Source organism: Massilia aerilata (genome assembly GCF_042656905.1).
In the GTDB taxonomy this organism is placed as follows: Bacteria; Pseudomonadota; Gammaproteobacteria; order Burkholderiales; family Burkholderiaceae_D; genus Telluria; species Telluria aerilata.
Genome location: NZ_JBHSMZ010000010.1, coordinates 1 through 221,792, shown reverse-complemented (window position 1 = coordinate 221,792; position 221,792 = coordinate 1). Strand labels below are relative to the sequence as shown.

Annotated in this window: 216 protein-coding genes, 2 tRNA genes and 1 pseudogene (1 of these 219 running past the window's edge); 73 read left to right on the top strand and 146 right to left on the bottom strand. The window is 65.8% G+C overall.

Annotated features, from left to right (window positions below):
- Positions 1-190 carry the 5' portion of a hypothetical protein gene (locus ACFPO9_RS15545; protein ID WP_379772024.1) on the bottom strand. It extends 164 nt beyond the left edge of the window, so 190 of the gene's 354 nt are visible here — the first part of the coding sequence; the start codon lies at positions 188-190; the stop codon falls past the left edge of the window.
- Positions 191-418: 228 nt separating this feature from the next.
- Here ACFPO9_RS15545 and ACFPO9_RS15540 point away from each other — a divergent pair, with 228 nt between their 5' ends.
- On the top strand, positions 419-835 hold the full coding sequence (locus ACFPO9_RS15540; RefSeq protein WP_379772023.1) for a PPC domain-containing DNA-binding protein: 417 nt from the start codon (positions 419-421) through the stop codon (positions 833-835).
- On the opposite strand, the gene ACFPO9_RS15535 is transcribed toward ACFPO9_RS15540, so the two are convergent.
- The 3 genes from ACFPO9_RS15535 to ACFPO9_RS15525 form a co-directional block, all read right to left on the bottom strand.
- On the bottom strand, positions 784-1,989 hold the full coding sequence (locus ACFPO9_RS15535) for an EAL domain-containing protein (protein ID WP_379772022.1): 1,206 nt from the start codon (positions 1,987-1,989) through the stop codon (positions 784-786). The two genes, ACFPO9_RS15540 and ACFPO9_RS15535, sit on opposite strands and share 52 nt — an antisense overlap.
- A 54-nt stretch (positions 1,990-2,043) precedes the next feature.
- Complete coding sequence (locus ACFPO9_RS15530; RefSeq protein WP_379772021.1) at positions 2,044-4,011, bottom strand: GAF domain-containing sensor histidine kinase; 1,968 nt, start codon at positions 4,009-4,011, stop codon at positions 2,044-2,046.
- Between the two features lie 91 nt (positions 4,012-4,102).
- Complete coding sequence (locus ACFPO9_RS15525; RefSeq protein ID WP_379772020.1) at positions 4,103-4,597, bottom strand: hypothetical protein; 495 nt, start codon at positions 4,595-4,597, stop codon at positions 4,103-4,105.
- Positions 4,598-5,039: 442 nt separating this feature from the next.
- On the opposite strand from ACFPO9_RS15525, the gene ACFPO9_RS15520 reads away from it, so the two are divergent.
- Complete coding sequence (locus ACFPO9_RS15520) at positions 5,040-5,417, top strand: hypothetical protein (protein ID WP_379772019.1); 378 nt, start codon at positions 5,040-5,042, stop codon at positions 5,415-5,417.
- 106 nt (positions 5,418-5,523) lie between these two features.
- On the top strand, positions 5,524-6,060 hold the full coding sequence (locus tag ACFPO9_RS15515; RefSeq protein WP_379772018.1) for an REP-associated tyrosine transposase: 537 nt from the start codon (positions 5,524-5,526) through the stop codon (positions 6,058-6,060).
- Between the two features lie 103 nt (positions 6,061-6,163).
- Here the strand turns inward: ACFPO9_RS15515 and ACFPO9_RS15510 are convergent, their stop codons facing one another.
- Entirely contained in the window at positions 6,164-6,907 is a 744-nt protein-coding gene (locus ACFPO9_RS15510; protein ID WP_379772017.1) for a metallophosphoesterase family protein, read from the bottom strand.
- 7 nt (positions 6,908-6,914) lie between these two features.
- The gene (gene queC, locus ACFPO9_RS15505; protein ID WP_379772016.1) at positions 6,915-7,625 is read right to left on the bottom strand and encodes a 7-cyano-7-deazaguanine synthase QueC; all 711 of its coding nucleotides are present in this window, start codon (positions 7,623-7,625) and stop codon (positions 6,915-6,917) included.
- Between the two features lie 151 nt (positions 7,626-7,776).
- Here queC and ACFPO9_RS15500 point away from each other — a divergent pair, with 151 nt between their 5' ends.
- Positions 7,777-9,684, top strand: coding sequence for an autotransporter assembly complex protein TamA (locus tag ACFPO9_RS15500; protein WP_379772015.1), 1,908 nt, complete (start codon positions 7,777-7,779; stop codon positions 9,682-9,684).
- Positions 9,684-14,123, top strand: a complete 4,440-nt coding sequence (locus ACFPO9_RS15495; protein ID WP_379772014.1) for a translocation/assembly module TamB domain-containing protein — start codon at positions 9,684-9,686, stop codon at positions 14,121-14,123. Before ACFPO9_RS15500 ends, ACFPO9_RS15495 begins: the two co-directional genes overlap by 1 nt.
- Positions 14,124-14,209: 86 nt before the next feature.
- On the opposite strand, the gene ACFPO9_RS15490 is transcribed toward ACFPO9_RS15495, so the two are convergent.
- Both ACFPO9_RS15490 and ACFPO9_RS15485 read right to left on the bottom strand, forming a co-directional pair.
- On the bottom strand, positions 14,210-15,175 hold the full coding sequence (locus tag ACFPO9_RS15490) for an alpha/beta hydrolase (protein WP_379772013.1): 966 nt from the start codon (positions 15,173-15,175) through the stop codon (positions 14,210-14,212).
- Positions 15,176-15,309: 134 nt separating this feature from the next.
- Complete coding sequence (locus tag ACFPO9_RS15485; RefSeq protein WP_379772012.1) at positions 15,310-15,474, bottom strand: hypothetical protein; 165 nt, start codon at positions 15,472-15,474, stop codon at positions 15,310-15,312.
- A gap of 102 nt (positions 15,475-15,576) precedes the next feature.
- On the opposite strand from ACFPO9_RS15485, the gene ACFPO9_RS15480 reads away from it, so the two are divergent.
- From ACFPO9_RS15480 to ACFPO9_RS15465, 4 genes are all read left to right on the top strand, one after another.
- A complete protein-coding gene (locus ACFPO9_RS15480) occupies positions 15,577-16,101 on the top strand; it encodes a CcdC protein domain-containing protein (RefSeq protein WP_379772011.1) in 525 nt (174 codons plus the stop codon).
- Positions 16,098-16,610, top strand: a complete 513-nt coding sequence (locus ACFPO9_RS15475; RefSeq protein ID WP_379772010.1) for a CcdC protein domain-containing protein — start codon at positions 16,098-16,100, stop codon at positions 16,608-16,610. Before ACFPO9_RS15480 ends, ACFPO9_RS15475 begins: the two co-directional genes overlap by 4 nt.
- Positions 16,611-16,620: 10 nt before the next feature.
- Positions 16,621-17,784 (top strand): threonine aldolase family protein, encoded by a 1,164-nt coding sequence (locus ACFPO9_RS15470; RefSeq protein ID WP_379772009.1) that lies wholly within the window; start codon positions 16,621-16,623, stop codon positions 17,782-17,784.
- Between the two features lie 81 nt (positions 17,785-17,865).
- Complete coding sequence (locus ACFPO9_RS15465) at positions 17,866-18,771, top strand: DUF535 family protein (protein ID WP_379772008.1); 906 nt, start codon at positions 17,866-17,868, stop codon at positions 18,769-18,771.
- Positions 18,772-18,824: 53 nt separating this feature from the next.
- Here the strand turns inward: ACFPO9_RS15465 and ACFPO9_RS15460 are convergent, their stop codons facing one another.
- From ACFPO9_RS15460 to ACFPO9_RS15450, 3 genes are read right to left on the bottom strand one after another with little or no spacing between them, the layout of a single operon-like run.
- Positions 18,825-21,653, bottom strand: a complete 2,829-nt coding sequence (locus ACFPO9_RS15460) for an ATP-binding protein (RefSeq protein ID WP_379772007.1) — start codon at positions 21,651-21,653, stop codon at positions 18,825-18,827.
- 5 nt (positions 21,654-21,658) lie between these two features.
- Entirely contained in the window at positions 21,659-22,363 is a 705-nt protein-coding gene (locus ACFPO9_RS15455) for a hypothetical protein (RefSeq protein ID WP_379772006.1), read from the bottom strand.
- The gene (locus ACFPO9_RS15450; RefSeq protein ID WP_379772005.1) at positions 22,356-23,729 is read right to left on the bottom strand and encodes a hypothetical protein; all 1,374 of its coding nucleotides are present in this window, start codon (positions 23,727-23,729) and stop codon (positions 22,356-22,358) included. Before ACFPO9_RS15450 ends, ACFPO9_RS15455 begins: the two co-directional genes overlap by 8 nt.
- A 272-nt stretch (positions 23,730-24,001) precedes the next feature.
- Between ACFPO9_RS15450 and ACFPO9_RS15445 the strand changes: the two genes are divergently transcribed.
- Positions 24,002-24,433, top strand: coding sequence for a hypothetical protein (locus ACFPO9_RS15445; RefSeq protein WP_379772004.1), 432 nt, complete (start codon positions 24,002-24,004; stop codon positions 24,431-24,433).
- Between the two features lie 11 nt (positions 24,434-24,444).
- On the opposite strand, the gene ACFPO9_RS15440 is transcribed toward ACFPO9_RS15445, so the two are convergent.
- Entirely contained in the window at positions 24,445-25,347 is a 903-nt protein-coding gene (locus tag ACFPO9_RS15440) for a LysR family transcriptional regulator (protein ID WP_379772003.1), read from the bottom strand.
- A gap of 120 nt (positions 25,348-25,467) precedes the next feature.
- On the opposite strand from ACFPO9_RS15440, the gene ACFPO9_RS15435 reads away from it, so the two are divergent.
- The gene (locus ACFPO9_RS15435; RefSeq protein WP_379772002.1) at positions 25,468-26,223 is read left to right on the top strand and encodes an SDR family NAD(P)-dependent oxidoreductase; all 756 of its coding nucleotides are present in this window, start codon (positions 25,468-25,470) and stop codon (positions 26,221-26,223) included.
- 14 nt (positions 26,224-26,237) lie between these two features.
- Here ACFPO9_RS15435 and ACFPO9_RS15430 read toward each other — a convergent pair whose 3' ends face one another.
- Entirely contained in the window at positions 26,238-27,002 is a 765-nt protein-coding gene (locus ACFPO9_RS15430) for a DUF3108 domain-containing protein (protein ID WP_379772001.1), read from the bottom strand.
- 1 nt (position 27,003) lies between these two features.
- Positions 27,004-28,158 carry a DUF3108 domain-containing protein gene (locus tag ACFPO9_RS15425; protein ID WP_379772000.1) on the bottom strand — a complete coding sequence of 385 codons (1,155 nt, stop codon included), beginning with the start codon at positions 28,156-28,158 and terminating at the stop codon, positions 27,004-27,006.
- 73 nt (positions 28,159-28,231) lie between these two features.
- Here ACFPO9_RS15425 and ACFPO9_RS15420 point away from each other — a divergent pair, with 73 nt between their 5' ends.
- Positions 28,232-28,873, top strand: a complete 642-nt coding sequence (locus tag ACFPO9_RS15420; protein WP_379771999.1) for a PhaM family polyhydroxyalkanoate granule multifunctional regulatory protein — start codon at positions 28,232-28,234, stop codon at positions 28,871-28,873.
- Here the strand turns inward: ACFPO9_RS15420 and ACFPO9_RS15415 are convergent, their stop codons facing one another.
- From ACFPO9_RS15415 to ACFPO9_RS15395, 5 genes are all read right to left on the bottom strand, one after another.
- Positions 28,874-30,544, bottom strand: coding sequence for a tetratricopeptide repeat protein (locus ACFPO9_RS15415; RefSeq protein ID WP_379771998.1), 1,671 nt, complete (start codon positions 30,542-30,544; stop codon positions 28,874-28,876).
- On the bottom strand, positions 30,541-31,284 hold the full coding sequence (locus ACFPO9_RS15410) for a sensor histidine kinase (RefSeq protein WP_379771997.1): 744 nt from the start codon (positions 31,282-31,284) through the stop codon (positions 30,541-30,543). The genes ACFPO9_RS15415 and ACFPO9_RS15410 overlap by 4 nt, the downstream gene beginning before the upstream one ends.
- Before the next feature lie 72 nt (positions 31,285-31,356).
- Positions 31,357-33,030 (bottom strand): FAD-dependent 5-carboxymethylaminomethyl-2-thiouridine(34) oxidoreductase MnmC1, encoded by a 1,674-nt coding sequence (gene mnmC1 / locus ACFPO9_RS15405; protein ID WP_379771996.1) that lies wholly within the window; start codon positions 33,028-33,030, stop codon positions 31,357-31,359.
- 3 nt (positions 33,031-33,033) lie between these two features.
- Positions 33,034-33,615, bottom strand: coding sequence for a DNA-3-methyladenine glycosylase I (locus ACFPO9_RS15400; protein ID WP_379771995.1), 582 nt, complete (start codon positions 33,613-33,615; stop codon positions 33,034-33,036).
- 36 nt (positions 33,616-33,651) lie between these two features.
- The gene (locus ACFPO9_RS15395) at positions 33,652-34,860 is read right to left on the bottom strand and encodes an RNA-guided endonuclease InsQ/TnpB family protein (RefSeq protein WP_379771994.1); all 1,209 of its coding nucleotides are present in this window, start codon (positions 34,858-34,860) and stop codon (positions 33,652-33,654) included.
- A 407-nt stretch (positions 34,861-35,267) separates the two neighbouring features.
- On the opposite strand from ACFPO9_RS15395, the gene ACFPO9_RS15390 reads away from it, so the two are divergent.
- Entirely contained in the window at positions 35,268-36,536 is a 1,269-nt protein-coding gene (locus ACFPO9_RS15390) for a hypothetical protein (protein ID WP_379771993.1), read from the top strand.
- 24 nt (positions 36,537-36,560) lie between these two features.
- On the opposite strand, the gene ACFPO9_RS15385 is transcribed toward ACFPO9_RS15390, so the two are convergent.
- The 4 genes from ACFPO9_RS15385 to ACFPO9_RS15370 are packed head-to-tail and all read right to left on the bottom strand — an operon-like array spanning position 36,561 to position 40,649.
- A complete protein-coding gene (locus ACFPO9_RS15385; protein ID WP_379771992.1) occupies positions 36,561-36,902 on the bottom strand; it encodes a hypothetical protein in 342 nt (113 codons plus the stop codon).
- Between the two features lie 2 nt (positions 36,903-36,904).
- Positions 36,905-39,382, bottom strand: a complete 2,478-nt coding sequence (ctaD, locus tag ACFPO9_RS15380) for a cytochrome c oxidase subunit I (protein WP_379771991.1) — start codon at positions 39,380-39,382, stop codon at positions 36,905-36,907.
- Positions 39,379-40,308 carry a cytochrome c oxidase subunit II gene (locus tag ACFPO9_RS15375; protein ID WP_379771990.1) on the bottom strand — a complete coding sequence of 310 codons (930 nt, stop codon included), beginning with the start codon at positions 40,306-40,308 and terminating at the stop codon, positions 39,379-39,381. Before ACFPO9_RS15375 ends, ctaD begins: the two co-directional genes overlap by 4 nt.
- Positions 40,305-40,649: a c-type cytochrome gene (locus ACFPO9_RS15370; RefSeq protein WP_379771989.1), complete on the bottom strand. Its 345-nt coding sequence runs from the start codon at positions 40,647-40,649 to the stop codon at positions 40,305-40,307. Before ACFPO9_RS15370 ends, ACFPO9_RS15375 begins: the two co-directional genes overlap by 4 nt.
- Before the next feature lie 173 nt (positions 40,650-40,822).
- Between ACFPO9_RS15370 and ACFPO9_RS15365 the strand changes: the two genes are divergently transcribed.
- Positions 40,823-41,659 (top strand): c-type cytochrome, encoded by an 837-nt coding sequence (locus tag ACFPO9_RS15365; protein WP_379771988.1) that lies wholly within the window; start codon positions 40,823-40,825, stop codon positions 41,657-41,659.
- Positions 41,660-41,663: 4 nt separating this feature from the next.
- Here the strand turns inward: ACFPO9_RS15365 and pdxR are convergent, their stop codons facing one another.
- A complete protein-coding gene (pdxR, locus tag ACFPO9_RS15360; RefSeq protein WP_379771987.1) occupies positions 41,664-43,148 on the bottom strand; it encodes a MocR-like pyridoxine biosynthesis transcription factor PdxR in 1,485 nt (494 codons plus the stop codon).
- A gap of 83 nt (positions 43,149-43,231) precedes the next feature.
- Here pdxR and ACFPO9_RS15355 point away from each other — a divergent pair, with 83 nt between their 5' ends.
- The 4 genes from ACFPO9_RS15355 to ACFPO9_RS15340 all read left to right on the top strand — a co-directional run bounded on the left by ACFPO9_RS15355 (position 43,232) and on the right by ACFPO9_RS15340 (position 46,788).
- Positions 43,232-43,693 carry an OsmC family protein gene (locus ACFPO9_RS15355; RefSeq protein WP_379771986.1) on the top strand — a complete coding sequence of 154 codons (462 nt, stop codon included), beginning with the start codon at positions 43,232-43,234 and terminating at the stop codon, positions 43,691-43,693.
- Complete coding sequence (locus ACFPO9_RS15350; RefSeq protein WP_379771985.1) at positions 43,693-44,301, top strand: FMN-binding negative transcriptional regulator; 609 nt, start codon at positions 43,693-43,695, stop codon at positions 44,299-44,301. Before ACFPO9_RS15355 ends, ACFPO9_RS15350 begins: the two co-directional genes overlap by 1 nt.
- A gap of 73 nt (positions 44,302-44,374) precedes the next feature.
- A complete protein-coding gene (locus ACFPO9_RS15345) occupies positions 44,375-45,181 on the top strand; it encodes an alpha/beta fold hydrolase (RefSeq protein ID WP_379771984.1) in 807 nt (268 codons plus the stop codon).
- A gap of 5 nt (positions 45,182-45,186) precedes the next feature.
- Positions 45,187-46,788 (top strand): hybrid sensor histidine kinase/response regulator, encoded by a 1,602-nt coding sequence (locus tag ACFPO9_RS15340; RefSeq protein WP_379771983.1) that lies wholly within the window; start codon positions 45,187-45,189, stop codon positions 46,786-46,788.
- A gap of 201 nt (positions 46,789-46,989) precedes the next feature.
- Here the strand turns inward: ACFPO9_RS15340 and ACFPO9_RS15335 are convergent, their stop codons facing one another.
- Both ACFPO9_RS15335 and ACFPO9_RS15330 read right to left on the bottom strand, forming a co-directional pair.
- Entirely contained in the window at positions 46,990-47,853 is an 864-nt protein-coding gene (locus ACFPO9_RS15335) for a DUF4142 domain-containing protein (RefSeq protein ID WP_379771982.1), read from the bottom strand.
- Positions 47,854-48,017: 164 nt separating this feature from the next.
- Positions 48,018-49,691 carry an acid phosphatase gene (locus ACFPO9_RS15330; protein ID WP_379771981.1) on the bottom strand — a complete coding sequence of 558 codons (1,674 nt, stop codon included), beginning with the start codon at positions 49,689-49,691 and terminating at the stop codon, positions 48,018-48,020.
- Between the two features lie 201 nt (positions 49,692-49,892).
- Here ACFPO9_RS15330 and ACFPO9_RS15325 point away from each other — a divergent pair, with 201 nt between their 5' ends.
- Entirely contained in the window at positions 49,893-52,022 is a 2,130-nt protein-coding gene (locus ACFPO9_RS15325; RefSeq protein WP_379771980.1) for a S41 family peptidase, read from the top strand.
- Here the strand turns inward: ACFPO9_RS15325 and ACFPO9_RS15320 are convergent.
- From ACFPO9_RS15320 to modA, 5 genes are read right to left on the bottom strand one after another with little or no spacing between them, the layout of a single operon-like run.
- Positions 52,019-53,539: a CYTH and CHAD domain-containing protein gene (locus ACFPO9_RS15320; RefSeq protein ID WP_379771979.1), complete on the bottom strand. Its 1,521-nt coding sequence runs from the start codon at positions 53,537-53,539 to the stop codon at positions 52,019-52,021. The genes ACFPO9_RS15325 and ACFPO9_RS15320 overlap by 4 nt on opposite strands.
- A gap of 58 nt (positions 53,540-53,597) precedes the next feature.
- A complete protein-coding gene (locus ACFPO9_RS15315; protein WP_379771978.1) occupies positions 53,598-54,410 on the bottom strand; it encodes a TOBE domain-containing protein in 813 nt (270 codons plus the stop codon).
- Positions 54,407-55,147 carry an ABC transporter ATP-binding protein gene (locus tag ACFPO9_RS15310; protein WP_379771977.1) on the bottom strand — a complete coding sequence of 247 codons (741 nt, stop codon included), beginning with the start codon at positions 55,145-55,147 and terminating at the stop codon, positions 54,407-54,409. The genes ACFPO9_RS15315 and ACFPO9_RS15310 overlap by 4 nt, the downstream gene beginning before the upstream one ends.
- 5 nt (positions 55,148-55,152) lie before the next feature.
- Entirely contained in the window at positions 55,153-55,821 is a 669-nt protein-coding gene (modB, locus tag ACFPO9_RS15305; RefSeq protein WP_379771976.1) for a molybdate ABC transporter permease subunit, read from the bottom strand.
- A complete protein-coding gene (gene modA, locus ACFPO9_RS15300; RefSeq protein ID WP_379772145.1) occupies positions 55,818-56,534 on the bottom strand; it encodes a molybdate ABC transporter substrate-binding protein in 717 nt (238 codons plus the stop codon). The genes modB and modA overlap by 4 nt, the downstream gene beginning before the upstream one ends.
- A gap of 180 nt (positions 56,535-56,714) precedes the next feature.
- On the opposite strand from modA, the gene ACFPO9_RS15295 reads away from it, so the two are divergent.
- The 4 genes from ACFPO9_RS15295 to ACFPO9_RS15280 all read left to right on the top strand — a co-directional run bounded on the left by ACFPO9_RS15295 (position 56,715) and on the right by ACFPO9_RS15280 (position 62,126).
- Complete coding sequence (locus tag ACFPO9_RS15295; protein WP_379771975.1) at positions 56,715-57,464, top strand: DUF6345 domain-containing protein; 750 nt, start codon at positions 56,715-56,717, stop codon at positions 57,462-57,464.
- A gap of 2 nt (positions 57,465-57,466) precedes the next feature.
- The gene (locus ACFPO9_RS15290) at positions 57,467-58,396 is read left to right on the top strand and encodes a hypothetical protein (protein WP_379771974.1); all 930 of its coding nucleotides are present in this window, start codon (positions 57,467-57,469) and stop codon (positions 58,394-58,396) included.
- Positions 58,397-58,683: 287 nt separating this feature from the next.
- The gene (locus ACFPO9_RS15285; protein ID WP_379771973.1) at positions 58,684-61,179 is read left to right on the top strand and encodes a TonB-dependent receptor plug domain-containing protein; all 2,496 of its coding nucleotides are present in this window, start codon (positions 58,684-58,686) and stop codon (positions 61,177-61,179) included.
- 179 nt (positions 61,180-61,358) lie between these two features.
- Positions 61,359-62,126 carry a PEP-CTERM sorting domain-containing protein gene (locus tag ACFPO9_RS15280; RefSeq protein ID WP_379771972.1) on the top strand — a complete coding sequence of 256 codons (768 nt, stop codon included), beginning with the start codon at positions 61,359-61,361 and terminating at the stop codon, positions 62,124-62,126.
- Here ACFPO9_RS15280 and ACFPO9_RS15275 read toward each other — a convergent pair.
- The 4 genes from ACFPO9_RS15275 to ACFPO9_RS15260 form a co-directional block, all read right to left on the bottom strand.
- On the bottom strand, positions 62,123-63,058 hold the full coding sequence (locus ACFPO9_RS15275) for a hydroxymethylglutaryl-CoA lyase (protein WP_379771971.1): 936 nt from the start codon (positions 63,056-63,058) through the stop codon (positions 62,123-62,125). The genes ACFPO9_RS15280 and ACFPO9_RS15275 overlap by 4 nt on opposite strands.
- Positions 63,055-64,266, bottom strand: a complete 1,212-nt coding sequence (locus tag ACFPO9_RS15270) for a CaiB/BaiF CoA transferase family protein (protein WP_379771970.1) — start codon at positions 64,264-64,266, stop codon at positions 63,055-63,057. Before ACFPO9_RS15270 ends, ACFPO9_RS15275 begins: the two co-directional genes overlap by 4 nt.
- Before the next feature lie 19 nt (positions 64,267-64,285).
- A complete protein-coding gene (locus ACFPO9_RS15265) occupies positions 64,286-65,611 on the bottom strand; it encodes an MFS transporter (RefSeq protein ID WP_379771969.1) in 1,326 nt (441 codons plus the stop codon).
- A 146-nt stretch (positions 65,612-65,757) separates the two neighbouring features.
- A complete protein-coding gene (locus ACFPO9_RS15260; RefSeq protein WP_379771968.1) occupies positions 65,758-66,660 on the bottom strand; it encodes a LysR family transcriptional regulator in 903 nt (300 codons plus the stop codon).
- Positions 66,661-66,911: 251 nt separating this feature from the next.
- Between ACFPO9_RS15260 and ACFPO9_RS15255 the strand changes: the two genes are divergently transcribed.
- The 3 genes from ACFPO9_RS15255 (at position 66,912) to ACFPO9_RS15245 (ending at position 70,138) form a co-directional block, all read left to right on the top strand.
- The gene (locus tag ACFPO9_RS15255; RefSeq protein ID WP_379771967.1) at positions 66,912-68,084 is read left to right on the top strand and encodes a Fic family protein; all 1,173 of its coding nucleotides are present in this window, start codon (positions 66,912-66,914) and stop codon (positions 68,082-68,084) included.
- A gap of 178 nt (positions 68,085-68,262) precedes the next feature.
- On the top strand, positions 68,263-69,639 hold the full coding sequence (gene cysS, locus ACFPO9_RS15250) for a cysteine--tRNA ligase (RefSeq protein ID WP_379771966.1): 1,377 nt from the start codon (positions 68,263-68,265) through the stop codon (positions 69,637-69,639).
- Between the two features lie 79 nt (positions 69,640-69,718).
- The gene (locus ACFPO9_RS15245) at positions 69,719-70,138 is read left to right on the top strand and encodes a hypothetical protein (RefSeq protein ID WP_379771965.1); all 420 of its coding nucleotides are present in this window, start codon (positions 69,719-69,721) and stop codon (positions 70,136-70,138) included.
- An 18-nt stretch (positions 70,139-70,156) separates the two neighbouring features.
- Here the strand turns inward: ACFPO9_RS15245 and ACFPO9_RS15240 are convergent, their stop codons facing one another.
- The 15 genes and pseudogenes from ACFPO9_RS15240 to ACFPO9_RS15170 all read right to left on the bottom strand — a co-directional run bounded on the left by ACFPO9_RS15240 (position 70,157) and on the right by ACFPO9_RS15170 (position 89,262).
- Positions 70,157-70,930 (bottom strand): enoyl-CoA hydratase, encoded by a 774-nt coding sequence (locus ACFPO9_RS15240; RefSeq protein WP_379771964.1) that lies wholly within the window; start codon positions 70,928-70,930, stop codon positions 70,157-70,159.
- 143 nt (positions 70,931-71,073) lie between these two features.
- Positions 71,074-72,270: an acetyl-CoA C-acyltransferase gene (locus ACFPO9_RS15235; RefSeq protein ID WP_230024528.1), complete on the bottom strand. Its 1,197-nt coding sequence runs from the start codon at positions 72,268-72,270 to the stop codon at positions 71,074-71,076.
- A 25-nt stretch (positions 72,271-72,295) separates the two neighbouring features.
- The gene (locus tag ACFPO9_RS15230) at positions 72,296-74,692 is read right to left on the bottom strand and encodes a 3-hydroxyacyl-CoA dehydrogenase/enoyl-CoA hydratase family protein (RefSeq protein ID WP_379771963.1); all 2,397 of its coding nucleotides are present in this window, start codon (positions 74,690-74,692) and stop codon (positions 72,296-72,298) included.
- Positions 74,693-74,839: 147 nt separating this feature from the next.
- Positions 74,840-76,630, bottom strand: coding sequence for an acyl-CoA dehydrogenase C-terminal domain-containing protein (locus ACFPO9_RS15225; RefSeq protein WP_379771962.1), 1,791 nt, complete (start codon positions 76,628-76,630; stop codon positions 74,840-74,842).
- Positions 76,631-76,662: 32 nt separating this feature from the next.
- The gene (locus ACFPO9_RS15220; RefSeq protein ID WP_379772144.1) at positions 76,663-77,262 is read right to left on the bottom strand and encodes a TetR/AcrR family transcriptional regulator; all 600 of its coding nucleotides are present in this window, start codon (positions 77,260-77,262) and stop codon (positions 76,663-76,665) included.
- Positions 77,263-77,382: 120 nt separating this feature from the next.
- Positions 77,383-77,772, bottom strand: a complete 390-nt coding sequence (locus ACFPO9_RS15215) for an RNA-binding S4 domain-containing protein (RefSeq protein ID WP_379771961.1) — start codon at positions 77,770-77,772, stop codon at positions 77,383-77,385.
- Positions 77,769-78,929, bottom strand: coding sequence for a cardiolipin synthase ClsB (gene clsB, locus ACFPO9_RS15210; RefSeq protein WP_379771960.1), 1,161 nt, complete (start codon positions 78,927-78,929; stop codon positions 77,769-77,771). Before clsB ends, ACFPO9_RS15215 begins: the two co-directional genes overlap by 4 nt.
- Before the next feature lie 6 nt (positions 78,930-78,935).
- Positions 78,936-79,754, bottom strand: a complete 819-nt coding sequence (locus tag ACFPO9_RS15205) for an endonuclease/exonuclease/phosphatase family protein (RefSeq protein WP_379771959.1) — start codon at positions 79,752-79,754, stop codon at positions 78,936-78,938.
- Between the two features lie 61 nt (positions 79,755-79,815).
- Positions 79,816-80,088: pseudogene (locus tag ACFPO9_RS15200) on the bottom strand (ATP-binding cassette domain-containing protein); the annotation flags it as partial.
- Between the two features lie 70 nt (positions 80,089-80,158).
- Positions 80,159-81,850 carry a sensor domain-containing diguanylate cyclase gene (locus tag ACFPO9_RS15195; protein WP_379771958.1) on the bottom strand — a complete coding sequence of 564 codons (1,692 nt, stop codon included), beginning with the start codon at positions 81,848-81,850 and terminating at the stop codon, positions 80,159-80,161.
- Between the two features lie 80 nt (positions 81,851-81,930).
- Positions 81,931-85,671: an ATP-binding protein gene (locus ACFPO9_RS15190; RefSeq protein WP_379771957.1), complete on the bottom strand. Its 3,741-nt coding sequence runs from the start codon at positions 85,669-85,671 to the stop codon at positions 81,931-81,933.
- Between the two features lie 221 nt (positions 85,672-85,892).
- A complete protein-coding gene (nudB, locus tag ACFPO9_RS15185) occupies positions 85,893-86,354 on the bottom strand; it encodes a dihydroneopterin triphosphate diphosphatase (RefSeq protein WP_379771956.1) in 462 nt (153 codons plus the stop codon).
- A 123-nt stretch (positions 86,355-86,477) separates the two neighbouring features.
- Complete coding sequence (gene aspS / locus ACFPO9_RS15180; RefSeq protein ID WP_379771955.1) at positions 86,478-88,283, bottom strand: aspartate--tRNA ligase; 1,806 nt, start codon at positions 88,281-88,283, stop codon at positions 86,478-86,480.
- A 55-nt stretch (positions 88,284-88,338) separates the two neighbouring features.
- Positions 88,339-88,914 (bottom strand): DUF502 domain-containing protein, encoded by a 576-nt coding sequence (locus ACFPO9_RS15175; RefSeq protein WP_379771954.1) that lies wholly within the window; start codon positions 88,912-88,914, stop codon positions 88,339-88,341.
- Positions 88,915-88,932: 18 nt separating this feature from the next.
- On the bottom strand, positions 88,933-89,262 hold the full coding sequence (locus tag ACFPO9_RS15170; RefSeq protein WP_379771953.1) for an FmdB family zinc ribbon protein: 330 nt from the start codon (positions 89,260-89,262) through the stop codon (positions 88,933-88,935).
- A gap of 315 nt (positions 89,263-89,577) precedes the next feature.
- Here ACFPO9_RS15170 and ACFPO9_RS15165 point away from each other — a divergent pair, with 315 nt between their 5' ends.
- Positions 89,578-90,297, top strand: a complete 720-nt coding sequence (locus ACFPO9_RS15165) for a TetR/AcrR family transcriptional regulator (RefSeq protein WP_379771952.1) — start codon at positions 89,578-89,580, stop codon at positions 90,295-90,297.
- On the opposite strand, the gene ACFPO9_RS15160 is transcribed toward ACFPO9_RS15165, so the two are convergent.
- The 5 genes from ACFPO9_RS15160 to ubiE form a co-directional block, all read right to left on the bottom strand.
- Entirely contained in the window at positions 90,233-90,832 is a 600-nt protein-coding gene (locus ACFPO9_RS15160) for a methyltransferase domain-containing protein (protein ID WP_379771951.1), read from the bottom strand. The two genes, ACFPO9_RS15165 and ACFPO9_RS15160, sit on opposite strands and share 65 nt — an antisense overlap.
- A 5-nt stretch (positions 90,833-90,837) precedes the next feature.
- Positions 90,838-92,391, bottom strand: a complete 1,554-nt coding sequence (ubiB, locus tag ACFPO9_RS15155) for a ubiquinone biosynthesis regulatory protein kinase UbiB (protein WP_379771950.1) — start codon at positions 92,389-92,391, stop codon at positions 90,838-90,840.
- The gene (locus ACFPO9_RS15150) at positions 92,391-93,050 is read right to left on the bottom strand and encodes a ubiquinone biosynthesis accessory factor UbiJ (RefSeq protein ID WP_379771949.1); all 660 of its coding nucleotides are present in this window, start codon (positions 93,048-93,050) and stop codon (positions 92,391-92,393) included. Before ACFPO9_RS15150 ends, ubiB begins: the two co-directional genes overlap by 1 nt.
- Before the next feature lie 112 nt (positions 93,051-93,162).
- Positions 93,163-94,128 carry a Tim44 domain-containing protein gene (locus ACFPO9_RS15145; protein WP_379771948.1) on the bottom strand — a complete coding sequence of 322 codons (966 nt, stop codon included), beginning with the start codon at positions 94,126-94,128 and terminating at the stop codon, positions 93,163-93,165.
- 10 nt (positions 94,129-94,138) lie between these two features.
- Positions 94,139-94,873, bottom strand: a complete 735-nt coding sequence (gene ubiE / locus ACFPO9_RS15140; RefSeq protein WP_379771947.1) for a bifunctional demethylmenaquinone methyltransferase/2-methoxy-6-polyprenyl-1,4-benzoquinol methylase UbiE — start codon at positions 94,871-94,873, stop codon at positions 94,139-94,141.
- A gap of 291 nt (positions 94,874-95,164) precedes the next feature.
- Between ubiE and ACFPO9_RS15135 the strand changes: the two genes are divergently transcribed.
- Positions 95,165-95,371, top strand: a complete 207-nt coding sequence (locus ACFPO9_RS15135; protein ID WP_230024400.1) for a cold-shock protein — start codon at positions 95,165-95,167, stop codon at positions 95,369-95,371.
- A gap of 238 nt (positions 95,372-95,609) precedes the next feature.
- Here ACFPO9_RS15135 and ACFPO9_RS15130 read toward each other — a convergent pair whose 3' ends face one another.
- From ACFPO9_RS15130 to ACFPO9_RS15115, 4 genes are all read right to left on the bottom strand, one after another.
- Positions 95,610-96,032 (bottom strand): gamma-butyrobetaine hydroxylase family protein, encoded by a 423-nt coding sequence (locus ACFPO9_RS15130; RefSeq protein WP_379771946.1) that lies wholly within the window; start codon positions 96,030-96,032, stop codon positions 95,610-95,612.
- Positions 96,033-96,099: 67 nt separating this feature from the next.
- Positions 96,100-96,537, bottom strand: a complete 438-nt coding sequence (locus ACFPO9_RS15125) for an HIT family protein (protein WP_379771945.1) — start codon at positions 96,535-96,537, stop codon at positions 96,100-96,102.
- Entirely contained in the window at positions 96,534-100,544 is a 4,011-nt protein-coding gene (locus tag ACFPO9_RS15120; protein ID WP_379771944.1) for a DUF3683 domain-containing protein, read from the bottom strand. The genes ACFPO9_RS15125 and ACFPO9_RS15120 overlap by 4 nt, the downstream gene beginning before the upstream one ends.
- A 197-nt stretch (positions 100,545-100,741) precedes the next feature.
- Entirely contained in the window at positions 100,742-101,980 is a 1,239-nt protein-coding gene (locus tag ACFPO9_RS15115; protein ID WP_379771943.1) for an NADH:flavin oxidoreductase/NADH oxidase family protein, read from the bottom strand.
- Between the two features lie 69 nt (positions 101,981-102,049).
- Between ACFPO9_RS15115 and ACFPO9_RS15110 the strand changes: the two genes are divergently transcribed.
- A complete protein-coding gene (locus tag ACFPO9_RS15110) occupies positions 102,050-102,454 on the top strand; it encodes a MerR family transcriptional regulator (RefSeq protein ID WP_379771942.1) in 405 nt (134 codons plus the stop codon).
- A gap of 156 nt (positions 102,455-102,610) precedes the next feature.
- Here the strand turns inward: ACFPO9_RS15110 and ACFPO9_RS15105 are convergent, their stop codons facing one another.
- Entirely contained in the window at positions 102,611-103,111 is a 501-nt protein-coding gene (locus ACFPO9_RS15105; RefSeq protein ID WP_379771941.1) for a YqaA family protein, read from the bottom strand.
- 98 nt (positions 103,112-103,209) lie between these two features.
- On the opposite strand from ACFPO9_RS15105, the gene ilvA reads away from it, so the two are divergent.
- The 5 genes from ilvA to rapZ all read left to right on the top strand — a co-directional run bounded on the left by ilvA (position 103,210) and on the right by rapZ (position 108,471).
- Positions 103,210-104,814 (top strand): threonine ammonia-lyase, biosynthetic, encoded by a 1,605-nt coding sequence (gene ilvA / locus ACFPO9_RS15100; protein ID WP_379772143.1) that lies wholly within the window; start codon positions 103,210-103,212, stop codon positions 104,812-104,814.
- A 152-nt stretch (positions 104,815-104,966) separates the two neighbouring features.
- Positions 104,967-105,797, top strand: a complete 831-nt coding sequence (gene queF, locus ACFPO9_RS15095) for an NADPH-dependent 7-cyano-7-deazaguanine reductase QueF (protein ID WP_379771940.1) — start codon at positions 104,967-104,969, stop codon at positions 105,795-105,797.
- Between the two features lie 348 nt (positions 105,798-106,145).
- Positions 106,146-106,628 (top strand): PTS sugar transporter subunit IIA, encoded by a 483-nt coding sequence (locus ACFPO9_RS15090; protein WP_379771939.1) that lies wholly within the window; start codon positions 106,146-106,148, stop codon positions 106,626-106,628.
- A 9-nt stretch (positions 106,629-106,637) separates the two neighbouring features.
- Positions 106,638-107,573 (top strand): HPr(Ser) kinase/phosphatase, encoded by a 936-nt coding sequence (gene hprK, locus ACFPO9_RS15085; RefSeq protein ID WP_230024320.1) that lies wholly within the window; start codon positions 106,638-106,640, stop codon positions 107,571-107,573.
- A gap of 34 nt (positions 107,574-107,607) precedes the next feature.
- Complete coding sequence (gene rapZ / locus ACFPO9_RS15080) at positions 107,608-108,471, top strand: RNase adapter RapZ (protein WP_379771938.1); 864 nt, start codon at positions 107,608-107,610, stop codon at positions 108,469-108,471.
- 129 nt (positions 108,472-108,600) lie between these two features.
- Here the strand turns inward: rapZ and ACFPO9_RS15075 are convergent, their stop codons facing one another.
- The 11 genes from ACFPO9_RS15075 to ACFPO9_RS15025 form a co-directional block, all read right to left on the bottom strand.
- Positions 108,601-110,001 (bottom strand): GntP family permease, encoded by a 1,401-nt coding sequence (locus tag ACFPO9_RS15075; protein ID WP_379771937.1) that lies wholly within the window; start codon positions 109,999-110,001, stop codon positions 108,601-108,603.
- A 101-nt stretch (positions 110,002-110,102) separates the two neighbouring features.
- Positions 110,103-110,909: an APH(3') family aminoglycoside O-phosphotransferase gene (locus ACFPO9_RS15070; RefSeq protein ID WP_379771936.1), complete on the bottom strand. Its 807-nt coding sequence runs from the start codon at positions 110,907-110,909 to the stop codon at positions 110,103-110,105.
- Between the two features lie 46 nt (positions 110,910-110,955).
- Positions 110,956-112,041 carry an enoyl-CoA hydratase/isomerase family protein gene (locus ACFPO9_RS15065; protein ID WP_379771935.1) on the bottom strand — a complete coding sequence of 362 codons (1,086 nt, stop codon included), beginning with the start codon at positions 112,039-112,041 and terminating at the stop codon, positions 110,956-110,958.
- A 105-nt stretch (positions 112,042-112,146) separates the two neighbouring features.
- Entirely contained in the window at positions 112,147-112,515 is a 369-nt protein-coding gene (gene hpf, locus ACFPO9_RS15060) for a ribosome hibernation-promoting factor, HPF/YfiA family (protein ID WP_379771934.1), read from the bottom strand.
- Positions 112,516-112,573: 58 nt separating this feature from the next.
- Positions 112,574-114,064 (bottom strand): RNA polymerase factor sigma-54, encoded by a 1,491-nt coding sequence (locus ACFPO9_RS15055; RefSeq protein ID WP_379771933.1) that lies wholly within the window; start codon positions 114,062-114,064, stop codon positions 112,574-112,576.
- 2 nt (positions 114,065-114,066) lie between these two features.
- Positions 114,067-114,849 carry an LPS export ABC transporter ATP-binding protein gene (lptB, locus tag ACFPO9_RS15050; RefSeq protein ID WP_379771932.1) on the bottom strand — a complete coding sequence of 261 codons (783 nt, stop codon included), beginning with the start codon at positions 114,847-114,849 and terminating at the stop codon, positions 114,067-114,069.
- Positions 114,849-115,412, bottom strand: a complete 564-nt coding sequence (gene lptA, locus ACFPO9_RS15045) for a lipopolysaccharide transport periplasmic protein LptA (protein WP_379771931.1) — start codon at positions 115,410-115,412, stop codon at positions 114,849-114,851. The genes lptB and lptA (ACFPO9_RS15045) overlap by 1 nt, the downstream gene beginning before the upstream one ends.
- The gene (gene lptA / locus ACFPO9_RS15040; protein WP_379771930.1) at positions 115,413-115,961 is read right to left on the bottom strand and encodes a lipopolysaccharide transport periplasmic protein LptA; all 549 of its coding nucleotides are present in this window, start codon (positions 115,959-115,961) and stop codon (positions 115,413-115,415) included. It lies immediately after the preceding gene.
- Positions 115,962-115,989: 28 nt separating this feature from the next.
- Complete coding sequence (lptC, locus tag ACFPO9_RS15035; protein WP_379771929.1) at positions 115,990-116,598, bottom strand: LPS export ABC transporter periplasmic protein LptC; 609 nt, start codon at positions 116,596-116,598, stop codon at positions 115,990-115,992.
- A gap of 13 nt (positions 116,599-116,611) precedes the next feature.
- Positions 116,612-117,142 carry a KdsC family phosphatase gene (locus ACFPO9_RS15030; RefSeq protein WP_379771928.1) on the bottom strand — a complete coding sequence of 177 codons (531 nt, stop codon included), beginning with the start codon at positions 117,140-117,142 and terminating at the stop codon, positions 116,612-116,614.
- A 2-nt stretch (positions 117,143-117,144) separates the two neighbouring features.
- On the bottom strand, positions 117,145-118,167 hold the full coding sequence (locus ACFPO9_RS15025) for a KpsF/GutQ family sugar-phosphate isomerase (RefSeq protein WP_379771927.1): 1,023 nt from the start codon (positions 118,165-118,167) through the stop codon (positions 117,145-117,147).
- An 88-nt stretch (positions 118,168-118,255) separates the two neighbouring features.
- On the opposite strand from ACFPO9_RS15025, the gene ACFPO9_RS15020 reads away from it, so the two are divergent.
- Complete coding sequence (locus tag ACFPO9_RS15020) at positions 118,256-120,238, top strand: monovalent cation:proton antiporter family protein (RefSeq protein ID WP_379771926.1); 1,983 nt, start codon at positions 118,256-118,258, stop codon at positions 120,236-120,238.
- A gap of 28 nt (positions 120,239-120,266) precedes the next feature.
- Here ACFPO9_RS15020 and ACFPO9_RS15015 read toward each other — a convergent pair whose 3' ends face one another.
- The 5 genes from ACFPO9_RS15015 to ACFPO9_RS14995 all read right to left on the bottom strand — a co-directional run bounded on the left by ACFPO9_RS15015 (position 120,267) and on the right by ACFPO9_RS14995 (position 126,173).
- Positions 120,267-121,385, bottom strand: a complete 1,119-nt coding sequence (locus ACFPO9_RS15015) for a GGDEF domain-containing protein (protein ID WP_379771925.1) — start codon at positions 121,383-121,385, stop codon at positions 120,267-120,269.
- A 78-nt stretch (positions 121,386-121,463) separates the two neighbouring features.
- Positions 121,464-122,345 (bottom strand): MOSC domain-containing protein, encoded by an 882-nt coding sequence (locus tag ACFPO9_RS15010; RefSeq protein WP_379771924.1) that lies wholly within the window; start codon positions 122,343-122,345, stop codon positions 121,464-121,466.
- 25 nt (positions 122,346-122,370) lie between these two features.
- Positions 122,371-123,207, bottom strand: coding sequence for a DUF6159 family protein (locus tag ACFPO9_RS15005; protein WP_379771923.1), 837 nt, complete (start codon positions 123,205-123,207; stop codon positions 122,371-122,373).
- Between the two features lie 17 nt (positions 123,208-123,224).
- Positions 123,225-124,016: a hypothetical protein gene (locus ACFPO9_RS15000; protein WP_379771922.1), complete on the bottom strand. Its 792-nt coding sequence runs from the start codon at positions 124,014-124,016 to the stop codon at positions 123,225-123,227.
- 165 nt (positions 124,017-124,181) lie between these two features.
- Positions 124,182-126,173, bottom strand: a complete 1,992-nt coding sequence (locus ACFPO9_RS14995; RefSeq protein WP_379771921.1) for a PhoX family protein — start codon at positions 126,171-126,173, stop codon at positions 124,182-124,184.
- Between the two features lie 381 nt (positions 126,174-126,554).
- Here ACFPO9_RS14995 and ACFPO9_RS14990 point away from each other — a divergent pair, with 381 nt between their 5' ends.
- Both ACFPO9_RS14990 and ACFPO9_RS14985 read left to right on the top strand, forming a co-directional pair.
- On the top strand, positions 126,555-127,118 hold the full coding sequence (locus tag ACFPO9_RS14990; protein WP_379771920.1) for a porin family protein: 564 nt from the start codon (positions 126,555-126,557) through the stop codon (positions 127,116-127,118).
- A 2-nt stretch (positions 127,119-127,120) separates the two neighbouring features.
- Entirely contained in the window at positions 127,121-127,714 is a 594-nt protein-coding gene (locus ACFPO9_RS14985) for a porin family protein (RefSeq protein ID WP_379771919.1), read from the top strand.
- Positions 127,715-127,720: 6 nt separating this feature from the next.
- On the opposite strand, the gene ACFPO9_RS14980 is transcribed toward ACFPO9_RS14985, so the two are convergent.
- Complete coding sequence (locus ACFPO9_RS14980) at positions 127,721-128,383, bottom strand: GntR family transcriptional regulator (RefSeq protein ID WP_379771918.1); 663 nt, start codon at positions 128,381-128,383, stop codon at positions 127,721-127,723.
- A 147-nt stretch (positions 128,384-128,530) separates the two neighbouring features.
- On the opposite strand from ACFPO9_RS14980, the gene dctP reads away from it, so the two are divergent.
- The 11 genes from dctP (at position 128,531) to ACFPO9_RS14925 (ending at position 138,358) form a co-directional block, all read left to right on the top strand.
- Complete coding sequence (dctP, locus tag ACFPO9_RS14975) at positions 128,531-129,553, top strand: TRAP transporter substrate-binding protein DctP (protein ID WP_379771917.1); 1,023 nt, start codon at positions 128,531-128,533, stop codon at positions 129,551-129,553.
- Positions 129,553-130,101, top strand: coding sequence for a TRAP transporter small permease (locus ACFPO9_RS14970; protein WP_379771916.1), 549 nt, complete (start codon positions 129,553-129,555; stop codon positions 130,099-130,101). The genes dctP and ACFPO9_RS14970 overlap by 1 nt, the downstream gene beginning before the upstream one ends.
- 3 nt (positions 130,102-130,104) lie before the next feature.
- Entirely contained in the window at positions 130,105-131,454 is a 1,350-nt protein-coding gene (locus ACFPO9_RS14965; protein ID WP_379771915.1) for a TRAP transporter large permease, read from the top strand.
- Complete coding sequence (gene mdcA / locus ACFPO9_RS14960; protein ID WP_379771914.1) at positions 131,455-133,122, top strand: malonate decarboxylase subunit alpha; 1,668 nt, start codon at positions 131,455-131,457, stop codon at positions 133,120-133,122. It abuts the gene before it with no gap.
- Between the two features lie 2 nt (positions 133,123-133,124).
- Entirely contained in the window at positions 133,125-133,448 is a 324-nt protein-coding gene (gene mdcC / locus ACFPO9_RS14955; RefSeq protein WP_379771913.1) for a malonate decarboxylase acyl carrier protein, read from the top strand.
- On the top strand, positions 133,445-134,344 hold the full coding sequence (locus ACFPO9_RS14950; RefSeq protein WP_379771912.1) for a biotin-independent malonate decarboxylase subunit beta: 900 nt from the start codon (positions 133,445-133,447) through the stop codon (positions 134,342-134,344). The genes mdcC and ACFPO9_RS14950 overlap by 4 nt, the downstream gene beginning before the upstream one ends.
- On the top strand, positions 134,341-135,057 hold the full coding sequence (gene mdcE, locus ACFPO9_RS14945) for a biotin-independent malonate decarboxylase subunit gamma (protein ID WP_379771911.1): 717 nt from the start codon (positions 134,341-134,343) through the stop codon (positions 135,055-135,057). Before ACFPO9_RS14950 ends, mdcE begins: the two co-directional genes overlap by 4 nt.
- Positions 135,041-135,724, top strand: a complete 684-nt coding sequence (gene mdcG / locus ACFPO9_RS14940) for a malonate decarboxylase holo-[acyl-carrier-protein] synthase (protein WP_379771910.1) — start codon at positions 135,041-135,043, stop codon at positions 135,722-135,724. Before mdcE ends, mdcG begins: the two co-directional genes overlap by 17 nt.
- Positions 135,717-136,574 (top strand): triphosphoribosyl-dephospho-CoA synthase MdcB, encoded by an 858-nt coding sequence (mdcB, locus tag ACFPO9_RS14935; RefSeq protein WP_379771909.1) that lies wholly within the window; start codon positions 135,717-135,719, stop codon positions 136,572-136,574. The genes mdcG and mdcB overlap by 8 nt, the downstream gene beginning before the upstream one ends.
- Positions 136,571-137,503, top strand: a complete 933-nt coding sequence (locus ACFPO9_RS14930; protein ID WP_379771908.1) for an ACP S-malonyltransferase — start codon at positions 136,571-136,573, stop codon at positions 137,501-137,503. The genes mdcB and ACFPO9_RS14930 overlap by 4 nt, the downstream gene beginning before the upstream one ends.
- A gap of 168 nt (positions 137,504-137,671) precedes the next feature.
- Positions 137,672-138,358 carry a PEP-CTERM sorting domain-containing protein gene (locus ACFPO9_RS14925; RefSeq protein WP_379771907.1) on the top strand — a complete coding sequence of 229 codons (687 nt, stop codon included), beginning with the start codon at positions 137,672-137,674 and terminating at the stop codon, positions 138,356-138,358.
- 82 nt (positions 138,359-138,440) lie between these two features.
- Here ACFPO9_RS14925 and ychF read toward each other — a convergent pair whose 3' ends face one another.
- Positions 138,441-139,532: a redox-regulated ATPase YchF gene (gene ychF / locus ACFPO9_RS14920; RefSeq protein ID WP_230024236.1), complete on the bottom strand. Its 1,092-nt coding sequence runs from the start codon at positions 139,530-139,532 to the stop codon at positions 138,441-138,443.
- 75 nt (positions 139,533-139,607) lie between these two features.
- A complete protein-coding gene (locus ACFPO9_RS14915) occupies positions 139,608-140,705 on the bottom strand; it encodes a patatin-like phospholipase family protein (protein WP_379771906.1) in 1,098 nt (365 codons plus the stop codon).
- A 145-nt stretch (positions 140,706-140,850) separates the two neighbouring features.
- On the opposite strand from ACFPO9_RS14915, the gene ACFPO9_RS14910 reads away from it, so the two are divergent.
- The 5 genes from ACFPO9_RS14910 to ACFPO9_RS14890 all read left to right on the top strand — a co-directional run bounded on the left by ACFPO9_RS14910 (position 140,851) and on the right by ACFPO9_RS14890 (position 146,661).
- Positions 140,851-141,546, top strand: a complete 696-nt coding sequence (locus tag ACFPO9_RS14910) for a YIP1 family protein (RefSeq protein WP_379771905.1) — start codon at positions 140,851-140,853, stop codon at positions 141,544-141,546.
- Between the two features lie 4 nt (positions 141,547-141,550).
- On the top strand, positions 141,551-142,777 hold the full coding sequence (locus ACFPO9_RS14905; RefSeq protein ID WP_379771904.1) for an efflux RND transporter periplasmic adaptor subunit: 1,227 nt from the start codon (positions 141,551-141,553) through the stop codon (positions 142,775-142,777).
- The gene (locus tag ACFPO9_RS14900) at positions 142,774-143,463 is read left to right on the top strand and encodes an ABC transporter ATP-binding protein (protein WP_379771903.1); all 690 of its coding nucleotides are present in this window, start codon (positions 142,774-142,776) and stop codon (positions 143,461-143,463) included. The genes ACFPO9_RS14905 and ACFPO9_RS14900 overlap by 4 nt, the downstream gene beginning before the upstream one ends.
- Positions 143,460-144,680 carry an ABC transporter permease gene (locus ACFPO9_RS14895; RefSeq protein ID WP_379771902.1) on the top strand — a complete coding sequence of 407 codons (1,221 nt, stop codon included), beginning with the start codon at positions 143,460-143,462 and terminating at the stop codon, positions 144,678-144,680. Before ACFPO9_RS14900 ends, ACFPO9_RS14895 begins: the two co-directional genes overlap by 4 nt.
- A gap of 97 nt (positions 144,681-144,777) precedes the next feature.
- Positions 144,778-146,661: a DUF3857 domain-containing transglutaminase family protein gene (locus tag ACFPO9_RS14890; RefSeq protein ID WP_379771901.1), complete on the top strand. Its 1,884-nt coding sequence runs from the start codon at positions 144,778-144,780 to the stop codon at positions 146,659-146,661.
- On the opposite strand, the gene ACFPO9_RS14885 is transcribed toward ACFPO9_RS14890, so the two are convergent.
- Entirely contained in the window at positions 146,658-147,143 is a 486-nt protein-coding gene (locus ACFPO9_RS14885) for a GNAT family N-acetyltransferase (RefSeq protein ID WP_379771900.1), read from the bottom strand. The genes ACFPO9_RS14890 and ACFPO9_RS14885 overlap by 4 nt on opposite strands.
- Before the next feature lie 208 nt (positions 147,144-147,351).
- Here ACFPO9_RS14885 and ACFPO9_RS14880 point away from each other — a divergent pair, with 208 nt between their 5' ends.
- Both ACFPO9_RS14880 and ACFPO9_RS14875 read left to right on the top strand, forming a co-directional pair.
- On the top strand, positions 147,352-147,561 hold the full coding sequence (locus tag ACFPO9_RS14880) for a cold-shock protein (RefSeq protein ID WP_230024178.1): 210 nt from the start codon (positions 147,352-147,354) through the stop codon (positions 147,559-147,561).
- A gap of 121 nt (positions 147,562-147,682) precedes the next feature.
- The gene (locus ACFPO9_RS14875) at positions 147,683-149,125 is read left to right on the top strand and encodes an HD domain-containing phosphohydrolase (RefSeq protein WP_379771899.1); all 1,443 of its coding nucleotides are present in this window, start codon (positions 147,683-147,685) and stop codon (positions 149,123-149,125) included.
- On the opposite strand, the gene pth is transcribed toward ACFPO9_RS14875, so the two are convergent.
- The 7 genes from pth to ACFPO9_RS14840 form a co-directional block, all read right to left on the bottom strand.
- Positions 149,126-149,710 (bottom strand): aminoacyl-tRNA hydrolase, encoded by a 585-nt coding sequence (pth, locus tag ACFPO9_RS14870; RefSeq protein WP_379771898.1) that lies wholly within the window; start codon positions 149,708-149,710, stop codon positions 149,126-149,128. It lies immediately after the preceding gene.
- Positions 149,711-149,849: 139 nt separating this feature from the next.
- The gene (locus ACFPO9_RS14865; protein WP_379771897.1) at positions 149,850-150,437 is read right to left on the bottom strand and encodes a 50S ribosomal protein L25/general stress protein Ctc; all 588 of its coding nucleotides are present in this window, start codon (positions 150,435-150,437) and stop codon (positions 149,850-149,852) included.
- Positions 150,438-150,556: 119 nt separating this feature from the next.
- Positions 150,557-151,507, bottom strand: coding sequence for a ribose-phosphate pyrophosphokinase (locus tag ACFPO9_RS14860; protein ID WP_230024151.1), 951 nt, complete (start codon positions 151,505-151,507; stop codon positions 150,557-150,559).
- A 152-nt stretch (positions 151,508-151,659) separates the two neighbouring features.
- Positions 151,660-151,736 (bottom strand) — tRNA-Gln (locus ACFPO9_RS14855).
- A gap of 66 nt (positions 151,737-151,802) precedes the next feature.
- Positions 151,803-152,702, bottom strand: a complete 900-nt coding sequence (ispE, locus tag ACFPO9_RS14850; RefSeq protein WP_379771896.1) for a 4-(cytidine 5'-diphospho)-2-C-methyl-D-erythritol kinase — start codon at positions 152,700-152,702, stop codon at positions 151,803-151,805.
- A 1-nt stretch (position 152,703) separates the two neighbouring features.
- The gene (locus ACFPO9_RS14845) at positions 152,704-153,309 is read right to left on the bottom strand and encodes an outer membrane lipoprotein LolB (protein WP_379771895.1); all 606 of its coding nucleotides are present in this window, start codon (positions 153,307-153,309) and stop codon (positions 152,704-152,706) included.
- Between the two features lie 109 nt (positions 153,310-153,418).
- Entirely contained in the window at positions 153,419-155,200 is a 1,782-nt protein-coding gene (locus tag ACFPO9_RS14840; RefSeq protein ID WP_379771894.1) for a tetratricopeptide repeat protein, read from the bottom strand.
- Positions 155,201-155,361: 161 nt separating this feature from the next.
- Between ACFPO9_RS14840 and mutM the strand changes: the two genes are divergently transcribed.
- Genes mutM through mutY form a run of 3 tightly spaced genes read left to right on the top strand, consistent with a single transcriptional unit; the run spans position 155,362 to position 159,296 of the window.
- Positions 155,362-156,207 carry a bifunctional DNA-formamidopyrimidine glycosylase/DNA-(apurinic or apyrimidinic site) lyase gene (mutM, locus tag ACFPO9_RS14835; RefSeq protein WP_379771893.1) on the top strand — a complete coding sequence of 282 codons (846 nt, stop codon included), beginning with the start codon at positions 155,362-155,364 and terminating at the stop codon, positions 156,205-156,207.
- 21 nt (positions 156,208-156,228) lie between these two features.
- Entirely contained in the window at positions 156,229-158,181 is a 1,953-nt protein-coding gene (locus ACFPO9_RS14830) for a dynamin family protein (RefSeq protein WP_379771892.1), read from the top strand.
- Entirely contained in the window at positions 158,178-159,296 is a 1,119-nt protein-coding gene (gene mutY, locus ACFPO9_RS14825) for an A/G-specific adenine glycosylase (RefSeq protein ID WP_379771891.1), read from the top strand. Before ACFPO9_RS14830 ends, mutY begins: the two co-directional genes overlap by 4 nt.
- An 84-nt stretch (positions 159,297-159,380) precedes the next feature.
- Here mutY and ACFPO9_RS14820 read toward each other — a convergent pair whose 3' ends face one another.
- The 8 genes from ACFPO9_RS14820 to ACFPO9_RS14785 form a co-directional block, all read right to left on the bottom strand.
- The gene (locus tag ACFPO9_RS14820; RefSeq protein ID WP_379771890.1) at positions 159,381-160,520 is read right to left on the bottom strand and encodes a deoxyguanosinetriphosphate triphosphohydrolase; all 1,140 of its coding nucleotides are present in this window, start codon (positions 160,518-160,520) and stop codon (positions 159,381-159,383) included.
- On the bottom strand, positions 160,517-162,187 hold the full coding sequence (gene aroKB / locus ACFPO9_RS14815; RefSeq protein ID WP_379771889.1) for a bifunctional shikimate kinase/3-dehydroquinate synthase AroKB: 1,671 nt from the start codon (positions 162,185-162,187) through the stop codon (positions 160,517-160,519). The genes ACFPO9_RS14820 and aroKB overlap by 4 nt, the downstream gene beginning before the upstream one ends.
- A gap of 66 nt (positions 162,188-162,253) precedes the next feature.
- Complete coding sequence (locus ACFPO9_RS14810) at positions 162,254-164,212, bottom strand: Ig-like domain-containing protein (RefSeq protein ID WP_379771888.1); 1,959 nt, start codon at positions 164,210-164,212, stop codon at positions 162,254-162,256.
- 34 nt (positions 164,213-164,246) lie between these two features.
- Entirely contained in the window at positions 164,247-166,406 is a 2,160-nt protein-coding gene (pilQ, locus tag ACFPO9_RS14805) for a type IV pilus secretin PilQ (protein ID WP_379771887.1), read from the bottom strand.
- Positions 166,403-166,951: a pilus assembly protein PilP gene (locus ACFPO9_RS14800; RefSeq protein WP_379771886.1), complete on the bottom strand. Its 549-nt coding sequence runs from the start codon at positions 166,949-166,951 to the stop codon at positions 166,403-166,405. The genes pilQ and ACFPO9_RS14800 overlap by 4 nt, the downstream gene beginning before the upstream one ends.
- Entirely contained in the window at positions 166,948-167,610 is a 663-nt protein-coding gene (locus ACFPO9_RS14795; RefSeq protein ID WP_379771885.1) for a type IV pilus inner membrane component PilO, read from the bottom strand. The genes ACFPO9_RS14800 and ACFPO9_RS14795 overlap by 4 nt, the downstream gene beginning before the upstream one ends.
- The gene (locus ACFPO9_RS14790) at positions 167,607-168,203 is read right to left on the bottom strand and encodes a PilN domain-containing protein (RefSeq protein ID WP_379771884.1); all 597 of its coding nucleotides are present in this window, start codon (positions 168,201-168,203) and stop codon (positions 167,607-167,609) included. The genes ACFPO9_RS14795 and ACFPO9_RS14790 overlap by 4 nt, the downstream gene beginning before the upstream one ends.
- Positions 168,203-169,279 (bottom strand): pilus assembly protein PilM, encoded by a 1,077-nt coding sequence (locus tag ACFPO9_RS14785; RefSeq protein ID WP_379771883.1) that lies wholly within the window; start codon positions 169,277-169,279, stop codon positions 168,203-168,205. Before ACFPO9_RS14785 ends, ACFPO9_RS14790 begins: the two co-directional genes overlap by 1 nt.
- Before the next feature lie 349 nt (positions 169,280-169,628).
- Between ACFPO9_RS14785 and ACFPO9_RS14780 the strand changes: the two genes are divergently transcribed.
- From ACFPO9_RS14780 to ACFPO9_RS14770, 3 genes are read left to right on the top strand one after another with little or no spacing between them, the layout of a single operon-like run.
- A complete protein-coding gene (locus tag ACFPO9_RS14780) occupies positions 169,629-171,983 on the top strand; it encodes a penicillin-binding protein 1A (RefSeq protein WP_379771882.1) in 2,355 nt (784 codons plus the stop codon).
- Positions 171,984-172,015: 32 nt separating this feature from the next.
- Entirely contained in the window at positions 172,016-173,506 is a 1,491-nt protein-coding gene (locus ACFPO9_RS14775; protein ID WP_379771881.1) for an ATPase domain-containing protein, read from the top strand.
- Complete coding sequence (locus tag ACFPO9_RS14770; protein ID WP_379771880.1) at positions 173,503-175,017, top strand: hybrid sensor histidine kinase/response regulator; 1,515 nt, start codon at positions 173,503-173,505, stop codon at positions 175,015-175,017. Before ACFPO9_RS14775 ends, ACFPO9_RS14770 begins: the two co-directional genes overlap by 4 nt.
- Positions 175,018-175,045: 28 nt before the next feature.
- Here ACFPO9_RS14770 and cyaY read toward each other — a convergent pair whose 3' ends face one another.
- Positions 175,046-175,375 carry an iron donor protein CyaY gene (cyaY, locus tag ACFPO9_RS14765; protein WP_379771879.1) on the bottom strand — a complete coding sequence of 110 codons (330 nt, stop codon included), beginning with the start codon at positions 175,373-175,375 and terminating at the stop codon, positions 175,046-175,048.
- Between the two features lie 41 nt (positions 175,376-175,416).
- Here cyaY and lptM point away from each other — a divergent pair, with 41 nt between their 5' ends.
- Both lptM and lysA read left to right on the top strand, forming a co-directional pair.
- Complete coding sequence (gene lptM / locus ACFPO9_RS14760; protein WP_379771878.1) at positions 175,417-175,674, top strand: LPS translocon maturation chaperone LptM; 258 nt, start codon at positions 175,417-175,419, stop codon at positions 175,672-175,674.
- Positions 175,675-175,676: 2 nt separating this feature from the next.
- Entirely contained in the window at positions 175,677-176,951 is a 1,275-nt protein-coding gene (gene lysA, locus ACFPO9_RS14755) for a diaminopimelate decarboxylase (protein ID WP_379771877.1), read from the top strand.
- A gap of 155 nt (positions 176,952-177,106) precedes the next feature.
- Here the strand turns inward: lysA and ACFPO9_RS14750 are convergent, their stop codons facing one another.
- Positions 177,107-177,418 (bottom strand): hypothetical protein, encoded by a 312-nt coding sequence (locus ACFPO9_RS14750; protein WP_379771876.1) that lies wholly within the window; start codon positions 177,416-177,418, stop codon positions 177,107-177,109.
- Positions 177,419-177,542: 124 nt separating this feature from the next.
- Between ACFPO9_RS14750 and ACFPO9_RS14745 the strand changes: the two genes are divergently transcribed.
- Positions 177,543-179,411 carry a DUF4153 domain-containing protein gene (locus ACFPO9_RS14745; RefSeq protein WP_379771875.1) on the top strand — a complete coding sequence of 623 codons (1,869 nt, stop codon included), beginning with the start codon at positions 177,543-177,545 and terminating at the stop codon, positions 179,409-179,411.
- A gap of 52 nt (positions 179,412-179,463) precedes the next feature.
- On the opposite strand, the gene ACFPO9_RS14740 is transcribed toward ACFPO9_RS14745, so the two are convergent.
- Positions 179,464-180,420 (bottom strand): helix-turn-helix transcriptional regulator, encoded by a 957-nt coding sequence (locus tag ACFPO9_RS14740; RefSeq protein WP_379771874.1) that lies wholly within the window; start codon positions 180,418-180,420, stop codon positions 179,464-179,466.
- Between the two features lie 57 nt (positions 180,421-180,477).
- Here ACFPO9_RS14740 and ACFPO9_RS14735 point away from each other — a divergent pair, with 57 nt between their 5' ends.
- The 5 genes from ACFPO9_RS14735 (at position 180,478) to ACFPO9_RS14715 (ending at position 182,840) form a co-directional block, all read left to right on the top strand.
- Complete coding sequence (locus ACFPO9_RS14735; RefSeq protein WP_379771873.1) at positions 180,478-181,101, top strand: LysE family translocator; 624 nt, start codon at positions 180,478-180,480, stop codon at positions 181,099-181,101.
- Positions 181,098-181,895: an NIPSNAP family protein gene (locus tag ACFPO9_RS14730; RefSeq protein WP_379771872.1), complete on the top strand. Its 798-nt coding sequence runs from the start codon at positions 181,098-181,100 to the stop codon at positions 181,893-181,895. Before ACFPO9_RS14735 ends, ACFPO9_RS14730 begins: the two co-directional genes overlap by 4 nt.
- 89 nt (positions 181,896-181,984) lie before the next feature.
- Entirely contained in the window at positions 181,985-182,326 is a 342-nt protein-coding gene (locus tag ACFPO9_RS14725; RefSeq protein ID WP_379771871.1) for a BPSL0067 family protein, read from the top strand.
- Complete coding sequence (locus ACFPO9_RS14720; protein WP_379772142.1) at positions 182,287-182,409, top strand: BPSL0067 family protein; 123 nt, start codon at positions 182,287-182,289, stop codon at positions 182,407-182,409. Before ACFPO9_RS14725 ends, ACFPO9_RS14720 begins: the two co-directional genes overlap by 40 nt.
- Entirely contained in the window at positions 182,406-182,840 is a 435-nt protein-coding gene (locus tag ACFPO9_RS14715; RefSeq protein ID WP_379771870.1) for an STY0301 family protein, read from the top strand. Before ACFPO9_RS14720 ends, ACFPO9_RS14715 begins: the two co-directional genes overlap by 4 nt.
- 20 nt (positions 182,841-182,860) lie before the next feature.
- Here the strand turns inward: ACFPO9_RS14715 and ACFPO9_RS14710 are convergent, their stop codons facing one another.
- The 7 genes from ACFPO9_RS14710 to ACFPO9_RS14680 all read right to left on the bottom strand — a co-directional run bounded on the left by ACFPO9_RS14710 (position 182,861) and on the right by ACFPO9_RS14680 (position 190,104).
- Positions 182,861-184,105: a glycoside hydrolase family 1 protein gene (locus ACFPO9_RS14710; protein WP_379771869.1), complete on the bottom strand. Its 1,245-nt coding sequence runs from the start codon at positions 184,103-184,105 to the stop codon at positions 182,861-182,863.
- An 18-nt stretch (positions 184,106-184,123) separates the two neighbouring features.
- Positions 184,124-184,312 (bottom strand): hypothetical protein, encoded by a 189-nt coding sequence (locus tag ACFPO9_RS14705; RefSeq protein WP_230023886.1) that lies wholly within the window; start codon positions 184,310-184,312, stop codon positions 184,124-184,126.
- Between the two features lies 1 nt (position 184,313).
- Positions 184,314-184,970 carry a protein-methionine-sulfoxide reductase heme-binding subunit MsrQ gene (locus tag ACFPO9_RS14700; RefSeq protein ID WP_379771868.1) on the bottom strand — a complete coding sequence of 219 codons (657 nt, stop codon included), beginning with the start codon at positions 184,968-184,970 and terminating at the stop codon, positions 184,314-184,316.
- A 10-nt stretch (positions 184,971-184,980) separates the two neighbouring features.
- On the bottom strand, positions 184,981-185,961 hold the full coding sequence (gene msrP / locus ACFPO9_RS14695; protein ID WP_379771867.1) for a protein-methionine-sulfoxide reductase catalytic subunit MsrP: 981 nt from the start codon (positions 185,959-185,961) through the stop codon (positions 184,981-184,983).
- A 93-nt stretch (positions 185,962-186,054) separates the two neighbouring features.
- Positions 186,055-187,227, bottom strand: a complete 1,173-nt coding sequence (gene ccsB / locus ACFPO9_RS14690) for a c-type cytochrome biogenesis protein CcsB (protein WP_379771866.1) — start codon at positions 187,225-187,227, stop codon at positions 186,055-186,057.
- Positions 187,228-187,248: 21 nt separating this feature from the next.
- Complete coding sequence (locus ACFPO9_RS14685) at positions 187,249-189,381, bottom strand: cytochrome c biogenesis protein ResB (protein WP_379771865.1); 2,133 nt, start codon at positions 189,379-189,381, stop codon at positions 187,249-187,251.
- Positions 189,382-189,420: 39 nt separating this feature from the next.
- Positions 189,421-190,104 carry a c-type cytochrome gene (locus ACFPO9_RS14680; RefSeq protein ID WP_379771864.1) on the bottom strand — a complete coding sequence of 228 codons (684 nt, stop codon included), beginning with the start codon at positions 190,102-190,104 and terminating at the stop codon, positions 189,421-189,423.
- 170 nt (positions 190,105-190,274) lie between these two features.
- Between ACFPO9_RS14680 and yihA the strand changes: the two genes are divergently transcribed.
- Both yihA and hemB read left to right on the top strand, forming a co-directional pair.
- Positions 190,275-190,982, top strand: a complete 708-nt coding sequence (yihA, locus tag ACFPO9_RS14675; RefSeq protein WP_379771863.1) for a ribosome biogenesis GTP-binding protein YihA/YsxC — start codon at positions 190,275-190,277, stop codon at positions 190,980-190,982.
- Between the two features lie 20 nt (positions 190,983-191,002).
- Positions 191,003-192,016 (top strand): porphobilinogen synthase, encoded by a 1,014-nt coding sequence (gene hemB, locus ACFPO9_RS14670; RefSeq protein ID WP_379771862.1) that lies wholly within the window; start codon positions 191,003-191,005, stop codon positions 192,014-192,016.
- 10 nt (positions 192,017-192,026) lie between these two features.
- Here the strand turns inward: hemB and ACFPO9_RS14665 are convergent, their stop codons facing one another.
- The 6 genes from ACFPO9_RS14665 to ACFPO9_RS14640 form a co-directional block, all read right to left on the bottom strand.
- Complete coding sequence (locus ACFPO9_RS14665; protein ID WP_379771861.1) at positions 192,027-192,797, bottom strand: class I SAM-dependent methyltransferase; 771 nt, start codon at positions 192,795-192,797, stop codon at positions 192,027-192,029.
- Positions 192,794-193,612 carry a hypothetical protein gene (locus ACFPO9_RS14660; RefSeq protein ID WP_379771860.1) on the bottom strand — a complete coding sequence of 273 codons (819 nt, stop codon included), beginning with the start codon at positions 193,610-193,612 and terminating at the stop codon, positions 192,794-192,796. The genes ACFPO9_RS14665 and ACFPO9_RS14660 overlap by 4 nt, the downstream gene beginning before the upstream one ends.
- Before the next feature lie 337 nt (positions 193,613-193,949).
- Complete coding sequence (locus tag ACFPO9_RS14655) at positions 193,950-197,081, bottom strand: efflux RND transporter permease subunit (protein WP_379771859.1); 3,132 nt, start codon at positions 197,079-197,081, stop codon at positions 193,950-193,952.
- Complete coding sequence (locus ACFPO9_RS14650; protein ID WP_379771858.1) at positions 197,078-198,232, bottom strand: efflux RND transporter periplasmic adaptor subunit; 1,155 nt, start codon at positions 198,230-198,232, stop codon at positions 197,078-197,080. Before ACFPO9_RS14650 ends, ACFPO9_RS14655 begins: the two co-directional genes overlap by 4 nt.
- Before the next feature lie 106 nt (positions 198,233-198,338).
- The gene (locus ACFPO9_RS14645; protein ID WP_379771857.1) at positions 198,339-199,721 is read right to left on the bottom strand and encodes an ATP-binding protein; all 1,383 of its coding nucleotides are present in this window, start codon (positions 199,719-199,721) and stop codon (positions 198,339-198,341) included.
- Positions 199,718-200,446: a response regulator gene (locus ACFPO9_RS14640; protein WP_379771856.1), complete on the bottom strand. Its 729-nt coding sequence runs from the start codon at positions 200,444-200,446 to the stop codon at positions 199,718-199,720. The genes ACFPO9_RS14645 and ACFPO9_RS14640 overlap by 4 nt, the downstream gene beginning before the upstream one ends.
- 216 nt (positions 200,447-200,662) lie before the next feature.
- On the opposite strand from ACFPO9_RS14640, the gene ACFPO9_RS14635 reads away from it, so the two are divergent.
- Positions 200,663-201,217 (top strand): Spy/CpxP family protein refolding chaperone, encoded by a 555-nt coding sequence (locus tag ACFPO9_RS14635; RefSeq protein ID WP_379771855.1) that lies wholly within the window; start codon positions 200,663-200,665, stop codon positions 201,215-201,217.
- Between the two features lie 102 nt (positions 201,218-201,319).
- Here ACFPO9_RS14635 and dsbD read toward each other — a convergent pair whose 3' ends face one another.
- The 30 genes from dsbD to ACFPO9_RS14485 all read right to left on the bottom strand — a co-directional run bounded on the left by dsbD (position 201,320) and on the right by ACFPO9_RS14485 (position 218,106).
- A complete protein-coding gene (dsbD, locus tag ACFPO9_RS14630) occupies positions 201,320-203,308 on the bottom strand; it encodes a protein-disulfide reductase DsbD (protein ID WP_379771854.1) in 1,989 nt (662 codons plus the stop codon).
- A 111-nt stretch (positions 203,309-203,419) separates the two neighbouring features.
- On the bottom strand, positions 203,420-203,815 hold the full coding sequence (gene rplQ / locus ACFPO9_RS14625; RefSeq protein ID WP_047826107.1) for a 50S ribosomal protein L17: 396 nt from the start codon (positions 203,813-203,815) through the stop codon (positions 203,420-203,422).
- A gap of 278 nt (positions 203,816-204,093) precedes the next feature.
- On the bottom strand, positions 204,094-205,071 hold the full coding sequence (locus tag ACFPO9_RS14620) for a DNA-directed RNA polymerase subunit alpha (RefSeq protein WP_036240374.1): 978 nt from the start codon (positions 205,069-205,071) through the stop codon (positions 204,094-204,096).
- Positions 205,072-205,301: 230 nt separating this feature from the next.
- The gene (rpsD, locus tag ACFPO9_RS14615; protein ID WP_379771853.1) at positions 205,302-205,925 is read right to left on the bottom strand and encodes a 30S ribosomal protein S4; all 624 of its coding nucleotides are present in this window, start codon (positions 205,923-205,925) and stop codon (positions 205,302-205,304) included.
- Between the two features lie 246 nt (positions 205,926-206,171).
- The gene (gene rpsK, locus ACFPO9_RS14610; RefSeq protein ID WP_036172227.1) at positions 206,172-206,576 is read right to left on the bottom strand and encodes a 30S ribosomal protein S11; all 405 of its coding nucleotides are present in this window, start codon (positions 206,574-206,576) and stop codon (positions 206,172-206,174) included.
- 14 nt (positions 206,577-206,590) lie between these two features.
- Complete coding sequence (rpsM, locus tag ACFPO9_RS14605) at positions 206,591-206,956, bottom strand: 30S ribosomal protein S13 (protein WP_047826109.1); 366 nt, start codon at positions 206,954-206,956, stop codon at positions 206,591-206,593.
- Positions 206,957-206,971: 15 nt separating this feature from the next.
- Positions 206,972-207,085, bottom strand: a complete 114-nt coding sequence (gene rpmJ, locus ACFPO9_RS14600) for a 50S ribosomal protein L36 (protein ID WP_005663407.1) — start codon at positions 207,083-207,085, stop codon at positions 206,972-206,974.
- A gap of 35 nt (positions 207,086-207,120) precedes the next feature.
- Positions 207,121-207,339, bottom strand: coding sequence for a translation initiation factor IF-1 (gene infA / locus ACFPO9_RS14595; RefSeq protein WP_005663428.1), 219 nt, complete (start codon positions 207,337-207,339; stop codon positions 207,121-207,123).
- A 32-nt stretch (positions 207,340-207,371) separates the two neighbouring features.
- Complete coding sequence (gene secY / locus ACFPO9_RS14590) at positions 207,372-208,706, bottom strand: preprotein translocase subunit SecY (RefSeq protein ID WP_379771852.1); 1,335 nt, start codon at positions 208,704-208,706, stop codon at positions 207,372-207,374.
- A 29-nt stretch (positions 208,707-208,735) separates the two neighbouring features.
- The gene (rplO, locus tag ACFPO9_RS14585) at positions 208,736-209,167 is read right to left on the bottom strand and encodes a 50S ribosomal protein L15 (protein ID WP_047826111.1); all 432 of its coding nucleotides are present in this window, start codon (positions 209,165-209,167) and stop codon (positions 208,736-208,738) included.
- Positions 209,168-209,193: 26 nt separating this feature from the next.
- Positions 209,194-209,373 carry a 50S ribosomal protein L30 gene (gene rpmD / locus ACFPO9_RS14580; RefSeq protein WP_230023643.1) on the bottom strand — a complete coding sequence of 60 codons (180 nt, stop codon included), beginning with the start codon at positions 209,371-209,373 and terminating at the stop codon, positions 209,194-209,196.
- Positions 209,374-209,384: 11 nt separating this feature from the next.
- The gene (gene rpsE / locus ACFPO9_RS14575; RefSeq protein WP_047826112.1) at positions 209,385-209,903 is read right to left on the bottom strand and encodes a 30S ribosomal protein S5; all 519 of its coding nucleotides are present in this window, start codon (positions 209,901-209,903) and stop codon (positions 209,385-209,387) included.
- 12 nt (positions 209,904-209,915) lie between these two features.
- A complete protein-coding gene (rplR, locus tag ACFPO9_RS14570) occupies positions 209,916-210,278 on the bottom strand; it encodes a 50S ribosomal protein L18 (protein ID WP_230023636.1) in 363 nt (120 codons plus the stop codon).
- Positions 210,279-210,289: 11 nt separating this feature from the next.
- A complete protein-coding gene (rplF, locus tag ACFPO9_RS14565; protein ID WP_379771851.1) occupies positions 210,290-210,823 on the bottom strand; it encodes a 50S ribosomal protein L6 in 534 nt (177 codons plus the stop codon).
- A gap of 10 nt (positions 210,824-210,833) precedes the next feature.
- Complete coding sequence (rpsH, locus tag ACFPO9_RS14560) at positions 210,834-211,229, bottom strand: 30S ribosomal protein S8 (RefSeq protein ID WP_230023611.1); 396 nt, start codon at positions 211,227-211,229, stop codon at positions 210,834-210,836.
- Between the two features lie 14 nt (positions 211,230-211,243).
- Positions 211,244-211,549 carry a 30S ribosomal protein S14 gene (gene rpsN, locus ACFPO9_RS14555; RefSeq protein WP_379771850.1) on the bottom strand — a complete coding sequence of 102 codons (306 nt, stop codon included), beginning with the start codon at positions 211,547-211,549 and terminating at the stop codon, positions 211,244-211,246.
- A 4-nt stretch (positions 211,550-211,553) separates the two neighbouring features.
- A complete protein-coding gene (gene rplE, locus ACFPO9_RS14550; RefSeq protein ID WP_379771849.1) occupies positions 211,554-212,093 on the bottom strand; it encodes a 50S ribosomal protein L5 in 540 nt (179 codons plus the stop codon).
- Positions 212,094-212,099: 6 nt separating this feature from the next.
- Positions 212,100-212,414, bottom strand: a complete 315-nt coding sequence (rplX, locus tag ACFPO9_RS14545) for a 50S ribosomal protein L24 (RefSeq protein WP_047826118.1) — start codon at positions 212,412-212,414, stop codon at positions 212,100-212,102.
- Between the two features lie 10 nt (positions 212,415-212,424).
- Entirely contained in the window at positions 212,425-212,793 is a 369-nt protein-coding gene (rplN, locus tag ACFPO9_RS14540; RefSeq protein ID WP_036172202.1) for a 50S ribosomal protein L14, read from the bottom strand.
- Between the two features lie 231 nt (positions 212,794-213,024).
- Positions 213,025-213,297 (bottom strand): 30S ribosomal protein S17, encoded by a 273-nt coding sequence (gene rpsQ / locus ACFPO9_RS14535; RefSeq protein WP_047826119.1) that lies wholly within the window; start codon positions 213,295-213,297, stop codon positions 213,025-213,027.
- On the bottom strand, positions 213,294-213,485 hold the full coding sequence (rpmC, locus tag ACFPO9_RS14530; protein WP_230023597.1) for a 50S ribosomal protein L29: 192 nt from the start codon (positions 213,483-213,485) through the stop codon (positions 213,294-213,296). The genes rpsQ and rpmC overlap by 4 nt, the downstream gene beginning before the upstream one ends.
- Positions 213,486-213,497: 12 nt before the next feature.
- Positions 213,498-213,917, bottom strand: coding sequence for a 50S ribosomal protein L16 (rplP, locus tag ACFPO9_RS14525; protein WP_005663456.1), 420 nt, complete (start codon positions 213,915-213,917; stop codon positions 213,498-213,500).
- Positions 213,918-213,919: 2 nt separating this feature from the next.
- Positions 213,920-214,714: a 30S ribosomal protein S3 gene (gene rpsC, locus ACFPO9_RS14520; RefSeq protein ID WP_379771848.1), complete on the bottom strand. Its 795-nt coding sequence runs from the start codon at positions 214,712-214,714 to the stop codon at positions 213,920-213,922.
- 11 nt (positions 214,715-214,725) lie between these two features.
- Complete coding sequence (rplV, locus tag ACFPO9_RS14515) at positions 214,726-215,058, bottom strand: 50S ribosomal protein L22 (RefSeq protein ID WP_171085678.1); 333 nt, start codon at positions 215,056-215,058, stop codon at positions 214,726-214,728.
- Positions 215,055-215,330 (bottom strand): 30S ribosomal protein S19, encoded by a 276-nt coding sequence (rpsS, locus tag ACFPO9_RS14510; RefSeq protein WP_078034747.1) that lies wholly within the window; start codon positions 215,328-215,330, stop codon positions 215,055-215,057. The genes rplV and rpsS overlap by 4 nt, the downstream gene beginning before the upstream one ends.
- 9 nt (positions 215,331-215,339) lie before the next feature.
- Positions 215,340-216,170, bottom strand: coding sequence for a 50S ribosomal protein L2 (gene rplB, locus ACFPO9_RS14505; protein WP_379771847.1), 831 nt, complete (start codon positions 216,168-216,170; stop codon positions 215,340-215,342).
- Entirely contained in the window at positions 216,170-216,487 is a 318-nt protein-coding gene (gene rplW, locus ACFPO9_RS14500) for a 50S ribosomal protein L23 (protein WP_230023578.1), read from the bottom strand. The genes rplB and rplW overlap by 1 nt, the downstream gene beginning before the upstream one ends.
- Positions 216,484-217,104: a 50S ribosomal protein L4 gene (gene rplD / locus ACFPO9_RS14495; RefSeq protein ID WP_230023572.1), complete on the bottom strand. Its 621-nt coding sequence runs from the start codon at positions 217,102-217,104 to the stop codon at positions 216,484-216,486. Before rplD ends, rplW begins: the two co-directional genes overlap by 4 nt.
- Before the next feature lie 3 nt (positions 217,105-217,107).
- Positions 217,108-217,764: a 50S ribosomal protein L3 gene (rplC, locus tag ACFPO9_RS14490; RefSeq protein ID WP_379771846.1), complete on the bottom strand. Its 657-nt coding sequence runs from the start codon at positions 217,762-217,764 to the stop codon at positions 217,108-217,110.
- 265 nt (positions 217,765-218,029) lie between these two features.
- Positions 218,030-218,106: transfer RNA gene (locus ACFPO9_RS14485), tRNA-Val, on the bottom strand.
- A 123-nt stretch (positions 218,107-218,229) separates the two neighbouring features.
- Between ACFPO9_RS14485 and ACFPO9_RS14480 the strand changes: the two genes are divergently transcribed.
- Positions 218,230-219,321, top strand: coding sequence for a mechanosensitive ion channel family protein (locus ACFPO9_RS14480; RefSeq protein WP_379771845.1), 1,092 nt, complete (start codon positions 218,230-218,232; stop codon positions 219,319-219,321).
- On the opposite strand, the gene ACFPO9_RS14475 is transcribed toward ACFPO9_RS14480, so the two are convergent.
- From ACFPO9_RS14475 to ACFPO9_RS14455, 5 genes are all read right to left on the bottom strand, one after another.
- A complete protein-coding gene (locus tag ACFPO9_RS14475; protein ID WP_379771844.1) occupies positions 219,322-220,323 on the bottom strand; it encodes a LacI family DNA-binding transcriptional regulator in 1,002 nt (333 codons plus the stop codon).
- 53 nt (positions 220,324-220,376) lie between these two features.
- Positions 220,377-220,745, bottom strand: a complete 369-nt coding sequence (locus ACFPO9_RS14470; RefSeq protein ID WP_379771843.1) for a hypothetical protein — start codon at positions 220,743-220,745, stop codon at positions 220,377-220,379.
- A 14-nt stretch (positions 220,746-220,759) separates the two neighbouring features.
- On the bottom strand, positions 220,760-221,125 hold the full coding sequence (locus ACFPO9_RS14465; protein WP_379771842.1) for a hypothetical protein: 366 nt from the start codon (positions 221,123-221,125) through the stop codon (positions 220,760-220,762).
- A 106-nt stretch (positions 221,126-221,231) separates the two neighbouring features.
- Entirely contained in the window at positions 221,232-221,543 is a 312-nt protein-coding gene (gene rpsJ / locus ACFPO9_RS14460; protein ID WP_047826129.1) for a 30S ribosomal protein S10, read from the bottom strand.
- 181 nt (positions 221,544-221,724) lie between these two features.
- Positions 221,725-221,792 (bottom strand): EF-Tu C-terminal domain-related protein (locus ACFPO9_RS14455; protein WP_199734358.1); only part of this gene is annotated, 68 nt, incomplete at its 5' end.

The window sequence follows — 221,792 nt, the reverse complement described above, 5'->3', positions numbered from 1 at the left end:
TGCCGGCGAATTCGCCATCGCCGCGGATCAGCGAGACTTGCTCGTCGATGATCTGGTTCTCGTTGACGAAGATCTTGACGCTGGTGCTGTCGACCAGCTCGCCCCGGATCCGGAGCTGGCCGTCGGCGCTGACATAGCGACTTTCGGTCGCAGGCGTGAACATGGCGCAGCCCGGCAGGAATACGCTCATGCAGGCGATGATTTCGAATTTAGTTAACATTTTCCGTAGTTGTTAATCGTTTTAATTGGTTTCCTCAGCGGCTGCCGAATACTATACGTAATTACTTTACGGAAAATTATCGCTTTGTCACAACATGTGTTGTTATTTGGTATTGCGAAAAGCTGCTAAGTAACATGAACAGAATTGATGCAAGGCAACTGTTAGTTACTTTTACAATGTTGTTAAATTATGAGCACAATGAGCCCTCTTCCCTTGCGTATTCCTGCCGGCGCCGACCTGCGCGAGACCCTGGCCGCCCTGCCCGCCGAACATGGCGTTGCCGCAGCCTTCGTCCTGCAGGGCATCGGCAGCCTGAGCGTGGCGCGGATCCGCTTTGCCGGTGCGCCCGACTGCACGGACCTGTACGGCGACCTGGAAATCCTGAGCCTGGGCGGCTCCTTGTCGCCGGATGGGCCGCACCTGCACATCGCGGTGTCGGATGCGCAAGGACGGGTGACGGGCGGGCATATGGGGCCGGGCTGCGTGGTGCGCACTACGGCCGAGGTGCTGGTGATGCTGCTGCCGGCGCAGCGCTTCAGCCGCGAGCAGGATCCGGCAACCGGTTACAAGGAATTGTTCGTCACCGGCCCGGCTTCGATCTCGGCTTCCCTGTAGAGTTCCTGCAGGCCGGCGTCCTCCAGGTCCTCGAGCAGGCGGACCAGAGTCGTCGACACCGCCTTCATCGTGCTCAGCAGGCCGGCCAGCTCGGCCAGGGTCGCGCCCTGGCGCACCTGCGCGACGATGGCTTCGCCGATGCGGTGCACTTCGCGGTGCGGCGCGTCGATGGCGTGGTAGATGGGCGTGGCCTCGAGGTGGCGGCCGTCGCCGAAATACCAGCGGCCCAGCGCGCAGAGGGTCACGTTCATCTCGGGATAGCCGTCCGCCTTGCGGGTCGGACAATTGCGCGGCAAGGTGGCGCGCTGGACCGCATAGCTGACGATCTGGCGCCGCCACTGCACATGGTCGAGGATGGCCAGGTGGACCAGCCCGACCGGAAAACTGTGGGCATCGCCGGAGGCGGCGCGGAAGGTCCGGAAGGCTTCCAGCGGCAGCGGCGGACTGACCAGGTAGCCCTGCACCAGCTTGCAGCCGCATTCGATCAGGACGTCGCGCTGGGCCTGGGTTTCGACGCCCTCGGCCACCACCTCCACGCCCATCTCGTGCCCGAGCCGGATCGCCGTGCGCACGATGGCCGCGTCCTTCGCCGAGCCGAGCATGCGCCCGACGATGCCCTGGTCCAGCTTGATGGTGGTGAAGGGCAGCTTGCTCAGGGTGTCGATGCTCGAATAACCGGTCCCGAAGTCGTCCATCGCCAGGCTGATGCCGGCATCGAGCAATCCCTGGATGCGCCCCAGCAGGATGTCGCAGCACTGCAGCGCTTGGGTTTCCGTGACCTCGAGCTCGAGGCTGCTTGCCAGCAGGCGATGGCTGCCGATGGCGTCGAGCAGCATGCCGCTCAAGGCATCGTCCTCGAAGTCGTCGACGCCGACGTTGAAGGACACGCGGATGTCCGCCCCCAGCGCGCCCTCCATGTCGTGCATGAGCCGGGCCAGCAGCTGGCGGGTCAGCTGCCGCAGCAGGCCGGCCTCCTGCATCAGGGGGATGAAGACACCCGGCGCCACCACACCGCCGTCGCGCCTGCGCCAGCGCGCCAGCGCTTCGGCGCCGACGACGCGGTTGGTGATCAGCGAGGCTTTCGGCTGGTAGTAGAGGATGAACTCATGGTCCTGCAAGCCCTGGACCAGCTCGGCCTCGGTGATGGTTGGCATGACAAGGCTCCCATGGTGGCGGATAAGCCTTTATCCGCCTGCCAGTGCACCGCGTCAAGCTGGGAGCGTTGCGGGGTTTTCCGTCTTCCGGGCCTTGCGCGGGAAGCGCACGAAATACTGCAATCCCTTGCCGGGGCTGCTCTCCACGTGCAGCGAACCGCCCAGCGAACCCGTGACCAGGTTGTACAGGATATGGGCGCCGAGACCGCTGCCGCCGCTGCCGCGCTTGGTCGTGAAGAAGGGGTCGAACAGCTTCGACAAGGTGTCCGCATCCATGCCGGCGCCGTCGTCGCCGTATTCGAAGGCGACCGTGTCCTCGTCCTCGAGGCGGGCGCGGATCGTGATGTTGCCGGGCTGGTCGCGCTCGAAGCCGTGCACCAGCGAGTTGACCACCATGTTGGTGAGGATCTGCGACACCGCGCCCGGGAAGCTGTCCACTTCCAGGTCGGCCGGGCAGTCGATCGCCACCTTCACCGGCCTGCCCTTCAGCTTGGGCTGCAGCGACAGCAGGATTTCGCCCACGTACTTGCACAGGTTGAAGTTGCGGATATTGTCCGAGGACTGGTCCACCGCCACCTGCTTGAAACTGCGCACCAGGCTTGCCGCACGCTGGGTGTTGGTGGTCATGATGCGCAGCGACTGGTCGACCACGTCGAAGAAGCCGTTCAGGCTCTCCTCCGTCATCTCGCCGGCGGCCAGCTCTTCCTTGGTCAGCTTGAGTTCCTGCACCAGGTGGCTGGTGGCGGTCACGCAGATGCCCAGCGGGGTGTTGATCTCGTGGGCGACGCCGGCCACCATCTGCCCCAGTGAGGCGAGCTTTTCCTGGCGCACCAGTTCGGTCTGCGCTTCCTGCAGCTGGGTCAGGGCCTGGTTGAGGGCCGCGTTCTGCTTTTCCAGGCTTTCCTTGGTCTTGCGGATCGCGCGGTCGGCCTGCATGCGGGCGATCGCCACCGCCACGTGGCTGGCGATGAAGGCCAGCAAATCGAGCTCGGTCTTGGTGTAGAGGACGGTCGGGTCGTAGCTCTGCACCACCATCACGCCGTAAGCCTTGTCGTGCACCAGCATCGGCGCGCCGATCCAGCTGGCGATCTGGGTATTGCCGAGCGGCTCCCTGACCTTGCCGGTGGCGGCCAGGCGCGCGAAGCTGCCGGCGTCGTGCAGCTGGGCCTGCCTGGTCTTGAGCACCCAGGAGCACATGCCGATCCCGAACGGGAAGCGTTTATGCGGCGCCTCGCGGTCCTTTTCGTCGACGAAATAGGGGATGCTGATTTCGCCGGTGTCCGGGTGGGTCAGCGCGATCAGGAAATTTTTCGCCTCCATCAGCTCGCCGATGATGCGGTGCAGGCTGGCGGCCAGTTCGTCGGTGCCCTGGGCGGAAGCGGAGAGGTCGGCGATCTGGTACAGCGCGTGCTGGACCTGCTCGGCGCGGCGGCGCTCGGCCACCTCGCGCGCCAGCGCGGCAGTACGTTCCTGCACGGCGCGCTCCAGCCGGTCCATGCTCTGCAGGCCCTGCAGGGCGTTCGAGACATGGTTGGCGATCAGGGCGAACAGTGCCTGGTCTTCCTCGCTGTACATGTGTTCCGGGAGATAGCTCTGGATTACGATTGCGCCCAGCACATCGTGTTGCTGGTCGAGCAAGGGAATGCCCATCCAGTGTTCGGCCATGCTGCCGAAGCCCCAGCTGCCGCCGTTTTCGCGCGCCATGAACTCGGCCGTCGTAAGGGTCAGCGGCTGCTTGTTGGCCATCACCCAGGCCGTCGGCGACTCCTCGGGCGAGGCCAGGGTCATCCACTCGTCGGTGGGCGGCGCTTCGTCGACGGTATCGACGAAATAGACGAAGCGGACCGAATTGTTCTCGCGATCCGCCAAGGCGACGTAGAAGTTGTCCGCATACATGATGCGGCCCAGCGCGCGGTGCACGGCGCCAACGAATTCGGTGATGTCGGTGCAGCTGGCAGACAGGTGCCCGATGTCGAGCAGCATGGTCTGCACCGCTTCCAGGCGCGCGAGACGGTTTTCCATCGATCCCCCTAAAACACGAAATAGTGCATTCGGGAAATATTAGCAGTTCGCGCGCCTGCCAGGAGAAAAGTGTGGCTTATTTGCGCCGATTTCAGCGCGGTGCGCGGAAGTCGTTCTCCACCCAGGCCAGCGCCGAGGCCGGCGACAGCTTGAAGTCAGGCCGGACCCGCGCCTGCGCCACCTGCTCGCCCATCTCGTCGGTGGCGGCCAGCATGGCATAGGGATTATCCTCGTCCGGCACGATGTCGAGCGTGACCTTCAGTTCGCCGTCCGGCGTGGATACCACGGTGCTCTTGTGCAGCTTGGCGTGCAATGCCTGCTCGTGGCGGCGCAGCACTTCGTGCGCCGTTTTCACCAGCGTATTGAAGGCATTCACGTCGAGCGGCTTCGGGTTCTTCTTGTCGCGCCCCATGGTCCAGGGACCGACCAGGGCCGGCTCGGCCTCGCCCTCCTTGTACATGGCAACGGCCCAGCCTTCGTCGTCTTCGTTCTTGATCACGCGCGCGGTCCAGCCGTTGTCCTGCCACAGGCGGGCTTCCTGGACTGGCGCGTCCTCGTCGTGGTGTTCTTGTGTTTCGTCGTTCATAGGATCCCATCTGGGGGCGTCTGGCCCAAAGACAAGATCATAAACTACATGCGCCAATCGGGCCGGCGCGGCGGGAGAATGGGCGGCCCGGGCGGATTGGTGGGCGGATCGATCGCCGGATTCGGGATCTGTGTATTGAACGGTGTGATGATGATAGGCGGAATGGCCGGTGGCGCCGATGGCGGATTCTTGTGACCACCCCTGTCGAATCGGGCAAGTTGCATCAGGTCCTCCTGCGACAGAGCAGGCTGTCAGTATAGACCGCATGAGCATCAATGCAAGGCTTGATTCTGGCCAATTGCTTGCACCGTTCGTCGTTCATCCATGCACGCCCGCCCCCCAAAAAATGCAGCCTGTCGCAAGCCGATGGAGCGCCCCAGGCGATACAGATACATTGGAACCATGCCGACACGGACATAACATTCATCCAGAGAGGACCATCATGAAAAAGACCGCCTATTTCGTCATCGCATTCCTGTTCGCCCTGCTGCTGTGGAACGTGTTCGCCTTCGGCGGCGACTCGGTCGTCAGCATCGACGGCGATGAATTCGACGGTCCGCTCGGCGCCCTGATCGCGATGCTGTTCGCGGGCGGCGGCACCCTGATCGCGATGCTGGTCCTGCTGGTGGTGGGCGTGGTGCTGGCGGTGGTGTTCGCGGGCGTCGGCATCATCCTGATCGGTGGCCTGGGCATCGGTGCCGTGGTGCTGGCCCTGGCGATCTCGCCCCTGCTGCTGCCCCTGCTGCTGCCGCTGGCCCTGATCTGGTACATGGTGGGCCGCTCGCGCAAGAACCGGATCATCCGTCAGCAAGCCGTTTGAATCGTAGGGTGGGGCAATTCGGGCCAGTGGCCCGAATTGCGTGCCCACGCACACGTTTGATCCACTTCGACGTCTGATATGTGGACGCCGGTACGATCGCCGGACCATGCCCTACTACCGACGAACCCGCACCGGCAAAACCTTTTTCTTCACACTCGTTTCCTATAACCGGCGCCCTATTCTCTGCACCGATTCCGTGCGCCAATCACTCAGAAACGCCATCGAAAACCTGCGCAAAACGCGGCCATTCTCGATCGATGCCTGGGTCTTGCTACCCGATCATCTGCACTGTATCTGGACCCTGCCTGACGGCGACTGCGATTTCTCGACGCGCTGGTCACAGATCAAGCGCTCGGTATCGCGCTTCTCTTCTGAGGTCGTGCTTGATCCCGCATCCCGTACCGCCTCTTCATGCAAACACCGCGAATCGACGATCTGGCAACGGCGTTTCTGGGAGCACCAGATCCGGGACGAGCTGGATTTCGAGCGCCATGCCGATTACATTCATTTCAATCCGGTAAAGCATGGGCACGTACAGTGTGTGATCGATTGGCCTTATTCGACCTTTCACCGTTATGTACGGGATGGTTTGTATCTCAGGGATTGGGGTGGGGAGAATGTTGTGGATGTGGGGCGGGAATAGCCGCTTTTTTTACTTCGCGGCGTGGGCACGGGGTGCCCACCCTACGAGTCGGTACATGTAGGGTGGGCTCCCAGAGCCCACACAATGACACGCAATGCCGATCTTAGATTCCCTCCACCAATCGCATCGCGAACACGATCGGCAAACCCGCTGCGATCACCTTGCGCGCCGCCGCACCGTGATCGTAGGGGACCCGGAAATAGGTGATGCTTCTATCCTCGTCGTCGAACACCGCATAGCAGGCCGCGTTGTTCTGGTCGCGGGGCTGGCCGACGGCGCCGGGCAGCACGAGGTACTGGTGCTGGGGCTGCAGGGCGATGCGCCGGCCGGCCTGCGGAACATGGGAACCCATGCGCCCATCGTCGGCGCGGCGGTACAAGGCCGGCGCGTGGACGTGGCCGGAAAAGACGATGCGGCTGCGGCTGGCCTTCAGCGAACGCTCGGCCTCCTCGACGCCGGTGACGTACTCCCAGCGGATCGGCTCCCAGGCGCTGGCGTGGACGAAAAAGGCGTTGCCGTGCTTCCGGGTCAGCGGCAGTTCGGCCAGGAAGCCCATCTGATCGGAATCGAGCTGGCTGCGGGTCCACTCGATCACTTCGCGCGCCTCGGCATGCATCTGCGGCCGAACAGGACGGGTCACCGAATAATCGTGGTTGCCCTGCACCGCCACCGCGCCGCGTCCCACGTAATCCATCACGGTCTGCACCACCCAGGCCGGATCGGCGCCGTAGCCGACGAAATCCCCCGTGAAGGCGTACTGGTCGACGCGCTGGCCCTCCGCATGCGCCAGGCAGGCTTCGACGGCTTCGCGGTTCGCGTGCAGGTCGGTCAGCAGCGCGAGGCGCATGACATCGTCAGCCGCGGCGTTCGGCCGCGTACTGCTCGTAGCCGCGGGCGCGCAGCGCGCAGGCCGGGCAGGTGCCGCAGCCGTGGCCCCAGGCGTGCGCGGCGCCGCGTTCGCCCAGGTAGCAGGTATGGGTGTCGAAGCGGATCAGGTCGACCAGGGCCTGGCCGCCGCACTGCTCCGCCAGTTCCCAGGTCTGCTTCTTGTCGATCCACATCAGCGGCGTCTCGACCTTGGTGCGGGTGGCCATGCCCAGGTTGAGGGCGACCTGCAGGGCCTTCATGGTGTCGTCGCGGCAGTCCGGGTAGCCGGAGAAATCGGTCTCGCACATGCCGCCCACCAGCACGGTCAGGCCGCGGCGGTAGGCCACGGTCGCCGCCACCATCATGAACAGCAGGTTGCGGCCGGGCACGAAGGTGTTCGGCAAGCCGTTTTCCTGCATCGCGATCTCGACATTGCTGGTCAGCGCGGTATCCGAGATCTTCGAAATCAAACCCAGGTCGATCATGTGGTCCTCGCCCAGGCGGCGGTCCCATTCCGGCGACAGGGCGCGCATCTTCGACAGCACGGTCGGGCGCACTTCCAGCTCGATCGCGTGACGCTGGCCGTAGTCGAAGCCGATGGTTTCCACGCGTTCATAGCGTTGCAGGGCCCAGGCGAGGCAGGTGGTGGAGTCTTGGCCGCCGCTGAACAGGACGAGCGCGGAATCAGCTTGATGCATGTTGATATTCCTGAATTAAAGCGTCCGCCGCCACTTTTAACATTCCGTTAAGATGTGGCCGGCAGATTGAGAATGGAGAGACATGTTGCCCGCACGACCCGACCACGTAGAGACACAAGCGCCGGCGCGACCACGGATTTTGGCACAAATCGTGTTGGCCGTGAACGCGCTATGCGCTTCCGTGGGCGCCGCGGCCCAATCGCCAGCCCAGCCCCAGGACCAGGCGCCGGCGCCGACCACGAGCAAGGGCCAGACCCAGAAGGAGCTGCAGGAAAAGGAGCACGAGCCCGCTCCGCCGCTGCCGGTCGAGGCGCCCGAGCAGCGCGCGGTCCGCTACGACGTCAAGATCGACGCTCCGCGCAAGCTGCGTGACCTGCTCGAAAGCAACCTCGACCTGATGCGCTGGCGCGGCAACCCGCGGGTCGATCTCGAACAGCTGCAGCGCCTGGTGCGCAACGCCCCCGAGGAGGCGAAGACCCTGGTCGCCACCGAGGGCTATTACACGCCCAGGATCTCGAGCGGACTGGATACGTCCGGCGCCACCCCCGTCGCGCGCGTGATCGTCGATCCGGGCCAGCCGGTGACGGTCGGCGACGTCGACCTCGAATTGCGCGGCTTCGTCCCCTTCAGCAAGGACGAAGCCCCCTTCGACGCCGCCGCCCTGCGCAACCGCTGGACCCTGCCGGTGGGCTCGCAATTCCGTACCGCCGACTGGGAATCGGCCAAGCGCGGCATGGTGCGCCAGATCGCGCAGTCGCGCTTCCCGCGCGCCCAGCTGATCGACTCCAGCGCCACCGTCGATCCGGACGCCCACCGCGCCCTGCTCAAGGTCGTCATCGACAGCGGCCCGGACGTGCACTTCGGCGCGCTGCGCATCGAGGGCCTGCAGCGCTATTCGCCCTCGATCATCCAGAACCTGAACCAGATCCACCCGGGCGACCAGTACAACGAAGCGGCCCTGCAGACCCTGCAAGGCCGCCTGCAGGACACCGGCTATTTCAGCACCGTCGAGGTCAGCCTCGACATGTCCTCGACCCTGCAGGAACAGGTCAGCGAACTGAACCAGGGCGATGGGCCCAGGGCGGAGGCGCCGTCCGGCCCGGTGACGATGCCGATCCTGGTGCGCGTGACCGAGAACAAGCGCAAGAACCTGTCGGTCGGCGTCGGTTTCTCGACCAATACCGGCGCACGCGCCCAGGCCAACTACGACAACCTGAACGTGTTCGGCAAGCGCATGAAGAGCAATGTGCTGTACGAGCAGCTGCACCAGCAGGCGCGCGCCGATTTCTTCTGGCCGACCACCTCGAACGGCTACAGCAACAGCGTCGGCGCCGGTTACGACCGCGAGGACGTGCGCGGTCAGATCACCCGCACCACCAGCATCCACGCCACCCGCGCCTGGGGTTCGCCGACCCTCGAGAAGAGCCTGCGCCTGGAAGCGCTGACCGAGCAGATCACCATCGACGACCAGCCGGCCACCCGCACCAAGGCCCTGCCGCTGACCTTCTCGATCACCAAGCGCAAGCTCGACAGCCTGCTTGTGCCGACCGATGGCTACATCGCCAACCTGCAGCTGGGCGCGGCTCCGCTGCCGATCCTGACCGACGAACCCTTCGTGCGCGCCTACGTGCGCGGCGTCGTGTTCAAGCCGCTCGGACCGTCCGGCACCCTGATCCTGCGCGGCGAATTCGGCGCGGTCGGCTCCAAGGACAAGGACAAGGTGCCTTCGACCTTCCTGTTCCGCGCCGGCGGCGACCAGTCGGTGCGCGGCTACGGCTACCAGCAGCTGGGCATCCCGGTCGGCAGCGCCATCGCGCCCGGCCGCTATCTGCTCACCGCCAGCACCGAATACGACTATTGGTTCAAGCCGCCGTGGGGCGCGGCCGTGTTCGTCGACGCCGGCAATGCCGCCGACAACTTCAAGGACCTCAAGCCCAAGGTCGGCTACGGCGTGGGCGCGCGCTGGCGCAGCCCGGTCGGCCCGATCGCGGTGGACGTCGCTTACGGCAAGGCGGTGCACAAGGTCCGCCTGCACTTCTCTCTGGGATTCACCTTCTGATGAGCGACGAGACTCCGAAAACCGAACAAAAACCGCGCCGCTGGCCGCGCCGGGTCGCGATCGGCGTGGCCGTCACCGCCGCCGTCGTCGGCGGCGCCATCTGGTACGGCGGCCGCGAAACCACGCTGCAGATGATCGCCCAGCGCGTGGCGAATGCCAGCGGCGGCAAGCTGACCATCACCGGCGTCACCGGCTCGCTGTACGGCCACATGCACATCGGCCACCTGGTGTTCCGCACCGAGACGTCGCTGATGACGGCGGACGAGATCGACATCGACTGGAAGCCCTGGCAATACCTGTCGCGCGGCGTCGAGATCGGCAAGCTGTATGCGAAATCGCTGCGCATGGAAACGCTCAAGGAAAGCACCGAGCCGACCACCATGCCGACGCGCCTGGCGCCGCCTTTCAAGATCGCGGTCGACGATGCGCGCCTCGCCAGGGCGGTATTCGTGAACAAGGGCGCGGAAACGCAGATCGACGACATCCGCGCCGGCCTGCACGGCGACAAGCAGCGCTGGAAGCTCGATTACGCCAGGGCGAACACGCCCTGGGGCCGGGTGGCGGCCAGCGGCACCATCGCCAATGCGCTGCCGTATAAACTGAATGCGGATGCGAGCCTGGTTCAGGCCCCCGGTACGGTTGCCCCGCCCCCAGGCGCCGCGCAACTGAAATTGCACGCCGGCGGCGATCTGCAGAAGACGACCATCGACGCCAGCGGCCAGGCGGCGCGCGCCCAGGGCACCGCGAACCTGGTGCTGTCGCCGTTTGCCGAGATCCCGCTGCAGGCATTTACCCTGAACGCGAAGAACATCGATCCGGGCTTCTTCAACCCGACCCTGCCGACCGCCGACCTGAACCTGGCGGTGGCGGCGCGCCTGGACCCGAACCGCAACATCAGCGGCTCCGTGGACCTGACGAACGACGGCCCGCAGGGCACGATCGACCAGCAGCGCCTGCCGCTGCGGGCGATGCGCGGCCAGCTGGGCGGCAACCTCTCGTCCATGAAGATCAGCGACGTGCTGCTCGACCTTGGCGGCGCCGGGCGCTTCACGGGCAGCGGCAGCGTCGAACGCGGCGCGGATGAAAAGGGCATCGGCACCGCGCGCTTCGCGCTGCACACGGACCGCATCGACCTGAAGCAGATCCACGGCAGCATGAAGAAGACGGCGATCGCCGGCGACCTGGCGGTGGCGAACACCCAGGACACGCAGACCCTGAACGTGAACCTGGTCGACGCCGGCATGCGCCTGGTGGCGGAAGCGGCGTTGAAGGACAATGTGCTGAACCTGCGCGAGGCGCGCGTCTCGGCCGGCAAGGGCAGCGTGCGCGTGACCGGCAGCGCCAAGCTGACGGACAAGAAGCCGTTCAAGGCGAATGTGCTCGCTTCGCACCTCGACCCGGCCGCGTTCGGCGACTTCCCGAAGGCCGACATCAATGCCGAGATCAACGCTTCCGGCGCCCTCGCCCCGCAATGGCAGGTGGCGGCCGACTTCGCGCTGCGTCCGAGCCGCCTGTTCGGCCAGCCGCTGTCCGGCAAGGGCAAGCTGGATGCCGACGCCGGCGCGCCCGGCGGCGTGCATGTGCACGATGTGAACGCGAGCCTGGCGCTGGGCCAGAATACGGTGGACCTGCGTGGCGCCTTCGGCAAGCCCGGCGAGAAGATGGCCTGGCGCGTGGACGGGCGCCAGCTCTCGAGCGTGCGCCCCGACCTGTATGGCGCGCTGGTGGCGAACGGCGTCGTCAGCGGCACCATGGAAGCGCCGCGCACCAGCTTCGAGGTCGACGCGCGCAACCTGGGCTGGGTGGCGAATCAACGCAAGAACGACAACGGCAGCCTGCACGCCAGCGGCGAGGCCTGGCTGTCCGGGCCCAAGGACGCCAGAGCGGTCGAGCTGAAAGCCAGCGGCAACATGCAGAAGCTGAACCCGGCCGCCTTCGGTTCGCCCTTCGCCGGCAGCATCAACGGCGCCTTCGACGCCAGCGGCCGCACCGGCGCCAACATGGGCGGCTCGGTGAATCTCACGCTGCAGCAGTCGACCCTGGCGAATTCGCCGCTGTGGGGCGTGGCCAGGCTCACGGCCGACAAGCGCCACGTCTCGAACGCGGACGTCGACCTGCACCTGGGCGCCAACGTGGTGGCGGCGAAGGGCGCCTTCGGCAGCGGGCGCGACACCCTGAACTGGCGCATCGACGCGCCGCAGCTGGCCGCGCTCGGCCCGGACTACAGCGGCGTGCTGCGCGGTTCCGGGACCCTGTCGGGCACCATGGACACGCCTTCGCTGACCGCTTCCCTGGACGGCCAGAATTTGCGCCTGAAGGCCCAGAGCCTGAAGTCGCTGCGCGCCACCGCGAACGTCGGCTCGGGACGCGGCGCCGCCGATCCGCTGGCGCTCGACGTGCAGATCGCCGATTTCGTCAGCGGTGAGACGCGCATCGCCACTGCCCGCCTGCAGTCGACCGGCACCCGCGGCGCGCATGCGATCACGGCGTCGGCGCGCGGCGACGCCTTCGACGCGAATGTCGCGGTCAACGGCGGCTATAACGGCAAGTCCTGGAGCGGCACCCTGAGCGCCTTGCAGAACCGCGGCCGCTACGCCTTCGCGCTGGCGGCGCCGGCCCCCTTGCGCATCGCCGGGGCGCCGGGTTCCGGCGTCGCCGGGCTGGCCAAGCCGGAGAAAATCGACTTCAACAACGCCACCATCCGCCTGCCGGCCGGCTCGATCACGCTGCAGTCGCTGGCCAAGAACGGCGCGCGCTGGACCAGCCGCGGCAGCGCCACCGGGGTGCCGATCACTTATCTGGGCCAGGCCTCCGACGCGATCCGCCAGAACCTGCGCGGCGACATGACCCTCGGCGCCGACTGGGCGCTCGACATGCGCGCCCCCGCCGCCGCCGGCGCCGCACCGGCGCTGGACGGCAGCGTGCATGTGTTCCGCGAGAAGGGCGACCTGATCGCCGGCGACGTCGCCCCGGTGGTGCTGGGCCTGCGCCAGCTCGACCTGCGCGCTGACGTGAATGGCGGCGCCCTGCGCGCCCAGCTGGCGGTCGACGGCAGCCGCATCGGCACGGCCAGGGTCGACGCCACCGCGCAGATGATCCACGGCCGGCTCGACAACGACAGCCCGCTGCGGCTGACGGCGACCGCGAATCTCGGCTCGCTGGCCTGGGTCTCGCCGCTGATCGGCCAGCCGGGCCTGGAAGTGGACGGCGCACTGGCGCTCAACGTCACCGGCGCCGGCACCGTCGGCGCGCCGACCCTGAACGGCACCGTCAACGGCGACCGCATGGCGGTGCGCTGGCCGGACCAGGGCCTGCGCCTGCGCAACGGCCAGCTGCGCGCGGTGCTGGCCGGCGACCAGCTGCAGCTGCAGCGCTTCGCTTTCGAAGGCAACAGCGGCCGCGCCCTCATCGACGGCAATGTGCGCTTTGCCGGCGGCGAGGCCACCATGAACCTGAAGCTGGTGGCCGACAAGCTCGAAGCGCTGTCGCGCCCGGACCGCACCGTGATCCTCAGCGGCCAGGCGACGGTGGTGCGCGACGCCAGCCACTTCGCCGTCGAAGGCAATTTCAAGGCCGACCGCGCGCTGGTGGAATTCGCGCCGCAGGACCGCCCCACCCTGTCCGACGACATCATCGTGCTGGGCCGCGCCAATCCCAAGGAAGCGCCGGCGAAGAAAGGCGCGGCGGCGGCGCCGCTGACCATCGACCTGACCGCCGACCTGGGCGACGATTTCCACCTGCGCGGCATGGGCGCGGACGCCTACCTGGCCGGCAGCGTCCATGTGCGCAAGGTCGGCGACGGCGCGCCGCGCATCAACGGCAGCGTGCGGGTGGTGAGCGGCACTTATGCGGCCTACGGCCAGCGGCTGGCGATCGAACGCGGCGTCGCCACCTTCAGCGGCCCCTACGACAACCCCTCGATCGACGTGCTGGCGGTGCGCAAGCGCCCCGAGGGCGAGCAGCTCAGCGAGACCAATGTCGAAGCCGGCGTGCAGGTGCGCGGCACGGCGCTGTCGCCGACGGCCAAGCTGGTATCGACGCCCAACGTGCCGGACAGCGAAAAACTGTCCTGGCTGGTGCTGGGCCACGGCATGGAGGGAACCACCGGCAACGAGGCCGACGTTCTCAGTGCGGCCGCCGGCGCCCTGCTGGGCGGCAAGGGCGGCACCGGCGGCATCCAGAGCAAGCTGGCGAACGCCCTCGGCGTCGACGAATTCGGCGTGCGCCAGGGCGCGGGCCAGGAGACCGGCCTCGCCAACACGGTGGTCACGGTCGGCAAGCGGATTTCGTCACGCCTCTACCTGAGCTTCGAACAGGGCGCCGCCACCGCCACCAGCGTGGTGCGGCTGCGCTACAAGCTCACGCCGCGCATCACCCTGGCGCTGCAGACCGGCACCAACACCGCGCTCGACGTGCTCTACTCCTGGGCGTTTGACTAACAACAAACCGGGGTCAGACCCTCGATTTTGGCAACTTTCCGCTGACTATTTCCAAAAATCGGGGTCTGACCCCGGTTTGAGTTTTATCAGGGGTGGGCGGCTTTCAGGAAGCCGACGATGACCGGCGCCAGCTGCGGATGCAGCGGCAACGCCGGATCGCCATACGAAGCCACCGGATTCGGCACGTCGGCCGCCACCGCCTTCAGCACATGGTTCATGCCCGGGATGATCGCCAGCTGCGCATCCGGCCTGGCCGCCTTCAGCGCCTGCGCCTGTTCGACCCCGACCTGGATGTCGGTCGTGCCCTGCACGATCAGCACCGGCATGCGCAGCGCGGCGATGCGCGCGGCCGGCACGTACTGCATCCACGAAATCATGTAGGGCTGCACGCTGGGCCGGTAGAAGGCCATCAGCGCGGGCGGCACCTCGGCCACCGGCTTGCCCTGCTCCAGGCTCGCGAGGATGCGTTCGTTGTCGGCCGCCAGCGGCGGCGGCAGCTTGCCGGCCAGCTGCTTGCGCAGCACCGCACCCGGGCTCTCGGCCACGCCGGCCAGCGACACGTAGGCCGCGGCGCCCGCGCGCTCGGCCGCCAGCATGCCGATCAGGGCGCCCTCGCTGTGGCCGATCACCGTCACCGACGTAAAACGCGGGTCGGCCTTCAGCTTCGCGATCCAGGCCGCCGCATCGTCGACATAGGTGTCGAAGCGCAGCTGGACCTCGTCCAGCATGGCGGCCTTGCTGGCGCCGATGCCGCGCTTGTCGTAGCGGAGCGAGGCAAAGCCGGCCTGGGCCAGTGCATCGGCCAGCATCTTGAGGCCGTCGTTGTGGCCGGGGAGCATGGCGTTGTTACCGTCGCGGTCCGTGGGGCCGGAACCGGCGACGATCAGCACCACCGGCGCCTTGCCCTTGCCCGCCGGCAGGCGCAGGCTGCCGTGGACGGCGCCGCTGGCCGTCTCCAGTGTCATCGCCTGTTCGCCGGCCGGTGCGGCCACCGCCTGCGCGGCCGCGGCCGCGGCCAGCACCAACATCGCCCAACATTGCATGAATCGCATCGTCATCTCCTAGTTTGAAAAATATCTAATTAGACATTCATCTAAATACTAGGCCGACAAGTTTCCGCTGTCAATTCAAAAATGTCCTGATGGATTTTTCCAAAACCCGGGGTCTGACCCCGGTTTGGGCTTGATCAATGCCGCGTGATGCTGGGATTCGGGTCGGTCGGCGGCTCGTCGTTCATCGGGGTGCGGATCGGCGGCTGATGGGGGTCGGGCGTATCGAATGGCTCCTTGGGCGGCTCTTCGATGGGCGCCGGATCGGGGGCGCGGTGCGCGTGGATGGTGGCTGCAAACATGGTTGATTTCTCCGGATTTCGAAGCCAAAACATTAGCATGCAGGGCGGTTTGCCGACGCCCGGCTGGATTACAATGGCGGATTCGACATGAAGGAATTCGTCATGCTGCCTACGCCCGTCGTTGCCGCCGTCCTTGCTCCGTTCGTGCTGTGGCGTGTCTACAGCCGCATCAAGCGCCTGACGACGCGCCAGCGCTCCAAGACCTGGCGCCATCGCACCACCCTGGTCTTTTTCCCGCTGCTGCTCCTGCTGCTGGCGGCCGCAAGCCTGAAGGCGCCGATGGCGCTGGCCGGCATGGGCGCCGGGCTGGCGGTCGGCGTCATCCTGGGCCGCATCGGCAGCAAGGGCACCAGATTCGAGCAGCAAGGCGATGAATACTATTTCACACCGCACGCGCCGATCGGCATGCTGGTCGCCCTGCTGTTCCTCGGCCGCATGGGCTACCGCGCCTACCAGGTCCTCGAGGCGAACGGCCAGCTCGCGCACCACGAGTTCGTCAGCAGCCCGCTGACCCTCTGCATCTTCGGCGTCCTCGCCGGTTACTACATCACTTTCGCGGCCGGCCTGCTTGCCTGGCGCAAGCGCACAGCCGCCGCTACTGCCGCCGCCCCCGCCACTGCCCAATGAGCATCACCACTGCCGCCCTCATCCTCCTCGTTCCCGTTCTGGTCTGGCGCATCTACCAGCGCCTCAAGACCCAGATGATGCGCCAGCGTTCGATCATGTCGCGCCACTACACCGGCCTGCTGGTGTTCGGCGCGATGGTGCTGGTGCCGCTCGCCGAACTCGCCGACCGCCCCCTGTCGCTGGCGGCGCTGGCGCTGGGGGCAATCGCCGGCATCGGCCTCGGTACCTACGGCTTGCGCCGCACCCGCTTCGAAGACACCCCGGAAGGCTATTTCTTCACGCCGCCCATGCGCATGGGCATCCTGGTGGCGATGCTGCTGGTGGCGCGCGTGATCTACCTGGGCATCGAGATCTACATGAACCAGGGCAGCAGCCGCCCGAATCCGCGCTTTTCGGACAGTGAGGCGACGATGTTCTGCGTCGGCCTGACGGGCGCCTATTTCTGCACCTTCTCGGCCAGCCTGATGCGCTGGCGCCAGCGCCTGCGCAAGGCGGTCGACAACGCATAAAGGACAGCCCATGACGCTGAACCGCCGCAGTTTCCTTGGAGCCGTACCGATCGCTTCACTGGGCCTGGCAGCGGGCAGCGTCCACGCGCAATACGGCGCCGCCGCAGCGAATGCCACGCCGGCGCCCGCCACGGAGATGGACACCCTGGTCGTGCTGGCCGGCGATGCCCTGCCGCGCAGCCTGGCCGCCGAGCCCGCGCGCCTGCAGGCCCTGCTCGACAAGCATACGAAACCGGGCGACGGCTACCTGGCCGGCGGGGCAGTCGCGGAACTGGAAGCGAAGTTCTCGGCCCTGCTCGGCAAGGAAGACACGGTCTTCATGCCCACTGGGACCCTGGCCAACCACATCGCCCTGCGCCTGCTGTGCGGCGAGAACCGGCACGCGCTGGTACAGCAGGAAAGCCACGTCTACCGCGACGAGTCGAACACCGTGACCACCCTCAGCGGCATCAACCTGGTGCCGCTGGCGCCGGGCAAGGCGGCGCCCACGCTGGAAGAGATCAGGGCGGCGATCGAGCGCGCCGAAGTCGGCCCCTATCCGATTAAGGTCGGCGCGATCGCCCTCGAAAGCCCGGTGCGCCGGGCCCAGGGCGCAAGCTTGACGCCGGCGCTGGTGGCCGAGATCGCGCAGACCGCGCGTGCAAACAAGATTCCCCTGCACCTGGACGGCGCGCGCCTGCTGCTGATGAGCGGCATGGCCGGCTTCCGCGTCAAGGACTATTGCGCGCATGTCGACACGGTCTATGTCTCGCTCTACAAATACCTCGGCGCGCCTTTCGGCGGCGTGCTGTCCGGTTCGAAACCGCTGATGGCCAAGGCGCGCGAGCTGCGCCACCTCTTCGGCGGCGCCATCTACCACGGTTGGCAGGCCGCCCTGCCGGCCCTGGACGCCCTGGACGGCGCCGAGGAACGCTATGCCCGCGTGCGCGCGGCCGGCGAACGCCTGATGGCGGCGCTCGAGCGCACGCCGGGCTTCAAGGTGAAACGCATCGAGAACGGCAGCAACCTGGCCGTGCTGGAAATCTCTCCGGCGCGCCAGGCCGGCCTGGAAGAGCGCCTGCAAAAGGCGAATGTGCGGCTCGGCAAGCTCAACGACGGGAAGGCGCAGCTGGGCTTCAACGAATCCATCCTGCGCCGCGATACGGATTACCTGCTCAAGGCCCTGGCAGGCTAGCAGGATAGCTTGTTCCACTCCAATACCGCGCTACCCGGTCCGGGAGACAATTGCATTATTTGCAATAATACCGGATCCTCGATGGTGTTCACTCTCCTCGCCAGGCACTGGCTGGCGCGTCGCCACTATCCGCTGCCCTCCTGGCTGGCCTGCGTCGCGCGCAGCCTGCGCGTGCTGCTGTTCCAGCGCGCCCACCGCCAGCTGCTGGCGCTCGACATCCACCGCCGCTACGTGGCCCTGGCGCACGACGACGTCTTCCACCACCTGAGCCACCGCCACTATCTGGCCAGGGGCATGTCGCTGCGCCAGCGGGTGCGCTGCGTGCTGGCCCATTACCGCTTCGAGGAAAGCGCCTTCGACGCCGCCTACAAGCATGCGGTGTACCGCAACGGCGGCCTGCTGCTGTGGCGGCACGAAGACCGGGAGGCCGGCTGGTGTTTCACGATCCGGCTCGAGATGGCCTCGCGCCTGTGCGCGGAAGGCGACCTGACGATCGCCATGTGCGCCAACGCCAGCTGCCTGCACCGCCTGTCCTTCAGCTGGGTCGAGGGCGCCTTTGCCGGCCTCGATGCGTCCGTGGTCCCCTTCATTGCGCGCAACCAGGGCCACCGCGCCGACGTCGCCGATGCCTTCAGCGCCTTCGGCCTGGCCTTCCCCCACAACTCGCCCAGCTACTTCTGCTTCGCCGCGCTGCAGGGCATCGCCGAGGCGCTCGGTTTCAGGCAGATCGCCGCCATCAAGGCCGGCTGGCAAAGCGCCTGGACACCCGCCGACGCCAGGCATTTCGCGAATGCCTACGACGGCTTCTGGGAGACCCTGGGCGGCGTGCCGCTGGCGGGCCGCTGCTGGCGCATCGCCCTGCCCCTGCAGCTCAAGCCCCTGGCGGAGATCTCGTCCCGGCACCGCAAGCGGGCGGCGCTGCGGCGCGAGCACTGGCAAACGGTCGGAGAAATGGCGCGCCTGGCCTTGCAGCGGCACACCCAATAAAAACGGCCGGCGTCCACCGGATCGCCGACCGTCTCGGACGCGGCTTGCGCAGCTTACGCCGCCTTCGCCTCGTCCCCCGCCTGGCGGCGCTGCAGCACGAAGATCGGCTGCGCCCACTGCGTGTCCTTCTTCTTCTTGCTGGTGATGAGGGTCAGGTCCGACGGGTCGTAGACGTCCGTGTTGTGGGTCAGCGGCGTCGTCATCAGGTACTGGGCGTCGGTGTTCTTCAGGAACTCGCCGACCAGCTGGATGTTGCGGATGTCCAGGTGGGCGAAGGGTTCGTCGATGAACACGAAGCCGCCGGAACCTTCTTCCGACTTCAGCAAGCCGATCAGCAGCACCAGCGACTTCATGACCTGCTGGCCGCCCGAGGCTTCGCCGTCGTTCATGCCGATCTGGCCCTTGCCGTCGAACTTGAAGCGCACGTGCAGGCCGGCCTGGGCCAGCTGCAGGTCGTCGTTCTCCAGGCGCACCGGATCCACCGTGACTTCGATGTTGGCCAGCTCGCCCAGCTCGCGGATGTTCTTGGTGTAGGTCTTGATCGTGTAGCGCAGGCGCTCGATATAGGCGCCGCGCGCGTTGTCCGTGGCCTCGATCGCGCGGTTGTTCTGGTAACGCCGCTCCTCGGTCTCGTTCTGGCGGTTCGACAGCTGGTCGTTCAGGCGCGCGTACTGGTCGATCACGGTCGGATCGTGTTCCCAGTCGCTGCGCGCCAGCGAGGTCTCGAGCGAACCCACGCGCAGCTTGACCTGGTGCGTGTTCTGGTGCGCGGCCACCAGCGCGGCGCGGCGCTCCGGCTGGCGCCAGGCCTTCGGCACGTGGCGCCAGTTGCGGCGCAGCTCCAGCAGGGCGCGCGCATGCTCGCTGCGCTGGTCGATCTGGCGGCGGTGGTTCAGGCGCATGCCGGCTTCCGCTTCCGACAGGGCCATGCGGGCGTTCTGCCACACGGTGTCGGCGCGGGTGCGGGTGACGGTCGCGTTCTTGGTCAGCACCTGCAGCTCGCCCAGGCGCGCGCCGACTTCCAGGCGCTCGGTCTTGAGCGGCTCGATGGCGCGCAGGGCTTCCTCGAACTCGGCCTGGCGCGCGCTCAGTTCCTTGACGGCGTCGACGCCGGCGATGCGCACGCGCAGCGCCGACACCTCGGTCGCCAGCTTGCTGATTTCCAGCGTCAGCTTGTCTTCCTGGGCTTCCAGGGCGGGCAGCGTTTTCTGGATCGCTTCCAGGCGCTGGGTTTTACCAGCCGCGCCGAAGCGGTAGCGCGAGGGCTCGACGAACAGCGAGCGTCCGCCACGGCGTTCGCGGTGGTAGGCGTCCGGCGTGATCCACTCGTCGGCATCGCTCTTGAAGCCCTGGTCGACCGATTCCACGCGCTCGATGCGCTCGAGCTGGTCGATCAGCCAACCCGGCGCCTTGGAGCTGAAGCGCACCACGGACAGCAGGGTGTCGTCCTTGACCACCGGGGCGCTGACGCAATCCGGCACGATGAAGTGGCGATAGCGTTCTTTTTCCGCCAGCTTGTAGGCGGCCGGCGCGTCCTTCGCGCTTTCCAGCAGCACCACCGAGGCATAGCCGCCCAGCACACCCTCGACCGCGCCCTGCCATTTCGGGTCGGTCACTTCGACGATATCGGACAGCATGGCGTGGCGGATGTTCGCATCGTTCAGCGCGCGGCGCATCAGGCGCTGGGCTTCCGGTTCCGGCATCGAGCTCTTGCCCTGCAGGGCCGAGATGGTCGACATCGCCTCGGCGATCCTTCCGCCCAGGTTCTCGCGCTCGGTCTTCTTCTTCGACAGCTGCGCTTCTTTCGCTTCCAGCTGGCTTGAGACCTCGGCGATGTCGGCGCCGGAGTCGGCGGCCAGCTTCTGCAGGCGTTCCTTCTGCTCGAGCAGGCTTTCCAGCGGCTTGAGCTTGCGGTTGACTTCCGTCAGGCGGCCGGCCAGCGTGTTCGCTTCCTGCTCCAGCTGGACTTCCTGCTGCTGGGCCTCGGTCAGCGCGCGCTGCTGGGCCGCCAGCGCGTGGCGCTTTTCGGCCAGCTGGCTGTCGGCCTGCACCAGCGGCTTCTTCGCTTCGCGCAGGGCGCGGCTGGCCTGGCCCGCCTTTTCACGGGCTTCGTGGTATTCGAGGCTGGGCAGCGCTTCTTCCACCAAGGCCTGGCGTTCCTTGTTCAGGTCTTCCCACTGGTGATAGTTGGCGACGCGCAGGCGCAGGCCTTCGAGGTTGATGCGGGAAGTCTCCAGCTCGGCCTCGAAGCGCTTCAGCTCCGATTCGGTGTCGCGCTGGTGGCGCTTGGCTTCGTCGTAGGCGTCCAGCACTTCCTTGTCGCCGAAGACCTGGAACACCAGGTCCAGCAGCTGGCGCGGCGAGTATTCGCACAGCTTGTCGGTCTCGCCCTGCTCCAGCGCCAGCACTTTCGACATCGCCGGCGACAGGCCCGCCGATGCGAGACGCTTGCGGTAGTTCTCGACGCCCAGCCAGTCGGTGGCCTCGGTCACTTCCTCGATGTCGATATTCCCCGGCCGCATCAGGTACTGGCGCTTCCAGTCGCCGCCGTTCTTCTGCACCTGGCAGAACAGGGTCACTTCGTCGTCGCTGAAAAAGCCGCTGTGGCGGAACGGACGGTTCGACAGCTGGCGGCCGGAGGCCTTGTTGTCGACCACCGCGCGGATCCAGGCGCTCTGCTGGCCCGAGTGGCGCGCATAGTGCTTATAGGTGCGGCCCATCGAGCAATCGAGGCCGAACAGGGTGCGCAGCGCGTCCAGCAGCGTGGTCTTGCCGGAACCGTTCTGGCCGGCGATGGTGATGATCTTGGCGTCGAGCGGGATGTTCTTGATGCGCTGCCAGTAGTCCCAGTGGACCAGCTCGAGAGATTTGATGTGGAACATGCGCTTTACTCCTGGGGTTCTTCGGCGACGACGGGGTCAGCGTCGTTGGCTGCTTCGCTGACGACGCGGCGCGGCACCACGGCGGTCGGGGCGCGCTTGAACACGTCGGCCAGGGCGCCGTTGATGATGCGCTCCTTCAGCAGGTCGGTGTCCATCAGCAGGTCGAGCAGCGGGCCTTCCAGGATCACGTCGCCGCGGCGCTCGATGAAGCCGAGCTTGGACAGCAGGCCGAGGTTCATGTCCATGCGGGTCTTCTTGCCCAGCTTGTCGCCGAAGTCGGCCAGCAGCGCGGTGTAGGAGATGCCGATCGAGGTGTCTTCGGCGCGCGGGATCGGGTTGTCCTTGTCGAACATGTCCGACTGGTCGACGTCGATCGCCTGGTGGGTTTCCTGGCGCTGGCGCTTGGGCAGGATGATCTGCGCCCACAGCACCACCAGCAGGGCCACGCCGTCGCGGGTCAGGCCGAAGTTATTGTTCTGCCAGATGTCCCGGGCGCCGAAGATCTTCGGTTCGACGTTGCGGTGCAGGGCCAGCGTGACGTGGTCGGCATACACGTTGTCGATCAGCTTCAGGCCGGATTCCAGCAGGCGCTTGTCGATCTCGGCGCGGAAGGTATCGTCGGACAGCGCGCGCTTGACCATCTTGTCGTCGCGGCGCAGGGTCTGGTGCGTGAGCAGTCGCGCAATCAGGATTTGTGCGTCGTCATTCATCTTCTTTACTGTCCAGATCTAGATTCAATGAGAGGGTTGCGCGCGACATCGCCATCACGTGCGGGTCGTCCAGCTGCACCATCTCGTCCTCGGACGAGAACAGCACCGGCAGGCGCGCCAGTTCGGCGGTCGGGCCCTGCAGGCTGGCCTCGGCGGGGTCGCCCAGCAGCGGCAGCAGCGAGGCGCGGTAGGACGCAATCGCGAAGCTGGCCGGCAGCAGCGAGTCCTGGATCGCCACGCTGCGCGGCGCACCCTCGGCCATCACCGGGAAGTTATCGAGGTTGGCGAAGTCCGCCAGGCGCTTGATCCAGTCGTCGAGCTCCGCCTGCATCGCCGGGTTGTCGTTGATGGTGGTCGGGGCGTCTTCGCCGCTCGGCAGGCCGCCCGGCGCGACGTTGACGGCGCGTTCCGTCATCAGCTCGGTCTCGGCGACGTCGATCATCTCGGCCGGCGTGACGAACAGCGGCAGCACCGGACGCTCGATCGCGCCCTCGGCCAGGCCGGCCAGGTCTTCGTGCGCCAGCAGCCAGCGCTTGATGTCGGTGGTCGACAGGCCCGACTGGCCCAGGTGCACGCGCTGGCGCTCGATCTGGTTCAGCGCGCGCGAGAACATGCCCTGCATGTTCAGCAGCGAGGACTGGGCGCGGCCGATCGCCTGCGCCGCCTTGTGCGTGGCCGCATCGGCTTGCTCGCTTGAGGTGATCGCGCGCAGGATCGTCGAGCCCTTCTCGACCCAGTCGCAGGCCATGTGCCACTTCGCCTGCGAGGCGCGCAGGCGGAATTCGGAACCCGAGGCGATGGCGTCGCGGAATTCCTCGTGCAGCTCGATCAGGCGGCCCAGCAGGTGCTTGAGCTGCTCGACCGTGACGCCGCCCACGGCCTGGGCGCCGGCCACCTGGGACAGCAGGAAGCCCATCTCGGCCTCGTCTTCTTCCGGTCGGCCCAGCGCCAGCAGGGTGTCGAGCGCGGCGAGCACGTTGCGCGCCAGCGGCGTGATGCGGTACACGGCGGCCGGATTGTCCCAGGCCAGCAGGCCGTGCGAACGCAGGCGGCCCAGCACCGTTTCCAGGCTTTCCGGGATCAGGTAGGCGAACTTGGTGTTGATGTCGGCGCGTGAGAACGCGGATTCGCCGGTTTCGGCGGCGAGCTCGCGCAGCACCAGCAGGCGCACGATCACGCCGTCCTGGCCACCGTGGAACAGGGCGGTGAACGCCTGCAGCATCGGCTGGGCGCGTTTCAGGTGATAGACCTGCTCGATCTCGTCCGGCGCCACTCCCTCCTGGAAGTGGGATTGCAGCGGATCGAGCTCGTCAGGCGCTATGGAATGGAGGTCGGCGGCGGCGGCGCCTGCCAGGTTGTCGATCATCGTAGGGCTTACCAGTTGCCGGTTTTGTAACGCGCGCGGCTGCCGGGGCGGAGTGCGCGGGGGCGTCAGTATAACAGTTAAGACCCGGCAACTAATAAAAGCGGCGCCCACATCTGCCTAATAAGCAACGGCAACAAAACAAGGCTTGACTTGCCAAGCAAGCAAGATTTGTGACGCGCAGTCATAAATGAAATCTCAGCCGCGCGCCCCCTCTTCCGGCACAGAAGGATAATGATGTTGCGATATTTACATCAGAAACTAAGGAGAACGCCATGTACCGAGCACTAGCGAACGCGGCCCTCGTCCTGGCCGTTTGCGCCATGTCACCCGCCATCGCCGCCGCCCAGCCGAAAGAGCAGAACGGCGTCACCTACATCAACGGCGGCGTCGGCACCGACGAGCAGAACGCCATGAAGGCCCTGAAGGCCGACTACAACCTGCGCCTGACCTTCGCCACCAGGCAGACCGGCGCCTACCGCTCCGACGTCCAGCTCGACATCGCCGACGCCAGGGGCGCCAGCGTGCTGAGCGTGGCGAACACGGGGCCGATGTTCTTCGCCAAGCTGCCGCCGGGGACCTACAAGATCAGCGCGGCGGCCGAGGGCAAGACTTTCAAGCGCACGCTGAAAGTGGGGAACGCGCCCAAGGAGATGGTTCTGCACTGGGAAAACGACTCGCCGGATGATCCGGGCATCCAGGATTAAGCCCAGGCAGCTCAGTCGAGTACCGAGCTGCCGTTCAAGCCCGGCGTGGCGGCGAACACCTCGGCCATGTAGTCGATGAAGACGACCGCGCGCTGCGGCAGCAGGCGCTGGGCCGCGTACACGGCGTGTATCGGCGTCGGCCCGGTCGCATGGCCGGCCAGCACCACGCGCAGGCTGCCGTCCCGCACCTGGTCCCAAACCATCCAGCTGGGCAGGTAGCCGATCCCGATGCCGCCGATGACCGCGCGCCGTATGCCTTCGAGGTTATTCACCCGCATGCGGCCGCCGACCTGCACTTCCCCTTCCCTGAACGGCCACCGGTCACCGCGCGCTATGTGGGTGTACAGGATGCATTCGTGCTGCGCGAGCGCGGCCGGCGTGTCCGGCGTGCCGCGGGCGTCGAGATAGGCCGTGCTGGCGACATGCACCCGTTCCGAACTGCCCAGGCGGCGCGCCCGCAGCGCGCTGTCGGCCAGCACGCCACCACGGACCGCCAGGTCCAGGCCTTCGGCAACCAGGTCGGCATACGCATCGCTCAGCAGCAGGTCGAGCTCGAGATCCGGATAGCGCGCCATGAAGCCCGGCATGGCCGCGATGATCTTTTCTGCGCCGAGCGCCTGCGAGCAGGCCATGCGCAGCAGGCCCTGTGGATTCCTTTGCCCCCTGGCGTCCGATTCGGCCTGCCCGATCAGGTCGAGCGCGGCGCGCGCCTGCTCGTAATAACGCTGGCCTTCCGGTGTCACGGCCAGGCTGCGCGTGGAGCGGTGCAGCAGCTGGGTGCCCAGGCTCTGCTCCAGGGCGGCGATGTTGCGGCTGACATTCGGCTGGCCGATGCCCAGCTCGCGCCCCACGGCCGAGAAGCTGCCGGTTTCGACCGCGCGCACGAAGCATTCCATCGCTGTTAATTTATTCATTTTATAGCCACCCGCTCCGGCATTCATGCGTTTTTTGCATGGACATTATGCGCGTTTGGCCTCTTATCGAAAAGCGCCCGGACGCGCACACTGGACCTCGTTCAAACAAAGGAGAACACCATGTCCAGGAAACTCGAAGGGAAAATCGCCGTCGTCACCGGCGGCAGCACCGGTATCGGCCAGGCCGTCGCCAAGCGCTTCGCGGCCGAAGGCGCGACCGTCTACATCACCGGCCGGCGCCAGGCCGAACTGGATGCAGCCGCGCAGGCGATCGGCGCCGGCGCCGTCGCCGTGCAGGTGGATTCATCCCGGCTCGATCAGGTACAAGGGCTGTTCGACCGCATCAAGGCGGAACATGGCAGGCTCGACGTCCTGATGGCGAACGCCGGCGGCGGCTCGATGCTGCCGCTGGGCCAGATTACGGAAGCCCAATTCGACGACACCTTCACGCGCAACGTCAAAGGCACGCTGTTCACCGTGCAGGCGGCCCTGCCCCTGCTTGGCGCCGGCTCCTCCGTCATCCTGACCGGCTCGACGGCGGCCAGCAGCGGCACCGAGGCCTTCAGCGTCTACGCCGCCTCGAAAGCCGCGGTGCGTGCGTTCGCGCGCAACTGGATCCTCGACCTGAAAGGCCGCGGCATACGCGTCAACACCCTCAGTCCGGGACCGATCAAGACCCCAGGCCTGGTGGAACTGGCCGGAACCGACGAAGCCAGCCAACAAGGCTTGCTCGATCACTTCGCGTCGCAGATTCCGATGGGCCGCGTGGGCGACCCCGACGAGATCGCCAAGGCCGCGGTCTTCCTGGCCTCCGACGACGCCAGTTTCATCACCGGCATCGAGCTATTCGTCGACGGCGGCATCGCCCAGATCTGAGCGGGGACGAAGGGCTAGCGCTTCGTGATCTTTTCGAGCGTCTGCTCGACGTAATCCCGCTCGTTGTCGACGAAGCGCAGCTTGACCGGATACCACTCCAGCGACGGCGCCAGCCAGATGTCCAGGGTCTGGTCCTTCGTGCCCGGCGGCGGTTCGCGCAGCACGTGGACGGTGTCGACCGTGCCGATGGCGGCGCCGGCCTGCACCTTTTCGCGGCCGATCACGCGGAAGGTCCAGGGGTCGGCGTCGTGCGGGCCGACCACGAAGAAGTCCCATTCCGAGCCGGTCCTGAACTTGTCCCTGGCCGCGCGCGCGAGGGCGACCAGCTGCCACGAGATCGAGACCCGGTCCTGCTCGCCGCCCTTGATCGGGTAGCTTTTCTTGCCGTCGCTGAAGCTGATGGTTTTGGCCTCGCGGTCGAAGCTGGCCGTGACCGGGTCCTTGCGGAAGCGCTTGTCGTAGTACTCGTTCGGGGCCAGGCCGAAGCTGTCGATCGTACCCTGGCTGCGGTTCTCGGTCAGCTTGCCCAGCAGGGCCACGCGCGAATCGGTGTTGATCGTGTACTTGCCCTCGCCCTGGCGCCAGCTCAGGGTGGCGTCTCCGTTCAGGGTGAAGCCGCGCTGGCGGGCGCTGATCGAGTAGGCCAGGTCGGCCGAGGGCGGCAGGTTGAAGGGGCGCACCTGCGACGGGTGCTCGTCGTCCGCCGCGGGCGCCGCATGCGCGGCCATCGTCGTCGCCAGCAGCAGACTCGCCCCGGCCAGTTTCCACATCTTGTTCATGTCAGCTTCCTGAATTCTTCATCACGATATTGTTCACGGTCTGGGTCGTCACCGCCCCGCTGGCTTCCAGGTTACGGATCTGCACCGGCATCCAGCCGTGATCCGGCGCCAGCCACAGGTCCAGGCGCGAGTTGTACGAGCCGGGCTTGGGCGGCCGCGCCAGGTGCCAGGTGGCGATCCTGCCCATGCGGGTGTCGATCTGTTCCTGGCCGAGCACCACAAAACTGAAAACGCTGGCGTCGCGGTCTTCGCCGACAAGGATGTCTATATTGCCCGACAATTGTTGCGGATCGCCGCGCGCGATCGCCGTCAGCTGCAGTGGTACGCTGGCCTTGTCCTGTGCGCCCCACACCAGCGGATAGTTCGCTTCGGAGGCCGAAAAACTCAGCCGGCCGGTGTTGCGGTTGAAGTGGGTGGCCGTCATCGACTTGCCGCGCCGCTTTTCCGTCATCAGGGCCGGCATGAAGCCCTCATCGCCGACCGTGCCTTCGCTGGTCAGCGTCAGCAGGTTCACGTGCGCGAACACGACCGTGATGCCGGCCTCGACGCGGATCTTGTAGGAGGTCGGCGTGAGCGTCCACGACAGCAGGGCGTCGCCGCTCCAGTTGGTGCCGTTCGCATCCGTGCGGGCGACGTCCATCTGGATATCGGCCGCCGGCGGCAGGTCGACTTTATACTTGCGCGCCTCCGGTGCGGGCTTGGCGGCCGGCTCCGCGGCTGGCTGCGCCGGCGCGCCGGCCTGGGACGATTGTACGTCGGCCACGCCATTCGGGGCGCTCCCCTGCCCCGCGGCCGGCGTCCCAGCCTGGTCGCCGGGCGCGGCGTCGGGAACGGGCGCGCGCGCGCCTTCACCTTCGCCGGCAGCGGCGGGCGCATCGCCGGCCTGCGCCACCTCCACCGGTTCCAGGGGCAGCGGCGGGATCGGCGGCGGCGGTTGCAGGACCGGCTGCGGCGGCTGCACGTCCGGCGCTTGCACCGGCGTGACGGGCGTCTTGAGCAGCCGCGCTTCGGCCGGCGGCGCCTCGCGCTTTGCCGGCTCGCGCGGCTTGCCGAGCTGCCCGCCGAACCAGTCCAGCAGCAGCAGGTGCAGCAGGACCGTGAGCGCGCCGAACACGATTTTCCGGCGGCGGCGGTTCGAGGCGATAGCGAGGCTCATCCGGCTAGTGTAACGTCTATGAGCGCCATTCGTTATCTGCTAGTCTTAAGCGAGACCATAACAGGAGACGATCATGCAGAAACCACCCGCCGCTAACATGCCTGGAATGACGGATACGCTGGACTTCGTCAAGAACCTGTGGGGTTCCATGAACCTCCCGGGCACGAACATGTCGGGCATGGCCGCGCCGCCGATGTCGGTGGAAGACCTCGACAAGCGCATCGCCGACCTGAAGGCCGTCGAATCCTGGCTGAACATGAACGTCACCATGCTGCGCGGGACCATCCAGACCATGGAAGTCCAGCGTTCCACGATGTCCACCCTGAAGGCGATGGGCGCCTCGATGGCCGAGGCCATGCGCCAGTCGGGCGTCAGCGCGGAGAAAATGGCGGGCATGCCTTTCGGCGCCTTGTTCGGCCAGCCGGGTGCGGGCAAGGAGGGCGGCGGCGGCGCGGCCCAGCCCGGCGCGCCGGCCCAGGACCAGCAAGCGGCGCCGGACCCGGCCGCGGCAATGGGCATGCCGGCGGCGTTGGCCTGGTGGAATATGCTTCAGGAACAGTTCACGCAGGCAGTGGCGACGGCGATGACGCCGGCGGATGGGGCGGCGAAGGCGGAGGCGCCGGCGCCGGAAGCGCCGACGGAACCGGCACCGCAGGCAGCGCCGAACGGCAACGGCCGTGCGCGCGGCGGCAAGCCGAAGGCCGACAAGGCGTAATCACGCCACCACGGCAACGCCGGCGCCGTCGGGCGCCGGCTGCAGATCCGCCAACTGCTCCATCAACTGCGCAAAGCGCTGCTGCCCCGGCAGCAGGTGGTCGACGTGGTGCAGCACGTCCTGGGCTTCGGCCCACAAATCCGCATCGTGGCCGTGCTGCTGCATGTGCGAGACCATGATCTGGGCCGCGTTGAACAGGATCCGCTGGTTGTTCGGCACCGCCTTGCGCGCATTGCGCATCCACTCGACGGCCTCGGCCAGCTTGCCGGTCTTCCACAGCAGCACGCCCTGGTTCATCAGGTCCGCCGCTTCCTTCTTCGAGCTGCGGATCAGGGCCAGGCCCTCCTCGCCCATGCGGGCCTTCTCGAAGATCGCCTGCACCTCGTCCAGCAGCAGCGGGTTGTCGTGGTTGTTGCGGATCACGTAGCACAGCAGCTCGACCGGCGCATCCTTCACGCCCACCGCGAACAGCAGGGTCGCCAGCTCCAGGCAGGTGCCGGTGTCGGGGCGTTCCGGGGTCAGCTTGAGCATTTCTTCGAGCTCGTCGCCGGCCTTGCGCGCACGCCGGTAGTCGCCGCTCTCATGGTAGACCAGGCCTTCCGTGATCTTCGCGCGCAGCGGGAGGTCCGGGTGCTCGTGGCCGAACTCGCGCTGGGCCGTCATGAGCAGCTGCAGCGCTTCCTTGGTGTCGTTCTTCTGCCCGCAGACGCGCGCCAGCCCGAGGTAGGCGTCCGGCGTCTTCATGATCGAGTACTCGCCGATCGCGATGCATTTGCGGAAGGCCTTCTCGGCCATCTGCACGTTGCCCAGCTTGAGAGCGATGTTGCCCAGGTTGCGCTGGCGCGTCACCGAATTCGGCGACAGTTTCGCGGCGCGTTCCAGGATCGCCCCGGCTTCTTCCATCTTGCCCATGTTCTGGTAGGCGGCGGCCAGCTGGTCGTAGGCGTCGATGTAATAGCGGTTCTCGGCGATCACGCTCTGGAAGATCTGGCGCGCCTGCTCGAACTCGCCGTTGGCCATGCGGATCTTGGCCAGGCCGGCGCGCGCCCACTGGTACTCGCGCTGTTCCAGCACCTGCTCATAGACTTCGCGCGCCCTGGCCGGCTGGCCGCTCTTTTCCATCAGCCTGGCCTTCATGCGCAGCAGCTCGAGCTGGTGGATCTTGTCGCTGCCGATGCGGGCGTCGCACAGCCTGGCCGCGCGCAGGTAGTCCTTCTCGGCGCAGGCCTGGTCGATGGAGCGGAACACCTGCTTCTTGTGCCACACGCGGTTCAGGCGCGTCAGCAGCACGCCCTCGGTGATCGGCTTGATCAGGTAGGCGTCGGGCTGGTGCTCGGCGGCGCCCATCACCGATTCGACGCTCTTCTCGGCCGACACCATCAGCCACACGGTGCTGGGGTTGACCAGGTTGCGCACGCGCGCTTCTTCCAGCACCTGCTGGCCGTTCTTGCCGTCGCCCAGGTTGTAGTCGCACAGGACCACGTCGTAGCGCACGCGGGACAGCAGGCCCATCGCCTCGCCGCCGCTCGAAGCCTGGTCGATGTTCCTGGCGCCCAGGCTGCGCAGGCTTTCGCGCAGCAGCTGGCGGATGCCGACGAAATCGTCGACCACCAGGTAGTTCTTGCCGGCCCAGTCGATCTCGGCGGCGCCGGCGGCGCTGACGGGGTTCATGGCAGCCTCAGGATGAAACAGCCGCCGCCATATGCCCCTCCATTCTCGAGGCGCAGGCTGCCGGCCTGGCCGCGGTGACGGTGCATCTTCGCGACCTTGCTGGAAAAGTAGAGGCCCAGGCCGGCGCTGTTGGTCAGGAAGTTGACCCCGCCCGCCACCTCGCGCGTGGCGATCGCGCCCGCCTTCAGCAGGGCCGGCGGATAACCGGGGCCGTTGTCCTCGACCCGCAGCTCGAGCCAGCCTTCGCTTTCGCGGATCGCCAGGCGCACGCAGTCGCAGGTGTAGTGGATGGCGTTGTTGATCGCATGCGAGAGCACGCCGACCACCAGGTCTTCGTCCAGGTGCCAGATCAGGCCGGGGTCGTAGTCCAGTTCGAGCCGGATGCCGCGCGACTTCAGCAGCACGCGGCCGATCGCCACCACCTGCTCGACCAGCTGGCCCAGCTCGACCGGCTGCAGGTCGAAGGGATAGTCGGGCTTGCCGACCTGCTTGTACAGGGCCAGCAGCTGCATCAGGTTGTCGTTCAGGCGCTTGGTCTGGTACAGCATGTGCGCCATTTCCGGATAGGCCGAGTCGCCCTTCGGCGAAGAAGGCGAAGGCGGCGCGACCAGCAGGCGCTCCAGCGTGCCGGACAGGACGCTGAGCGAGTTCTTCATGTCGTGCGCGGTCGATGCGAGAAACAGGAACAGGTCGTGGGTATCGGGCGTGTCGGGCGGCGTGTCGGCCAATAGGTCGTCCATTTCAACCTTTCAATGTGTGAAATGTTGCTGGACGTCAATTGTACCTTTTTCGATCGAATTGCTTAAAAGAAATTAAATATCGGTGGCTTGCGGCCCCCGTGACGTGCGGCGTGCACGCAACACGAAGCGGGCCGGGTCGAGGGCGTCGACCAGCGCCGATTCCAGCGGCAGCGGTTCGCCCTCGAGCTGGGCGGCGAGCAGCTCGGCGGCCCAGCCGGCCCAGATCAGTCCGCGCGAGGCATAGCCCAGCAGCGCGTACAGGCCGGGATGGCGCGGCACGTCGCGCAGGCGCTCGGTCGTGCCAAGCGCGCCGAAGTCCGGCAGGCGGCCGACCAGCGGCAGGCGGTCCGGGGCGATGCAGCGGAAACCCACGCGGCCCTGCAGCGGCGCGCCTTGCGCCGCCTGCGGATCGGACAGCAGGCCGCGCAGGCGCTGCAGGTTTTCCTCGTGGCTGGCCGGCGAAAGTTCGGGATCGCCGTCGACGTCGTAGGTGGCGCCGGCGCTGGCCACGCCGTGCGCGGGCGGCGTGAGGTAGGCTTCGCGGCACAGCACCACCGGCAGCGCCGGCACCATCCCGGCCGGCACATGGCTGACCTGGCCGCGCATCGCCGTCAGCGGCAGCGGCGCCGCGTGCGGCACCTGCATGGCGCCGGCGCCGTTGGCCAGGATCAGGGTCGGCGCGCGCGCGACGATGACGCCATGCTGGTCGCTGACTTCCCAATGCCGTTCCACATAAGCGATGGCGACGTTGCCGACGCCGAAGCGCTGCTGCAGGCGCCCGCCGCAAGCCGCCAGCATGGCTTCGCAGACGCTGCCGGGCCGCGCCCAGCCGCCCTGGCGGAACAGCCAGCCGCCATCCGGCGCCGGCAGCCCGAGCAGGCTTTCCGCCTGCGGCTGTTCGAGCCACTCGGCAAACTCGGCGGGCAGCGCGCCGCTGGCGGCGATCGCGCGCTGCACCTCGGCGTGGCCGGGGTCGCGCGCCAGCTGCAGCACGCCGCAGGCCTGGCCTTCGATGGCGCCGCCGATGCCGCCCAGGCGCTCCCAGTGGCGCAGTGCGTACAGGTAGGCGGCGCGGGTCAGGCGGGTCGGGATATTGTCGTCCCTGGAGACCAGGGGCATGAAGATGCCGGCGCGGTTGCCCGAGGCTTCCATGGCCGGGCGCGGATGGCGCTCGACCAGGGTGACGTCCCAGCCGCGCGCGCACAGGCGCTCGCAGGCGGCGGAACCGGCAATGCCGGCGCCCAGCACGATCGCGCGCCGCTCGGGCAGCGGCGGCAGCGGCGGGCGCGGCTTGCGGCTGGCGAAATGGGCCTTCTGTTTATCCGGCTCGGCGCAGGCCTCGAACACGAAGCCCTGCGCTTGCAGCGCCGCCACCTGCGCCGGCGTCAAACCCTGCCCCAGCAGGCGCGCCTGCGGTGCGGCCACCCGCGCCAGCGCGCGCGCGAAGCCGGCGCCGGCCTGCTCCAGGCCATGCAGGCGGAACAGGTCGACGCGCGCGCTCAGCTGGCTCAAGGCGTCGTCGATGGTGGCGCTGAGCAGATCCAGCGTCAGCCCAGGCTCGGCTTGCGGGATGCGGTGGAAGCCCGGAAGCAGCAGGCTGCTCAAGGCGATCACGTGCAGGTGCGGCGAGCGGTGCGGGTCGGTGCGCCAGACATCGGCCAGCACCCTGAAGCCGGCGCCGTCGCCATAGGCGGCGTCGAAGACGGTGCAGCGCGCCTGGCCATGCCATGCGTCCCGGTAGTCCATGATTCAAGCCCTTCGTGCTTCCCGCGGGCGCTGGCGGCAGATGCAGCCGCGGTCGTGGTCGTCCACCATGCCGATCCCCTGCATGTAGGCGTAGATAATGGTCGAGCCGACGAACTTGAAGCCGCGCTTGCCGAGGTCCTTCGAGATGCGGTCCGAGAGTTCGGTGCGCGCCGGCCGGCCGCCGTCCGGCCAGTCGTTGACGATCGGCTGATGATCGACGAAGGACCACAGGTACCGGTCCAGGCTCAGGCCCTCTTCGCGCATGCGTAGATAAGCCCTGGCGTTGTTGATCGCCGCCGCCACCTTCAGGCGGTTGCGCACGATACCGGGGTCGAGCAGCAGCGATGCCACTTTGGCGTCGTCGTAGTTCGCGATCTTTTCCGCATCCCAGCCGTCGAAGGCGACGCGGTAGGTATCGCGCTTGTTCAGGATCGTCTCCCACGACAGCCCGGCCTGCGCGCCTTCGAGATTCAGCATCTCGAACAGCGTCGTCTCGTCATGGCAGGGCACGCCCCACTCATGGTCGTGATAGGCGATGTATTTTGGATTGTCCGTGTTGGCCCAGGTGCAGCGGGTGATATCCATGCCTAAGTATAACCGTCCTTCCAAACTTAAGCATAGCTAGCCATCGTTACTCAAAGCTGCCGTGCTGTTGGATTCCTGCTTCACCGGGGCCGGTTTCGCCTCGCGCTTACGCACCAGGCCAGCGCCCGCCCCTCCACAGGCTGTCGCGGTCGAACTGACCGCCATGTTTTTCAGGTTGACCGCCGCGTTAACGTCGCGGTCGAGGTGTGCGCCGCAGTCCGGGCAGGTCCACCGGCGCTGGTCCAGCGTCAGTGTCTGCAACTGGTGCCCGCAGCAACTGCACGTCTTGCTGCTGGGGTACCAGCGATTTGCCACCACCACTTGGCCGCCGCGCCAGGTCGCCTTGTACGTCAGCTGACGGCGCAGTTCATAAAAACCCATGTCGGCGATCGAACGGGACAGGCGCCGATTGCCCAGCATGCCTTTCACGTTCAGGTCTTCGATGCCAATCGTGTGGAAGCGCCGCGTGATACTGGTAGTAAGCTGGTGCAGGCCTTCGCGGCGCAAATTGCCAATCCGCGCGTGCAGCTTCGCCAGACGTTCCCTAGCCTTGTTCCGGTTGCGTGAGCCCTTAATCTTGCGCGACACCGCGCGTGACAGACGTCGTAGCTGCACCAGCAAGCCGCGCAGCGCCTTCGCTCCCGTGAATACCTCGCCGTTCGACAGGGTCGCCAACGCCGATACCCCGAGGTCGACCCCAACCGCGCCTTGGTTTTCGGCTGGCGGCAGGGTTACATTTGGTGTGTCGACGGTGATGCTAACGTACCAGCGGCCGGCGTGGCGCGAGACCGTCGCTGAAATGACCCGCCCCGTAAAACGCAGCGCCTCGCGCAGGCGCACCCATCCCAGCTTCGGGATATGGATGCGCTTGCCTTCGACGCGGAACTGATCGTTGGTCAAGCTGAACCGGTCGTGCGCCGCCTTCCGCCGGAACCGCGGGTAGTGCGCCCGGCGCGCAAAGAAATTCTCGAACGCCCGGCCCAGCTGGATGATCGCCATTTGCGGCGCGCACTTCGTCACCTCCAGCATCCAGGGGAATTTTTCACGCTTGATCGCGTTCAGCTGGCGCCCTAACGACAGCCGGGATGGCTGAGGAAGGTCCGGGTCGGCCTGGTGCGCGGCGTACTGGCGCTGCCACTCGGCTAATGCCCAGTTGTAAGCGAAGCGGGCGGTGCCGGCGGCGCGCGCGAAGTACGTGGCTTGCACATTGTTCGGGTCGAGCGCGATCTTGTGGGAGGTTAACATTGGACATCCCTCACGACCTGACGCACGCCGTCGATCAGCTTCTGGTTCTTGCGGCTGCGGTCATCTCGCATAGCTACCCCTGACTGGCGCAGTACAGTTCCAGCACCCGTTGCTGGCGCGAGATCGTCCTTTTGCTCGTGGTTAGACACGCGGGCGCAGAAGATTGTCCGGTGCAGAGCCAAGGCGAAGCGCAGAGCGCAACCGCGGTGGATACCGTTGGGGAAGACATTATTCATACTACGTAGGATCGCGCTGGCCTAGCTGAGTTCCGCGAAAAAATGTTCGAACCGGGCCGCCGTTAGTGTATCTAAATGTCTACATTGCAATAAAAATTTCTTAAAGAAATGTAGATTTACCAAGAGCAAAGAGATAGCCTGTAGGACCTCTCCTACTTTCATATTTTGAACATGGACATCCGCCGCGCCTATATTCGCCGAAGCGTCAAGCAAGCACGCCTGCAGAAGCGCATGGCCGTGGCGGCCATGCTCACCGTGTCCTGCTGCGCCGCCTTCCTGCTGCGCCAGGAACCGCAACAGGCAGTCGGGAACAGCTTCACGGCCGCCGCGCCGGAAGCGCAGCTCCGGCTCTCGCCGGAGATCAAGCGCGTCGCCGATGGGTCCACGCCGGCGGCGCCGCGGCGCGTGTATCCGTTTTCGATCGTGCCGGGCGGCGTGACCAGCCGCGCCGAAATCGCCCATGCGGTCCTTGCCGACAAGACCGTGGCCGCGCATTACGCCGGCTTTGCGGTGGACAAGGCCAGCCTGCAGACCGTGCAGAAGGCGCGCGCCGTCTACGTCTCCTACCGCAAAGGCGACCATGTGTACTGGACTTCGCGCCCGGTGACCCTGGCCGAAGGCGAGTCCATCCTGTCCGACGGCCAGAACGACATCCGCGCGCGTTGCGGCAACCGCATTTCCGATACGCCCCGGTTGCCGGTCGAGGCCAAGGGGCCGGGCGAACAGGAACTCGACACGCCGGCCGTGCAGGCCCAGGATGGCGGCGAAAGCGCGCTGCTGCAGACCGCGGCCGCCCTGGAGAAAGAAGCCGGCGCCGGCCAGCAGTTCATCGCGCAGGCCTACCCGAACGGGGCTGGCCTCCTGCCGCCGCCGCAAACCGCGGCCGGCCTGGCGCAGAGCGGTTTCAGCAACGGCAGCATGGGCCTGGGCCTCCCCGGCTTCCCGGTCATCGGCAGCCACCAGACCCTGCTGGCCGGGGTCTCGAGCCCGGCCTCCGGCACGAGCGCGGGCAGCGCGGCCAGCAACGACTCGACGGCGGCGACCGACGGTTCGCTCAGCTATGGCAGCGACAGCGGCGGCAGCGGCAAGGGCGGCGATCCGGCGCTGAGCGGCGCCCTCAACGCTACCGACGGCGGGACCCCGAGCGGCGGCACCTCGGCTGGCGGCACCTCGGCCGGCGGCACCTCGGCCGGCGGCACCGGCGGCACCGGGGGCACGACCGGCACGACTGGCGGGACCACTGGCGGCACCGCCACCAAGCCCGCCGGCACCGACCCGCTCAAACCGCCGGCGCCCACGCTGCAGACCGATCCGACGACCGGCGGCAAGACCCCGGCGAAACCCCACGAACTGCCGGAGCCGGGCAGCCTGTGGCTGACCGGCGTGGCCGCCATCGCCCTGCTGCTGCACCGCCGCCTGCGTCCGCGCAAGCCGCGCTGAGCCTTCGCTTCACTGCGCGGCGGCTCAGGCGCAGCCGTCCACCAGCAGCAAGGGGATGCCCGCCCAGGCGATCGCAATCGCCGCCAGCAGGGCCAGCAGCGCCCCCGCCCGCCGCGCCAGCCCGGCGTGGCGGTCCAGCAGCGCCGCGCGCCGGCGCCAGGCCATCAAGGCGCAGATCGCGAACGCCGCCACCGTCACCCCACCCAGCAGCAGCCGGTCCGGCCCGCCCGCACGCAGGCCGCGCGGCGAGCACTGCGCCGCCGCCAGTCCGTAGCAGAAGACGAAGTGGCCGATCCAGACCAGCAGCGGCAGCGTCACGCCGAGTGTGCGGCGCCAGAAACCTTCCCTGCGTGCGTAGGCAGCCATGTTTACTCCATCAGCAAGGGCATCAGGCGCACCACCGCCACCGCCGCGATGCCCTGCAGCGTCGTGTAGTGCCAGACCAGCGCGATGTTGTCGAGCGTGGCGCGGCTGCGCGGGCCCAGGTGGCCGCGCCAGGCGCGCAGCGCCAGGTAGGGCGCCAGCACCAGCAGCAGGACGATGTGCAGGCCCTGGTAGCTGGCCAGCGCCGCGATCGCCGCGGCCCAGGCGCTGAGGGAGGGATCGAGGCCGCCGCGCCAGCCCTGCAGGTCGAGCACGAAGGCGCCCAGCGCGCAGGCCAGCGCCAGCAGCACCAGCCAGGGCAGGCGCCGCTTGCCGAGACTGCGCCGCGCCAGCCACACCAGCAGGGAGCCCAGCGCCAGCAGGCCGCAGGACCACAGCGCCTGCGCCAGCGGCGGCAGCGCCGCGCCCGGCGGCGGGCACACCTGCAGCCGCATCGACACGTGCACATAGGCGAAGGCGAAGGAAGCGAAGATGCTGGCGTCGACCACCAGCATGATGACGGTGGCCCACCAGGAATGCGATGCCTTGCCGACGGCGCCGACCGGCAGCGGCTCGCCTTCAAGCGCTTCCACCTGCTCGATCGCCGGCGGCGCGCGGTCCGACTCCCACATCCAGCCCAGCACCGAGCCCACCGCCAGCGCGCCGGCAGTCCAGGCCAGGAAGTAGAGCTTCACGGTCAGCAGCAGGAAGAAGGCCGAGGTGCCGAAGGCGCCCAGCAGCGGCAGCCAGCTGTCGCCGGGCAGCACCAGCAGGTAGCGCGGTTCGGCCGCGACCGCGCTGGTGGCGATGGTCTCGCGCAAGCCGGTGGCGGTATGCGGCAGGTAGTGCCCGCCCTCCTCCACTTCGCGCGCCAGTTCCGGTTCGTCCCACAGCGGATCGCTCGAGGTGACGCGCGGGATGCTGCGGTTGCCGTAATCCTCGGAGGGCAGCCACTCCAGCGTCGACGCATTCCACGGGTTGCCGACCTCGCGTTCGGGCCGGCGCAGCGTGCGGAAGGCGTCGGCGGCGAACAGCGCCACGCCAGCCGCGAACAGGAAGGCGCCCGCCGTCGACAGCAGGTTCAGGCCGGTCCAGCCCATCTCCGGCGCATAGGTGTAGACGCGGCGCGGCATGCCCAGCAGGCCGGTGATGTGCATGGGGAAGAAGGCGACGTTGAAGCCGATGAACATCAGCCCGAACACCCAGCGCGCCAGGCGCTCCGACAGGCGGTTGCCGTTCACCAGCGGCAGCCAGTAATACATGGCGGCAAACACCGGGAACACCATCCCGCCGATCAGGACGTAGTGGAAGTGGGCGACGATGAAATAGGTGTCGTGCACCTGCCAGTCGAAGGGGATCACCGCGACCATCACCCCGGTCAGCCCGCCCAGCACGAAGATGAACATGAAGCCGAGCAGGAACAGGGTCGGCGCGTTCCAGGTCACCTTCCCTTTCCACAGCGTGGCGATCCAGGCGAACACCTGGATGGCGGTGGGCACGGCCACCGCCATGCTGGCCGCCGACACGAAGCTCATTTCCAGCACGCCCAGGCCGGCGGTGAACATGTGGTGGGCCCACAGGCCGAAGCTGAACACGCCCACGCCCAGCAGGGCCGCGACGATGGCGTGCCGCGCGACCAGCCTGGCGCCGGCGATGGTCGGGATCATGGTCGAGACCATGCCGGCGGCGGGCAGGAAGATGATGTAGACCTCGGGGTGGCCGAAGAACCAGAACAGGTGCTGCCACAGCAGCGGGTCGCCGCCGCGCTCGGCGATGAAGAAGGGCCAGTCGAAGGCGCGCTCGAGCTCCAGCAAGGCGGTGCCGGCGATCACGGCCGGGAAGGCGAACACGATCATCAGGCCCACCACCAGCATCGCCCAGGCGTAGACCGGCATGCGGCCGAGCGTCATGCCGGGCGCCCGCGTAAACAGGATGCCGACGATCAGTTCGATGGCGCCGGCGATCGCCGAGATCTCGATGAAGCCGATCCCCAGCAGCCAGAAATCGGCGTTCAGCCCGGGCGAGTACTTGGTGCCGGTGAGCGGCGGGTACATGAACCAGCCGCCATCCGGCGCCAGGCCCACGAACAGGGTGCAGAAGAAGGCCAGGCCGCCGAAGGCATAGGCCCAGTAGGCGTAAGCGGACAGGCGCGGGAAGGGCAAGTCGCGCGCGCCCAGCATGTTGGGCAGCAGGTAGACGGCGATCGCCTCGACCACCGGAATCGCGAACAGGAACATCATCACCGTGCCGTGCATGGTGAACACCTGGTTGTAGGCTTCCGCGCCCAGCAGCTTGTTGTCGGGCAGCGCCAGCTGGGTGCGGATCAGCAGCCCGAGCACCCCGGCCAGCACGAAGAACAGCAAGGCGGTGGCTATGTACAGCAGGCCGATGTTCGTGTTGTTCACCGAGGAGAAGAAACGCCAGCCGCTGCGGGTGCGCCAGACTTCCTCGAGCTTTTCCAGTTCGCCGTCCGGACGCGTCATTCCAGCCCCTCGAGATAGGCCGCCAGCGCGCGCAGCGATTCGCCGTCGATGCCGGAGGCGGCCGGCATGAACACGCCGGGTTTCAGGGCTTGCGGGTCGGCGATCCAGCTGGCCAGCGCGCCCCCGTGGTTGCGCAGCAGGCCGGCGCCGATCTGCATGCGGCTGCCGACGTGGGTCAGGTCCGGGCCCAGGTGCGCGCTCTCGGCCACGCCGCGGATCGTGTGGCAGTTCTGGCAGCGCTGTTCGAAGAAGACCGCGCGCCCGCGCAGCGGCAGCCCGGCTTCGGGCGCGCGCGCGGGCCTGGCCTGGTTCGCCAGCCAGCTTTCGTACTCGGCGGGCGCCAGCGCCACCACGTGCAGCGCCATGTGCGCATGCTGGGTGCCGCAGTATTCGGCGCACTGGCCGCGGTAGACGCCCGGCTTGTCGGCGCGCAGGGTCAGGCCGGTCACGCGGCCCGGGATCATGTCGCGCTTGCCCGCCAGCGCCGGCACCCACAGGCTGTGGATCACGTCGGCCGCGTTCAGGCCCAGGTAGACCGTGCGCCCGACCGGGATGCGGATCTCGTTGGCGGTGGCGATCTCGCGCCCCGAGACCGGGTCGCGGTAATGGACGTCCCACCACCACATCTTCGCGGTCACGGAAATCGCCAGCGCCTTGTCGGAGCTTTGCGGCACCAGCCCGGCGCTGCGCCAGGTGCTCCAGCCGAGCAGGATGGTGAGCAGGACCACCGGCAGGACGATGCCGCCGCCGGCGATCCACAGCCCGGAACGCAGGGGCGCCTCATGGCGGCGCAGGCTGAGGCCCAGCAGCGCCAGCACGGCCAGGAAGATGAGCAGGCCGGCGCCGAACAGCACCCAGGCGAATTGCCCGATCAGGTCGGCGTCGGCGCCGGCCGGATGCAGCACCGATTGCAGCGGTTCGCTCATTTGGGCCTGGACCTGAGCGTGTACAGGTAGGCCGCCATGTGGCGCGCCTCCTGTTCGGTCAGGCTCATGGCCGGCATCGCGGTGCCGGGCTTCATGGCCGGCGGGTCGAGCAGCCAGGCCACCAGCCGGTCCGGCTGGTTGGGGATGCCGTTGGCGATATAGCTCAGCTTTCCGAAGCCGTCCAGCTGCGGCCCGGACTTGCCGTCGGCGCCACGCACGTCCGGGATCTTGTGGCAGGCGCCGCACTGGTATTGGGTCACCAGCGCCTTGCCGACCTTGGCGTCGCCGCCGCGCACCTGCTTTTCCCTGGTCTCGCCGCTGCAGGCGGCCAGAGGAAGCACGCACAGGGCAAGGCAGGCAGTTCGGCGGAGATGATGGGACGGCATCGTCATCACTGGTTCGAAGTCACGGTAGGGCCACACGGTTGGATTCGCGGATCGGGCCGCCAAAGCGGATGACTTTTATAATAACGGAAACGATGTATTTTATTTAACACGTTACGCCTAGCGAATCCATGGCCGCCTCCCGCACCCGCCTGATCGTCAAGACCGCTGTAATGACACTGCTCGCCGCGGGAGGCATTGCGGCGGCCGGCGGCTACACGGTCTACCAGGCCGGCTGGTACGACATCGGCGCCTCCACCCAGCACCTGCAGCCCGTGTACAGCCTGCTGGAACAGGCGATGCACAATTCGGTGCGCCACCACGCGAAGAGCATCGTCACGCCCAGCCTGGGCGACCCCGCCCAGCTGCGGCGCGGCGCGGGCCTGTACCGCGAGCACTGCGCGCAATGCCACGGCGGCCCGGCCACGCCGCCGTCGGCGCATGGCCAGAGCATGCAGCCGGTGCCGGGGCCGCTGGTCGACGCCGCCGCGCGCTGGAAGCCGCGCGAGCTGTACTGGATCACCCGCCACGGCATCAAGATGAGCGGCATGCCGGCCTGGGAACTGCGCCTGGGCGAGGCCGACACCTGGGCGCTGGTGGCCTTCCTGAACCGGCTGCCGGACCTCGATGCGGCAGCCTACCGTGCACTGGCGGCAAACGAAGCGACGCCGGCGCCCGACGGTTCGCAGGGCGGCGATCCGCGCCGCGGCAAGAAGATCATCGCCCAGTACGCCTGCCAATCCTGCCACACGATCCCCGGCGTCACCGGCTCCGAGGTCGACGTCGGCCGCCCGCTGGACGGGCTGGCGCGGCGCCCCGTCATCGCCGGCAGGCTGGCGCCCACCCAGGACAACCTGATCGCCTGGATCCGCAACCCGCAAGCCATCGACCCGGGCGCGGCGATGCCGGCCATGGGCGTGACGGAAAGCGATGCGCGCGACATCAGCGCCTATTTGCTCAGTAAATGAGTGCTCAGCAAATAGCCTTTTCCAGCTGCTGGATGCCGGCGCGGATCTGCGCCGGCGTGAACGCCGAAAAACCCAGCAGCAGGCCGGGCGGCACGGCGCAATCGGGGCCGGCCGACGGGTTCGTGTAATAGGACAGCGGCCGCACGTCGACGCCCTCCTCCTCCGCGCGCGCCGCCGCTTCGGCCTCGCGCAAGCCATTTGTGACGCCCACGCACAAATCCAGGCCGGCATCTGAGGGGCCGCAGGCCAGCGCGCCCTGCATCCGCGCCTGGATCGCCTCCAGCATGGCGATCCGCCGTTCGCCATAGGCGTCGCGGGTGCGACGGATATGGCGCGCGAAGTGGCCTTCCTGGATGAAGTCCGCCAGCACCGCCTGCGGCACGATGGGGCTGTGGCGGTCGACCACGGCCTTGGCGCGCGCCAGCGGTTCGGCCAGCGCGGGCGGCGCCACGATGTAGCCCAGGCGCAGTCCCGGAAACAGCACCTTCGACAGGGTGCCGACGTAGATCACGCAGCCGCTGCGGTCCAGGCTTTGCAGCGAGGCCAGCGGCGGGCCGGTGTAGCGGTACTCGCTGTCGTAGTCGTCCTCGACGATCCAGGCGCGTCTGGCCTGGGCCCAGCGCAGCAGCTCCAGGCGCCGTGCGAGGCTCATGGTCACGCCCAGCGGCAGCTGGTGGGAGGGCGTGGCGAAGGCCAGGCGCGCATCCGGATAGTGTTTGGCCGCATAGGCCACGTTCATGCCCTCGGCGTCGACCGGCACCGGGCAGATGCGCGCGCCGGCCACCGCGAACGGCGCCAGCGCGCCCTGGTAGCCGGGCGACTCCAGCCACACGCCCTCGCCTGGCGCCAGCAGCAGCTGGGCCAGCAGGTATAAAGCCTGCTGCGAACCGGTGGTGATGACGATCTGCCCGGGCACGCAATGCACCCCGCGCGACGCCTTCAGGTAGGCGCACAGCAGTTCGCGCAGCGGCGCATGGCCGGCCGGGCCGCCATAGCCCAGCGGGACCTGGCGGCGGCGCCAGTGGCGCGCCTCGAGCTTGCGCCAGACCTCGAAGGGAAACAGGTCCAGGCCCGGCATACTGATGCGGAAGGTCCGCAGCGGACCGTCGTGGTGGCGCACGCGCGCCATCGCCGCCGCCATCGCTTCGCCGCGCGTGGACAGCGGACGCACCAGCGGCGGCGCGGTTTCATCCGTGGACGCCTTGCCCCTGGCCGCGGCCGCGGCTGGCAATGAGGCGCTGACGAAGGTCCCCTTCCCGACCGCGCCTTCCAGGTAGCCCTCGGCCATCAGCTGCTCGTAGGCGGCCAGCACGGTCTGGCGCGAGACGCCGAGCAGGCGGCCCAGCTCGCGCGTGGCCGGCAGGCGCGCCGAGGGCGCGATGCCGCCGGCCAGGATCGCTTCCTTCAGCTGCAGGTAGAGCTGGCGGAACAGCGGCGTGGCGGAGGCGCGCGCTAGCGGGATGGCGGCGAGGATGTCGTGGACGTGCATGAAGGCAGGGCGCAAATTGGTATGCCCATCTTCGCCCTTATTGGCTATTCCGGCAAGCCACTGCCCGGCCTATGATGGATCCCATGAAAACATTCGACGCCAGCCTTGCCTGGGAACGCGGCGCCCAGGCCTTTACCGATCAGCGCTACAGCCGCGCGCACAGCTGGCAGTTCGATGGCGGCCTGTCGGTGCCGGCGTCGTCCTCGCCCCTGTCTGTACCGCTGCCGATGTCCGACCCGGCCGCCGTCGACCCGGAAGAGGCGCTGGTAGCAAGCGCCAGCAGCTGCCACATGCTGTTCTTCCTGTCGCTGGCGGCGGCGCGCGGCCTGGTGGTCGACCGCTACCGCGACAGCGCCACCGGCTACCTCGACGCCGACGAACAAGGCCGGCAGGCGATCGTGCGCATCGTGCTGCGGCCGCGGATCGATTTTGCTGGGCAGCAGCCGGCCCCGGGGGTGCTGGCGCAGCTGCACCAGGAAGCCCATGCGCGCTGCTACATCGCCAGCTCGCTGCGCGGCGACGTCGTGGTCGAAGGCGCCGGCTGATGTACCTGCCCGCCCACTTTTCGGAAGAACGCATCGACGTGATGCACGGCCTGATCGAGCGCCATCCGCTCGGCGCCCTGGTGCGCGTGGATGGCGACGGCCTGGCCGCCGACCACCTCCCCTTCGAACTGGCGCCGGCTTCAAGCGAGGCGCCGCAAGGCCTGCTGCGCGCCCACGTGGCGCGCGCCAATCCCCTGTGGCGCCAGGACGGCGCGGCGGTGCTGGCGATCTTCCAGGGCCCCTCCGGCTATGTCTCGCCCGAGCTCTACGACCTGCAGGCGGTGGAAGGCCGCGCGGTGCCGACCTGGAACTACGCCGTCGTGCATGCGCACGGGCGCCTGCGCGTGGTCGACGATACGGAATGGCTGCTGGCCCACATGCGCCGCGCGACGCGCCGCCAGGAGGCAGCGCACGGCCGCGGCTGGTCGGTGGACGATGCGCCGCCCGACTACATCGCCAAACTGGTGCGGGCGACGGTGGGCATCGAGATCGCCATCGGGCGCCTGCAAGGGAAGTGGAAAACCAGCCAGAACCGGGGCGAGGAAGAACGTGCGCGCATCGCTCATGCAACCGGCATGACCTCACTTGGCTCCAGCATTTTGTACTAGACATCGCGCCCCATCGCAGCGCACAATGGGCTCGCTTTTTTTCCTTTCGGCCAGCTGGGCACATGGAGGGAACATGTCCGTACAAATGCGCCATCACGTCCACACCGCCGGCGAAGGTGCGGCCACCATGGTCTTCATCCATGGCTTTGGCTGCGACCAGACCATGTGGCGCTTCCTCGCGCCGGCCTATGAAGACCGCTTCCGCGTCCTCACCTACGACCTGGCCGGCTGCGGGCAGTCCGACCTGTCCCGCTACGACCGCACCACCTACGCTACCCTGCACGGCCACGCCGCCGACCTGCTCGAGATCGTCGACGCCGCCGCGGGCGCCGGGCCGGTGGTGCTGGTCGGGCATTCGGTCGGCGCCACCATCGCCATGCTGGCCGCGATCGAGGCGCCGCGACGCTTCGCGGCCCAGGTCATGGTCGGGCCTTCTCCCTGCTTCATCAACGACGGCGACTACGTGGGCGGCTTCAACCGCGAGGACATCGACGGCCTGATCGACACCATGGATGCGAACTACCTCGGCTGGTCGCGCAAGGTGGCGCCGATGATCATGGGCGCGCCCAACCAGCCGCTGCTGAGCGAGGAACTGACCGAGCGCTTCTGCCGCAACGATCCCGAGATCGCGCGTCACTTCGCGCGCGTGACCTTCTATTCCGACCACCGCGCCGACGTCCCGCGCTCGCAGGTGCCGGCCCTGATCCTGCAGTGCAGCGACGACCTGATCGCGCCGCGCCAGGTCGGCGACTGGCTGCAGCGCCACCTGCCGGACAGCACCCTGCGCACGATCCGCAACGTCGGCCATTGCCCGCACATGAGCGCGCCCACCGAGAGCTCGCGCGCGATCGACGGCTTTCTCGCGCAGGTCCTGCGCTGAGCGGCGTGGACACCCTGCTGCCCGGCGCCGACGCGCTGTTCGAACAGGCCGCCTGCGGCCTGCTGCTGACCGATGCCGACGGCCTGATCCTGCGCGCCAACGCCACGCTGCGCGGCTGGCTCGGCTACGAGGAAGACGAACTGGCCGGCAAGCTGCGCATGGCCGAGCTGCTGACCATGGGCGCGCGCCTGTTCCATCACACCCACTGCCTGCCGATGCTGCAGGACCGGGGCGCGGTGGCCGAGATCCAGATCGCGCTGTGCCACCGCGACGGCCGGCGCCTGCCGGTGCTGGTCAATATCGTGCGCTGCCTGCAGGCCGGCCGGGTGGTCGACCAGTGGGCGGTGTTCCAGTCGGCCGACCGCCACGCCTACGAACGCGAGCTGCTGGCGGCGCGCCGGGCCGCCGAGGCGGCGTCGAGCGCGCACGAACGCGCGGAGGTGCAGCTGCGCTTACTGAATACCCAGCTGTCGGCGGCCGACCGCCGCAAGGACGAGTTCCTGGCGACGCTTTCGCACGAGCTGCGCAACCCGCTGGCGCCGATGCGCAATGCGCTCGACGTCATGAAGCTCAAGGAAGACCGGGGCAACGCGCCGGCCCTGGACGGCCGCCTGCTGCAGGCCTTCGACCGCCAGCTGCGCCACCTGACCCACCTGGTCGACGACCTGATGGAAGTCTCGCGCATCACCCAGGGGCGCATGCAGCTGCGCCGCGCGCCGGTCGAGCTGGGTGCGCTGGTCCAGGGCGCACTGCAGGACCTGGCCGGCGCCCTGCGCAATGCGCGCCACACCTTGCGCCTGGACCTCGCCGGACCGCCGCTGCTGGTCGACGGCGACGCCACGCGGCTGTCGCAGGTGATCGTCAACCTGCTGAACAACGCCATCAAGTACACGCCGGACGGCGGCATCATCGAGCTGCGCCTGCGCAGCCGGGCCGGCATCGCCGAGCTGACGGTGCGCGATTCCGGCATCGGCATTCCGGCCTCGAAGCTGGAAAGCGTATTCGAGATGTTTTCGCAACTGGAACCGGCACTCGACCGTGCCAAGGGCGGCCTGGGGATCGGCCTGGCGCTGGTGCGCGGCATCGTCGAACTGCATGGCGGCGGCATCCAGGCCGCCAGCGCCGGTCCAGGCAGGGGCAGCGAATTCACGGTGCGCCTGCCGCTGCTGGAGGCGGCCCCATGCGCGGCGGACGCGCCCGCGGAACAGGACGCGCAGGGCGGCGGCGCAGGAATGCCCGAGGCCATGCGCGTGCTGGTGGTCGACGACAATCTCGATGCCGCCGAGGCGCTGACGATGGCGCTCGGCATGTATGGCTGCGAGACGCGGGTGGCGCACACGGCCCAGTCGGCGCTGGCGCTCGCCCCGAGCTTCGGCCCGGATGCGGTGCTGCTGGATATCGGCCTGCCCGACCTGAACGGCTACGAACTGGCGCGCAGGCTGCGCAAGCTGCCCGGCGGTTCGGCGCTGACGGTGATCGCCACCACGGGCTGGGGCCAGGACAAGGACCGCCAGCGCGCCTTGGAGGCGGGGTGCGATCATCATTTGACCAAGCCGATCGATGTGGAGAGATTAAGGGGCTTGCTGGGGCAGCGAAGCTGCGCTTGAGGGAGTACGAGCGCTAACCGTCGTTCCCGCGCCTTATAGCCGTCGTTCCCGCGCAGGCGGGATAGCGCCACTGGCGCTATCCCCCCAAGTTCTGCGTGCCTCACCGAAACGCATACAAACTTGGATCCCCGCCTTCGCGGGGACGACGTTGGTAAAGCGCGGGGACGACGTCGGTAAAGCGCGGGGACGACCTTGGAAAAGTTACTTGCCGGCCGCAGTACCCGACTTCGCCATCGAAGCCGACTCCGCCGACTTCAAGTGCTGCGCCACCACCGGCTCGGTCTTGTCGACCAGGGCCTTCACGTCCGCATCCTTGGCTTTCTTGGAAGCCGCCATCAGCTTGGCGTGGACGGTCTTGTGGTCCTGCACGCCGGCCTGCTTCATGTAGGCCTTGTCGAAATCGGCGCCGCTCATCTTCTCGAGCTTGGCGGCCATGGCCTTGTGCTTGGCGTCCGGCTCGGTCGGCAGGGTCACGCTGTGCTTCTCGGCCAGGGCCTGGACTTCCTTCAGGTTGGCGCTATGGTCGTCGATCATCTGCTGGCCGAAGGCCTTCACTTCGGCGCTCTGGCCCTTGCTCTGGGCCAGCTTGCCGCCTTCGATCTCGGCCATGTTGGCCATCGCCATGTCCTTCAGGATGCCGGCGTCGCCGCTGCTCAGCTTGGCGCCGGAAGCCGTTGCGCCGGCCGCACCGCTGGCGCCCATCGCGCCGCCGGTACGGTTTTCCATGCCCTGGCTGTTGGTGTTGCCGACCGTGCCGTCATGCATGGTCTTGCCGGTCATTTTGGACGTGCTCGAGCTGGAGGTCGACTGGCCGGCCGAGCTGGCGCCCATGGACTTGTCCATCTTGGTCGGCTGGTTGCTGCGGTTTTCCATGCCCGTGCTGTTGCTGTTGTCCATGGTCCCTTCCTTGGTGGTCTTGCCGGCCTGGTTGGGATTGGTGCTGCTGGTGCCGGTCTGGGACGGGCTCGAGCTGACAGCGGTCTGGGCGTGGACGCCCACAGCGCTGAACATGGCGGCCACGGCCGATACGGCCAGCAGGCCTTTCAAGGTCTTATTCTTCTGCATGTCGTTTCTCCTGATGTCTTATGGTGAAGTTTGGGCCGTGTTCGAATGACAACGGTAGGCAGGCAGTGTATCGCCGTGTTTAGTGGCCAAGCGCGCGTTAGCCGTCTGGAAACTTTCCATAAAAAAAGCGGCCTCGAGAGGCCGCTCAGCATGTCGGAAGATGCTCAGCGGAAACTGAGCGTCGCCGTCAGATCGCCCGGCGGGCGGGCGCCGCGCGCTTCGAAGGCGGCGTTGCGCGCGGCCAGGCCTTCCAGCAGCGGCAGGCCGTGCAGGCGGGTGAGGAAGCGCAGGATCGAGGTCGTGTCGTAGAAGTTGTGGTCGACCGCGCCCTTCCTGGCAAACGGCGACACCACGATGGCCGGGATGCGCGAGCCGGGGCCCCAGCGGTCGCCCTTGGGCGGCGCCACGTGGTCCCACCAGCCGCCGTTCTCGTCAAAGGTGATCACGACCACCATGTCCTTCCACTGCGGCGACTTCTTGAGGTGCTCGATGACGTTGGCCACGTGGGCGTCGCCCGACTCGATGTCCGAGTAGCCGGCGTGCAGGTTCAGGTTGCCCTGCGGCTTGTAGAAGCTGACGGCCGGCAGGCGGCCCGCCACCACGTCGGCGATGAACTTGTTCGAGATCGGGCTGTCGCCCAGGCCGCCGTCGCGGATGTGTTGTTCGCGCGCGGCGGTACCGGGCCCGAACTGCTTGAAGTAATTGAAGGGCTGGTGGTGGTGCTGGAAGTTCGGACGCGAACCTTCGCCGCGGCCGTCCAGCGCCGCTTGCCAGGCGCCGCCATACCAGGTCCAGCTGACCTTGCGCTCGGACAGCAGGTCGCCGATGGTGCGATAGCTCTGCGGCGGCAGCACCGAGGGGTCCATCGGATCAGCCAGGTTGGCATCGCCGCCCGGCGCCGGCTTCACCCAGCTCGGCTGGTAAGGCGGGGCCATGGTGTTGACTGCGTAGCCGTCCGGCGTGATCGGGCCGTTGTTGACGAACTTCGGCTTGCCCTCCAGCGCGGACTTCGGCGAATCCGGCGCCACCGCCAGGCGCACGCCCTGCGGACCGTCTTCCAGCACGGCGATCTTCTTCCTGGCCGGGGTCTCCGCGGCGTTGAAGAATTCCGGCGTGCGGCCACTGATCAGGAACTGGTGGTTCAGGTAGGACCCGCCGAAGGCGCCCATGAAGAAGTTGTCGCACAGCGTGAACTCGCGCGCGATCTGGACCAGGCCCAGGTTCTTCTGGGTCTCGCCGTAATGGCCCATCACCAGCGCGCCGCTGTCGCCCCAGGCGACGAAGCCGTCGTTCTTGCCGCCGTTGATCTGCATCTGGTTGTGAAAAAAGTTGTGCACCAGATCACGCGTGACCAGGCCTTCCGGCAGCGGCTTGCCCTGCGCATCGCTGAGCTTGAAGGGCGCGTTCGGCAGATGCTGGATCTCGTCTTCCTTGATGATGTAATCCTTGCCGCCCAGGTTCTGGCGCGCCGGCACCATGCCGCCCCAGATTTTAGGAAGTTCCGGCAGCACGCTGCCGTCGCGGTCCTTCTGCGCGCTGGCAGACGCCGGCAGCTCGGCCAGCGGCTGGGCCAGGCCCGGGAAGTCGGCGAACAGGTTGTTGAAGCTGCGGTTCTCGAGATAGATCACGACCACGTTCTTGACGTGTTCCTTGAGCTTGGCGTCGAGCGAGCCCTTGGTGACTTTCGTGGCCTTCGGATGGGCCGCCGCCGCTTCACTGGCGGCCGGCAGCGTGGTCGACAGGCCGACCGCGGCGGCGGCCTGGAAGATCTTGCGGCGCGAAGGATTGGCGGGCTGGCCGGCTTCGGGCTGCGCGTGGTCGTGGGGCTTGTCTTGCACGGAGTTCTCCTGGACGGGGCGGCTGACGGGGCCGCCAAAACACCGATTATCGGTGTTTTTTTCCCGGTGGAAAAGATTTACGCGGCAATAGGGCGTATATGCGTGGCCGCGCTGCCATGCACGACGGCTTTACCTCCTTTTACCTGCCCCTACACCGGTTAACACCTGAACAAGCCAGAATGGCTGCTAAAGGAGCCCAAGATGATGAAACGACGATGGATGGCGGGTGCGGCCGCGCTCTGGCTGGGAATCGCCCCGGCGGCCAGCGCGCAGGCGCAAGCGGTGACCGTGCCGCGCGCCGAGATGGAAAAACTGCTGGAAACCTATGCCCTCATCAAGCGCAACTATGTGGCGCAGGCTGACGACGGCAAGCTGTTCGAGGGCGCGATCGCCGGCATGCTGGCCTCGCTCGACGCCCATTCCGAATACATGAACAAGGACGCCATGCGCGAGATCGACCGCGAGAGCACCGGCAGCTATGTCGGCATCGGCATCGAGGTCGAAGACGAGCATGGCCAGCTGCGCGTGGTCTCCACGACGCCGCAGGCGCCCGCCGACAAGGCCGGCATCCAGGCCGGCGACCTGCTGGTCTCCATCGACGGCGCCCCGGCCACGGGCTTGCCCTCCAGCGAGGCCGCCAGGCGCATGCACGGCGCCGCCGGTTCGGTGGTGACGGTCGCGGTCGCGCGCCGCGGCAAGCTGCGCAGCCTGCGCCTCACGCGCGTGGCGATGCACAACGATACGGTGCGCATGAGCATGACGGCAGCCGGCCTGCCCTGGATCCGCATCGCGGAATTCGGCAGCGCCACCGGCGCCGACCTGGCGGCCGTCCTGAAGAAGCTCGATGCCCAGGCTGCGCCGCGCGGCATCGTCCTCGACTTGCGCAACGATGGGGGCGGGCTGGTTTCGGCGGCGGTGGCGGTGGGCGGCGCCTTCCTCCCTGCCGGCGCCACCATGTTCACGGCGCGCGGCAGGGACGCCGATACCGAGGCGAAGGTCACCGTCGACCCGCGCTACTACCGCGAAGCGGACACCGCCGACGTGCTTGCCGGCCTGCCGGCCTGGACCCGCACGGTGCCGCTGACGGTGCTGGTCAACGGCGCCTCGGCCTCGGCGGCCGAACTGCTGGCCGGCGCGCTGCAGGACAACCGGCGCGCCACCATCGTCGGCAGCCAGACCTTCGGCAAGGGTTCGATCCAGTCCGTCATTCCGCTCGACGCGGAGGACGGCATCAAGTTCACGGTGGCGCGCTACTTCACACCGGGCGGACACGAGATCCAGGCGCACGGCGTCACGCCCGACCTGGTGGTGCGGCCGGCCGCCGGCGCCGACGAGGACTGGCAGCTGCGCGAAGCGGACCTGGCCAACCACCTGGCGCCACGCAGTCCCCGGCAAATGACGCGACGCCGCGCGCCGTGCCCGAAAGCACCCGCATGTTCGGCACGCGCGACGACAAGGCGCTGCAGGCCGCGGTCGGACTGCTGGCGCCGGGCGCAAAACCGGGAACGGCGCTGGCCGGCATGCTGCGCAAGTGGACGACGGTGGCCAAAGGCGATGCGGCGGGCGCCGGCGGCGCGCCCTGAGTCAAACGCCTGTCACATTCCGGCCGCAGAATACGCCTCGCTCCCAGGGAAAGGAGCCGGCGGCTCGGCCGCCCTACCGGCGCCGGCGGTCGGGAAAGATACCGGCACCAATTCAACAAGGCATGCGCCGATGTGGCAAGATGAATCCACAAAGGAGGATGCCTTGGATACCCAGCTGCACACCCTGCTCGCCGACCTGGCGGCCTTCGGCGACGCCCACGACGGCGACGCCGCCAACCGCGCCACGCGCATGCTCAACATCACGCCCGACACCGGCGAATTCCTGGCCGTGCTGGTCAAGGCGATGGGCGCGCGCCGCATCCTCGAAATCGGCACCTCGAACGGCTATTCGACCTTGTGGCTGGCCGATGCCGTGGCCAGCATCGACGGCGATGTCACGACCATCGAGATGTCGCTGCAGAAGGTCGCGATGGCGAAACAGAATTTCGAACGTGCCGGCCTGGACGATCGCATTACCCAGCGCGAAGGCGACGCCGGCGGCCACCTGGCGAAGTTCGGCGATGGGGAATTCGACCTGGTCTTCCTCGACTCCCAGCGCAGCGCCTACCTGGCCTGGTGGCCGGACCTGAAACGCATCCTGCGCGCCGGTGGCCTGCTGGTGGTCGACAACGCTACCTCGCATGCGGAGGAGATGGCTGCATTTACCGAGACCGTGCGCGCGGACCAAAGCTTCACCACCAGCCTGGTCCCGGTCGGCAAAGGCGAATTCCTCGCGGTGAAGGCTTAAAAACCGGCCCGTGCCCGCAGCTTGCGCCGCACATGCTTGCCGGCGCGCGGCAGGGTTTCAAGAGCGCGCGCCGCCAGCACCCCTTCGATGAAGCCGAGCAGCGCGAGCTCCTGCGGCACGCGCTCGCGCAACTGGCCGACCAGTTCGCGCGCGACCACGCCGTCGTTCAGCGAGCCCAGTTCGTCCTGCATCCCGCTCAACATGTCGTGGCGGCGCGCTTCCTTCTTGCCGTGGCTAAGGGCCTCGAAGAATTCGCGCGCATATCTCTCCTTCTTGGCGGCGATGCGCACCCGGTGCAGGGTTTCCGGATGCTGCAGGTCGACGCCGCGGGCGCGCTTGCGCACGCGCGCGGCGGCATGCTGGACCAGGCGCGGCGCGGTCTTGCCCACCTTCCGTTCCAGCGCGCCCACCGGTGGCCCCTCGGCGCGCCAGCCTTCGCCGGCGATCCAGGCGCCCAGGCCCAGCATCAGGCCCGTATAGCGCGGACCGCCGACCGCCGCGCGCACGCGGGCGCGATGCCGCTCCGCTTCTTCGCGCGCGGCCACCTCGACGCGCGCCAGCGCCGGCTTGTGCTCGTCCGGCACCGGCAGGCCGGGCAGCAGCGATTCGATGAAGACGTCCCAGTTGCGGGCGTCGCCGAGTTCTCCGGCCAGCCATTCGACGTCGCCGGCCAAGGCTTCGGGCAGCTGCACCATGTTCCTGACCATCGCCATGGCGGCGCGCAGGCGGCGCAGGCCGACCCGCATCTGGTGCAGGCTCTCGACCTCGCCGGCCAGCACGCCCTGCTCGTTGGCCTGCATCTGCTCCACGCAGTTGCGCAGGATGCCGGCCAGGGCCTCGCCCATGCTGGCCTTGCGCTTCAGCGCCACCGCGGTCGCCTTCACGGCGCGCGGCGCGACCGAGCCCGCCATCGCATAGCCGCGCTCGGCCTTGCTGACGTTCTCGATCCGCACCGGCACCGCCTCGTGCACCTGGCGCGCCAGCGCATATAAACGTGCGGGATCGCCCTGCTTCATCTCGAGTTCCAGTTCGCGCACGGGCACGGCGCGGTCGCCGCGCTGCAATTCTCCGGTATCGAGCGCGCATTCGACCTGCCCGCCATCGGCCAGGTCCAGCAGCCAGGCGGCGCGCTTGACCTTGTTGGTGAAGACCGGCGCCAGGGCCGCCTCATGGGCGCTGAACTTCTTCGCCAGCGCCGGCAGCGCCTCTTTCAACTGGCGCGCGAACAGCTCGCGGTCCGGGTCGTCCGAGCTCACCTCTTCTTCCAGTTCGACGCGCCGGTGCAGGCCGGCCACCACGGTGCCGCCGCCCTTCAGGGTCTGTACGTGGCGCGTGCCCGCGCTGCGCACACGCAGGGCGAAGCCGTGCTGCCACAGGGTGAAGTCGGCGGTGTCGAAATAACGGTCGACGTGTTCCCGCTCCACCGGCCTGGGGCTGCCTTGCGGGCGCAGCAGGGGGAGCTTCTTGATCTGGCTGACGCTGGCGGTATCGAGGGCCAGCTTGATTTCGCATTCCATCGCGTCTCCTTCTAACATCGTCACTGTAGCGCTTCCCGCGCGAAGCGGGCACACGATGTCAGGCCGGCACGCCGATGATGACGCTGGATGCCTTGAAGATGGCCGAAGCCTGGCCGCCGACCGCCAGGCCCATGCTCTCGCTGGATTCGCGGGTGACGATGGCGGCCACCGAGCCGCCGCCGGCCAGCTCGATCACGACTTCGGTGTTCACGGCCCCCGGCTCGACGCGCGCGATGGTGCCGGCCAGGCGGTTGCGCGCCGAATAGCGGGCGCCATCGTCGCCGGTCACCAGGATGATCGACGAGGACTTCACCAGGGCGAAGGCTTCCGCGCCCACCTGCAGGCCAAGGTTGTCGACGCTTTCGTGGGTCACGATGGCGACGATGGCGTGGCCGCCCGCGACTTCCAGTTCGACCTCGTCGTTGACGGCGCCGCGCTTGAGCTGGGTGACTTTCCCGAGGAACTGGTTACGTGCGCTGGTTCTCATGCTCATCTTCCTGACCAATCGATAATCGTCGGCGATGCCGTCCGCATGCTCGCTCAAGCGTTTCACGAAGTTGCGGTGCTCGCGTTCGATCAGCGCAAAGTTCGCCACCAGCTGTTCGCCGCGGGCGGTCAGGCGGGTGCCGCCGCCGCCCTTGCCGCCGGCCAGGCGTTCCACCAGCGGCTCGCCGGCCAGGTTGTTCATGGCGTCGATGGCGTCCCAGGCGGCCTTGTAGCTCATCCGGATGGCCTTGGCCGCCTGGGTGATCGAGCCGCATTCGGCAATCTTCGCCAGCAGCGCGATCCGGTTCGGTCCGCCGAGGTGTTCGCCGCCGACCGTCATCCAGATCTCGCCATCCAGACCGATGCCCGTGTTTTCTCCGTTCATACCGTCCTCGTGGATGCGATGCCGAAGCCCGTCCTCTGGCTCGACGGAAGCGCGTCGGGTACCGGGCCGGCGCCCGGATCGAGCCGGCCGTCGCGCAGGTCGAGCACGTGGTCGCCGAATACGGCGGCGTCTTCCGGATCGTGGGTGATCAAGACCATCGGCACCTGCAGGCGGTGCTGCAGTTCCTTCAGCTCGGTGCGCATGCGCGCGCGCAGCACCGGATCCAGGGCGGCGAAGGGCTCGTCCAGCAGCAGCGCGCGCGGACGCGTGACCAGCGCGCGCGCCAGCGCCGTGCGCTGCTTCTGCCCGCCCGACAGCTCATGCGGATACTGGTCCGCCACATGATTGAGCTGGAACGCCTCGAGCCAGTAATCGACTTGCTGGTGCGCGTGATGGCGGCGCGGATTCAACCAGCCGCGCACCAGCGGGAAGGCGATGTTCTGGCGCACGCTCAGGTGCGGAAACAGCGCATAGTCCTGGAACACATAGGCCAGTTCGCGCTTCTGCGGCGCCAGGTCGATGCCTTGCGACGCATCGAACAGCACGTGGTCGTCGATGCGGATGTGGCCGCAGTCCGGCCGCAGCAGGCCGGCGATGGCTTTCAGCGTGAGACTCTTGCCGGCGCCGGACGGGCCGAGGATGACGATGCGCTGGCTGTCCGTTTTCAGGCGCACGTCCAGCTGGAAGCTCTGCTTGCCGGCACTGAGCTTCTTGCGGATGTCGAGATCGAGCAGCATGCCGACTATCTCCCCACCAGGCGGCCCGGCGCCAGGCGCCCCGCGGTCAGCAGCACGGCCACGCACACGAAGGAAGTCAGCAGCACCATCAGGTTGGCGGTATCGTCCTGCCCGGCCTGCACGGCTTCGTAGACGGCGATCGACAGGGTCTGGGTACGGCCCGGGATGCTGCCGGCCACCATCAGGGTCGCGCCGAATTCGCCCAGCGCGCGCGCGAAGCCCAGCAGGACCCCGGCCAGGATGCCGCGCCAGGCCAGCGGCAGGGTCACGCGGAAGAACAGCGCCGCCTCGGAGATGCCCAGCACCCGCGCCGCCTGCTCGAGCTGGCCGTCGACCGCCTCGAAGGCGGCGCGCGCCGGCTTGAACACCAGCGGGAAGATGACGACGGCGGCGGCGATCACCGCGCCCTGCCAGGTGAAGATCAGGTTGATGCCGAAGCTGTCCTGCAGCCAGGCGCCCAGCCAGCCATGGCGGCCGACCAGCACCAGCAGGTAGTAGCCGAGCACCGTCGGCGGCATCACCATCGGCAGGGTCAGGAGAGTGTCCAGCAGTTCACGTCCCGGAAAGCGCTTGCGCGCCAGCAGGAAGCCGACCGCGACGCCGAGCACGATGTCGATCAGCGTGGCGCAGCCCGCGACCTTCAGCGACAGCGCCAGCGCCGACCATGCGTTCATGGCTTCTGGAAGCCGTACTTGGCCAGCACCGCCTGCCCCGCCGGCGACAGCACGAAGTCGATGAAGCTTCTTGCTTCGGCCGGATTGGCCGCGCCCGCGGTGCGCGCGATCGGATAGCTGATCGCCACGTCCAGCGGCACGTCGAACGCAAGCTTCACTTTGTCCTTCATGAGGGCGGCGTCGGTGCCGTAGACGAAGCCGGCATCGACCTCGCCGCGCGCCACGTAGTCGAGCGCCTGGCGCACGTTCTGGGTGTGGATGGCCTTGGCTTCGATGCCGGTCCACATTTTCGCCGCTTCCAGCGCGTGCCGGGTATAGCGTCCGGCGGGAACGCTGGCCGGGTTGCCGATGGCGAGCTTCTGCACCGCCGGCTGGCCGAGGTCCTGCAGGCGGGCGACGGCCAGCTTGCTGTCGCGCGGCACGATCACGACCAGGCTGTTGCGCACGAAGTCGCGGCGCTCGCCGGCGGCCACCAGCTTCTGCTTCTCGGCCATGTCCATGGTTTCCATGTCGGCGGAGGCGAACACGTCGACCGGCGCCCCCTTGGCCATCTGCTGCAGCAGCGCGCCGGAAGCGCCGAAGTTCAGCAGCACCTTGGCGCCGGCATGCCGCGCTTCATAGGTCTGGGCGATTTCCTGGAAAGCATTCGTCAGGCTGGCTGCGGCGGACACGTGCAGGTCGCCGGCCTGGACCAGGCTGGCGGCGCAGCCCATGACAGCAGCCACAGCAAATTTTTTCGCTAACGCAATCCTCACAGAAACCTCCGAATCGTGGTCGATACCGCAATATACCCAATTATATAGCGCTCCGCGGCGCACTGCTGATGCAGAGCAGACCCATCCACCGCGCATAGCGCTAAGGTAGGCATGGCACCTTTCAAAGGAGACAACACCATGGCACGTTTCGGTGTCGAGGCGATCCGTTATTTCAACCACGCGCGCGCGGCGAACGTGGACACGGCGGGCGATCTCACCTACACCTTCAACCGAAGTAACGGCCTCGACGCCAAGCTGCGTTCGGCCGGCCACACCCGCGCGTTTTACTGGGCAAATACCAATGTGTTCGAGACCGACCTGCGCGACAGCGACAAGGGCGGCGACGACCGCAACTGGGCCGACGACATCGACCTGTTCTGGATCGAGACCCACGGCAACCACGACGACGCCGGCCACGCGGTGCTGCTGTACGATACCCCGGCCACCGAGTGGTACGCCAACTCGTCCAACTGGCAGCTGGGCGAGGACTGGAACAACGAATGGGTGATGGCCTATTCCTGCGACACCGCCGCCCTGCCCACCATCACCGGCCTGTGGAACATCTTCGCGCGCATGCACATCTACTGCGGCGCCTGGGACCTGATGTGGGACGGCATCACCACCGACGAATGCGGCGAGGACGTCGGCGACAACCTGATCTCCGGGGATACGGTCTCGCGCGCCTGGCACGACGGCGTGTCGGACTGGTGGGTCGACAACCACCCGGTGACGGTCTGCGTGGGCGATGCCGCCACCTGGAACGACGGCAACATCCGCTGGGAGCGCAGCACCATCAACCGCGATCACCTGTGGGGCCACGGCGTCGTGGACCCCGACCTGGCGCCTGCCCGGCAGGCCTGCCTGCTGTGGTACTGGACGGAGGGCTAATCATGGATGTGCACACCCTGGCCGCTTCGCTGCTCGAAGCGGATTCGCAACAAGCACCGACGCATGCCGACGTGCTGCTGCTGCAGCAGCTCTCGCGCGAACAGCTGCAGGCACGCAGCCGGCGCTTCGTCAGCCTGCTGCGCGAGCAGGACGGCTGCCCGCATGACGACGGCGGCAGCTGGAAGCAGAGCGGCGACCATACCGTCATCCACCTGGCCGGCGGCGCCCGCGCGGTGCTGTACCACGCCTCCGGCGCGCTGCGCTTCGTGTCCGGCCTGGCGCCGGCCGCGGCGCCGTTCGCGCGCGGCGCCGAACAGGAAGCGTTGCTGCGTCTGGTTCAGGAACGCGCCCTCAAGCTGCAACTGGCCGAATGGGCCGGCGCCAAGGGCGAGCTGCGTTTCGAGCACCTGTTCCGCACCCTCGGCCGCGGCGCCGACCGCGCCGGCCGGCAGTCGGAAGCCACGCTGTTCCGCGCGATCGGCGCCTGGCGCCAGTTCATCGCCGGGATTCCGGTGCTGGGCGCCGCCTCCGTGGCGCTGCAGGTGGCCGGCGACGGCCAGCTCGACACCCTGTTCATCCTGACCCGCCCCGGCAACGGCGAAGTGCTGGAGCGCGCCGCGCTGATCGATCCGCGCGCGGGCGCACGCCAGATCCTGCTGCAGCTGTCCGCCCTGCTCGGCCAGCGCGAGATCCCGTCGGACGCGGTCGAATCGGCGGCGATGCAGTTCGGCTACCTGGACCTGGGCAAGCGCAAGCCCCAGCGCGTGCTGGCCCCGGCCTACGTGGCGAAGATCGTGCTGCGCCACCGGAACGGGCGCCAGGCCTATGTGCTGGCGGTGGCGGCGACGGAGCTGCCCTATCTCGACATTCCGGTGTATGGCAGCGAGGCGGTGGTGACGCGAGGGAGGACGGACGTCGGCAGGTGCCTCTGAGTGGGGCGCAATTCTCGCCAAATGTCACAATTGACGATGGACTCGCCGTTCCGGGCGCAAGCCGGGAATGGCGCAGCCGGCCGCCATCTTCATAGGAGAAAGGCAGTCCAGCCTGCCCCAGAATAGCCGAGTTCAGCATGGCTATACAAGTAATATTAGCTTATTGGCACATAACTACAACACATACTCTGTTAACAATTGTCCATATCCTGCAGACCTCGCTAGACTCGTCCGGGCCGGGCGCACGCCACGCCGGGATCCGAACAATTCGACGAGAGACCTACAGGATGAGAAAACAGACTGCATTGCCCTGCTTTACCCGCACCCTCCTCGCTTCTTCCCTGCTGCTGGCCTTTGCGCCGGCTTGGGGCCAGGAATCGTCTACCGAACAGGCCACCCAGCAGACCTCCGAGCAGGCCGGGGACAAGGGCATGGCCTCGGTCGTGGTGCTCGGCTCGCGCGGCGCGGCCCGCACGGCGCTCGACGCCTCGGCGCCGGTGGGCCTGATCAGCGCCAAGGACATGCAGATGGCGGGACCGCTGGAACTCGGCAAGCTGATGCAGACGCTCGATCCTTCCTTCAACTTCTCCTCGACCTTCATCAGCGACGGCACCGACATCATCCGCCCGGCCACCCTGCGTTCGCTGGGCCCGGACCAGCTGCTGGTGCTGGTCAACGGCAAGCGCCGCCACCAGCAGGCCCTGGTGAACGTGCAGCAGACCATCGGCCGCGGCTCGGCCGGCACCGACATCAACGCGATTCCGATGTCGGCCATCCAGCGCATCGAGGTGCTGCGCGACGGCGCCGCGGCGCAATACGGCTCGGACGCGATTGCCGGCGTGATCAACATCGTGCTGAAGCAGCAGACCAGCGAGACCCAGCTGTCGGGCACCGTCGGCGGCGCCACCGAAGGCGGCGGCCAGCTGTATTCCGGCAGCGCCAACAAGGGCTGGGCGATCGGCGACGGCGGCTACGTCAACCTGACCGTGGAAGGCCGCCACCGCGGCGAAACCAACCGCGCCGGCGTCGACAGCCTGCGCGTGGATCCGCCGCGCGTCACCCAGCGCATCGGCGACAGCCTGGCCAAGGACAAGTACTTCTGGTGGAATGCGGCGCTGCCGGTGGCCGAAGGCGCCGAGTTCTACAGCTTCGGCGGCGTCTCGCACCGCACCGGCGACTCGGCCGGCTTCTTCCGCTCCGCCGGCGACGGCCGCAATGTACCGTCCGTGTACCCGAACGGCTTCCTGCCGAACATCCGCACCACGGTGAAGGACGAATCGCTGGCGGTGGGCTACCGGCGCGACCTGGCCGACCAGTGGAAGTTCGACGTCTCGCTGAACCACGGCCGCAGCGAACTCGATTTCCACGAAAAGGAAACCATCAACATCAGTTACTGGTACGAGCCGAAGCCGGGCGGCGGCATCTACGCCCAGTCGCCCTTCGAGGCCGATACCGGCAAGCTGAAATTCAAGCAGACCACCGTCAACGCCGACCTGCGCGGCCCGCTGAACCTGGGCGGGCGCGACGTCTCCTTCGCCACCGGCTTCGAATACCGCCGCGACGGCTATGCGATCGGCGCCGGCGACCCGGTCTCCTACCAGTACGGCCGCAGCAACAACCCGGCCATCGTGATCCGCGACCAGACCGGCGGCATCGCGGCATCGGGCACCCAGGGCTTCCCCGGCTACACGCCCGGCACCGAAGTGGACGATAGCCGCCACAACATCGCGCTCTACGCCGACCTCGAACACAAGCTGACCAGCGAGCTGCTGCTGGGCGCCGCCGTACGCTGGGAAAAATACTCGGACTTCGGCAGCACCACTACCGGTAAACTCAGCCTGCGCTACGACCCGTCGAAGACCGTGGGCGTGCGCGGCACCGTGTCGACCGGCTTCCGCGCACCCAGCGTGCAGCAGAAGTTCTACAGCTCGGTTTCGACCAACCTGAACGCGGCCGGCGTGCTGACCGAGACCCTGACCGCGCGCGAAGGCAGCGCCGTCACCAAGGCTTTCGGCATCCCCAACCTGAAGCAGGAGACTTCGAAGAACGCCAGCATCGGCCTGGTGCTGCGCCCGGCCTCGAACTTCTCGCTGACCGCGGACCTGTGGAGCATCGACATCGACGACCGCATCGTGTTCTCGTCGAACATCGCGCCGGAATCGGGCGCCTGCGCCACGGCCGCGGCCTGCCCGATCAAGGCCATCCTCGATCCGCTGAAGGTGGGCCAGGCGCAGTTCTTCACCAACGCCATCGACACCGAGACGCGCGGCCTGGACATCGTGGCCGAGCACACCACGCGCTGGCCGGGTTCCACGCTGGTGCTGTCCGGCCAGCTGGACTTCAACCGCACCAGGGTGGCGGGCCGCCACTCCGATTCGCCGGTGCTGAGCGGCACCCAGCTGTTCGACGATTCGCAGGTGACCCTGATCGAACGCGGCCAGCCGCGCCAGCACCACGTGCTGTCGGCCGACTACACGACCGGCGCCTGGAACGGCAACCTGCGCGCCAACTACTACGGCGAAGTGCAGGGCCAGGGCTTCACCGCGCCCTTCGTGCAGACCTGGGATGCGAAATGGATCGTCGACGCCACGCTGCGCTACAACTTCAGCAAGGCGGCTAGCGTGACGGTCGGCGCCAACAACCTGTTCAACACCTTCCCGACCAAGTGGGACCCGGTCAAGGCCGCCCCCTTCCCGCAGCTGGGCTTCACCTACTGCTGGGAGACCTGCCCGTTCGGCATCAACGGCCGCTCGTGGTATGCGCGGGTGGATGTGGCCCTGTAAATAAAGACGGTGCAGACCGGTCATCGAACTGGTCTGCATTTTGTCGAAAAATTTTACAGACTGCCTTGTCAGGTGCCTGAGTTGATTCGTAAGTAATTGATTTTTATATGATCGTGCATCTAGGCATGCTTATTGCTTAAATTCAATTATCGTTAATATCGAATCATCAAAGGATCATCATGACCATCTTCTTCAAACAAGCCGCGGCTGCCATGCTCGTTATGGCAGCGAGCGTATCGGCGCATGCCACCGTGGTGACGGTCGACCCAGCCTCGACCTCGTGGGTAAGCCCGGCCAGCGAAAACAGCAACGGCGGCAGCAGCACGATTACCAACACCATGGCACGCTCTGGTAATGGTTCGCTGGAAATGACGGGCGACCGTACCCGCATGTTCGGCCTCGGCAATCCCTACTCGGCCGCCAGCAACCTGGGCCTGCTCGACCAGCTGAGCCGTTTGACCTTCGACTGGGCGCTCTCCAATGCCGGTACCGCCTACAACCCTGACTACACGCCTGCCCTGCGTGTGACGGTGTTCGACAAGGGTGTGCGCAGCGAACTGATCTGGGAAGGCGTTTACAACGGCACTTATGGCCACACTACGCTCGATACCTGGTACAGCAGCGGTGTCAACGACATGTTTTACCGTAACGTCTCCGGTCAGGGCGTCACGCTCAACAACGGCAGCCAGGTGAACATGTCGCTGGCAGGGTGGGAAGGCAGTAACTACTACACCGACGCGGCCTACATCTCCGGCTTCAGCGTCGGCGTGGGCAGTGGCGCCAGCAAGGACTACCTGGCCTTCGCCGACAATGTCACCATCGACCTGGCAGGCGTGTCGACCACCTATAACTTCGAAACCGCCAACGTTCCGGAACCCGGTTCGCTCGCCCTGCTGGCCCTGGGCCTGGCCGGCGCCGCGGCTGCGCGCCGCAAGAAGCGCGCTTAAGTACTGCAAGCCGGGGCCGGCACCGGATGCAGATCCAGGCGCCGGCCGGCCTTGAGGATCTGGCTCGGCACGGCGTGGCCGAGCAGGTCTTCCAGCGTGTGCGCGGCCATTAGCAGCTGGCCGAGGTCGACCCCTGGGTCGTAGCCCATCAGTTCCAGCGCATGCACGATCTCCTCGGTGCAGACGTTGCCGGTGGCGCCAGGCGCATACGGACAGCCGCCGATGCCGCCCAGCGAGGCGTCGAAGCGCTCGGCGCCGGCCTCGATCCCGGCCAGCACGTTGGCCAGACCCATGCCGCGGGTGTTATGGAAGTGCAGGGTCAGTTCGAGAGCGGGCCAGCGCGTGCGCACTTTCTCGGTCAGCTCGCGCACCTGGGTCGGATAGGCCATGCCGGTGGTATCGCACAGGGTGATGCCCTGCACCTGCAGTTCGTCGACGAAGCGCGCGCACAAGTCCAGCACCGTCTGCTGTTCCACCTCCCCTTCCATCGGACAGCCGAAGCTGCAGGACAGCGAGACGTTCACCTTGATGCCGTGGCCGTGCGCCAGCGCCGCCACGTCCCGCAGGCCGGCGAAGGATTGCGCGCGCGTCATGCGCAGGTTGCTCAGGTTGTGGCTTTCGCTGGCCGACATCACCAGGTTCATTTCCATGACGCGGGCTTCGATGGCGCGCTCGGCGCCGCGCAGGTTAGGGACCAGAGCGCTGTAGACCACGCCGGGTTTTCTTTCGATCCCGGCGAACACTTCCACCGCATCGGCCAGCACCGGCACCGCTTTCGGCGACACGAAGGAGCTGACTTCGAGCTTGGCGACGCCGGCCTTCGAGAGCGCATCTGCCAGCGCGATCTTCTCCATCGTCGGCACGAAGCGTGTTTCGGCCTGCAGGCCGTCGCGCAGGCCGACTTCCTGGATGTGGATGCGGCGGGGGTTCATGCCACCACCTTGCGTTCGCGCAGCGCCGCGATCTGCGCTTCGGTCAGGCCGATCTCGCGCAGCACCGCGTCCGTGTCCTCGCCCAGGCGCGGCGCGGCCGAGCGCACCGCACCCGGGGTGCCCATCAGCTTGGGCACGATGCCCGGCACCTCGACCTCGTAGCCCTCGCGCGTCTGCTGGGTCAGGATCATGCCGCGCTCGCGGTAGTGCGGGTCTTCCGCGATGTCCTGCGCGGTATAGACCTTCCCGGCCGGGACCTTGGCCTCGCCCAGCGCCGCCAGCACCGCGGCCACGCTGCGCTGGATGGTCCAGGCCTCGATCGCGGCATCCAGCTCCGCCACGCGCTTGACGCGGCCGGCGTTGTCGGCCAGGTCAGGCGCTTCGGCCAGGTCGGCGCGGCCGATCGCCGTCATGAGGCGCTTGAAGATGCTGTCGCCATTGCCGGCGACCAGCACATAGCCATCGCTGCAGCGGTAGGCATTCGACGGGGCGATGCCCGGCAGCGCGCTGCCCGCGGCTTCGCGCACCGCGCCGAACGCGCTGTACTCGGGGATCAGGCTTTCCATCACGTTGAACACGGCTTCGTGCAGGGCGACGTCGATCACCTGGCCGCGGCCAGCATTGACCTTGCGGTGGTAGAGCGCGGTCAGCACGCCGATGGTGCCGTGCAGGGCCGCCAGGGTATCGCCGATCGAGATCCCGCAGCGCACCGGCACCCGTCCCGGTTCGCCGGTCAGGTGGCGCAGGCCGCCCATCGCCTCGCCGATCGCGCCGAAGCCGGGCAAGTCGCGGTAAGGGCCGGTCTGTCCGTAGCCGGAAATGCGCAGCATGACCAGGCCCGGGTTCAGTTCGGACAGCGTCTCATAGCCCATGCCCCAGCTTTCCAGGGTACCGGGCCGGAAGTTCTCGACCAGCACGTCGGCCTCCGCGATCAGCTTGCGCGCGATCTCCTGGCCTTCGCTGCTGCGCAGGTCGAGCGCCACCGAGCGCTTGTTGCGCGACTGGACCTGCCACCAGACCGAGGTGCCGTCCTTCATCATGCGCCAGTTGCGCAGCGGGTCGCCCGTTCCCGGCGCCTCGATCTTGATGACCTCGGCGCCGAATTCGCCCAGGGTCTTGCCGGCGAAGGGGCCGGCGATCAGTTGTCCCATCTCGATCACGCGCACGCCCTTCAGCGCCTGGTCGGAGATCATGTTTGGAGCGGTCATGGTCTTACCCCTTCATTGATTAAGCTTGTTCACGCTGGCGCAGCTGCTGCGGCAGGCCGAAGGCCAGCACCGCCGCACACACCAGGCTCAGGGCCGCGATCGCATACAGGGCCGGCGTGGTACTGCCGGTGACATCCTTGATGCGTCCCACCATCACCGGGCTGACGATGCCGCCCAACTGGCCCAGGGTATTGATCAGCGCGATGCCGCCCGCCGCGCCGGCGCCGGTCACGAGTTTTGGCGGCAGCGCCCAGAAAGCCGGGATCGAGGCCACCACGCCGGCGCCCATCACGGCCAGCGCCGCCAGCAGCAGGGCCGGCTGGTGGTCGAACAGGCCGGCGCAGCAGAAGCCGACGGCGCCCAGCACCACCAGGCCGATCACGAACTTGCGGCGCTCGCCGCTGGCATCCGACAGGCGGCCCACCGCCACCATCGCGATCGCACCGCACAGGTAGGGCACGGCGGTGAGCAGGCCGATCATGCTTGGATTGGTGGTGCCGGCGGCGCGGATCATGTGCGGCGCCCAGAAGTTCAGGCCATAGGAACTCACCTGGATCAGGAAGTAGACCAGGCCAAGCGTCAGGAAGCCGGGCGTCTTGAGCGCGCCGAACAGCGAGTGGCTGCCGATATGGCGGTTCTGCTCGGCGATGCGCGCGGCCAGCAGGCTGCGCTCCTGCGGCGCCAGCCAGCCGGCATCCTCGACCTTGTCCTTCAGCGTCAGGTAGACCACGGCGCCAAGCAGGATGCAGGGCAGCCCGCCGACCAGGAACAGCCAGTGCCAGCCGGCCATGCCGAGCGCGCCATCCATGTGGCCCAGCACCAGGCCGGCGGCCGGCGCGCCGACCAGGCCGGAAAAGGCCGAGGCCAGGAACAGCATCGAGGTGATGCGGCCGCGGTAGGCGGTCGGGAACCACAGGGTCAGGAAGTACAGCACGCCCGGCGCGAAGCCGGCTTCCATGGCGCCGATGAGGAAGCGCAGCGTGTAGAACTGCCATTCGGTCTGCACCAGCGCCATCAGCGCGGTGGCGATGCCCCAGGAGACCATGATGCGGGCGATCCAGCGGCGCGCGCCGACCTTGTACAGCATCATATTGCTGGGCACTTCGAACAGCACGTAGCCGACCGAGAACAGGCCGGCGCCCAGGCCATAGGCGGTATCGGACAGCGACAGGCTGCTCTGCAGCGCGAACTTGGCGAAGCTGATGTTGATGCGGTCGAAAAAGGCGAACAGGTAGCAGATCATGATGAGGGGCATGATGCGCCATGCCACCTTGTTTACGATGCGCGCCAATTCGGGCGTGGTGCCGGTTGCCGCGCCGAGCGGGGCGTTGAGGGTCTTGTCCATGATGTCTCCATGTGAATGCCGTGGCGACGTTCTACGACGTCATGGTGGCGATTCTGGCACCGGCCTTTCAAACGCAGAAGCGCAAAGGCATGAACCCAGCTTTCGCGAACCGCGAAAGCTCGGCGAAAGCGCGCGGCTTTATCGGCTCAGGACTGGGCAGGCTGCGCCAGGTGTTCGACCAGCTGGCGCGCGTGGCGCGGCAGGCTCTCGAGATCGCGCACACCGATCAGCAACTGACGCCGCGCCCAGGCATCCTTCAGCGGGATCTGGCGCAGGTCGAGCGAGCGCACCAGGGCGCGCACCGCATCGGCCGGCAGCACCGCCACGCCCAGCCCGGCCGCCACCATCTGGCACATCGCATCGAAGCTGCGCACCTGGATCCGCAGCTTGAGGCGCCGGCCCATCGCCTCGGTCTCGGCCTCCAGGCGGCGCGCCAGCGAGGTGCCCTGCGACAGGCTGACGAAGTCGTAATCGACGGCCTCGTCGAAGGCCAGCGCGCGGCGTCGCGCCAGCGGGTGTTTGCTTGGTGCCACCAGCACCAGCCGGTCCTCGCGGTAGGGCATCAGCTGCAGGCCGAGGGCCGGCGTGCGGTCGGCGAAGATGCCGATGTCCGCCCTGCCCTCCAGCACGCCGAGCACGACTTCGCTGCTGTTGAGTTCTTCCAGCTCGATCCGGATCGCCGGATTGGCGCGCGAGAACGCGGCGATGTCGCCAGGGAGGAACTGCGTGATGGCCGAAGTGTTCGCCCACAGCCGCGCCACGCCGACGATGCCGCTGGCATGGTCGTGCAGCTCGGCCGCCAGCAGGTTGACGTCGCCGAGGATGCGCTGGGCATGGCGCGCCAGCGCGTCGCCGGCCGCGGTGGTCCGCACGCCGCGCGCATGGCGCTCCAGCAGCACGGTGCCGACCGCCGCTTCCAGATCCGAAATGCGCTTGCTGGCGGCGCCGACCGCCAGGTGCGCGGCCTCGGCGCCCTTGCTGATGCTGCCGGACCGGACGATGTGGCTGAACAGGGAAAGCGAGACGAGGTCGAGACGGTGCAGGTTCATGGATCCATTGTGCAGCGGGTCGCGGCTGCTGGCAATTTCCTGCAGTAGCGCCAGCGCCCAATCGAGATGATACCGAGAGCGATGCTTCATTCACAGGCTGTACGCCAGCGCTCCCTGATTCGACATACCTGTCTTTTTACGGCAAAACATGCGGCAGCAGGCAGACACGCAAAATTGAAGGAGTAGGTTACAATCCCATAAAAATCAAAGCTTTAGTAACGAACCATCTATAAAAACAAGGCGGCAAAATAATGTACGATTCTCCTCATCAGTTCGAACCATTAATTCCATCCGCAATCCCGACTGATCTGATTGAAAAAAGTGCAGAAATTGCTCAGGCTGCCACACGTTTGAGCGGCGCAGCGCACCCAAGTTCGCGCGGGACTATTCGGGAATTGGTACGCTCGATGAACTCGTACTACTCAAACCGGATCGAAGGTCAGGGAACTCACCCTTTGAATATCGAACGGGCACTTCGGAAGGAATTCTCGGACAAACCGGATGTCGCACGTTTGCAGCGGGTTGCGATCGCACATATTGAAGCCGAAAGAGAGCTGGAAGAACGTGCAGCGGCTGGTGTACCTGCAATGTCGTCGGCTTTCCTGATCGAGGCTCACCATGCTCTCTACTCACGCCTTTCAGAAGCAGACCGCACAACTGAAGACAACCGAATTGTGAGCCCGGGAGCGATCAGAGAAAATGAGGTGGAAGTGGGCGAACATGTTCCGCCAACTTACTCCTCACTACCGCTTTTCATGGAGCGGCTCGATACCGTATTCAATCGTAAGAGAAGTTGGGACAGCCAACTGATCGCCATAGCATGCTTGCATCACCGCGCTGCGTGGGTACACCCTTTCCTCGACGGCAATGGGCGAGCAGTACGCTTGCAAACGCATTGCGCCCTATGGCCGCTTTCCGACGGACTCTGGTCGCCCAGCCGTGGATTGGCACGCGAGCAGAAAGAATACTATTCTCAGTTGATGATTGCCGATGCATCTCGGCGGGGTGATCTGGACGGCCGAGGCAATCTAACGACAGCGGGACTTTTAAGCTGGATCAGATTTTTCCTGGATATCTGCGCGGACCAGGCCGAATATATGGGAAAAATGCTGGATCTGGACGGAATGAAACGGCGGATAGGCGCACTCGTTACGTTTCGCGCAGCGTTTGACAAAACTGTCAGAACTGAAGCGATTTTGCCTCTCTATCACGTATTTGCAGCAGGCCCTGTTACGCGCGGCGAGTTCTCACAAATGACCGGCTTGGGCGAACGGACCGCTCGCTCCCTGATTGCAAGTCTTCTCCGCACGGGATTACTAGAAAGTCATACGCATGGAGGGCCATTAAAATGGGGACTTCCTCTGGACTCATTGCAGTTCCTGTTCCCCGAGCTTTATCCGGAAGCAGCGACAAAAGCTGAGTAAGACCGTGACTGACATGCATGACTAACATGCTACACTGAACCCATGCCCAATCGACCATCCCACCACGGAGCGTGTTACCGCAGGCCATAGAAGCCTGCCGATTGCATTGGCACATTCACAGATTTCTATAGGCCACAGCGAGAACCGTCTCCTGTGGCTTTTTTATTTTGGAGACCCGATGGAACTCAAGCTGTACGACACCTACGAGCGCCGCCCGCGTCCTTTCGCATCGCTGGCCCCCGGCCACGCCGGCCTGTACGCCTGCGGCCCGACCGTCTACGACTACGCCCACATCGGCAACCTGCGCACTTACCTGTTCGGCGACCTGCTCCGCCGCGTGCTGCAGCTGAACGGCTACGCGGTCCGGCACGTCGTCAACATCACCGACGTCGGCCACCTGACCTCGGATGCGGATGCCGGCGAAGACAAGATGGAAAAAGGCAGCCGGCGCACCGGCCGCAGCGCCTGGGACATCGCCGCCTTCTATACCGCGGCCTTCCAGCGCGACCTGGAACGCCTGCGCATCCTGCCGCCCACCATCTGGGCGCGCGCCACCGACCACATCCCGGAGCAGATTGCCTTCATCGCCGAGATCGAACGGGCCGGCTTCAGCTACCGCACGGCGGACGGCATCTACTTCGACACCGCGCGCCTGGAACGCTACGGCCACCTGGCCCGGCTCGACATCGCCGGCCTGCGCGCCGGGCATCGCGTCGAGCTCGGCGACAAGCGCTCGCCGACCGACTTCGCGCTATGGAAGTTCAGCGGCGACGAGCGGCGGCAGATGGAATGGGACAGCCCCTGGGGCCGCGGCTTCCCCGGCTGGCACATCGAGTGCTCGGCGATGTCGACCCGCTACCTGGGCGCGCTGTTCGACATCCACATCGGCGGCGAGGACCACGTGCCGGTGCACCACTCGAACGAGATCGCCCAGCACGAGGCCTGCCATGGGCACCCGCCGGCGCGCTACTGGCTGCATGGGTCCTTCCTGCGGCTGGCGGACAGCGAGAAAATGTCGAAGGCGGATGGCAGCTTCATCCGGCTTGAGACCTTGATTGAGCGTGGCTTCGATCCGCTGGCTTATCGCTATCTGGTCCTGGGCGCGCACTACCGGTCGAAGCTGGTGTTTTCGTGGGCGGCGCTGGAGGCGGCGCAGACGGCACTGGGGCGGCTGCGGCTCGGCTTTTACCGGCTGCCGGCCGGCGGCGCACCCGATCCGGCTTATCGCGAGCGCATGCTGGCGGAGTTGAATGACGATCTGAATACGCCGCGGGCTTTGGCGCTGGCCTGGGAGCTGCTGAAATCCGGGCTGCCGGGGGCGGTGCAGAAGGCGACGCTGGCCTGGCTGGATGAGGCCCTTGGTCTTGGGCTGGAGGCGTGGCGGCCGGAGACGATTGCCGTGCCGGACGCGGTCCTCGAACTGGTCGAAGCCCGCCAACGGGCGCGTGTCGAAAAGCGCTGGGCCGATGCGGATGCCTTGCGGGCGGCAATCGAAGCCGAAGGCTTCAGCGTGCGCGATACGGCGGCAGGCCCGGTGGCGGCGCCTGCCGGATGAGCTGCTGTATGTACGCGCGCGCACGGAATCGTGCCGCGCTGCGCGCTAGCATGCCTCATCGACTGAACGGGAGGAAAACATGAACATCGCACATCGGAACATCGTGCGGATCGCCACGGTGCTGGCCTTGACCGCCGCAACCACGTCCGCATTTGCCCAGAGCGCGGAGTATCGCCGCGGCTACGAGGACGGTTACGCGGCGGGCCAGCGCGAGGCCCGCGGCGGCCAGGGCGGGCCGGACGGTCCTGTTGCCTGGGGGCGCCTGCATATCGAAGAAGCCGAGTACGGCGCGCGCGGGGCCACCTGCAATGCACGCCGCGCCGTGCGCGACCAGCTCGAGCGCAACCGCGGCTCCGTCGTCGCCAACAACGAGCTATGCGGTGACCCGGCGCCGGGCGAGCAAAAGCGCCTGCGCCTGGTCTACCGTTGCGGCGACAGCGCCTCGGCGAGGGCATTCGCCCGTGAAGGCGAACGGTTGCGCCTGAAATGCGGCCGCTGATGCCTGGCGCGACGGCGCTCAGTCGAACTTGCTGAAGTCCGGCTTGCGCTTCTCGAAGAAGGCGGTAAAGGCCTCCTTCGCTTCGCCGCCCACCAGCATCGCGCTGAAACGCTCGTTCTCGGCCGCGATGGTGTCCTTTACCAGCGCCGCGCGCGAGCGCTTCATCAGCGCCTTGGTGGTGCGGATCGAGGCTGCCGGCAGCTTGACCAGCTTGGCCGCCTGGCCCTGCGCGAAGGCCAGCAGCTCGGCGGCCGGCAGCACCTTGGCGACGATGCCCATCTCGAAGGCTTCCTGGGCCGCGAAGGCTTCGCCCAGCATCAGCTTCTCGGCGGCGCGGGTGTAGCCGGCGGCTTGCGCGACCAGCAGCGACGAGGCGAATTCCGGGCACAGGCCCAGCTGGCTGAAGGGCATCGAGAACTTGGCCGTGTCGGCGGCGTAGACCAGGTCGCAGTGCATCAGCATGGTGGTGCCGATGCCGACGGCGGCGCCGGCCACGGCGGCGATCACGGGCTTGGTGCAGCCTTCCAGCGCCTGCATGAACTGGAACACCGGGCGGTCTTCCGTCATCGCGCCTGCGCCGACGTTGTTGAGGAAATCGTCGAGGTCGTTCCCGGCGGTGAAGATTTCCGGCTTGCCGGTGATGAGGATGGCGCGCACAGCGCTGTCCTGGTCGGCGCCGCGCAGGGCTTCGGCCATGGCGGTGTACATGGCGCCGGTGATGGCGTTCTTGCGCTCGGGGCGGTTGAATTCGATGGTCAATACGCCATTGGCGGTGCTGGTCTGGATGTCCATGCAGGAGGTCTCCGTTTGTTGTTTGTGGCTGCGCGACGAACTTGGATCCCCGCCTTCGCGGGGGACGACGTTCTGGCGTTCGTCGTAAAAAAGGCGCTGGGGGTGTTCCCACAGCGCCTTTCCATTTACGTGCTACGTGTGGATTACACGCGCTCGATGATACCCGCGGCGCCCATGCCGGCGCCGACGCACATGGTGACCATGCCGTACTTCAGGTTGTTGCGGCGCAGGGCGTGCACCACGGTGGCGGCGCGGATCGCGCCGGTGGCGCCCAGCGGGTGGCCGAGGGCGATCGCGCCGCCCATCGGGTTGACCTTGCTGGTGTCCAGGTTCAGGTCGCGGATCACGGCCAGCGCCTGGGCGGCGAAGGCCTCGTTCAGCTCGATCCAGTCCAGCTGGTCCTGGGTGATGCCGGCTGCCGCCAGCGCGGCCGGGATGGCGACCTTCGGGCCGATGCCCATGATCTCCGGCGGCACGCCGCGCACGGCGAACGACGAGAACTTGGCCAGCGGGGTCAGGTTGTGCTCTTTCAGGATCTTCTCGCTGACGACGATCAGCGCGCCGGCGCCATCCGACATCTGCGACGAGGTCGCGGCGGTGACCGAGCCCTTGGCGGCGAACACCGGCTTCAGCTTGGCCATGCCTTCCATGCTGGCGTCGGCGCGCGGGCCTTCGTCCAGGTCGACGGTGCGGCGCTTGACGGTGATCTCGCCGGTCGCCAGGTTCGGCGTGCGGGTCACGATCTCGACCGGGGTGATCTCGTCCTTGAAGAAGCCTGCCTGCTGGGCGGCGATGGCCTTGCGGTGCGATTCCAGGCCGAAGGCGTCCTGCTCTTCGCGGCTCACCTTCCACTGTTGCGCCACCTTCTCGGCGGTCAGGCCCATGCCGTAGGCCAGGCCGACGTTCTCGTCCTCGAACACGCGCATGTTGATCGACGGGTGGTGGCCCATCATCGGCACCATCGACATCGATTCGACGCCGCCGGCGATCATCACGTCGGCTTCACCGACACGGATGCGGTCCGCGGCCATCGCCAGGGCGGTGATGCCCGAGGCGCAGTAGCGGTTGACGGTCACGCCGCCGACGGTGGTCGGCAGGCCGGCCATGACCACGGCCTGGCGCGCCACGTTGAAGCCCTGCTCCGCTTCCGGGAACGAGCAGCCGACGATGGCGTCGACGATCAGGGCCGGGTCCAGGTTCGGCACGGCGGCCATGGCGCCCTTGATCGCGGCGATCAGCAGGTCGTCCGGCCGGGTCTTGTTGAAGAAGCCGCGCGGCGCCTTGCCGATCGGGGTGCGGGTCGCTGCGACGATGTATGCGTCTTGAAGTTGTTTGCTCATGTCAGTAGTCCTTGTGGTCGGCGACTTAGTTACGCACCGGCTTACCGGTCTGCATCATGCCCATGATGCGTTCCTGGGTCTTCGGATTGTTCAGCAGCGAGATGAAGGCTTTGCGCTCCATGTCCAGCAGCCACTGCTCGGAGACGTAGCTGCCCTGGTCGATGTCGCCGCCGGTGACGATTTCGGCGATGGTGTCGCCCAGGTGGTAGTCATAGGCCGAGATGAAGCCGCCGTCGCGCATGTTGACCAGCTGGCCGCGGATGGTCGCCCAGCCGTAGCGGCCGGTTACCGGGACCGGGCGGCGCGCCGGAGCGCGGTAGCCGGCGTCGAACATCGAACGCGCGGTGACCTTCGCCACGTGCAGCAGCTCGTACGGGTTGAAGACGATCACGTCGTCTTCCTTCAGGTAGCCCATGGCCTTCGCTTCGAGCGCCGATTTCGACACCTGCGCGGTGGCCGCGTTGGTGAAGCCGGTCTTCAGGAATTGCAGGATGTCGTTGCCCTTGGCTTCGCCCGCGGCGCGCACTGCCGCTTCCTTCAGGCCGCCGCCGGCCGGCACCAGGCCGACGCCGACTTCGACCAGGCCGATGTAGGACTCGATCGAGGCCACGCGCTTCGATGCGTGCAGCGCCATCTCGCAGCCGCCGCCCAGGGCCAGGCCGGCCACGGCCGCCACCACCGGGATGTTCGAGTACTTCATCTGCATGAAGGTGTCCTGCAGTTCCTTGACGATCGGGTCCATCGCCTTGGCGCCGCCGGCCATGAAGGCCGGCAGGGCCGATTGCAGGTCGGCGCCGGCCGAGAAGGCGCCGCCTTCGGCCGCGTCGGTATTCCAGATGACCAGGCCCTTGTAGCCCTTTTCCGCTTCTTCCAGGCCGCGCTTGATGCCCTTGATGACGCCGTCGCCGATGACGTGCATCTTGGTCTTCAGCGAGATGACCAGCACTTCATCGTCCGAGTGCCACAGGCGCACCGATTCGTCCTCGAACACGGTGGTGCCGGCGGTCTTCGGATCGACGGTGGTGCTGCCCACGACCGGCGCGCGGAAAGCCTGGCGCTTGTAGACCGGCAGGTCGGACAGCGGCACGTAGGCATTCTTCGACGCCGAGTACGAACCCTCGGCGGTGTGCACGCCCTTCTCGGCTACCGGTGCATTGAAGACCCAGCTTGGGAGCGGGGTATCGGTCAGCGCCTTGCCGGCTTCGATGTCTTCCTTCACCCACTGGGCGATCTGGGTCCAGCCCGCGGCCTGCCAGGTCTCGAACGGGCCGACGCTCCAGCCGAAGCCCCAGCGCATCGCGAAGTCGATGTCGCGCGCGTTGTCGGCGATGCTGTCCAGGTGGACGGCGATGTAGTGGAAGGCGTCGCGGTAGATCGCCCACAGGAACTGCGCCTGCGGATTGCTCGACTCGCGCATGGCCTTGAACTTCTTGACCGGGTCTTTCTCTTTCAGGATGCGGCCGACGATGTCGGCAGCCTTGGCGCCGCTCGGCACGTATTCGCCGGTGGCGAAGTCCAGGCGCTGGATCTCCTTGCCGACCTTTTTATAGAAGCCGCCGCCGGTCTTCTGGCCCAGCGCGCCCTTCTCGATCAGCTTGGCCAGCACGTCCGGCGTCTTGTACAGGCTGAAGAAAGGATCGTCCTGCAGGGTGTCCTGCATGGTCTTGATCACGTGGCCCATGGTGTCCAGGCCGACCACGTCCGCGGTGCGGAAAGTGCCCGACTTGGCGCGGCCGAGTTTTGCACCGGTCAGGTCGTCGACCACGTCCACGCTCAGGCCGAACTTCTCGGCTTCGTGGATGGTGGCCAGCATGCCGAAGATGCCGACGCGGTTGGCGATGAAGTTCGGGGTGTCCTTCGCACGCACGACGCCCTTGCCCAGGGTCGAAGTCAGGAAGGTTTCCAGTTGATCCAGGATCTCCGGACGGGTGCTCGCGGTCGGGATCAGCTCGACCAGGTGCATGTAGCGCGGCGGGTTGAAGAAGTGGACGCCGCAGAAGCGCGCCTTCAGTTCGCTGTCGAAGCCTTCGGCCAGCTTCTCGATGGAGAGGCCCGAGGTGTTCGAGGCGAAGATCGCGTTGGCGCCGATATGCGGAGCGACCTTTTTATACAGGTCGTGCTTCCAGTCCATGCGCTCGGCGATGGCCTCGATGATCAGGTCGCAGCCGGCCAGCAGCTCGAGGTTGTCCTCGTAGTTGGCGACTTCGATCAGGGCGGCGTCTTCCTTGTTGCCCAGCGGGGCCGGCGACAGCTTTTTCAGGTTCTCGATGGCCTTCAGGACGATACCGTTTTTATTGCCGTCTTTGGCCGGCAGGTCGAACAGCACGACCGGGACCTTGGCGTTGACGCAGTGCGCGGCAATCTGCGCGCCCATCACGCCGGCGCCCAGCACGGCGACTTTCTTGACGATGAAATTGGTCATCTCTCGTAATCCTTAGTTATCGTCGTTCCCGCGAAGGCGGGAACCCAAGTTTATTTGCGCTGACGGTGCGCTGAACTTGGATTCCCGCCTGCGCGGGAATGACGGGTCGATGTAGCGGGTGTACGCGTTGGTACGTGATGGTGTTACTTAGAACAGATCCGCATCCATGGCCAGCAAATTCGCCGAACCCGAACGCGCCTGGCGAATCAGCATTGCGGTTTCCGGGTACAGGCGGCCGAAGTAGAAGCGTGCGGTGTGCAGCTTGGCCTCGTAGAACTTGTCGCCCGAGTCCTTCTTCTCCAGTGCGATCTTCGCCATCTGCGCGAAGAAGTAGCTGAACACCAGGTGGCCGACCACGCGCAGGTAAGGCACGGCGGCGGCGCCGACTTCGTCCTGGTTCTGGAAGGCCTTCATGCCGATTTCCATGGTCAGCTTGGTGACCTTCTCGCCCAGTTCGCCCAGCGGGGTCACGAACTCCGACAGGTTTTCGTCCAGGCCGTTCTCTTCGACGAAGTTCTTGATCTTTTCGCCGAAGGCGCGCAGCTTGGCGCCGTTGTCCATCAGGATCTTACGGCCCAGCAGGTCCAGCGACTGCACGGTGTTGGTGCCTTCGTAGATCATGTTGATGCGCGCGTCGCGCACATACTGCTCCATGCCCCACTCGCTGATGTAGCCGTGGCCGCCGTACACCTGCATCGCTTCCGAGGTCGCGATCCAGCCGTTGTCGGTGATGAAGGCCTTGACGATCGGGGTCAGCAGCGCGACTTCGCCGGCGGCTTCCTTGCGCACTTCTTCGTCCGGGTGGTTCAGTTCGCGGTCGATCTGCAGCGCGACGTAGGAGGTCAGCGCGCGCGCGCCTTCGGCATAGGCCTTGGCAGTTAACAGCATCCGGCGCACGTCCGGGTGCACGATGATCGGGTCGGCCGGCTTGTCCGGGGCCTTCGGGCCCGACAGGCTGCGCATCTGGATGCGGTCTTTCGCATACACCAGCGCGTTCTGGTAGGCGACTTCGGTCAGGCCCAGCGACTGCATGCCGACGCCCAGGCGGGCGGCGTTCATGAACACGAACATCGCGTTCAGGCCCTTGTGCGGCTGGCCGATCAGGGTGCCGACCGCGCCGTCCAGGTTCATCTGGCAGGTCGAGTTACCGTGGATGCCCATCTTTTCTTCGATGGCGCCGCAGAAGATCGGGTTGCGCTCGCCGATCGAACCATCGGCGTTCGGCAGGAACTTCGGCACCAGGAACAGCGAGATGCCTTTGCTGCCTTCCGGTGCGTCCGGCAGGCGCGCCAGCACCAGGTGGACGATGTTTTCCGAGACGTCGTGTTCGCCGGCCGAGATGAAGATCTTCGAGCCGGTGATTTTATAAGTGCCGTCGGCTTGCGGCTCGGCTTTCGAGCGCAGCAGGCCCAGGTCGGTGCCGCAGTGGGCTTCGGTCAGGCACATGGTGCCGGTCCATTCGCCCGAGACCAGCTTCGGCAGGTAGAACTTCTTCTGCTCTTCGCTGCCGTGTTCCAGCAGGCACTCGTAGGCGCCGTGTGACAGGCCTGGGTACATGGTCCAGGCCTGGTTGGCCGAGTTCAGCATTTCGTAGAACGAATTGTTCAGCGAAATAGGCAGGCCCTGGCCGCCATATTCCGGATCGCAGCCCAGAGCCGGCCAGCCACCCGCCACGTATTGCTTATAGGCTTCTTTAAAACCCTTCGGCGTGGTGACGGTCTTGGTCGCCGCGTCGTAATGGCAGCCTTCGCGGTCGCCGGAGTGGTTCAGCGGGAACAGCACTTCCTGCGTGAACTTCGCGCCTTCTTCGAGCACCTGGTTGATGATGTCGGCGTCGATTTCCTGGTACGCCGGCAGGTTCTTGAACTCTTCGGTGACGTTCAGGAATTCATGCAGAACGAACTGCATATCCCGGATTGGCGCGACGTACTGACCCATGTTGTTCTCCTGACGAAGGTAATGATTGGTGGTTATTTGGTAGTGGGATTACGGTAATTCTCGATCAGGCGTGCGAAGCCGCGGTGCGCGCGGTCGGGGGCGCCGGGGATGCGCAGGAAGCGCGCATCGTGGTGCACTGCCAGCACCAGGCCGTACATCTCGTAGACCAGCTGCTGCGGGTCGGTGTCGGCTTTCAGGTCGCCGCAGTCGACGGCCTGACGGGCGCAGCGCACCAGGGCGCTTTGCCAGATCTGCACCATGCCGACCAGCTCGTCGCGGATCGGGCCCGGGCGGTCGTCGTATTCGACGGCGCCGCTGATATAGATGCAGCCGGAGGCGATTTCGACCGAGACGCGCTTGAGCCAGTGCTTGAACATGGCTTCCAGGCGCGGCAGGCCGCGCGGCTCCTTGACGCTGGGGACGAACACTTCCTGCTCGAAGCGGCGGTGGTACAGTTTCAGCACTTCGATCTGCAGGTCTTCGCGCGAACCGAAGTGGGCGAACACGCCCGATTTGCTCATGTTCATGCGGTCGGCCAGCAGGCCGATCGTGAGTCCCTCGAGGCCGTCGCGGCTGGCGAGTTCGAGCGCAACGTCGAGAATCGCTGCACGCGTCATCTCGCCTTTGCGCATGACCATGGATTTGGCTGAAGTATTGATACGATGCTCCCAGTGGATCGAGAAAAAATCCGAACGCTCGTACTATTATCTACCAGCCTGGAAATGTCAAACGGGAAGTTTAGAGGCGCGGTTCTATTGCTCGTCCCCGGCCCGTTCGATCGCGCGGCGGTCACGCTTGGTGGGCCGCCCCTTGATCGTGCTGCTGGGCTCCGGGGCCAGGCGGCGCGCCTCCTGGTCGTTGGCGCGCTTCTGGAGGCTGACTTCGGTTTCGCGGTAGAGCGCCTGGGCCACCGGCGCCGGGCCGCGCGTGCCGGACAGGCCGTGCACGATCACTTCCCAGCGGGTCGAGCCATTATCGATCAGGATCTTGTCGCCCAGCTTCACCGAACGCGCCGGTTTGACGTTCTCGGCATTGATCTTGATGCGTCCACGGTCGACCGCCTCCGCGGCCAGCGAGCGCGTCTTGAAAAAGCGCGCCGCCCACAGCCATTTGTCGATCCGGACGTTGTCGTTCTCACTCATGCATAGCCTATTGTAAAGATCCGCATCGTCAGTTTATACAAAAGATAGGCGATTTCGTGGCCCGTACGGCGCACCCAACTGAGTTGCTTCAAATCATCCAGCCCGACCGGCACCCCATCGGCGATGCCGCGCTCGATCTGTTTTGCCATGCTGGAGGCGAAAGCGGCGTCGCGCACCACCACGTTCGCTTCCTGGTTCACGAACAGGGACAGGCCGTCGCAGTTGCTGGAGCCGACCGTGGCCCAGTCATGGTCGACCACCGCCACCTTGGCGTGCAGCTGGGTCTTGCGGTATTCGACGATGCGCACGCCGGCCGCCAGCAGCTGCGGGTAAAACGAACTCGCCACCGCATCCTGCATGCGGAATTCGCCCACCCCGATCAAGAGGCAGACGTCGACCCCGCGCCGCGCCGCCGCCGCCAGCGCCTGGCGGAACTTGCGCCCAGGGGCGAAATACGGCGTGGCCATCAGCACCCGCTTGCGGGCGCGGCCGATCGCCTGCAGGTAGGTGCGCTGGATGGTGCGGCGGTTGCGCAGGTTGTCGCGCACCACGAAGCCGGCACGCATCGGATGCTCGCCCAGCCCCGGCGCCTGCTTGCGGGTTTCCTTGAACAGGTGGTAGCGGTGCTTGATGTTCAGGTGGCCGGCGCGGGTCCACTGGGCCTGGGCTTCGCGGTGGATGCGTTCCACCAGCGGGCCGCGCACGCGCACCGCGAAATCCCAGCGCGGCGCCGGCAGCGGTTTATAGGGCGCGTAATCGCACAGGGTATCGTCGTTGGTGTTGATGCCGCCGACGAAGGCGATCTCGCCGTCCACCACGCAGATCTTGCGGTGGCTGCGCGCCGCGCCGCGCCGGAACCAGGGATTGAACATGCGGTAGTGCACGCAATGCTGGCCGAATTCCTCGCCCAGCCGGCAAGCGGTGCGGCGGCCGGTGCCGAACCAGTCGACCAGCACCCGCACCTTGACGTCCCGCTTGGCGGCGCGGATCAGGGCATCGGTGACGGCGCGCGCGGCCGCGTCCTCGGCGTAGATATAGGTCTCGAACAGGATTTCCTGCCTGGCCGAGTCGATCGCGGCCAGCAGCTCCTTGAAATAGTTGCCGCCGCTTTCCAGCAGCTTGACGTCGTTATTGGCGACGTACGGGACCGATCGCATGGGCGCTCAGGACAGCTGCAGGTTGGCGACGATGGGCGCGTGGTCCGACAGCTTGGCCCATTGCGGCCCGTGCAGGACTTGCGCCTGTTCGACCTTGAAGCCGCGCACGTAGATGCGGTCGAGGCGGAACCAGGGCATGGCGGCCGGGAAGGTTCGCGCCGGCACCAGGCGGCGCTCGCGGCCGGCCACGTTGCGCACCAGCTCGCCGATCTTCGAAGACCGCTTCTCCAGCTCGTCGAACACCTCGACCACGCCCAGTTTCAGGCGCAGGCAGTCGGACAGGGTGTTGCGCCAGTCGTTGAAATCGCCGGCGATGATGACCGGCTCGCCGTTCGGCGCCGAATCGTTCACCGCGCTGATCAGGGCGTCGGTCTGGCGCCGGCGGCTGCCTTCGAACAGGCCGAGGTGGACCACATAGCAGTGCACCTTGCCGACCGGCGTGTCCAGCGCGCAGTGCAGGATGCCGCGCTGCTCGTAGGCGTGGTCGGAGATGTCGTGGTTATGCTCGTTGGCGATCGGGTAGCAGGACAGCAGCGCATTGCCATGGTGGCCATGGTCGTAGACCGCGTTCATGCCGTAGGCGGCATGCAGATCCTCGCCGGCAAAGAACTCGTGCTGGGCCTTCTCCGGCCAGTGGTGATGGGGACTGCGCAACTTCTCGCCATAGCGTGCCTGGTAGCGGTCATGCCGGCCCTGCACTTCCTGCAGGAACACGACATCCGCATCGAACATGCCGATAGCCTTCTTCAGCGCCAACACACGCGGTGTGCTGCGGAAAGAAGAGACGCCTTTATGGATGTTGTAGGTCGCAACACGAATTTTCATGGGAACATTTTAACCCCATCATTCCGTGTTCTCCCGGTAAGCGTGCCAATCGTGCGGCGCGTCAGGGCGCGGCCAGGACCCTGCCCAATACTTGTTTCTCCAATGCACCAAATGAGGCATCGCCACGCGCGATCCACAGCGCCTCGATCAGCTGCTGCATTTCGATACGGGTCAGCGCATCCAGCGCGCCCAGCGGCTCGTCGAGCAGCAGCAGCTGGGGCTCGTGCACCAGCGCGCGCGCCAGCGCCACCCGCTGGCGCTGGCCGCCCGACAGCACCGCCGGCCAGTCGTCCGCGCGGGCTTCCAGGCCGACGCTGGCCAGCGCCGCCCTCGCCTACGAATGCTTTCGCGTTTGAATATGCCGATTTAGTTAAAAGATTTTGCGCATATCGATTTTCGCGAATTCATGGCTGGGCGGCGAGGACCACCCGGTTGCGCCCCTCCCGCTTGGCCCGGTACATGGCCTGGTCGGCGGCCCGGAACAGCGAGTCGGCGTCGGGGCCGTGCAGCGGGAACTCGGCCACCCCGAACGAAGCCGTGATGGCGTCCGGGCCGGCGCCGTCGTTCATCGGCGGCGCCCCCGCGATGTCGGCGCGCAGCGCTTCCGCGCGCCGCGCCGCATCCGGCTGCGCGCAGTCCGGCATCAGGATCACCAGCTCTTCGCCGCCGTAGCGGCAGGCGACGTCGCAGTAGCGGATCGACTGCCGCACCAGCTGGGCGATCGCGCGCAGGACCGCATCGCCGGCGGCGTGGCCGAAGCCGTCGTTGACGCACTTGAAGTGGTCGACGTCGAGCACCACCAGCGACAGCGGCGAAGCCATGCGCCGTGAACGCGCCAGCTCGCGCCTGAGGGTCTCGTCGAAGTAGCGGCGGTTGAACAGGCCCGTCAGGGGATCCAGCACCGACTGGCGGCGCAGCGATTCGCGCAGCCTGGCGTTGCCGAGGGCGAGCGCCAGCTGCTCGGCCACCGTCACCGCCAGCTGCTCCTGCTGTTCGCGCGCGTCCGCTTCCCGCGCCAGGCCTTCCAGGTGGACCAGGCCGACCAGTTCGTCGTGCGTGACCAGCGGCACGCACAGGCGCATGCCGCCCTTGCCGTCGCCGCCGTGGCTGCGGTAATGCGCGCAGGATGGCCCGTCGCAGCCCGAGGTCTTGTAGTGGGCGCGGTGCTGCAGGGCCCAGCAGTCGTCCAGCGTCATCTCGGACGGCTGGGCGGAGGCGTCGCCCCAGCGCGACAGCTGGCGCAGCGTGCCCGCGTCGCCGCTGTCCAGCGCGAAGAAAGTGCCGCCGGCGCCGGGCAGCAGCTTGCCGAAACCGCGCGCCACGACCGCCCCGGTATCCAGGCTGGATGGCATGGCTTCGACCGCGCGCAGCATCTCGGCGACGATCCTGAGTTCGCGGTTCTGGCGCGTGCCCAGTTCGACCGCGCCGGCCAGCTGCGCCGCTTTGTGCTCGAGCTGCAAGGCGGTCTCGCGGCGCTCGCGCAGCATGCGCGCCATCACCACCAGCAGGGCGCCGAACACGCAGATGTTGATGAGGGTGGCGGCCAGGCTGACGGTGAAGGAACGGCGCGAGGCGGCCAGCATCTCGGTACGCAGGACCTTGCGCCGCGCGTCGGTACGCGCCTGCCGCGCCGCGACCAGGCGCCGCAGCTCGTCCATGGTGGCCTTGCCGCGCATCGAGCTGACGAGCTTTTCGGTCTGCGCAAAACCTTCGCCGCGGCGGATGGCGATGGTCTCGTCGAGTTCGGCCAGCTTCAGCTCGGCCAGGCGCGCAATGCGCCACAGCTTGGCCTGCTCGACATCGCTGCCGGCCTTGTCCTTGGCCTCGCGGATGGCCGCCGGCAGCGTCTGCCGGGCATGTTGCCAGGGTTCGAGGAAGACTTCGTTGCCGGTGATGATGAAGCCGCGCTGGCCGGTTTCGGCATCGCGCAGCGCATCCAGGATGTTGTCGACGCGCTGCTGCTGCTCCAGCTCCATGCGCAATTCATGGACCAGGACCGTGGTCGACCGGTCCATCCAGTAGGACACGGCTGCTCCCAGCGCCATCACGAGAACGACGGCCAGGGCGGCAAACTCGATGTTCTTTTTACTCCGCATGCGACGCTCGGCAAAACACCTTGTTCAGAGGCGGCCAACCATAGCATAGATTTTGAACAGCACGATTGCACGCGCAATGATTACTGCCCCGCGGCGGCCCGTCCGAGGATGGCGGCCAGCTCGTTCGTGTCGACCGGCTTGACCAGGTGATGGTCGAAGCCGGCCGCCAGCGCGCGCTGGCGATCGTGCTCCTGGCCATACCCGGTCACCGCCACCAGGAGGGCGCCGGCGCTCCCGGTCTCGGTCCGCAGGCGCTGCGCCAGGGCATTGCCATCCATGCCGGGCAGGCCGATATCGAGCAGCGCGACGTCCGGCGCCTGGCGGGCTGCGCTGGCGAGGGCGTGGAAGGCCTCGTGCTCGACCCGCACCCGGTGTCCCCACTGCTCGAGCAGGATTTTCAGCATGAACGCGGCATCGGCATTGTCGTCCACCACCAGGATGTCCAGCTGCCGTGCACTGGACCGGGAGGCCGTGCCGGCCGGGCTGGCGGCCGGCGCCGCGTCGTCGCCGGCCAGGCGCGGCAACTGCACGACGAAGGTACTGCCGTGGCCCAGGCCGGCACTGTGGCAGGCGACGCGGCCACCGTGCAGGTCCACCAGGCTCTTGACCAGGGCCAGGCCCAGGCCCAGACCGCCCTGCGAGCGGTCGGGCGTGCGCTCGGCCTGGGCGAACAGGTCGAACACCTGCGCACGCAGCTCGGGCGCGATGCCGATGCCGGTATCGCTCACGATCAGCTGCACGTACTCGTTCTCGACCTCGGTGCGCAGCCTTACCGTGCCGCCGGGCGGCGTGTACTTGACCGCGTTGTTGAGCAGGTTGGTCAGAATCTGCACCAGGCGTTTCTCGTCGCCGAGCACGCGTCCGCCGGCCGGATCGAGATCGAGCACCAGCCGGTGGCGCTGCGACTCGGCCAGCGGCCGCACCTGCTCGACCGCATGGGCAACGATTGCGCGCAGATCCTGCGGCGTCCTGCCTATCTCGACCAGGCCGCGCGTGACCCGCGAGACATCCAGTAAATCGTCGATCAGCGCGGTCATGTGGCGGACCTGGCGCCCGATGATCTCGCTGGTGCGGCGGATACGCTCCGCGTCCGGCTGGGCCATGCCCAGCATCTCGGCCGCCACCCGGATCGGCGCCAGCGGATTGCGCAGTTCGTGCGCCAGCATCGCCAGGAAGTCGTCCTTGCGCCGCGCGGCATCGTGTAGCGCGGCCTCCGCCTGCTTGCGCGCGTCGACGTCCATGTACACGGCCAGCACGGTCGGCGGCGAATCGGCGGCGCCGTGCACCAGGGTCACGGTCTTGCCGACCCACAGCGCGCTGCCGTCGGCGCGCAGGAAGCGGTTCTCGATCTCGTAGGGCCTACCATCGCGCACCAGCCTGTCGAACAGCGCCCGGTTGTCCGGGGCATCTTCCGGATGCAGGAAGGCGTCGACGCGCTGGCCGACGACGTCCTCGCGGCGGCGCCCGACCATCGTGCAGTAACGCTCGTTCACGTTCAACAGGATCCCGTCCAGGCTGCCCTCGGCCATCCCGACCGTGGTCTGCTCGAACAGGGCGGCGGCGTGGGCCTGGCTGCGCAGCAGCGCCAGGCGGCGCTCGCGCGCCAGCCTGATTGCGCCGTCCACGCGGGCCCGCAGCTCGCGCGCGCCGAAGGGCTTGACCAGGTAGTCGTCGGCGCCGGCGCCCAGGCCTTCCAGGCGCGCTTCTTCTCCCGCGCGCGCCGACAGCAGGATCAGCGGGACCTCGCCGATGGCCGGATCGGCGCGCAGCGCGGATAGGAGCGCGAACCCGTCCATCTCGGGCATCATGACATCGGACAGCACCAGCTCCGGCAGCACGGCGGCGCGACTGGCGGCGCGCACCGCCTCCAATGCCTGGCGGCCGTTGGCAACTGCCTCGACCTCATAGCCGCCCTCCTCCAGGATGCGCTTGATGTAGGCGCGCATGTCGGCGTTGTCGTCGGCCAGCACGATGCGGCGCTGGCCGGCGGAAGCGCGCGCAGCCGGACCGCCGGCCGGCGCGATGGCGTCCGGCAGCCAGCGCAGGGCCTCGTCGACGAAGCCTTGCGCCAGCCGGCCGCCGCCGGGCGGAGCGAGGCCTTCGCTGGCCACCTGATGCGCCGGCAAATGCGCGGCGCCGAACGGCAGGCGCAGGGTGAACACCGTGCCGCGGCCCTCGGCGCTATCGACCTCGATGGCGCCGCCGTGCAGCAGCACCAGCTCGCGCACCAGCGACAGGCCGATGCCGCTGCCTTCGACCGAACGCCCGCCCTGTCCCTCGATCCGGTAGAAACGCTCGAACACGCGCCCGAGACTGGCCGCCGGGATGCCGACGCCGGTATCCTCGACCCGCAGCTCGGCCATGCCGCCGGCGTCGCGCAGCGTCACGCGGATGCCGCCCTGGAGCGTGAACTTGAAGGCATTCGACAGCAGGTTGAGAACGATCTTTTCCCACATCGACGGGTCCACCATCACCGGCCCGGGCAACGGCCGGCAGTCGACGTCCAGACGCAGGCCGGCGCGCTCGCACGCCGAGCGGAAGTTGCTGGCCAGTTCCATCGTCAAGGCCGGCAGGTCGGTCGGCACATACGCGGCCGCTATCCGCCCGGCCTCGATGCGCGAGAAGTCCAGCAGCGAATTCACCAGGCGCAGGAGGCGCATGGCGTTACGGCTGGCGATTTCCAGGCGCGCCCGCTCGGCCGGCGGCAGCTCGGCCTCCAGCACCTCTTCCAGCGGTCCGAGCATGAGACTCAGCGGCGTGCGGAACTCATGGCTGACATTCGAGAAGAACACGGTCTTGGCACGGTCGATCGCGGCCAGCATCTCGGCGCGCTTGCGTTCGGCCTCGATGGCATCCACCTTTGCCACGGCGGCGGCCAATGCGGCGCGCAGCAGCTCGTACAAACCAGCATAGGCATCGTCCAGCGGCAGGCGGGCGCTGGCGCCGGCGACCAGCAGCATGTCAGGACGCGCCGCCCCCGCTTGCGTGACCGGCAGCACGAACGCCGTCTCCGGCGCTTCCGGATAGGGGCCGCAGGCGGCATCGCCGAAGCGATCGCGCAAGCCGTCGACGCGCAGCGCCGCCGCCGACGGTGCCGGCAACGGCCAGGCCGCGGCATCGTCCGGCGCCAATGTCTGCGGGTTCATGGAGGAACCCGGTCCCAGGCCGGTCGCCCCGGCCAGGCGGTAGATCCCGGCCTCGGCATCCAGTTCGTACAGCAGGGCGAACGGCAGGTCGAGCGCGAACTGCGCCAGCGTCTGCATCAGCAGGCGCACCAGGTCGGCGCGATTGTCGGCGCCGCCCAGCTGGGCGTTCAGGTCGCGCAACAGCCGCGTGCGCCGTTCGCTGAGCATGGTGGCCGTGGTTTCCGTCACCGGGTGGAACAGGCCGCCGATCTTCCCGCTTTCGTCGCGGATCGGACTCAAGGAAAAGGTAAAGAAGGTCTCTTCCAGGTAGCCGTTCCGGAACAGGAACATGCGCTGGTTTTCCAGGTAGGAGGTCCGCCCCTGGCTGGCCGCTTCGAACGGCGCGCTGAGCGCTTCCCAGGCCGAGGCCCAGCACTCGGTGTAGTCCATGCCGAGCGAGAAGGGATGCTTGTCGCCGCACAGGACACGGTAGCCGTCGTTGTAGATCTGGGTATGCTGCGGCCCCCAGATGATATTGATGGGGAAGTTGGACGCCAGGCACAGGCTGACGGTGGTGCGCAGGCTTTGCGGCCATGAGGCTATCGGGCCCAGCGGCGTGTCGGACCAGTCGCGGCCGAGGATCTCTGCAGCCAGCTCGCTGTCGCCGGCCAGGAAACTCTCTTCGGGCTTGTTCATCTCATATCGCAGAACTGCCGTCCCGCCGCCTCCCGGCACATTTTGGACCGCTACGTTACCACGCCTGAGCTCGCAAGACACAATTCGGGGCTGTCATTACGCCGAATCGCAACCGGAGCCCGGCCTGTTCAGTCTTCGGCCGCGTACTTGAATACGCCGGCAGGCAGCGCCACGCCGGCGATCTTGCCCTTTGAGCCAGGGCGGACCGGATGGCTGGCATGTCAGGGTTGATTGCATGGGAAGTGACGCGGCAAATGCAAAATCGCCTCCGCGTTCGAGCTGGAGAAGCAGCGGTCGGCCGCCTCCAGCAGCGGCAGCCAGGCATATTGCAGGTGCTCGCGCGGCGCCAGCGTGATCGGGATATCGCGCGGCACGCAGACGGAAAACACGTGCTCGGTGTTGTGGGTGACGCCGGGGGCGTAGCGGTGGCGCCAGGTCTGGTAGATCTCGTAGACGTTGGACAGATGCCAGTCGTGCAGGCGGACGGTCTCGCCGTCGGCGTGGATGCCGGTTTCCTCGAACAGCTCGCGGGCGGCGGTCTCGAGCAGCGGTTCGTCGATCCGGTCGAGGGAACCGGTGACGGATTGCCAGAAGCCGGGCCGGTCGGCGCGCTCGATCAGCAGGACCTCGAGGTCGGCGGTGTGGATGACGACGAGGACGGATTCGGGGATTTTGTGGGGCATACGGCTATTGTAGCGCTACCCGGAATCGTCGTTCCCGCGCAGGCGGGAACCCAAGTTCTGCGTGCGCTAACGGAACGCGAACAAACTTGGGTCCCCGCCTGCGCGGGGACGACGAGGTATTACTTAAGCGACTTTCGGCTGCTCGTTACGCAAACGAATATGCAGTTCCTTCAGCTGCTTCTCGTCGACTTCCGACGGCGCGTTGGTCAGCAGATCCTGTGCGCGCTGGGTCTTCGGGAAGGCGATCACGTCGCGGATCGAGGTCGAGCCGGTCATCAGCGTGATCAGGCGGTCCAGGCCGAAGGCCAGGCCACCATGCGGCGGCGCGCCGTACTGCAGGGCGTCGAGCAGGAAGCCGAACTTCAGCTGGGCTTCTTCGGCGTCGATCTTCAGGGCGCGGAACACCTTGCTCTGGACTTCTTCGCGGTGGATACGGATCGAGCCGCCGCCCAGTTCCCAGCCGTTCAGGACCATGTCGTAGGCCTTGGCGATGCAGGCGCCCGGGTTCGATTCCAGCATGTCCTCGTGGCCGTCCTTCGGCGCGGTGAACGGGTGGTGGGTCGCGGTCCAGCGGTTGGCTTCGTCGTCGTACTCGAACATCGGGAAGTCGATCACCCACAGCGGCGACCAGACGTCGTCGAACAGGCCGGCCTTCTTGCCGAATTCCGAGTGGCCGATCTTCACGCGCAGCGCGCCGATGGCGTCGTTGACGACCTTGGCTTTATCTGCACCGAAGAAGATCAGGTCGCCGTCTTCGGCGCCGGTCAGTTCCAGCACTTGCGCCAGCACTTCGTCCGACAGGTTCTTCACGATCGGCGACTGCAGGCCGTCACGGCCCTTGGCCTTCTCGTTGACCTTGATGTAGGCCAGGCCCTTGGCGCCGTAGATGGCGACGAACTGGGTGTAGGCGTCGATTTCCGAACGCGGCATCGAGCCGCCCTGCGGCACGCGCAGGCCGACCACGCGGCCGCCCGTCATGTTGGCGGCGCTATTGAAGACCTTGAACTCGACGGTCTTCATCAGTTCGGTCAGTTCGGTGAACTGCAGCTTGACGCGCATGTCCGGCTTGTCCGAACCGTAGGAGCCCATGGCGGTGGCGAAGTCCATCACCGGGAACGGGTTCGGCAGGTCGATGCCGGCGGCGTTCTTGAAGACGACGCGCATCATGTCTTCGAACAGGTCGCGGATTTCCTGCTCGGTCAGGAACGAGGTTTCGCAGTCGATCTGGGTGAATTCCGGCTGGCGGTCGGCGCGCAGGTCTTCGTCGCGGAAGCACTTGGTGATCTGGTAGTAGCGGTCGAAGTTGGCGACCATCAGCAGCTGCTTGAACAGCTGCGGCGACTGCGGCAGCGCGAAGAAGGTGCCCGGGTTGACGCGCGAAGGCACCAGGTAGTCACGGGCGCCTTCCGGGGTCGACTTGCCCAGCATCGGGGTTTCGATGTCGATGAAGCCCAGGTTGTCCAGGTACTTGCGCACTTCCATCGAGACTTTATAACGCAGGCGCAGGTTGTGCTGCATCTGGTCGCGGCGAAGATCCAGAACGCGGTGCGTCAGGCGGGTGGTTTCCGACAGGTTGTCGTCGTCCAGCTGGAAAGGCACCGGCACCGAGGCGTTCAGCACTTCCAGTTGCGTGGTGTTGATCTCGATCTTGCCCGACTTCAGGTTGGCGTTGGCGGTGCCCTCCAGGCGGTTCACGACGGTACCGGTGATGCGCAGGCAGTACTCGTTGCGCACGTGCTCGGCGCCCTTGAAGACGTCGGCATTGTCGGGGTGGCAGACGACCTGCACCAGGCCTTCACGGTCGCGCAGGTCGATGAAGATCACCCCGCCGTGGTCGCGGCGGCGGTGCACCCAGCCGCACAGGCTGACGGTTTGGCCCAGCAGCTCTTCGGTCACGAGGCCGCAGTAGTTGGTACGCATGGAGGACATAGTTTTTCGATCCAGGTTGGTTATTCGGTGCCTGCTGCCAGGCGTTAGATTCTTGCTATTCGGGCGCCACGACGCCCATCGACACGATGTACTTCAGGGCCGCGTCGACCGTCATGTCCAGTTCGACGACCCGGCTGCGTTCCATCATCAGGAAGAAGCCGGAGGTCGGATTCGGGGTGGTCGGCACGTACACGCTCACGTAGTCGCCCACCAGGTGATTCTTCACGTCGCCGCCCGGCACGCCGGTCAGGAAGGCGATCGTGTGCGAGTTCTCGTGCGGGTACGGGATCAGCACGGCCTTGCGGAAGGCGTTGCCCGAGGACGAGAACAGGGTGTCGGACACCTGCTTGACGCTGCCGTAGACCGAGTTCACGACCGGGATGCGGTTGAGCAGGCGCTCCCACAGGCGCACGAACCACTTGCCGACCAGGTTATTGGTCAGCACGCCGGTCAGGAACACGATCGCCAGCGTGATGATCGCGCCCAGGCCCGGAATGTAGGTGCGCGGTTGCCAGTCGTTCGGCACCAGTACCAGCGACTGGTCCAGCAGGCTGATCACGAAGTTGAGCACCCAGGCGGTAATCGCCAGGGGAACCAGGACCAGCGCGCCGGTAATGAAATATTTACGCATTCGGTGTCTGCAATGGGATCAGGTACTGCTGTCGCCCGGCTTCGCGGCCGGTGCGGCCGGCGCTGCCGGCGCGGCGCTGGCGGTGCCGCTGTCGCTGCCGCTACTATTGCTGCTGCCATTGCTGCCGCTCTCGGCCGACGGCGCCGTGCCGGTCGCCGGTGCGCTGCCGCCGCGGAAGTCCGTCACATACCAGCCGGTGCCCTTGAGCTGGAAACCGGCGGCGGTCACCTGCTTCTTGAACGAGGACTTGCCGCAGGACGGGCAGACGCTCAGGACCGGATCCGAAATCTTTTGCAGCACATCCTTGGCAAACCCGCATTCATCGCAGCGGTAAGCGTAAATCGGCATCTGAATACTCCGCAAAAATCATCAAAACCCTGAATTATAAAGCTTTTGCGGAAGCTTTTGCCCGTTGGCGCTGCGGCCAGGCTGGATGAATGCCCTGATAACTTGCTGCTATTCGGCAACAGTGTTGTTTTTATTCCGCATAATGGATGAGTTACGTTTGCCGAACATCAACATACCTGTTTAAATAGCACTTCTCAGCTCAGCTGAAAAGAAACAGAAGTTTGCGCGACCGGTCTAGGACCATCGCCGCGAAGCCATAAAAGAACGACTTCAAATCAGGGCCCTCCGCGGGCCCTTTTCTTTTACGAAGCCACGATGACGCGCACTTCCGAACCCCGGCTTGGCCGCCGTCCCAGGATCGCGGGCGGCAAGGAAACCGCTCCGGTAATCCTGGATGCGGCCGAAAAACTGTTTTCGGTGCATGGCTTCCATGGCGTGACGGTGCGCGCCGTCGCCGTCGAATGCGGGGTCGACTCGGCCCTGGTCCATTATTATTTCGGCACCAAGCAGGCACTGTTCGACGCGGTGTTCGCGCGCCGCGCCGCCCCGATCAACCAGGACCGCATGGACGCGATGGACCGCTACGAAGCGGAATGCGGCGATGGCATGACGGTCGAAGGCATCGCTTCGGCCTTCCTGATGCCCCTGCTCGACCGCGCCCGCCACAGCGATCCGGGCTGGAAGCATTATTTCGCCCTGCTCGGCCTGGTCAACAGCGCCCCTGGCTGGGGCGCGGACACCATGACCAGCCACTTCGATCCGGTAGTGCGTCGCTTCATCGGCCTGCTGCAGCGGGTGCTGCCGGATGCCGGCATGGACGACCTGTTCTACAGCTACCACTTCCTGACCGGGGCCCTGACGCTGACCCTGAGCGACACCGGGCGCCTGGACCAGCTGTCGGCAGGCAGCGCCGCCTCGTCCGACATGGCGGCGATCGCGCCGCGCATGATCGCTTATTGCGCGGCGGGGTTCAGGGCCGTCTGCGCCAGACCATCCAGCGCTCCTTGGCTGCAAACACCGGGATCGAATCGTTGACCGCATCGTCGGCGATGCACTCGAAGTAAGGCGCCAGCAGCGCATCCAGCCGGTCGCGCGCGATGCCGAAGGGCGGCCCCTTGGGCAAATCGTCGAAGAAGAAGTAACCGGCCAGCAGGCCGCCGGGCGCCAGCAGCTGCGCCCAGCGCGCGGCCACCTCCGGCCAGCGCGCACGCGGGAGCGCGCACAGGAAGGCCTGCTCGTAGACCAGGTCGAGCGGTTTCGAAGGAAGGTAGTCGAAGAAGTCGGCCTGCACGATATGGCCGGCGTGCCGTCCCGCCAGGCCTTTGGCGCGCGCCACCGCGCTCGGTGAAAAGTCGATGGCGGTGGCGTCCCAGCCGGCGTCCAGCATCAGGGCCAGTTCCCAGGCCGAGCCGCAGCCCGGCACCAGCGTTGTCAGCGGTTTCGAAGCCTGCGCCACGAACGCCCGCAGCGCCGCCGGCGCCGCGCCGCGGTCCCAGGGCGTGAACTGCTTATCGAAGCGCTCGTCCCAGAACGCCGGCGCGAGCGGATCGCGGTTGGAGAAGTCGGGCATGTTCGTCAGAAGCGGACGAAATGCATGGCGGCCAGGCCGACCACGGCGACGGCCGTGACGCCGGCGAGGAAGGCCAGCAGGCGGTTGGTGCGGCGCTGGTTCTCCACCAGCTTGTACATCAGCTCGCCCATGTCGAGGTCGCTGTGCGCGCGCTTGTGCAGCACCTGGTGCGCCAGGCGCGGAATCTGCGGGAAGATCTGGGCGAAGCGCGGCGCCTCGTCGCGCAGGCGCTCGACAAAGCCGCGCCAGCCGACCTGGTCGGCCATCCAGCGTTCCAGGTAGGGTTTCGCGGTCTTCCACAGGTCGAGGTCCGGGTCCAGCTGGCGGCCCAGGCCCTCGATGTTCAGCATGGTCTTCTGCAGCAGCACCAGCTGCGGCTGGACCTCGACGTTGAAGCGGCGCGAAGTCTGGAACAGGCGCAGCAGCACCTGGCCGAAGGAGATGTCCTTCAGCGGGCGGTCGAAGATCGGTTCGCAGGTGGCGCGCACCGCGGCTTCCAGCTCGTCGACGCGGGTTTCCTTCGGCGCCCAGCCGGATTCGATGTGGGCCTCGGCCACGCGCTTGTAGTCGCGCCGGAAGAAGGCCAGGAAGTTCTGCGACAGGTAATCCTTGTCGTAGTCGTTCAGGGTGCCGACGATGCCGAAGTCGAGCGCGATGTAGCGCCCGAAGGTCGCCTCCTCCACCGACACCAGGATGTTCCCGGGGTGCATATCGGCGTGGAAGAAACCGTCGCGGAAGACCTGGGTGAAGAAGATCTCGACGCCGTCGCGCGACAGCTTTTTCAAGTCGACGCCGGCGGCCACCAGGCGGTCGGTCTGGGAGATCGGAATGCCGTTCATGCGCTCCATCACGATCACGCTGCTGGAGCAGTAATCCCAGTACATCTCCGGGACCATCAGCAAGGTCGAGTTGGCGAAGTTGCGGCGCAGCTGGCTGGCCTGGGCCGCCTCGCGCATCAGGTCGAGTTCGTCGTGCAGGTACTTGTCGAATTCGGCGACGACTTCGCGCGGCTTCAGGCGGCGGCTGTCCGGCCACACTTTTTCGATCAGGCCGGCCGCCATCTGCATCAGGGCCAGGTCTTCGTCGATGGTGGTCTTCATGCCGGGGCGCAGCACCTTGACCGCGACTTCCTTGCCGTTCTTGAGCGTGGCGAAGTGGACCTGGGCGATCGAGGCCGAGGCCACCGGCGTGCGCTCGAAGGTGGCGAACAGCTCGCTGGGCGGGGCGCCGAGAGAGCGCGTGATCTGGGCGATGGCGAGATCGGAATCGAAGGGCGGCACGCGGTCCTGCAGCAACGACAGCTCGGCCACGATATCCTCGGGCATCAGGTCGGGACGGGTCGACAGCACCTGGCCGAACTTCACGAAGATCGGGCCCAGCTCTTCCAGCGCCAGGCGCAGGCGGATCGCGCGCGGCGAGGTGATGCGGCGCCAGAAGAACATGGTGTTGATGAAGCGGGCGGTGCGCGGCACGTCGAGGCCGGACATCGCGATTTCGTCGAGACCGTATTTCGTGAACACGGTCAGAATTTTCAGCAGGCGCAGGAATTTCAGGATCATCAGCTATCCGATTTGGGGTCCGGGAGTGCGGGAACGGTGGCGGCGCTGCGCTGGGCCAGCCGCTGTTCCAGTTTCTGCTCCAGTTTGGCGATGCGCTTGGCGGCGCGCTCGACGTCGTCGCGGGTGCGGTTCACGTCCTCCGCGAAGGCATCGACGGTGCTCGGGCGCAGCAGGACGCGGCGCTCTTCAAGCAGGAATTCGGCGACGTTCTCCGCCAGCCGGCGCGAGGCGCCGGTCGCATGCGAGACGGCCGCGCGTGCGCCGCCCACCAGGCGGGCCGCCGCGATCGGGCCGAAAAAGCGTTCGAGGTCGTACTCGGCATCCCAGCGCAGGCCTTTCGACAGCTGGGAGATGGTGTTGGCGAATTCGGCGTCGCCGTCGATGCGCACATAGGAAAAGGCGCGGTCACGGTTCTGCAGGATCAGCGGCAGGTCGCTGAGCTTGACGTGGATGGTCACGTCCGGCGCCTCGCCGTCGCCGGCCACTTCCAGCATGCCATCCCTGGCCACGCGCATGCACAGGCGAAGCTGGCCCCGCAGTTGCTCGACACTGATGCAGGCGACCTTGCCGGCCTTGCGCATCAGGGTATCGCGCGCCCAGGCTTCCTGGGCCAGCAGGTGATTGACGGTCGCTACGAATAAAGAAGAAGTCGGTGACATTGATACTTGCGTTCAAAAAAAAACCGCCCTGCTTGGGCGGTTTCGATCTTACCAGTTCGCCGGGGCACAAACCCGGCGGCACAGATCGTTCTGACAAAAATTGTCAAAAATATTAGGTAATTTGCTGAATACCCGCCAGGACCCAACCACCGCTGCCGTTCAGCGGCTTCGCCAGGTTCCACACTTCGACGTAGGGCTCGGCCGGCGCGCCCGGGGCGTTGCGGATCATGCCGTTGAACTGCACGCTGGCCAGGTAGTCGCGCTCGGTGGTTTCGATGCCCAGCAGCTGGGCGTCGATCGAGACGACCTCGGTGTAGTCCTGGTTGCCGCCGCGTTCCTGGATCTGCAGCTGCAGCTCGGCGAAGACTTCGGGCGAGGTGAACTCGCGCAGGTCGGCCGTGTCGCCGCGGTCCCAGGCGGCCTGCATGCGGATGAAGGAGGCTTTCGCGTGGCGCAGGAAGGCCTCGGTGTCGAAGCCGGCCGGCACACCCCACTGCTCGTGGGCGGCCTGCTTGTTCAGCGAGACGTTCGAAGTCGGCTGGTTGTAGCCGCCGGAATAGTTGTTCGACGAGTTCGGCTGCCAGCCCTGGTTCAGGCCGGAACCGATTTCCGGCGTGCCGGTGGCCGGCACAGGATTCGGATTAAAGCCGGAAAACTGCGAATTGGCCGGGGTGGCTTTGCGGCGGAACATGCGCACGATGAACATCACGGCGAACACCAGCAGCAGGATCATCAGGATCGAGGACAGCGCGCTGGCCATGGCGCCGCCGATGCCGAAGTGCGAGAACAGCGCGCCCAGGCCCAGGCCCAGCAGCGCGCCGCCCAGCACGCCCTTCCACATGCCCGGACGCTTTTGCGGAATCTGCTGCGGCGCCATCGGGGCCGGCGCCGGGCGTTGCTGGTAGCCCGGCTGCTGATAAGGCGCCGGCGCGGGCGCCGGGGCCGGCGTGCGCATCCGGCTGACCGAAGACGACTGGCGGCCGAAGGAACGGCCGCCGCCCACCGGACGTGCGAATGCGTCGGCGACGAAGGACAGAGCGGTCACCGCGATCATCGTGCTGGCCAAGAATTTCTTCATCGTGGACACCTCAAAGTTTGATGCCGGTGTGGAGTGCGGCGACACCGGCGGTCAGGTTGTAGTACTGCACCCGTTCCAGGCCCACCGTTTCCATCATGGACTTCAGGGTTTCCTGGTCGGGATGCATGCGGATCGATTCGGCCAGGTAGCGGTAGCTCTCGGCATCGCCCGCGATGCGCTGGCCCAGCCACGGCAGCACCGAGAACGAATACACGTCGTACGGCTTCTGCAGCGGCGCGGCGACCTTCGAGAACTCCAGCACCAGCAGCTTGCCGCCGGGCTTCAGCACACGGCGCATTTCCGCCAGCGCCAGGTCCTTGTGCGTCATGTTGCGCAGGCCGAAGGCCACGCTGACGCGGTCGAAGTAATTGTCCGGGAACGGCAGCTTTTCCGCGTCGCACAGCAAGGTGGGGGTCACCAGGCCCTTATTCAATAGACGGTCCCGGCCGACGCGCAGCATCGATTCGTTGATGTCGGTGAGCCAGACCTCGCCGCTCGGGCCCGCCTGCTTCGCAAAGGCCTTGGCAAGGTCGCCGGTGCCGCCGGCGATGTCGAGCACCTTGAAGCCGGGGCGGATGCCCGCCTGGGCGATGGTGAAAGTCTTCCAGATGCGGTGCAGGCCGCCGGACATCAGGTCGTTCATCACGTCGTACTTCGACGCGACCGAGTGGAAAACCTTGGCGACTTCGTGGACCTTCTCGTCCTCGGAAACGGTCTTGTAGCCGAAATGGGTGGTGTTGGTCATATCGTTTGCCAGTTTGATCTTCTTGCATTATACAAGCGGCATGCAGGGAGACGCGTGCATGCCGCCATCTCTGGGAACATTCGTCGATGCAAGCATTTTTTCCTCACGGATGCACCTCCGCGCATACTGTTGAGCTGTTGTCGCGGAAATAACAACACTGGCAAAAACTTTATTTCAATCGTGCAGCACTTTCCTTAAATTTTGCTTATAGTGATTTAGCTCTGCCGAGTCCGCCAGGCGAAGACCTGGGACGCGGCATAGTTTGGACAATCCTTTAAAGAGAGAAAAGACATGGCGACTGGCACTGTGAAATGGTTTAACGACTCCAAGGGCTTCGGCTTCATCAAACCGGACGATGGCGGCGACGACCTGTTCGCGCACTTCTCGGCGATCAACACGGCCGGCTTCAAGTCCCTGGCGGAAAACCAGCGCGTCAGCTTCGAAATCACCACCGGCCCGAAGGGCAAGCAGGCTGCCAACATCCAGCCGCAGGCGTAATCGCCGATTAGCCGGCTCGACCGGCTCAAAAAAAGCGCCGTGCGGGTTTCGCCGGCGCTTTTTTCGTTGACGTGGTGCTTAGAACCTATCCCAGTAGGGAGGAGGAAGTTGATGACGATGCATGGCAAGCGCGGGCCAGGCGCGAGGAGGCCGCATGGCGAGCCATGCAACGACGAGCAACGCCGCACGCGCTTGTCAGGCGCGTCAGCAACGACTCATTCCCTACTGGGATAGGTTCTTAATGGTGATGGCCGCAGCCGCTGGCGGCTTTGGCGGGCGCGCCCGGCAGCACCGAACCCGGCTCGCGTCCGCTGTCGCCCGCGAAGCCGTCCGCGTGCAGGCGCTGCAGGTAATCCTGCCACAGCGCCTGCTCTTCCTTGCCCAGCTTGTACAGGTAATCCCAGGTGTAGATGCCGGACTCGTGGCCGTCGGTGAACAGCGGCTTGATGGCGTAATTGCCGACCGGCTCGACACCCTTGATGCCGACTTCCCGCTTGCCGACCTGCAGCACTTCCTGGCCGGGGCCGTGGCCTTTGACTTCGGCCGAGGGGGAATAGACCCGCATCAATTCGAAGGGGATGGCGAAGGCGGTGCCGTCGTCGAAGCTGATTTCGAGGATCCGGGATTGCTGGCGGATGGTGAGCTTGGTTGGGGTGGGCATGATCTGTTGACCTAGCGATGAGAGTTAGCGCGGGAACGACGTGCTGAAGCAGCGGATTGCTGTAATTTTAGCCGTTCGCGAACTTTCGCTCGATCGCCCGTTTCAATTCCGGCACCAGCCCCCGCCGCGCCTCGAGCACCTCAGCCGGCGTCTCCCGCACCGCCTGCGCCCAGACCGGCGCCGGAAAATGCGCGTCGTCCGCATAGCGCGGAATCACATGCCAGTGCAAATGCGGCACCACGTTCCCGAGGCTGGCCACGTTCACCTTCAGCGGCTGCATTACCTCGCGCACCGCCTGCTCCAGCTTCCAGACGGCCTCGTTGAGCAGCAGGCGGTCTTCGTCCGCCAGGTCGCTCACTTCGCGCACATGCTCGTTCCAGATCACGCGGGCGAAGCCGGGGTAGTTGGCCTCGTTCGCCAGGATCACCGAGAACTTGTCGTTCGCGGCCACTTTCGCCGACGCCGCCAGTTCGCACAGCTCGCAGCCACTCACCGTGAACGTCATACCAGCACCCTTTCGATACCGCCGTTGTTGGCGTTGGCCACGTAGTTCGGCAGCCAGTTCTCGCCCAGCAGATGCCGCGCGATCTCGACCACGATGTAGTCGGCGGTCGTGCCCGAATCGTCGTTGTAGCGCGACAGGCCCTGCAGGCATGACGGGCAGCTGGTCAGGATTTTCACGTCGCCCTTGAAGCCGTCGGCGCGCAGTTTATCCGCGCCCTTCTCCATCTCTTCTTCCTTGCGGAAGCGGACCTGGGTCGCAATGTCCGGGCGGCTCACGGCAAAGGTGCCCGACTCGCCGCAGCAGCGGTCGTTCTTCTCGATCTTCACGTTGTCGACGGTCTGGACCAGCGCGTTCACGGTCTTGATCGAATCCTGCAGCTTCATCGGCGTGTGGCAGGGATCGTGGTACATGTAGCGGGTGCCGGTCACGCCTTCCAGCTTGACGCCCTTCTCGAGCAGGTACTCGTGGATGTCCATGATGCGGCAGCCCGGGAAGATCTTCTCGAACTCGTAGGTCGCCAATTGATCGTAGCAGGTGCCGCAGGACACCAGCACCGTCTTGATGTCCAGGTAGTTCAGGGTGTTCGCCATGCGGTGGAACAGCACGCGGTTATCCGTCATCATCTTGTCGGCCTTGTCGTACTGGCCGGCGCCGCGCTGCGGATAGCCGCAGCACAGGTAACCTGGCGGCAGCACGGTCTGCACGCCCACTTCCCACAGCATCGCCTGGGTCGCCAGGCCCACCTGCGAGAACAGGCGCTCGGAGCCGCAGCCCGGGAAGTAGAACACCGCTTCCGTGTCCGCGTTGGTGAGCTTCGGATTGCGGATGATGGGAATGACCTTGTCGTCCTCGATGTCGAGCAGGGCGCGCGCGGTCTTCTTCGGCAGGTTGCCCGGCATCTTCTTGTTCACGAAGTGGATCACCTGCTCGCGGATCGGCGCCTTGCCCGTGGTCGGGGGCGGCGCCTTGGTCTGTTCCTTGGCCACCGCCTTCAGCACGCTGGCGCCGAGGCGCTGCGCCTTGTAGCCCCAATCGACCATCGCCTTGCGGGTGGCGTTGATGGTGGTCGGGTCGGTCGCGTTCAGGAAGAACATGGCGGCGCGGTTGGCCGGCTTGAAGCTGCGCTTGTCCATCTTGCGCAGCAGGTTACGCATGTTCATCGAGACATCGCCGAAGTCGATGTTGACCGGGCACGGCGTCACGCACTTGTGGCACACGGTGCAGTGGTCGGAGACGTCTTCGAATTCTTCCCAGTGCCGGATCGAGACGCCGCGGCGGGTCTGTTCTTCATACAAAAAGGCTTCGATCAGCGCGGAGGTCGCGAGGATCTTGTCGCGCGGCGAATACAGCAGGTTCGATTGCGGCACGTGCGTCGTGCAGACCGGCTTGCATTTCCCGCAGCGCAGGCAGTCCTTGATGCTGTTGGCGATGGCGCCGATGTCGCTCTGCTGCATGATCAGCGACTCGTGGCCCATCAGGCCGAAGGACGGCGTGTAGGCGTTGCGCAGGTCGGCGTAGGCGGTATCGGTGTTGAGCAGCTTGCCCTTGTTGAAGCGGCCTTCCGGATCGACGCGCTTTTTATACTCGCGGAAGTCGTGGATCTCTTCGTCGGTCAGGAATTCGAGCTTGGTGATGCCGATGCCGTGTTCGCCCGAGATCACGCCGTCCAGCGAGCGGGCCAGCTTCATGATGCGCTCGACGGCTTTATGGGCGTCCTGCAGCATCGCGTAATCGTCCGAATTCACCGGCAGGTTGGTGTGGACGTTGCCGTCGCCCGCGTGCATGTGCAGCGCCACGAACACGCGCGAGCGCAGCACGCGCTGGTGGATGGCGGTGGCCTCGTCCAGGATCGGCTTGTACGCCGCGCCGTTGAAGATGTGGCGCAGCGGCGCGCGGATGTCCTGCTTCCACGAGACCCACACCGTGTGGTCCTGGACCACATCGAACAGCGTCGCCTGCGGCTGCGCCGAGATGCGGCGCTCGAAGGTATCGTGGAAGCCGTCCAGGCCGAATTCGGCCAGCTTGGCGCGCACGGCGGCCAGCGGCTGGTCGAGATTCGCCAGCAGCCAGCCCCAGCGCGCCGCGGTCTTCGCCAGCAGTTCCTCGGCCTGCTGCGGACGGTCGCCCATGATTTCTTCCTTCGACACGCCCTCGCCGGTGGTGTCGTCGGTCTTGGCCACTTCCAGCTGGCCGGAGGCGACCAGGGCGTGCAATTCACCGGCCAGCTGCAGCTTGTTCTTGATCGACAGCTCGATGTTGATGCGCTCGATGCCGTCCGTGTATTCGCCCATGCGGTTCAGGGGAATCACCACGTCTTCGTTGATCTTGAAGGCGTTGGTGTGGCGTGCGATGGCGGCCGTGCGGGCGCGGTCCAGCCAGAATTTTTTCCTGGCTTCCGCGCTGACGGCAATGAAGCCTTCGCCGACGCGGGTGTTCGCGATGCGCACCACTTCCGATGCGGCCTGCGCGACAGCATTCTCGTCGTCGCCGACGATGTCGCCGAACAGCGCCATCTTCGGCAGCGTGCCGCGCTTGGATTTGGTGGCGTAGCCGACCGCGCGCAGGTAGCGCTCGTCGAGGTGCTCCAGGCCCGCCAGGCGCAGGCTTTCGAATTCCGGCTTGCCGTTCCTGGGCAGGCTGTCCAGGTAATCCTTGATCTCGACGATCGACGGAATCGCATCGCGCGCCTGGCCGAAGAATTCCAGCGCCACGGTGCGCGTGAACTTCGGCATCTTGTGCAGGATCCAGCGGCTGGAGGTGATCAGGCCGTCCGTGCCTTCTTTCTGGATGCCCGGCAGGCCGGCCAGGAATTTGTCGGTGACGTCCTTGCCCAGGCCTTCCTTGCGGAAGCGGCGGCCTTCGATACTGAGCATCTCGGTGCGGAACGGCGCTCCCCTGGGCGCGCCCTTCTCCGACGGATGCGTCCATTCGAGTTTAAACGTCGCGACCGGGGCGTCGTGGATCTTGCCGAGGTTGTGGTCGACGCGGGTCACGTCCAGCCAGTCGCCGTTCGGGTCGACCATGCGCCAGGAAGCGAGATTGTCGAGCGCCGTCCCCCACAGCACGGCCTTCTTGCCGCCCGCATTCATGGCGATGTTCCCGCCGATGCAGGAGGCGTGGGCCGAGGTCGGATCGACCGCGAACACGAAGCCGGCCTTCTCGGCGGCCTGCGAGACGCGCTGGGTCACCACGCCGGCGCCGGTGTAGATGGTCGCGTACTCGCGCTCCACGCCTGGCAGGCGGCTCATCTCGACCTCGCCCATGCCGATCAGCTTTTCGGTATTGATTACCGCCGACATCGGGCTCAGGGGAATTGCGCCGCCCGTGTAACCGGTGCCGCCGCCGCGCGGGATGATGGTCAGCCCGAGTTCGATGCAGCCCTTCACCAGGCCGGCCATCTCGTCCTCGGTGTCCGGCACCAGCACCAGGAAAGGATACTCGACGCGCCAGTCGGTGGCGTCGGTGACGTGCGAGGTGCGGTGCATGCCGTCGAAGCGGATGTTGCGCTTGTCCGTGTAGCGGCCCAGCACGGCCTTGGCGCGCTTGCGCAGGTCGTACATCTCGCGGAACTCGCGGCCGAAGTCGTCGACCGCCTTGCGGGCCGCTTCGAGCAGCTGTTCGACCGCCAGGCTGCGCGCGGCGCTGGTGGCGGCGTCGAGGTTCTCGCTGGCGTCCACCGTCAGCCGGCGCTTGTCGACTTCGGCCAGGCGGTGATGCAGGGCTTCGATCAGCTTGGCGCGCCGCTTCGGGTTGTCCAGCATGTCGTCCTGCAGATACGGGTTGCGGCGCACCACCCAGATGTCGCCCAGGACTTCGTACAGCATGCGTGCCGAACGGCCGGTCTGGCGTGCGCCGCGCAGTTCGTCCAGCAGGCGCCACGAGGATTCGCCCAGCAGCCGGATCACGATCTCGCGATCGGAGAACGAAGTGTAGTTGTAGGGGATTTCGCGCAGGCGGGCGGGCGCGTTTTCTTCGAGCAGGGCGTGGATGTTTGCTGGAGCGTTCATGGGCTATCGGATGCTGACGAACTGGCGCGTAGGGGGCCTTCATTCTAGCTTATTGCGATGCACCACGCTGGACGTCGAGCGATTTTTACAAGACCGATTTAGCACAAACGTTGGAAAAACGGGCTTTCATGCAAATTTCAGATGCACAAAAGCCCGTTTGTGCAGCGAAAACTCGGCCCCGTAAGCAAGTCGGCATCTTAACCACGCTGGGTCGATGCCGCCCTGCTCCAGCTCCGGTAGCGGCGCGTCAGGCGCAGGCCGCGCAACTGGTCGAGCACCAGCGTGACGACGGGGCTGTAGGCGGCCAGTGCCCCGCCGCCCTTGGCCAACGCATGCAGGCGGCGCCGCACCAGCGCCATCTGCGCGAGGCTGGTCAGCGCCTTGTCCTGCCAGGCGACGGCCGGCATGCGGGCCACCGGCTCCCTCCCTGCCTGCCACTGGCGCGGCAAATCGGGCACGGCGGCCAGCGCAGTGCCGATGCCGACAATGGCGACGCCGCTTTGCAATACCTGCTCGGCGATGGCGCGGCGTGCAATGCCGCCGGTTGTCATCAGCGGCATCCGCGCAACTGCGGTGAGCTCGCGGGCGAATTCGAGGAAGTAGGCTTCGCGCGCAAGCGTGCGGCCATCGGCGGTGCGGCCCTGCATGGCGGGGCTCTCGTAACTGCCGCCCGACAGCTCGACCAGGTCGACGCGCTCGGCGTTCAGCATCGCCAGCACCTGCTTCGCATCGTCTTCGGAAAAGCCGCCGCGCTGGAAGTCGGCGGAATTCAGCTTCACGGCGACGCAAAAGCCCGGCGCCACGCGGGCGCGCACCGCCCGCACCACCTCCAGCAGCAGGCGCGCGCGATGCGCGAGGCTGCCGCCCCAGGCATCGTCGCGACGGTTGGTCAGCGGTGACAGGAATTGCGAGATCAAATAGCCGTGCGCCGCGTGGATCTGCACGCCCGTGAAGCCGGCCTGCGCGGCCGCATGCGCGGTGGCGGCGAAGCGTTCGATCACTTCCGCGATATCGGCCGCCGTCATCGCCACCGGCTGCGCAAACATCTTGCTGTGCTTGCCCAGGTCCAGCGCCACCGCCGACGGCGCCCACGCCAATCCTCCCATGTTCGCCATCACCTGGCGGCCCGGGTGAGATATCTGCATCCATACCTGCGCGCCATGCGCGCGCGCCGCCCGCGCCCATGCCGTGAACGGCGCCAGCGGCGTGCCGGCTTCGAGGGCGATGGTGCCCGGCCCGGTCAGCGCACGGCGGTCGACCATCACGTTGCCGGTGATGAGCAGGCCCGCGCCGCCTTCGGCCCAGCGCTGGTACAGGCGCTGGATGCGCGGCCCCGGCAACTGGCCGGCGTCGGCAAGGGTTTCTTCCATCGCGGCCTTGGCCAGGCGGTTGGGGACGACGGCGCCGTTCGGCAGGGTCAGGGGCGTGAAGAGCATGGTCGGGTCTCGGAATCGTCAGGGATGCGTTATCCTAAGCTTGAAGTCAACTTGAAGGTCAAGCATCAAATGAAAATCGGCGAACTGGCGGAGCGGTCCGGCATTCCGGCATCGACCATCCGCTACTACGAGAAAGAAGGGCTGCTGCCGAAGGCGCAGCGCGGCGCGAACGGTTACCGGGTCTACCAGGACAGCGCGCTGGAGCGGCTGGACCTGATCCAGCTCGGCCAGAAACTGGGCTTTTCGCTGGACACGATCCGGCGCATCGCCGCGCTGCAGGGCGCCGCGCTCAAGGACGCGCTGCTCGGCCAACTGGAGGCCCGGCTGGAAGAGATCGACCGCCTGCGCGCCATCCTCGATGCCCAGCGCAGCTCGGTGGCCGGTGCGAAGGAACGGGTGCTGGCGGCCCTGGCGCGCGGCGAGTGCCGGGTCGAAGCGGCGTGGACCACCGACGAGTGCTTCAGGAAGACTTAGAACCTATCCCAGTAGGGAATGAGTCGTTGCTGACGCGCCTGACAAGCGCGTGCGGCGTTGCTCGTCGTTGCATGGCTCGCCATGCGGCCTCCTCGCGCCTGGCCCGCGCTTGCCATGCATCGTCATCAACTTCCTCCTCCCTACTGGGATAGGTTCTTAGAACCAGCGGCTGGTCATGTCGCCGAGCGCCTTCCACCACCCATCCGGAACATACAGCAAGGTCGCGGTCATGAAGATATAGCGCCCGAACTTGCCGATCGCCATGTAGCCCACGCTGGGCCAGAACGGCAGGTGCAGCCAGCCGGCCAGGGTGCAGAGCGGATCGCCGATGCCCGGCACCCAGGACAGCAGCATGGTCTTGGAACCGTAGCGCGCCAGCCAGTGGAACCAGCGCGACTTCCTCTCCTTGGCGAAGGCGACCTTGGCGCGGTAGCCGATCCAGTAGTCGACCGCGCCGCCCAGCGTGTTGCCGAGGGTGGCGACCAGTATCGCCGGCCAGAACATCGCCGGATTGGCTTTCACCACCGCGAACACGGCCGGCTCCGAACCCAGCGGCAACAGGGTGGCGGAGACGAAAGCGATCAGGAAGACGGAGGTGAGCCCGACGGCCGGTGCAGCGAGGATTTTCAGCAGCCAGAGGACGGCGGACTCGATCATGAGAGGGTCATGTTGATAGTGGACGAGTCCATTATAATGAGGAAAAACCCAGCATCACGACACGGTAGGCCCCGCTCCACCGAGCCTTGCCCGCCACACTGAACGCCTCACAGCTTACCGCCAGCAGGACAGTCCAGCGTCGCCCGGAATCCAGACACTTCAAATCCGCCATGACTACCGACTACCTCAAGAAAATCCTGACCGCGCGCGTCTACGACGTGGCCCAGGAAACCCCGCTCGAACTCGCGCCGACGCTGTCCCAGCGCTTCGCCAACCGCATCTATTTCAAGCGCGAGGACATGCAGAGCGTGTTCAGCTTCAAGCTGCGCGGCGCCTACAACAAGATGGCCCACCTGACGGCCGAGCAGCTGAAGCGCGGCGTGATCTGCGCCTCGGCCGGCAACCATGCGCAGGGCGTGGCCCTCTCGGCCAGCCGGCTCGGCTGCCGCGCGCTGGTGGTCATGCCGACCACCACGCCGCCGGTGAAGATCAATGCGGTCAAGGCGCGCGGCGGCGCGAATGTCGAAGTCGTGCTGCACGGCGACTCCTATACCGACGCCTACAACCACGCCCTGCTGCTCGAGCGCGAGCAGAAGCTGACCTTCGTGCACCCCTTCGACGATCCTGACGTGATCGCCGGCCAGGGCACGATCGGCATGGAGATCCTGCGCCAGCATTCCGGCCCGATCCATGCGATCTTTGTGGCGATCGGCGGCGGCGGCCTGATCTCGGGCGTGGGCGCCTATGTGAAAGCGGTGCGCCCGGACATCAGGATCATCGGCGTGCAGACCGTCGATTCCGATGCGATGGCAAGAAGTTTAAAAGCCGGCCAGCGCGTCACCTTGCCCGATGTCGGCCTGTTCTCGGACGGCACCGCGGTGAAGCTGGTGGGCGAGGAAACCTTCCGCATCGCCAAGGAAGTGGTCGACGAAATCGTGATCGTCGACACCGATGCAATCTGCGCGGCGATCCAGGACGTGTTCCAGGACACCCGCAGCATCCTCGAGCCGGCCGGCGCGCTGGCGGTGGCCGGCGCCAAGGCCTATGTCGAGCGTTCGCAGATGGGCAAGAACCCGATCAAGGGCGAGACCCTGGTGGCGGTGGCCTGCGGCGCCAACATGAACTTCGACCGCCTGCGCTTCGTGGCCGAACGCGCCGAGGTCGGCGAGGCGCGCGAAGCCGTGTTCGCCGTCACCATCCCCGAGCAGCGCGGCAGCTTCAAACGTTTCTGCTCGCTGGTCGGGCCGCGCAACGTCACCGAATTCAACTACCGCATCAGCGACGAGCGCGAAGCCCATGTTTTCGTCGGCGTGCAGATCGGCGACCGCAGCGAATCGGCGACCGTCGCACGCACCTTCGAGGAACACGGCTTCCGCACCCTCGACCTGAGCCACGACGAACTGGCCAAGCTGCACGTGCGCCACCTGGTGGGCGGCAAGAGCCCGCTGGCCCACGACGAGCTGCTGTACCGCTTCGAATTCCCGGAACGCCCGGGCGCGCTGATGCGCTTCCTGGACAGCATGGCGCCGAACTGGAATATCTCGCTGTTCCACTATCGGAACCAGGGTGGGGATGTGGGGCGGATCCTGGTGGGACTGCAGGTGCCGGGTGGGGAAATGGATGAGTTCAGGGAGTTTCTGGCGAGCCTGGGATATCGTCATTGGGACGAGACGCAAAACCCCGTCTACAAGCTGTTCCTTTGATGTTGCGCGTGGGCACGGAGTGCCCACCCTACCGTAGGGTGGGCGGCCTCCGCCCACGCACTCACCTACGCATCAATTCCTGGAACGGTGTACGATACGCGGCTTTGCCGACGCCGACCGGCACCCACAAGCCGGCGTATCGAGACTGAACCATGACCAATACCCCTGATCAATCGCCACTCGGAAAATCCTCGGCCTACCAGACCCAGTACGCCCCCGAGCTCCTGTTTCCCATCCCGCGCCAGCAGAAGCGCGACGAGCTCGGCCTGACGGGCACGCTGCCCTTCTTCGGCGTCGATATCTGGAATGCCTACGAACTGTCGTGGCTGAACATGCGCGGCAAGCCGCAGGTGGCGATCGCGACCGTGACCGCGCCGGCCGATTCACCCAACATCGTCGAATCGAAGTCGTTCAAGCTCTACCTGAATTCCTTCAACCAGACCCGCCTGGCGAACACGGATGCCCTGCTGGCCCTGCTGCGCGAAGACCTGTCGAATGCCTTCGGCGCGCCGGTGCACGTGGCGCTGACCCTGCCGGAAGACTTCGGCAAGCTGAAGATGGGCGAGCAGGAAGGCCTGCTGCTGGACCGCCTCGACGTCGAGATCGACAGCTATGCGCCGGCGCCCGAATTGCTGCGCGCGAATCACGACGAAGCCGCGGTCGAGGAGACCCTGGTCTCGCACCTGCTGAAATCGAACTGCCTGGTGACCGGGCAGCCGGACTGGGCCAGCGTGCAGATCCATTATGTCGGTCCGCAAATCGACCAGGAAAGCCTGCTGCGCTACCTGATCGGCTTCCGCGAGCACAACGAGTTCCACGAGCAATGTGTCGAACGCATCTTCACCGACATCCTGCGCCACTGCAAACCGAACAAGCTGGCCGTGTATGCCCGCTACACCCGGCGAGGCGGCCTCGACATCAACCCCTGGCGCGCCAATTTCAGCACCGCGAAACCGCCGAATTTGCGCACTGCCCGCCAGTGAAAATCAGCGCACCACCCCCATCTACTGTACGTTTCCAGCGACAGAATCGTGTCGTCGATGTGACGCAGCGTGCATTTCGAGGCCCTGGCGCTGCTTAGGCAGCATTGCAAGATTCGGCTAGAAAATATGAAGGATGGGCCTGAATTTGCCCTTTCCGTTCGTCAAATTTGAAATTTCGTAGCAGAAATTTCGTGAGTATTACAAACGCTTGCGCTCGCTCAAAACGTCATTTTCTGGTGGAGCTAAAACAGCTTGCCGTACAGACGCGAAATCGAATGTCACGGCCATGAAACAGGCCTATAATTCCCGCTCGCAAGTACCTGATGCACCGCAATATCGAAGCGTGATATGACTAATTTAAGCAAAATTCTCTCGCTCGAGAACGTTCAACTGGATTTGGAAGTCTCGAGCAAGAAGCGCGCCTTTGAACAGGCCGGTCTCATTTTCGAGAACAACTGCGGCATTGCCCGCTCGACGGTCTCGGATAACCTGTTCGCGCGCGAACGCCTCGGCTCGACCGGTCTCGGTCATGGCGTGGCCGTGCCGCACGGCCGCATCAAGGGCAGCAAGAGCCTGAAGTCGCCGCTGGCCGCCTTCGTGCGCCTGGCCGAGCCCATTCCCTTCGAATCGCCGGACGGCCAGCCGGTCAGCCTGCTGTTCTTCCTGCTGATCCCGGACCACGTGACCCAGCAGCACCTGGAGATCCTGTCCGAGATCGCCGAACTGTTTTCGGACGAAGCCGTGCGCATTGCGCTGGCCACCGATCCGGACCCGCGCTCGGTGCACGAGCGCATCATCAACTGGCAACCGAGCCTGCAGGCACTGGGGTAAAATCAAGCCATGCTCCAGACCCCGCTGACCATCCAGAGGCTGTACGACGACAATCGCGACAGCCTGCAACTCGGCTGGTTTGCAGGTTTCCCCGGCGGCGAGCGCCTGATCTCGGGCGACGCCGTCTCCGCCGCCGACCAGGTCGGCCACCTGAACCTGATCCACCCGGGCCGCATCCAGGTGTTCGGGCACCAGGAACTGAATTACTACCAGCGTCTCAAGACCGGCTCGCGCAGCCACATGATCGGCGAAATGATCGCGGGCGGCCCGCCGGCCCTGATCATCGCCCAGGGCCTGGACACCCCGCCGGACATCCTCGCCATCTGCGACGAGCAGAACATCCCGCTGTTCTCGACCCCGCTGCCGGCGGCCCAGGTCATCGACTTCCTGCGGGTCTATTTATCGAAGAAACTGGCGCAACGCGTCATCATGCACGGCGTGTTCATGGACGTGCTGGGCGTGGGCGTCCTGATCACCGGCGATTCCGGTCTCGGCAAGAGCGAGCTGGGCCTGGAACTGATCTCGCGTTCGCACGGCCTGGTGGCCGACGACGCGGTCGAATTCTCGCGCATCGCGCCGAACATGATCGAGGGCCGCTGCCCGCCGCTGCTGCAGAACCTGCTCGAAGTGCGCGGCCTCGGCCTGCTGGACATCAAGGCGATCTTCGGCGAGACCGCGGTGCGCCGCAAGATGCGGCTGAAGCTGATCGTCCACCTGGTCAAGCGCGGCGCGCTGGACGAGGAAGTCGAAAGATTACCCTTCCACTTCCCGACCGAAGACGTGCTCGGCCTGCCGATCCGCAAGGTCGTGATTCCTGTCGCGGCCGGTCGCAACATCGCGGTGCTGCTGGAAGCCGCGGTGCGCAATACCATCCTGCAGCTGCGCGGTATCGATACGCTGCAGGAATTCATGGAACGCCAGCGCCAGGCCATGAGCGGCGACTGAGGCAAGGCACTTGCCGATGCGGTATCATCACCGTATGCGCATCGTCCTCATCACCGGTATCTCGGGCTCCGGCAAATCGGTTGCCCTCAATGTCCTCGAAGACGCAGGCTACTACTGCGTCGACAACCTCCCTCCCGCCCTGCTGCCTTCGCTGGTCGAGACAATCAATGGCGCCGACAGCAAGTGCGTGGCCGTCGCGGTCGACGCCCGCAGCGCCGAATCGCTGGCGGAACTGCCGTCCACGGTCCGTACGCTGCGTGAGCATGGCCACGACGTCAAGGTGATGTACCTGACCGCCAGCACCCACTCGCTGGTGGCCCGCTTTTCGGAAACCCGCCGCAGCCACCCGCTGTCGCACGAGCTGCGTCCGGGCGAAAACCCGGCTTCGCGCCGTACGCTGATCGAATGCATTTCGGAGGAGCGCGAGCGCCTGGGCTCGATCGAGAAGCTGGGCCACGTGATCGACACTTCGGAAATGTCGTCCAACAAATTGCGCGCCTGGGTCAAGGAACTGGCCGAAGTCGAATACGCCAAGCTGACCCTGTACTTCGAATCCTTCGCCTTCAAGCGCGGCGTGCCACTGGACGCCGACTTCGTGTTCGACGTGCGCGCCGTGCCGAACCCCTATTACGACCTGACGCTGCGCCCGCTCACCGGCAAGGACGCACCCGTCATCGCCTTCCTCGACGCCCAGCCCCAGGCCACCGAGATGCTGGCCGACATCCGCGCCTTCGTCGCCAAGTGGCTGCCCTCCTTCAAGACCGACAACCGCAGCTACCTGACGGTGGCGGTCGGCTGCACCGGCGGCCAGCACCGCTCGGTGTACATGGCGGAGCGGCTGGGGGCGTATTTCGGCGATACCGAACGGGTGGTTGTGCGGCATCGCGAGCAGCATTGACATCGTCGTCTCCGCGAAGGCGGGGACCCAAGTTTACGGGGCGCAGAGGCAAACGTTCGCAGTAAGCACCGAACTTGGGTTCCCGCTTGCGCGGGAACGACGTGCTAACTACGCGATTGGCGAGCCGACTTAGACCAGCCCAGTCGCATAAAACACCCCAATCACAAAGAACACCGCCAAAGTCTTGATGATCGTGATCGCAAAGATCTCACGATAAGACTCGCGGTGCGTCAGCCCGGTCACCGCCAGCAAGGTGATCACGGCGCCATTGTGCGGCAAGGTATCCATGCCGCCGCTGGCCATCGCCACCACGCGGTGCAGCACCTCGAGAGGAATCTGCGCCGCCTGCGCGCCCTGGACGAACAGGTCGGACATGGCCGCCAGCGCGATGCTCATGCCGCCCGAAGCCGAGCCCGTAATGCCTGCCAGCGAGCTCACCGATACCGCCGCATTCACCAGCGGGTTCGGAATGCCCTTCAGCGCATTGCTGACGACGATGAAACCGGGCAGCGCCGCAACGACCCCGCCGAAGCCGTACTCGGACGCCGTGTTCATCGCCGCCAGCAGGGCGCCGCCGACGGCTTCCTTCGAGCCTGCGGCAAAGCGCTGGCTGACGCGGCGGAAGGCCGTCGCCAGCACCAGCAAAATACCAAGCAACAGCGCGGCTTCGACCGACCAGATCGCCAGCACGGTTTTCACGGTGGCGGTCACCGGGGTATGCACACCCGGCAGCACGTTGGCCGGCACGGTGTAGGCATCGGCGCCGTACCAGACCGGGATCATCTTGGTGAACGCGAAGTTGGCGACGCCGACCAGCACCAGCGGCAGCACGGCGACGACCGGATTCGGCAGCGCTTGCGTCTCGGCGGCCTCGATCGCCTCGGCGTGGGTACCGTAGCCTTCACCCTTGGCCATCGCCGCGCGGCGGCGCCATTCCAGATAGGACAGGCCGACCACGATGATGAACAGCGAGCCGATGGTGCCGAGCACGGGGGCGGCCCAGCCCGTGGTTTTGAAGAAGGTGGTGGGAATGATGTTCTGGATCTGCGGGGTGCCCGGCAGCGAGTCCATCGTGAACGAGAAGGCGCCCAGCGCGATCGCGCCCGGCATCAGCCGCTTCGGGATATTGCTCTGGCGATAGAGCTCAGCCGCGAAGGGATACACCGCGAACACCACCACGAACAGGGACACGCCGCCATAGGTCAGCAGCGCGCATACGGCGACGATCACGGCGTTCGCGCGCGAGCGGCCGATGTAGCGGATGGCGGCCTGCACGATGGATTTCGAGAAGCCGGACATCTCGATCACCTTGCCGAACACGGCGCCGAGCATGAAGACGGGGAAATAGAGTTTCACGAAGCCGACCATCTTTTCCATGAAGATCCCGAAAAAGACCGGCGCCACGGCGGACGGATCGGTGAACAGGACCGCGCCGAGGGCGGCGATCGGTGCGAACAGGATGACGCTGTAGCCGCGGTAGGCGGCCACCATCAGGAAGGCCAGCGCGGCCAGGACGATCAGAAACGACAAAACGGACTCCTCTGTTGTTGTGCTTTATACGGCAATAATTCATTGCCCGATGAAATCATCGCACAAAAACAGTGATGATGTTGCAACGCAGTATCTGTCGTTTAGAAGAACTCGTCGAGCAAGCGATAGAATTCCACGCGCGCCGGATCGGCCTGCATGCCGTAGTGCTTCAGAAAAGGCGCCACCCATTTCTTGCCCAGCGTATCCGCGATGTCGCGCATCGCCAGCGCCAGGTCCTGGTGGCGATCGGCCACGCCCAGGCGTCCGCAATCGATCCAGCCGGCGATGTCGCCGAACAGGTCCACCATCAGGTTCGCAAGACAAGCGTCGCCGTGCGTCACAACCAGGTCTTCCGTGGGCGGCTGCATGGCTTCCAGGCGTGCGAACAAGGTCTCCGGTGACAGCCCAGCGTGCTCCTCGTCGAAGTCTTCCTCGTCGACCAGCCCGGCTTGCATGCGTGCATGGGCGAGCGCGATGCGGGCGTTGGCGCGGTGGTCGAACGGACAGCCGGCGACATCGAGCGCATGCAGCTGGCGCAGCGCCTGCGCGATCAGGCGCACCGCCTCGGAAGCGGGAATGGCGCCGACTTCGCTACCGCATTCGAGGTCGCTGCCCGGCATCTCGTGCAGCAATAGCCAGCCACGGCCGTTCTCTTCGGCAAAATCGATGACCGGCACGCAGGGTATGCCGGCTGCGGCCAGCCAGCGCAGTCGCGCCGCCTCGCCCGCCAGTTCGGACAGGGGCGAGATGCGTTCCGTCTTGAGGAACAAGGACGGACCTAGACGTGGCTCGAGCCGGAACAGCTGCGCCCCGGAAGCGCCGCCGGACTGGAGTTCCCAGCGGCTGCCATGCAGGCGTTCCTGCCAGGATGCAGGCATCTTTTTCTTTACATCGGTCGGGCGTCCCATCGTCCAAGCTCCTCAGGAAGAAAACTGCCAATGCACGCCCGCGTGTTCAGTCCAGGTGCCGCAGCGGATGCGCCCAGTCCGGCCATACCGGCGCGAAGAAACGCGCCACCATCTCCGGGGTGACCTGGGCCAGCGAAGGCGGATTCCACACCGGTGCATTGTCCTTGTCGATCACCAGCGCGCGCACGCCTTCCAGCACTTCGCCATGTTCGAAGTTGCGGCGCACCAGCGAGCGCTCCATGCGCAGGCAATCGGCCACGTCCATCGAAGCGCCGCGCACCAGCATCTCGCGCGTCACGCACATCATCAGCGGCGAACGCTGGCGCATGGCGGCCAGGGCCTTCTGCGCGAAGGGCGCGTCGTCGCCTTCGAGCGAAGACATCACCGCTTCCACCGAAGCCGCGCCGAAGTGCCTGTCGATCGGCGCGCGCTGGGCGGACAGTTCGCTCGCGCCGGCCTGCTGCGCAAACGGCGCCGCAAAGGCGCGGATCGCCTCGGCCAGCTGTGCGCCCGGCGTGGACGCGATCAGCCCGTTCAAGGCCGCCAGTTCGGCAGCCGGCACGAACAGATCCGCCAGGCCGACGTAGAGCGCATCGGCGGCGCCGACGGTCAGCCCCGTCAGGCCCAGATACATGCCGAGCGCGCCCGGCGCATGCGACAGGAAGTGGCTGCCGCCGACGTCCGGGAACAGGCCGATGTTCACTTCGGGCATCGCCATCTTCGTGCGTTCGGTCACGATGCGCAGGCCGCTGTCCGGGCCGCCCTGGGCGATGCCCATGCCGCCGCCCATCACCACGCCATCCATCAGCGAGATGTAGGGCTTCGGATAAAAATGGATCAGGTGGTTCAGCGCGTATTCTTCGGTAAAGAAGTCTTCCAGCAAGGCACTGCCGCCAACAGGCGTCGCATGGCCGGCCTGGTGGAAAAAGCGGATGTCGCCGCCTGCGCACAGGGCTTTCTCGCTGGTGCTGGTGATGACGACCGCGGCGACGTTCGCGTCTTCGCGCCAGGCCAGCAGGGTCTCCGTCAGTGCGCGCACCATCTCCAGCGACAGCGAGTTCAGGGCCTTGGGGCGGTCCAGGGTGATGATGCCGGTGCCGTTGGCAAGCCGGGTCTGCACGTGTTCGCTCATGTTCTTTTATTTATGAAAGGGAAAGCAGTATTGTAGCGCGGCCAAAAAAACGAAAAGGGCGCCAGATGCGCCCTTCGTCTTGCCTATGCTGCGCCAGCGGAACGATCACGCTGCAGCGGCAGCTTCTCCTCCCTCAAGGTCTTCGTTGGCCATGCGTTTTAGTGCTGTGTGACTATGATCCTGCAGCATCTGCTTGTACTTCTGGACCTGGCGGTCGAGACGGTCCATCAGCATGTCGATCGCCGCGTAGAGGTCATGTGCGGCGCTGGCGACGTGAACGATCTTCCCAGCAACACGCAAGTTGATCTCGGCCTTCTGGCGTTTTTCTTTCTCGGTGAGATTGTCTATGCAGAGGATGACGTGGGAGTCGATCACTTGATCGAAATGGCGGGTGATGCGTTCGAGCTTGTTCTGTACGTATTCACGGATTGCTGGGGTTACATCGAGATGATGTCCGCTGATAGTGAGATTCATACACACTCCTTTGAAGATGCGCTGTCAGGTAACCAGTATCTGGGTGCCCTGCAGCTTATTACAAGGATTTGCGGAGGCTGACGGGCGGGATCTTCAGCGCCTCACGGTATTTCGCGACCGTGCGGCGTGCGATAACCATTCCCTGTTCCCCTAGCATCTCCGCGATCTTGCTGTCGGATAAAGGGTTCTTGGGGTCTTCTGCTCCTGTGAGTTGCACGATGAGAGCCCGGATCGCCGTCGAGGATGCTTCACCGCCTGCCTCGGTCGCGACGTGACTTCCGAAAAAGTACTTCAACTCAAACATGCCGTGCGGCGTCAGCATATATTTCTGAGTTGTGACGCGAGAAATTGTGCTCTCGTGTAGACCTAGTGTATCAGCTATCTCACGTAAAACAAGGGGCCGCATGGCAACTGCGCCGTGCGAGAAAAAGTTCCGCTGGCGCTCGACGATAGCTTGCGCCACGCGCAGGATCGTGTCGAAGCGCTGGCGCATGTTCTTGATGAGCCACTTGGCTTCCTGCAACTGTGCATTCAGCTGCGATTCCGATTTCCCCTGTTTCAGCAAGGCGGCGTAGATGCTGTTCACGCGCAGGCGCGGCATCACTTCCGGATTCAGCTGCACGCTCCAGCCGTCCTTCGCGCGGCGCACGATCACGTCCGGCACCACGAAGTCGGAGACGTCGGAGGCGAAGGCCGCACCCGGATGCGGATTGCACTGGCGGATCACGGCCTGGGCTTCGCGCAGGTCTTCGTCGTCGCAGTCGAGGGCCTTCTTCAGCTTGTTGAATTCGCGCTGCGCAAACCAGGTCAGGTAGCGTTCGACGATGACCAGCGCCATGCGCCGCGTCACCATCGCCACGCCGGGCATGCGCCGGATCTGCAGGGCCAGGCATTCGGCGGCGCTGCGCGCGCCCACGCCCGGCGGGTCCATGCTCTGCACCAGCGACAGCGCGGTGCGCAGTTCCTCGAATTCGATCTCGAGTTCGGCCGGCAGGCGCGCGTGGATGTCGTCCAGCGATTCGTCCAGGTAGCCGTTGTCGTCGAGCGAGTCGACCACGATCTCGACCAGCGCGCAGTCGCGCGGCGAGAGGCAGGTCAGGCGCACCTGTTCCATCAGGTGCTCGCGCAGCGAGATGGGGCTGGCTTCCAGCTGCGGGCGGCCGTCCTCTTCCTCGCCGCCGCTGCCGCTGCCGGAATGGCCCGACTCGCCCCACTCCATCTCGTGCTCGGCGCCGCCGGCTTCGCCGCTGTCGCCGCCTTCGGCTTCGCTGCCGCCGCTGCCGCCGTTCTCCTCGCCCTGGCCGGACGCGGGGGGCGCATCGGGCGTGGTGTTGGTCGAGGAACCGTTGTTGATGGCGCCGTCCGCCAGCAGGCGCACGGAGCGGTCGAGCGGATCGTCGAGGCGTTCGAGCAGCGGATTCTCACCCAGGACTTGTTCGATCTCCTGGTGGAGTTCGAGCGTGGACAGCTGCAGCAGGCGGATCGACTGCTGGAGTTGCGGCGTCAGCGCAAGGTGCTGTGAGGTCTTGAGTTGCAGCGTCTGTTTCATGACTACATCCTGAAGTGTTCACCCAGGTAGACACGGCGGACGGATTCATTCGCGATGATGTCGTCGGGCCGGCCCGAGGCCAGCACCGCGCCCTGGTTGATGATGTAGGCACGGTCGCAGATGCCGAGCGTCTCGCGCACGTTGTGGTCGGTGATCAGCACGCCGATGCCGCGCTCTTTCAGGAAACGCACGATACGTTGGATCTCGATCACGGCAATTGGATCCACGCCGGCGAAAGGTTCGTCCAGCAGCACGAAGCGCGGGTCGGTGGCCAGTGCGCGCGCGATCTCCACGCGGCGCCGCTCGCCGCCCGACAGCGACAGCGCCGGGTTCTCGCGCAGCTTCTCGATCTGCAATTCGGCCAGCAGCTCGTCCAGGCGTTCCTGGATGCGCGCCTTGCTCAGCGGCTTGCCGTTCTCGCGCTGCAGTTCCAGCACCGCGCGGATGTTCTCTTCCACCGTCAGCTTGCGGAACACCGAGGCTTCCTGCGGCAGGTAGGACAGGCCCAGCATGGCGCGGCGGTGGATCGGCAGGCTCGTGATGTCGGTGCCGTTGATGACGATGGCGCCGGCATCGGCCGGCACCAGGCCCACGATCATGTAGAACGAGGTGGTCTTGCCGGCGCCGTTCGGGCCCAGCAGTCCCACCACCTCGCCGCAGGCGACCTGCAGCGAAACGTCGCGCACCACCAGGCGCTTGCCGTAGCTTTTCTGCAGCCCCTTGGCGACCAGGGTGCTGCCGCCGCTTGCGACGGCGGTCGGGGTGGCGTCTGCGTGTACTTCCATCATTGCTTTCCTGCTTCCGGTGGCGCCGCCGGCGTAGGGCGGCGCGTGTAAAAAGTGACGCTGACGCGGTCCTTGCCGGGCTTGTCGGCGCCGCTCACGTCATTCATGTTCAACAGGACTTCCTTGCGGGCGTCGTAGGAAATGAACGGGCCGCTCATCTCCCTGGTCACGGTACGGCCGTCGAGCTGCCTGATCGTGGCATGCGAGATCAGCTTGACGATGTCGGTGCGCTCGTCGTATTCCATGCGCTCGCCGTAGCCTTCGTCCCACTCGTCGGCGCCGCCGTCGCGCTTCTGGCGGAACGACGCGGCCTTGCCGTTCGCCCCGAACAGGACCACGGAGCGGTAACCCTCCGGCGTTTCCCTGATCTCGGCGCGCTCCGCCTTCAGCAGCATGCTGCCGCGGGTGCCGATCACGTTGCCGGTCAGGATCACGGTCTGGGTGGCCTGGTCGATCGTCGCCTTGTTGCCTTCGACATTGAAGGGCTTGAGCGCATCCGCCCGCTCGGCCTGCGCGAGCGGCATCAGCAACAGCGCAAGGGCAGCGGCGAGTGCGCGCTTCATTTACTGCTTCCCTGCCGGCGCGGTGCGGCGCGGCGCGATGATGATGGTGCTGCGGCCGCCGCCCGCCTTGCTCTCGCCGCTGGCGTCGTTGAAGACGTTGGCCTGCTCGGTGCGGTTGTCGTAGGAGATGAAGGGACCGTTCACCTCGCTCGTCATGCGCTTGCCTTCCAGCTGCTTGACGACGGCATTGGCGAACAGCTTGACCACTTCGGTGCGCTCGTCGTATTCGATGCGCTGGGCCTGGCCTTCGGTCCACAGGTCGGGGCCGCCGTCGCGCTTCTGGCGGAAGCTGGCGGTCTTGCCCGGCGCGGCGGTCAGCGTCAGCAGCATGTAGCCCTCCGGCGTTTCCTTCAGCACGGCCTTGTCCGACTTGATCAGCAGGGTGCCGCGGGTCAGCACCACGTTACCGGTCAGGATGCGGGTCTGGGTGGCTTCGTCGATGTGGCCGTTGTCGAAGTCGATCTGGGCCTGCTTGAGCGAATCGGCGCGCTCGGCCGAAGCGGTCAAGGCGGCCAGCGACAGCATGGCGACGGCGATTATTTTTTTCATTGAATGCGGTCCTTTCAGGTTGTTCCTGTCAGCGTTGGCCACGCGGCGGGTAGACGATCCGGCCGCGCCCGCCCAGCGTCAGCTGCTGGGTGGCGTTATTCGCCACCATGCCGACCCCGGTCGCGGAGGCATGGCCCAGCGTCATCTGGATCGGCTTGTCGGTTTTCGAGATTTCCTCGTCCGGCAGCACGGTCAGGGCCTCGGTGCGGATACGCAGCGGATCCGAGGTCTTGCTGCCGGGGCGGGAGATGTCGACGTTGCCGCTCAGGTCGATCTGGTTCTGGTCCTGGTTGACGTGGGCCTTGTCGGCCGTCATGGTCATGCTCGGGTGGTCCGTGCTCATGCTCTGCACCACAGGCTTGTCGATGTCCGAGGTGTTGTCGTTCGGGCGGTGGGTCAGGCGCTCGCCCGAGATCACGTAGCGCGGCTGGCCGGTCTCCGACATCCGCACGAAGCTGAAGTTGTCGATGATGTAGTCCGGGTCGTTGCCCACGTTGACGTTCGGCCCCTGCGCCTCGCCGCGCATCACCTGTACCAGCCAGAAGCTGCCAAAGGCGAAGAACAGCGCAGTCATCATCAGCGCCAGCAGGCGCCAGCGGTGCCGGGTGCGCTTGTTGACGTAGGTGGTGGTCGCCATGGCTTGCGAGGGATTATCCAAAGTACGGCGCCAATGCCTGTTCGTAGGTGCCCTGGGCGCGCATCACCATGTCGCAGACTTCGCGCACGGCGCCGCGGCCGCCCGGGTTCTTCGTCACGTAGTGGGCGCGGTACTGCACTTCCGGATGGCCGCTCGGCACCGTGACGGCAAAGCCGACGCGGGTGAACAGCGGCAGGTCGATCACGTCGTCGCCGATGTAGCCGCACGCCTCCGCCGTCACGCCGGTCCTGGCGAGCAACTCTGCAAACGCCAGGCGCTTGTCGTGCTGGCCCTGGAACACGTGGGTGATCCCGAGGTCGGCCGCGCGCTTCACGACGATCGGCGAATTCCTCGCGCTGATGATGGCGGTCTGCACGCCGGTGCGGTTCAGCAGCTGGATGCCGAGGCCGTCCAGCACATAGAAGGTCTTGGTGATCTCGCCGTTGGCGTCATAGGTCAGGCTGCCGTCGGTCAGCACGCCGTCGACGTCGAAGATCATGACCTTCACGCGCGCCGCGCGCTGGGTATGTTCCAGAGGAGTCATGGTCAGATCACCTTGGCGCGGGTCAGGTCGTGGATGTGCAGGGCGCCGACCAGCACGTCGTCGGCGTCGGTCACCAGCATCTGGTTGATGCGGAATTCCTCCATCACGGCAACGGCGTCGACCGCCAGCTGCTCCGGATGGATGCGGCGCGGGTTCGCGTGCATGACGTCCCGGATCGTCAGCTTGCTGAAATCCTGGGTTTTCTCGAACAGGCGGCGCAGGTCGCCGTCGGTGAACACGCCGACCGGGCGGCCGGCAGCGTCGACGATGGCGGTCATGCCCATGCCCTTCTGCGAGATTTCCAGCAGGGCGTCGGTCAGCGGCGCATCCGGCTGGACCTTGGGGATGGCGTCGCCGCTGCGCATCACGTCGCGCACGTGGGTCAGCAGCTTGCGGCCCAGGGCGCCGCCCGGGTGCGAAAGCGCAAAATCTTCGGACTTGAAGCCGCGCAGTTCCAGCAGCGCGACGGCCAGCGCATCGCCCAATGCCAGGGTGACGGTGGTGGAGGCCGTGGGCGCCAGGTTCAGCGGGCAGGCTTCCTTATCGACCGAGACGTCGAGGTGGACGTCGGACACCTGCGCCAGGCGCGAGCCCGGCTTGCCGGTCATGGCGATCACGGGCACGCCCATGCGCTTGACGGCCGGGATCACGACCGCCAGCTCGGCGCTTTCGCCGGAATACGAGATCGCGATCAGGACGTCCTGTGGCGTGACCATGCCGAGGTCCCCGTGCGCGGCTTCGGCCGGGTGCAGGAACAGGGCCGGGGTGCCGGTGGACGCCAAAGTGGCGGCGATCTTGCGGCCGATGTGACCCGATTTACCGATCCCGGAGACGACCACGCGGCCCTTGCAGGCCATCATCAGCGCCACAGCGCGAGGTACGCTGTCGTACTGGCCGAGGCGCGCAGACAGCTTGCGGATCGCTTCGCCCTCGATATCCAGGGTCTCGCGGGCCAGCTCCAGAGCGCGCTGTGCCTGGGTCTCGTTAAAACTTGTCAGCATTATTTTTTCATCGGTTACACTCATGGTGGAAGTATAGCCGAATTGAGAAAGCAAAAAACTTGCCAGATGTAACCGAGCGTATATATTTACAGGACCCAGCCCGCAGCCCCGCATGACATCAGGCCTTGAACTAACTTTAATTCTTCTGGGCAGCGCGGTCCTCGGCGTGGTCGCCTTCCGGATGCTGCACCTGCCCCCGATGCTGGGTTACCTGGCTGTCGGCGTATTGATCGGGCCGCACGCCCTGCAGCTGGCCGACAACGGCCCCACTACCCACGGCCTGGCCGAATTCGGCGTGGTGTTCCTGATGTTCTCGATCGGCCTCGAATTCTCGCTGGCCCAGCTCAGGGCGATGCGGCGCATCGTGTTCGGGCTCGGGCTGGCCCAGGTGGCGCTGACCATCCTGGTCGCCATGCTGGTCGCCTTCCTCAGCCCGCGCCTGCCGCCGCCGCTGAATATCAGCTGGCAGGCCGCGCTGGCGCTGGGCGGCGCGCTGGCCATGTCGTCCACCGCGATCGTCTCCAAGATGCTGACCGAGCGCCTCGAGCTGGAGAGCGAGCATGGACGGCGCATCATCGGGATCCTGCTGTTCCAGGACCTGGCGGTGGTGCCGCTGCTGATCCTGATCCCTTCGCTGGCGCGGCCGGCCGAGGAGCTGGCGATGAACCTGGGCTGGGCGGCCGTGAAAGCCGCCGGCGTGCTGGCGCTGCTGCTGTTCTTCGGCCAGAAGTGGATGCGCAAGTGGTTCACCATCGTCGCCAAGCGCCGTTCGCAGGAATTGTTCATGCTGAACCTGCTGCTGGTGACCCTGGGCGCGGCCTGGATCACCGAGCGCGCCGGCCTGTCGCTGGCGCTGGGCGCCTTCGTGGCCGGCATGCTGATCTCCGAGACCCAGTACAAGCACCAGGTGGAAGAAGACATCAAGCCCTTCCGCGACGTGCTGCTCGGCCTGTTCTTCATCAGCATCGGCATGCTGCTCAACCTGGAGCTGGTGCTGGCCAACTGGTGGCTGGTGCTGGCCATGCTGCTGGTGCCGGTGCTGCTGAAATTCGCCCTGATCGCGGTGCTGGCCAAGGCCTTCGGCTCCTCCGACGGCGTGGCGATGCGCACCGGCCTGGCCCTGGCGCAGGCCGGCGAATTCGGCTTCGTGCTGCTGAATCTCGCCTCTGGTTCGCAGCTGATCGATCCCTTCCTGATCCAGCTGGTGCTGGCGGCGATGGTGCTGTCGATGCTGCTGGCGCCCTTCATGATCGCCAACAGCGACAAGATCGTGATGAAGATGGCGTCCAACGAATGGATGCTGCAGTCGCTGCAGCTGACCCATATCGCCAGCCGCACCATGGCGGCGCAGAAGCACGTGATCATCGCCGGCTTCGGGCGCAGCGGGCAAAGCCTGGCGACCCTGCTGTCGGAAGAAAAGCTGCCCTGGTATGCGCTCGACCTCGACCCCGAGCGGGTCCAGGAAGCGCGCGCGGCCGGCGCCAACGTCTCCTACGGCGACTGCTCGCGCAGGGAAGCCCTGATCGCGGCCGGCATCAACCGCGCCAGTGCGCTGGTGATCACCTTTGCCGACACCCGCCTGGCGATCAAGGTGCTGCACCTGGTGCACGAACTGGCGCCCAAGCTGCCGGTGATCGTGCGCGCCCACGACGACACCGAACTCGATATCCTGAAACGGGCCGGCGCCACCGAGGTGGTGCCCGAAGCGCTGGAATCGAGCCTGATGCTGGCCTCGCACGCGCTGGTGGTGATGGGCGTGCCGCTGCGCCGCGTGGTGCACCGCGTGCAGGCCGCGCGCGACGAGCGCTACGCCTCGCTGCGCGGCTTCTTCCACGGCGCCGGCGACCTCAAGGAAGACCCGGAGCACAGCTACGTGCGCCTGCATTCGGTGGTGCTGGCCGAGGACGCCGGCGCGGTCGGCCGCTGCATCGGCGACCTGGGACTGGATGAAGTGGGCGCGGAAGTGACGGCGGTCCGGCGTGGCAACCAGCGGATCGAGCCGGAGGAGGATACCGAGCTGCGGGCCGGCGACGTGGTGGTGTTGCGCGGGACCGGGATGGCGGTCAATCGGGCCGAGGGGCGTTTATTGCGTTGATGGCGCGTGGGCACGGGGTGCCCACGCATTATGCGGCGACTACCTGGTTCCGGCCGTTCTGCTTGGCTTCGTACAAGGCCCCATCGGCCTGCGCCACCAGCTCCTGGGCCACTTCTTCAACCGTGTGGCTGCGCTCGAAATCATCCAGCGCCGCCACCCCGATCGACACCGTCACCGGCAAGCCCTTCCCTTCCGGCAGCAGGAAGGGCTGGTCGGCCACGCTGGCGCGGATGCGCTGCGCCACGATGCCGGCGCTGTCCAGGTCGGCGTCGATCAGCAGCACCACGAATTCCTCGCCGCCGAAGCGGCCCAGCGCATCCGACATGCGCAGCTCGGCCTTGATGCGCGCGGCGACTTCGCGCAGCACGTCGTCGCCGGCCTGGTGGCCGTGGCTGTCGTTGACCTGCTTGAAATGATCGACGTCGATGTACATGCAGGCGATGCGGTAGGACTGGCGGCGCGCGCGCGCGATCTCCTCGGCCAGGCGGCGGTCCATGTAGCGGCGGTTGTAGACGCCGGTGAGCGCATCGGTCAGGCCGATGTACTTCAGCATCTCGTTGCTGATCACGTTCTCGAGGCAGATCGCGATGATCGAGCCCATGTGCTCGACAAAGTCGGTGCCCAGCAGCGGCGTGAAGCGGCCCGGGTCGCGGCTGCCCAGGTTCAGGCTGCCGATCACGCGGCGGTTGCGGATCAGGGGCACCAGGGCGACGCTGGCCAGGCCGGCCGGCGGCTGCGGGAAGGCCATGCCGTGGCTGACCGGGTGGTAAGGCAGCAAACGCGGACGCGGCGGGCGGCCCGGCTCGAGGTCGAAGCCCAGCTCCTCGGCGTGTTCATGGAACAGCAGGTTGGGCAGGGCCTCGAAGTCCACATCCAGCTTGTGCATCACGGTGTAGATGTCGGCGCCGGCGTCGACCAGCGACAGGGTCACGATGTCCAGGCTGGAGACGATGGGCAGCTGGCGGAAGATGGTGGCGACCAGCTCCTGGAAGCTGGCCGCGCCCACGATGTCGAGATCGAAGGCCTGGTGGCGCATCATGATCGCGTGGTTGCTCTCGGCCTGGTCGATCAGGCTGGCGAGCTGCCTGCGCAGCGCGGCGTTCTCGGCCATCAGTTCGCGCACACTGGCGCCCTGCTGCTCGTGCATGGACGTTCCTTTCAGCAATTTGCCCTAACATTACGCCAACTCGGCCCTAATGCAAATGGAAACCTTGCCCAGGCGTTGTCAGAATGCGAGTTCGGCCGCCACTTCCTGGCCCACGCGCAGCCTGGCGCCGGCGCCCGCCGAGACGATGCAATTCATGCCCAGGCAGACCGCGCCGTCGAGCCTGGGGTTGGCGCGGTAGGTCTGCAGGATGTCGAGCGGATCGGGGCCCGGGACGCCGGTGGCCTGGTCGATCGCGGGAATCGGGCAGCGCGCGCAGGGTTTGACCGGGCGGATCTCGGCCGCGCCGGTGCTGAGGAAGGCCGTGTAGTCCTCTTCGAAGGCTTCGAGGCCGGCCACCACCAGGTTCGGGCGGAAGCGGTCCATGGCCAGGGTTTCACGCCCGGCCGCGCGCAGGCGCAGGTTCAGGTCGTCGAGCGAGGACTGGCCGATCAGCAGCAGCGGATAGCCGTCGGCGAAGCGGGTCTGCGATGGCATCCCGCCGGTCCACTTGACGCTGGTCGGGCGCACCACGTCGTGCCGGAAGCGCACCAGGCGGACCCGCTCGCGGGTGTCGAGCGCCTCGGTGAACCAGCCGGCGGCCACGTCGCCGCAGTCGGCCGCGCTGACGCTGTCGTCCCAGATCTGGACGTGGCGGGTGGGCGCTTCCTCATGCCAGGCCAGCGGCAGCAGCAGGTCGCCCATGGTCGGGCCGCTCACGCGCAGGTTGCCGCCATCCGGGCGGGGCCGGATCAGCGCCATGCGCGGATATTCGCGCTGGGTCAGGAACTGGCCGGATTCCGTCACCAGCATCCATTCGCGGTCGTGCACGCCGTGCGCGGCCAGGCCGGATTCGAGCAGGGTGGCGTCCTGCACGGCCATGCCGGCGCAGGATTTGATCGGGTACAGGAGGAGTTGGGACAGGGTCGGCATTGCGGTGCGGGATTCGACTTCGGGCCGCATAGTATCGCACCAACCCGCCCCCGTTTCAGGATTTTTGCTGGAAGGCCGAGGCCAGGGCGCCGTGGTCGAAGCCGGGCGCATCGCTACCGCCGACGGCATAGCGGTACAGCACGGCCGAATAGATGCCGCTCAGCGTGGCGTGCACCAGCATGCAGGCGAGGCCGGCCAGCACGGCAAAGGTGGCGAACAGGAAGTAGAGCGCCGGCGCCGCGCCCAGCCTGGCCATGAACAGCGTCAGCACGACGGCGCCCGCGATCAGGAAGAAATACAGCAGGCCGAAGGCGGTGCTCAATCCCACCTGCCCGGCCACGTTCTCGCCCCAGGTGCGCTTGAGCAGGGCCGTGCTCTCGGAAATCGAATCCATCGCGCCGCGCTCGCCGCTCGCGATCACCGGCACCACCAGGAAGGTGGCGACGGTCCAGCCGGCGCCGAGCAGGCCGGCGATCAAGCGGCCGATGAAGCCGACCCGCTCCTGGATGGCGCGCAGGATCACGCCGACGGTGGCGGAGATGACGGCGTAGCCGAAGATCGTGCCGATGCGGCCGTTGGCAATGCGCAGGCCGTCCCCCAGGGTCGGGCTGCCGCCGTCGAGCCGGATCATGACCGCGCCGACCAGGGCCGTGTTGTAGTAGAAGATCACGAAGTACTGGACGATGTAGAACAGGAAGGCCGCCGAATAGGCGCCGCCCTGCTTGAAACCGTCGATCGAGGCCAGGCCGAACAGCGGCAGCGCGAAGGCGGCCAGCACCACCAGCAGGGCCAGGCCCGAGATGACCGGGAACAGCATCAGGCGCTTGTTCTGCCTGAGCACTTCGGCGCTGGCGCCGACGAGGCGGAAACTGCGTTTGAGACGGTCGAACATGGCTTCTCCTTGAGTGATTACTGGCCGGCGCTGCTGCGCCAGGCTTGCAGCGCCGCCTTGAGCGCGATCGCCTCGCGCAGCGCCGCGGCCATTTCCGGGTCGGGAACGTTCTGGTGGTTCCGGTAGATGCGATCGAATTCGTCTTCCAGGCGGCCGGCACGGTACAGCAGCTGGTCCGGCGCGTGCTGCGCGGCCAGCGTTTTCCTGTCGATCTCGCCGCTCACGATGATGCGCTGCAGGCCGTAGATGAAACGTCCGAGGCGCTCGTAATCCGGCGCGCCGTCGTGCTGCGCCGCCTGGCCCGCCAGCCGCGCTTTCACATAGGCCAGCCATTCGTCGTCGGGATTCACGATGCCGTCTACCGTATCGAGCTGCTCGAAACTGCGCCTGGTCGGCCGCGCGCCGAGGAACACGAGATAGCTGTTGCCGACCACGAAACTCGGGTGGATGACGCAATCGACACCGTTCACCACGCGTCCGCCGCCGTGGGCCCAGAACGCGAAGTCCCGGTGCCGGTCGAAGCTGCCGTCCTGGTCCTGGGGCGGGGCCGCACGGCCGGTCACGCTGAACACCTTGCGGTCCACGCCCGCCAGCTGGTCCAGCACCAGGAAGCGGTACTCGACCTCGTACGCATCCAGCGGCGTGGCGCCGATCACCTGGGCCACCGCGACATCCGTCGCCGCGGCCACCTGCTCGCCGGCGCCGCTCAGCTGCGCGGGCGGCGCCACCCGGCAGGCCTGGGCGGCCGCCGCGGCGAGCGCCAGCACCGCGAAAGCGGGGCTGCGCATGATCGTCATCTTGTTCGTCATGAGGCGGAGCTTAGCAGGCCGGCGCGCGAAAAAATACGCGCATTATCACGCCCGGCCGTGCATCGAGGGATACGTCATTCCCGCGAAGGCGGGAATCCAAGTTGGACGCGTTTCGACAGCGCTTGCAGAACTGGGATTCCCGCCTGCGCGGGAATGACGAGGTGCTTACGCCTTGGCCAGCTTGAACTGCGTGAGTTCACCGGTCAGGTAACCCACGGCCGCCCCGAACTTGTCCTTGTAGTTCGCCTTGATCAGCGGATCCAGCGTGCCCTTCACGTTCGCATGGATGCCGCCCCAGTCGCCCGGGTGCTGGAAGTTGCTCATGATGTAGGTCCAGCCGTTGATGTCGTCCACCGCGTGCAGGCCGGTCGATTCGCCGCCGGCCGGCACCGAAAGCAGGCGCGAGAGCTGCCTGGTGTCGATGTTGTAGGCCCACAGGAAGTTGTTGACGTGCTGGCTGCTGTCCTCGCCGATGAACAGGGTCCGCATCTTTTCCGAGAACTTCAGGTTGTCCGGGTTGCCGATCCTGTTCGGATTGGCGGTATTGCCCAGCGCGTCGGCGTCGATGTCCTCGCCCACCAGCAGGGCCCTGGTGTCGGCCGGCATCCACTCGCTGTTGATGGCATTGCCCGCGGTGTCCTTCTGGCCGCCCTTCAGGCTCAGCATCATCACCGCGCCGGCGTTGAGCGCCTTCGGGATCGAGATGCCGTTGCCCGGCACGTTCAGGGCGTTACCGGCCACCATCGAGCTCTGGCAGTTCTGCAGCGCCGAGTAGGCGACCTTGTCCTTCAGGTTGACGGTCGTGCCTTCCATCTTGGTGAAGCCCATCGAGGCGCCGACCAGCGCGGCGTAGCGGTGGGTTTCCAGGAAGGCGGCGGCCTTTTCCATGCCCGGCTTGAGCTTCAGCCATTCGGTGCGGCCGTTGGCGGCGACCCTGGTGTAGGTGGCGTCTTGCGGGTCGGCGGTCTTGACGTCCATGATGTCGGTGGCCTTGATCGAAGCGGCCAGCGAGCGGATCTCGTCGCTGGTGGCGGAACCCAGCTTGATCCAGGTGAGCGGCGCGGCGGCGGCGGCCGGGTCCAGCGAGAAGCCGGCGCCGACCTTGGCCACGTACAGGGTGCCCGACGACAGGTCCTTCTCCTTGTCGGCCACGAACACGAAGTAGCCGCTGTTGGTGGCGTCGTCGCCCATGATCACGGTGCGGTTGTCGCCCAGCACCTGCACCAGTTCGTGCGAGATGCGGCCCATGCAGTAATGCTTCTTGATGCTGGCAGTGCCGTCGGCATTGACGGTCACTTCCGGCAGGTGGCCGTAGTTGTACGGGTTCGCCCTGGTCTCGTCGCCGTACAGGTTCTTGCTGAAGCCCTTGAACTGCGCTTCGCCGGCGGCGGTGAAGGCGTTCGGCTCGTATTCTTCGCTCGACAGGTGGGTGCCCCAGGGCGACAGGCTGGCGCCGCAGGTGATCCACAGGCCGTTGACGCTGGAGGTATCGACGTTGTGGTACTTCACGAGCTTGAGTTTCCCGGTGCCCGGGTCCTGGTCCAGGGTCAGCACGGCGATCGGCGACGGCAGCTTGCCGTACATGTCGGTCTTGCCGTCCTGCGCCCAGGTGGTGTACTCGAACTGCACCACGGCGAACACGGTATTGCCCTTCACCCCCGTCACGTTCGCGTTCGGCACGGTCAGCAGCGAAGTGCCGTCCGGCGAGTCGGAGAAGAACTGGCGCGCCTTGCCGGCCACGGTGGTGTCGATAATCGCCTTGTTGTTGATGTCATAGTAGCCGCCGGCCAGGATGGTGCCGCCGCTGCCGTTCGGGACCAGGTCGCCGGTGATGAAGAAGGGTTGATAGGACAGCTTGAAATCGAGCTTGCTGCTGTCGCTGAAGCTGACGCTCATGGTCGAGCCGACCGAGGTGGTGGCCATGGCTGCGGCGTCGGCCAGGGTCGGCGCATTCATGGAGCCGAACGAGACGCTGGACAGGGTCACGGGCGGCGTGGTCGTCACCGGCGGCGTCGGCGCGGTCGTGACCGGGCTGTCGTCGCCACCGCCGCAGCCGGCGAGCATGGCGCCCACGGTGCCGGCGCCGATCGGCAGCATCGGGGTGGCGCCCAGCAGGCGAAGCAGGCGGCGGCGGGACAGGTCGGTATTCGGATTCATGCGTCAACACTCCAGGATCAGGTCGGTAGGACCGCGCCTTCGCGCGGCGATCGCTGGGCAGATTAGTGGAGCCATATGTCAGGAAGATGACGGAAATTTAACGGTTTGATGACATGGCGGTTATTGCTCTTTGAATTTGTAAGCAAGCGCAACACAGACGGTTCGCTCATCTGTCGCCAATTCCCATCCATCGACGATCAACGTCGATCACTTTCAACATCCCGGCAACATACATATCTGACTTTTCCGTCATTTATATGCACACCCGTAACAGTTCCTTACCAATCCGACAGTTTTCCAAAAGAAACAAGCTGCTATCGTTTTCTCCGTCGCGATGCCGGTGCATCGCGGCACAGTGAAAACCAAAACAAAGGAAAAACGATGAAGAAAACGATTTTCGCAGTGCTCGCGGGGGTCCTTGCGGCAGGCGCGGCACAGGCCCAGACCACCAGCTTCGCCGACACGGCGCCGAATGCCTACGTCGGCATCGGCACGGGCATGGTCAAGGACTCCATCACCAACGACCGCAAGCGCACCACCAAGATCTTCGGCGGCTATGACGTCGACCAGAACTGGGGCGTCGAGGCGGGCTACTCCTGGCTGGGCAGCACCGGATTCTACGTGCAGCAGGGCGATCACGACCTGGCCTACACCCGCCTGAAGAGCTCGAGCTTCTACGCGGCCGCCAAGTACACCATGCCGCTCAGCGAGCGCTCCTCGGTGTACGGCAAGCTGGGCCTGGCGCACAGCGAGCAGAAATATTCGAGCCCGCTGGGTTCCTGGAACTTCAAGGAGAGCAACAACGGCCTGTACGCCGCGGCCGGCGCGCAGTTCAAGCTGACCCAGAAGGTGTCGCTGTACGCCGAGCTCGAACGTAACGGCGAATCGCCCCGCAATGGCGCGAAGAACCTCGTTCTCAACGGCGGCCTGAAATTCGGGTTCTGATCATGAAAAAACTGCGCAGCTCTCTACTCGCAGGTTTGTGCGCCATCGGCGCGGCCCAGGCCCAGGCCATCGATGCCGCGCCAGCCCCCGCCACGGCCGAGTCCAAGCCGCACGCCTACGTCGGCCTCGGCCTGGGCGTCGTGAGCGATACCATCGCCGGCGGCCGCAGGGCCAATGCCAAGATCTTCGGTGGCTATGAATTCGACCGGAACTGGGGCGTCGAAGCCGGCCTGGCGGGCTTCCGCACGTCCGAGTTCGTCGCCGTCGACTACAGGCCGGACGGCAGCTACGACGTCGGCCAGGGGAAGATGAAAAGCGCTCGCGCCTACCTCGCCGGCAAATACAGTGTCCCGGTCAGCGACAGGTTTTCGGCCTTCGGCAAGTTCGGCCTGTCGTACAGCCAGCGCAAGATCTCGGCGCCGGTCATGGGATGGAACCATACCGACCGGGATACCGGCCTGTATGCCGGACTGGGCGCGCAGTACAAGCTGACCGGGAACCTGGACGCGGTGGTCGAGTACGAGCGCTATGGCAAGCGCAAGGTCAGCGGGCCGAAGGCCGATGTCTACAGCATCGGCCTGAAGTACGGATTTTAAGGCGCTCTACGCGGCGACGGCGCTCATCGCCTCGAGCGAGGCCACCAGGTCGGTAAACCGCTGGCCCTGCACGGCCACATGGCTGCGCAGGAAGTCGGCGGCCTTCTGGCCGTCGCCGTCGATGATGGCCTTGACCACCGCATCGTGCTCGCTGAACGAGTGCTTCATGCGGTCGCGCACCCTGAGCTGCAGGCGGCGGTAGGGACGGAGCCGGCGCGACAGGGCGCGCGCCTGCTCCGCCAGGAAGTGGTTGTGGCTGCCCGCAAAGATCATCTGGTGGAACACCTCGTTGCGGTCGTAGTACTCGTCCGGGTCGCGCGCCTCGTAGGCGCTGCTGCAGGCCTGGTGCGCCTCCAGCAGCTTGGCGTGTTCGGCGGCCGACATGCGCCGCGCCGCCAGGCGTGCGCACATGGCTTCCAGCTCGGCCATCACCTCGAACATCTCCACGATCTCGTGCGGCGACACCGTCGACACCACCGCCCCGCGGCGCGGCCGGATCTGCACCAGCCCGGCCGAGGCCAGCTGGATCAAAGCTTCGCGGATCGGAGTACGCGATGCCCCGAATTCATTGGCCAGTTCCGTCTCGTCGAGATGCTGCCCTGGCAACAACTTCCCAGTAGCAATTTTTTCCTCGATCTGTTCGCGTAGCCGATCAGAGAGCTTTTTCATGGCGCTGCTTCCCGCTTAAAAAAATCATATTAACCTGATTGACATTGTATTTTTTCTGGGTCATCTTGTATACATAAACAAAAAACTTGCATGCATCAGCATGCGTTCCCTTGAAGTACACACTAAAGAGAACTGAGGAGATAAGACATGGCAATCAATCGACGCACCGCCCTGGGCGTACTGGCACTGAGCATAGTCATGGGCTTCGGCGCGGCCCCGGCCTGGGCCCAGACCACCACCATCAAGATTTCGCACCAGTTCCCCGGCGGGACCATCGACAAGGGCGATTTCCGCGACCGCCTGGTGCGCATGTTTGCCGCCGAGGTCGAGAAACGCACCAAGGGCGCCGTGAAGTTCGAGATCTATCCCGGCTCCTCGCTGATGAAGACCAACGCCCAGTTCTCGGCGATGCGCAAGGGCGCGCTCGACATGTCGCTGGTGCCGCTGTCCTACGCCGGCGGCGAAGTCCCGGAAACCAACATCGGCCTGATGCCCGGCCTGGTGACCTCGTATGAACAAAGCGCCGCCTGGAAGAACGCCGCGGTCGGCAAGGAACTCACGAAAATCCTCGCCGACAAGGGCGTGGTGATGGTCAGCTGGATCTGGCAGGCCGGCGGCATGGCTTCGCGCGGCAAGCCGATCGTCGAGCCCGAGGACGCGAAGGGTATGAAGATCCGCGGCGGTTCGCGCGAGATGGACCTGATCCTCAAGGAAGCCGGCGCCGCCGTCGTGACCCTGCCGTCCAACGAGATCTATGCCGGCATGCAGACCGGCGCGATGGACGCTGCCCTCACCTCCTCGACCTCGCTGATCTCGTTCCGCCTCGAGGAAGTATCGAAGGCGCTGAGCACCGGCCGCGGCAAGTCCTACTGGTTCATGCTGGAGCCGCTGATGATGTCGAAGGCCGCCTTCGACCGCCTGAGCAAGGAGCAGCAGGCCGTCATCCTGCAGGTCGGCGCCGAGATGGAAGCCTTCGCGCTGAAGGAAGCCAAGGAAGACGATGAAGAAGTCGCCAAGGTGTTCACGAAAGCCGGCGCCAAGGCAGTCGACCTGAGCGACGCCACGGTCAAGAAATGGCAGGACATCGCCCGCCGCACCGCGTGGAAGGACTTCGCCGCCAAGAACGCCAACACCGCCAGGCTGCTACAGCTCGCCGAACAGGTGAAGTGATGAGCGCGCACGGCTTCGAAGCCCAGGCGCCGCAGGCGCCTGCGCTGCCCTCGCACCGCGGGGCCGCCACGCTGGCCTTGATCCTGCAAAGGATCAACAGCGTGCTGCTGGCGATCTCCATGATTGCCATGATCCTCACCGCCCTGGTGCTCAGCTATTCGGTGGTGATGCGCTACTTCTTCAAGGTCGCCACCGACTGGCAGGACGAGGCCGCGGTCTTCATGCTGGTCGGCGCCACCTTCTTCTGTGCGGCCTACGTGCAATCCTTCCGCGGCCATATCGGCATCGAGGCCCTGGCCGGGCTGCTGTCGCCGCGGGTGAACCGCTTCCGTCTGATGCTGGTGGACCTGCTGTCCTTCCTGTTCTGCGGCTTCTTCTCCTGGAAATCGTGGGCGATGTTCCACGAAGCCCTGGTCGAAGGCCAGACCACTTCGTCGACCTTGGCGCCGCCGCTGTGGATCCCGTATTCACTGATGGCTTTCGGGATGACGCTGCTGACGGTGCAGATCCTGGTGCAGCTGATCGGCCGCCTGACCGAAAAGGAATAAATCATGAGCGCTCTTTCCCTCGGCGTCGGCTACGCCGCCGCCACGCTCGTCGTCATGTTCTCGGGCATGCCGATCGCTTTCGCACTGGGCATGGTCGCCACCGCCTTCATGTATTTCTTCATGCCGGCCTCCGCGCTCGACACGATCACCCAGAACGTGTACGAGGAGATGGCCTCGATCACGCTGCTGTCGATCCCGCTCTTCATCATGAAGGGCGCGGCGATCGGCAAGTCGCCGGCCGGGCGCGACCTGTACTCGGCCATCCACGCCTGGCTGAACAAGGTGCCGGGTGGCCTGGGCATCGCCAACGTGTTCGCCTGCGCGCTGTTCGCCGCCATGGCCGGCTCCTCGCCGGCCACCTGCTCGGCGATCGGCTCGGCCGGCATTCCGGAGATGCGCAAGCGCGGCTATTCGCCCGGCTTCGCGGCCGGCATCATCGCCGCCGGCGGCACGCTCGGCATCCTGCTGCCGCCGTCGATCACGATGATCCTGTACGCGGTGGCCGCCGAGCAGTCGCTGGGCCGCCTGTTCCTGGCCGGTATCGGCCCCGGCCTGATGCTGGTGCTGCTGTTCGCCGGCTACGCCGTCTACCGGGCGCGCAAGGAATACCGCCTGGCGCATGAGCTCTACCAGCGCGGCGGCGAGAAATCGGCCTACCTGGACGCCCACAAGTACACGCTGGCGGAAAAGGTCGAGATGCTGCCGCGCGTGCTGCCCTTCCTGGTGCTGCTGACCGGCGTGATGATCGCGCTGTACGGCGGCTACGCCACCCCGTCCGAAACCGCGGGCCTGGGCGCGCTGCTGGCCATCGTGCTGATGGCCGTCGTCTACGGCATCTGGCGGCCGAAGGAACTCGGGCCGATCCTGAGTTCGACCATCAAGGAGTCGACCATGCTCCTCATGATCATCGGCATGTCCCTGCTCTACTCCTACGTGATGAGCTACCTGCACATCAGCCAGTCGGCGGCGCAGTGGGTGGTGGGACTGCACCTTTCTAAATGGGTGCTGCTGTCCGTGATCCTGCTGATGGTGATCGTGTTCGGCTTCTTCCTGCCGCCGGTGTCGATCATCCTGATGACCGCGCCCATCATCCTGCCGCCGCTGCGCGAAGCCGGCTTCGACCTGATCTGGTTTGGCGTGGTGATGACCATCGTGATGGAGATGGGCCTGATCCACCCGCCGGTGGGGCTGAACATCTTCGTCATCAAGAACATCGCCCCGGACATTCCGCTGTCCGACGTGATCTGGGGCGTGATGCCCTTCGTGGTGCTGATGTTCGTGGCCGTGATCCTGCTGTGCGTGTTCCCGCAGATTTCGACCGCCCTGCCCGACATGATCATGGGAGTGCGCTAGATGGCTGCGAACGAACGAAGCTGGGACCGGCAACGGGCCAACCGCGAGCAGCGCCTGGCGCGGGCCCGCGAGCGGCTCGGGGCCGGCCTGCAGGGCAAGATCGTCGATACCAACCTTGTGCAGGAGCTGATGCACCAGGTGATCGAATGCGGCGACCGCGTCTGCCTCGAAGGGAACAACCAGAAGCAGGCCGACTTCCTGGCCAGGACCCTGGCTTCGCTGGACGCCGGCCGGGTCAACGATCTGCACATGCTGCAGTCGGTGCTGGCCCTGCCCGAGCACCTGGACGTGTTCGACAAGGGCATCGCGGCCAAGCTGGACTTCTCTTTCTCCGGTCCGCAGGCCGGGCGCCTGGCGAAACTGGTCTCCGCCGGCAAGCTGAATATCGGCGCCATCCACACTTACCTGGAACTGTTCGGGCGCTACTTCATCGACCTGACGCCGCAGGTAGCCCTGGTGGCGGCGCAGGCCGCGGACCGCCACGGCAACCTGTACACCGGCCCGAACACCGAAGACACCCCGGCCATCGTCGAAGCCACCGCCTTCAAGAGCGGGATCGTGATCGCGCAGGTCAACGAGATCGTCGACGTCCTGCCGCGCATCGACATCCCGGCCGACTGGGTCGACTTCGCGGTGGCGGCGCCGACCCCGCACTACATCGAGCCGCTGTTCACACGCGATCCTGCGCTCATCTCCGAAATCCAGGTGCTGATGGCGATGATGGCCATCAAAGGCATCTACGGCGAGTACCAGGTCGAGCGCCTGAACCACGGCATCGGCTTCGACACCGCCGCCATCGAACTGCTGCTGCCGACCTATGCGGCTTCGCTCGGCCTGAAGGGCAAGATCGGCCGCAACTGGGCGCTGAACCCGCACCCGGCGCTGATTCCCGCCATCGAAGCCGGCTTCGTCGAAACGGTCCACTCCTTCGGCTCCGAACTCGGCATGGAAGACTACGTGCGCGCCCGTCCCGACGTGTTCTTCACGGGCCCGGACGGCAGCATGCGCAGCAACCGCGCCTTCAGCCAGGTGGCCGGGCACTACGCCTGCGACATGTTCATCGGTTCGACCCTGCAGATCGATTTGCAGGGCAACTCGTCCACCGCCACCCTGGGCCGCATCTCCGGCTTCGGCGGCGCCCCCAACATGGGCGCGGATGCGCGCGGCCGCCGCCACGCCAGCCCGGCATGGCTGAAAGCCGGCGAAGAAGCGCGCCGCGGCACCAATGCGATGCCGCGCGGCCGCAAGCTGGTGGTGCAGATGGTCGAGACCTTCCGCGAGCACATGCAGCCGGCCTTCGTCGAGACGCTGGACGCCTGGCAGCTGGCCGAGCAGGCGAAGATGGCGATCCCGCCGGTGATGATCTACGGCGACGACGTCACCCACATCCTGACGGAAGAAGGCATCGCCAACCTGCTGCTGTGCCGCACCGAGGAAGAACGCGAGCAGGCGATCCGCGGGGTGGCCGGCTATACCCCGGTGGGCCTGGCGCGCGACGCCCGCATGGTGGAAAACCTGCGCGACCGCGGTATCGTCAAGCGCCCCGAAGACCTCGGCATCGACAAGCGGCTGGCCACGCGCGACCTGCTGGCGGCCAGGAACATGAAGGACCTGGTGCGCGCTTCGCACGGCCTGTACAAGCCGCCCAAACAGTTCAGGAACTGGTAATCATGGAAACCCTACGATTCAATTTCTCGGGCGGTCAACACCGTCTCAGCGGCGCGCAGCTGGTCGGCGTGGTCGGCTCCGGCAACCTGGAAGTGCTGATCGAGCAGCGGCCCTTGAACGGCGCCTGCGAAGTCGAGATCAGCACCGCCGCGCACGGCTTCGGGGCTATCTGGGAAGCGGTGGTGCGCGACTTCCACCAGCGCTGGCAACTGGCCGACGTCCATGTGGCCATCAACGACATGGGTGCGACCCCGGCGGTGGTCAGCCTGCGGCTCGACCAGGCGGCCGAATCGATTACCGGCTCGATGGGTGGAGGCGCAGCATGAGCAGCTACCAGGAAGCCACCGCGCGCCAGCGCATCGCCGGCATGCTGGACCCCGGCAGCTTCGACGAATTCCTGCCGCCGCAGATGCGCATCACCAGTCCGCACCTGCCCCAGCTGGACGCCCCGGTCTCCTTCGACGACGGCGTCGCGGTCGGCCGCGGCGCCATGGACGGCCGCCGGGTCTTCATCGCCGCCCAGGAAGGCGGCTTCATGGGCGGCGCGGTCGGCGAGGTGCATGGCGCCAAGCTGGCCGGCATGCTCAGGCGCGCCGTCGACGAACAGGCGGACGCCGTGCTGCTGCTGCTGGAAACCGGCGGCGTGCGCCTGCATGAAGCGAATGCCGGCCTGATCGCCGTGTCGGAAGTGATGCGCGCCGTGATGGACGTGCGCGCCGCCGGCATCCCGGTGATTTCGCTGGTGGGCGGTTCGAACGGCTGCTTCGGCGGCATGGGCATCGTGGCCCGCTGCACCAACGGCGTCGTCATCTCGGAAGAAAGCCGGCTGGCGATGTCCGGGCCGGAAGTCATCGAGACCGCCGGCGGCGTGGAAGAATTCGACGCCCGCGACCGCGCCCTGGTCTGGCGCGTCACCGGCGGCAAGCACCGTTATCTGCTAGGGGATGCGCAGGCCATCGTGGCTGACGACATCGCCGCGTTCCGTACGGCGGCTTTGCAGCTGGCCGACGCTGCGCGCGGTCGCGGTAGCGAACTGAGTTTGGAGGCGCTTGAAGCCGAGCAGCGCATGCTCACCAGCCGCATCGAGCGTTTTGGCGGGTGCGAGGATCCTCTGGAAATCTGGGAAGCGCTGGGTGTCGAAGAGCCGCAGTCGGTGCCGCTACTGGAAATTGACGCATTCCGCGAACTGGCCGACGGCCACCGTGAAGGAGCAGCCGCATGAACTGGCAGACCGTGGCGGACGCCCTGTTCCCGCAAGGCCACCGCATCGCCGAGCGCGAAAATTTCCTGAGCGGCGACGCGCAGGTGGCCGGGCAAACCGTCGCCATCATCGGCACCTCCGGGCACACGCCGATCGGCGTCGAGATCGCATTGGCGCAGGCCGCCGCCATCCTCGACACCGTGCGTGCGCATCCCGGCCGGCCGATCGTGATCCTGGTCGATACCGTCGGCCAGCGCCTGCGCCGGCGCGACGAGATGTTGGGCATCAACAGCTACATGGCCCACCTGGGCAAGTGCATCGAACTGGCGCGGCGCCGCGGCCACCGCATCGTCGGGCTGGTGTACGACCAGGCTTTGTCGGGCGGCTTCATCACCAGCGGCCTGATGGCGGACGCCTGCTATGCCCTGCCCGGCGCCACCATCCGCGTGATGGGCCTGCCGGCGATGGCGCGCATCACCAAGGTGCCGCTGGAGCGGCTGGAAGAGCTGGCCGTGGACAATCCGGTGTTCGCGCCGGGTCCGGAAAACTACCTGCGCATGGGCGGCGTGGCCGCGATCTGGCACGGCGAGCTGGCGGCCGCCATGGCGCAGGCGCTGCGCGACGCGGCGCCGGAAGACCGCCGTGCGGAACTGGGACTCGAACGCGGCGGCCGCAAGCTGGCGCGTCCCGTCGCGGCAGCGGTACGCACGGGCTCCGATGTACAGGCGGCATGACCTGGTCTGGCTGACGCCGCAGGGCTGGGACACGGCGCTGCGCGGCCTCGAAGGCAGCCCGCGCGAACTGGCTCTGGACTGGCGCACGCGCAGCCTGCCGGCCGTGGTGCGCCGCAGCGACCCGGGCACGCCGGCCGGCCTGCTCTGCCTGGGCATTCCGGCGCCGCCGGATGCGCACAGCGGCCAGAAGCTGCGGCTCGGCTTCGCGATCGCGCTCGGCCACGTGGCGGAAGCGCGCCCTGCGCTGGCGCTGGAGCAGGCGGAAGCCCCTGCCGCCTGGCAGCCGGGCCTGGCCAGCCTGGGCATCGCCTTGCGCGCAGCGGGCATCGACTGCCGCGTATTCGGCTCGCTCGCGATGCAGACCCTCACCGGCAAGGCCTATCTTGGCGCCGGTTCCGACGTCGACCTGCTGCTCCGTCCCTTGAACGGCGCCCAGCTGGAGGCCGGCCTGGCGCTGCTGGCGCGCCATGCGCAAAGCCTGCCGCTGGACGGCGAGATCGAATTCCCCTTCGGCCATGCGGTGTCCTGGAAGGAGTGGCTGGGTGCCGATGCGCAGTCGCACGACGGCGCCGATCGCGTGCTGGCCAAGCACCGGGACGCGGTGGCCTTGCTGCGGCGCGACGAGCTGCTGGCCCAGTTTGGCACGGACGGAGGCTGTCATGGCTGAAGCCTGCGTCCTGGCGCAGCGCGATGCCGGCGCCGATGCCGCCGGCGTTCCGATTGCACGGCATGCGGTGCGCAGCCTGTACCAGGAACTGGCGCTGTATCCCAAGCCGGGACTGGTCTCGCTGGTCGACACCGGCAGCCACGCCGACATGGATGCCTCGACTTTTGTCCGCAGCCTGTTCTCGCTGCGCCGCTACTTCCTCGACATCGCGCTGGCCGGCGCGCAGGATGCGCCATTTGCCGTGCTCAGGGACTTGGGCATCGAGGCCGAGCGGCGCATGCTGCTGGCGACCGGCGGCATCAACACGCATCGCGGGGCGATTTTTTCGCTGGGGATGCTGTGTGCGGCGGCCGGACGCGCGGGTGCTTCATCCCGGCAGCCGGCGCACTTGCGCGCGACGCTGGTCGACTGCTGGGGTTCGGCGCTGTCCCGCCATCGCGGACCGGTCGTATCGAACGGTGCGCTGGCCCGTGCACGTCACGCGGCGCCGGGCGCGCGCGAACAGGCGGCGGCCGGCTTCCCGGCCATCTTCGAGCTCGCGCTGCCCACCCTGCGCCGCACGCTGGCGCTTGGCCGCGGCCTGCGCTGCGCGCGCATCGACACCCTGTTCACCTTGATGGCGGAGCTGTCCGACACCAACGTCTACCATCGCGGCGGCGCGGAAGGGGCGCGCATCGTGCGCGCGACCTCGCTGCGTTTCCTGGAGCGCGGCGGCACCGCGGCGGCGGATTGGGAAGACGATGCGGTGGCGGCGCATCGTTTGTTCGTTTCGCATCGCCTGTCACCGGGCGGCGCGGCCGATCTACTGGCGGCGACCTGCTTCGTTCACTCGCTGGGCAGCGCATCGTGACGCTGCGCCTGGCCATTCTTTGTCCCGGACAAGGCTCGCAGAGCGCGGCCATGTTCGACCTGGGGGCATCCGATCCAGCGGCGATGGCCCGCGTACAGGCCTGGCTGCGCTCGGCCGATGGGCCGGTGTCGCAGACGCCGCTGTCCGGGTTGCTGGCCCATCCCACGGCCATGTTCGAGAACCGCTGCGCGCAGCCGCTGGTGGTCGCCGCCACCCTGATGGCCTGGACCATGCTGGCCGAACGCCTGCCACGCCCCGCGCTGGTGACCGGCTACAGCGTCGGCGAAATCAGCGCCTATGCGATTGCCGGCGCGCTGCCGCTGGACCAGGCGGTCGGCATCGCAGCGCAGCGGGCGGCGATCATGAGCGAGGCTTCGGAAGCCAGCGGCGAACAGGGCCTGGCGGCGCTGTCCGGCATCGCGCCGCAGGCTGCGCTGGCGCTGGCGACGCAAGCCGGCTGCGCAGCCGCCATCGATACGCCCGGCGCCCTCATCGCCGGCGGCTTGCGCGCGAATCTTGACCAGTTGGCAAAACTTTCACAGCACGCCGGCGCTACCTGTAAACCGCTGCCGGTGCATATCGCTTCGCATACGGGTTTGCTGGCGCCGGCGGTCGATCCGCTGCGCGCCCTGCTGCAGGTCCATGCACGGGCGCCCGTCCTGCCGCTGCTGGCCGGCGTGAACGCCAGCACCATCCACGACGGCGCCCAGGCCGCCGAGCTGCTGGCCCGGCAGACCGCCAATACCATCCACTGGACCGACTGCCTCGACGCGATTGCCGAAGCGCGGATCGACGTCGCGCTCGAACTCGGCCCCGGCAATGCCTTGACGCGCATGCTGCGCGAGCGCCATCCGGAGATCGCCTGCCGCTCGGTAAGCGATTTCCGCAGCGTCAAGGGCATCCTGGCCTGGGTCGAAGCGCAAGCCTGAGCTGTCGGAAAACTTTACAACCGGAATTCGAATCGCCTGCCCTCGTCTCATGCAAATCGCGTAACTCCTTGAATTTAATAAATAATTTCATCTGAGAAATTAATTGGCACAAATATTGCGTTGTGTTAGTCATCGCACTTACATCGCCCGTTTTTCAAGGAGTAAAACATGAATGTCACCCCATCCCGCCTGATCGCTGCCCTCGTACTGAGCGCCGCCTCGTTTGCCGCTGCTGCCGCGCCGATCACGCCGACCTACACCACCTTCTCGAACCTGGCTGGCGCCACCTTCAGCGGTTCGGGCATTCCAACCGATCCGACTGCAATTACCACTTTCCTGACCGATTCCGGCAGCACCCTCACGCTCGGCCTGACGGCAACCCAGCGCTACAACGCTCCAGTCCTCGGCAACAACGGTAAGGGCACCTTCTTTGCGACGCCGGGCGGCACGCTGTCGCCCCTGCGCTCGCTCTGGAATTTCGACTTCTACGTCCATGACAGCCTGAACAGTCTGGATGCGACTGGCATGACCTACAAGCTGTTCTACGACAGCAATCCTGGCGTGCATACCGATCAGTCATCGATGAATTCGTTTGCTTTGATCTCGTCGATGGGTACTGTGCAGGATTCCTACAACCTGGGATTCATGCCGCCGTCGGGCGCCGCCTTCGATCCTTTCGCCAATGGCGAATACAGCTTTGCACTCGTTGCGTACAACGCTGCCGGCAGCGAAGTGGCGCGCAGCGCGATCCTGGTTGACGTCGGCAATGCGGACGTCCCGGAACCGGCTTCGATCGCCCTGCTGGGCTTTGGCCTGGCCGGCCTGGGCTTCATGCGCCGCAAAGCGCAAAAGTAAGCGGTTTTCGTTTTACACAAGCAGCGACAAAAAAGCCCCGGCGCCTTTGGCGTCCGGGGCTTTTGCTTGAAGCAGGTACGGATCAGACGTTGAACAGGAAGTTCAGCACATCCCCATCCTTGACCACATATTCCTTACCCTCAGCCCGCATCTTCCCCGCCTCCTTCGCACCCGCCTCGCCCTTCAGCGCGATGTAGTCGTCATAGGCAATCGTCTGCGCACGAATGAAGCCGCGCTCGAAGTCGGTGTGGATCACGCCGGCCGCCTGCGGGGCGGTGTCACCGACATGGATGGTCCAGGCGCGCACTTCCTTCACACCCGCGGTGAAGTAGGTCTGCAGGCCCAGCAGCTTGTAGGCGGCGCGGATCAGGCGGTCCAGGCCCGGCTCTTCCATGCCCATGTCGGACAGGAAGGCAGCCTTGTCGGCGTCGTCCAGATCGGCAATCTCCGCTTCGATGGCGGCCGAAATCGCCACGATCGGGGCGTTCTGCGCGGCGGCGTAGGCGGTCAGCTGGTCGAGCAGCGGGTTGTCCTTGAAGCCGGTGTCGGACACGTTGGCCACAAACATCGCCGGCTTGGCGGTGATCAGGCACAGGGTCTTGATCATGGCCATCTCGTCGGCGTCGAGGCCGGCGGTGCGCACCGGCTTGCCTTCGTTCAGGTGCGGCATCAGGCGCTCGCAGATGGCGACCAGCTTGGCGGCATCCTTGTCGCCCGAACGCGCTTTCTTGTTTTCGCGGTGGATCGCCTTCTCGACGGCGCCCATGTCGGCCAGCGCCAGTTCGGTCTGGATCACTTCGATGTCGTCCAGCGGGCTGACCTTGCCGGCCACGTGGATGACGTTGTCGTCTTCGAAGCAGCGCACGACGTTGACGATGGCGTCGGTCTCGCGGATGTGCGACAGGAACTGGTTGCCCAGGCCCTCGCCTTTCGAGGCGCCCGCCACCAGGCCGGCGATGTCGACGAATTCGACGATGGCGTTGACCATGCGTTCCGGCTTGACGATGTCGGCCAGCGCCTGCATGCGCGGATCCGGCACCTCGACCACGCCGACGTTCGGCTCGATGGTGCAGAACGGATAGTTTTCAGCCGGGATGCCGGCCTTGGTCAGGGCGTTGAACAGGGTGGACTTGCCGACGTTGGGCAGGCCGACGATGCCGCATTTGAGACTCATGGGATGCTTTCAGGATCGAATATACGAAACCGCATATTGTACCTCTGCTCGCCCCCAAAGACTGCAAATGCTCGCTCAAAGCGGACGAATGCGCGACAAATCCGGCTTGTTCACAAACGCTGCAAACTCGTCGCGCAGGCGCCCGCCCTCGTCCATGGCGTGCTTCCAGGCCATGATCCGCGCATCGTGGTTCAAACCGTAATACTTGAAATCGCTGCGGTCGATCAGTTTCCCACGCGGCAGCTTGCCCAGGAATTCGCTACTGGGCGCCACGATCAGCACATTGTCCAGCCAGCCGCGGTTCGGTCCGCGCGCCGCCCGCCGCCAGGGCAGCGCCTTGTCCAGCCAGCCCGGCACGATGTGTTCGGAAAAATGCGGATACAGCACAATCGAAGCCGGGTCTTGCGAAGCCAGGCGCGCATAAGGCAGCGCCAGGTTGTAGTCGATGAGGCCGCCGTCCCAGTAATGGCCGGGCGGCGCACCTGGAATGTCGCGCACCGGCTTCATCAGCATGGGCAGCGTGCCGGAGGCCAGCAGGCCGGCCGCCAGGTTCTCGCGCGTGAGCGGCGCGAAGTGGGTCGCGAAACTGTCGAACCGTTCCCGCAGCCAGGGTGCGGCGCTGCGCACGTCGCCGATCACCACGCGGTCCATCAGGTGGGCCAGGCGGTCGCGCGAAGCCAGGTTGTGCAGGGCGGCCGCGGCGAAGCCCTTCATTTCGGCGTAGCGGTGGCCCGGTGCGGAAAGAAGACGCTTGCCGCGCACGGTCAGCAGGTGCAGGCGGTGCTGCGGGTGCTTGACGATGTCGTCCTCGTGGCCGCGCACGAATTCCGCCAGCAGTCCCTGCACCACGTCGTGAATCTGTTCCTGGGAGGGCTTGGTGCTGGTGTAGCGCTGGCCGCTGTAGAGCTCGCCCAGGCGCTCGAAGGCCTTCACCGGATCCTTCTGGCAGGCGGCGGCCATGCGCCAGGCGCCGATCGAGGAACCGATCAGGGTGCGCTCGCGCGGCGCCGACGGGAACCATGCGCCGAATACCCACTGGTCCAGCGCGCGGAAGATCAATCCCTTGGGACCGCCCGCGGCGGCGGGCACGACGGCGATGTCCTGGGCGCGCAAGCCATGCGCGCGGATCTGGTCCAGGGCCAGCGGCCCGGCGTGGAAGGTTAATGCGATCATCGCGAAATTATCGCAGGAAGCGTGCACGCGCGTCGGCGCCGACAACACATGCATACCTCATATATATCTACGCATTGTGACAATGGGTGAGTTTCGGCCCGTAGGATTTGGCCTACACTAAATTTCTACTCGTCAAGGAGCCACCATGGCCACGCAAGCATTCTTCGATATCGGTAACCTCATCCTGGATCCCAAGCCGACCTTCGCCCGCCTGAAGGACAGGGGCGGCGCCTGGATTCCATTAGTCATCCTGATCGCGCTGTCGGTCGGGATCATGTACTGGTGGATCTCGACCCTCGATTTCGGCTGGCTGGTCGAACACATGGTGGCCTCGCAGCCGAAGGCCACGCCGGAGATGCGCGCGGCCATGGAAAAATTCATGACGCCGAATTCGATGCTGGTGAGCTCGAGCATCGGCGCCGTGGTCGGCACGCTGGTGGCGCTGGCGCTGTCGGCGCTGTACTACCTGGTGGCCAGCAAAGTCATGGGCACGCAGATCGGCTACGGCAAGTGGTTCGGCTTCTCGGTGTGGACCAGCGTGCCGCGCCTGCTCACGATCCCGCTGTCGGCGGTGCAGATCGCGACCTCGAACGGCCGCCTGGCGCCCGAAGACTTGAACATGGCTTCACTCAACTACCTGGTGTTCCACCTGCCGATCACGCATCCCTGGGCCAGCCTGGTCGGCAGCATCGACCTGACCATGTTCTGGAGCATCGCCCTGGCCGTGCTCGGCCTGAAGGTCTGGACCGGCCGCTCGACCGCGACCTGCCTCACGGTTGCCGTGCTGCCTTACCTGATCGTCTACGGCCTGTGGTCGGCGAAGATCGCTTTCTTCGGCTAAGACCATGCGCAAGAAACTGATCGGTGCGGCCGTCGCGGCCGCCGTCATTGCCATCCCGGTGGCGGTCAAGTTCGGCAGCAGCAAGCCGGGCCGCGAAGCCGAGCTGGCGACCGTGCAGAAGCTGGCGATCCACCCGTCGATCCTGGCCACCGGCAACCTGGTGTTCCGCCAGGAGGTGCAGCTGTCGGCCGAAGTGATCGGCAAGGTGGCGGCGGTGCAGGTCAAGGAAGGCGACCGGGTGGCGCGCGGCCAGGTGCTGCTGAAGCTCGACCCGACCGTCTACCTGGCCGAGGTGGCGCAGCAGGAAGCCAGCCGCCGCAACGCCGCGATCGCCATCGAGCGCGCCCAGATCAACGTGGCCAACCAGGAACGCAGCCTGGAGCGCACCGGCCAGTTGTACAAGTCGAAGTATGTCGGCGTGTCCCAGTATGACGATGCGGTGCACCAGCTGGACCTGGCCAGGGTCGAGCTGCGCGCCAGCCGCGCTTCGCTGGAGCAGGCCAGCGCGCTGCTGTCGCAGTCGCGCGAGCACCTGGCCAAGACCGAGGTGCGGGCGCCGATCGACGGCACCGTGACCGCGGTGCCGATCAAGATCGGCGAGACCGCCGTCGCCAGCGCCACCGGCATCGCCGGCTCCTCGCTGATGACGATCGCCGACGTCGGCTCGATCATGGCCGAAGTGAACGTCGATGAAGCCGACATCGCCCGCGTGGCGGTCGGCCAGCAGGCCAAGGTGTTCCCGGCCGCCTACCCCGACCAGCCCCTCACCGGCAAGGTCGAGAGCGTGGCGATGGCGCCGAAGAGCGCCCTGCCCGGCGCCCAGAGCCAGGGCCGCAACTACGTGGTCAAGCTGCACCTCGAGGATCCGAAACTGGCGCTGCGTTCGGGCATGACCTGCCGGGTCGAGATCGTGGTCGGCGGCAGCGCGGCCCGTCCCGCGGTGCCGATCCAGGCGGTGATGAGCGAGGAAATCGCCGCCAAGGAGAAGGACAAGGACCAGGTCAGGAACGCCAGCTATGTGTTCGTGATCCAGGACGGCAAGGCGAAGAAGACCAGCGTGGAGCTGGGCCTGTCCGACGACGCCAACCAGGAAGTCACGAAAGGCCTGGCGGCCGGCCAGACCATCGCGGTGGGCCCGGCGCGGCTGCTGCGCGAACTGCGCGACGGCGACCAGGTCAGCGCCAAGAAGGCGGATGCCAAGCCTGCCGACGCGAAGGTCGCGCAGCGATGATCCGCCTGCAGGGCATCACCAAGGAATACCGGATGGGCGACCAGACGGTCCGCGCGCTGCAGGGCGTCGACCTGGACATCGAACGCAACGAGATGGTGGCCTTCATCGGCGCCTCCGGTTCCGGCAAGTCGACCATGATGAACATCGTCGGCTGCCTGGACAAGCCGAGCAGCGGCGAGTACTGGCTCAACGGCCGCGCAGTGGCCACCATGTCCGGCGACGACCTGGCGCGCGTGCGCAACCAGGAAATCGGCTTCATCTTCCAGAGCTTCCACCTGCTGCCGCGCGCCAGCGCGGTCGACAACGTGGCCCAGCCGCTGATCTACCGCGGCGTCCCGCTGCGCGAGCGCCTGGCGCTGGCGGCGCAGGCGCTGGAGCGGGTCGGCCTGGGCGCGCGCATGCATCACCGTCCCAATGAACTGTCCGGCGGCCAGCGCCAGCGGGTCGCGATCGCGCGCGCGCTGGTCGGCAAGCCCTCGATCCTGCTGGCCGACGAACCCACCGGCAACCTCGATTCGGCCACCAGCCTCGACATCATGAACCTGATCCGCGAACTGCACGCGGACGGCCAGACGGTCGTCATCGTCACCCACGAACCGGAAATCGCGGAACAATGCCAGCGCGTGGTGCGCCTGCGCGACGGCCGCGTCATGTCGGACACCCGCGTGGCGGAGCGTGCCGCATGAACCTGTTCCTGGAAGCCGTGCGCTCGGCGCTGGCATCGATCCGCGCGCACCGGCTGCGCAGTTTCCTGACCTCGCTCGGCATCGTCATCGGCGTCGCCTCCGTCATCACCGTGATCTCGCTGATCCAGGGCCTGTCGAAAAGCGTCAGCGACCAGTTCGAGGGATTGGGCGGCAATGGCCTGACGATCCAGGCGCGCAACGAGTTCAAGGACCGCATGCGCGGCAAGATCAACTACCTGCGGGTCGAGGACGTCGACCAGCTGCGCCTGCGCGTCGACGGCATCCGCGACCTGAGTCCCTTCTTCGTTCCCGGCACTTCCGAGGTGCGCTTCACCGGCATGACGGCCACCGCCCAGGTGTTCGCCACCTCGGCCAGCTACCAGGAGGTGAACCAGCGCTTTGCCCGCCTGGGACGCTTCCTCAGCGACTCCGACAACGCCAGTGCGCGGCGCGTGGCCGTGATCGGCGAAAAGCTGATCCAGGAACTGCACCTGCCCCCGAATCCGGTCGGCCAGTTCATCCTGTACGGGAACGAGTGGTTCAAGGTCATCGGCGTGATGGAAAAGCGCGGCGAGGTCTTCGGCATGTCCCAGGACAACTACATGATCATCCCGTTCAAGACGGGACAGAGCATGATCGGCAATAACACCCGCCCCTACCTGGCGATCACGGTGGCGGTGCGCGACCTGTCGCGGCTGGACGAGGTGCGCAGCCGCATCCGCGCCGTGATGCGCCAGGCGCACCGCCTGAAGCCCGACGAGCGCGACGACTTCGAGATCGAATCGGCGGACCAGATCGCGAAGAGCTTCGACAAGCTCAGTGCGACGGTGACCCTGGTGATGGGCGGCGTGGTCGGCATCGCCCTGCTGGTGGGCGGGATCGGCATCATGAACATCATGCTGGTGTCGGTCAAGGAGCGGACCCGCGAGATCGGCATCTGCAAGGCGATCGGTGCGCGCAGCCGCGACATCCTGCTGCAATTCCTGATCGAGGCGGTGACGCTGTCCCTGCTGGGCGGCCTGCTGGGGCTGGCGATCGGCTATGGTCTCGGGGTGGCGATCGCCGCCATGATTCCCGATTTCCCGCCGGCCGTGGTGCCGTGGTGGGCGGTGGCGCTGTCGGTGCTGTTCTCGGGCAGCGTGGGCGTGATCTTCGGGGTGGTGCCGGCCAGCCAGGCGGCGCGTCTGGATCCAATCGACGCACTGAGGTACGAATAAGAAGCACCCTGGCGCGCTTGTGCTGGCTCAAGGGTTCAGGCATACGCCCCCGTAACATGGTCCGATCGCGTTTTCGCCCCATGCTTCCGGAGCCTTCATGCCTCGTCGATATTGCGCCGTGCTATGGTTTTGCCTGCTGGTCCTGTGCGGACCGGCAGCCGCGCGCGACACCGGCACCGACCCGGCGCTGACGATCGACCGCTTCATCCAGCACTACGTGGTCGAGACCGACGGCAGCTACCGGCTGGACGTCGACCTTGCCCGGACCATCGTCCAGCAGCGCGCCCTGCGCAGCCACGGCCAGTATGCGATCAGCTACAACCGCACGCTGGACGAGGTGCTGGCGCTCGATGCGTACACGCAAAAGCCGGACGGCCGGCGCGTGCCGGTGCAGCCGGGCCAGGTGCAGGACCAGCAGGAAGCCGCCGCCGCGCCCGGCGATGCGCCGATGTTCCAGGACACGCGCCTGAAAGTGGTGGTCTTTCCCGAAGCCGCGGTGGGCGACCAGCTGGTGCTGCGCTACACGCTGCGGCGCAAGACCGCGCTGTTCCCCGGCCATTTCGAGGACCTCTCGTCGGCGCCCTTCTACACGAGCAGGAACACGCTGCTGGTCTACGACATGCCGGCCTCGATGCCGCTGCATGCGGACGCGGTCGGCTTCGTGCCGGTGCCCGCTTCCGACGGCAATCCGCCGGGACGCCGGCGCTACCAGTGGCGCTACGTGAACGGCGACAACGAGCGCCTGGAAGCCGGCTCGGTCAGCTACCTGGACTACGGCAAGCGGCTGGCGGTATCGACCTTTGCCGACTACGCCGCCTTCGCCCGCGCCTTCCGCGCGGGCAGCGCCGGCCGCGCCCAGCCCTCGCCGGCCATCGTGGCGCTGGCGCGCCGCCTGACGGCCGGATTGCCGGACGCGCGCGCCCGCGCGCTGGCGCTGTCGGACTGGGTCAGGCACAACATCCGCTACGTGGGCGTGTACGTGGGCGCCGGCGGCGTGGTGGCGCATCCGGCAGCAAGCGTGCTCGAGAACCGCTACGGCGACTGCAAGGACCACGCCGCCCTGCTGGAAGCCCTGCTGGCTGCCGCCGGCATCGACAGCACCGGTGCGCTGGTCAACAGCGGCAGCGCCTACCGCCTGCCCGATACACCGACCCTGGGCGTGTTCAACCACATGATCACCTGGGTGCCCAGCCTCGGGCTCTACCTCGATCCGACCGCCGAAGCGGTGGGCGCCGGCTACCTCCCGGCCGGCATCCTCGGCAAGCCGGTGCTGCTGCTGAAGACCGGCAGCTTCGCGATGACGCCGATCCTGCAGCCGGAGCGCAACCGCAGCACGAGCTGGTTCGACATCCGCCGCGACGGCCGCAGCAGCTTCAAACTCAGCAAGACAGCGGTGGGCGCGATCGCCGAGCCCTATCGCACCGCGCTGCGCGATGCGCGCCAGGCCGAGCGCGAAGCCTTTGCCCAGCGCATGCTGCAGGGCTTGGGCAGGAAAAGCCGCGGCGTGTTCGATGCCGCGCCTGACGAGGGCTTCAGCACCGGCATCGGCGATGGCGACGAGGTCAGGCTGTCCTTTTCGGGCACCAGCGACGGCTTCCTCGACCTGCCCGGACCGAGCGCCGTGGCGACGAGCTACGATTTCTGGGGCGGATTGGCGGAGGCCGTGTCCAGCTTGAACCAGGAAAGCGAGCGGCGCCAGGACTTCGTCTGCCCTGCCCTCGACCATGAGGACGAGACGGCTTTTCGCTTCCCGAAAGGGGTGCGCATCCTCGCGCTGCCGAAAGCGGTCAAGCTGATGGATGGCGGTCTCTATTACCGCGCCAGCTATGCGCGGCGCGGCAAGGAGGTGGTGGTGAAGCGCCGCCTGACTTTCCGCCACGGCAGTGCGACCTGCACGCCGGCCGATTACCGCGCGATGCAGCCGGCGCTCGAGCGGATCGGCCGGGATCTGCGCAGCCAGATCGTCGTCAGCGGGGGCTAGCGATCATTGCGCAGCTTCTCCACTGTTTCATCGCTCAACTCGAAACGCAAGTCGACCCGGTCGCGTCCGGAACGGTAGCCGCCCGGCCAGCGCGCGATCTCCTCGAAGCCGCAGCGTTCGAAAAAGCCGGCCGTGTGCGGGTGCGTATCGACGGTGACATAACGCGGCCGCTGCTTGCGGCCCGCCATGTGCAGCAGGCGGTAATGCAGGAGCGCGCGGCCGATGCCGGTGCCGTGTCGGTCGGCGCGCACCAGGCCGAACACCAGCGTGCCCAGGTTGTAGAAATCGGAGAGCTCATAGCCGCCGAAGGCCACCACCTCGTCGCCCTCGACCGCGACGAAGAAAGGCCCGTCGGGTTCGTCGAGGGCCGAGCGCAGCCAGGCTTCTTCGGAGGCCGGGAAATGGTCCGGCACATTGCTGCGGAAAGCTGCCAGCACGGCCTTGCGGTCCTGCGGGCGGTAGCGTCTGATTCTGACTGTCATCTGAAATTAAATCCGAAATGCTTAGGTGAATGCGGGTAAGCCCTGTATATTGAATCGGGCACTACATCAAGTCGTCGTTCGTCGTTGTCGGTATCTCTCCCGTTCGCCTTCCAGGCATTCCTGTTTGATTCCTTTCGGTCGTATCTCTCTTGGTCGCAAGTGCGCATCGGGCATGTTCGCCCACATCAAACACTACAGGAATATCAACATGACTACTCAAACCGGCACCGTCAAATGGTTCAACGACTCCAAGGGCTTCGGCTTCATCGCCCCTGACGCAGGCGGCGGCGACCTGTTCGCGCACTTCCAGGACATCCAGTCGGAAGGCTTCAAGAGCCTGTCCGAAAACCAGCGCGTGTCTTTCGAACGCTCGGCCAGCCCGAAGGGCGAAAAGGCGAGCAATATCCGCGCGATCTGATTCACCTGCGCGATGCGCCGTCCACTGGGCGGCGATCCCGACAAAGCCCGCTTCGGCGGGCTTTTGCATTTCAGGCAATCGTGCGCTTGTTGCATCGTCTGTTGGCCGTTACATTATGGCCATGCAACTCGACGAAACCATCAGCGTGGAAGATGCCGTGCAGGTGCTGGCCATGGTCGGCGACCTGAGCATGGGCCTGCCGCCGGATCACTCGGTCCGCACGGCGCGCCTGGCTGCCCGCCTGGCGGAAGAAAACGGCGACGCCGCCGACGCCTGCACCAGCACCCGCCTGGTCGGCCTGCTGCGCTGGTCGGGCAGCACGGCGACGGCGGCCGGCTTTGCCCACCTGCTCGGCGACGACGTCCTCGGCCGGCACGCCATGGTGACCCGTACCCTGTCCGGCAATCCCAAGCTGACCCTGCCGAACGTGCTGCCGCTGGCCCAGATGCAGTGCGAGGTCGCCGGCGACATCGCCAGGCTGCTCGGCCTGTCCAGCGACGTCGAGGAAGCCCTGCGCCAGCTGTTCGGCAGCCATCATCGCGGCGACATGCAGGAGGCGCTGTTCGACCCGAACATCCCGCGCGCCGTGTATTACGTGCGCCTGGCCGGCGACCTGGAAGTGCTGGCGCCGGCCCACGGCACCGAGGGCGCGATGCGCTTGATTGGCGAGCGCGCCGGCGTGAAATATCCGGCGACGCTGGTCGAACGCCTGGCGCCGCACGCCCAGGACTGGATCGACGCGCTGGGCGAGCCGTCCTGCGCCGCCGACTACACGGGCCACGACCGCCGCGTGCCGCTCACCATCGTCGCCGACGTGATCGAACTGAAGCTGCCCTGGCTGGCCGGCTATTCGCGCCGCGTGGCGGAGCTGGCGAAACGCAGCGCGGTGGGCGCGGGCCTGATCGCGCTCGAGGAAAAGCCGCTGGTGCGGGCCGCCCTGCTGCACGGGATCGGACGGGTGGCGGTGCCGAACGGGGTGTGGCAGCGGCCCGGCAAGCTGGGCGTGCTCGACTGGGACCAGGTGAGAAAAGTGCCGTTCTGGACCGCGCGCGCCGGCGCCCAGGTGCCCGCCATCGCGCAGGATGCGACCCTGGCCTCCTTCGTCTACGAGCGGCTGGACGGCAGCGGCTACTTCCGCAAGGCGCGAGGCGAAGCAGTCGGACCGCAGGAACGGGTGCTGGCGGTGGCGGCCGCCTATGTGGCGATGACTTCGCCGCGGCCCTGGCGCCCGGCCCATGGCGACGCCGCCGCCGGCACGCTACTGGTGGCGCAGGCCGGCGCGGGCCGCTTCGACCGCCAGGCGGTGAGCGCGGTGCTCGATGCGGCGCGGGCGATGGCGCCCAGGCCTGGGAGGGCGAAGCCGGTACAGGATGCGCTGCTGTCCTCGCGCGAGGTGGAGGTGCTGCGCCACATCAGCCTTGGCGAAACCAGCCGCGAGGCCGCGCGGGCGATGAAGATCAGTCCGGCGAGCGTGCGGACGCAAGTCGATACCATCTTCGAAAAGCTCGGGGCGCACTCGCGTCCCGCCGCGACGCTGAAGGCGCTGACCCGCGGGCTGATCTGATTAATCGGTGTGCAGCTGCGTCGTCGCCTGCGCCATTTTCCCATCGCATACCATCGGAATGATGCGCAAGGCCTTGGCTATCGCTTCCTCGATCAGGCCCTGCTCTTCGCGGCGCGGGCGGTGCAGCACGAAATCGGCCACGGCCTGCTGCAGGTTGAGGGTGCGCGGATGGCCGATGCCGAGGCGCAGGCGCCAGTAGTCCTGGGTGCCGAGCGCCGCGGTGATGTCCTTCAGGCCGTTGTGGCCGCCCGAGGAGCCGCCGCGCTTGAGCTTGGCCGCGCCGGGCGGCAGGTCGAGCTCGTCGTGCACGACCAGCACCTCTTCCGGCGCGATCTTGAAGAAGCGCGCCAGTGCGCCGACCGACTGGCCGGAGCGGTTCATGAAGGTCAGCGGTTCCAGCAGCCAGACGTCCTTGCCCGAGATCGAGGTCTTGGCGACCATGGCGTTGAAGCGCGATTCGCGCTGCAGGTGGCAGCCGGGCAGCGTGTTGGCCAGGTTGTCGACCAGCCAGAAGCCGGCGTTGTGGCGGGTTTGTTCGTATTCGGGGCCGGGGTTGCCGAGGCCGACGATCAGGCGGATGTGCATAAAACAGTCAAGTTCGCGTAAAGCTCGATTATCGCCGGAAAACGGCAGACACTTGCGTAGAAAACAAAAAACCCGCCGGACGCGAGTCGCAGCGGGTTTTTCATCGAACCGCTCGAGGACGAGCGGTTACGCAGCCTGATTACTCGGCAGCGGTTTCAGCAGCAGCAGCACCGCGCGGGATCGACGAGGTGGCGACGGTCTGGTCCTTGCCGTGGGCAACCACGGTCACGCCTTCCGGCAGGGTCAGGTCGGACACGTGCACCGATTGACCGGCTTCCAGCTTGCTCAGGTCGACGGTGATGAATTCCGGCAGTTGGCCCGGCAGGCAGGTCACGTCCAGCTCGTTCAGCACGTGCGACACGATGGCGCCGCTCAGCTTGACGGCCGGCGAGACGTCGGCGTTGACGAAGTGCAGGGCGACCTTGGTGTGGATCTTCTGCGATGCATCGACGCGCTGGAAGTCCACGTGCAGGACCAGTTGCTTGTATGCGTGCATCTGGAAGTCGCGCAGCAGGACTTGCTGGGCGGCGCCGTCGATTTCCAGGTCCAGCACGGAACCGTGGAATGCTTCTTTCTTCAGGGCGTGCCAGAGGGCGTTGCCATCGACAGCGATCAGTTGCGGGGCAGCTTCGCCACCGTAGATGATGCCAGGGGTCTGGCCAGCGTTACGCAGGCGGCGGCTCGCTCCGGTACCTTGCAGTTCGCGTTTGAATGCGACAACTTTCATGTGAAACTCCAAAAATAAAGGGCCCGAACGCCGGACAATGCCGGCCCGGAGGCCCGGTTTGAATGCCCCCGCGACCAGGGGCATCCGTGAAGTGGACGCTTGCGCGCCCAGAAAAATTCTTAGTCGACGAACAGCGAAATGACCGAGTCGCCCTTGACGATACGCTTGAAGGTCTCGGCCAGCAGCGGTGCGCAGGTCAGCTGGCGGATCTTGCCGCAGGCGCGGCCGGCTTCGCTCAGCGGGATCGTGTCGGTCACGACCAGTTCGTCCAGCGGCGAGTTCGAAATGCGGTCGATTGCCGGGCCGGACAGGACCGGGTGGGTGCAATAGGCCACGACTTTCTTGGCGCCACGTTCTTTCAGGACTTCGGCGGCTTTCGTCAGGGTGCCTGCGGTGTCGACCATGTCGTCCATGATCACGCAGTTGCGGCCTTCGACTTCACCGATGATGTTCATGACTTCCGACACGTTCGCCTTCGGGCGGCGCTTGTCGATGATCGCCAGGTCGCAACCGAGGCGCTTGGCCAGCGCACGGGCGCGGACCACGCCGCCGACGTCCGGCGACACGACCAGCAGGTCGTCGTAGTTGCGCTTCTGCAGGTCGCCCAGCAGGATCGGCGATGCGTAGATATTGTCGACCGGAATGTCGAAGAAGCCCTGGATCTGGTCAGCGTGCAGATCCATGATCAGCACACGTTCCACGCCGGCTTCTTCCAGCATGTTGGCGACGACCTTGGCCGAGATCGCGACACGCGCCGAGCGTGGGCGGCGGTCCTGGCGGGCATAGCCGAAATACGGAATCGCCGCGGTGATGCGGCCTGCCGATGCGCGCTTGAGAGCGTCGACCATCAGCATGATTTCCATGAGGCTGTCGTTGGTGGGAGCGCAGGTCGATTGCAGAACGAAGACGTCCTTGCCACGAACGTTCTCGTTAATTTCGACCATGACTTCGCCGTCGGAGAACTTCGAGACCACGGCCTTACCAAGAGGAATGCCGAGGCTTTTTGCGACCCCTTCTGCTAGCGCCGGATTGGCATTGCCGGTAAAAACCATCAGGTTTTCGTAAGCCATGGGGAGTCCCAGAAGAGTAATTGAAAAATCTGAAAAGCCGTTAATGCAAGAAGATTAACGCTTGAAGTACAAAAAAAATGGGCCGCTCTAGGCGGCTCCACTTCGATTGCCTGCTGGAGCATTAGTCATCAACAGGTCAGGCAATATAACTTTGGCAGGGGAACAAGGATTCGAACCTTGGTATGCCGGAATCAAAATCCGGTGCCTTAACCAGCTTGGCGATTCCCCTACACGAACTTGCTGCTTGCCGACGCTTTAACTATGTTGCCGCTGCGTCGACAGGCAAAATTTTATTCTACAACTCGTTGATTTGCAAGAGCGATTTCATCGGATGTTTCGTTAGCGACCTTGCTTTCCACGCTATCCACTTCGCCGGCACCTGCATCAGTACCTGCTCCGCTTCTTGCTCTGTGGAAAACGCGCTGAACACACACGCTCCGGAACCAGTCATCCTGGCCGCCCCGTGATTTCCCAACCATTCGACCGCCTCGGCTACCGGCGGGAACAGGCGGGTTGCCACGTCCTGCAAATCATTCTTCCCGAACCCACCTGAATCTTTCGACTCGGGTTTGTGCCCTAGGAAGTCCGCTACTGTAACGGGTTTGGTGTTTCTTGTCAAATCGGGCGCGGTGAAAATCGCGGCGGTCGGCACCGGGACGCCGGGCTCGATCACCACATACCAGCAATCCGGGCCGCTCACCGCCTGCAGGTCATCTCCCACGCCCTGGGCAAAGGCGGTCTCGCCGAACAGGAAAAAGGGGATGTCGGCGCCCAGCGGCAAGCCGATCGCCATCAGCTCGGCCGTCGTCAGGCCAGCCTGCCACAGGTAGTTGGCGGCCATCAGCGCGGTAGCGGCATCGGAAGAACCGCCGCCCAGCCCGCCGCCCATGGGCAGGCGCTTTTCGATGCGCACATCGATGCCCGGCGGCAGCCTGTTGAAGCGGCGTTCAAATTCCGCCTGCAGCGTACGCAGGGCGCGCACGATCAGGTCCTGCTCCTCCGGCACGCCGGGCACCTCGTTGAGGCGGACGATGCGCTCGTCCTCGCGCAGGTCGAAGTCGAGGGTGTCGCCGTGGTCGATCAGCTGGAACACCGATTGCAGCATGTGGTAGCCGTCCGCGCGGCGCCCGATGACGTGCAGGAACAGGTTGAGCTTGGCCGGCGCCGGGCAGCCGTGCAGCGAGGTCAGGGTCATGTCAGCTTTCCGGGAAGATCGTGATGCTGATTGAAAGGTCGCCGCTGTTGGCGGTGGCGCCGCGCTCGGCCTTGATGAGGCGCGGCATCGGGGTCGCCGTGCCTTTCTGCCAGTCGACGAAGCGCAACTGCCAGCCATCGCGCGTGAACACGTTGTTGTTCGCCGGCGAGGCCACGAAGCGCTTGCCCTGGGCATCCGTGGCATAGCCTTGCAGCCAGTCGCGCAGCCCCGCCACCGGCAGCGGCCAGCCGAGGGTCTGCCGGGTCAGCGTATCGATGTCCTTTGCCGTGCGCGGTTCGCGGTTGGCCTGGGTCAGCGTGACGGCATCGGGCGTGACGGCGATCTCGGCGGCCGTCTGCCCGGTTGGCGTGAACATCGACACCTCGACGCGTCCCGGGCGCTGGGTCCAGCTGAAATCGGCGGCGACGACTTCGCGTCCACCCTCGGTTTTCTGGTAGACCACGTTGATCTTGCCGTTCAGGGCGATGGTGTCGCGGTAGGCGCCGACCGGGGCGGTGGAGAGATTGGCGGTGGAGGTGGCGCAGCCGGCCAGCGTGAAGGCGATGGTGGCGGCTGCCAGCAGACGTGATGGAAACTTGATTGGCATCGGTGCGAACTTGGGCCCCCGCCTTCGCGGGGGCGACGTAGATAGGTCGCGGAAACGACCTTGTTGATGAAATATTATTTCAAATTCTAGCTATTTTTGAAAGGTTCTTTCAGAGCGAAGCCCGCAGCCGCGTCAGCGTGGTTTTGAGCGCGTCGTTCTTCGGATCCTTGGCCCGCGCTTCGCGCCACAGCTTGCGCGCATCGTCGTGCTGGCCCTTCTTCCACAGGACTTCGCCCAGGTGCACGGCGATCTCCGGGTCGTTGCGCAGCTGGTAGGCCTTGCGCAGCTGGGTCTCGGCCGCGTCCAGCTTGCCTAGGCGATATTGCACCCAGCCCATGCTGTCCATGATGAAGGGGTCGGCCGGCGCCATCTTCTGGGCCTTGTCGATCAGGGCGTAGGCTTCCTTCAGGCGCACGTTGCGGTCGGCCAGCGAATAGCCGAGGGCGTTATAGGCGTGGTGGTTTTCCGGCGACTTGGCGATCACCTGGCGCAGCGATTTTTCCATCACGCCAGTCTTGCCCATCTTCTCGGCCACCAGCGCGAAGTCGTACAGGAAATCGGTGTTGTCCGGGAAGCGCTTGAGGCCCTGCTCCATCAGCTTGTAGGCTTCCTGGTTCCGGCCGGCGTCGCGCAGCAGCTGGGCGTCGATCAGCACGATCTGGGCCTGCTCGGCCTTGTCTTCGGATTTCAGGGTGCCGAGCAGCTTGCGGGCGCCGGGCAGGTCGCCCCCCTTGGCGGTCAATTGCGCGCGACGCAGGTCGGCGCCGAACTGGATTTTCGGATCGTTGGTGTCGAGGCGGTCGAGCCAGCCCATGGCGGCGGGGATGTCGCCGCGTTCCTCGGCCAGCTGGGACAGGATCAGCACGGCCTTGGTCGGGTCGCGCTCCTCATCCGGGGCCTTGTCCATGACGTCGACGAAGCGGGTGAAGTAGTCTTCGGCGGTCTTGCTGTCGTTCATTTGCATCGACAGGATGCCGAGCGCGTACAGGGTGCCCGGATTGTTCGGCTGGGCTTTATCGAGGGTCAGGAATTGCTGGCGCGCGGCCTCGTACGCCTTGGCGTTGACCAGCAGGCGGGCGTAGGCCACGCGCACGTCCTTCGCGTCCGGGTGGGCGGCCAGGTAGTCGGCCAGCACCTTGGCGGACTGCTCCTCGCCGTCCGTCACCTGGGCCAGGGTCAGGATGGCGATCTCGGAATCGGGCTTGATCTGCAGCGCTGCGCGCGCTTCGCGCTGGGCGTCCGCCTTGGCGCCGCGGGCCAGGGCCGTCTGCGCCAGCACGACGTGGGTTTCCATCATGTTGCCGTAGGGCGCGACCAGGCGCTCGAGCATGGCGACGGCGGCTTCCTTGTCCTTGGCGCGCATCACCAGCTGCTGCATCTGGAACATCACCAGGCCGCGGGACCCCGGCGTGGCCTCGGCCAGGCGCTGTTTCAGCGCACTTTCTGCCTCGGCGAGGTTGTCGGAGAGGATGACCAACCCCAGATAGTACTGGTTGGCCTCATCGGAACCGGGCGCGTACTGGCGCCACAGCTTGACCGCGGCGAGGGCGTCGTCGGGCTGCTTGGCGGACAGCGCCATCTCGGCGGCGCGTTTGGCCAGGCGCGGGTCCCTAGTCTGCTGGGCCAGGCTCATCAGCGTCAGATAGGGTCCCTGCCAGTCGCCCTTCTTGTAGGCCAGCTCGGCATTCATGAGCTGGACCATCATCTGGGGCGTCATGTTCACGTTCGGCAGTTGCTCATCCGCCTGCTTGGCCGCGTCCTGGGCCGGTTCGCCGGCGGCACGCTTGACGTCCGCCTTGCGCTGCGCTTCGGCGGCGAGAAGCGGCTGGTCGGACTGGGCAGATTGGTCGGATTGGTCGGATTGGTCGGGCGCCTGCTGCTTGGGCGCCACAGCGCATGCAGATAACAAGGCCGAGAGCGTTACAATGGCGAAAGTGTTTTTCAAGGTCGATCCCGCATTGACAAGATGGACCGATTCTACGCTTAACGCCCCCCGCGCGTGCGCCGTTGCAACACGAATTTACATACTTTTCCTCTGTTCTTCATTGAAACATGCCTGAACTCCCAGAAGTCGAAGTAACAAGGCGCGGCGTCGCGCCGCACCTGGAAGGCCGTGTCGTCGAACAGGTCGTGCTGCGCCGCGAGGGCCTGCGCTGGCCTTTTCCGCCGAACCTGGATGCGCTCCTGAGCGGGCGCCAGATCCTGTCGACCAGCCGCCGCGGCAAGTATCTGCTCATCCATTTCGAGCACGGCACGCTGATCGTCCACCTCGGCATGTCCGGCCACCTGCGGGTGCTGCCGGAAGGCGTCGAGCTCAAGAAGCATGACCACTTCGACCTGGTCGTTTGTGAGCCCAACAAGGGTCCCGCAGGCCGGCGGGTGCTGCGCCTGCACGATCCGCGCCGCTTCGGCGCCGTGCTCTGGCATGGCAACGACGACGGCGAACTCGGGCAGCACATCCTGCTGCGCGGCCTCGGCGTCGAACCGCTCGAGGACGGCTTCTCCGGCGCCCTGCTCCATAAAGCAACGCGCAGGCGCAACGCACCCATCAAGCAGGTGCTACTGCAAGGCGATATCGTGGTTGGGGTCGGCAACATCTACGCCTGCGAGAGCCTGTTCCGCGCCGGCATCAACCCGAAGACGGCGGCCTCGCGCATCAGCCGCGCCCGCTACGACAAGCTGGCCGAGGCCATCCGCGAGATCCTTGCCGCCGCGATTGTGCAAGGCGGTAGTACCTTGCGTGACTTTATTGCTGTAAATGGGCAGTCCGGATATTTCCAGCAGACATATTTCGTCTATGATCGTGCAGGAGTGCCTTGCAGAAACTGTGGCGCGCCGGTGCGCCAGATCGTCCAGGGCCAGCGGTCGACGTTTTACTGCGCGACCTGCCAAAAGTAAGGCAAAGATAGGCGGCACAACATGCAAGAAATTCAAGAATACGGGGCCTGGCGCGCGCGCGTGGCCGACACGCTGGAACAATACCGCGGCTGGGTCCAGGCAGCCGAACTGCTGGACGGCGCCGCCGAGCAGCGTCTCGCGCGCGCCCTCGCCCGCGTGCGCGACGACCGCCTGTCGGTGGCCTTCGTGGCCGAATTCTCGCGCGGTAAATCGGAGCTGATCAACGCGATCTTCTTCGCCGACTACGGCCAGCGCATCGTGCCCTCCAGCCCCGGCCGCACCACCATGTGCCCGACCGAGCTGGCCTGGGACCCGCAACTCCCGCCCTGCGTCCGCCTGCTGCCGATCGAGACCCGCGCCCAGCGCCTGGCCACCAGCGACTACCGCGAAGATGCGGGCGCCTGGACCGTGCTGCCGCTGGACCTCGACGCGCCCGGGCGCATGATCGAGACCTTCCGCCAGGTCAGCCTGACGCGCCGCGTGAGCGCCGAGGAAGCGCGCAGCTATGGCCTCTACGACCAGGAAGACCCGGACCTGGCCGGCACGGTCGGCGACGACGGCCTGATCGAGATCCCGCAGTGGCGGCATGCGCTGATCAACTTTCCGCATCCGCTGCTGAAGCAGGGCCTGGTGATTCTCGACACGCCGGGCCTGAACGCGATCGGCACCGAGCCGGAGCTGACCCTGAACCTGATCCCGAACGCGCACGCGGTGCTGTTCATCCTGGCCGCCGAAACCGGCGTGACCAAGAGCGACATCGAAGTCTGGCGCACCCATATCGGCGCGGGACCGGGCCGGATGGTCGTGCTGAACAAGATCGACGCCCTGTGGGACGAGCTGCGCAGCGAGCGGGAAAACGATGCCGCGATCGCGCGCCAGCAGGCCAGCGTGGCCCAGCTGCTCGGCGTGACCGAGTCGCAGGTGTTCCCGGTGTCGGCCCATAAAGGCCTGGTCGGGCGCGTCAACCAGGACATGGCGCTGTTCGAGAAGAGCCGCATCGGGCAGCTCGAATCGGCGCTGTTCAACGAACTGATTCCGGCGCGCCAGGACATCCTGCGCTGCCAGCTGCGCGAGGACATGGACGCGATCACGGCCGGCCAGCAGGCCCTGCTCGGCACGCGCATCCGCGACCTGGTCGAGCAGCTGCAGGAGCTGTATAGCCTGCGCGGCAAGAACCAGGGCGTGATCGCCCACATGATGCGCCGCGTCGAGATGGAAAAGAAGGAGTTCGACGCCAGCCTGTTCAAGCTGCAGGGCACGCGCGCCGTGTTCGCGACCCTGTCGACGGAGCTGTACACCAGCATCGGCATGGACGTGGTGCAGGAACAGGTGGACGCCGTGCGCGCGGCGATGGAAGGCGTGCGCTTCGCCACCGGCCTGCGCGCGCCGGTACGCGTGTTCTTCGACGAGGCGCGCGCCAATCTCGACGCCTCCAGCGCCAAGATCGGCGAGATCGGCGCGATGATGGAAACCATGTACCGCAAGTTCTCGGCCGAGCACGGGCTGGCGCTGGCGATGCCGATGGCGCTGTCGCTCGCGCGCTACCGTGCCGAGATCGACGCCATCGAGGCGATCTGGCAGAAGCAGTCCGGCACCGCGACCCTCCTGATCACCAGCCGCGGCACCATGCTGGAGCGCTTCGTCGATTCCATCGCGGCGCGCGTCAAGGCCACCTTCCGCTCGGCGAATGCCGACGTCGAAGCCTGGCTGAAGGTGATCATGGCGCCGCTGGAAGCGCAGATCCGCCAGCACCGCGAACAGCTGCGCCATCGCCAGTCCTCGATCCAGCGCATCCATGATGCCACCGAGGGCCTGGAACAAAAGATTGCGGCCTTCGAGGCGGCGCAGCAGGACCTGGAGCAGGTGAAGGCAAGGCTGGCCTTGTTGACGGGGGCGGTGACGCGGGTGCTGGATGCTTCGCTGTCCGATGAACCCTCTTCAGCATCGGCCACGCAGGCATTGGAACCGGCATGAAACGATTGACCGAATTCGATGCCAGCGAGCTGGCGGACCCCGGCTTTTCGCGCGCCGTGATCGACTGGCAGCGCGCACACGGCCGCCATGCGCTGCCGTGGCAGAACACGCGCGACGCCTACCGGATCTGGCTGTCCGAGATCATGCTGCAGCAGACCCAGGTGAGCGCGGTGCTGGGCTATTACACGCGCTTCCTGGAGCGCTTCCCGACCGTCGCCGCCCTGGCCGAAGCGCCGGTGGAAGACGTGATGACCTATTGGGCGGGCCTCGGCTACTACACGCGGGCGCGCAACCTGCATGCCTGCGCGCGGCGCGTGGTCGCGGAATACGGCGGCGTGTTCCCGTCCGATCCGGCGCTGCTGGCCGACCTGCCCGGCATCGGCCGCTCGACCGCGGCGGCCATCTCCGCCTTCTCCAGCGGCACGCGCGCCGCGATCCTGGACGGCAACGTCAAGCGCGTGTTCGCGCGCGTGTTCGGCATCGACCAGTATCCCGGCTTAAAGCCGGTCGAGGACGCGCTGTGGCGCCGCGCCGAGGCCCTGCTGCCTCTCGAAGAGGGGATTGAATCCTATACCCAGGGCCTGATGGACCTGGGCGCCACGCTGTGCACCCGCTCGAAGCCCGATTGCGCGCGCTGTCCGCTGCAGGCGCGCTGCGTGGCTTACGCGACGGGCCGCACCGCTGAACTACCGATCCGCAAACCGAAAAAAGCGACGCCGGAAAAACGCGCGCAGATGCTGGTGGTGATCGACCACGGCCGGGTGCTGCTCGAGCAGCGGCCGTCTACCGGCATCTGGGGCGGTTTGCTGTCGCTGCCCGAAGTGGACGGGCATGTGGCGCTGGACGAGGACGCGGAAGAACTCGATGTCAGCGCCGCCTCGGAGGCTGCCGAGAAGTTTGGCGCGGTGGAAGAAACCGAAGCGCTGCTGCCGTTGGAGCATGGCTTCACGCACTACAAGCTGCACCTCCACCCCTACCGCATCGGCCTGAGCTCGCGCGCCGAGACGCCGCCCGGCTACGTCTGGTGGGACCTGTCCAGCATCGACACAGCCGCCCTGCCCTCGCCCATCAAAAAGCTGCTCGGCCAGCTGGGCCAGCCCACCCTATTCAGTTGAGCAAAAACAAACCGGGGTCAGACCCCGAATTTTGGCAACGTCTCCGAAGCAATTGCCAAAAATCGGGGTCTGACCCCGGTTTGATTAAAGTTCGTCGAGTGAGAAGATTCGCTTGTGTTCGCGGATCGCGTAGCGGTCCGTCATGCCGGCGATGTAGTCGGCGATCTTGCGGGCTTGTTTCAGGGGGTCGCCAGGACTGACCTGGTAGTCGAAGGGCAGCAGTACCGGGTCCGTCATGAAGGCGTCGAACAGTTCGCGCACGATGCGGCTGGCCTTGACGCGCATGCGGTTCACCTTGTAGTGGCGGTACAGGTTCGCGTACAGGAAGCGTTTCAGGGCCGTGGTTTCTTCGCGCATCTTCGGCGAGAAGCGGATCAGCGGCGGGCTGGCGCGCACGTCGTCGATGCTCTTCGGCGCCGTCTCCGCCAGCAATGCCGCCGAGGTTTCGACCAGGTCCGCCGTCATCGCCGTGATCATCAGGCGGATCGTTTCGTACAGCTCGCGCCGGCCCGGCAGGCCCGGGTACTGCCGCACGACCTGGCGGTGCAGGCGCGCGAACAGCTCGACTTCTTCCATCTGCTTCATGCTCAGCAGGCCGGAGCGCAGGCCGTCGTCGATGTCGTGGTTGTTGTACGCGATCTCGTCGGCCAGGTTGGCCAGCTGGGCTTCCAGGCTGGGCTGCTTCTTGTCGATGAAGCGCTGGCCCAGATCGCCGAGCTGGCGCGCGTTGTTCGGCGAGCAGTGCTTCAGGATGCCTTCGCGCGTTTCAAACGTCAGGTTCAGGCCGTCGAAGGCGCCGTAGTGCTCTTCGAGGTCGTCGACCACGCGCAGGCTTTGCAGGTTGTGCTCGAAGCCGCCGTGGTCCTTCATGCACTCGTTCAGCACGTCCTGGCCGACGTGGCCGAATGGCGTGTGGCCGAGGTCGTGGGCCAGCGACACCGCTTCGACCAGGTCTTCGTTCAGGCGCAGGCTGCGCGCCAGCGTGCGCGCGATCTGGGCGACTTCGATCGAGTGCGTCAGGCGGGTGCGGAACAGGTCGCCCTCGTGGTTCAGGAAGACCTGGGTTTTATATTCGAGCCGGCGGAAGGCGGTGGAGTGGATGATCCGGTCGCGGTCGCGCTGGAATTCGCTGCGCGAGCCGGCCGCGGGTTCCGGATGGCGACGCCCGCGCGACTTCGACGAGTGCGCCGCATAAGGCGCGAGGTGGGCGTCGAAATCGATCATCCCCGACTCCTGGTCACGTTGGCGTCGAGGGTCGCCAGCAGCTGCTCCTGCGGCGCGCCGGTGATGCTCGGGCTGCCCAGGGGTTTCAGCAGGATGAACTTGATGGCGCCGCCCTCGTTCTTCTTGTCGACTTCCATCAGCTCGATCCAGCGTTCCGCGCCCAGGTCCGGCCCTTCGACCGGCAGGCCGGCCGCCTTGACCAGGCGGCGCACCCGCAGCGCGCTGTCGGCGTCCAGCAGGCCGAGGCGGTGCGACAGGTCGGCCGCCATCACCATGCCGCAACCGACCGCTTCGCCGTGCAGCCATTCGCCGTAGCCCAGGCCGTTTTCGATCGCGTGGCCGAAGGTGTGGCCGAAGTTCAGCACCGCGCGCAGGCCGCCTTCGCGCTCGTCGCGCCGCACCACGTCGGCCTTGATCTCGCAGGAACGCAGGATCGCGTGCGCCAGCGCGGCGTGGTCGCGCGCCACCAGCTTGCCGATGTTGGCCTCGATCCAGTCGAAAAAGCCCAGGTCGAGCACAGCCCCATGCTTGATCACTTCCGCCAGGCCGGCCGACAGTTCGCGGTCCGGCAGGGTGTCGAGGGTGGCGGTATCGGCGATCACGGCGCGCGGCTGGTAAAACGCGCCGATCATGTTCTTGCCGAGCGGGTGGTTGATGCCGGTCTTGCCGCCCACCGAGGAATCGACCTGCGACAGCAGGGTCGTCGGGATCTGCACGAAGGGCACGCCGCGCATGTAGCTGGCGGCAGCAAAGCCGGTCAGGTCGCCGATCACGCCGCCGCCCAGCGCCACCAGGGTGGTCTTGCGGTCGCACTTATTCGCCAGCAGGGCGTCGAACACCAGGTTCAGGCTCTGCCAGTTTTTATGTTCCTCGCCGTCCGGCAGGACGATGGTGACGACCTCGCGCCCGCTGGCCCTCAGCGGCGCCACGAGCTTTTCCAGGTAAAGCGGCGCGATCGTGGTGTTGGTGACGATCGCGACTTTGCCGCTGCCGGCGCCGATATGGCGGGTCAACAAGGGGCCGTCGTCCAGCAGCCCGCGCCCGATCAGGATCGGGTAGCTGCGCTCGCCAAGATCGACGTTAAGGGAGATGCATGCCTGTTCGTTCATGTGTGTCCGTGCCTTGGTCCGCTGGCGCGCCGCATCCATCGCGGCCAGCTGGTCCAGTATTGTCTGAACCATCGATTGTACGTTAGGCCGCCCGGTATCGATGACGAGGTCGGCGATCTCGCGGTACAGGGGCTCGCGCTGCGCGGTCAGGTCTTCCAGCTTGCGGCGCGGATCGGCCGTCTGCAGCAGCGGACGGTTCTTGTCGTGCGAGGTCCGCGCCAGGATGCTGTTGACGCTGGCGCGCAGGTAGACCACGGTGCCGCGCTCGGCCAGCAGGCGCCGGCTGTCCGGGTTCAGCACGGCGCCACCGCCGGTGGCCAGCACCAGGCCGCTGCCGGCGCTCAGCTCGCGGATCATGTCGGCTTCGCGCCGGCGGAAGCTGGCCTCGCCTTCGATCTCGAAAATCCAGGGCACCGAGGCGCCGGTGCGGGCCTCGATTTCATGGTCGGAGTCGGCAAAGTGCATGCCCAGCCGGCGAGCCAGCATGCGCCCGATCGTGGTCTTGCCTGCGCCCATCAGGCCGACAAGGAAGATGTTGTTATTCTTGCAGTGAGGCACTATTCGCTATCGCTCAAAATGCAAACGGCCAGGATACCCTGGCCGCCGCATGGTCAAACCCCGATTTTACGGGCAGGTGAACAACAGTTTAAACGGAATAGCGGTCACTGTGCCTCCCGGCGTGGTGATCGCCACGTTGAACGATGCCTGGGCCGAGCTCTTGCACTCGGTCGGGGTGGTGCTGGAAATGCTGAACGTGTGGATCGAACCCTGGGCGCCGCTGACCGTGTTGCCCGTCTTGTCGTCGCCGGAGGTGCCGTGCGGCGCGATGTTCGGCACGGTCGCCGGCGACACGGCGGCCGCGTTGGCGTTCAGGACGCTGGTCAGCTCGACCCGGGTGCCGGCCGGCATCGGGTTGTTGTTGACGTCGTTGATCTGCAGCTGGAACACCTTGGTCTCGCTGGACTTGACCGCGCCCAGGTCGTTCGGCGCGCCGAAGGACACCAGGCTGCCGTTCATGGTGGTGTTCACGGCCCCGCTGCCGCTCATGAAGATGGCGGTCTTGGCGAACACGGTGTTGCTGCCGTCGGTCGAGCTGGCGCAGACGGTGGCCAGGCCCGGACGGGTGCTGTCCGCGCTGGAGCCGCTGCCGGTATTGCACGGCGTGGCCGGGGTTCCCGGAATCGCGGTGCGCGGATTCTGCGTGCGGAAGATCACCGAGCACAGGCCGTTGACGGTATTGCAGCCGCCTTTGTCGGCCGAGCCGATGGCGCCCATATTGGTCTGGAACACGACCGGGGTGCCGTCCGGGACCGGGTTGCCGAAGGCGTCCGCCAGCATCACCTGCACGCTGGTGGCGTTCGGGTTGTCGATGCTCCAGCCTTCGACGTTGAACGAGCCCGAGCTGATCGAGAACGCGCGCTGTACCGGCAGGCCGGTGGTCACGACGATCGAGTCGGACATGGTCGAGATGTCGGCGTTGCCGTTGGCGGCGGTGCCCGGCAGGGTCGCCAGCACCCGGAACGAGGTCGGGGTGCTGCCCGAGTTGACGGTGGTGACCACGCTGCCGGTATCGTCGGTGGTGTCGCTGGCCTTGTTGACCGTGACGGCGCTGGTGCTGGCGCTGAAATTCACCTGCTTGCCGGCCAACGGATTACCGAAGATGTCGACCACCTTGAAGCTCAGGGTCGCGGTCTCGGTGCGGCCGTTGCCGCCCTGGCCGCGGATCACGATCGACTTGTCGGACGGCGCGGCCTGCACGAACTGGACCGAGGCGGCGGCCGGCGCGGCGATCTGCAGCTGCGTGGTAACCGATTTCGCCACGCCGTCGGCGGACACGGTGATGGTGTCGCTGTTGGCGCAGCCCTTGTCGCGGTAGACCGTCTGCGCGGTGCCGTTGTTGGTGGCGACGGTGGTGGCCAGGGTGGCCTTGCCGGCGGCCACGCAGGCGGAGCTGAAGCTGACGTTGACCTGCTGCTCGGTGTACTTGCCGGCGCCGGCCAGCACGTCGACCGACAGCACGGTCGAACCATAGGCCTGCAGGCTGGCCGGCGAAGCGCTCAGTGCGCCGAAGCTCAGCGTGGTGGCGCCCACCGAGTAATTCGATTCGCCGGTGATGGTGCTGCCTGCCACCGTGGTGCTGGCGGTGACCTTGGCGGCGCCGCCGGCGGCCAGGCTGGCCACGCGCATGGTGACGCTGGCGACGCCGTTGACGTCGGTCAGCGCGGTGCCGGCAGTGGGCGAGAATACCGCCAGGCTGTTGTCGGTTGCGAAGTTGACGATGGCGTTCGGCACCGGCTTCTTGTTCGCGTCGAGCACGGTCGCCTTAACCGTCAGCGGGGTCGCGCCGGTCAGCGCGTTGGAGCTGCTGCCGCTGGCGTTGACGAAGCCCAGGGTCACGGTCGGGGCCGCGGGAACGGTGGTGCCGCCAGTGCCGGTGCCGGTGCCGCCGCTGCCGCCGCTGGAACCGCTGCCGCCGACGGCGCCGGGATTACCGCCGCCGCCGCCGCACGCGGCCAGCACCAGCGCCATCAGGAGCGCGGTGGCCATGGGCGCGCCGTGGCGCTTGATGTTGGTATTGCTCATGTCTGCCTTCTTCTTGTCGATTGTGTTGGTCGAATCAGCGCGACGTGTTCTGCAGATGCTCGGTCACGATCTTCGGGGTGATGAAAATCAGCAGCTCGGTTTTCTGGGTAGAGCGTGCGGTATTCTTGAACAGGTGGCCCACCAGCGGCAGGTCGCCCATCAGCGGCACCTTGGATTCGTTGTTGGTCTCACTCTGCTGGTAGATACCGCCCAGCACCACCGTGCCGCCGTTCTCGACCATCACCTTGGTCTTCACGTGCTGGTTGTTGATGGCGAAACCGGCGGAGGTGGCCTCGCCCTTCGAATCCTTGGTGACGTCGACGTCCAGCACCACGTTGCCGTCCGGCGTGACCTGCGGCGTGACTTCCAGGCGCAGGTTGGCCTTCTTGAAGCTGACCGTGGTGACGGCCTGGCCGCCCACGCCGCTAGCGGCCTGGGTCGACTGGTAAGGCAGCTCGACGCCCTGCTCGATCACGGCCGGCACATTGTCCTCGGTGACCACGCGCGGGCTGGAGATGATCTTGCCCTTGCCGTCCGCTTCCAGCGCCGACAGCTCCAGGTTCAGGAAGCGGTTCGCCGCCGACGAGAACAGCGAGAACGCGATGGTCTGCGCATTCACGCCGTTGACCGGCGCCGCCGGCAGGTTGACCAGGGTGCTGTTGGCAAAGGTGCCGGTCGGATCGACCTGGCCGGACACCTGGCCGGCGCCGGTCAGGTTGCCGCCGATCGCCAGGCGGTTGTTGCCGTTCAGCTGGTAGCCGCCGTCGCCGCCGCGTTCCGCGCGCAGGTCGGCGAAGCCCAGCTTGGCGCCGAGGTTGCGCGAGAAGCCGTCGTTGGCTTCGACCAGGCGCGCCTCGACCAGCACCTGCTTGGTCGCGACGTCCACCTTCTGGATCAGCTTGCGCACGTCTTCCAGCTTGGACGCGATGTCGGTCACGAACAGCTGGTTGGTGCGCGCATCGATGATGGCGCTGCCGCGCTTCGACAGCACGCGGTTGCCGCCGCCGGCCGCCCCTGCGCCGCCGCCCGCATCCAGGCCGAACACGGTGCGGAAGGCCTCGGCCTTCTGGTAGTTCAGCTGGAAGATCTCGGAACGCATCGGCTCGAGGTCGGCGATCTGCGCCTTCTGCTCGAGCTCCAGCTTTTCCTTGGTCAGCATTTCCTCTTTCGGCGCGATCCACAGCACGTTGCCGTTCTTGCGCATGTCGAGGCCCTTGGCCTGCATGATCACGTCGAGCGCCTGGTCCCACGGCACCTGGTTCAGTTTCAGGGTCAGGCTGCCGCTGACGGAGTCGCTGGCGATGATGTTCAGGCCCGAGATGTCGGCCACCGCCTGCAGCGCGGCGCGCACTTCGACGTTCTGGAAGTTGAACGAGATCTTCTCGCCCTTGTAGCCCTGCGGCCCGGTGGCGAGGCGGTTCGGGTCTTCCTTGACCGGCTTGACGTCGATGACCAGCTGGGTGTCGCTCTGGTACACGCTCTGTTCCCAGTTGCCCTGGGCGTCGATGGTCATGCGCACGTTCTCGCCCGAAGGCGTGGTGGTGATGCGGGTCACCGGGGTGCCGAAGTCGGTCACGTCCAGGCGACGGCGCAGCGTTGCCGGCAGGCCGGTGCGCAGGAAGTCGACGTGGATCTTGTTGCCTTCCTGGCGCACGTCGACCGGGACCTGGCTGTTCGGCAGGTCGACCACGATGCGGCCTTCGCCGTTCGCGCCGCGGCGGAAGTCGAGGTCGCGCAGCGTTTGCCGCGCCGCGGCCGCGGCCGGGGCATGCGCCGGCACGCCGGCGGCGGTGACCGCCTGCGCCGCGCCGCCCGAGCCTTCGACGGTCAGGATCACCGACTTGCCGTCGATCGCGGCGGCATAGCTCAGCGGGCGCTTCAGGTTCAGCACCAGGCGCGTGCGCTCGCCGGCCTGCACCACGTTCAGGCCGCGCACGTCGCCCAGGTTGATGTCCTGGGCGCTCTTGCCGGTGGCGTTGGCGGTGGCGCCGAAATCGAGCGCGATGCGCGCCGGGTTGGTGATCGAGAAGCCGATCGGCAGCTTGGCGGGCGTGTCCTTCATCGCCACCTTGATGACGACGTTATTGCCTTGCTGGTTGGCGCTGATCGATTCGATCTCGTTGTTCTGCGCGAAGGCGCTGCTGGCGCCGAACGCCAGCACCAGGCCGAGGGCGATGCTTCCAAGTCGGGTCATTTGCGATTCTCCTTGCTTTGCAGTTCCAGCTTCGACAGGCGTTCGACCCATTCGCCGGCGGCGTCCTGCACCACTTCACGGATATTGATGGCATCGTCGCCCACGCGGGTGACGAGACCGAAATTCTGGCCGATGCGCTGGCCGGCGCGGACCTGGTAGACCGAGCGGTCGATCTGCACCAGCGCATAGTTCACGCCGGCCTTCTGCAGCGTGCCGACCATCCGCATGGTGTCGAGCGGGAAGCTCTCCAGCAGTTCGCGCGGGCGCTGCAGGTCCGGCTTGTTCGGGTCCGGCGAAGCTTCGGCGGCCTTGGCGAGCTGGTTCAGCAGCTTGTTCGGGCTGTACGGATCGAGTTCCTCCTTGGCGCCGTAGGCGTAGGGAATGAAGTCCTTCGGCTCGGACAGCGGCTTCACGTGCGGCTTGGTTTCCTGCTTCACCTGGTCCATCCAGGTATGCACTTCCTTGACGTCGCTGTCGCCGCAGCCGGCCAGCAGGAAGGCGGCGGCCGCGAAGGCGCCGGCTTGCTTGATGCTCCGGGCGATCATGACTTGGCCTCCTTCTTCTTTTTCTTGCGGGCCTGGGACTGCTGGTCCAGCTCGTCCTGGTCGAGGTAGCGGAAAGTCTTGGCGATCGCATCGAGCGTCAGCACGCCATCCTTGCCGGCAGTAAGCGCGAGGTTGTTCAGGGTGACGATGCGCGGCATCTTCGCCATGTCGGCGGCGAACTCGCCGATGTCGTGGTAGCTGCCGGTGACCTTGATGTCGATCGGCAGCTCGGCGTAGTAATCCCTGACCACCACCTGGCCCGGCCGGAACAGCTCGAACTGCAGGCCGCGGCCGATGCCGGCCTGGTTGATGTCCGACAGCAGCGCCGCCATCTCGGCCTTGCTCGGCAGCTGCTTCTCGAGCCGCTCGACATAGCGGTTGACCTGCTGCTGCTGCGCTTCCAGCACGTCCAGGTTGATCGCCTGCGCCATCTTGCTGCGGTATTCGGTGCGCAGGGTTTCCTCCTGCGCCGCCAGGGTGTCCTGTTCCTCGAACTGGCCGCTCCAGTACAGGAAGTAGCCGGCCACCAGCACGGCCGCCATCACGCCGGCCGCGCACAGCAGGCGCGGCGCCAGCGGCCACAGGCCCGGATGGCGGCCCTGCAGGCCCTCGAACTGGGCCGAGAAGTCGGCGCCCAGCTGTTTCAGATCGATGTTCATGGTTTCGGCCCCGGTTTGGCGGCTTCCTCTTTTTCACGCGCGCGCTTGATCGACACGCTCAGCGTGAATTCGACGACCTTGCGTCCGGTCTTGCTCTGGGCCAGCGTGGCCGCGCGCACCTCGGTCAGGTCCGGGCGTTCCAGCCATGGCGAATTGCCCGACAAATTGCGCAGCAGTTCCGCCACCCGTTCCTGCGACTGGGCGACGCCGTTCAGCAGCACCTTCTGGCCCTCCTGCTTGAAGCTCTTCAGGTAGACCCCTTCCGGCGTCTGGCGCACCAGTTCGTCGAGCAGGTAGACCGGCTGGTTGCGGTCGCCCTGCAGGTCTTCGACCGCCTGCTGGCGCGCCTTCAGGGCTTCGATCTCGGCCTTCAGGTTGGCGATCTTCTTGATCTTGACGTCGAGTTCCGCGTTGGCTTGCTTGAGCACCTGGTTGCGCTGGTTCTGGGTCGAGATCTGGCTGGCGTTGTAGGCGCCCACCATCAGCACCAGGGCGCCGCCCAGCAGGCCGCCCAGGGCCAGCAGCGCCGCGAAGGCGGTCTGCTTCTGCTTGCGTTTCGCTTCCCGGTGGGGAAGCAGGTTAATCCGGATCATCAGCCAAACCTCCGCAGTGCCAGGCCGCAGGCGACCAGGTAGGCCGGCGCTTCGTTGCGCAGCTGCTGCTCGCGCACCGATGCAGCCAGCTGCATGCCTTTGAAGGGCGAAACCACCGCGCTCGAAATCCTGGTGCGGCTGGCGATGATGTCGAGCAGGCCCGGCACCAGCGCGCAGCCGCCGGCCAGGTAAATCTGGTCGATGCGGGTGTACGGGGTCGAGGTGAAGAAGAACTGGATCGCGCGCGTGACTTCCAGCGCGGCGTTTTCCAGGAAAGGCGCGAGGATGTCGGCGCCGTAGTTGTCCGGCAGGTCGCCGGCCTTCTTGCGCGCTTCCGCTTCCTCGAACGAGAGGCCGTAGGCGCGCACGATATCCTGCGTCAGCTGGATCCCGCCGAAGGGCTGCTCGCGCTCGTAGATGGTCTCGCCGTTCTGCAGCACCGAGATGTGGGTGGCCTGGGCGCCGATCTGGAACAGGGCCACGATCTGCCCTTCCTGCACGCCGCCCTGCTCGTCGATCGCACGCTGGGCCGCCGAGCGCGCCGCATACGATTCGATGTCCATCACGGTGGCGGTGAGGCCGGCCGCCTCCGCGATCGCGACCCGGTCCTCGACCTTCTCGCGGCGCGCCGCCGCCAGCATCACTTCCATGTCTTCCGGCGAATTCGGGGCCGCGCCGATGACGTCGAAGTCCAGGCTGACCTCGTCCAGCGCGAATGGAATGTACTGGCTGGCTTCCGACTCCACCTGCACTTCGAGCTGGTCTTCGGCCAGGCCGGCGGGCAGGATGATTTTCTTGGTGATGACGGCGGCCGGCGGCATGCCGAGTGCGACATGCTTGACCTTGGTGCCGCTCTTTTTCCAGACGCGCAGCACCGCTTCCGACACCGCTTCGATGTTTTCGATGTTGCCGTCGACGACAGTGCCGCGCGGCAGTGGCTCGGACGCATAGCGCTCCAGCCGCACTTCGCCTTTGCCGGCATCCGCCAGCTCCACCAGGCGCACGCCGGACGTACTGATGTCGATCCCGATCAAGGGCGGGTTGGACTGTCCGAACAAGGAACCTAGACTGATCACGAGCGTTGCTCCCTCTTTTACGACTGCTGCGTTCCTCGGAACGGCTTATTGAACGCCCGGGCGGGGAATGATTTCTTAGAAAAATTAGCCACTTACTGCCGCTAATTTATGTACTCGCTTAAGGCACTGCGTTAAATCGTAGCAATAAGGATGACCACAGACAAGAAATTTCTGCACAGGAACATATTTGGCCGAAGCGGGAAAGAGACACTTCGTGTTAGGCGCTTTTCCGCTGCGATAGCTCAATCTTGACGCTCTTTACACACCTGTTATCGACTTGACCAGTCGTGTTTCCGGCACGGCCCTGCCTTATAATGAATCTGGTCAACACAGCGAACCATTCATGCGCATGAAAGCATCTTCGAACGGGGCGCCGCCCCCGCCGTCCCAGCCGTCTTCAAACAAGCACAGCCCGAAGCGAATCATTCTCACCCTGCTCGCCGCCCTGTCCGGGCTGGCCGTGTGCGGCGTGCTGGTGGTCGTGTTCGCGCTGGCGATGGCCTATCCCAACCTGCCCGCCCTGGATACCCTGACCGACTACCGGCCGAAAATGCCGCTGCGGATCTTCACCGCCGATAACGTCCTGATCGGAGAATTCGGCGAAGAACGGCGGACCCTGGTGCACTTCAAGGAAATCCCGGACGTCATGAAAAAGGCGGTCCTGGCGATCGAAGACACCGGCTTCTACGAGCACGGCGGCGTCGATTACTGGGGCATCCTGCGCGCAGCGCTGCACAACGCCACCGGCGGCGCGCGCCAGGGCGCGTCGACCATCACGCAGCAGGTCGCGCGCAACTTCTTCCTGTCCTCGGAACAGACCCTCAAACGCAAGGCCTATGAAGCGCTGCTGGCCTGGAAGATCGAGAAGAACCTCAGCAAGGACCAGATCCTCGAGGTCTACATGAACCAGATCTACCTGGGCCAGCGCGCCTTCGGCTTCTCGTCGGCGGCCCAGATCTATTTTGGCAAGGACCTGCGCGACATCACCGTGGCCGAAGCGGCCATGCTGGCCGGGCTGCCGAAGGCGCCTTCGGCCTACAACCCGGTGGTCAATCCGAAGCGTGCGCGCCTGCGCCAGCAGTACATCCTGCTGCGCATGCACCAGTTGGGCTACATCACCGACGCGCAATACGAGACCGCGAAGAACGAGGAACTGAAGATCAAGACCGACAGCACGGCTTTCGGCGTGCATGCCGAGTACGTGGCCGAGATGGCGCGCCAGCTGGTCTACGAGCAGTTCAAGGAAGACACCTACACGCGCGGCCTGAACGTGTTCACCACCATCACCAAGGCCGACCAGGACGCCGCCTACCTGGCCCTGCGCCGCGGCGTGATGGACTACGAGCGCCGCCACACCTACCGCGGCCCGGAAAAATACATCGAGATCCCCTCGAGCAAAGGCGAAGCCGACGAGGCGATCGAAGCCGAGCTGGCCGAGCACCCGGATTCCGACGACATCGTCGCCGCCATCGTGCTGCAGGCTTCGCCCACCCAGGTGACGGCGGTGCTGGCCTCCGGCGAGGAGATCAGGATTTCCGGCGCCGGCCTGGCCTTCGCCCAGGGCTGGCTGTCGCCGAAAGCGGCCGAGACCCGCCGCGTGCGCCGCGGCGCCGTGATCCGCGTGACCCAGGACGGCGGCTCGAGCTGGAGCATCACCCAGATGCCGGAAGTGGAATCGGCCTTCGTCGCGGTGAGCCCGGACGACGGCGCGATCCAGGCCCTGGTCGGCGGTTTCGACTTCAACCGCAGCAAGTTCAACCACGTGACCCAGGCCTGGCGCCAGCCGGGGTCCTCGTTCAAGCCCTTCATCTATTCGGCCTCGCTGGAGCGCGGTTTCTCGCCGGCGACCCTGATCAACGACGCCCCGATCTCCTTCGACGCCGGCGCCACCGGCGGCCAGGCCTGGGAGCCGAAGAACTACGACGGCAAGTACGAAGGTCCGATGACGATGCGGCGCGGCCTGACCAAGTCGAAGAACATGATCTCGATCCGCATCCTGAACAAGATCGGCGCCCGCTACGGCCAGGAATACGCGACCCGCTTCGGCTTCGACGCCGATAAAAACCCGCCCTACCTGACGCTGGCGCTGGGCGCCGGCGCGACCACGCCGCTGCAGATGGCCGGCGCCTATTCGGTGTTCGCCAACGGCGGCTACCGCGTGATGCCCTACCTGATCTCGAAGGTGACGGATGCGGACGGCAAGGTGCTGTCGGAAGCGCGCCCGGAACGCGCCGGCGTCGACGCCAACCGCGTGATCGACGAGCGCAATGCCTGGCTGATGGACAGCATGCTGCGCGACGTGGCGCGCTACGGCACCGCCGCCAAGGCCCAGCAGACCCTGAAGCGCCCGGACATCGCGGGCAAGACCGGCACCACCAACGACTCGATCGACGCCTGGTTCGCCGGCTACCAGCCGCACCTGGTCGGCATCGCCTGGATCGGCTACGACCAGCCGCGCAACCTGGGCAACCGGGAAACCGGGGGCGGCCTGGCGCTGCCGATCTGGATCGGCTTCATGCAGAAGGCATTGAAGAACGTGCCGGTCGCGGAGCGCCCTGCCCCCGCCGGCCTGGTGCAGTACGGCGACGAGTTCTATTACATGGAGAACCCGCCGGGCACCGGCGTGCAGTCGCTCGACGTCGGGGTACCCGCGCCCGCTACGGAGCAGAAGGCGCGCGACGCCGTCAGAAACGAGTTATTCTGACAACATTGAAGAATTTGCGCGAAAGAGTACCCATGAGCATCCAGAACACTTCCAGCACGGCATTCATCTCGACCGGCATTCCCGGTCTCGATAATGTCCTCGGCGGAGGCCTGACCAGGGACAGGCTGTACCTGGTCGAAGGCGACCCGGGCGCCGGCAAGACCACGATGGCGCTGCAGTTCCTGGCCGAAGGCGCGGCGCGCGGCGAGACCGTGCTCTACATCACCCTGGCCGAGACCGAAATCGAACTGCGCGCGGTGGCGCAGGCACACGGCATGTCGCTGGACGGCGTGACGGTGCAGGAAGTGATTCCGGACGAAAGCCTGCTCGATCCGGGCGAGCAGTACACGGTGCTGCATCCGTCCGAGGTGGAACTGGGCGAAACCAACAACCTGATCCTCAAGCTGGTCGAGACGCTCAACCCGACCCGGGTCGTGCTGGACTCCTTGTCCGAGCTGCAGCTGCTGTCGGGCAGCCCGCTGCGCTACCGGCGCCACGTGCTGGCGCTGAAGCAGTATTTCGCCAAGCGCTCCTGCACCGCCATCCTGCTCGACGACAAGACCTCGGTGCAGGGTGACCAGCAGGTGCGCAGCATCGCCCACTGCGTGATCTCGCTGCAGCACACCGATTCCGAATACGGCGCCGAACGGCGCCTGGTGCGGGTCCTGAAATACCGCGGCGTGGCCTTCCGCCGCGGCCCGCACGATTACTCGATCATCACCGGCGGCCTGTTCGTCTATCCGCGCATCGTCGCGGCGGAAACGCGCGAACTGACGCGCCGCGCCCAGATCGGCAGCGGCCTGCCGGCGCTCGACATGCTGCTGGGCGGCGGCATCGAGGAAGGTTCCAGCACCCTGGTATCGGGGCCGCCGGGCACCGGCAAGTCCAGCGTGGCGATGCAGTTCGTGAAGGCGGTGACCGACCGCGGCCAGCGCGCCGCCCTGTTCCTGTTCGAAGAATCCTTCAATACGCTGTTGAACCGCAGCGAAGGCATCGGCATCGACCTGCACACGCCCTACGAATCCGGCCTGCTGACGGTGCACCAGATCGATCCCGCCGAGATGTCGCCGGGCGAATTCAGCCATGCCGTGTGCGGCGCCGCCGACCAGGGCGCGCGCGTGGTCGTGATCGACAGCCTGAACGGCTACATGAACGCCATGCCGGAAGCCGGCTTCCTGGCCACCCATCTGCACGAAATCCTGACCTACCTGGGCCAGCGCGGCGTGGTGAGCTTCCTGGTCGGGGTCCAGCAGGGCATCGTCGGCAGCACCATGTCGACCGGGATGGATGTCAGCTACCTGGCGGACAACGTCCTGATCCTGCGCTATTTCGAGGCCCAGGGTTCGGTCGAAAAAGCGATTTCCGTGTTCAAGAAGCGCGGCAGCATCCACGAGACCACGCTGCGCCGGTTCGACATCACGCCGCGCGGCATTGCCGTCGGCCCGGTGCTGAGCAATTTCCAGGGCATCCTGACCGGCGTACCGACCATCATCCAGCAACACAAGGAAGACGGCGCAGCGTGACCCCGAATGCAGACCTGGAATACCGCATCCTGATTCATGCCCCGGTTGGCAAGGACGCCAGGCTGATCGCCGAACTGTTCGGGCGCGCCGGCGTCGACTGCGGCGTGTGCGCCCATCTCGGCCAGCTGACGGAAGAACTCGGGCGCGGCGCCGGCGCGCTGCTGGTCGCCGACGAAGCGATCACCCCGGAATTCCTGCGCACGGTGGGCCACTTCATCGAGCACCAGCAGAGCTGGTCCGACCTGCCGGTGCTGATCATGAGCCGGCGCGAGGCCGCCTCGCCAGGGCTGCAGCACCGCTATCTTGAACTGGGCAACGTGTCGCTCCTGGAGCGCCCGGTGCAGGGCGTGACCCTGGTGAGCGCCGCGCAATCGTCCCTGCGCGCCCGCCGCCGCCAGTACGCGATGCGCGAAGTCGACCAGCGCAAGGACGAGTTCCTGGCCATGCTGGGGCACGAGCTGCGCAATCCGCTGGCGCCGATCCGCGCCGCTTCCGACCTGCTGCGCATCCCGACGCTGGACCGCGACAAGATCCAGCAGACCAGCGAAATCATCTCGCGCCAGGTGAAGCACATGACAGGGCTGATCGACGACCTGCTCGATCTGTCGCGCGTCTCGCGCGGCCTGGTCACGCTGAGCGAAACCCTGCTGGATGCGCGGCAGATCGTCACCGGCGCCGTCGAGCAGGTGCGGCCGCTGGTCGACGCGCGCCGTCACCGCGTCACCGTGCAGATGCCGATTGAGCCCGCCTTCGTGCACGGCGACCAGAAGCGCCTGGTGCAGATCGTCGCCAACGTGTTGAACAACGCCGCCAAGTACACGCCCGAGGGCGGCGAGATCGTGGTGGCGCTGTTCGTGGATGAGGATACCGTCGCCTACACCGTCAGCGACAACGGCATCGGCATGGCGCCGCACATGATCGGGCAGGTATTCGACATGTTCGCCCAGGCCGAGCGTTCGTCCGACCGCGCGCAGGGCGGGCTGGGGATCGGGCTGGCGCTGGTGCGCAACCTGGTGGCCCTGCATGGCGGCCGGGTCGCGGCCTACAGCGAAGGCATCGGCAAGGGCAGCCGCTTCACGGTCACCCTGCCGCGCGCCGAAGCCCCGGGCCGTACCGCCATCCCGGAAGCGCAGGGACTGGCGCCGGTACGGCCGCAGGAACTGCACCTGCTGGTGGTCGACGACAACGACGATGCCGGCCAGATGCTCGGCCTCTACCTGGAAACCGCCGGCTACCGGGTGACGGTGGTGCAGAGCGCGCGCGCCGCGCTGGAGGCCGCGCGCACGGATCCGCCCGATGCCTGTTTGCTGGACATCGGGCTGCCCGACATGGACGGCAACGAGCTGGCGCGGGCATTGCGGCAGCTGCCGCCGCTGCGGGCCGCGACCCTGGTCGCGATCACCGGCTACGGCCAGGAGGCGGACCGCGCCATGACCGCGGCGGCCGGCTTCAACCACCATTTCGTCAAGCCGGTGGATATGCAGGCGCTATTGGGCGTGCTGGCCGGTTGACGTGGGCACGGGGAGCCCACGCAGGTATTCAACGTAATTTGACCGGCGCCCCGCCCTGCTGGGTGGCGTAATCGGACAGCGAGGTAAACAGCTCGCTGTCGTCGCGGGTGTTGCGCCATTCGTCGTTGACGCGCTTGTAGTGGAAGCCGCCGGCGCGCGCCGCCACCCACATCTCCTGCAGCGGCGCCTGGCTGTTGACGATGATTTTCGAACCGTTGTCGACGAATTCGATCTCGAGCACGTTGCCGCTGCGCTTGCATTCGACGTCGACCACGTCCTGCTCGAACAGGCGGTCGAAGGCCAGTTCGATCTCGTTCAGGGTGGCGTCGGCCAGGTCCAAAAATTCGGTTTCGGTCATGCTACACTCCAAGGTCTGCTAATCAAACCGTGATTCTAATCGTGAAGTCCCTATTTGCGCTCCCGGCCGCCGGCTTTGCCTTCGCCGCCCTGCTGTCCGCCTGCGGCCAGCCCGGCCCGCTCTACATGCCCAAGCCGCCGGCCCGCGCCGCTGCCGCCACCGCGCCCGCCGCGCCCGCGATGCCGGTGACGACGGCCTCGCCGCCGGCGCCGGCAGCCGGCATGAGCACGCCGCCGGCGGGATCCAACGCCAACAATACGCAAGCTCCGCAATCCCCTTCTCCCGCCACCCAACAGTAATCATGTCGCATTTCTCGTACCAAGACGGCGTCCTGCACGCCGAAAGCGTTCCCCTGCCCGCCATCGCCCGGCAGTTCGGCAGCCCGACCTACGTCTATTCGAAGGCACAGCTGCTGCAGAACTTCCGCGGCTATGCAAAGCCCAGCCAGGGACGTGACGCCCTGGTCTGCTATGCGATGAAGGCCAACTCGAACCTGGCCATCCTCGACATCCTGGCGCGCGAAGGCGCGGGCTTCGACATCGTCTCGGGCGGCGAATTGCTGCGCGTGATCGCCGCCGGCGGCGATCCCGGCAAGGTGATCTTCTCGGGCGTGGGCAAGACCGTGGCCGAGATCGAGCTGGCGCTGGAGAAGGGCATCCTCTGCTTCAACGTCGAGTCGATTCCGGAACTGCACCGCATCAACGACGTGGCCGGCCGCCTCGGCAAGCGCGCACCGGTATCGCTGCGCGTGAACCCGAACGTCGACCCGAAGACCCACCCCTACATCGCCACCGGCCTGAAGGCCAGCAAGTTCGGCGTGGCCTTCTCGGACGCCCTGGACACCTACCGCAGCGCCGCCGCCCTGCCGCACCTGGACGTGGTCGGCATCGACTGCCACATCGGCTCGCAGCTGCTGGACGACGCCCCGCTGCTCGAAGCCCTGGATAAACTGATCGAGCTGATCGACACGCTGGCGGCCGAGGGCATCCTGCTGCACCACCTCGACGTCGGCGGCGGCCTGGGCATCGACTACGGCACCGGCGACAACGCCCCGGTGGCGATCGGCGACTACGTGTCGCGCGTGTTCGCGCGCGTGGACGCCTGGCGCGCCGAGAAGTACGAGGGCAAGCCGATCAAGGTCATCTTCGAACCGGGCCGCTCGATCGTCGGCAACACCGGCGTGCTGCTGATGTCGGTGGAGTTCCTGAAGCCGGGCGAGGAAAAGAACTTCTGCGTGGTCGACGCGGCGATGAACGACATGGCGCGCCCGGCCCTGTACCAGGCCTGGATGGACGTCAAGCCGGTGCAGCAGCGCGAAGGCGCCGTCGTGAAATACGACCTGGTGGGCCCGATCTGCGAATCCGGCGACTGGCTGGCGCGCGACCGCGAGCTGGCGGTGGAACCGGGCGACCTGCTGGCCATGATGACCGGCGGCGCCTACGGCTTCACGATGGCCTCCAACTACAACACCCGCGGCCGCGCCGCCGAGGTGCTGGTCGACGGCGACAAGGTCCACCTGATCCGCCGCCGCGAGGAGCCGGCCGAGCTGTTCGCGCTGGAATCGGTCGTCAAGTAATCTACAACTGCACATCGCCCCCGCGCAGGCGGGGGGCCAAGTTTCCTTACCCGGTCGATCTCAGTCCTTCGAGCCGGGCGTAATCGACTTGCTGACCTTGCCCTGCTCGTCCAGCATCCGGATCTCGGCCTTGCCGTCCGCCGATACCAGCAGTATCAGCGCCGCCCGCCGCGGTAGCCGCGTCCGCCGCCCCAGCCATGTCCGCCACGCCAGCCGCGCCCGCCGTAATAACCGTGCCCGCCGCCGCGGTAGCGGTGCTCGTAATAGCCGAAACTGAGCGACAGTGGCGGTCCGACATAGGCCGGGTAGCCGTAGGCGTAGGGACCGTAATAATAGGGCGCACTGGACACCGGCCCACCGTCATAGGCCGCATAAGGCGGCGGTGCATACACGCAGCCGGCCAGGAATCCGCCTGCCGCCAGCGAAAGGATCAGGCGTTTCGCCGCGCCTTGTCTGTAAAGTTCCATGTCGACGTCCTCATCTGCCGTCTACTTTGATTCTAGGCGAGGGAAGACCGATTGCAATCTCATTTACTTTTCTTCGCGCTTGCATGAGTGCTAAGCTTGTCCGATCCATTTTCGAAGGCAGCCCATGCAAGCACTCGACCCTTCCGACAGCCCATCCCTGCCCGCGCTGAGCCTGCCCGGGGTCGGCAGCCGGCGAATCCTGATCGGTCTGGTGCAGGGCCTGCTGCTCTACCTGCTCTACCGCGCCGGCAAGGAACAGGTCTGGCCTTCCACCGTCCCGCTGCTATTCGTGCCGCTGGTGCTGGCGGCCCTGATCGTGCCGGTCATCCTGGTATCCGGACTGGGCCACATGCCGCGCCGCCAGCTGCTCCTGTGGGGCGGCGCCGCGCTCTTGCTGTTGGCCGGCCTCGGCTGCTACGACGCCTGGCGCGTGGCCGATCTGCCGCTGCCGCCGACCCGGCAGGACGGTCCCTTCCCGCCTTCGCCGGGGATCTACCGCTCCCTGTATCCCTCGCCGCCGCTGGTGTTCTTCGCCATGGCCGGCTTCTTCATCGCCCACACCCTGGTGCTGGCCGCCGTGCGCGACAGGCGCCGGATCGCCGCCTACGCCACCTATTTCGACATCGCCTGGAAGAATGGCGTGCAGCTGGCCTTCAGCGGCCTGTTTACCGGCGTCACCTGGCTGGTGCTGGCCCTGGGTTCGCAGCTGTTCGAGCTGGTCAGGCTGAACTTCCTCACCGAGCTGATCCGGGAGGAATGGTTCGCGATTCCCGTCACCGCCTTCGCCTTCTCCTGTGCGATGCACCTGACCGACGTGCGCCCGGCCATCGTGCGCGGCATCCGCAGCCTGCTGCTGGTGCTGCTGTCCTGGCTGCTGCCCGTGATCGTGCTGCTGGTCGGCGGCTTCCTGCTGGCCCTGCCCTTCACCGGCCTGGAGCCGCTCTGGAGTACCAAGCGCGCGGCGGCGGTGCTGCTGGTGGCCGCCGCCGGCCTGGTGGTGCTGATCAATGCGGCCTGGCAGAACGGCGAGGATGGCAAGGCGGTCGCGCGCGTGGTGCGGGTGGCCGCGCGCGCAGCAAGCCTGCTGCTGGCGCCGCTCGTCCTCATCGCCGTCTACGCCCTGAGCCTGCGCGTGCGCGACTACGGCTGGACCGGGGACCGGGTCAGCGCCGCGGCCTGCATGCTGGTCGCCGCCTGCTATGCTGCCGGCTATTTCCGCGCCGCCCTGCGCCCCGGCTGGCTGCCCGCGCTGGCGTCGGTGAATACCGGTACCGCCTTCGTCGTGCCCGGCCTGCTGCTGCTCCTGTTTTCACCTGTTCTCGATCCGGCCCGGGTCTCGGTGGCCAGCCAGGCCGCGCGCCTGGCGTCCGGCAAGGTGCAGGCGGAACGCTTCGACTTTGCCTTCCTGCGCTTCGACGGCGAACGCTACGGGCGCGCCGCGCTGGACCGCATCGAGCGCGAGGCCGCCGGCGCGCAGGCGGCGCTGGTGCGGCGCCGGATCGCCCTCGTCCGCAACATGAAAAGCCGCTGGAACCGCATTGCGCCGGCGGCGCAGCCGGCCGACATGAAAGCCAACCTGATCCTGCGCCAGGCGGGCGCGCGGCTGCCCGACAGCTTCCTGCGCACCGACTGGGCGCTGAAGGACGATACCTTCGTGTATCCGGATTGCCTGCGCGAGCCGGGCAAGAGCTGCGACGCCTTCCTGCTGGACGTGAACGGCGACGGCAAGCCGGAAGTCTTCCTCAGCACCCGCAACGAGCTCGCCGGCGCCGTGCCGAATACCGTCGTGCTGGCCGAGGACGCCCAGGGTCAGTGGACGGCGCTGGCCCGCGTGATGCTGCCGCGGGTCGATTGCCAGGCCTTGCACGAGGATCTGGCGGCCGGCAAGGTCACGGCCGCACCGCCGGCCCTGGCGGACATCGAGATCGGCGGCGCGCGTGCGCGCTTGCAGCCGGTGGCGCCGGGTTACGGCTGCCTGTCTCGCAAGCGCTAATCCCCCCCCGGGCTAACAAAGCCGTCAGGGCAACGCGGCCATGGCGGCTTTGTTAGCCCGGCGCCTGGGTGCAGCGCAGCAGGCGGCGCACGCAGTCCGCTACCGCTGCGTGCAGCTCGGGCGGCTGGCGGATCTCGAAATCGAAGGGCATGCCGGCTAGCTGGCGCGCGAACCAGTCCAGCTCGTCGGACTGGGCGTGGATCAGCACGCCTTCCGCCGTTTCTTCGAGCACCCCGGCCTCGGCAAACAAGTGGGCCCGCACCGAGGCCGCATCGGTTTTCAGCAGCACCTCGATGGCGATGGCGCGCGGCAGGGTGGCCACCGCCTGCACCACATGGGCCATCGCATCGAAGCCCTCGGGCCGCTCGAATTGCTCCGCCAGCGGCGCCACATCGACCACGCGATCCAGCCGGAAGATGCGCAGCGCCTGCCGCAGGTGGCATTGCCCGGCCGCGTACCAGCGCCCGTGGCGCAGCGCCAGGCCGTAGGGATCGAAGCCGCGCACCGATTCTTCGCCGCGCTGGTCCCGGTAGCGCAGCAGCACGCGCCGGCAAGCCTGGGCGGCGCCGGTCAGCGCCACCAGCGCCTGGTTGTTGTCCGGGGCGATGGTCCGCGCCGCATCCAGTTTCACCGTTTCGTCGACCGCGCGCACGCGCCGCTTCAGCCCATCCGGCATCACGCGCTCCAGCTTGGCCTGGGCGCTGGCCACTGCCGGCGCCGCCTCGGCCAGGCCCAGCCCGCGCGCGGCGAGCAGGCCGAGCGAGAGCGCCAGGGTCTCGTCCTCAGTGAACATCATCGGCGGCAGTTTGAAACCCGGCATCAGGGCATAGCCGCCCGCCGGCCCGCGCTCGGCCGTGATCGGGATGCCGATGTCTTCCAGCTTGCCGATGTAGCGGCGCAGGGTGCGGCGGTCCACGCCCAGGCGCGGCGCCAGCTCGGCGCCGCTCATGCGGCCATGGGTCTGCAGCAGCTCCAGCAAGGCGAGGACGCGGGTGGTCGGTCGGTACATAGGACCGATTATGACCTATATGGCGCTTACGCTGCCATTTTGACCATGGAGACCGACGTGAACGCAACCGCAACGCTGTGGCTGTACTTTGTCCTTGTATTCGGCATCATTGCCCTACCCGGGCTCGACATGGCCTATGTGCTGGCCAATGCCCTGACCGGCGGCCGCGGCGCAGGACTGGCCGCGGTGGCGGGCATCGTCGCCGGCGGCGTCTGCCACATCGCGATGGGCGCGCTCGGCGTGGCAGCCATCGTGCGGCTCTGGCCCGCCCTGTTCAACCTGCTGCTGGTCGCTGGCGCAGCCTATATCGCCTGGATCGGCTGGCAGCTGACGCGCGCGGGCGCGACCACGCTCAAGCTGCGCCTCGATGCCCCGGCGCGGCCGCCGGCCTCGGTGTTCCTGAAAGGGATGCTGACCTGCCTGCTCAATCCCAAGGCCTATGTGTTCATGCTGGCGGTGTTCCCGCAATTTTTAAAGCCGGCGCAGGGGCCGATCTGGGCCCAGGCCACGGCGCTCGGCCTGATCACGATCGGCACCCAGGCCGGCGTGTACGGCGGCTTGGCCCTGCTGGCGCAGCGCGCCGGCGGCTCGCTCGGGGCCAGCGGCCTGGCCACGCGCGCGGTCGGCATGCTGCTGGTCGGCACCGGGGTCGTCACCGTCGTCCAGGGGTGGCAGGCATGAGCCGCCGCTTGTTCAAGGGCGCCGCCCTGGCCTGCGCCTTGTCGGCGTCGCCCCTCGCCGACGCGCTGGCGCAGGATTGCTGCGCGGTCGTCGAACTGCGCCAGTACACCATGTATCCCGGCAAGCGCGACGAGCTCATATCGCTGTTCGAGGAACGCTTCATCGAAAGCCAGGAAGCCGTCGGCATGCGCATCGCCGCCACCTTCCGCGACCTGGCCGGCCCGGACCGCTTCGTCTGGGTGCGCGGCTTCGCGGACATGCAGGCGCGCCACGAGGCCCTCACCGCTTTTTATTACGGGCCGGTATGGCAGGCGAACCGCGAGCGGGCCAATGCCACGCTGGAGGACAACGACAACGTGCTGCTGCTGAAGCCGGCGTTTGCCGGCAGCGGTTTTACACTCGACGGCCTGGTGCGGCCGGCATTGGGTTCAAACGGCGCCGGCCGGCTGGTGGCCGCCACCATCTACTACCTGCGCGCGGATACCCTGCCCGGCTTCGCGCTTGCCTTCCAGCGCGAGATGGCGCCGCTGCTCGAACGAAACGGCGCGCGCATCCTCGCGCAGTATGTGTCGGAGAAAAGCCGGAACACCTTCGCGCGTTTGCCGGTGCGCGAGAAGGAATACGTGTTCGTGAGCTTTGCCGCCTTCGACGATGCGGATGCCTATGTCAGGCAGCAGCGTGCGCTGGCGGCGGATGGAAGCTGGCGCGGCGTGCTGGCCGCGCATGCCGCGGACATGGCGCGGGCGCCGGAGACTTTGCTGTTGCAGCCGACGGCGCGTTCGCTGGTGCGCTAGCGGGCAGCGCTTTCCTGTTTGCGGGACCGCAGCATTGCACGGCTCCGCCCGATTTAGATTGGAAGCTTCCATTTAAATCGGAGAGCTGCATGACGCGCTTTATTTATCATGATGCGCAAAGCCTTGTAGGGAAACCACTTGCCGGGAATGGCGAATGCGTGGCACTGGTTCAGAAATACTTACCCGCCATCGGTCATACGACAACATGGAAAGCGGGAGCCCGTGTCGTTGAACTTGGCAGTAACGATATCAGGATCGGCACCGTCATCGGCACCATGGAAGACGGCAAGTGGCCGGGCAAGGCCCACAACAATCATGTCGGCATATTCGGCGGAGCAGAAAGCCGCAGCGTGACGTCAGGAAGGATGATGTCGTTCGTGCTGGTTGAACAATATCGGGCAAATGGCGTGACCAGGATTCGGCGCGGGTAATATATTCAAAAGGCAAGTCCGTGAACGGCCGGTATATCCATCCCTCCAATAATGCAGATGCATTCTTCGTGATAGAAAAATGAAGCGAATCCTGCCCCTGCTTTGTGCGCTGTATTCGCAAGCTGCTTTTGCCGATACGAAGATCACCTGCCCTGACGTCTACCCTGCGAATCTCCTGGCGACAAAGGGTGTGCCCGGAAAATGGAAAGGAATAGCGCATGTGCCAGGGCAGGACCTGGCCTTGCAATCGGCAGGCGTGCTGGCGGGCCCTCCGCAACAACAGCCCCAGGGACTTCAGCGCGGTGTCGAAAAGAAGACGAAAAAAGGTCTTGAGATCGAATTCCCTGCCCTGGATGCGTTCACCGAACCTCTGGAGAAATGGATGTATTGCGCCTACGGGGGCGGTGGAGAAGTCCAGCTGCTGCAGAAGCTTCCCGGTGATACGAAGGCGTGCAAAGCGGAATTTACCAGGACGCCGTATGGCAGTTACAGCATCGACATGGCGTGTAAATGACAGCTGCAACAAGCCCGCCCTCAACACCAATCCTTATCCGGCTGCATTTTGAGCCTTTTGGCCGCATCGATCACATCCTGTAACTCCACCGGGTCGCTGAACGGATCCACATCCAGCTCGGTCACCCGGTTCAGCTCCTTCTGCCAGCGCCGCAATTCGGCGATGTAATCCTGATCCGGCACCCGCTTCAAATCGCCCTGCTCATCGCACACATCGCAGATGCCGTTGTGCACCCACTCGCCCGTATGCCAGTCGGGCATGTCGACCGCCGGGAACAGGCAGATGCCCTGCAGGTCGATGCCGCGGTCCACGGCCGCCAGCGATTCCTGCATCACGTCGTGCAGCCAGCTGCCGCGGCCCTGGCCGAGGCCACTGGTCTCGCCGATGATCATCGGCCGGTGGTAGCGCTGCCAGGCCATTTCCAGCATGTCGCACAGCGGGGCGATGCGGTCGTCGCCGGGCGGCAGCGGGGCGTGCGGGCCGTGCTCGCGGTATTCCATCTGGCCGAAGGAGTACACGTTGGCGCCGACGATATCCAGGATCTCCGGCGCGCCGCCGAATTCCGGGTGCTCGCGGCCGGCGATGATGTCCCAGGCCATGAAGGTGTCGACGCAGGTCTCGTGGTGGGCGGCGTCGATCTGGTCGGGGCGGTCGCGCGGGGCCACCACCCGCACCAGCGGATCGACGTGGACCATGCGTGCCTCCGGATCGACTTCGCGGATCGCCTTCACGCCGGCGATCGCGGCGCGGCACAGCGCCAGCCGCAGGCGCATCCGGTCTTCGCGGCGGCAGTGATAGGGCGCGGCCCAGCCCCATTCGCCGGCGCAGAAGGAGAAGAAAGTGATCTCGTTGATGGGCGTGAAGAAATGCGGGCCGCGGACCCTGGGCACGACGTATTCGGCGGCGGCGCGGCAATACCTGGCGAAGCGATCGACGAATTCGTCGGAAAAGGGATCGAGATCGTCCGGATAACCATAGTGGCAGAGGTCCCAGATCGGGATGATTTTCGACGCGTTCATGGCGTCGATGAAGGGATCGACGTGCGCGAAATCGTAGCTGCCGCCCTTGTCCACGGTCGGCCAGGGAATGCCTTCGCGGGCCACGGCGATGCCCAGGCGGCTCAGCTGCCGGTAATCGTCGGCGGCGTGGCGGTCATGCCCGGTTTCCGCGACCAGGTTGCGGCGCACGCCCTCGCCCCACAGGAAGGTCGAGCATTCGAAGCCGGACAAAAAGAAGGTTGGAAAGATCCCTGGACGCAGTGCCACCCGACTCTCCTTCGCTATTTACTCCCGCTCGCGCGAGCGGTCTTCCGGCCAGGCCTGGCGGGCGCAGGCCGCTGCCTGTTCGTTCCAGCGTCCATCCAGCACCATGCAGCGCTCGACCGAGGAACCGGTGCGGAAGCGCGACACCGCCAGCACCAGCACCAGGGCGAGTACCAGCAGCAGGCCGATGACGGACGGTCCCTTCATCATGCTAGGAGACCGATCGGGACGTGGCGGGACTGCGCGACCGGCTCCAGCTCCAGTACAAGCGCAGGCCGAGCAGCAGGGCGACGACCGTGCCCCAGACGATGGGCTGCTCGAAGTTGTGCTTGCCCGCTTTCATCCACCAGTAATGCAGGATGGCCAGCGGCGCGACCACGTAGATCAGGCGATGCAGCTGGGCCCAGCGCCGGCCGAGGCGTTTGATCATGGCGTTGGTGCTGGTCGCGGCCAGCGGCAGCAGCAGGACGAAGGCGATGAAGCCGACCGTGATGAAAGGCCGCTTGAGCACGTCCTTCCACATGGCGCCGACGTCGAAATTGTGGTCGGCCCACAGGAAGGTCAGGAAGTGCATCAGGGCGTAGAAGAAGACGTACAGGCCCAGCATGCGCCGCATCCGGATCAGCCAGTTCCAGCCGGTCAGGCGGCGCAGCGGCGTGACCGCGAGGGTGGCGCACAGCAAATAAAGGGTCCAGTCGCCGGTGCCGTGGGTGACGAACTCGACCGGCTCGACCGGCACCTGCCGGACGATCAGCCAGACGATGCGCGCAAACGGCAGCAGCGCCAGCACGAACAGCAGGCTCTTGATGGCGGCGAGCTGCTTCGGCGATGGGCTGATGCTCGTTCGTACTGGCGCGTTCTTTGTCATCGGGCCTCGCTCAGAAGTACTTCTTCAGGTCCATCCCACTATACAGGGAAGCGACCTGGTCGTAGCCGTTGAACATCAGGGTCTTGCGCTTGGGCGCGAAGAAGCCGCCTTCGCCGATGCGGCGCTCGCTGGCCTGCGACCAGCGCGGGTGGTCGACATTCGGGTTCACGTTCGAATAGAAGCCGTATTCCTCGGGGGCGATGCCGTTCCAGGCGGTGCGCGGCTGGTCCTTCACGAAGCGGATGCGCACCAGCGACTTGGCCGACTTGAAGCCGTATTTCCAGGGCACGACGATGCGCACCGGGGCGCCGTTCTGGTTCGGCAGCACCTGGCCGTACATGCCCACCGTGAGCAGGGTCAGCGGATGCATGGCCTCGTCCATGCGCAAGCCTTCCACATACGGCCATTCCAGCACGCGGCTGCCGACGCCCGGCATCTGGCGCTTGTCGGCCAGGGTCGTGAATTCCACGTACTTGGCATTGCCGGTCGGCTCGACCTGTTTGATCAGGCTGGCCAGCGAATAGCCGACCCAGGGGATCACCATCGACCAGCCCTCGACGCAGCGCAGGCGGTAGATGCGCTCTTCCAGCGGCGCCAGCTTGGTCAGCTGGTCGATGTCCAGGGTCAGCGGCTTTTTCACTTCGCCTTCGATGCGCACCGTCCACGGCCGGGTGCGCAGCGTGTGCGCGTTCTGGGCCGGGTCGGATTTATCGGTGCCGAATTCGTAGTAGTTGTTGTAGTGGGTCGCGTCCTCGAAGGAAGTCTGCTTTTCGGTAGTCGACAGGCCGGCGTTGCGGGCCGCGGCCAGCTTCGCCGCCGGCGTGCCCTGGGCGAAGGCCTCTCGGTTCGCCAGTTCCCACAGCGAGGAGCCGACCGCGGCGGTGGCCGCGATCTGGGCGATGAACTTGCGCCGGCCTTCGTAGACCTCGCGCGGCGTGATTTCGGATGGGAACGGCAAGTCGAGTCCGTTCGGATGTCGTTTGAAAAGCATGATGGCTCCCGCAAAGCATGCCGGGCGCACATTTGCGCCCGACATATCAACCTTACACTATTTGGCGGGATTCAGCCGCGCAGGCCGGGCGTCTCAGAGCTTGCCATACGAATGAAGACCCGACAGGAACATGTTCACGCCCAGGAAGGCGAAGGTGGTGACCAGCAGACCGATCAGCGCCCACCAGGCGGCGACGCGGCCGCGCAGGCCGGACATCAGGCGCATGTGCAGCCAGGCCGCATAGTTCAGCCAGACGATCAGGGCCCAGGTTTCCTTCGGGTCCCAGGACCAGTAGCCGCCCCAGGCCTCGGCCGCCCACAGCGCCCCCAGGATGGTCGCCACCGTGAAGAAGGCGAAGCCGACCGAGATGGCCTTGTACATCACGTCGTCCAGCACTTGCAGGGAAGGCAGGCGGTCGGCCAGGATGCCGTGCGACTTCAGCAGATAGGCGCAGCCGACCATGGCCGCCAGCGAGAAGGTGCCGTAGCCGATGAAGTTGGCCGGCACATGGATCTTCATCCACCAGCTCTGCAGGGCCGGCACCAGCGGCTGGATCTCGGCGGCGCCGCGCGCCACCGTGTACCACAGCAGGAAGCCGACCGCGGCCGAGATCACCAGCAGCACGAACGGGCCCAGCTGGCGGGTGCCGTAGCGCTGTTCGTAGTACAGGTAGAACAGCGCCGTGATCATCGAGAACAGGATGAAGACTTCGTACAGGTTCGAGACCGGGATGTGGCCGACGTCGCTGCCGATCAGGTAGGACTCGTACCAGCGCACCATCATGCCGGTAAAGCCCAGCACCACGGCGGCCCAGCACAGGGTCGAGCCGACGCTGGCGCCGAACGGCGACCTGGCGATCAGGCCGCCCCAGTAGAATACGGTCGAGAACACGAACATCGCGCTCATCCACAGGATCGCGGACTGGCTCGACAACATGTACTTGAGGAAGAATTTCTGGTTGGCGGCGTCGAGCGCGCCGCCGTAGAGCGATACCGCCCACAGCGACAGCACGGCGATCAGCGGCATCAGCCAGCGCACCGGCTTCCAGTGCCAGCCGAGGAAGGCGAAGGTGGGCGCGGCCAGCAGCAGGATCGCCTGTTCGTAGACGTCCATGAAGCTGCCGTAGCGCTGCAGCGCGAACAGGCTGGCGGCCAGCAGGCCGGCGCCGAACAGCCAGTCGATGGCCGTGAGGCGCTTGAAGAAGCCGGGCGGCTGGGTGTACACAGCCTGCGAGGACGGGCCGGGGGTTTGCGTTGCTTGCGACATAGGTTCTCTCCAGTTCCAGGTCTAGCTTACGCCGATTTGCGCGGATTGCGGCAGCCTGGTCTTCAAATCGTCGAACTCGCGCTCGAAGTCGAGCGTCTTGCGCTGGGTGCTCATCGCCATCATCGCATGTGCGGACTGCGGCGCGGTGCCGCCCTGCTCTTTCACCCACACCCAGATGCGGCGCTCGCGGATGTAGAACATCGAGAAGATGCCCAGCACCAGCAGCAGGCAACCCAGGTAGACCACTTTCTTGCCCGGCGAGCGCGTCACCTGCAGCACCGACGCCTTTACTTCGGTAAAGTCCTCGAGCGACAGATAGACCGGCGCGCCGTAGAAGAAACTGTCCGACAGCGCATTCGTCGCCAGCTGCAGGAAGCGGCCATGCGCCTCGGTCGGCTCGACCGGCGCTTCGCCCGCACGCGCATGGGCAGCCTGCCACAGCTCCCACATCGCACCGTTGAGCATCTTCATGAACACATTTGCCGCCTTTTCCTGCTCCGCCGGCGGAATCCGCTCGAGGAATTGCGACACCGCCAGGTAGCCCCCGCCTTTGCCATTCGACCCCTCGCCTGCAAAAATGGCCAGGGTCTTGGCCGCCGATTCCTGCAGCTGGCGCGCCAGCGTGGCGTCCTCTTTCGCCTGCGGCATGGCGCGCTCGGCATAGCGGCGCGCGGCTTCTTCGCGCAAGGCCGGGTCGGCCAGCGCGGCGCGCAGGCGCATCCATTCGCGCACGCCGTGCCGGTCGTCGGACGGGATGCGCAGGAAACTGAAGGGGTCGCCCGGATTGCTGCGCACGCCGGCCAGGTAGACCTCCGCCCCTTCGAGCGTCACCGGCTGCATGTAGTTCATGAACTCGCGCGCCTGGCCGGTCTTGTCGCGCAGTTTATATTGCACGCTCGGACCGACGTTCTTGAGGTCCTTGTTGTTGGCGTTCTTGGCCGCCGAGCCGGTGTGCTGGGACAGGGTGCGGGCCAGCTGCGCCTCGAGCGTTTCGCCCTTCTTGACGTCGCGCACGTCTTGCCCTTGCCCTTCTCTGGTGTTCTCGACGTTGAAGGCGCGGAAGCCCGACCACTCGACGGTGTAGGGGTCGTCACCATGCTTCAGTTCGGTCGCACTGCCGACTTCGCCGTCGATATTGAAAGCCTTGTCGGACGTCCCGCTCATCGGATAGCCGGTCAGCTTCAGCTTGCTGCCGCCATCCTCGATGCCGGACTGGTAGACCGCCACGCCGCGGTAGATCAGCGGCTGGTTGACCTTGATGCTGGCCGGGAAGGTCTTGCCGGTCTCGCTGTCGTGGATCGTGACTTCGCTGGCGAACAGCTTGGGCATGCCGGTCGAGTAGAAGTCGACGATGAACTTGTTCAGGTGGATCGTGAACGGCAGCTCCTGGATCAGCACGCCGTTCGCCTGCTGCAGGATGGCGGTGCTGCTGTTCTGCCCTTCCGGGATCATGGTGTTGCCACGGTAGCTGGGATTGTCCAGGCCGAGGCGGTGCTGCGGCGGGATGGCCGAGATCAGGCCGGCGCCCATGTAGGGCGTCTTGCCCATGAACCATTGTTGAAAGCGGATGGGCAAATCGGAATCGAGCAGGCCGCCCAGCAGGATGATGACGATGGCCGAGTGCGCGAAGATGTAGCCGAACTTGTTGGCGGCGCCCTTCTTGGCCGCCACCAGCACGCCGTTCGGCTTGTCGACCAGCTTGACGCGGTAGCCGGCGTCATTCAGGCGCTGGGCGGTCCGGCTGGCCAGCGCCACTGCGCTGCCGTCCGCGGTCCACTCGGTCTTGTGGTGGAAGTTGCGCAGCGATTCCTCGCGCACGTTCTCGCGCCAGCTGCGCATGTCGCGCAGCATCTTCGGCGCGTTGCGCGCGATGCAGAGGCTGGTGGAGACGATCAGGATGGCCAGGATCAGCAGGAACCACCAGGCGCTGTAGACCGCGTACAGGCCCAGCTTGCGGAAGATCTCGAACCAGAACGGGCCGAACTGGTTGATATAGTCCGGCTCGGCCTTGTTCTGCTGCATGATGGTGCCGATGATGGCGGCGATCGCCAGCATCACCAGCAGGGCGATCGCGAAGCGCATCGACGACACCAGTTCGACCGCCTCGGCCAGTGCGCGGCGGCGCGTCTTCAGTTCAATTCCGGTGGTGCTCATCGAATTCCTGGGGGCGCCAGGCGCCCGGGTTGCTTCTGCTTACTTCAGGCCGGCGATGTAGTCGGCGACGGCTTTCATTTCCTCGTCCGACATGCGCTTGGCAAGCGCGCCCATTTGCGGGCTGTTGTTGCGCGCGCCGCTCTTGAAGGCCTGCAGCTGGTTGATGGTGTAGTCCTGGTGCTGGCCGGCCAGGCGCGGGTACTGGGCAGGCATGCCCGAACCGGTGGCGCCATGGCAGCTGGCGCAGGCGGCCACGCCGCGGTCGGCGATGCCGCCGCGATAGATCTTGCGGCCCAGTTCGACGATGTCCTTGTTTTTCGCCGCACCCTGCTTCGGCTGCTGGGTGGCGAGCCAGGCGGCGATGTTGGTCTTTTCTTCCTCGCTCAGCAGCTTGGCGTAGGTGGTCATCACCGGCTGCTGGCGGTTCGGGGTCGTGAAGTCGACCAGCTGCTTGTGGATGTAGGTGTCGACCTGGCCGGAGAGCTTGGGATTGGCGACGATGGTGGAGTTGCCGCCGGCGCCGTGGCAGGATGCGCAGGCCGGCAGGCCGCGTGCGTTGTCGCCGGTGTCGTACAGGGAACCGCCCTTGGCGGGGTCGGCTTTTGGTGCCGCTGCGCCGTGGGCCGCATCGGCTGCGGAGGCGCTACCGGCAAACGCCAGGGTCGCGAGCAGCAAAGACTTTACGATTGCCGCACCAGCGGCCGGGAAAAACACACGATTCATTCAAGCACCCTGAAAAAGTAGAAATATTCTTGCAGTTACAGTGCAGCGGCCATGCTCGTGTCCTGCCATCCGCTTCGCGGACGACAGGTAACTCCCTATTGTACAATAGCTTTGTTTCCGAACCGCCTTTTTCGTTGCCTTTTTCGCTTTACTTTTCCGCATACTCTTTCATGTCCAAACTCTGGCAAGCCCGTTTCTTCACGACCGTCAACCAGCTGCGCGACCTGCCGCGCACGCAGGCGCCGGAAATCGCCTTCGCCGGACGCTCCAACGCGGGCAAGTCGACGGCGATCAACATCCTCACCAACCAGAAGGGCCTCGCCTTCGCGTCCAAGACGCCGGGCCGCACCCAGCACATCAACTTCTTCTCGATCGGCGGCGCGCACATCGCCATGCACCGCAAGGACCCGACCAAGGTCGACGAGATCCGCGCCCTGCTGGTCGACCTGCCCGGCTACGGCTATGCGGAAGTGTCGGGCGACGCCAAGCTGCACTGGCAGCGCCTGCTCGGCGACTACGTGCAGCGCCGCGAGCAGCTGGCGGCCCTGGTCCTGATCATGGATTCGCGCCGCCCGTTCACCGAACTCGACATCCAGATGCTGGAATGGTTCGCCCCGACCGGCAAGCCGATCCACTGCATCCTGACCAAGGCCGACAAGCTGAACCGCAACGAATCGACCAACGCCCTGCGCCAGGCTCGCCAGGTGCTGGACAGCTACGTGGACGAGGACGGCAACGGCTTCCCCTTCACCGTGCAGCTGTTCTCGGCCCTGAAGCGCGTCGGCATCGACGAAGCGAACGACAAGATCATCGAACTGCTGGGCCTCGACGACGATGAAGAAGACGAGAGCGCAGCCCCGCAGGACGATTCACTCTGATTATTTTCCGAGGACCCGATATGCCGATCATCACGCCATCCCAGTACCCTGCCGTCCGCATGCGCCGCATGCGCCGCGACCCGTTCTCGCGCGCCCTGATGCGCGAAAACACGGTCACCTCGTCGGACCTGATCTACCCGGTGTTCATCCTCGACGGCCAGAACCAGCGCCAGCAGGTGGCCTCGATGCCGGGCGTGGAACGGGTCTCGGTGGACCTGCTGATGAAGGTGGCCGAGGAATGCGTGAGCCTGGGTATTCCGGTGATGGCGCTGTTCCCGGTGGTGGATCAGTCGCTGAAGACATATGACGGCGTCGAAGCGACCAATCCTGACGGCCTGGTGCCGCGCGCAGTGAAAGAGCTGAAGCGTCAGTTCCCGCAGCTGGGCATCATGACCGACGTCGCGCTCGACCCGTACACCACCCACGGCCAGGACGGCCTGCCGGACGAGAACGGCTATATCGTCAACGAGAAGACCATTGCGATGCTGACCCGCCAGGCCCTGGCCCAGGCCGAAGCCGGCGTCGACATCATCGCCCCGTCGGACATGATGGACGGCCGCATCGGCGCGATCCGCATGGCGCTGGAAGAGAAGGAATTCATCCACGCGCGCATCATGGCGTATTCGGCCAAGTACGCCTCCGGCTACTACGGTCCGTTCCGCGAAGCGGTGGGCTCGAGCGCCAACCTGGGCAAGGCCGACAAGAACACCTACCAGATGGACCCGGCCAACAGCGACGAAGCGCTGCGCGAAGTGGCGCTGGACATCGCCGAGGGCGCCGACATGGTGATGGTCAAGCCCGGCATGCCCTACCTGGACGTGGTGCGCCGTGTAAAGGACGAGTTCAAGGTGCCGACCTTCGCCTACCAGGTCAGCGGCGAATACGCGATGCTGCAGGCCGCTTTCCAGAACGGCTGGCTGGACCCGGACAAGGTCCTGCTCGAGACCATGATGTCCTTCAAGCGCGCCGGCGCCGACGGCGTGCTGACGTATTTCGCGCTGGACGTGGCGCGCCGCCTGAAGGCGATGGCCTGAGTTTTAAGTTTTAGATCCTGCCGATCCGCATGGCGATCGGCCAGCACACGGGGCGCCTGCGGTCGGGGTCGCCCCATAGCGCCGCGATGTCGCCGGCGAATCCCACCAGCAGCTCTTCCCGCCCCGCCTCCCTGGCGCTGCGCACCGCGGACCAGGTCGTCAGATAGCCCAGGAATTCGGACAGATGCCAGTCGAGGCGGATCGCCAAAGCGGGCGGCGCCAGTTCTTCGAACGGAAAATCAATCGTCGCGTAGCCGGTATCGACCAGCTTGCGCTCCGGCGGCCAGTACGGCCCGATCTCGTCCCAGTAAAAGGCCTGGAAGCGCGCATCGAGCTCTGCTTCCAGCTTGAGCACACCGTAGCTGACCAGCGCCAGGATGGCGCCCGGCATCGCGATCCGGCGCACTTCCGCATAAAAGGCCGGCAGGTCGAACCAGTGCGCAGCCTGGGCCGCGGTTATCAGGCTGGCGCTCGCATCGGGCAGCGGCAGCTGCTCGGCCGGTGCGCAGCGGTACGCGATGCGCGCGTTCGGGACCGCGTTCGCGATCTGGTCGGCGCTCGGGTCGAGGCCGACGACCTGGTCGAAGTATGGCGCAAGAAGCTGGGTCAGCTGGCCGTTGCCGCAACCGACGTCGACGGCCAGCGTGCTGTCCGGCGCCATCGAGGCCAGCTGCGTGGCGAGCTGGCGCGGGTACTCGGGCCGGAAGCGGGCGTAGGCGCTGCCGCCCTGGTCGAACCAGTTGCGTGCCCCTTCCTGCCGGCCGGCGCGAGCGCTGCTCATTTCGGCGGCTTGTAGTCCGGGAACATTTCCTTGTACAGGAAGTCCATCAGTTCCTTCGTGTCCGCCGGTCTTGCCGACAGGGTCACGACCTTGTTCAGGCGGTGCGAATCCCATTCGAAGTCGCCGTTCTTTTCCTTGCGGATCAGCTCGATCATCTTCTTGACGATGGCGGTTTCAATGTCCGGCTCGCTGCCGCGGTCGACCGAGGCCGTGGTCAGCCAGCGCCGCTTGAAGTTCGGGTTCCAGCCGCGGAATTTCACGTCGGCGTGGCTGAAGGTCTTGTTGGTGACGCTGAACACGCCGCCGGTCTCGTTCGGATCCTGGCCGCCGCGGCCGTTGATGGCGGCGATGTTGGCGAGGGCGTTGCGCATGCCGCGCTGGGCGTCGCTTTCCTCGGCCGGCTGCTCGCTGCGGGCGCCGCGCGCCTGGCGGCGCTTCTCGATGAAGGCCGCCATGTCGGTTTCGTCCGGCTGCAGCTTGGTCTCTTCCTTCGGCTTCGGCTTCGGCGGCTCGACCGGCTTCTCGTTCGGCAGCGTGATCGTGTCCGGCAGGCGCGGCACGATGATCTTCGGCTGCGTGAACTTCGGCATGGCCGGCGCCTTTGACGGGGTCTGCTTCGGCGCCGGCTGGGCGGCTTGCGGCGTCGGCTTGTTCGGTTTCAGCGGCGGCAGCCAGACGACGGCTTCGCCGGCCTTGGGCGGCGCATGCTTCTCGATCTTGGGCTGGAACAGGTAAACCGCCACCAGCAGCAGGTGCAGGCCGACCGTGACGATCAGGCCGGTGCGGTTCGGCTTCCGTTGTCCGTAAGTGACCACTGTCCGTCCAGGCAGCGGCTGGCCGCAATGTACGCAGACATCGCTGTCTTCCGAATGGATGTGGGAATGGTCACGCAAGATGGTTGAACAACTTTCCGGGAAGTAGCAAAGAATGGTCCGAGGGCCGCAGTCTAACCTGTTTTGGGTGAGACGCACATGTTTGTTGGACCTTCGCTAACAGCTTACAAGCTGCCGGAATTGATGGTTGTTACAGAATGTATCCGTGGCGCGACAACGGGTGGTCGGTCGATGTGCAACGTGGGCTCGGGGAGCCCACCCTACGATATCGTGTTGCAACGTAGGGTGGGCACCCCGTGCCCACGCGCAAATCTGCCAATTAAGCGGCCTTGGTCAGCACGACCTTGGGCGCCTCGTGATGCGGCTGGGTTTCCAGCTCGGCCAAATGCGCATCCGTCATCGGCCCCTTGCCGCTGTATCTGTCGAGGTACAGGTAAATGACCGGGGTGATGTACAGCGTGATCACCTGCGAGAAGATCAGGCCGCCGCACACCGCCAGGCCCAGCGGCTGGCGCAGCTCGGCGCCGGCGCCCAGGCCGAGGGCGATCGGCAGCGCGCCCATCAGCGCGGCCAGGGTCGTCATCAGGATCGGACGGAAGCGCAGGATGCAGGCTTCGCGGATCGCCTGCTCCGGCGTCATTCCCTGGTTGCGCTGGGCGTCCAGGGCGAAGTCGATCATCATGATCGCGTTCTTCTTGACGATACCGATCAGCATCAGGATGCCGATCATGGCGATCATCGTCAGGTCCATGTTGAACAGGCGCAGGGTCAGCAGCGCGCCCACGGCCGCCGACGGCAGGCCGGCCAGGATGGTGATCGGGTGGATGAAGCTCTCGTACAGCACGCCCAGCAGGACGTAGATCACGCCCACGGCGGCGATGATCAGAATAAGCTGACTCGACTGTGAATCCTGGAAAACCGCGGCATCGCCGCCGTACTTGGTGATGATCGAGGCCGGCAGCTTCATGTCGCGGCCCATCTGCTCGATCGCCGCGGTGGCGTCGCCCAGCGGCGCGTTCGGCGCCAGGTTAAAGGACAGCGTGATCGCCTGCAGCTGGCCCTGGTGGTTGACGGCGATCGGGCCGACCGTGCGCTTGACGGTGGCGAGGCTGGACAGCTGCACCAGCTGGCCGTTCTTGCTGCGCACCGACAGGCGCGACAGCGCGTCCTCGAACTGGCGGTCTTCAGTGGCCGTCTCCAGGATCACGTAATAGCTGGCGGCGGTCGAATAGATCGTCGAGACCTGGCGCTCGCCGAAGGCGGCGTACAGCGCGGTGCGGACGTCGCCCAGCTGGACGCCCAGCAGGTTGGCCTTGTCGCGGTCGATGTCGAGGGTGGCCTGCAGGCCCTTCTCCTGGGTGTCGCTGGTGACGTCGCGGAACAGCGGGTTGTTGCGCATCCGCTCCTGGAAGTCGTTGGCCCAGTGGCCGATGTCGCCGCCCGAGACGCTCTGCAGCGTGTACTGGTAGCGGCTCTTGGACTGGCGGCCGCCCAGCTGCAGGTTCTGCACCGGCGACATGTAGACGTTGACGCCGGCGACCGCGCGGGTGGCCTTGCGCAGGCGCTCCATGATCTGCGGCATCTTGTCGCGCTCGTCGCGCGGCTTCAGCACCACGAACATGCGGCCGTTGTTGCCGCCGCCCGAGAAGGCGGTCGTGTCCTGCACCGCCGGATCGGCCTGGATGATGGCCGCGACACGGGCGTGCAGCGCCTGCATGGCGGACGACGAGATGTCTTCGGCGGCCTCGGTGGACACGCGCAGCTGGCCGATGTCTTCTTCGGGGAAGAAGCCTTTCGGGATGGTCGTGTACAGCAGCACCGTCAGCGCGAAGGTGCCGAAGGCGATCAGGAGCACCACGAAGCGGAATTTCAGGGCGATGTCGAGCGTCTTCTCGTAGCCGTTGCGGACCTTGGTAAAGCCGCGCTCGAAGTGGCGGCCGATGAAGCTCTTTTCTTCGTCGGGACCGTGGCCGTGCTCGGGAAGCAGGCGCGAGGACAGCATCGGCACCAGGGTCAGCGACACCACCGCCGACACCAGGATCGCCAGGCCGACGATCACCGCGAATTCGTGGAACAGCAGGCCGATCACGCCCGGCATGAAGAAGATCGGAATGAACACCGCCACCAGCGAGATCGAGATCGAGATGATGGTGAAGCCCATCTCGCGCGCGCCTTCCAGCGAGGCGCGCAGCGGCTTCTTGCCCATTTCGATATGGCGCACGATGTTTTCCAGCACCACGATCGCGTCGTCGACCACCAGGCCCACCGCCAGCGTGATGCCGAGCAGCGAGATGTTGTCGAGGCTGTAGCCGAACGCGTACAGCAGGCTGAGGGCGCCCAGCAGCGAGATCGGCATCGTGATGGCCGGGATGAAGGTCGCCGACACGCGGTGCAGGAACAGGAAGATCACCAGCACCACCAGGCCGACGGTCAGCGCCAGCGTGAAGTTCACGTCGTGGATCGCTTCGCGAATCGACTTCGAGCGGTCGTTGACCAGGTTGATCTTGATCGAGGCCGGCAGCTGCGACTGGAAGCGCGGCAGCAGCTTGCGCACGTGGTCGACCACGGCAACGGTGTTGGCGTCCGGCTGGCGCTGCACCAGCAGCACGATGGCGCGCTCGCCGTTGTAGGCGCCGTAGGCCTTGGTCGACTGGTAGCTGTCCTCGACGGTGGCGACGTCCTTCAGGCGTACCGGCTGGCCGTCGCGGGTGGCGACGATCAGTTCCGCGAAGTCGGCCGCCTTCATCATCTGCGGCGGGCCCTGGATGGTGAGCGTCTGCTGCGGGCCGTCCAGGATGCCGAGGGCGGCGTTCGAGTTGGCCGTGCGCAGCGAAGCCGCCAGCTCGTCCATCGTCAGGTTACGCGCGTTCATCAGGTCGGTCTTGGCGCGCACGCGCACCGCGAATTTCTTGCCGCCGTTAACCTGCACCTGGGCCACGCCCGGCAGGGTCGAGATGGCCGGCGACACCAGGTTCTCGGCGTAGTCGTTCAGCTCCGACAGGTTCATCGACGGCGAGGTCATGGTCATGAACAGCACCGGCGCGTCGGCCGGATTGACCTTGCGGTAGGACGGCAGGTCCGTCATTTCCTGCGGCAGCTGGCGCTGGGCGCCCAGCAGCGCGGCCTGGACGTCGACCGCCGCCTTGTTGACGTCGATCGAGGAGTCGAATTCCAGCGTCAGCGAGGTATTGCCCTGGGTGCTGGTCGAGGTGATCAGGTTGATGCCGGCGATGGTCGAGAACTGCTTCTCGAGCGGCAGCGCCACCGACGACGCCATGATCTCCGGGCTCGCGCCCGACAGGTTGGCGTTGACGTTGATGACCGGGGTGTTATAGCTGGGCAGCGCGGCAACCGGGATGTGCATGTAGGCCAGCACGCCGACCAGGATCAGGCTGATCGACAGCAGCACGACCATGATCGGCCGGCGGATACAGAGTTCCGAGAGACTCATGCGGGACCACCTTTTTTGCCGCCCTTGTCCATGTCGGACGCCAGGCGCACCTTGTTACCCGGGCGGACGTTCTGCTTGCCCTCGGTGATGATCTGCTCGCTGCCGGTCAGGCCGCTGACCGCGGCGTCGGTACCGGCGCCGTACAGGCGCTCCACCGGCACCTGCTTGGCTGAGTGGTCCTTTTCCAGAACGTAGACGAAGGTGCCCTGGGCATTCGTGATGATCGCGTTCTGCGGCACCACCACGGCGTCCTTGATGGTCTGCACCGTCACTTTCGTGCCGACGTACTGGCCCGGCCACAGCGTGGTGTCGCGGTTGGCGAATTCGGCCTTGACCTTGATGGTGCCGGCGGCCGGGTCGACGGTGTTGTCGATGAAGCTCAGGGTGCCGGTGACCGGCGCCATGCCGGCGCCGGGGGTCGCCTCGACCTCGATCTTGCCGCGCTTTTGCGCCGCCAGCAGGCCGGGCAGACTCGATTCCGGCAGCGTGAAGGCGATCGTGATCGGATCGAGCTGGGTGATGGTGGTGAGCGACGTCGCCGGCTGCACCAGGCTGCCCGGGTAGACCGCGATGCCGCCGACGCGGCCGGACATCGGCGCACGGATGGCGGTATAGCTGGTGCTGACGCCGGCCGCGCGCGCCGCCGCGGTATCGGCCTGCAAAGTGGCCTTGGCCTGGTCGACCTGAGCCTTCAGCGTATCCACCGCGCTCTGGGCGATGAACTTCTGGGCCACCAGGTCCTGGCTGCGCTTGAGCTGGCGCTCGAGGTCGGCCATCTGCGCGCGGTCGCGTTCGACCTGGGCCTGGGCCTTGTCCTGGTTGGCGCGGTCGGCGCGGTCGTCGAGCGAGAACAGCAGCTCGCCGGCCTTCACGAACTGGCCTTCCTTGATGTGGACCTGGCGGATGGTGGCCGTGGTCTGCGGATGCAGGTCGACGGTGCGGATCGGGGTGACGGTGCCGTTGGCCTGCTGGACCACCGGCACGTCGCGGCGTTGCGGCGCCACCACATTGACGACGGCCGGCGGCTGGCCGCCCTTGCCCTTGGCGCCGGCGGCGCCGGCGTTCGCGCCTTCCTTTTCCTGGCTGCAGCCGGTCGCACCGGCAATGACGATGACGGCGGCGGCGATGGCGCCGAGATGATGCATTTTCATTCCACTCCCTGTGCCGCCTATGCCGGCGGCTTCGTTTTTATCATGTTCGATGAGGATGCTGGGGAAGCCTCCGCGGCGATTTTCGCACATCGGAATGACCGCGGCATTACTTCCCTGGGTAGTACTCCGGCAGCATGAGGGTTGCTTCCAGGCCGCCGTCCGGATGGTTCGCCAGCGTGATGCTGCCGCCATGCTGTTCGGCGATGTTGCGGGCGATCGTCAGTCCGAGGCCGGTGCCGCCCGACTCGCGCGAACGCGAGCTCTCGACGCGGTAGAACGGATCGAAGACGCGCGCCAGTTCGGCTTGCGGGATGCCGGGGCCGGCGTCGCGGATACGGATCCGCGCCGCGCCGTTGATGCGGTCCACCGTGACCCTGGCCGACTGGCCGTACTTGACGGCGTTGTCGATCAGGTTGACCAGGCAGCGGCGCAGGTCCATCGGGCGGCCCAGCATCGCCATGTTGGCGCTGCCGGACAGGCTTACGTGCTGGCTGGCGTCGGTGGCGTCGGCGCACACGGAATCCAGCAGCGAATCGAGATCCATCATCTGCATGGTTTCGGTGGTGTCCATGCTGCGCGCCAGGTCCAGGCCTTCGCGCACCATCGCCTGCATCGCCGACAGGTCGCCGATCAGGCGCCCCTGCAGTTCCGGCTCGCTCACTTTTTCCAGGCGCAGGCGCAGGCGCGTCAGCGGGGTCTGCAGATCGTGGGTGATCGCGGCCAGCATCTGGGTGCGCTGGAAGATGTACTGGCGGATCCGCGCCTGCATCGCATTGAAGGCGGCGCTGGCCTGGCGGATCTCGTCGGCGCCGGTCAGGTCCAGCGGCGGATGGTTGATGTCGTTGCCGAGGTCCTTTGCGGCCTGGGCCAGCTGCTTGAGCGGACGGATGGTCATGCGCGCCACCAGGTAGGCCAGGAAGCCGATGCTGACCAGCAGCAGCGCGATGGTGCCGGTGTAGTCGGCGTGCTCCGGCGAGGTGGCGGAGCGCGGCGGCAGCACCGACAGGATCAGCGGGGTGCCGTCGCGCAGGCTTACCAGGATGCTTTCGCAAGTGCCGCGCCACTTCATGCGCAGCAGGCCGTACACCACCGGCTGCTCGCGCGCCAGCGCGCAAGCCGCCGGGCGCACGGCAAGTGACTGCATACGGTAGGGCTTGTTGTCGGGCGACTTGTTGATGCGCACAGACAGGTTCTTGGTGAATTCGGTCGGCGACGGCGCCAGCGCCGGCAGCCGGGCTGCCTCCAGTTCGATACGCATGCCGGGACGGTTCGCTACCTGGATGTAGGCGCTGCGCGCCGATTCGGGAACGATCTCGGTGGCCATGATCAGCTGTTCGGCGCGGTCGAGGTTGTTCAGGTCGCGGAACTCGTCGATGACGCGCCGGCGTTCCACGTCCGCCAGCAGCTGGGTCAGCGCGGCGGTCAGCAGGACGCCCAACAGCAGGGTGATGAACACGCGGCCCGTCATGGAGCCGATGAATGCCTTCACGCGCCGGGCTCCACGCTCACCTGCCCGGCGAGCACATAGCCGCCGTTTCGGACCGTCTTGATAATCTGGGGCATGCGCGCGTCCTCGCCCAGCTTCTGGCGCAGGCGGCTGATCTGGATGTCGATCGAGCGGTCGAAGGGGTCGGCGTCGCGGCCCTGGGTCAGGTTCAGCAGCTGGTCGCGGTTCAGCACGCGGTTCGGGTGCTCGAGGAACACGCGCAGCAGGCGGAACTCGGCGCCCGACAGCATGATGACCACGCCCTGCGGATTGACCAGGTGGCGCGCGGTCAGGTCCAGGGTCCAGCCGGAGAACTTCATCTGCTGCACGCTCTCGGCCTGCGAGTTCGGCGGCATCGCATGGCTGCGGCGCAGCACGCTGCGGATGCGCGCCAGCAGCTCGCGCGGCTCGAAGGGCTTGGGCAGGTAGTCGTCGGCGCCCATCTCGAGGCCGAGGATGCGGTCGAGCGGCTCATTGCGTGCCGTGAGCATGATCACCGGCAGGGTCGAGGTCGCGCGCAGCTTGCGGCACAGGGTCAGGCCGTCGTCGCCGGGCAGGTTCAGGTCGAGCACGATCAGGTCGGGGCGCGCTTCATCCAGCGTCTTCCACATCGCGGTGCCGTCAGCGGCGGCCAGCGCACGGTAGCCGTTCGCTTCAAGGTAGTCGGCCAGCAGGGAGCGGATATCGCGGTCGTCATCGACGATCAGAATGGTAGATGGATTGTCCATGCCACCATTATCCCGACTTCACCCGCCCCTGAACAGCCACTTTGTATCGGCTTGTATATGGATGGTGTAGGGAAACAAATTGATACAAAGGGCGAGACAGCGGACACGCTGCACTTACACTTTTCACCGAAGATGGACTCACCGTGCAGCGAGATGTTCTCATGATGATGCACGCAGCCGTGGCAGCCGCCACATCAACTTGACTAGGAAAAAGAGATGAACACCACCTACCGCAAAACACTCCTCACTGCCATCGCCGCACTGTCCCTGGGCGGCGCGATGATCGCCGCCCAGGCGCAGTCGCAGGCGCCCGGCGCGCATCCGAAAGCGCAGCTGAGCAAGGAAGAACGCCAGGCCAGACACGCCGAGTTCAGCGCCAAGCGCGAGCAGATGCGCGCCCAGCGCGTGGCAAAACTGCACGACGAGCTGAAGATCACGCCGGCCCAGGAGAACGCCTGGAATACCTTCGTGGCCTCGATGAAGCCGGCACACCGCGCCGGTGACCGCCAGCACGGCGACCGCGCCGCCGTGGCCGGCCTGAGCGCGCCTGAACGCGCCCAGAAGATGATCGAGCGCCAGAAACAGCGCACGGTCTTCATGGAACAGCGCCTGGCTGCCCTGAACAGCTTCTATTCGGTGCTGTCGCCGGACCAGAAGAAGGTCTTCGACGAGAAGGCGGCGCGCATGCAGCACCGCTTCGGGCGCCAGGGCGGTGGCCATGGTGGCTGGCAGCATGGCGGGCAGCGTGGCGGTGATACCGCTCGCGGTTAAGCGCTAGCCGTCGAACGTCGTCCCCGCGCAGGCGGGGACCCAAGTTTGCATGCATTACGACTGCTCTACGAACTTGGCCCCCCGCCTGCGCGGGGGCGACGGTCAGTTTAGCTTTGCCAACGAAGCCAGAAACTTCTGGCTATCCTGGTAGCCAATCACCCGCCCATCCGCAATCTCCCGCCCACGCCGGTCGAACAGGATGATCCCCGGTGGCCCGAACAGCCCAAAACGCTTCAGCATCGCCCGGTCCGCCGCATCGTTGGCGGTCACGTCCACTTGCAGCAGCATCGTATCCGCCAGCCGCGCCTTGACGGCCGGATCGACGAAGGTCAGTTTTTCCATCTCCTTGCACGACACGCACCAGTCGGCATAAAAGTCGAGCATGGCGTTCTTGCCATTGGTCGCGGCCAGCGCCTGGTCGAGCTGCTCGACGGTCTTGATGCGGGTGAAGGCCAGTTGCTGGGCCGGCGCGCCGCCGGTGAAGCGCGCCAGCGGCGCCAGCGGGTCGCGTGCGCCGCTGGCCAGGCCCACCAGCTGGACCGCGCCCAGCACGGCGCAGGCCGCGCCCAGGGCCATGCCGCCCCAGTGGCGCTTCACGCCGCCTGCGCCCTTCAGCAGGTAGAAGCCATAGCCCAGCAGCAGCGCGGCCCACAGCAGCATCTGCAGCAGGCCCGGCAGCACCGGCGCCGTCATCCACAAGGCCATCGCCAGCATCAGCACGCCAAAGAAGCGCTTCACCGACTCCATCCACAGGCCCGCGCGCGGCAGCAGCGAGCCGGCCGAGACGCCGACCAGCAGCAGCGGCACGCTCATCCCGATCGCCATCGCGAACAGCGCGGCGCCGCCGATCAGCACGTCGCGGGTCTGGCTGATGTAGACCAGGGCGCCGGCCAGCGGCGCAGCCACGCAGGGGCCGACGATCAGGGCCGAGATCGCGCCCATGGCGAACACGCCCGCCAGCTTGCCCGAGGCCTGGCGGCCGGACGCGTCGGCAAGGCGGGTCTGCAGGGCGGCAGGCACCTGGAGTTGAAAGACGCCGAACATCGACAGCGACATCGCCGCGATCAGCAGGCCGAAGGCCCCCAGCACCCATGGATTCTGCAGCGCCGCGGCCAGGCCTTCGCCGAGCAGGCCGGCGGCCACGCCCAGCAGGGTGTAGACGATCGCCATGCCGAGCGAATACGAGAGCGAGAGGATGAAGCCACGCCCGCGGCCGGCCTGCTGGCCTTCGCCGACGATGATCGACGACAGGATCGGCACCATCGGCAGCACGCAGGGGGTGAAGGCCAGGCCCAGGCCCAGCAGGATGAAGGCGGGGATGATGGCGAGCAGGCGGCCGCCCTGCAGCAGCGCAGCGATGCCGGAGAGTTCGGAGGGGGCGGTGGTGACGGTGGCGGTCACTGCCGGGGCCGTTGCAGCGGCGCCGGCGGCCGGGGCGGTTGCGGGCGGGTCGGCGGCGGGTGTGGCCTCGGCGCTGGGCGTTGCCGCGCCTGCGGCTGCTGGCTGGGCGCCCGCCGCAGCTTGCTGGGCGGCGGGTGGCTGAACTGCGGCGGACGGCGTCGGCGAAGGCGTCAGCTTGAAGCCGGATGCGCCCTCGGCAGCAGGGCTCGAACCGAGGGCGCCACTACCGGATTGTCCCGGCGGCACGCTCATCTGCGGCGACGACTGCCCTGCCCCGCCGCCGCCCGCCACCAGGCGTACGCTGGCGTCCTGCGGCGGATAGCAGAGACCCTTGTCCGCGCAACCCTGGCCGGTCACGTTCAGCGTGAACGTCCCCTCTCCTTGCACCGGAATGCGGATCGTCACGCTGTGGTGATAGGTTTCGACGTCCTTGTTGAAGGTCTCGTCGAATTTGACTTTGCCGGACGGGATCTGCGCTTCGCCCAGCTTCGCGCCGGCGGCGCTGAATTTGAAGCGCTCGCGGTACATGTAGTAGCCGTCGGCGATCGCATAACTGACCTCGGCCGTATGCGGGTCGAGCATGCGCGCGGACAGCTTGAACGCCTGTTCGGGCGGCAGGAAGTCGTCCGCGGCGTGGACGGGAGCGAGCAGGACGAGGCTGGCGAACAGCGAAAGCAGGAGTCGGAGCATGGGAGCAGATGTTGGTTCAACGCAGCGGAATGGTACACCGGGCGTGTGCTTGGTGCACGGGCGAAAAAAAACCAGGCACGAGGCCTGGTTTTTTCATGCGCTAACTACCGATTACTCGGCGGTCGGTGCGTTTTCGTCGACGCCGACTTCCGGACGGTCGGTCAGCTCGACATAGGCCATCGGTGCATTGTCGCCAACGCGGAAGCCCATCTTCAGGATACGGGTGTAGCCGCCATTACGGTTCGCGAAACGCGGGCCGATGTCAGCGAACAGCTTCTGGACGATCTCACGGTCGCGCAGGCGGGCGAATGCCAGGCGCTTGTTTGCCAGGGTGTCTTTCTTGCCCAGGGTGATGATCGGCTCGACGACTTTGCGCAGTTCCTTTGCTTTCGGAACGGTGGTCTTGATCGCTTCGTGACGCAGCAGCGAAACGGTCATGTTGCGCAGCATGGCCAGGCGGTGGGACGAAGTACGGTTCAGCTTACGGAGGCCGTGACGGTGACGCATGGTAAATCCTTTCGAGTTTTAAATTCCAGTTCTTCGATCGCTCAGGCAACTTGCAGGAGCGCGGACCGGTTCAAATGGTTAAAAAGCTTGCAGCAACATGCCGCAAGCGGTACAACAAAAAACAGCCAGCGTATCGGGGATGCGAGAAACCGTAGCGAGCAGGGCTCAGTTTGGTCCGAGAAGCGCAGCCGTACTTACGGTATGGCCGGTCCGCCGTAGCGGAGCATCGCAGGGCCAAAATGTGCCCGCGCAGTAGGTTTATCGCGCCCCCACCACAATTACTTTTCCAGACCTGCAGGCGGCCAGTTTTCCAGCTTCATGCCCAGGGTCAGACCACGGGAAGCCAGGACTTCCTTGATCTCGTTCAGCGACTTGCGGCCCAGGTTCGGGGTCTTCAGCAGTTCGTTTTCCGAACGCTGGATCAGATCGCCGATGTAGTAGATGTTCTCGGCCTTCAGGCAGTTTGCCGAACGGACGGTCAGTTCCAGGTCGTCCACCGGACGCAGCAGGATCGGATCGACCAGCGGTGCGCGCGACGGCGCTTCCGCGGCGGCTTCGGTGCCTTCCAGGGCGGCGAACACGTTCAGCTGGTCGACCAGCACGCGTGCCGATTGACGGATCGCCTCTTCCGGGGTGATGACGCCATTGGTCTCGATGTTGATGATCAGCTTGTCCAGGTCGGTACGCTGTTCGACACGGGCCGATTCCACGGCGTAGGACACGCGGCGCACCGGCGAGAACGATGCATCCAGGATGATGCGGCCGATGGTCTTGTTGGTGTCTTCCGACAGGCGGCGGACGTTACCCGGCACATAGCCGCGGCCCTTCTCGACCTTGATCTGCATGTCCAGCTTGCCGCCGGCGGTCAGGTGAGCGATCACGTGTTCCGGGTTGATCAGTTCAACGTCATGCGGCAGGTCGATGTCCGATGCCAGGACGGGGCCTTCGCCTTCCTTCTTCAGGGTCAGGGTCACGGAGTCACGGTTGTGCACCTTGAACACGACGCCCTTCAGGTTCAGCAGCAGGTCGACCACGTCTTCCTGCACGCCGTCCAGCGACGAGTACTCGTGCACGACGCCAGCGATCGTCACTTCGGTCGGCGCGTAGCCGATCATCGACGACAGCAGGACGCGGCGCAGCGCGTTGCCCAGCGTATGGCCATAACCACGTTCGAACGGCTCCATCACGACTTTCGCGTGGCCGGCGCCGAGGGTCTCGACGTCGATGATACGTGGCTTCAACAGACTGTTTTGCATGAAAGGTCCTTTATCAATACCCTCGGCTCGTTACACCGATAAGGCTGATGGCATCAATTGAAAACGCCTGCTCCGTAGAGCAGGCGGGTACGACGAATTCGGTATCTGACGGCAGCGCCGTCGTTCCCGCGCAGGCGGGAACCCAAGTTAGTGCTAACACTGCGCACCCAAACTTGGATCCCCGCCTGCGCGGGGACGACATCGTCGCGGGATGACCGCGACGATGTCGATTAACGCGAGTACAGTTCGACGATCAGTGCTTCGTTGACGTCGGCGGCGATCTCGTTACGTTCCGGGAACGAACGGAAGGTGCCTTCCATCTTCTTCGAATCGACCGACACCCAGCTCGGCATACCGACTTGTTCGGCCAGCGACAGGGCTTCGACGATACGGGTCTGCTTCTTGGCCTTTTCGCGGACAGCGACGACGTCGCCGGTCTTGACCTGGTAGGAAGCGATGTTCACGACCTGGCCGTTCACGGTGAAGGCTTTGTGGCTGACCAGCTGGCGCGCTTCGGCGCGGGTCGAGCCGAAGCCCATGCGGTAAGCGACGTTGTCGAGACGGCCTTCCAGCAGCTTCAGCAGGGTTTCGCCGGTGTTGCCCTTGCGGCGCGACGCTTCGGCGAAGTAACGGCGGAACTGGCGCTCCAGGATGCCGTACATGCGCTTGACCTTCTGCTTTTCACGCAGCTGGTTGCCGTAGTCCGAGGTGCGCTGGCCCGACTTGACGCCGTGCTGGCCCGGCTTGACGTCCAGTTTGCACTTGGAGTCGAGCGAGCGGCGTGCGCTCTTCAGGAACAGGTCGGTGCCTTCACGGCGCGACAGTTTTGCTTTTGGTCCGATATAACGTGCCACGTTAAACTTCCTTTGTTTGAATGATCACGCCCCGGATGCGATCTGAATCGCAACAGGCGCTAGTCCAGTTCTGCATGAGACCGGACGTGGCTTACAAATACCCTGCATCGGGTCGACGCAAGGCGACAATAGCCGGGCAGTATAACCCATTTCTGGGCTCACTGCACCGGCGATTCTTTGACGACGATCTCGTCGCGTATCTGCCACACACGCGGGCTGCGCCCGACTGTGTGGCGTACAACTTATTTAGATACGACGGCGCTTCGGCGGACGGCAGCCGTTGTGCGGCACCGGCGTCACGTCCTGGATCTCGGTGATCTTGATACCCAGGTTGTTCAGCGCGCGCACAGCCGATTCACGGCCAGGGCCCGGGCCCTTGATGCGCACTTCCAGGTTCTTCACGCCGTATTCCTGAGCGACCTTGCCAGCTGCTTCAGCTGCGACCTGGGCCGCAAACGGGGTCGATTTACGCGAACCCTTGAAGCCGGCGCCGCCGGAAGTTGCCCACGACAGGGCGTTGCCCTGGCGATCGGTGATCGTGATGATGGTGTTGTTGAACGACGCGTGGACGTGTGCGATGCCTTCGGCGACGTTCTTCTTGACCTTCTTGCGGATGCGCGCTGCTGCTGCGCTGCTTTGTTGCTTAGCCATGGTCGGTTCCTAGATTATTTCTTCAGCGATTGAGCGGCTTTGCGCGGGCCCTTGCGGGTACGTGCATTGGTACGGGTGCGCTGACCGCGGACCGGCAGGCCCTTACGGTGACGCATGCCGCGGTAGCAGCCCAGGTCCATCAGACGCTTGATGTTCATGGACAGTTCGCGACGCAGATCGCCTTCGACCACGAACTTGCCAACCTGCTCGCGCAGCTTTTCCAGTTCGTTGTCGTCCAGGTCCTTGACCTTCTTGTTGGTTGCAACGCCGGTCGCTGCGCAGATCTGCTGCGAACGGGTACGGCCGATGCCGTAGATCGCCGTCAGGCCGATGACGGTGTGCTGATGATTGGGGACATTGACCCCTGCAATACGTGCCATTCGATATTCCTCGTATTAACCTTGACGCTGCTTGTGACGCGGCTCGACGCAGATCACGCGGACCACGCCCTTGCGCTTGATGATCTTGCAGTTGCGGCAGATCCGCTTGACTGAAGCATTAACTTTCATTTTGCACTCTCTTCCAGATTCGATTACTAAATGTTTTACTTGGTGCGGAACACGATGCGGGCCCGGGACAGGTCGTACGGCGTCAACTCAACCGTCACCTTGTCGCCCGGCAGAATGCGGATGTAATTCATCCGCATTTTACCCGAGATATGTCCCAACACCACGTGCCCGTTTTCCAGCTTCACGCGAAAGGTCGCGTTCGGGAGATTCTCGAGAATCTCCCCTTGCATTTGGATGACGTCGTCTTTTGCCATTCGGTATGCTCACTCCTGGGTATCGGCGCCGCTCAACGCGACGGGATACCGCCTTTGAAATTCGCCTTGCGCAGCAGCGACTCATATTGCTGCGACATGACGTAGTTCTGCACTTGTGCCATGAAGTCCATGGTTACCACCACCACGATAAGCAGTGAGGTGCCGCCGAAATACACTGGAACTTTCCAGTACGACGTCATGAACTCCGGCAGCAGGCACACCAGGGTGATGTAGACCGCACCGGCCAGGGTCAGGCGCATCAGGATCTTGTCGATGTAGCGCGCAGTTTGCTCGCCCGGACGGATGCCCGGAACGAATGCGCCGCTCTTCTTCAAGTTGTCCGCCGTTTCCTTGCTGTTGAATACCAGCGCCGTATAGAAGAAGCAGAAGAACACGATCGCCACCGCATACAGCAACGCATGGATCGGTTCGCCCGAGCCCAACGACGCTGCGAGGTCCTTCAGGAACCCGATGAACGGGCTCGAAGTATCCTTGCCGCGCGTGAACCAGTCGACGATCGTGGCCGGGAACAGGATGATCGACGAAGCGAAGATGGGCGGAATCACACCGGCCATGTTCAACTTCAGCGGCAGGTGGCTGGTTTGGCCACCGTAGATCTTGTTACCGACCTGGCGTTTCGCGTAATTCACCAGGATCTTACGCTGGCCGCGTTCAATGAACACGACCGCGTAGGTCACCAGGGCCACCAGAATCACGATGAGGATTGCGGAGAAGCTATTGATCGAACCTTGGGACACCAGGGTGAACAGATTACCCAGGGCGCTCGGCAGACCAGCCGCAATACCGGCAAAGATGATGATCGAGATACCGTTGCCAAGACCACGTTCCGTGATCTGCTCACCCAGCCACATGAGGAACATGGTGCCGGTCAGCAGGGTCACGACAGTCACAAGGCGGAAAGCCATGCCCGGATCGAGCACGAGGCCTTGCTGGGCTTCCAGCGCGACCGCGATGCCGAATGCCTGGAACAGAGCCAGTGCCACCGTAAAATACCGGGTGTACTGGGTGATCTTGCGGCGTCCGGCCTCGCCTTCCTTCTTCAGCGCCTCCATCTGCGGCGAGACGATCGATGCCAGCTGCATGATGATCGAAGCCGAAATATAAGGCGTGATACCGAGAGCGAACACAGCAAAGCGGGACAAGGCGCCGCCCGAGAACATGTTGAACATGCCAAGGATGCCGCCTTCGTTCTGCTTGAACAGCTGGGCCAGGGCGACCGGGTCAATCCCGGGGACCGGGATGTGAGCGCCGATACGGTACACGACCAATGCCCCAAGCAGGAACCACAACCGCCCCCAGGGGAAGCCGGAAGCGGCGCTTTTACCAAGTTGTGAATTAGTCGCCAATTTTTGCTCCGATCAGGCAGCGGTCGCGTTTAGGCGACCGAGCCGCCAGCTGCTTCGATCGCTGCCTTCGCGCCAGCGGTGGCTTTGATGCCTTTCAGGTTCACCGCTTTGGTGATTTCACCCGACAGGATCACGCGCACATCGCGAGCGACGACCGACAGCACGCCGGCTTGCTTGAGCACCAGGATGTCGACATCGCCGACCGCCAGGTTGTTCAGGTCCGACAGACGGACTTCAGCCTTGAACGTCGCGTTCAGGGACTTGAAGCCTCGCTTCGGCAGACGGCGCTGCAGAGGCATCTGACCGCCTTCGAAGCCGACTTTGTGGAAGCCGCCCGAACGCGATTTCTGACCTTTGTGACCGCGGCCGGCAGTCTTGCCGAGGCCCGAGCCGATACCGCGACCGACGCGACGCTTAGCGTGCTTGGCGCCGTCAGCAGGTTGAATGGTATTGAGTTGCATATTTTCTCCGTTAACCAAGCCGCGGCTTAGTCGACAATTTTCACGAGGTAGTTGACCTTGTTGATCATGCCGCGGACCGACGGGGTGTCCTGCAGCTCGGAAACCGAGTTGACACGACGCAGACCCAGACCACGCACGGTGGCGCGGTGATCCTGACGGGTACCGATCAGGCCTTTGACCAGCTTGACTTTAATGGTGTTTGCCATGGTAATTCCCCTTAACCCAGGATCTCTTCGACCGACTTGCCGCGCTTGGCAGCGATGTCAGCCGGGGTGCTCATCTTCGCCAGACCGTCGAGGGTAGCGCGAACCAGGTTGTACGGGTTCGACGAACCGGTCGACTTGGCGACCACGTCGGTCACGCCCATCACCTCGAAGATTGCGCGCATTGCGCCGCCGGCGATCACGCCGGTACCCGGCTTGGCCGGAGCCATCAGGACGCGCGAGGCGCCGTGACGACCGGTAACGGTGTGCTGCAGGGTACCGTTCTTGAGGGGCACCTTGATCAGGTTGCGGCGAGCTTCTTCCATCGCTTTCTGCACGCCGACCGGAACTTCCTTCGACTTGCCTTTACCCATGCCGATGCGGCCATCGCCGTCACCGACAACGGTCAGCGCTGCAAAACCCATGATACGACCACCCTTGACCACTTTGGTCACGCGGTTGATCGCGATCATTTTCTCGCGCATGCCATCATCCGGCTTGTCGCTTGCCATTTTCGCTTGCATTTTTGCCATGACGATTCTTCCTTAGAACTTCAGACCGGCTTCACGCGCGGCTTCTGCCAGCGCCTTCACACGGCCGTGGTAACGGAAACCCGAACGGTCGAATGCGACTTCGGTGATCCCTGCTTTCAGTGCTTTCTCTGCGACGCGCTTGCCAACCAGTGCGGCTGCAGCAGCGTTGCCGCCGGCGCCGGACTTGCCGCCCAGCTCGGCGCGCACTTCTGCTTCCAGCGTCGAAGCCGAAACCAGGACCTTCGCATCCGGGCTGATCAGGTTCGCATAGATGTGCAGGTTGGTGCGGTGAATCGACAGGCGATTCACACCCAGCTGCGCGATCTTGATGCGGGTTTGGCGTCCGCGACGCAGACGCGATTGTTTCTTGTCCATGTCAGCTCCGATTATTTCTTCTTGGTTTCTTTAAGCTTAACCACTTCGTCCGCATAACGGACACCCTTGCCCTTATAAGGCTCAGGCGAGCGGTAAGCACGCACTTCTGCGGCAACCTGGCCGACCTTTTGACGATCGATACCCTTGATCAGGATTTCGGTCGGGGTCGGGGTGGTTGCAGTGACGCCTTCCGGCATCGCGTGCAGAACAGGGTGCGAGAAGCCCAGGGACAGGTTCAGGGCGTTGCCCTGCACAGCTGCCTTGTAACCCACGCCGACCAGGGTCAGCTTGCGCTCGAAGCCCTTGGTCACGCCGGTCACCATGTTGTTGACCAGTGCACGCAGGGTGCCCGACATTGCGTTCGATTCGCGGGAATCGTCGATAACGTCGAACGACAGCGTGCCGTTGTTGTTTTCCACTTTGACCAGGCCGTTCAGCGCCTGGGTCAGGGTGCCCAGCGGGCCCTTGACGGTGATCGACGACGCGTTGATCGCGACATCGGTACCGGCCGGGACGGCGATTGGCATCTTAGCTACTCGAGACATCGTCTACTCCTTAAGCCACGTAGCAAAGCACTTCGCCACCGACGCCGGTTGCACGTGCTTTACGGTCGGTCATCACACCCTTCGGGGTCGAGACGATTGCCACGCCCAGGCCGTTCATGACCTGAGGGATCTCGTCTTTGCCCTTGTAGATGCGCAGGCCAGGACGGGACACGCGCTCGATGCGCTCGATAACCGGACGGCCAACGTAATATTTCAAACCGATGTTCAGTTCCGACTTGCCACCTTCGGTGGACACGGCGAAATCTTCGATGTAACCCTCGTCCTTCAGGACGTTGGCGATCGCAACTTTGACTTTCGAGGACGGCATCGACACGTTGGTCTTTTGCACGCCTTGTGCGTTGCGGATGCGGGTCAGCATATCGGCGATAGGATCGCTCATACTCATTGCTTATTCTCCTATTACCAGCTAGCTTTGGTCATACCCGGGATTTCGCCTTTCATGGCGAATTCGCGGAGTTTGGTACGGGCCAGACCGAATTTACGGAAAGTGCCACGCGGACGGCCGGTCATTGCGCAGCGGTTACGCTGGCGGCTCGGCGCCGAGTTACGCGGCAGCGCCTGCAGCTTCAGGCGCGCTTCGTATTGCTCTTCTTCCGACTTCGACTGGTCGTTGATGATTGCTTTCAGAGCGGCACGCTTCGGGGCGAATTTCTCCACCAGGTCTGCACGCTTCTTTTCGCGATTAATCAATGCAAGTTTTGCCATGCTCTTAGTTCCTGAACGGGAATTTGAAGGCCGCGAGCAGCGCTTTGGCTTCGTCGTCGGTCTTGGCGGTGGTGGTGATCGAGATGTTCATGCCACGCAGCGCATCGATCTTGTCGTAATCGATTTCCGGGAAGATGATCTGCTCTTTGACGCCGATGTTGTAGTTACCACGACCGTCGAAGGACTTGCCGCTCACGCCGCGGAAGTCACGCACGCGCGGCAGTGCCACGGTGATGAAACGGTCCAGGAATTCGTACATGCGGGCGCCACGCAGGGTCACCATCGTACCGATCGGGTAGCCTTCGCGGATCTTGAAACCTGCGATTGCCTTGCGAGCCTTGGTCACGACCGGCTTCTGGCCGGCGATCTTGGTCAGGTCGCCAGTGGCGTGCTCAATGATCTTCTTGTCGGCGACAGCTTCCGACAGACCCATGTTCAGGGTGATCTTGGTCAGGCGCGGCACTTCCATCACCGACTTGTAGCCGAATTTCTCGGTCAGTTCGGAGACGACTTTGTCTTTATACAGTTGTTGCAGACGGGCCATTTCTTATTACCCCTTCACTACTTCGCCGTTCGACTTGAAGACGCGGACTTTTTTGCCATCCACTTCCTTGAAGCCAACGCGATCAGCCTTGCCGGACGCTGCATTGAACAGCGCGACATTCGACACGTGAATCGGCATGGTCTTGTCGACGATACCACCAGTTACGCCGGTCATCGGGTTCGGCTTGACGGCCTTCTTGGCCACATTCACGCCTTCAACGATGACGTGCTCAGCATCTACACGCTGCTGAACGACACCGCGCTTGCCTTTGTCTTTACCGGCCAGAACGATGACTTCGTCGTTTTTACGAATCTTATCCATTACGACTCCCTTACAGAACTTCAGGTGCCAGGGACACGATCTTCATGAACTTTTCGGTACGCAGTTCGCGCGTCACCGGTCCGAAGATACGGGTGCCGATCGGCTCCAGCTTGGCGTTCAGCAGAACGGCGGCATTGCCGTCGAACTTCACCAGGGAGCCGTCCTGACGGCGCACGCCCTTGGCGGTACGCACGACCACGGCATTGTAGATTTCACCTTTCTTGACGCGGCCGCGCGGAGCAGCCTGCTTCACGGTGACCTTGATCACGTCGCCAATGCTGGCGTAACGGCGCTTGGAGCCGCCCAATACCTTGATGCACAGAACTTCCTTGGCACCGGTATTGTCGGCCACTTCGAGCCGGCTTTCGGTTTGAATCATGATATTTTCTTTCCCAACTTAAGCCGTAGAAAATCCCACGGAGGTCCGTGGGCCTGCGGTCAGTCTTGGTCCCGCCGCACCGCCCCTGCTGGAGCAATACGTTTGGGTGATTGGACTTTCCAATACTTCATTGCAGGCCGCAGACATCGCGGGGACAACTGCGGCAACACATGAACGAAGCCCGCTAGTATCCCAGATACCAGCGGGCCACGCAAGACAAATTTTCAGGCTTTACAGAACCTGTGCGACCTGTACAACTTTGGTCAGGGTCCAAGCCTTCGTCTTCGAGATCGGGCGACCTTCCTGGATCTCGACCGTGTCGCCGGTCTTGGCCTGGTTGGTCTCGTCGTGCGCGTGATACTTGTTCGAGCGCACGATGATCTTGCCGTACAGCGGGTGCTTGACGTGACGCTCGACCAGCACGGTTACCGTCTTGTCCATCTTGTCGGACACGACCTTGCCGACCAGCGTACGCTTCAGCGCCGTTTTAGTGGTGTCGTTCATTTGGCTTCCTTCTGGGTCATCACGGTTTTGACGCGGGCGATATCGCGGCGCACCTTTTTGAGCTGGGCGGTGTTGCTCAGCTGCTGCGTTGCGATTTGCATGCGCAGGCCGAACTGTGCCTTCAGCAGCTCATTCAGCTCTTGCTGCAGAGCTGCCTGGTCTTTGCCGCGGAGTTCCGTTGCTTTCATTCTTAACTCCTGTTATTGGCCGACTTGGCGCACCACGAAAGTGGTTGCCAGCGGCAGTTTGGCAGCGGCCAGGCGGAATGCTTCGCGCGCCAGTTCTTCTGCGACGCCGTCCATCTCATACAGGACCTTGCCCGGCTGGATTTCTGCGACGTAGTACTCAGGGTTACCCTTACCGTTACCCATACGGACTTCAGCCGGCTTGTTCGAGATCGGCTTGTCCGGGAAGATACGGATCCAGATACGGCCGCCACGTTTGATGTGACGGGTCATGGCACGACGTGCCGCTTCGATCTGGCGAGCCGTGATACGGCCGCGGGCAACGGCCTTCAGGCCGAACTCACCGAACGACACAGCGGTGCCGCGGGTGTGCGAAATGCCGGTGTTACGGCCCTTCTGCTCTTTACGATACTTTCTGCGGGATGGCTGCAGCATGCTTATTCTCCTGCTTTCTCAGCAGCCGGCTTGGCAGCGCGGCGGCCTGCTGGTGCGGTACCTGGCTTGGCGCCCGGGCGGCCACGGCCAGCCGGTTTGCCGTCGTCACGACGCGGACCGCGCGGCTTTTTCTCGTCGGCCGGCACGTCGATCACCGGAGCTTCGCCCGTTGCCGAACGATCGCCCTTGTAGACCCAGACCTTGACACCGATGATGCCGTAGGTGGTCGAGGCTTCGCTGGTGCCGTAGTCGATATCGGCGCGCAGGGTGTGCAGCGGCACACGGCCTTCGCGGTACCATTCGGTACGTGCGATTTCGATGCCGTTCAGACGGCCCGACGACATGATCTTGATGCCGACAGCGCCCAGGCGCATGGCGTTCTGCATCGCACGCTTCATGGCGCGACGGAACATGATGCGCTTTTCGAGCTGCTGGGCGATCGAATCGGCGATCAGCTGCGAGTCGATTTCCGGCTTGCGGATCTCTTCGATATTGACGTGCACCGGCACGCCCATGATCTTGGTCAGCGACGACTTCAGAACTTCGATGTCTTCGCCTTTCTTGCCGATGACCACGCCCGGACGCGACGAGTAGATCGTGAAGCGCGCGTTCTTGGCAGGACGCTCGATCACGATACGGCCGACCGAAGCGTTCTTCAGCTTCTTCTTCAGGAAAGCGCGTGCTTCCAGGTCTTCCTTCAGCATGTCGGCAAAATTGCCGTTGCCAGCGTACCAGCGCGATGCCCAGTTACGGGTGACCGCCAGGCGGAAGCCGGTTGGGTGGATTTTCTGACCCATCGTGTGACTCCTTAGTTACCGACAGTCACGTAAATGTGACAGGATTGTTTCGAAATGCGATCACCGCGGCCTTTGGCGCGAGCCGTAAAGCGCTTCAGGATCGGGCCCTTTTCGACATAGATCTGAACGACCTTCAGTTCGTCGATGTCGGCACCATCGTTGTGCTCGGCGTTCGCAATTGCGGACTCCAGCACCTTCTTGATGATGGTGGCACCTTTCTTCGGGCTGAACTGCAGGATGTTCAGCGCGGCGTCGACCTTCTTGCCGCGGATCAGGTCCGCAACCAGGCGGCCCTTCTGCTCCGACAGGCGCACGCCTTTGAGGATAGCTTTAGTTTCCATTATTTTTTAGCCTTCTTGTCAGCGGCGTGGCCCTTGAACGTACGGGTCAGCGCGAATTCGCCGAGCTTGTGGCCGACCATGTTCTCCGAGACATACACCGGGACGTGGACCTTGCCGTTGTGCACGGCAATAGTCAGACCGATGAAGTCAGGAGTGATCGTCGAGCGGCGCGACCAGGTTTTGACTGGCTTCTTGTCTTTGGTCGCTTGCGCGGCTTCGACTTTTTTCACCAGGTGGGCGTCGATGAACGGCCCTTTTTTCAATGAACGAGTCATGTTTTATCCTTATTTCTTGCCGCGACGCGAGACGATCATCGACGAAGTGCGCTTGTTCGAACGCGTCTTCTTGCCCTTGGTCTGCTGGCCCCATGGCGACACCGGATGACGACCGGCTGCCGTACGACCTTCACCACCACCGTGCGGGTGGTCGATCGGGTTCATGACGACACCGCGGACGGTCGGGCGGACACCGCGCCAACGCATCGCACCGGCTTTACCGATCTTGCGCAGGCTGTGCTCGGCATTGCCGACTTCACCCACGGTTGCACGGCACTCGATGTGCACGCGGCGGACTTCACCCGAGCGCAGGCGAACCTGGGCGTAGGTGCCTTCGCGGGCCATCAGGACCACAGCGGCGCCGGCGGTGCGGGCCATCTGGGCGCCCTTACCTGGCAGCATCTCGACGCAGTGCATCACGGTACCGACCGGGATGTTGCGGATCGGCAGGCAGTTACCCGACTTGATCGGGGCTTCCGCGCCGCTCATGACGGTGTCGCCGACAGCCATGCCTTTGGTGGCGATGATGTAAGCACGTGCACCGTCCGCGTAGCACAGCAGCGCGATGTGCGCGGTGCGGTTCGGATCGTATTCAATACGCTCGACCTTGGCCGGGATACCGTCCTTGTCGTTGCGCTTGAAGTCGACCATGCGGTAGTGCTGCTTGTGACCGCCGCCGATGTGGCGGGTCGTGATGTGACCGTTGTTGTTACGGCCAGCGGTCTTCGATTTCTTCTCAACCAGGGCTGCGAACGGACGGCCTTTGTACAGGCCCTCGGTCACAACCTTCACCATGCCGCGGCGGCCTGGGGAGGTTGGCTTCATCTTAACGAGTGCCATTATTTAGCCTCCTCGACAAAATTGATTTCCTGACCCGGCTTCAGGGCCACGAAAGCACGCTTGGTGTGGTTGCGACGACCGACGAAACGACCCGAACGCTTTTGCTTGCCTTCGCGGTTCACGGTCTGCACCGACTCGACTTCCACCTTGAACAGCAGTTCGACGGCGGCCTTGATTTCCGGCTTGGTCGCGTCCGGCAGAACCTTGAACACGATCTGTTCGTTCTTTTCAGCGACGAAGGTCGCCTTTTCGGAAATGACCGGAGCCAGCAGCACCTTCATCAGGCGCTCTTCGCTGAATTTGATTGCGGCGCTCATGCGTACATCTCCTCGATCTTGGCCAGAGCAGCTTTGGTGACCAGGACTTTCTTGTAGAACACCAGCGACATCGGGTCAGCATGCTTCGGCTCGACAACCAGCACGTTCGGCAGGTTGCGCGATGCCAGCAGCAGGTTTTCGTCGATGGTGTCGGTGATCACCAGGACCGATTCCAGGCCCATGCTCTGCAGCTTTTGCGACAGCAGCTTGGTCTTCGGGGCTTCGATCGACAGGTTCTCGACGACGTTCAGACGCTCTTCGCGGGCCAGCTGCGACAGGATCGAGCACATACCGGCGCGATACATCTTCTTGTTGACTTTGTGCGAGAAGTTCTCGTCAGGCGAGTTCGGGAAGATACGACCACCACCACGCCACAGCGGCGACGACGACATACCGGCACGGGCGCGGCCGGTGCCTTTCTGGCGCCAAGGCTTCTTGGTCGTGTGGGAGACTTCTTCACGATCCTTCTGCTTGCGGTTACCCGAGCGCGCGTTGGCGGCGTAGGCGACCACGATCTGGTGGATCAGTGCTTCGTTGTAATCGCGACCGAAGACTTCATCGGTGGCGTTGACGTTCGAGCCGGCTTGGCCTTGCTCATTCAGGAGCTTCAGTTCCATCGTTTACGCTCCTTTCTTTGCTTTGACCTTGACGGCCGGCTTGACAACCACTTGGCCGTTCTTGGCGCCAGGAACGGCACCCTTCACCAGCAGCAGTTGACGGTCGGCGTCGATACGGGCGATTTCCAGGTTCTGGGTGGTGACGGTAACGTCGCCCATGTGACCGGTCATGCGCTTACCAGGGAACACGCGACCCGGATCCTGCGCCATACCGATGGAGCCAGGAACGTTGTGCGAACGCGAGTTACCGTGGGTTTGACGACCCGAAGCAAAGTTGTGACGCTTGATGGTACCGGCGTAGCCTTTACCGATCGAGGTGCCTTGCACGTCGATCTTCTGGCCAACTTCGAACAGCGACACATTGACTGCGTCGCCTGCTTTGAATTCAGCGGCTTGTGCGGCTTCGATGCGGAATTCCTTCAGCAGCGTACCGGCTTCGACGCCAGCTTTGGCGTAGTGACCCGCACTGGCCTTGTTCACGCGGGAAGCGCGACGTTGACCGAATACGACCTGAACAGCGGAGTAACCGTCAGTTTCAGGAGTTTTTACTTGCGCAACACGGTTGTTCGACACGTCCAGCACGGTGACAGGAATCGAATCCCCATCATCCGTGAAGATGCGCATCATGCCAACCTTGCGACCGAGGAGGCCCAGGCTCATTTTTTCTCCATTCCCACCTACGATTGGGCGGGGCTAATTGAACTACAAAAACGCATGGGCAAAAAAAGACTAGCCCATACCGAAGCCGGCTAGTATAGCGCGCGCGTCGAGTAGGCGCAACAGGAGAATGCGAGGAGTAACGCGCTCTGTTGCGTTTTACGCTTTTGTCATGGAGAAGAAAGGAATCCGTTCTTGGCGAACGGCACAGAAAAGCTTTACTGCCAACTTTTCTCTGCAGGCTAGAGGCCTGCGATCTGAGGAATTCTGGTGGGCGGTGCAGGATTCGAACCTGCGACCCCTTGGATGTCGACCAAGTATTCTAACCAGCTGAACTAACCGCCCGGGGAGGCCGCATTATACGAAATGGTTTTATTAATGCGCAAGGGTTTTGTTGCGAAATTTTTCGCGTGGGTCCGCGCCTCCCCTGCCCGCTACAATGTGTGCATCTGACAAACGGGGTAGCGGATGGATCACGTCTTCTTCGGCAACACGGTCTATAAATGGCTCAGCGCGCTCGGCGTGGCCCTGGTGGTCATGCTGTCGCTGTGGCTCATCAAGCACGTGCTGGTGCGGCGCCTGGGCGTGATCGCCGCCCGCACCGCCACCCGGCTGGACGACGTCGCCGTCGCCGCGCTGGAGTCGACCAAGATGCTGGTGATGACGGTGATCGGCCTGTATGCCGGTTCGCTGATGCTGGTGCTGCCCGAGGGCGCGCGCGTGATGGTCACCCGCACCGCCATCACCGTCGGCCTGGTGCAGGGCGCGATCTGGGGCAATGCCGCGCTGCGCAGCTGGCTGCAGCAGTACTACGAGAACCGGGCCACGGATCCGGCGCGCGCCACCTCGGCGGCGGCGGTCGGCTTCATTGCGCGCATGGTGCTGTGGGTCGTGATCTTGCTGATGATCCTGGATAACCTGGGCGTCAACATCACCACCCTGGTGGCCTCGCTGGGCATCGGCGGCATCGCGGTGGCGCTGGCCGTGCAGAACATCCTCGGCGACCTGTTCGCTTCCCTGTCGATCGTGCTGGACAAGCCTTTCGTGATCGGCGACTTCATCGTCGTCGACAAATACCTGGGCACGGTCGAATACGTGGGGCTCAAGACCACGCGCATCCGCAGCCTGGGCGGCGAACAGCTGGTGTTCTCGAATGCCGACCTGCTCAAGAGCCGGCTGCAGAACATGAGCCGGCTGGAAACGCGCCGCGCCGCCTTCACGGTTTCCGTCACCTACGACACGCCGGCGGCGACGCTGCGCGCGATCCCGGGCATGCTGGCGGAGATCGTCAGGGCACAGCCCAAGACCAGGCTCGACCGCTCCCACTTCACTGGGGTCGGTGCTTCGTCGATGAACTTCGAGGTCGTGTACTTCTACGAGTCGCCGGACTACCTCGCCTTCATGGACGTGCAGCAGGAAATCTGGCTGCGCATCGTGGAGCGCTTCGATGCGGAAGGGATCGAGTACGCCTACCCGACCCAGACCCTGCAGGTGCGCAATGGCGGGAAGGAAATACCGGGCATCACGCCGGACGCCGGCGCCGCGCCCGCCGCGAGCTGATCAGTGCAAGGGCGCGGTCGAGGCCCGCACGACCAGTGAGCTGGCCAGCGCGATATTGCGCAGCGGCTCGTGCCCACCCCGGATGCGCTCGATCAGCTGGGCGATGGCCAGTCTTGCCATCTCGCGCTTGGGCGGCGCCATCGTGGTCAGCGGCGGCGTCGCGTAGCAGGCCGCGCCGATGTCGTCGTAGCCCACCACCGACAGCTCGCCAGGCACCCGCACGCCGGCGCTGCTGGCCGCGCACAGGCCGCCGATCGCCATCAGGTCGCTGGTGACGAACACCGCGGTAGGACGGCGCGCACGCGCCAGCAGGCTGCCGAAGGCCGCGTGGCCGCCGGCGCTGGTGAATTCCACGTACAGGATCTCGCTGTCGGGCACGGCGATGCCGGCCTCGCGCATCGCGCGCAGGAAGCCGCCGACGCGCTCCCGGCTGCGCGGCAGATCGGCCGGGCCGGACACGCAGGCAATGTCGCGGTGACCCAGCTCGATCAGGTGGCGCGTGGCCTGCCAGGCGCCCTCCTCCTGGCCGGCCAGCACCAGGTCGGCGCCCAGCCCCGGCAGGGCGCGCTCGAGCTGGATGATGGGCACGGATTCGTGGCGCTGAAGCAGATCGTGGTCTTCATCGGCGCCGCTGGCCACCAGCACCAGGCCGTCGATGCGCTTTTCCATCAGCAGGCGCAGGTAGGCAGCCTGCTTCTGCGCGCCGCCATGGGCGTTGCAGAGGATGATGTGATAACCGAGTTCGAAGGCAGCGTCCTCGATCCAGCGGATCAGTTCGGCAAAATAGGGATTCGAACTGTTCGGCACCAGCACGCCGATGGTATTGGTCTTGTCGTTCTTGAGGCTGCGGGCGACGGCGCTGGGAACATAGCGCATCTCGTCGATGATGCCCAGCACCCGCTTGCGCACCTCGTCGCTGACGGCGCGCGTATTGTTGATTACATGCGAAACGGTCGAGATCGAGACCCCGGCCCGCTGCGCCACCTGCTTCATTGTCGCCATCGCGTTCCCCCTGAGGCGCGATTATCGCCGATATGTTTCAATACTTACAACATCTATATCCGGCTTTGCAGCGCCTGCGGGCGATCCAGGTAGAGGAAGATGCAGCTCAGGCCGGTCCGCTCGACACCGAGGTGGTACAGGCGCACCCGGCTGCCTGGCTTCAAGATCAGGACGGTATTCGGCTTATCAAGAGGTGAAACCTTGACGGCATTGCGGCGTTCGATACCGCGGCGGCGCAGCCAGGCGGCAAGCGGTTCGTCGATGCGTTCGCAGGCGGCGATCGCGTCCAGCGGAATGCTGCCGTGGGTGCGGGCGCCGATGCTGATCTGCAGCGCCTCTTCCGTCAGCACGTGCTGGCCGGCGCCGATCAGCCAGCGGTCGCCCAGCATGTAGACGAGCGAGGACAGCGCGCCTGCCAGCATCAGCAGATGGATCGTCAGGCGTCCGGGCGCGGACGGCGCAGCAGCCAGCCCATGAAGCCGCGGCGCAGGGCGCGGTCGATGCGCAGCATACCGACGAGCTCCGGCGGCAGCCAGGCGGCCGGCAGCCTGCGCCAGGCCCGGCTGCGCAGCGCGTCCCGGCTGCGATCGAGCGCGTCCGGCAGGTGGGACAGGTCCTTGGCGATCAATACCAGCAGTGGCGCCAGCAGGAACAGCGGGCGCAGGCTGTGAACGAGCGATCGGGGCAGGACCAGCATAAGGAGCATGCCGCCGACAAAGACCAACCAGGCGGCGCCGAACACGTCGAGCCAGGGCGTGCGGCGCAGGCGCTCGGCTCGGCAGGAGACGGGGAATTTTGTCATGGCAACACGATCATAACATCGCCATTACAAAAGAAAACGGGGCTGGCTCACAGAGTGATGCCAGCCCCATCCTCACCGGCAGACGAATCCGCCGGGCGACACGAGATTATTGCAGCTTGATTTCGACGTCGACGCCAGCCGGCAGGTCCAGCTTCATCAGTGCGTCAACGGTCTTGTCGGTCGGGTCCACGATGTCCATCAGACGCTGGTGCGTACGGATTTCGAACTGGTCGCGCGAGGTCTTGTTGACGTGCGGGGAACGCAGCACGTCGAAACGCTGGATGCGGGTCGGCAGCGGGACCGGGCCCTTGACGACGGCGCCGGTGCGCTTGGCGGTGTCGACGATTTCCAGAGCGGACTGGTCGATCAGTTTGTAGTCAAACGCTTTCAGGCGGATGCGGATTTTCTGATTGGACATGCTAATTCCTTTAAAAGAACGTTCCGGCTAGTGCCGGCGATATGTAAAAGGTGCTTCTGTACTGCTCAAGAGGCGGGAGTATATCACCGTTCTCACTTAAACAGATGGGGACAGACCGAAAAGTCTGTCCCCATCCGTTGTGCCGGCGGTACGCACCGCCGGCGAATCACGCTAACCGAAATTAGGCGATGATCTTGGCAACCACGCCGGCGCCGACGGTACGGCCGCCTTCGCGGATTGCGAAGCGCA

What these genes read in the sequence shown, in the direction of transcription:
- lptA (WP_379771930.1), bottom strand. Translation starts at nt 115,961, where the DNA reads ATGAAAAAAATAATCGCCGTCGCCATGCTGTCGCTGGCCGCCTTGACC.
- rpsQ (WP_047826119.1), bottom strand. Translation starts at nt 213,297, where the DNA reads ATGAACGACACCACTAAAACGGCGCTGAAGCGTACGCTGGTCGGCAAG.
- ACFPO9_RS14830 (WP_379771892.1), top strand. Translation starts at nt 156,229, where the DNA reads ATGCAAGAAATTCAAGAATACGGGGCCTGGCGCGCGCGCGTGGCCGAC.
- rplN (WP_036172202.1), bottom strand. Translation starts at nt 212,793, where the DNA reads ATGATTCAAACCGAAAGCCGGCTCGAAGTGGCCGACAATACCGGTGCC.
- hpf (WP_379771934.1), bottom strand. Translation starts at nt 112,515, where the DNA reads ATGAATCTCACTATCAGCGGACATCATCTCGATGTAACCCCAGCAATC.
- ACFPO9_RS15390 (WP_379771993.1), top strand. Translation starts at nt 35,268, where the DNA reads ATGGACATCCGCCGCGCCTATATTCGCCGAAGCGTCAAGCAAGCACGC.
- queC (WP_379772016.1), bottom strand. Translation starts at nt 7,625, where the DNA reads ATGCATCAAGCTGATTCCGCGCTCGTCCTGTTCAGCGGCGGCCAAGAC.
- ACFPO9_RS15055 (WP_379771933.1), bottom strand. Translation starts at nt 114,064, where the DNA reads ATGAAACAGACGCTGCAACTCAAGACCTCACAGCACCTTGCGCTGACG.
- ACFPO9_RS15275 (WP_379771971.1), bottom strand. Translation starts at nt 63,058, where the DNA reads ATGAACCCCCGCCGCATCCACATCCAGGAAGTCGGCCTGCGCGACGGC.
- ACFPO9_RS14885 (WP_379771900.1), bottom strand. Translation starts at nt 147,143, where the DNA reads ATGACAGTCAGAATCAGACGCTACCGCCCGCAGGACCGCAAGGCCGTG.
- ACFPO9_RS14700 (WP_379771868.1), bottom strand. Translation starts at nt 184,970, where the DNA reads ATGACAAAGAACGCGCCAGTACGAACGAGCATCAGCCCATCGCCGAAG.
- ACFPO9_RS14790 (WP_379771884.1), bottom strand. Translation starts at nt 168,203, where the DNA reads ATGATCCGGATTAACCTGCTTCCCCACCGGGAAGCGAAACGCAAGCAG.
- ACFPO9_RS15010 (WP_379771924.1), bottom strand. Translation starts at nt 122,345, where the DNA reads ATGCGGCCCGAAGTCGAATCCCGCACCGCAATGCCGACCCTGTCCCAA.
- ACFPO9_RS15220 (WP_379772144.1), bottom strand. Translation starts at nt 77,262, where the DNA reads ATGCGCAAAGGCGAGATGACGCGTGCAGCGATTCTCGACGTTGCGCTC.
- ACFPO9_RS14900 (WP_379771903.1), top strand. Translation starts at nt 142,774, where the DNA reads ATGATCCGCCTGCAGGGCATCACCAAGGAATACCGGATGGGCGACCAG.
- ACFPO9_RS15420 (WP_379771999.1), top strand. Translation starts at nt 28,232, where the DNA reads ATGCAGAAACCACCCGCCGCTAACATGCCTGGAATGACGGATACGCTG.
- ACFPO9_RS14860 (WP_230024151.1), bottom strand. Translation starts at nt 151,507, where the DNA reads ATGGCTTACGAAAACCTGATGGTTTTTACCGGCAATGCCAATCCGGCG.
- ACFPO9_RS14745 (WP_379771875.1), top strand. Translation starts at nt 177,543, where the DNA reads ATGCAAGCACTCGACCCTTCCGACAGCCCATCCCTGCCCGCGCTGAGC.
- ACFPO9_RS14950 (WP_379771912.1), top strand. Translation starts at nt 133,445, where the DNA reads ATGAGCAGCTACCAGGAAGCCACCGCGCGCCAGCGCATCGCCGGCATG.
- ACFPO9_RS15190 (WP_379771957.1), bottom strand. Translation starts at nt 85,671, where the DNA reads ATGAACAAGCCCGAAGAGAGTTTCCTGGCCGGCGACAGCGAGCTGGCT.
- ACFPO9_RS15410 (WP_379771997.1), bottom strand. Translation starts at nt 31,284, where the DNA reads ATGGACGACCTATTGGCCGACACGCCGCCCGACACGCCCGATACCCAC.
- ACFPO9_RS14465 (WP_379771842.1), bottom strand. Translation starts at nt 221,125, where the DNA reads ATGACAAAATTCCCCGTCTCCTGCCGAGCCGAGCGCCTGCGCCGCACG.
- ACFPO9_RS15130 (WP_379771946.1), bottom strand. Translation starts at nt 96,032, where the DNA reads ATGCCCACCCCAACCAAGCTCACCATCCGCCAGCAATCCCGGATCCTC.
- ACFPO9_RS15020 (WP_379771926.1), top strand. Translation starts at nt 118,256, where the DNA reads ATGACATCAGGCCTTGAACTAACTTTAATTCTTCTGGGCAGCGCGGTC.
- ACFPO9_RS14965 (WP_379771915.1), top strand. Translation starts at nt 130,105, where the DNA reads ATGAGCGCTCTTTCCCTCGGCGTCGGCTACGCCGCCGCCACGCTCGTC.
- ACFPO9_RS15415 (WP_379771998.1), bottom strand. Translation starts at nt 30,544, where the DNA reads ATGAACCCCGTCAGCGCCGCCGGCGCCGCCGAGATCGACTGGGCCGGC.
- ACFPO9_RS15350 (WP_379771985.1), top strand. Translation starts at nt 43,693, where the DNA reads ATGTACCTGCCCGCCCACTTTTCGGAAGAACGCATCGACGTGATGCAC.
- ACFPO9_RS15015 (WP_379771925.1), bottom strand. Translation starts at nt 121,385, where the DNA reads ATGCACGAGCAGCAGGGCGCCAGTGTGCGCGAACTGATGGCCGAGAAC.
- ctaD (WP_379771991.1), bottom strand. Translation starts at nt 39,382, where the DNA reads ATGACGCGTCCGGACGGCGAACTGGAAAAGCTCGAGGAAGTCTGGCGC.
- ccsB (WP_379771866.1), bottom strand. Translation starts at nt 187,227, where the DNA reads ATGTCGCAAGCAACGCAAACCCCCGGCCCGTCCTCGCAGGCTGTGTAC.
- ACFPO9_RS15025 (WP_379771927.1), bottom strand. Translation starts at nt 118,167, where the DNA reads ATGAGTGTAACCGATGAAAAAATAATGCTGACAAGTTTTAACGAGACC.
- rpsE (WP_047826112.1), bottom strand. Translation starts at nt 209,903, where the DNA reads ATGGCAAAAATGCAAGCGAAAATGGCAAGCGACAAGCCGGATGATGGC.
- rplD (WP_230023572.1), bottom strand. Translation starts at nt 217,104, where the DNA reads ATGGAACTGAAGCTCCTGAATGAGCAAGGCCAAGCCGGCTCGAACGTC.
- ACFPO9_RS14810 (WP_379771888.1), bottom strand. Translation starts at nt 164,212, where the DNA reads ATGAGCAATACCAACATCAAGCGCCACGGCGCGCCCATGGCCACCGCG.
- cysS (WP_379771966.1), top strand. Translation starts at nt 68,263, where the DNA reads ATGGAACTCAAGCTGTACGACACCTACGAGCGCCGCCCGCGTCCTTTC.
- ACFPO9_RS14780 (WP_379771882.1), top strand. Translation starts at nt 169,629, where the DNA reads ATGAAAGCATCTTCGAACGGGGCGCCGCCCCCGCCGTCCCAGCCGTCT.
- ACFPO9_RS14990 (WP_379771920.1), top strand. Translation starts at nt 126,555, where the DNA reads ATGAAGAAAACGATTTTCGCAGTGCTCGCGGGGGTCCTTGCGGCAGGC.
- ubiE (WP_379771947.1), bottom strand. Translation starts at nt 94,873, where the DNA reads ATGACCAACACCACCCATTTCGGCTACAAGACCGTTTCCGAGGACGAG.
- ACFPO9_RS15260 (WP_379771968.1), bottom strand. Translation starts at nt 66,660, where the DNA reads ATGAACCTGCACCGTCTCGACCTCGTCTCGCTTTCCCTGTTCAGCCAC.
- lptB (WP_379771932.1), bottom strand. Translation starts at nt 114,849, where the DNA reads ATGGAAGTACACGCAGACGCCACCCCGACCGCCGTCGCAAGCGGCGGC.
- mdcA (WP_379771914.1), top strand. Translation starts at nt 131,455, where the DNA reads ATGGCTGCGAACGAACGAAGCTGGGACCGGCAACGGGCCAACCGCGAG.
- ACFPO9_RS15235 (WP_230024528.1), bottom strand. Translation starts at nt 72,270, where the DNA reads ATGAGCAAACAACTTCAAGACGCATACATCGTCGCAGCGACCCGCACC.
- ACFPO9_RS15315 (WP_379771978.1), bottom strand. Translation starts at nt 54,410, where the DNA reads ATGAACGGAGAAAACACGGGCATCGGTCTGGATGGCGAGATCTGGATG.
- mutY (WP_379771891.1), top strand. Translation starts at nt 158,178, where the DNA reads ATGAAACGATTGACCGAATTCGATGCCAGCGAGCTGGCGGACCCCGGC.
- ACFPO9_RS14800 (WP_379771886.1), bottom strand. Translation starts at nt 166,951, where the DNA reads ATGATCGCCCGGAGCATCAAGCAAGCCGGCGCCTTCGCGGCCGCCGCC.
- nudB (WP_379771956.1), bottom strand. Translation starts at nt 86,354, where the DNA reads ATGCCCCACAAAATCCCCGAATCCGTCCTCGTCGTCATCCACACCGCC.
- ACFPO9_RS15110 (WP_379771942.1), top strand. Translation starts at nt 102,050, where the DNA reads ATGAAAATCGGCGAACTGGCGGAGCGGTCCGGCATTCCGGCATCGACC.
- lptC (WP_379771929.1), bottom strand. Translation starts at nt 116,598, where the DNA reads ATGGCGACCACCACCTACGTCAACAAGCGCACCCGGCACCGCTGGCGC.
- ACFPO9_RS15090 (WP_379771939.1), top strand. Translation starts at nt 106,146, where the DNA reads ATGACTAATTTAAGCAAAATTCTCTCGCTCGAGAACGTTCAACTGGAT.
- rpmD (WP_230023643.1), bottom strand. Translation starts at nt 209,373, where the DNA reads ATGGCAAACACCATTAAAGTCAAGCTGGTCAAAGGCCTGATCGGTACC.
- ACFPO9_RS15245 (WP_379771965.1), top strand. Translation starts at nt 69,719, where the DNA reads ATGAACATCGCACATCGGAACATCGTGCGGATCGCCACGGTGCTGGCC.
- ACFPO9_RS14725 (WP_379771871.1), top strand. Translation starts at nt 181,985, where the DNA reads ATGACGCGCTTTATTTATCATGATGCGCAAAGCCTTGTAGGGAAACCA.
- ACFPO9_RS15280 (WP_379771972.1), top strand. Translation starts at nt 61,359, where the DNA reads ATGACCATCTTCTTCAAACAAGCCGCGGCTGCCATGCTCGTTATGGCA.
- ACFPO9_RS15430 (WP_379772001.1), bottom strand. Translation starts at nt 27,002, where the DNA reads ATGAACAAGATGTGGAAACTGGCCGGGGCGAGTCTGCTGCTGGCGACG.
- rpsH (WP_230023611.1), bottom strand. Translation starts at nt 211,229, where the DNA reads ATGAGTATGAGCGATCCTATCGCCGATATGCTGACCCGCATCCGCAAC.
- cyaY (WP_379771879.1), bottom strand. Translation starts at nt 175,375, where the DNA reads ATGACCGAAACCGAATTTTTGGACCTGGCCGACGCCACCCTGAACGAG.
- ACFPO9_RS15135 (WP_230024400.1), top strand. Translation starts at nt 95,165, where the DNA reads ATGGCGACTGGCACTGTGAAATGGTTTAACGACTCCAAGGGCTTCGGC.
- ACFPO9_RS15475 (WP_379772010.1), top strand. Translation starts at nt 16,098, where the DNA reads ATGAGCATCACCACTGCCGCCCTCATCCTCCTCGTTCCCGTTCTGGTC.
- ACFPO9_RS14640 (WP_379771856.1), bottom strand. Translation starts at nt 200,446, where the DNA reads ATGGACAATCCATCTACCATTCTGATCGTCGATGACGACCGCGATATC.
- ACFPO9_RS15000 (WP_379771922.1), bottom strand. Translation starts at nt 124,016, where the DNA reads ATGACGAACAAGATGACGATCATGCGCAGCCCCGCTTTCGCGGTGCTG.
- ACFPO9_RS15295 (WP_379771975.1), top strand. Translation starts at nt 56,715, where the DNA reads ATGGCACGTTTCGGTGTCGAGGCGATCCGTTATTTCAACCACGCGCGC.
- ACFPO9_RS15480 (WP_379772011.1), top strand. Translation starts at nt 15,577, where the DNA reads ATGCTGCCTACGCCCGTCGTTGCCGCCGTCCTTGCTCCGTTCGTGCTG.
- ACFPO9_RS15530 (WP_379772021.1), bottom strand. Translation starts at nt 4,011, where the DNA reads ATGGAAAACCGTCTCGCGCGCCTGGAAGCGGTGCAGACCATGCTGCTC.
- ACFPO9_RS14715 (WP_379771870.1), top strand. Translation starts at nt 182,406, where the DNA reads ATGAAGCGAATCCTGCCCCTGCTTTGTGCGCTGTATTCGCAAGCTGCT.
- mnmC1 (WP_379771996.1), bottom strand. Translation starts at nt 33,030, where the DNA reads ATGGACTACCGGGACGCATGGCATGGCCAGGCGCGCTGCACCGTCTTC.
- ACFPO9_RS15320 (WP_379771979.1), bottom strand. Translation starts at nt 53,539, where the DNA reads ATGGAATGCGAAATCAAGCTGGCCCTCGATACCGCCAGCGTCAGCCAG.
- ACFPO9_RS15290 (WP_379771974.1), top strand. Translation starts at nt 57,467, where the DNA reads ATGGATGTGCACACCCTGGCCGCTTCGCTGCTCGAAGCGGATTCGCAA.
- ACFPO9_RS15225 (WP_379771962.1), bottom strand. Translation starts at nt 76,630, where the DNA reads ATGGGTCAGTACGTCGCGCCAATCCGGGATATGCAGTTCGTTCTGCAT.
- ACFPO9_RS15215 (WP_379771961.1), bottom strand. Translation starts at nt 77,772, where the DNA reads ATGAGTGAGAACGACAACGTCCGGATCGACAAATGGCTGTGGGCGGCG.
- ACFPO9_RS15510 (WP_379772017.1), bottom strand. Translation starts at nt 6,907, where the DNA reads ATGCGCCTCGCGCTGCTGACCGACCTGCACGCGAACCGCGAAGCCGTC.
- ACFPO9_RS14620 (WP_036240374.1), bottom strand. Translation starts at nt 205,071, where the DNA reads ATGCAAAACAGTCTGTTGAAGCCACGTATCATCGACGTCGAGACCCTC.
- ACFPO9_RS15285 (WP_379771973.1), top strand. Translation starts at nt 58,684, where the DNA reads ATGAGAAAACAGACTGCATTGCCCTGCTTTACCCGCACCCTCCTCGCT.
- ACFPO9_RS15460 (WP_379772007.1), bottom strand. Translation starts at nt 21,653, where the DNA reads ATGTTCCACATCAAATCTCTCGAGCTGGTCCACTGGGACTACTGGCAG.
- ACFPO9_RS14655 (WP_379771859.1), bottom strand. Translation starts at nt 197,081, where the DNA reads ATGAGTCTCTCGGAACTCTGTATCCGCCGGCCGATCATGGTCGTGCTG.
- ACFPO9_RS15205 (WP_379771959.1), bottom strand. Translation starts at nt 79,754, where the DNA reads ATGAAAATTCGTGTTGCGACCTACAACATCCATAAAGGCGTCTCTTCT.
- ACFPO9_RS15335 (WP_379771982.1), bottom strand. Translation starts at nt 47,853, where the DNA reads ATGCAGAAGAATAAGACCTTGAAAGGCCTGCTGGCCGTATCGGCCGTG.
- ACFPO9_RS14635 (WP_379771855.1), top strand. Translation starts at nt 200,663, where the DNA reads ATGAACACCACCTACCGCAAAACACTCCTCACTGCCATCGCCGCACTG.
- hprK (WP_230024320.1), top strand. Translation starts at nt 106,638, where the DNA reads ATGCTCCAGACCCCGCTGACCATCCAGAGGCTGTACGACGACAATCGC.
- rpsS (WP_078034747.1), bottom strand. Translation starts at nt 215,330, where the DNA reads ATGACTCGTTCATTGAAAAAAGGGCCGTTCATCGACGCCCACCTGGTG.
- ACFPO9_RS15195 (WP_379771958.1), bottom strand. Translation starts at nt 81,850, where the DNA reads ATGCGGAGTAAAAAGAACATCGAGTTTGCCGCCCTGGCCGTCGTTCTC.
- ACFPO9_RS14475 (WP_379771844.1), bottom strand. Translation starts at nt 220,323, where the DNA reads ATGGCGACAATGAAGCAGGTGGCGCAGCGGGCCGGGGTCTCGATCTCG.
- ACFPO9_RS14680 (WP_379771864.1), bottom strand. Translation starts at nt 190,104, where the DNA reads ATGAATCGTGTGTTTTTCCCGGCCGCTGGTGCGGCAATCGTAAAGTCT.
- rpsM (WP_047826109.1), bottom strand. Translation starts at nt 206,956, where the DNA reads ATGGCACGTATTGCAGGGGTCAATGTCCCCAATCATCAGCACACCGTC.
- ACFPO9_RS15165 (WP_379771952.1), top strand. Translation starts at nt 89,578, where the DNA reads ATGACGCGCACTTCCGAACCCCGGCTTGGCCGCCGTCCCAGGATCGCG.
- ispE (WP_379771896.1), bottom strand. Translation starts at nt 152,702, where the DNA reads ATGACCCTGACCTCGCTGCACGGCTGCCCGGCGCCGGCCAAGCTCAAC.
- ACFPO9_RS14820 (WP_379771890.1), bottom strand. Translation starts at nt 160,520, where the DNA reads ATGATCGATTTCGACGCCCACCTCGCGCCTTATGCGGCGCACTCGTCG.
- lptA (WP_379771931.1), bottom strand. Translation starts at nt 115,412, where the DNA reads ATGAAGCGCGCACTCGCCGCTGCCCTTGCGCTGTTGCTGATGCCGCTC.
- ACFPO9_RS14895 (WP_379771902.1), top strand. Translation starts at nt 143,460, where the DNA reads ATGAACCTGTTCCTGGAAGCCGTGCGCTCGGCGCTGGCATCGATCCGC.
- ACFPO9_RS15385 (WP_379771992.1), bottom strand. Translation starts at nt 36,902, where the DNA reads ATGGCTGCCTACGCACGCAGGGAAGGTTTCTGGCGCCGCACACTCGGC.
- ACFPO9_RS15365 (WP_379771988.1), top strand. Translation starts at nt 40,823, where the DNA reads ATGGCCGCCTCCCGCACCCGCCTGATCGTCAAGACCGCTGTAATGACA.
- ACFPO9_RS14845 (WP_379771895.1), bottom strand. Translation starts at nt 153,309, where the DNA reads ATGCCAATCAAGTTTCCATCACGTCTGCTGGCAGCCGCCACCATCGCC.
- ACFPO9_RS15445 (WP_379772004.1), top strand. Translation starts at nt 24,002, where the DNA reads ATGTACCGAGCACTAGCGAACGCGGCCCTCGTCCTGGCCGTTTGCGCC.
- yihA (WP_379771863.1), top strand. Translation starts at nt 190,275, where the DNA reads ATGTCCAAACTCTGGCAAGCCCGTTTCTTCACGACCGTCAACCAGCTG.
- pilQ (WP_379771887.1), bottom strand. Translation starts at nt 166,406, where the DNA reads ATGACCCGACTTGGAAGCATCGCCCTCGGCCTGGTGCTGGCGTTCGGC.
- modA (WP_379772145.1), bottom strand. Translation starts at nt 56,534, where the DNA reads ATGGGCTGCGCCGCCAGCCTGGTCCAGGCCGGCGACCTGCACGTGTCC.
- ACFPO9_RS14685 (WP_379771865.1), bottom strand. Translation starts at nt 189,381, where the DNA reads ATGAGCACCACCGGAATTGAACTGAAGACGCGCCGCCGCGCACTGGCC.
- ACFPO9_RS14910 (WP_379771905.1), top strand. Translation starts at nt 140,851, where the DNA reads ATGGCCACGCAAGCATTCTTCGATATCGGTAACCTCATCCTGGATCCC.
- ACFPO9_RS14890 (WP_379771901.1), top strand. Translation starts at nt 144,778, where the DNA reads ATGCCTCGTCGATATTGCGCCGTGCTATGGTTTTGCCTGCTGGTCCTG.
- rapZ (WP_379771938.1), top strand. Translation starts at nt 107,608, where the DNA reads ATGCGCATCGTCCTCATCACCGGTATCTCGGGCTCCGGCAAATCGGTT.
- ACFPO9_RS15120 (WP_379771944.1), bottom strand. Translation starts at nt 100,544, where the DNA reads ATGAACGCTCCAGCAAACATCCACGCCCTGCTCGAAGAAAACGCGCCC.
- ACFPO9_RS15070 (WP_379771936.1), bottom strand. Translation starts at nt 110,909, where the DNA reads ATGGGACGCCCGACCGATGTAAAGAAAAAGATGCCTGCATCCTGGCAG.
- ACFPO9_RS15490 (WP_379772013.1), bottom strand. Translation starts at nt 15,175, where the DNA reads ATGCGATTCATGCAATGTTGGGCGATGTTGGTGCTGGCCGCGGCCGCG.
- rpsJ (WP_047826129.1), bottom strand. Translation starts at nt 221,543, where the DNA reads ATGTCCAATCAGAAAATCCGCATCCGCCTGAAAGCGTTTGACTACAAA.
- ACFPO9_RS15125 (WP_379771945.1), bottom strand. Translation starts at nt 96,537, where the DNA reads ATGACGTTCACGGTGAGTGGCTGCGAGCTGTGCGAACTGGCGGCGTCG.
- clsB (WP_379771960.1), bottom strand. Translation starts at nt 78,929, where the DNA reads ATGCGATCGGTCCCGTACGTCGCCAATAACGACGTCAAGCTGCTGGAA.
- infA (WP_005663428.1), bottom strand. Translation starts at nt 207,339, where the DNA reads ATGGCAAAAGACGACGTCATCCAAATGCAAGGGGAGATTCTCGAGAAT.
- ACFPO9_RS15540 (WP_379772023.1), top strand. Translation starts at nt 419, where the DNA reads ATGAGCCCTCTTCCCTTGCGTATTCCTGCCGGCGCCGACCTGCGCGAG.
- ACFPO9_RS15145 (WP_379771948.1), bottom strand. Translation starts at nt 94,128, where the DNA reads ATGAAGAAATTCTTGGCCAGCACGATGATCGCGGTGACCGCTCTGTCC.
- ACFPO9_RS15515 (WP_379772018.1), top strand. Translation starts at nt 5,524, where the DNA reads ATGCCCTACTACCGACGAACCCGCACCGGCAAAACCTTTTTCTTCACA.
- ACFPO9_RS15395 (WP_379771994.1), bottom strand. Translation starts at nt 34,860, where the DNA reads ATGTTAACCTCCCACAAGATCGCGCTCGACCCGAACAATGTGCAAGCC.
- ACFPO9_RS15470 (WP_379772009.1), top strand. Translation starts at nt 16,621, where the DNA reads ATGACGCTGAACCGCCGCAGTTTCCTTGGAGCCGTACCGATCGCTTCA.
- rplP (WP_005663456.1), bottom strand. Translation starts at nt 213,917, where the DNA reads ATGCTGCAGCCATCCCGCAGAAAGTATCGTAAAGAGCAGAAGGGCCGT.
- ACFPO9_RS15535 (WP_379772022.1), bottom strand. Translation starts at nt 1,989, where the DNA reads ATGCCAACCATCACCGAGGCCGAGCTGGTCCAGGGCTTGCAGGACCAT.
- ACFPO9_RS14665 (WP_379771861.1), bottom strand. Translation starts at nt 192,797, where the DNA reads ATGAGCAGCGCTCGCGCCGGCCGGCAGGAAGGGGCACGCAACTGGTTC.
- ACFPO9_RS14470 (WP_379771843.1), bottom strand. Translation starts at nt 220,745, where the DNA reads ATGCTGGCAGGCGCGCTGTCCTCGCTCGTCTACATGCTGGGCGACCGC.
- ACFPO9_RS14995 (WP_379771921.1), bottom strand. Translation starts at nt 126,173, where the DNA reads ATGAATCCGAATACCGACCTGTCCCGCCGCCGCCTGCTTCGCCTGCTG.
- mdcB (WP_379771909.1), top strand. Translation starts at nt 135,717, where the DNA reads ATGGCTGAAGCCTGCGTCCTGGCGCAGCGCGATGCCGGCGCCGATGCC.
- ACFPO9_RS15425 (WP_379772000.1), bottom strand. Translation starts at nt 28,158, where the DNA reads ATGAGCCTCGCTATCGCCTCGAACCGCCGCCGCCGGAAAATCGTGTTC.
- ACFPO9_RS15355 (WP_379771986.1), top strand. Translation starts at nt 43,232, where the DNA reads ATGAAAACATTCGACGCCAGCCTTGCCTGGGAACGCGGCGCCCAGGCC.
- rplQ (WP_047826107.1), bottom strand. Translation starts at nt 203,815, where the DNA reads ATGCGTCACCGTCACGGCCTCCGTAAGCTGAACCGTACTTCGTCCCAC.
- modB (WP_379771976.1), bottom strand. Translation starts at nt 55,821, where the DNA reads ATGAACGCATGGTCGGCGCTGGCGCTGTCGCTGAAGGTCGCGGGCTGC.
- pdxR (WP_379771987.1), bottom strand. Translation starts at nt 43,148, where the DNA reads ATGCACGTCCACGACATCCTCGCCGCCATCCCGCTAGCGCGCGCCTCC.
- ACFPO9_RS15495 (WP_379772014.1), top strand. Translation starts at nt 9,684, where the DNA reads ATGAGCGACGAGACTCCGAAAACCGAACAAAAACCGCGCCGCTGGCCG.
- ACFPO9_RS15160 (WP_379771951.1), bottom strand. Translation starts at nt 90,832, where the DNA reads ATGCCCGACTTCTCCAACCGCGATCCGCTCGCGCCGGCGTTCTGGGAC.
- ACFPO9_RS15115 (WP_379771943.1), bottom strand. Translation starts at nt 101,980, where the DNA reads ATGCTCTTCACGCCCCTGACCCTGCCGAACGGCGCCGTCGTCCCCAAC.
- ACFPO9_RS15485 (WP_379772012.1), bottom strand. Translation starts at nt 15,474, where the DNA reads ATGTTTGCAGCCACCATCCACGCGCACCGCGCCCCCGATCCGGCGCCC.
- ACFPO9_RS14980 (WP_379771918.1), bottom strand. Translation starts at nt 128,383, where the DNA reads ATGAAAAAGCTCTCTGATCGGCTACGCGAACAGATCGAGGAAAAAATT.
- mdcC (WP_379771913.1), top strand. Translation starts at nt 133,125, where the DNA reads ATGGAAACCCTACGATTCAATTTCTCGGGCGGTCAACACCGTCTCAGC.
- ACFPO9_RS15265 (WP_379771969.1), bottom strand. Translation starts at nt 65,611, where the DNA reads ATGGACAAGACCCTCAACGCCCCGCTCGGCGCGGCAACCGGCACCACG.
- mdcE (WP_379771911.1), top strand. Translation starts at nt 134,341, where the DNA reads ATGAACTGGCAGACCGTGGCGGACGCCCTGTTCCCGCAAGGCCACCGC.
- ACFPO9_RS15240 (WP_379771964.1), bottom strand. Translation starts at nt 70,930, where the DNA reads ATGGACATCCAGACCAGCACCGCCAATGGCGTATTGACCATCGAATTC.
- rplW (WP_230023578.1), bottom strand. Translation starts at nt 216,487, where the DNA reads ATGAGCGCCGCAATCAAATTCAGCGAAGAGCGCCTGATGAAGGTGCTG.
- rplC (WP_379771846.1), bottom strand. Translation starts at nt 217,764, where the DNA reads ATGAGCCTGGGCCTCCTCGGTCGCAAGGTTGGCATGATGCGCATCTTC.
- ACFPO9_RS14480 (WP_379771845.1), top strand. Translation starts at nt 218,230, where the DNA reads ATGGATCACGTCTTCTTCGGCAACACGGTCTATAAATGGCTCAGCGCG.
- ACFPO9_RS15270 (WP_379771970.1), bottom strand. Translation starts at nt 64,266, where the DNA reads ATGACCGCTCCAAACATGATCTCCGACCAGGCGCTGAAGGGCGTGCGC.
- aspS (WP_379771955.1), bottom strand. Translation starts at nt 88,283, where the DNA reads ATGTCCTCCATGCGTACCAACTACTGCGGCCTCGTGACCGAAGAGCTG.
- ACFPO9_RS14915 (WP_379771906.1), bottom strand. Translation starts at nt 140,705, where the DNA reads ATGATCGCATTAACCTTCCACGCCGGGCCGCTGGCCCTGGACCAGATC.
- ACFPO9_RS15375 (WP_379771990.1), bottom strand. Translation starts at nt 40,308, where the DNA reads ATGAGCGAACCGCTGCAATCGGTGCTGCATCCGGCCGGCGCCGACGCC.
- rpmJ (WP_005663407.1), bottom strand. Translation starts at nt 207,085, where the DNA reads ATGAAAGTTAATGCTTCAGTCAAGCGGATCTGCCGCAACTGCAAGATC.
- ACFPO9_RS15030 (WP_379771928.1), bottom strand. Translation starts at nt 117,142, where the DNA reads ATGACTCCTCTGGAACATACCCAGCGCGCGGCGCGCGTGAAGGTCATG.
- msrP (WP_379771867.1), bottom strand. Translation starts at nt 185,961, where the DNA reads ATGCTTTTCAAACGACATCCGAACGGACTCGACTTGCCGTTCCCATCC.
- rplF (WP_379771851.1), bottom strand. Translation starts at nt 210,823, where the DNA reads ATGTCTCGAGTAGCTAAGATGCCAATCGCCGTCCCGGCCGGTACCGAT.
- ACFPO9_RS14750 (WP_379771876.1), bottom strand. Translation starts at nt 177,418, where the DNA reads ATGGAACTTTACAGACAAGGCGCGGCGAAACGCCTGATCCTTTCGCTG.
- ACFPO9_RS14970 (WP_379771916.1), top strand. Translation starts at nt 129,553, where the DNA reads ATGAGCGCGCACGGCTTCGAAGCCCAGGCGCCGCAGGCGCCTGCGCTG.
- hemB (WP_379771862.1), top strand. Translation starts at nt 191,003, where the DNA reads ATGCCGATCATCACGCCATCCCAGTACCCTGCCGTCCGCATGCGCCGC.
- ychF (WP_230024236.1), bottom strand. Translation starts at nt 139,532, where the DNA reads ATGAGTCTCAAATGCGGCATCGTCGGCCTGCCCAACGTCGGCAAGTCC.
- ACFPO9_RS14985 (WP_379771919.1), top strand. Translation starts at nt 127,121, where the DNA reads ATGAAAAAACTGCGCAGCTCTCTACTCGCAGGTTTGTGCGCCATCGGC.
- ACFPO9_RS14730 (WP_379771872.1), top strand. Translation starts at nt 181,098, where the DNA reads ATGAGCCGCCGCTTGTTCAAGGGCGCCGCCCTGGCCTGCGCCTTGTCG.
- ACFPO9_RS14650 (WP_379771858.1), bottom strand. Translation starts at nt 198,232, where the DNA reads ATGAAAATGCATCATCTCGGCGCCATCGCCGCCGCCGTCATCGTCATT.
- ACFPO9_RS14705 (WP_230023886.1), bottom strand. Translation starts at nt 184,312, where the DNA reads ATGATGAAGGGACCGTCCGTCATCGGCCTGCTGCTGGTACTCGCCCTG.
- ACFPO9_RS15455 (WP_379772006.1), bottom strand. Translation starts at nt 22,363, where the DNA reads ATGAATGACGACGCACAAATCCTGATTGCGCGACTGCTCACGCACCAG.
- rplB (WP_379771847.1), bottom strand. Translation starts at nt 216,170, where the DNA reads ATGGCACTCGTTAAGATGAAGCCAACCTCCCCAGGCCGCCGCGGCATG.
- rplX (WP_047826118.1), bottom strand. Translation starts at nt 212,414, where the DNA reads ATGGATAAGATTCGTAAAAACGACGAAGTCATCGTTCTGGCCGGTAAA.
- ACFPO9_RS15525 (WP_379772020.1), bottom strand. Translation starts at nt 4,597, where the DNA reads ATGAACGACGAAACACAAGAACACCACGACGAGGACGCGCCAGTCCAG.
- rpmC (WP_230023597.1), bottom strand. Translation starts at nt 213,485, where the DNA reads ATGAAAGCAACGGAACTCCGCGGCAAAGACCAGGCAGCTCTGCAGCAA.
- ACFPO9_RS15105 (WP_379771941.1), bottom strand. Translation starts at nt 103,111, where the DNA reads ATGATCGAGTCCGCCGTCCTCTGGCTGCTGAAAATCCTCGCTGCACCG.
- rpsN (WP_379771850.1), bottom strand. Translation starts at nt 211,549, where the DNA reads ATGGCAAAACTTGCATTGATTAATCGCGAAAAGAAGCGTGCAGACCTG.
- ACFPO9_RS15255 (WP_379771967.1), top strand. Translation starts at nt 66,912, where the DNA reads ATGTACGATTCTCCTCATCAGTTCGAACCATTAATTCCATCCGCAATC.
- ACFPO9_RS15175 (WP_379771954.1), bottom strand. Translation starts at nt 88,914, where the DNA reads ATGCGTAAATATTTCATTACCGGCGCGCTGGTCCTGGTTCCCCTGGCG.
- ACFPO9_RS14925 (WP_379771907.1), top strand. Translation starts at nt 137,672, where the DNA reads ATGAATGTCACCCCATCCCGCCTGATCGCTGCCCTCGTACTGAGCGCC.
- ACFPO9_RS15310 (WP_379771977.1), bottom strand. Translation starts at nt 55,147, where the DNA reads ATGCTGCTCGATCTCGACATCCGCAAGAAGCTCAGTGCCGGCAAGCAG.
- ACFPO9_RS15325 (WP_379771980.1), top strand. Translation starts at nt 49,893, where the DNA reads ATGATGAAACGACGATGGATGGCGGGTGCGGCCGCGCTCTGGCTGGGA.
- ACFPO9_RS15400 (WP_379771995.1), bottom strand. Translation starts at nt 33,615, where the DNA reads ATGGATATCACCCGCTGCACCTGGGCCAACACGGACAATCCAAAATAC.
- rpsC (WP_379771848.1), bottom strand. Translation starts at nt 214,714, where the DNA reads ATGGGTCAGAAAATCCACCCAACCGGCTTCCGCCTGGCGGTCACCCGT.
- ubiB (WP_379771950.1), bottom strand. Translation starts at nt 92,391, where the DNA reads ATGATCCTGAAATTCCTGCGCCTGCTGAAAATTCTGACCGTGTTCACG.
- ACFPO9_RS15345 (WP_379771984.1), top strand. Translation starts at nt 44,375, where the DNA reads ATGTCCGTACAAATGCGCCATCACGTCCACACCGCCGGCGAAGGTGCG.
- ACFPO9_RS14740 (WP_379771874.1), bottom strand. Translation starts at nt 180,420, where the DNA reads ATGTACCGACCGACCACCCGCGTCCTCGCCTTGCTGGAGCTGCTGCAG.
- ACFPO9_RS15520 (WP_379772019.1), top strand. Translation starts at nt 5,040, where the DNA reads ATGAAAAAGACCGCCTATTTCGTCATCGCATTCCTGTTCGCCCTGCTG.
- ACFPO9_RS15440 (WP_379772003.1), bottom strand. Translation starts at nt 25,347, where the DNA reads ATGAATAAATTAACAGCGATGGAATGCTTCGTGCGCGCGGTCGAAACC.
- rplO (WP_047826111.1), bottom strand. Translation starts at nt 209,167, where the DNA reads ATGCAACTCAATACCATTCAACCTGCTGACGGCGCCAAGCACGCTAAG.
- ACFPO9_RS15230 (WP_379771963.1), bottom strand. Translation starts at nt 74,692, where the DNA reads ATGACCAATTTCATCGTCAAGAAAGTCGCCGTGCTGGGCGCCGGCGTG.
- ACFPO9_RS15150 (WP_379771949.1), bottom strand. Translation starts at nt 93,050, where the DNA reads ATGTCACCGACTTCTTCTTTATTCGTAGCGACCGTCAATCACCTGCTG.
- ACFPO9_RS14875 (WP_379771899.1), top strand. Translation starts at nt 147,683, where the DNA reads ATGCAACTCGACGAAACCATCAGCGTGGAAGATGCCGTGCAGGTGCTG.
- rpsK (WP_036172227.1), bottom strand. Translation starts at nt 206,576, where the DNA reads ATGGCTAAGCAACAAAGCAGCGCAGCAGCAGCGCGCATCCGCAAGAAG.
- mutM (WP_379771893.1), top strand. Translation starts at nt 155,362, where the DNA reads ATGCCTGAACTCCCAGAAGTCGAAGTAACAAGGCGCGGCGTCGCGCCG.
- dsbD (WP_379771854.1), bottom strand. Translation starts at nt 203,308, where the DNA reads ATGCTCCGACTCCTGCTTTCGCTGTTCGCCAGCCTCGTCCTGCTCGCT.
- ACFPO9_RS15435 (WP_379772002.1), top strand. Translation starts at nt 25,468, where the DNA reads ATGTCCAGGAAACTCGAAGGGAAAATCGCCGTCGTCACCGGCGGCAGC.
- ACFPO9_RS15450 (WP_379772005.1), bottom strand. Translation starts at nt 23,729, where the DNA reads ATGATCGACAACCTGGCAGGCGCCGCCGCCGCCGACCTCCATTCCATA.
- rplR (WP_230023636.1), bottom strand. Translation starts at nt 210,278, where the DNA reads ATGGACAAGAAACAATCGCGTCTGCGTCGCGGACGCCAAACCCGCATC.
- ACFPO9_RS14865 (WP_379771897.1), bottom strand. Translation starts at nt 150,437, where the DNA reads ATGAAAGTTGTCGCATTCAAACGCGAACTGCAAGGTACCGGAGCGAGC.
- pth (WP_379771898.1), bottom strand. Translation starts at nt 149,710, where the DNA reads ATGCACATCCGCCTGATCGTCGGCCTCGGCAACCCCGGCCCCGAATAC.
- lysA (WP_379771877.1), top strand. Translation starts at nt 175,677, where the DNA reads ATGTCGCATTTCTCGTACCAAGACGGCGTCCTGCACGCCGAAAGCGTT.
- ACFPO9_RS14880 (WP_230024178.1), top strand. Translation starts at nt 147,352, where the DNA reads ATGACTACTCAAACCGGCACCGTCAAATGGTTCAACGACTCCAAGGGC.
- rplE (WP_379771849.1), bottom strand. Translation starts at nt 212,093, where the DNA reads ATGGCCCGTCTGCAACAACTGTATAAAGACAAAGTCGTCTCCGAACTG.
- ACFPO9_RS14905 (WP_379771904.1), top strand. Translation starts at nt 141,551, where the DNA reads ATGCGCAAGAAACTGATCGGTGCGGCCGTCGCGGCCGCCGTCATTGCC.
- ACFPO9_RS15065 (WP_379771935.1), bottom strand. Translation starts at nt 112,041, where the DNA reads ATGAGCGAACACGTGCAGACCCGGCTTGCCAACGGCACCGGCATCATC.
- dctP (WP_379771917.1), top strand. Translation starts at nt 128,531, where the DNA reads ATGGCAATCAATCGACGCACCGCCCTGGGCGTACTGGCACTGAGCATA.
- ACFPO9_RS14775 (WP_379771881.1), top strand. Translation starts at nt 172,016, where the DNA reads ATGAGCATCCAGAACACTTCCAGCACGGCATTCATCTCGACCGGCATT.
- ACFPO9_RS15170 (WP_379771953.1), bottom strand. Translation starts at nt 89,262, where the DNA reads ATGCCGATTTACGCTTACCGCTGCGATGAATGCGGGTTTGCCAAGGAT.
- mdcG (WP_379771910.1), top strand. Translation starts at nt 135,041, where the DNA reads ATGTACAGGCGGCATGACCTGGTCTGGCTGACGCCGCAGGGCTGGGAC.
- ACFPO9_RS15005 (WP_379771923.1), bottom strand. Translation starts at nt 123,207, where the DNA reads ATGTTCGACCGTCTCAAACGCAGTTTCCGCCTCGTCGGCGCCAGCGCC.
- ACFPO9_RS15465 (WP_379772008.1), top strand. Translation starts at nt 17,866, where the DNA reads ATGGTGTTCACTCTCCTCGCCAGGCACTGGCTGGCGCGTCGCCACTAT.
- queF (WP_379771940.1), top strand. Translation starts at nt 104,967, where the DNA reads ATGACCAATACCCCTGATCAATCGCCACTCGGAAAATCCTCGGCCTAC.
- ACFPO9_RS14795 (WP_379771885.1), bottom strand. Translation starts at nt 167,610, where the DNA reads ATGAACATCGATCTGAAACAGCTGGGCGCCGACTTCTCGGCCCAGTTC.